Raw genomic sequence first — 216,700 nt, 5'->3', positions numbered from 1 at the left:
TCCATGGAAGCCGGCCCGGTCGTTCGCAAAGCGGCGATGAAGGCTGAGAAGTGGATCGGCTCGTACGAGAACAACAACGTCGATGTCGGCCTCGCCTGCGGTCTGCAAGGCAAAGCGCAGATCGGCAAGGGCATGTGGGCCATGCCCGACCTGATGGCTGCGATGCTCGAACAGAAGATCGGCCATCCAATGGCTGGCGCCAACACTGCTTGGGTACCCTCGCCGACTGCTGCCACGTTGCACGCCATGCACTACCACAAGGTCGACGTGTTTGCTCGTCAGACCGAACTGGCCAAGCGCGAGAAGGCCTCGGTGGATGACATCCTCACCATCCCGTTGGCGCCGAACACCAATTGGAGCGAGGAAGAAAAGCGCAACGAACTGGACAACAACGCCCAGGGCATCCTCGGCTACGTGGTGCGCTGGATCGACCAAGGCGTCGGCTGTTCGAAAGTACCGGACATCAGCGATGTCGCATTGATGGAAGACCGCGCCACCCTGCGCATCTCCAGCCAGCACATGGCCAACTGGCTGCGTCATGGCGTGGTGACTCAAGAAGAGGTTGTCGAAAGCCTCAAGCGCATGGCGCCGGTGGTGGATCGTCAGAACGCTGGCGACCCGCTGTATCGCCCGCTCGCACCGGACTTCGACAACAACGTGGCCTTCCAGGCCGCGCTTGAACTGGTCCTCGAAGGCACCCAGCAGCCCAACGGCTACACCGAGCCGGTGCTGCACCGCCGCCGCCGCGAGTTCAAGGCCAAGAACGGTCTGTAACCCGCAAAGCCAAAGCGATGAAAAACCGCCCACACAGGGCGGTTTTTTTATGCCCTCAATTCCGCTCAGAAGTGCTGAAGCCCGCCGAATAACCAAGCGTCCTGAATAGCAGCTTGCCTTGATCACCATGCCGGAACGCGTAACCCTGTAACACCCTATCGGCGAGACTGCCTCGTATCACCCCGGCAGCTGCCACTCGCGACTAGACTTACGTCCAATGTGCCCCATGGGACCCAAAGCCCACCATTGGGCGAAAACTGGAAGCGAACCATGAGCAAAGCCGATGCCTTCGCCGAGGCTGGCAAGACCGCCGTGTTGCAGAACATCCACGGGACCATGGAGTTTCTGCGCAAATATCCGCCTTTCAACCAGATGGAGCCGGGACATCTGGCCTATCTGGTAGAGAACTGCCAGCTGCGTTTCTACAGCGAAGGCGATTGCATCATTTCGCCCGATGACGGCGTCGTCGATCACTTCTACATCGTCAAGCAGGGCCGCGTTCACGGCCAGCGGCCGCACACCAGCAAACGCGGGACCGAGACGACGTTCGAGGTAATCGTCGGCGAATGCTTCCCGATGGCCGCACTGATGGGCGAGCGCGCCACACGCACGGGACATTTCGCAGCGGAAGACACCTTCTGCTTTCTGCTGAACAAGCCGGCGTTCGTCAAATTGGTGTCCAAATCCGCCGCGTTCCGCGACTTCGCCATGCGCGGCGTGAGCAGCCTGCTCGATCTGGTCAACCAGCAGGCGCAGATGCGCGCCGTGGAAAGCCTCGGCGCGCAGTATTCCCTGGAAACCCGGATTGGCGAGTTGGCGCTGCATCATCCGGTCTCCTGCCTGCCATCGACGCCGCTCGTCGAAGCGGTCAGGATGATGAACGAGACCAATGTCGGCAGCATCGTGATCACCGATGCTGCCCTGCGTCCGCAGGGTATCTTCACCTTGCGCGACCTGCGTCAGGTGATCGGCGCCGGCACCATCGAGCTGTCTGCGCCGATCGACCGATTCATGACTCATAACCCCTTCCACCTGCCGCCGGACGCCACTGCGTTCGATGCGGCGATCGCCATGACCGAGCGGCATATCGCACATGTCTGTGTGGTCGAGGACGGCCTGCTAAGCGGCGTGATCTCCGAGCGCGATTTGTTTTCCCTGCAGCGCGTCGATCTGGTTCATCTGGCGCAGGCCATCTCTCATGCCGACAGCATCGAGACGCTGGTGATCATCCGCAACCGCATCTTGCCGCTGGTAGATAACATGCTGGCGCACGGCGCATCCTCGACACAGATCACCCACATCATCACGCTACTCAACGATCACTCGGTCTGCCGTGTGATCGAGCTGGCCATCGAAGCGCTCGGCGATCCCGGCATTCCCTTCACCTGGCTATGCTTCGGCAGCGAGGGGAGGCGCGAACAGACGCTGCACACCGATCAAGACAACGGCATCCTGTTCGAGGCCGCCAATGCCGCCGAGGCCGCACATATCCGCGGACGGCTGCTGCCGCTCGCCGAGCGCATCAACCATGATCTCGACATCTGCGGCTTTACCCTGTGCAAGGGCAACATCATGGCCAGCAATCCGCAGCTGTGCCTGTCGCGGCAAGAATGGCGGCGCCGCTTCAGTTCGTTCATTCGCGAGTCGACGCCGGAAAACCTGCTCAGCAGCACCATCTATTTCGATCTGCGGGCCGTCTGGGGACCCTGCGAAGGCTACGAGCAGCTACGCAACGAACTGCTCGAGGAAATCGGCGAAAATCGTCTATTCCAACGCATGCTGGCCGAAAACGCCTTGCGTCAGCGGCCGCCCGTGGGCCGCTTCCGCGACTTCGTGGTGACCCGCAAAGGCGACGGCAAGGCGACCCTGGATCTCAAAGTGCAGGGGCTGACGCCCTTCGTCGACGGGGCGCGACTGCTCGCTTTAGGCCATGGCATCGCCACTTGCAACACGCTCGACCGGTTGCGGCAGCTGGTTGAGAGAAAGGTAATCGATGAGAAGGATGGCGCGGCCTACGAGGAGGCCTACCATTTCATTCAGCAGACGCGCATGCAGCAGCATCAAGAACAGGCCCGCGGAGGCCAGCCCTATTCCAATCGCCTCGATCCGGACACCCTCAACCATCTGGATCGACGCATCCTGCGTGAGTCTTTCCGTCAGGCCCAGCGCCTGCAGAGCAGTCTGGCCCTGCACTATCAGTTATGAATATGCCTTGGTTCAAGACACGCGGCCCTGCTCTCGACCTGGATCAGCTGCAACGCCGCGATCGATTGCCAATACCCACGACGCCGGGAACCTGCCCACTGCAGGAGCAGCGCCTGGTGGTGCTCGATCTGGAAACCAGCGGCCTGGATATGCGTCGGGATATCGTTCTCTCCATCGGCGCGGTGGTGATCGAGAATGGCGGCATCAACTTGGGCGATCAGTTCGAGTCGACGCTGCTGCGGCCTGCGCAAAAAGTCAGCGAGAGCGTACTGATCCACGGTATCGCCCCGAGCGCACTGGAGGCCGGCGAGGAGCCAGCCGAAGCCTTGTTGGACCTTCTGGAGTTCATCGGCGACAGCCCGATCCTGGCTTTTCACGCTGGTTTCGATCAGCACATGCTGACTCGCGCCCTGAAACAGGCCCTCGGCTACAAGCTCCGTCACTCTTTTATAGACGTGGCCGAACTGGCGCCGATGCTCTGCCCTGACAACCGACCGCGGCACAATGGTCTGGATGAGTGGTGTGCACGCTTCGGCTTACAAGTCCTGCAGCGCCATCACGCCAGCGCCGATGCGCTGGTGACCGCCGAAATCGCCCTGATTCTTTTCAGCCAAGCGCGTCGGCAGGGCCTCGATAGCCTCGTGGCGTTGAACCAGCGCCTGACCAATTGGCGTCGGCGACAACAGGCGCGCATCTGACGTGAAGCGCCTCCTGTCATCGAAACTTTTCTTAGCCCCGATTAATCATGCTCAACCGATGATCTGACGTTGCACCGATGGCGGCAACTTGAGATCATGCTGCGAATAGTTCTCGTTACCGGCCAGTTCCCGGCCTTGGAGCGTTAGCCTTGTCGGCTAGTGAGTCGTCCAACCAACTTTTCCTAGGCACGCTGTATCGCGATCATCGCGATTGGCTGCTCAACTGGCTGAGGCGCTATCAGGCATGCCCCCATCGGGCCGAGGACCTGAGCCAGGATACCTTCCTACGCCTGCTCAAACGCAACGACCTGCGCGGCGTGCGCGAGCCCCGCGCACTGCTGGCGACCATTGCGCGCGGATTGCTGATTGACCACTTCCGCCGCAACGCACTGGAGCGTGCCTACCTTGACGAGCTGGCCTTGCAGCCAGAGGAAACACAGCCCAGTGCGGAGGAGCAATTGCAGATCCTCGAAGCCCTGCGCGAGGTGAATGCGCTGCTTGGTCAGCTCTCGGCGAACGCCCGGGCGGCTTTTTTCTACAACCGTCTGGATGGCATGACTCACGCCGAGATTGCCCAGCGTCTTGGCGTCTCGGTCCCGCGCGTGCGGCAGTATCTGGCCCAAGCGCTTCGTCAGTGTTACATCGCTGCCTATGGCGAGCCGACATGAGCGACGCGCAAACACCCGTATCGGCCCGAATCCTCGACGAAGCCATCGCCTGGCAATTGCGTCTGGGTGATAGCGCTGACAGCGAATCACACCTCACCGACTTGCAACGCTGGCTGGCTATGAGTCCTGAGCATGCCAAGGCATGGGCGCAGCTCGGCGGTATCGATCGGCAGCTGGGAACGATCAACTCGCCAAGCGCTCGGCGTGCTCTGCAGCTCAACGTATCAGCCAAACGACAAAGTGCTGGCCGCGCGCTCTTGGGGCTGGCCTTGCTCTGCACCATTGGTATTGGCCTTGCGCTTCAGGCACGACCACTGCCGATCTGGCTGGCAGACGAAAGCACGGGCGCGGGTGAGCAACGCAGCTTTACCCTGGATGACAACAGCCGTATCCAATTGAACAGCCGCAGCGCACTGGACGTCCGTTTCGATGAGAAACAGCGCAGGCTGTTCCTGCATCAGGGAGAAGTACTGGTGGAAACGGCCCCGGAAAGCGACCCGCGGCCATTTATCGTGGAAACCAGCCAGGGTGACCTGCGAGCGCTGGGCACCCGCTTTATCGTTCGTCGCGAGGGCGACGCCACCCGGCTTATCGTGCTGCGCTCGGCGGTTGCCGCACTTCCGAACGATCTTCAGGAGGGCCGTACCGTACGTGCCGGCGAGCAGGTGCTGATGCGCCGCGATCAACTTGGAGCCAGCTCGTCTGCACCCATCGCGGCGGATGCGTGGAGCCGCGGCATGCTGATAGTCGATGACATGCCGCTGGGTGAGCTGCTGGCGAAGCTGGGCGAGTACCGGCGTGGCTATCTGGGCCTCGATCCGCGCCTCGAGTCCCTACGCATCAGCGGCAGCTTTCCGTTGCAAGACACAGACCGCGCGCTCGCCGCCCTGCCGCCCAGCCTCCCGGTACGGATCGAGCGCCATACCGACTGGTGGGTCGAGGTCGTGCCGGATGACTCAGCGACGCCCACTGGCGATTGACCGCCTCGCTACGAAGCCGCGAGCCATCAAGCGAGCCGGCTTTCGAAACGAATCTGCCTAGATAGATATTTTTCAGCGCTGCCCTATCACTTTTTGATTGTCCTTCGGCCTGATGAGTAACTGAGACATATTCCTATTCGGGAGTCATTCACAATGCCGTCGCTCGTTCCACTGTTTCGCCCAAGCCTGCTCGCCGTTGCCATCGGCATCGCGCCGTTACCTCTGTTCGCACAGTCCGTCGCCAACAACGCCACAGCTGCGGACGAAATCCGCGAATACGCCCTGCCTGCCGCCCCCCTTGCTACCACACTCAATCGCATTGCAGCGGAGGCAGGACTGGTATTGAGTATCGACCCGGCGCTGACCCGTGAGCGCATGGCTGAACCGGTGCAAGGTCGTTTTAACGGTCAGGGAGCCTTGCACGAAGCGCTACGCGGTACGGGTCTTGAGTTGCGTCAGAACAGCTCCGGCAGCTACAGCCTGCACCCTGCAGCAACCGATGCGATGGCGCTTCCAGACGTAACCGTGACGGCTACCGAGCCTCTTGTCGAAGGTGGTGAAGAAAGTGGCTATCGAACTACCACAGCCAGAAATGTCGGTGCGCTGGGTGGCATGGCGCTTCAGGATGCCCCCTACTCGATCAGCGTCGTTTCATCAGACATGCTGCGCAACACTCAGACCACATCCACCGATGACATCTTCAAACGCAACCCTTTCACTCAGCTCTACTCGCCGAAAAATGCGGGCTACGCCAGTGCGGTCGCTATTCGAGGTTTCAGCGATGCCGGTAACCTAAGCATCGCCAATGACGGTCTGCGCTTCAGTACCGGTTACGACAGCGGCAATTTCGTCGAGGAGATGGAGCAGATCGAGGTGCTCACCGGACTCAGCGGCTTTCTGTACGGACCGGCAAGCCCCGGTGGTTTGGTCAACTATGTTCTCAAGCGTCCTACCTACGAGCGCTACAACAGCGTGACGCTCGGAAATGCCGGTGGTGAGAACTATTACTTACACGGCGATTTTGGCGGCAAGATCGATGACCAAGGTGTCTTCGCCTATCGATTGAACATGCTGACCCAGGATGGCGAGACCGCCATCGACATGCAGAAGCGGCGCCGTCAGATGATCAGCCTGGCGCTGGACTGGAACGTCAGCAACGACCTGCTGATCCAGTTCGATGCCTCGCATAAAGAAAACGAGACTCACGGCCTCACCAGCTATTGGTTCGTAGCGGATGGCAGCCGCCGACCGAGCGCCAGCGATCTCGACAATGACAAGCTATACAGCCAACGTTGGGCCATTTCGGACAGTGAACATGACCGCGTTGGAAGCCGTTTCAACTGGCGCCTGAGCGATGTGTTTACGCTTCGTGGAGCGCTGGCCTATGCGGAATACACCGACGAGTACGTCTATACCGGTCCGACAATCGACGCCACCACTCCCGCCGGAACCTATGCGCAACCGCTTTACGCGTTCGCCCCCGTCGATAACGAAGAGACCTCCGCCAACCTCTTTCTTGACTCGGTATTTCAAACCGGCCCCCTGGGGCACAAACTTACAGTCGGCTATCAGGGCAACAGTTTGCGCACCAAGCAGCACACCGACCATATTCCCTTTGATTTTCAATGGGACTCTGTTGTCGACAACGTCCTGATCGGCGAAGCACCGCAAGTCAGCAAGCCTGGCTATAGCATCGGCAACAGCAGCAAGCATCTCTCCGCAACCAGCGATCTGAGCAGCGTCCTCATCGGTGATGTGATTACCTTTAATCCACAATGGTCGACGATCCTCGGCGTGGTTCATTCGAAAATCGAAACCTTCTCTAACGACTTCGTCTACGGTGCGGGCATAACCGAGTACGAGAAGAGCGAGACCTCGCCGAACGTCTCGCTGATCTATAAGCCCGCGCCCTGGCTGACGACGTACGCGAGCTATATCGAAGGGCTGGAAGCTGGAGGCTCGACCTCGGTATTCCCCGGTGGGCCGACCGTCGCGCTGCCGCCAGAAGTCAGTGAGCAGTACGAAATAGGTGCCAAGGCCCTTTGGGGCGATGCGCTGTTTACTGTTGCGTTGTTCAACATCGACAAGCCGAACTACATCAGCAATTTCGTCTACACACCAAACGGGCGCCAGGAAAATACGGGTATCGAATTCGGTGTCACCGGCAAGGTTACGCCTGCGCTGACACTGGTGGGAGGTTTGACCCTGCTCGACGCAAGCGTGAAGAAATCCAACGTCGCCGCCAACGACGGCAACAAGCCCACCAACGTCGCCTCGAAGCTGGCGAAGCTCTATGCGGAGTACGACGTGGCCAGCGCCCCAGGCTTCGCCATTACCGGCGGCGCCTATTACACCGGCAAGCAGTACAGCGATGCGGAAAACCAGTACAGCCTGTCTTCGTTTACGACCTTCGATGTTGGCGCCCGTTACCGCATGCCGGTGGGCGATAACGATCTCACGCTGCGTGCCAATGTGAGCAATCTCGCGGATAAGGAATACTGGCTGAACAGTTACTACCTCGGTGATCCGCGGACGTTGACGTTCTCCGGCCAGCTAGAGTTCTGATCAGCGGTGCCTCCCGGGCCGGCCTAATGGCCGGCTTTGTCATTACAGGATTTACCTGATGCAAAGCAAAACCATCCGCCGCTGGTCCTTCGTCCATACCTGGACCAGCCTGATCTGCACGTTGTTCCTGCTGATGCTGGCCATCACCGGGCTGCCGCTGATCTTTCATCACGAGCTGGAGCATCTGCTCGGCGAGGCGCCAGAGTTGCATGAGATGCCCGCCGAAACGCCGCATCTCGACCTGCAGCAACTGGTCAGCGCGGCCGAGCGGCATCGCGCTGGAGAGGTCGTGCAGTATTTCGGCTGGGAAGCGGACGAACCCAACGGCGTGGTGGCGATTACCGCGGCTACAGCAGGGACGGAGCCAAACTCTTCTTATACCTTCATGCTTGACGCCCGCACCGGCGAAGCCGTGGAAATGCCGGCGGCCAACGGCGGGCTGATGATGTTCTTCTTGCGCATGCACGTCGATATGTTCGCCGGGCTTCCCGGCAAGCTGTTGCTGGCGTTCATGGGCATTCTTTTCATCGTCGCGATCGTTTCCGGCGTGGTGCTTTACGCGCCGTTCATGCGGCGTCTCGATTTTGCCAAGGTGCGTCACGAACGCTCCCGTCGTACGCGCTGGCTCGACCTGCACAACCTGATCGGCGTCGTCACGCTCAGCTGGGCGCTGGTGGTTGGAGTTACCGGCGTCGTCAGTGCCTGTGCCGATCTACTGATCGAGGCCTGGCGCGCCGAATCGCTGACGGCGATGCTCGAACCCTACCGGGATGCGCCGCCGCTGACGACACGCGCACCCGCCAGCCAGCTGTTGGAAATCGCCACCCAGGCGGCGCCGGGTATGCGACCGGACTTCATCGCTTTTCCCGGCACGCGTTTTTCCAGCGAACACCACTACGCCGTGTTCATGAATGGCAGCAGCCATTTGACTTCTCACCTCTTCACCCCGGTGCTGATCGACGCGCAAACACTCGACGTGACCGCAGTCGGCGAGCGCCCGTGGTACATGGACGCGCTCGGTCTGTCACAGCCTTTGCATTTCGGCGATTACGGTGGTCGCCCAATGCAGCTGCTCTGGGCGGTACTCGACGTGCTGACCATCATCGTGCTCGGCAGCGGGCTGTATCTGTGGTGGGTTCGCCGTCGCGGCGCAACATCGGCGCGCGAGGTGATGGCATGAGCTGGCGCCAATCGACCTTCCTGCTGCCTGGTCTGATCGGCCTGCTCGGTGTGGCCGGATTGTTCGCCGCGCTACTCGGCGACGGCTGGTGGGATGTGCTCGCCTGGCTCGGATTGGGCGCTCAGGTGGTACTAAGCCTGTGGCCTTTGCTGCCTGGCCGAAGAAGTCGGGTAGGCAGCGGAAGGATCAGCCAGCACCAGCAATTGTGACGTGACCCGCCATGGTGGCGCATCGCTGGATTGGAGCGCGTTACAAACGGTCGGATAAGCAAACGGCCCGGTAAAGCGGTGCGTCCGTCTCCAGTTCGGTCATGGTTTCAAACTTCGCCTGACCTGCCTCGTTCAACCTGAACATCACCTTTTCGTCGCAGAGCAACTGATAAGGCGCGCTTATCACCGTGGACATCAGGTGGCGCTTTTCAAAGCGATACAGGGCGAAACGGGCGATTCGCCCCTTGGAAGTTTCCTCCATTTGCGCATTGGCACTATCAAGTACCGTATAAACAAGCGGCATGGGAAACATCATGGTCCAGGGTCGCCATAACATATGGCCTTCTTCACTCGAAACGATCACCGATCCTTCCGGCAGACGCGCCTCTTTGGTTTCAAACCATGTGTACTCGTAATGGATCGTATAGGCGAGCATGCCCAAGCCGGCGAATGCCGGAACGATCCATTTCGGCAGCCGCTTGCGAGTGAGATTACGCAGCAGCAGTGCGATCCCCGCACCCGCCAGGGCAGCAACAATTGCAGCGATTAAATGCCAGATCATATACAGCTCCCTCAAAAAAAATCGGGCTTCCAAATGGAAGCCCGACTCCTACCTCAACCTCGTGTCAGACCAAGTCTGACGTCTGGTTGCATTGTCATTAGTGATCAAGCGCAGCGCCAGCACCCTTAGGGGTACGAACACTTTCAACCAGATCCTGAATTGCCTGCGGAGGCGCTTCAGTGGACAGCGACACAGCATAAGCCACTGCGAAGTTGATCATCGCGCCCACTGCACCGAAGGCCAGCGGAGAGATGCCGAACAACCAGTTTTCAGGCGTATTGGCGAAGGACGCCGTGCCGGGGATGAAGAACCAGCCAAGGTACATGAAGATGTAGACCAGGGTGGTAACCAGACCCACAACCATACCTGCGACCGCGCCCTTGCTGTTTACACGCTTGGAGAAGATACCCATCATCAGCGCCGGGAACAGCGAAGCTGCGGCAATACCGAACGCCAAAGCTACCACCTGCGCGGCGAAGCCCGGAGGATTCAGCCCCAGCCAGGTTGCCAGGAGGATCGCACCTGTCATGGAGAGACGCGCAGCGAGCATCTCGTTCTTCTCACTGATCTTCGGATTGATGATGTTCTTGATCAGGTCATGGCTGATAGCCGCGGAGATGGCCAACAGCAGGCCTGCAGCAGTCGAGAGCGCTGCGGCAATACCACCTGCAGCGATCAAACCGATGACCCAGCCAGGCAGGTTGGCGATTTCAGGGTTTGCCAGCACGATGATGTCGTTGTTGACGACCAGCTCGTTACCATTCCAGCCACGCTCTGTAGCAGCAGGAGCGAAGTCGGCGTTGGCGTCGTTATACAGCTGGATACGGCCATCACTGTTCTTGTCTTCCCACTTGATGAGACCGGTCTCTTCCCAGGTTTTCATCCAATCTGGACGCTCATCAAACCGAATCGCTTCGGCCTGCGGACCCTCTGGATAAATAGTGTCGAGCAGGTTCAGGCGCGCCATGGAGCCAACGGCCGGAGCAGTCAGGTAAAGCAGCGCGATGAATACCAGGGTCCAGCCTGCGGACCAGCGGGCATCTGCCACCTTCGGCACAGTGAAGAAACGGATGATGACGTGAGGCAGACCTGCAGTACCGATCATCAGCGACAGGGTAAACAGGGCCATGTTGAGTTTATTGTCGACTTCAGCGGTAAAGTCTTGGAAACCCAAATCACGCACGACGCTATCTAGCTTGTCCAGCAAAGGAAGGCCGGACTCTACGTGAGTACCGAACATGCCCAAACTGGGAATCGGATTGCCAGTCAGCTGCATGGCGATGAACACAGCCGGAATGGTATAGGCAATGATCAATACCACGTACTGGGCCACCTGGGTGTAGGTAATGCCCTTCATGCCACCAAACACCGCGTAGACAAACACGACACCGGCAGCAAGCCATATACCCGTGTTGTTGTCCACCTCGAGGAAGCGGGAGAACGCCACACCGGCACCAGACATCTGACCGATCACGTAGGTCACGCAGATAACGATCAGACAGATAACCGCAACCAGGCGCGCGCCTCGGCTATAAAAGCGATCACCGATAAAGTCCGGTACGGTGAATTTGCCAAACTTGCGCAGGTAGGGCGCCAGCAACATCGCCAGCAGCACGTAGCCGCCCGTCCAGCCCATCAGATAGGCCGAAGTGGCATAACCACCGGAAGCAATGATACCGGCCATGGAAATGAAAGATGCCGCAGACATCCAGTCTGCCGCAGTCGCCATACCGTTGGTCACGGGATGAACGCCACCACCGGCGACGTAGAACTCCTTGGTCGAGCCAGCTCGGGCCCAGTACGCAATACCGAAGTACAGTGCGAAGGATGCACCCACGAACAACATGTTTATCCAGAATTGACTCATGCTGGTTACTCCTCCACACCAAATTCTTTGTCCAGCTTGTTCATCTTCCACGCGTAGAAGAAGATGATCGCAAGGAACGTAAGAATGGATCCCTGAGTACCAAACCAGAAGCCCAAGTCCGCCCCCCCCACCGGTATGCCGGAAAGCATGGGACGCAAGAATATGGCGAAGCCATATGAGACGAGGGCCCAGACCACCAGGCTCCATGTTATGAGGCGAACATTCGCCTTCCAGTACGCAGCAGCATTTTCTTTATCGGCGTCGGCCATGACGTTCTCCGTCTTATTTTTATTACGAGTAAGGGGAACCACATCATGAATGTAACAAGGATACGTGCTGGAAAGTAAGCCCCGACTTTAGTCTGACGGGACTAAAGTGCCCGCTTAGCCGCCATCTTCTCTAGGCATCAAAGATTTCGTGAACCACTGCACAGGGGCATGACAGGACGACCTTCACCAGTGCCCCTGCAAAGCAGAGGGAATCACGCCAGATTCACCCGGACCGCAGATCGCTCGGCTCGACTAGCTAGCAAACCGGGGCCAACATCATTTATTGCCGTTACCCTTCAATTACATTTCAAAAAAATCGCTTATATCAACTTCTTCAACAATAAATGACTAACCATTAATCTGATGATTAAACCGGCACGGCATATCTTATTTATATGGGCAGCGCTGTATTGGCCGCACATATCTGTGAACCTAAGTTTCACTACTTCCATCGTTATTTTCACGAAGGGCCCGCCGCTAAATAGGAAGCAAACGGACCCTCAAGCAGCGGTAGACAGCGCGCATGCCTGAGTAACGTAAGGGCAGGGCCGCTTTAAAGTTGCGGCCCAATCACCGCTTCCGGGCAAGGCTCAGAGCGAGTCGCGGGCGACCGCTACAAACCTACCGATCGTCAGCCGTCCTGTTATCCAGCCTGAGAGGCTGCCTCAGCAGGTCGGGCGACCTGCCGTGTACTTCTGCGCCGGATCGATGGCCGCGTCGAGATCGCTGATGGCCGTGGCGCCGATCAGCAGCGGATAACTGAAGTGACTGCGATCGGTAAGGTTCACCTCGGCTTCGCGCAACTGATCACCGATACACAACTGCATTTCCACCACAGGGCGCTCGGCGACACCGGGGCCGCGCCCGGCATCGTCATCGGAGCCCGCCGCTTCCTCTGCGCGTGACTTGATTTCGGCAATGCGCGCCAAGGGACGCTCATAAAATGTATCGCCAGCGCCTTCGACAGCCAGGCGGAATCGTACCCAGTCCTCGCCGTCACGTTCGAAGTGCTCGATGTCACGAGCCGACAGCGAGGCAGTCATGGCACCGGTGTCCATCTTGGCCTTTAGGGTCTTGCCGATATCTTCGATCTTGATCTGTTCATAGCGGCCGAAGAGCGTCGGCTCTGCGGCAATGACGGGCAGTGATAACGCGCTCAGCAACAACAACAGACGGGACAAAACAAACTCCTGGAGTATCCATTGACTCCTTTGGGACCTGCCGGGACTGTATCCGTTCCGCTCAGTGCGGTGGGTCCGGCGGCTGCCACGCGACGACCGCATGGGCCTGTTAGACTGCGCACCACTTCCCCTTGCAGATGACTACCGTGCCCAGTTCAGCCTTCGCCACCCTGCCTCTCAGCCCCGCGACGCTGGCCAATCTCGACGCGCTCGGCTACACCGAAATGACGCCGATTCAGGCCCAGAGCCTGCCCGTGATGCTCAAGGGCATGGACCTCATCGCGCAGGCAAAGACCGGCAGCGGCAAAACCGCCGCGTTCGGCATCGCGCTGCTCGAGCCGCTCAATCCACGCTATTTCGGCTGCCAAGCGCTGGTGCTTTGCCCGACCCGCGAACTGGCTGATCAGGTCGCCAAGGAACTGCGCCGCCTGGCGCGTTCGGCTGACAACATCAAGATTCTCACGCTGTGCGGCGGGGTTTCCATCGGCCCGCAGATCGGCTCGCTGGAGCACGGCGCGCATGTCATCGTCGGCACGCCCGGACGCATTCAGGAGCACCTGAAAAAAGGCACATTGAAACTCGACGGGCTCAACACGCTGGTACTCGACGAAGCGGACCGCATGCTCGACATGGGCTTCTACGATGCCATCGCCGAAATCATCGGCCAGACCCCGAGCAAGCGTCAGACACTATTGTTTTCAGCCACCTATCCCGCTGGTATCAAGCAGCTCTCGGCCACGTTCATGCGCGACCCTCAGCAGGTCAAGGCCGAGGCGCTGCATGACGATTCGCAGATCGAGCAGCGCTTCTACGAAATCGACCCGGAAGACCGGATGGACGCCGTGGTGCGCATTCTCGCCAGTTTCCGCCCGGAAACCTGCGTCGCTTTCTGCTTCACCAAGCAGCAGTGCCAAGAGCTGGTCGACCAGCTCACCGCCAAGGGCATTTCCGCCATGACGCTCAATGGCGATCTGGAGCAACGTGACCGCGATCAGGTGCTAGCGATGTTCGCCAACCGCAGCCTGTCGGTGCTGGTCGCGACCGACGTCGCCGCACGTGGCCTGGATATCGACGCGCTGGACATGGTGATTAACGTCGAACTGGCGCGCGACTCGGAAATCCACATTCACCGCGTCGGACGTACCGGGCGCGCCGGCAAGAAAGGCATCGCCATCAGCCTGGTCGCCCCTTCCGAAGCCCATCGCGCGCGGGCAATCGAAGAGCGCCAGAAGGCGCCGCTCAACTGGCAGCCGCTGAACGATCTGAAAGCGCAGCCCGGCGAACCGCTGCAACCGCCAATGATCACCTTGTGCATCGGTGCTGGCCGCAAGGACAAGCTACGTCCTGGCGATATCCTCGGCGCGCTGACCGGCGATGCGGGAATTCCCGGCACTCAGGTTGGCAAGATCGCGATCTTCGATTTCCAGGCCTTTGTGGCCGTTGAGCGCAGCGTCGCCAAGCCGGCGCTGAATCGCCTCAACGCCGGGAAGATCAAGGGGCGATCGTTGAAAGTAAGGCAGCTATAAGCTGGAGGCTGGAGGCTGGAGGCTGGACAGACCGTAGGGTGGATCACGCTTCACCGATCCACCGAACCAAAGCAAGGTGGATGTAAAAAGCGACATCCACCCTACGTCAGGCCGGACGCTCTCAGGTCCCGCCTCCACCGCTCCCGTTACAACGACCCGCGCGCCCAGGGGCCCCAGATGGCAAATGTGATGCCCGGCGTCTGGGCATTCACGAAGAGGAAATGCCCGGTCGGATCGAAGCAGGCGCCGCAGAACTCCCTATTACGGTAATCGCCGCCGGAAACCCGCTTGCCGGCAGCGGCAGCCTGCACGTCATCGAAGACTATGTTGTTCTTGGCAAATATGTAGGCTTCGCCCGCCGTGGTCAGGCCCAGCAGGCGCTCGCCGAAGCCGTAGGCATCCTGCGCGCCGCCGCCGTCTTCGCAGAGCAACAAGCCGCCTCGCGGGCTGACGGTGATGTTGTCCGGGTTGTTGGCGATTTCCGCGTCGGTGGAAGCGAAGATGCAGGTCAGGCGATCGTTTGCCAGGTCGTGCATCCAGACCGCGCCGCGGCCGTAACCGGCACGGCCCTGACTATCGGTACCCGCGCTGGTGTCGACGATGAACAGCTTGCCTTCGCTGTGCCAGATGCCTTCGCCACGGCTCATGCTCAGCCCGCCGGCTTGGCGCGCCTGGGCATAGGGGCCGCTGCCTTCGGGCTGCGGTTCCAGGTTCGGGTTTGGTACTTCGACCCATTCGAGCTGATAGCTGTCGCCCTGCTTCGGTGCGTGCAGATCGACCAAGGCGCGGTTGCGGACTCGCGCGGCCTGCAGAATTCCACCTGCCGCAAGGGAGCCGGGCTGCTGGCTGGCGTCGGTGGGAATGTATCGGTAGTAGCCGGCCTGGTTGCGGGCGTCTTCGGTCAGGTAGACGTAGCTGTTGCGCGGATCCACCGCCACCGCCTCATGGGCGAAGCGGCCCATCTGGATAATCGGCTGGCCGGTGGTCAGCGCAGGATTGGCGGTCACTTCGAAGACGTAGCCGTGCGGGCGACCACCGGCACTGCTGTTGTCCGCCGTGGTTTCCTCGCAGGACAACCAGGTGCCCCAGGGCGTCACGCCGCCGGCACAGTTGGTTCGGGTGCCACCCAGGCTTGGCACGGTGCGCACCTCATGTTCGATACCGCGCGAGAAGTACAGATTGGTGGTGCCGCCTGCCAGACGCTGACCATTGGCGAGCGTGACGCCATCGTAAATACCGTTGGCCTCGATCATCGCGCCGGTACCGATTTCATGGTTGCGCACCAGCACGATCTCCGGGCCATGCTGCCCGCGGCGCACCTCGATCACGCCCATGCCGTCATGGGAGCCGGGCACCGGCTGACCGTTTTCCATCATGTCTCCGGTCCAGGAAAAGCTTTTGTATTGGAAGCCATCGGGCAATTGCAGCAGTTCCAGGCCAGTACTCAAGTCCTTGGTCGGGCGCAGCGGGCCGTAGCTGCTGCGGGCCAGGCCGGCACCGCGACCTTGTGCATTGCGCGCGGCGAAGGCCTGCAGTGTGCCGAGTAACGGCGTAGTGGCGGCGACGGCGGCGATGGCGCCGCCCTTGAGCAGGTTGCGGCGACTGGCATCATGTTCACGGTTCATGCGGTGTCCTCTTTCTCGGAGTGGGGAGGGGCGACATGAATCAAGCCAGCCGAATACGGCGAAACGATGACCAAGCGATTGCGTTCTGGTGATGCGGGACGGATGGTCGGTATAAGCTTTGCAACGCTGACCCGTGACGCCTGCACACCATTGGCGTCCAATTACCTCTTACAGCCAGGTCGAAATGCCGTATGCGTTCACCATCGCTCAGCCAATCCCTGCGCCGCCTTTGGGCACTGGAGAAGTTCGGCTACAGCCTGCGCGTGCTGATCGCGCTGGCCGGCAGCATGGGCCTGAGCTGGTCCCTCGGGCAGCCTTCGATGGCGATTCCGTTGTTTCTCGGTGTGATTGCCAGCGCCCTGGCGGAGACCGACGACAGCTGGCTCGGCCGGCTTTCGGCGTTGCTGGTTACCCTTCTGTGTTTCAGCGTTGCGGCCGCCTCGGTGCAATTGCTGTTTCCCAATCCGCTGCTGTTCGCCTTCGGCATGGCCGGCGCCGCGTTTGGCCTGGTGATGCTCGGTGCGCTGGGCGAACGCTACGCGACCATCGCCCAGGCCACGCTGATCCTTTCCATCTACAGCATGATCGCTGCCGACCAACGCGGCGGCGCGGCGCTCTATCCCTGGCGCGATCCTCTGCTGCTGCTCGCCGGCGCGACCTGGTACGGGCTGCTGTCGGTGTTGTGGAATGCGTTGTTCGCGCACCAGCCGGTGCAACAGAGCCTGGCCCGCCTGTATCGCGAACTGGGACAGTACTTCAAGCTCAAGGCGGCTTTGTTCGAGCCGGTGCGCCAACTCGATGTGGAGGAGCGCCGTCTGCAACTGGCGCAACAGAATGGCCGGGTGGTCAGCGCATTGAACGCCACTAAAGAAACCCTCCTGCACCGCCTCGGCAATGGTCGTCCCGGCGTGAAAATCAGCCACTACCTCAAGCTCTATTTCCTCGCTCAGGATTTGCATGAGCGCGTCAGCTCCTCGCATTACCCTTATCAGGCGCTGGCCGAAGCGTTCTTCCACAGCGACGTGCTGTTCCGCTGCGGACGGCTGTTGAGATTGCAGGGTGTGGCCTGTGCCGAGCTGGCCAATGCCATTCAATTGCGCCAGCCCTTCCGCTACAGCGAAGCCAACGCCCAGGCGCTGGCGGATCTGGAAGCCTCACTCGACCACTTGCGCCTGCAGAGCAACCCCGCCTGGCGCGGTCTGCTGCGCTCGTTGCGCGCCCTGTCGGGCAACCTGACGACCATGCAACGCCAGCTCGCCAGCGCCAGCAACCCCGATGCGTTGGAAGGCGAGCAGGACAGCAGTTTGCTGGATCGCCAGCCACAATCGCTGCGCGACGCCGTGAGCCGTATCCGCCTGCAGCTGACACCGACTTCCCTGCTGTTCCGCCATGCCCTGCGCATGAGTCTGGCGCTGATCTGCGGCTATGCCGTGCTGCATGCGATTCACCCGGAACAGGGTTATTGGGTGCTGCTGACGACCGTCTTCGTCTGCCAGCCGAATTACGGCGCGACGCGGATCAAGCTGGTGCAGCGGGTGACCGGCACCGCGCTCGGATTGGTGGTGGGCTGGGCGCTGTTCGACCTGTTCCCGAGCCAGCAGATGCAGGCCTTGTTCGCCGTGATCGCCGGCGTCGTGTTCTTCGCTACTCGTAGCAGTCGTTACACCTTGGCGACCGCGGCGATCACGCTGCTGGTGCTGTTCTGCTTCAACCAGGTCGGTGACGGATATGGGCTGATCTGGCCGCGCTTGGTCGATACCCTGCTGGGTAGCCTGATCGCTGCTGCCGCGGTATTTCTTATCCTTCCAGACTGGCAGGGTCGCCGACTCAATCAGGTGGTCGCCAATACGCTCAGCCGCAGCGCCGACTATTTGCGCCAGATCATGCATCAGTACGAGAGCGGCAAGCGCGACGACCTCGCCTACCGACTGGCTCGACGCAACGCCCATAATGCCGATGCGGCGCTCTCGACCACCTTGTCGAATATGCTTCTGGAGCCCGGACATTTCCGCAAGGACGCCGAGACCGGCTTTCGCTTCCTGATCCTTTCTCACACGTTGCTCAATTACCTCTCGGGCCTGGGCGCGCATCGCGAAAGCCTGCCGAACGACGCCCGTGACGAGATGCTCGAAAGCGCGGCGCAGAAACTGGCCATCAGCCTCGACGAACTGGCGACGGCGCTGCAGAACAATCAATCCGTGGCGGTGTACAGCGAAGAGGAAGAAGCCCTTGCGCAGCAGCTCGAGCAAGCATCCGAAGATTCGGATGACAGCCACCGCCTGCTGCAGACGCAGCTGGGCTTGATCTGCCGCCAGCTGGCACCGTTGCGCAGCATGGTCAGCCACCTGATTCGCCAGGTCGCGCCTCAGGGCTGAGGCAAAGACTCGGGCGCTGGTAGCCCATGGCGGCGAAAGATTTCGGCATAGGAGCCGTCCTTGACCATCGCCGCGATCTCGCGGTCGAACGCAGCGATGATCGCAGCCTGCTGCGGATGGTCATCGCGGACCACCAGCGAAAGGTCTAGCAGGCTGAACTCGCCTGGCACGAACCGATAGGCATCGTGCACGTCCTTGAGCTCTCTGGCGAAGTGAAACTGCGCCGTGCGCTCATCTTCCAGCGTCAGGTCGACACGCCCCGCGGTAAGCATCCTCGCAGCCTGAACGAAGTTGGCAGCGTAACCCTTGTGGAGCCGAGCATCGTTCTCCAGCGCATCGCTGAAGGCGTAACCGCGCAGAAGGGCAATTCGATACGGCACCAGGCTTTCCAGACCGCGATAAACAATGCAGCTGTCGCGCCGCTGAACCCAGCGCACGCGGTTGCTCAGGAATGCCCGCGTGTAGCGGGCGTAGGCTGCGTGATGTGTGCTGGGCCAGACGTTGAGCATGTCGTAGCTGCCACGTTTGAGGCCCAGCACAGCTCGCGCCCAAGGCACCTCGATGTAGTCCACCTGGTAACCCGCCCGGCCAAGCGCCGTGCGGATGAGCTCTACCGACACCCCCCCACCGGGCAAGCGCTGATCCGTATAGGGTGGCCAGACATTGCCAGCCAGGCGCAACACCTCGGCGCTGGTCGTGGTGCTGATCGTCAGTGCCATCAGCAGCAAAAGCCGTATCCATTTCACTAATTCTGTCTCGTTCCAATCCATAGCCAGGCATCCATCCACCTTCAGCAAAGCACAAAACGGGCCGAGTCAAAGCGCCGGTCCCATCGTCTGCCGTCGGGCAACCCTGCGCGCGCTTGGCTGGCGGAGTAACATGCCGCGTTTTCAGATCGAGGTGAGCTGTGGTGCGGACGGATGTAGTGGTGATAGGCGCAGGTGCAGCGGGCTTGATGTGCGCCTTCACGGCCGCCGCGCGAGGTCGCCGGGTGCTGCTGCTCGACCATGCCAACAAGGCCGGCAAAAAGATCCTCATGTCCGGCGGCGGACGCTGCAATTTCACCAACATGTACACCGAACCCGAAAACTTCCTTTCCGCCAATCCGCATTTTTGCAAGTCGGCACTGGCTCGCTATACCCAGTGGGATTTCATCGAAATGGTCGGCCGCCACGGCGTGCCGTACCACGAGAAGAAACTCGGCCAGCTGTTCTGCGACAACAAGGCCAGCGACATCCTCGGCATGCTGTCGGACGAATGCCAACAGGCCGGTGTCGACCTTCGTCTGAACACGGTGGTGCAGTCGGTCGAGCGATCCGAAGACGGTTATGTGCTGCTTGGCAGCGCTGGCGAAATCATCTGTCAGTCGCTGGTGATCGCCACGGGCGGTCTGTCGATCCCAACGCTCGGTGCCAGCGGTTTCGGCTACCAGCTTGCGCGCCAATTCGGCCACACGGTGCTGCCGACGCGTGCCGGCCTGGTGCCCTTCACCATCACCGAGCCGCAGCTCAAGGGGATGTGCGAAGAGCTGTCCGGCACGTCGGTGGAGGACTGTCTGGTGAGCTGCAACGGCCAGCGCTTTCGCGAAAACATCCTCTTCACCCATCGCGGTCTTTCTGGCCCGGCGGTCTTGCAGGTTTCCTCGTACTGGCAGCCGGGCGATGCCATCGAGATTAACTTGCTACCGCACCTGGACCTTGTCGAGTGGCTGAATGAGCAACGGCATGAACGGCCCAATACCGAGTTGAAAACGCTCCTCGGTGAGCTGTTCACACGCAAGATGGCGGGGCTGCTGGCCGAACACTGGTTCGTGTCCAGACCGCTGAAGCAATACAGTCCGGCGGAACTCGAAGAAATTGCGGAACGGCTGAGTAATTGGCGGCTGATTCCTGCGGGAACCGAAGGCTATCGCACCGCGGAAGTGACGCTGGGTGGCGTGGATACGTGCGAGGTGTCGTCGAAGACCATGGAATCGCAGAAATCACCGGGACTGTACTTTATCGGCGAAGTGCTCGATGTCACAGGTCACCTGGGCGGCTTCAATTTCCAGTGGGCCTGGGCGTCCGGTTACGCCGCGGCGCAATACGTCTGATAGGGCCGCCCGCCGGTATGGCGCCTTATTCGTTGGACAGGTTCGACGGCGGCGAAACCTCACGCGGCCCGGCCGGATCGGTAGCGGTGTTTTGATATTCCTGCTGGTTTTCACTGACGTTATCCAGCGCCGACGGCTCGTCGTCAGGCGAGCATGCGACAAGCAACAGCGAGACCGGCGCAGCGACCACGAGCGTGATGAATTTCGACTTCATGCTGTTCTCCTGCAGCGGGCGCTTCGTAAACCAGAACGAGCGCCCATGATTGTCAGGTATCGTTTACTGCGCCGCGCCAGTGCCGCTACCCGTGGTGTTCGGCGCGGTGCCGGCACCCGATTCGGTGCCCATGCCGCTGCCGTTGTCAGCCGGCGCTGTGTTCATATCGCCCGTAGCGCCTGTGCCCATGCCGGTTCCGCTGCCAGACTCGACACCAGCGCCAGTACCGGTACCCGTGGTGCCTGGGCCTGCTCCCGTACCGGCGCCTGTGCCTGTGCCTGTGCCTGTGCCTGTGCCAGTGCCAGACGGAGGCATACCGGTCGACGGTGCTGCAGGCTGCTCGGTGGTGGGCTGCGGTGGTGTCACCTCTCGTTCTGGGTCTTCATCCGCGCCGCAACCAACCAGCAGCAGGCCTAGAATCGGGGCAGATAGATAAGCAAGACGCATGGGTAAACCTCCAGTAATGAAGCCGACGGGAGCGTCGGCAAAATTCGGATCCTAAAATCCTCTGAAAATTGACCCTGTACGGAACAGAGAGTGCCACGCGCAGCTGACACTACCCGGCCCAGCCGCCAAGCGGTGCCTGGCGGTTCTGGAAATGAACGATCAGGCTGCCCGACTAGCGTTGAATTCTTTCTTCAGGCGATCCCTCAGTTCGGCCATCTGTTCGCCCATTTCTTCCAGCCGAGCCTTGTCGAACAGCTCGCGTGCCTTGGGGAACATTTCCGATTCCTCTTCCTCGATGTGATGTTCGAGCAGCTCCTTGCAAACCTTGGCGCGACCGGAGAATTCCAGACTCGCAGGGTCTGTGGCTTTGAGATCAGGCAGTACCAGGGAGTCCACCGCGCGGTGCTCCTCCTTGGCCTCGTAGTACATCTTCACGTCTTCCTTGTCGCCCGCTTCCTTGTAGGCGGGATAAAGAATCTGCTCTTCGAGCTGGGTATGAATGGTGACTTCCATTTCCAGCTTCTGCAGCAGCTCGGTGCGGGCCTTGACGGCGCGCTCAGTGCTTTCGGTCAAGCGCGTCAGTATGTCCTTCACTTTCTCGTGATCGTCGATCAACAGGTCAATGGCGTTCATGCAGGATTCCTCATGGCTTTCATCAGGTTTTGCGAAGCAGCCAGGCTCTTTGGCCCGGTCGGATCGTCTGCGCTGAATCGCGCAGCTCTCGAAGTCGGCAGGCTGCAACGGCACGCCTGCCGTTCGACCTTAGGCGTACTGGTACGTCGGCAGTCCGGTGCGGCTCTGGCTCTGCAACCGCGCGATGGCAGGCGACATGCCAGCCTCTAGCGCCAGGTCACGGCGGACCGAGCTGATGACCCATTCCAGCTGAACGTTGGTCTGGGTTTGTCCTTTGGACAGGGCACGCCTGATGATGTCCCGATCATCATTGCGCAGCGTCAGCAGAAGCCCGCCATCCGGGCGAGGATTGGTGACTACTTCAAACTCAGGAAACGCGGCAGCGAGAATTTTTTCAGCAACGATCATTATTGTGTACTCCGGTTATGTTCCAGCATCCAGAGGTAGAGCACTCTTCATGCCAACCGGAGTAGAAAAATAAAGCAACTCAATTCAGTGACTTGCGTCACATAATAGCGTTTTGCGTGCATGCAAAACGCATGACGACACCGCTTTCGGCATGCATTCTGCGTTGCCCTGACGAAACAACCACTGCCTGCTGTTGTCCGCAGCTCACGTCTTCCGCCAGACACTGGCGAGCCAGGGCTGTTGCTCGCGCGGCAAACCTGTCGGCCGGTAATAATGCTCGAGTTCAGCGAATCCGACCGACTGCAGCAACCCGCACCAAGTCGGCCAGTCGTACCAGCTGCCATAGCGTGCGCCGCTCCACCCTTCCTGGTTGTTGCCACGCGGATTGGAGCTGAACAGCACACCACCGGGGCGAAGCGCGGCATGCAGCTTCAGTAGCACAGCGGCAATTTCACGACTGGGAAGATGGAACAGCACCGCATTGGCGAAGATGCCGTCGAACGCTTCGCCTGGCAGATCCAACTGCAGAAAGTCCTGATGCAGCACCTCGCAGCCGGTCTCGGCGCTCGCCATGCGCACGAACGGCTCGGCACCGTCCAGCCCGACGGCAATATGGCCGCGTGCGGTAAATGCTTTGAGATCACGTCCTGGACCGCAGCCCAGATCGAGAATCCGGAATGGAGGCTCGCCGCGAATGTGTCGCAGCAGGGCATCGATATTCTGGCTGACATCATGATCGCGAGTGCCGTCGCGGAACGCCTCGGCATTGTTGCGGTAGTCGTCCAAGGTCAGGTCGGCGATGGCACGGGCATTTTCGTCAGGCATGGTGGGCTCCCAGAATTAACAGCCCCGAGCCTAGCAGGCCATTGAAAGCGTAGGCGAGCCAGGCTGGACGCGATTGCCAATTCAAGCGCGAGCCGCTAACGACACAAATATCAACAAGCAATTGACGGATGGCCGCGCATCCCTGAACTTGCATAGAGCCACCGCGTTCCAAAGTGCTGTCCCAGAGCCAAGTGGTGCCGGGCCGACGCAATACGTTCATATAAAACATCGAGAATCGCTCTGATGAGCCAAACACCTGCCAACGTCGTTCTGCTTGTTGAGGACGAACCCCACATTCTTTGCCTCTTGTCTGATTATCTGGCCGGCGAAGGCTACGAGGTCTTAGAAGCGTCGGATTCCGTCCAGGCCTTCGAAATATTGGCGACCAAGCCGCAGCTTGACTTGCTGGTGACCGACTTCAGGCTGCCCGATGGTGTTTCCGGGGTAATGATCGCCGAGCCAGCATTGAAGTTGCGGCCAGAGCTGAAAGTCATTTTCATCAGTGGGTATCCGATCGAGATTTACGAGTCCGGAAGCGCCATTGCTCGCTCCGCCCCGATCCTCGCCAAACCCTTTTCGCTGGATACCCTGCGCAGCCAGATCCAGCGTTTGCTGGCCTGAGCGGCGCTACTGCTCACAGCAAACCCGAATTTTTCTAACTTCAATAACGCAACGAGCCCGCACAGGGCGGGCTCGTTTTTGCGGTGAGGATTCAGTTGACCTTGGGGTCCAACTCGCCGCGCGCATAGCGCTCAAACATACCTTCCAAGGAAATCGGCTTGATCTTGGAGGCATTGCCGGCGGTGCCGAAGGCTTCATAACGCGCGATGCAGATGTCGCGCATGGCCGTTACGGTCTTCGCCAGATACTTGCGCGGGTCGAACTCGCTGGGGTTCTTAGCCATGAATTCGCGAATCGCACCGGTGGACGCCAGACGCAGGTCGGTGTCGATGTTGACCTTGCGCACGCCGTACTTGATGCCTTCGACGATCTCCTCGACCGGCACGCCGTAGGTTTCCTTGATGTCGCCGCCGTACTCGTTGATGATTTTCAGCCACTCCTGCGGGACCGAGGAAGAACCGTGCATGACCAGATGGGTATCCGGAATGCGCTGGTGGATTTCCTTGATGCGCTGGATCGACAGGGTATCGCCGGTCGGCGGCTTGGTGAACTTGTAGGCGCCGTGGCTGGTGCCGATGGCGATCGCCAGGGCGTCGACCTTGGTCTTGGCGACGAAGTCGGCAGCTTCTTCCGGATCGGTCAGCAGCTGACTGTGATCCAGCGTGCCTTCCGCGCCAACGCCGTCTTCTTCACCGGCCATGCCGGTTTCCAGGCTACCCAGGCACCCCAACTCACCTTCCACCGATACGCCACAGGCGTGGGCGAAGGCAACGGTCTGCTGGGTGACGCGGACGTTGTATTCGTAATCGGACGGCGTCTTGCCGTCTTCGCGCAGCGAGCCATCCATCATTACCGAGCTGAAGCCCAGCTGAATCGAGCGCTGGCAGATGTCCGGGCTAGTACCGTGATCCTGATGCATGACTACGGGAATATGCGGAAACTCTTCCACCGCAGCGAGGATCAAGTGGCGCAGGAACGGCGCGCCGGCGTATTTGCGCGCGCCGGCCGAAGCCTGGACGATCACCGGGGAGTCGGTCTTGTCGGCCGCTTCCATGATGGCTCGCATCTGCTCGAGGTTGTTCACGTTGAAGGCCGGCACGCCATAGCCGAATTCGGCGGCGTGGTCGAGCATCTGGCGCATGCTGATGAGTGCCATGTTTTCCTTTCTCCCGGTTAGGGTCGATTAATCATGTAAAGCCTGCCGCAGGGCAGGCGGTGTTCAAGCACCGCGCGGTATGGCGCGGCATTGTAGTAGTGCAGAGACTAAAAGCCACTATGCATGGCGAAAAGGCAGACAAACCCGTCGTGCTGGCGGTGATGTCTCAAATCGAGATCAGCGATGCGCTGCAGCCGTGGGCCAGCAGCTTGTCATCGGCAAGCCTATACACCAGCGCCTCAGGGCCTTTGTTATGAAACGCCAGAACACCATCGCTATAGAAAGCGCCTTGGGTGGCAGGTTCCCTGCGCAGGCGATGAACCTCTTCGCTATTGCCGATCTTCAGCTCGACTGCCTGATGATTCGCATCCGCATAGCGCCAGGCGATGTTCTGCTGGCTCTGGCATTTCCAGCGTACAAAGGGTGCATCGGGACCGGATTGCCAGTGGCCGCAGCCGCTTAGCAGCGCTATGGCGATCAGGATCAATAGGCCTTTCATTCCTTCTCCTTGGCTTTGACGGGTTCGTATCAGGAGCAATCCTGAGCGTCAGCCGCGGTGCCCGCAGTGGGGTCGCCGGTGCTTTGCATCTCAACCCGCTGATCATTCTGCGTTGTGGGACTTGCGGCTGGCGGCGGATCAATCACTTCGCAGAGCGAATCCGGCGAGCCGCCAGCGCAACCGGCCAGCCCCAGGCAGCAAACAGCAATAACGGCGTAGCGCATGGTGAGTCTCCATTCCTCATTCAGACAGAACAGAGACAGCAGTAAATCCCAGGGGTTGCCTTTTACCGTTGCGCTTGTAAACGCGCGGGTTCAGCCCGCGCGCTGCTCAAGCACCTCGACGGCAGGCAGCACCTTGCCTTCGACGAATTCGAGGAAGGCACCGCCGCCAGTGGAAATGTAGGAGATCTGCTCGCCGACACCGTACTTGTCGATGGCCGCCAGGGTATCGCCGCCGCCCGCGATGGAGAATGCCGGGCTATCTGCGATCGCCTTTGCCAGCACCTTGGTGCCGTTTCCGAACTGATCGAATTCGAACACGCCGACCGGACCGTTCCAGAGGATGGTCTTCGACGACTTCAGCAGTTCGGCGAAATTGGCGGCCGTCTGCGGGCCGATGTCGAGAATCATGTCATCGTCGGACACATCGGCAACGGCTTTTACCGTGGCCTCGGCGTCCTCGGCAAAGGCCTTGGCCACCACCACGTCAACCGGCAGAGGCACGCTGACCTTGGCCGCGATGGCCTTGGCGGTATCGACCAGATCAGCTTCATACAGCGACTTGCCGACCGGGAAACCGGCAGCGGCGAGGAAGGTGTTGGCGATGCCGCCACCGACGATCAACTGATCGCAAACCTGGCTCAGGCTGTTCAGTACGTCCAGCTTGGTCGACACCTTGGAGCCGGCGACAATGGCCGCCATCGGCTTGGCCGGGCTCTTCAGAGCTTTGCCCAGTGCATCGAGTTCGGCAGCCAACAAAGGGCCGGCACAGGCGACTTTGGCGAATTTGGCGACGCCGTGGGTCGAGCCTTGAGCGCGGTGCGCGGTGCCGAAGGCGTCCATAACGAAGACGTCGCACAGCGCGGCATATTTCTGCGCCAGTTCGTCGGAGTTCTTCTTTTCGCCCTTGTTGAAGCGCACGTTCTCCAGCAGCACCAGCTCACCAGCCTGCACCGGCACGCCTTCGAGGTAATCCTTGACCAGCGGCACGTCGCGATCGAGCGCCTTGCTCAGGTAATCGGCGACCGGCTTGAGGCTGTCTTCCTCGCTGTAGACGCCCTCTTCCGGACGGCCCAAGTGCGAGCAGACCAATACCGCGGCGCCCTTCTCCAGCGCCAGTTTGATGGTCGGCAAGGAGGCCAGGATGCGTGCATCGCTTTTCACCGCGCCATCCTTTACCGGCACGTTGAGATCCTCACGGATCAGCACGCGCTTACCCTGGAGGTCGAGGTCGGTCATCTTCAAAACGGTCATGTGATCTTCCTTAAGTTCAAGAACGGCGATTCGTTGGTGCGTCCGGCTAAGCGCGGTGGGCAACTCGCAGATAGTGTTCGGCCACGTCGAGCATGCGGTTGGCGAAGCCCCATTCGTTATCGAACCAAGCCAGCAGATTCACCAGCCGCGGCCCGGAAACTCGCGTAAGGCTGCCATCGACGATCGCCGAATGCGGATCGTGGTTGAAATCGCAGCTGGCATGGGGCAGCTCGGTATACGCGAGCAAACCCTTCAGAGGCCCGCCTTCGGCGGCTTCACGCAGTATCCGGTTGATTGTCTGCGCATCGGTATCGCGGGATGTCTGCAGCGTGATATCCAGGCAAGACACGTTCACCGTAGGCACCCGCACCGCTTTGGCCTGAATCCGTCCCGAGAGTTCCGGCAGCAGCCGCTCGATGCCGCGCGCCAGGCCGGTCGACACCGGAATTACCGACTGGAACGCCGAGCGCGTGCGGCGCAGATCGTCGTGGTGGTAGGCGTCGATCACCGGCTGATCGTTCATCGCCGAGTGAATGGTGGTGATGGATACGTAGTCGAGGCCAACCGCGTCATTGAGCAGCTTGAGCAATGGCACACCGCAGTTGGTGGTGCAGGAAGCGTTGGAAACCAGCTGCTCGGCACCGCTTAGCTGGTCGTGGTTGATACCCATCACCACGGTCGCATCGACGTCCGCAGCGCCGGACATCGGCTGCGAGAACAGTACCCGCGGCGCGCCGGCGTCGATGAAGCGCTGACCACCGGCACGGGTGTTGTAGACGCCGGAACACTCCAGCACCAGGTCCACCCCCAGCGCGCGCCAGTCGATGCCCTCCGGTGTCGATTCGCGCAGCACCTTCACGCAATGACCGTTGAGGTGCAGACAATCGCCCTCGACCCTGACCTCGCCAGGGAAACGGCCATGAGTAGAGTCGAAGCGGGTGAGGTATTCGAGGCTGGCCATGTCGGCCAAATCGTTGAGGGCAACGATTTCGAAGTTAAAGGCCGCGTTACGCTCGTAAAAGGCGCGCAATACGCAGCGGCCGATACGGCCGTATCCATTAAGGGCGATGCGATAGGGTCGATTGGACATAAAGCTTCCGCTGTCTCGTAGGAGCGAGTGGGACACATAGTTCTTGCTCACGAAGCATTTATGGCGCGTTCGCGAGCAAGCTCGCTCCTACCAATTGGAGGACCAACCTATTAGCAGCTGGAATCAGTCTTCCAACAGCTCCTCAGCCACCGCAAGGATGTTGTCGACGGTGAAGCCGAAATGCTCGAACAGCTGGCCCGCCGGGGCCGACTCGCCGTAGGTGGTCATGCCGATGATCCGGCCGTCGAGACCGACGTACTTGTACCAATAATCAGCATGCGCCGCTTCGACGGCAATCCGCGCGCCGACTTCAACCGGCAGCACGGCCTGTTTGTACGCGGCATCCTGGGCGTCGAACACACTGGTGCAAGGCATGGAAACCACACGCACGTTGCGGCCCTGCGCGGTCAACTTGTCATAGGCCTGCACGGCCAGACCGACTTCCGAACCGGTAGCGATGAGGATCAGTTCCGGCTCACCCACGCAGTTCTTGAGGACATAGCCGCCTTTGGAGATCGAGGCTTCGGTCTCGTTGTCGCGGATGTGATACGGCAGGTTCTGCCGCGAGAAGATCAGTGCGCTCGGACCATCCTTGCGCTCGACCGCGTGCTTCCAGGCCACCGCAGATTCAACCGTATCGGCCGGCCGCCAGGTGTCCAGGTTCGGCGTACTGCGCAGGGCCGTCAGCTGCTCGACTGGCTGATGCGTCGGGCCGTCTTCGCCGAGGCCGATGGAATCGTGGGTGAAGACATAAAGCACGCGCTGTTTCATCAATGCGGACATGCGCACGGCGTTGCGTGCATATTCCATGAACATCAGGAAAGTCGCGCCGTAGGGGATCAGGCCGCCGTGCAGGGCGACACCGTTCATGATGGCGCTCATGCCGAATTCCCGCACGCCGTAGTACATGTAATTACCGGAAGCATCCTCGGCAACCACTGGCTTGCAGCCCTTCCATAGCGTCAGGTTGGACCCGGCCAGATCAGCGGAGCCGCCGAGCAGTTCCGGCAACAGCGGACCGAAGGCATTCAGGCAATTCTGGCTGGCTTTGCGGCTGGCGATGGTTTCGCCTTTGGTCGCCACTTCGCGGATGAACTCGGAGGCTTTTTCGGCGAAATCTTCTGGCAGTTCACCCGCCATGCGGCGCTTGAACTCGGAAGCCAGCGTCGGGAATTCAGCCTGGTAGGCAGCGAAGCGCTTGTTCCACTCGTTTTCGGCGTCGGCGCCTTTCTGCTTCGCATCCCACTCGGCGTAGATATCGGCCGGAACTTCAAACGGACCATGAGCCCAGCCCAGCGCTTCACGAGTCAGCGCGATTTCAGCGTCACCGAGGGCGGCACCGTGAGATTCCTCCTTGCCCTGCTTGTTCGGCGAGCCGAAGCCGATGATGGTTTTGCAGCAGATCAACGTCGGACGATCGCTCTTGCGCGCGGTGTCGATGGCAATCTGGATCTCGTCGGCGTCGTGGCCGTCGACATTGCGGATCACCTGCCAGCCGTAGGCCTCGAAGCGGCGCGGGGTGTCGTCGGTGAACCAGCCGTGCACTTCGCCATCGATGGAGATGCCGTTGTCGTCGTAGAACGCGGTCAGCTTGTTCAGGCCCAGAGTGCCGGCCAGCGAGCAGACTTCATGGGAAATACCTTCCATCATGCAGCCGTCGCCAAGGAACACGTAGGTGTTGTGGTCGACGACATCATGGCCGGGGCGGTTGAACTGCGCGGCCATGATTTTCTCGGCCACGGCGAAGCCGACGGCGTTGGCCAGGCCCTGACCCAACGGGCCGGTGGTGGTCTCGACGCCTGGGGTATAGCCGAGCTCGGGGTGCCCCGGGGTCTTGCTGTGCAGCTGGCGGAAGTTCTTCAGATCATCAATGGACAAGTCGTAACCGGTCAGATGCAGCAGGGAGTAAATCAACATCGAGCCGTGGCCGTTGGACAGCACGAAGCGGTCACGGTCGGCCCACAGCGGGTTGGTCGGACTGTGCTTGAGGTGGTCGCGCCAGAGTACTTCGGCGATGTCCGCCATGCCCATCGGGGCACCCGGGTGGCCGCTGTTGGCTTTCTGCACGGCATCCATGCTGAGGGCGCGGATGGCATTGGCTCGCTCACGACGGCTGGGCATCGCTGATCTCCTGCGGGGCTGTTCTGAAACGAAGAGGGAAGAAAAAGGCCGCCATTTTCCCCTACCGCGGGTGGCGGGGCAATGATTGAATAACGTGGCGATCTGCCGCTCCGACCCGCTTAGTCGAGCAGGCTTACGCCACGGTTGCCGATATCCGGTAGACGCTGCAGCAGGTAATCCTTCATCCGAGTGAGCGTACTCGGGGTTTCGCCGGACGCCGGCCAGACCAGGTAGTAGCTGTCGCCGGAGCGCACCGCCTGTTCGAATGGCAGCACCAGCGTGCCCTTGTGCAGCTCGGTGCCGACCAATGCCAGATCACCGATGGAAACGCCATGGCCTTGGGCCGCAGCGGAAATGCCGAGCTCCAGTGTGTCGAACAGCTTGCCCTGCTGCCAGGCAATCACATCGATGAGCCCGACCCGCTGCAGCCAGCGCCGCCAATCGCGGCAATCGCGGGATGGGTGGATCAGCTCGGCGCTGGCCAGATGCTCCGGGGTCCAACGCCCGTCGCCGAAAATATCTGGTGAACACACGGGCACCAGCCACTCGTCGAACAGCTTCACGCGGTTCCAATCGGCTGGAAATCCGCCGTGCCCGAGCAGAATCGCGCAATCGAACGGCTCGTTGTGAAAGTCCACCGCATCCAGATCCATCCAGGCGCTGGTGAGCTGCACCCGGTTTTGCGGGTGGGCCAGCTGGAAATTTTCCAGCGCGCCCAGCAACCAGCGCATGGTCAACGTCGAAGGTGCTTTCAGCCTAAGTGCATTCTGCTGGCGATTGACCGAGATACAGGCGTTTTCGATGGTTCGAAAGCCCACCTTGAGCTCCTGCGCCAGCATACGTCCTGTGTCGGTCAGGGCCAGCTTTGAGCCGCGCCGCTCGAAGAGCTGGCAGCCAAGGTTTTCTTCCAGAGTTTTCACGTGCCGGCTGATTGCGCTCTGGGTAATACAGAGGCTCTCGGCAGCCTGAGTGAACGAGCCGAAGCGTGCGGCGACCTCGAAGGCACGCAGCGCGTACAGCGGAGGCATCCGCAGCGTCATGCCACCTCGCTCCAGCATGAGTAAAACTCATCGCAGACGGCCATTTTTTCCATTTTGCAACCCTCCGAACCCCACCAATACTGCGCCAGCAACCGAGCCAGCAGTGCGATGGCATCGACAAGAAAGAGGCGTGTGCCTCGTAGAAATGCTCAGGGAAGGATGACATGTCCAATCGCGACTTTGACCAGCTTTTGTCCGCCAGCGTCAGCAATGGAGGACTGAGTCAGGAACAGATGGCGCAGATCCTGAACTTCAAGTTGTTCGGTAACAAGCAGGGTTTTCTGTTGCTGGAAGACACCACGATAGGTGAAATACCGCCAACCCCCGCCTCTCGCGCCGATTTGCACAAGCCTGACGACAGCAGCGAACGGCTGCTGCTGCAAGCGACCGCTCTGCTTGGTGAGCCGATCGGCTATGTGCAGGAATCCGGCGGCTGCATCGTCAACAACTGCTTCCCGCAACAGGCGCAATCTCGCGCTGCCACATCCGATAGCTTCGATACCGAGCTGGACCTGCACACCGAGAACGCCTTTCATTCGATCCAGCCAGACTATTTACTGCTGCTATGCCTGCGCCAGGATCCTGCGGCGGAGGCGATCACCTATATCGCCTCGGTCGATCGCACTCTCGACTGCCTGGATCATGAGCAGCAAGCATTCTTCCTCAACGAACCGTACAACTTTCTCTCCGATTACGGCGCGACCGAAAAGAACCAGCGCATCGATATCAACAAGCACCAGACTGTGCTGTACGGGGACCCCGACGCACCCTTCTTTCGTTTCGATCCGCAGTTCATGATCGCCTACAGCGACCGCGCGCAAAGCGCACTGGACAAGCTGCGAGCCATCGCCTGGGAAGCGGTTGAACCGGTCAGGCTCACCCGTGGCGACCTGCTGATCATCGACAACCGCCGTACTGCGCACGCGCGCAGTCCTTTCACCGCCCGCTTCGATGGCAGCGACCGCTGGATGCAGCGCACCTTCGCCAGCTGCAACCTGCGTTTTTACACCGAAAAACTGGGCAAGCAGTCGCGCATTTTCGAACTGGTAACCGAACTATGAATGCCACCTACCTCGCCTTTGCCGCCGCGGTCGCCTTACTGATCGCCTCCCCCGGTCCGGTCGTCGCACTGGTCATTGCCGATGCTCGGCGCAGCTGGCCTGCCTGGACCATTCTCGGCGGCGTAATCTCCGCACAGCTCCTGCTGGTCGCCGCGCTGGTACTGATCTACCTGGCACTCGACCTGGAGCCGGTCATTCTCGAATGGGGCCAAGTGCTCGGTGGGCTCTACCTGATCTGGCTCGGTGCCGACGGCCTGTGTGGCGGAGGAGAAGGAAATACGAACCTGCCTCGGTCAGAAGCCCACTATTTCTGGCGCGCCATGGCGGTGGGCCTGTCCAACCCCAAGGACATCCTGTTCTTCCTCGCGTTTCTACCGGGCTTTATCCTTCCGGCGCAGCCCTTCGCTCCACAGGCTTTGGCATTGATTGCCATCTGGGCGCTGGTCGATGTATCGATCCTGATCGCCTACAGCCTGTTATCGCGGCACCTGTCCAGCCACGAGAGGCTGCAGCGAGTACTCGATCTGTTGCCAAGCTTTTTCCTGCTGGGCCTCGGACTGGTCTCCTGTGGAATGGGGGTTACCAGCCTGGTGAATTGACTTCCCCCGGCCCGAGCCAATATCAAAACTTTTTGATACAGCCATTGCTGGACGAAAAACCACCGACTAGACTGCGCGGCCTATGAGCTTGCGCATCCCCCAGATTTCATTCGACGACAGCGACCAGCTCGCCGCCCTGTGCAAGGCCGGCGGCGACGCGCTGCGCCTGAACGTATTGCGGGCGTTGGCCAGCGATTCGTTCGGCGTGCTCGAACTGGCGCAAATCTTCGCCACCGGCCAATCCGGCATCAGTCACCACCTCAAGGTGCTGACCCAGGCTGGGCTGCTGGCGACTCGGCGCGAGGGCAATGCAATCTTTTATCGCCGCGCTCTACCGCAAGGCGACAGCCTCGGCGGTACGCTGCACGCCGCGCTACTCGAAGAACTCGACCAACTTGCGCTGCCGGTCGATGTTCAGGCGCGGATCGCCGCGGTGCATGCCCAACGCAGTGCCGCCAGCGAGGGTTTCTTCGCGCGCATGGCCGACAGCTTCCAGGCACGTCAGGACCTGATCGCCGGTCTGCCGCACTACCGCGATAGCGTAGCGGCGTTACTCGATGCGCTGAGCTTCGCGCCCGGCGCGACGGCGCTCGAAGTCGGCCCGGGCGATGGCAGCTTTCTGCCCGAACTGGCGCGCCGCTTCGCGCGGGTGGTCGCCATCGACAACAGCCCGGCGATGCTCGAACTGGCACGCACGCGCTGCGAACAGGACACACTGGATAACGTCGAGCTGCAACTTGCCGATGCGCTGCAGGACGAATGTCCTGCAGCCGATTGCGTCGTGCTGAACATGGTTCTGCATCATCTGGCGGCGCCGGGTGAAGCGATGAAGCAACTGGCGCGGCTGGTGAACGCAGGCGGCAGCCTGCTGGTCACCGAGCTGTGCAGCCACAACCAGGGGTGGGCCAGGGAGGCCTGCGGCGACCTATGGTTGGGCTTCGAACAGGACGATCTGGCCCGTTGGGCCGATGCCGCGGGGCTCACGCCCGGCGAGAGCCTCTACATTGGCTTGAAGAACGGTTTTCAGATCCAGGCCCGGTACTTTTCCCGGCCACCCGCTGACAGCCGACTCACCCACCGGTAATAGGAAACCGTTAGATGAGCGAATATTCGATTTTCACCTCCGAGTCCGTGTCCGAAGGGCACCCGGACAAAATCGCCGACCAGATCTCCGATGCGGTGCTGGACGCCATCATCGCCGAGGACAAGCACGCCCGTGTGGCCTGTGAAACCCTGGTCAAGACCGGCGTCGCCATCGTCGCCGGCGAAGTGTCCACCACCGCCTGGGTCGATCTCGAGCAACTGGTGCGCGACGTCATCATCGACATCGGCTACAACAGCTCGGAAGTCGGCTTCGATGGCGCTACCTGCGGCATCATCAACATCATCGGCAAGCAGTCGGTGGACATCGCCCAGGGCGTGGATCGCTCCAAGCCAGAAGATCAGGGCGCTGGCGATCAGGGCCTGATGTTCGGCTATGCCAGCAATGAAACCGACGTATTGATGCCCGCCCCGATCCGCTTCTCCCACGCGCTAGTCGAGCGCCAGGCCGAAGCGCGCAAGAACGGCCTGTTGCCGTGGCTGCGCCCGGATGCCAAGAGCCAGGTCACCTGCCGTTATGAAGGCGGCAAGGTCGTCGGCATCGACGCCATCGTGCTTTCCACCCAGCACAATCCGGAGGTCAAGCATTCCGACCTCAAGGAAGCGGTGATGGAGCTGATCGTCAAGCACGTGATCCCGGCCGAACTGCTGCACAAGGACACCCAATTCCACATCAACCCGACCGGCCAGTTCATCATCGGCGGACCGGTGGGCGACTGTGGCCTGACCGGCCGCAAGATCATCGTCGACACTTACGGCGGCATGGCTCGTCACGGCGGCGGCGCGTTCTCCGGCAAAGACCCGTCCAAAGTCGACCGTTCAGCCGCCTACGCCGGCCGTTATGTGGCGAAAAACATCGTCGCCGCCGGCCTGGCCGAGCGTTGCGAAATCCAGGTGTCCTACGCCATCGGCGTGGCGCAGCCGACTTCGATCTCGATCAACACCTTCGGCACCGGCAAGCTCAGCGACGAGAAGATCGTCGCGCTCGTTCGCGAGCATTTCGATCTGCGCCCGTACGCGATCACCACCATGCTCGACCTGCTGCATCCGATGTACAAGGCCACCGCGGCCTACGGCCACTTCGGTCGCGAGCCCTATGAAATGACGGTCGGTGGCGACACCTTCACCGCCTTCACCTGGGAAAAGACCGACAAGGCCGACGCCCTGCGAGCGGCTGCCGGGCTGTAAAGCAGCGACAAGCTTCAGACTGCAAGAAAGCCCCGCCAGTCATGTGCTGCGCGGGTTTTTTTGTGCTGTGCAAATTCTAGCGCAACTGCTCAAAGCCTGCGAACCAGCCCATAAAAAACGGCGCACCGTTTACGCTTGCCATGCTCTTGCGGCAAGGTTCCGGCTGCATACCGATAAGGAGATTGGTCATGTCCGGCAAACCGGCCGCCCGCCTGGGCGATCCCACCGCCTGCCCGAAGACCGGGCACGGTAACAACCCCATCGTCAGCGGCTCATCCGACGTACTGTTTGACAGCCTACCCGCCGCCCGCCTGGGTGACGCCACCAGCTGTGGTAGCGCGCTGTCGGGCAATCTCATTCCCAATGTGTTGATCAATGGCAAACCAGCCGCCACGCTGGGCAGCGTTGGCGTCCATGGCGACGTGATCGTTGGCGGTTCCGGCTCGGTCATCATCGGCAATACGCATACGCCAGCGCCGTTCAGCCCGCCTAAACCAATGGTCAACGATCAAGTTGCGGCCGCCACGGCTGTGGCCGTCTCTGCGTTGGCGCCGCAGACAACGCGCCTTGACTCCCGCAGTGGGCAAGAAGCGTCCAGGGCTCTCGCCCCACATGGTCTCGAAGAGGAAGAAGAGGAGGAAGAACTGACCGAACGCCAGGCCGTCACCCTGCGCATCGGCGTGTTTTTCGACGGCACCGGCAACAACGCCAGCAACAGCGCCATCGGCGCTCAATGCCGCGCCTCGGATATCGGATTGGGCGAACTGGAAGCGCAGGCAATCGTCCAGCGCTGCGAAGCCCACCATCTCGATCCGGACAGCAGCTATGCCAATGACGTAAGTAATATCTGGCGGTTGTATGAGCTGTACCGTGATGAGCCGACACCAAAGGATGGCGAAACGCCTAGTATTCTTCGGGTTTATGTCACGGGAATCGGCACAACGACCGGCAAGAGGGACACGTTATTTCCTGGGCAGGCGCTCGGGCGGGGTGACACAGGCGTGTTAGCCAAGGTCGAAGAATGTTTCTCGCTCATCGCCCAGGCGCTGGATACTTTTCAGCAAGCGAATCCGGGTGCAGTGATCGGAGCCTTGGAGCTGGATATATTCGGTTTCAGCCGAGGCGCCGCAGCGGCTAGGCATTTCGCCAATCAGGTATTGCAGCGCGCCCAGGGCCCACTGGGTGCGCTGCAACGTCAGGGGAAGCTCACCCCTGGGCCAGGATTCGATTGGCGCCGCGGCGTAACCATCAATTTCATCGGTCTATTCGATACCGTTGCGGCGATCGGCGGCTGGGACGACTGGGCCGATCCCAGCGACGCCACAAATGGTGGCATCGATCTTTATTTAGCGCCCGATGCGGCCCGGCGGGTTGTGCACTTGGTGGCTCGTGACGAATATCGCCGCAACTTTGCCCTCAACCGAGTCTCTCCTCCTCACCGCGAAATCGTGCTGCCTGGTGCCCATTCGGACCTAGGTGGTGGTTATCCCCCCGAGTCAGTGGAACGACTTTATGTCGTTCGCCCGCGCCGTGACTGGGTCAGCCGCGACACCAACCCGTTGCGTACCTCCGCCTATCAGCAGGCGCAGGATGACACCGAACTTGCTCGCCAAGCCGACTTGCTTGACCCACAGGACAGAACCGCCCGCCTGGAAACCGATGTCTGGGAGCATTTCCCGCCCTTCAGCGGTGGGCGTACCGATCAGATGAAATACGTAATGGCCGCACCCTATCTGGAGCGCACGGTGTATGGGCACCTTTCTCGGGTGTATTTGCGTGTAATGCACGCGCTGGCAATTGGCGAGAAAGTACCTTTTAGGAATGTACCTGTAACAGAGGATCTGAACGTGCCAGAGGAGCTTCTACCGATCTGCGACAAGTCGTTAGCGCGGGTCATGAACGGTAGCGGCTCGCTGAATGAGGATGAGGAACGTCTACTTCGTCAGCGCTATATCCACCTCTCGTCCAATTGGAACGCCGCAATGGGACAGGGCGGCGGTAGGTGGGACACAGTCTTCGTTAATGCCCCCGCCGTAAATGGTCGGGTACGCCACGACGATACCCTAGGAGCGAAGCGATGAAATCGGTACTGCTTGGTCTGCTGTTTTTAATGCTCTTCGGTTGCGCCAGTCCCGAACAGTACGCCGGCAGCCTGCCCTACCCCTATTGGCGCCTGGGCTTTCTCGCTCCGGACTATATGGAGGTCTGGGTGGAAACTGCCGATGTGGAAGATGTCCACGGCAACCGCTTTTATCGGATGGGTGGTGGGACTGCATCAATCGCCAAACCAGCAGATGGCAGCGGAAACGCCGCAGGCTGGCGCAGCAATCTTGGCTGGGGCGCGGGCCGCCACGTTAACGGCTCCGACTTGCCCAAGCGCATTTACGTGCGCTGGCAATCGCTCGCCGAACCGCAAACCTACCGGATTACCATCGAAATTCCTGAACGTGCGCGGCAACTGATGAGCGAGCGTCTCGACCCGCCCTGTCGTACCAGCGAATATCGCCATGCCCTGGCGCTAGGCCTAGCGCCAGGCGGCGTGGTCAAGGGTTGGGTGATGAGTACTTGCGGCGGTCCCATTGAGGTTCTACGAGCCCAAGCGGAAATCGAGCCTAAGGGCCCTTCCCAGGGGAAAACTGGCGGTCAGTACGCACTTCCGTTAGAACCTGAATCCAAAGCCTACATCGAAAAACACGGCATCCCCTATGGATCCTGGTAGCACGCGCTCAGCAAAATGAGCAAAGCCCCGCTAGCTATGCCGTACGGGGCTTCTTTTCTGACTATTGAAATCAGGCGCCGCCGACGCCCCAGATGCCGCCCAAGCTCTGCAGCAGAGAACCGCCCACGCCCTGGTTCCCTAGGTACTGCAGCAACAGCGGCGCGAACTGGCCGATCATGCCGGCATCCATGCCCAGCGCAGAGAACGCCTGATTGACGTCGCCCAGATTCTGCACGCCGTCCACCGCAGCGGCGGCCTGCGCATTGACGGTCGTATCCGACTTTCCTAGCAGGCCAGTAAGCGCGCCCAGTTGTCCGAGCTGATCCAGCCCACTGTCGCCAGTGAGCTTGTCGATGCCGGGTACGGATTTGGCGAGCTGAGCGTAATCGTTGCTGCTCAGCTGCTGCTTCGCCAACTGCAATAGCGCACCGCTGCCGCCTACGGCCTGCGTAGGTGTGACGTTCAATTCGTCAAGCTGACCGATCAGGCTGAGCGCCTGCGCCTGAGAGTTACTCTGCGTAGCGCCATTGCCGCTGATGCCTGACACTGCCCGGGCGGCCTCGCCGAGGTTGAAGGCCGCGGCGGAGCCAGCCGCCAGGCTGAGAGCAGCCAGAACGGCGAGAGAAGGAACGAGTTTCATGCTTGCCTCGAAATAAAAAATGCTCCTCCATGCTACATGGAGCGCGGGAGAAAGGGCCGGACCGGGTCAGTTCTTCAACCGGTAACCCGTCCGGAAGATCCACCAAACCGCCGCCAAACAGGCCATCAGGAAGACCAGGATCATCGCCAGACTGATGCCAACGCCGATGTCGGAGACGCCATAAAAGCTCCAGCGGAAACCGCTGATCAGGTACACCACCGGATTGAATAAAGTGACCTTTTGCCACAGCGGCGGCAGCATTTCGATGGAGTAAAAGCTGCCACCGAGAAAGGCCAACGGCATGACGATGAGCGACGGGACGATTTGCAGCTTCTCCCAACCATCGGCCCAGATGCCGATGATGAAGCCGAACAGGCAGAAGGTCACCGCCGTCAGCACGAGGAACAGCGTCATCATCAACGGATGCTGAATCTCATAGTCGACGAACAGCCGCGCCGTTAGCAGAATCACCACGCCGAGCACCAGTGACTTGGTCGCTGCCGCGCCGACATAGCCAATGACGATCTCCAGATAGGAAACCGGCGCCGACAGCACCTCGTAGATGGTGCCGGAGTAACGCGGCATATAGATGCCGAACGAGGCATTGGAAATACTCTCGGTGAGCAGCGCCATCATGACCAGACCGGGAATGATGAAGGCGCCGTAAGGGATGCCATGCATGGCCTCCATGCGCGAACCAATAGCCGAGCCGAACACCACGAAGTACAGCGAAGTAGAAATAACCGGGGTGGCGATGCTCTGCAACAGCGTGCGCCATGTGCGCGCCAGTTCGAACAGGTAGATGGCCCGGATTGCGTAGAAATTCATATGCGGCTGCCCTTTACCAGACTGACGAAAATTTCCTCCAGCGAACTCTGACTCGATTGCAGATCTTTGAAATCGATGCCGTGCTCAGCCAGTCGCTTGAGCAGATCGGCGATGCCGGTGTCCTCGTGCTGAGCATCGAAAGTAAAGATCAGCTGATTGCCATCGTCGCCCAGCTCCAGCGGATAACCGGCCAGTTCCGCAGGAATTTCCGTCAACGGCCGTTGTAGATGCAAGGTCAGCTGCTTCTTGCCCAGCTTGTGCATCAGCGCTTTCTTGTCCTCGACCAGGATGATTTCACCCTTGCTGATCACCCCGATGCGGTCGGCCATCTCCTCGGCCTCTTCGATGTAATGCGTGGTGAGAATGATCGTCACGCCACGCTCGCGCAGGCCGCGCACCATTTCCCACATATCGCGGCGCAGCTCGACATCGACGCCGGCGGTGGGCTCGTCGAGAAACAGAATGTTCGGCTCGTGAGACAGCGCCTTGGCGATCATCACCCGCCGCTTCATGCCCCCGGATAGCTCGATGATGCGTGCGCCCTTTTTGTCCCATAGCGACAGATCGCGCAGCAGTTTCTCCAGATAGGCATCATCGGGCGCTTTGCCGAACAATCCACGCGAAAAGCGCACCGTGGCCCAGACACTTTCGAAGCCCTCGTTGAACAGCTCCTGCGGCACCAGGCCGATCTTCGAGCGGGCCTCGCGGTAGTCGCCGATGATGTCAAAACCATCGACCAGAACCCGCCCGCTGCCGGGATTGACGATGCCGCAAATGATGCTGATCAGCGTGGTCTTGCCGGCGCCGTTGGGTCCGAGCAGGGCGAAGATTTCGCCCTTGCGGATCTGCAGGTCGATCTGTTTGAGCGCCGGATGCCCGGACGCATAAGTCTTGCTCAGCTGCTCGATGGAGATCACAGATTGCACGGGGGACGTCTCTCCGGAATAGGGATGCGCGATTGTAGTTGCTCGGTCGAGATGAGGCTCGTCATGTTGCGCCACTGGCCCTGGTTGGTAAGCCTTTTTTGCAAGCTGGCTGGGTCTGCGCTGGCTGCCCGGCGACGTCCCGCTGCCCGTTGCGCCATGGTTCATTCCATGCGCTGCCGGCTGAAAAAAGCTAATCGGAAGCGGCCCAACATGCGCTAGTGCACGGCCGCGCCTTGCGCAGCGGGGCACAATGCAACGACCGAAACGAGCAAGGATGCTCTCATGCAACGTCTGATCGCGTTATTTTTCTGTGTAATTTCCTCCGCCAGCCTGGCCGACTGCCCTGACTGGCCCGATAATCGAGCCGCTGAGGAAATCGCCGGACTCGAGCGGCAGCTGGCCGATTGGGACGACGCCTACCACCGCCGTGGCGTCTCGCTGGTCGACGACGAGATCTATGACCAGTCGCGACAACGGCTCCGGCAATGGCAAGCGTGCCTCCCGAAACTCGCCTCGAACGCTGCGGATCCGCTGGCAGGAACCGCCGGACCGGTTGCGCACCCGGTCGCACAGACCGGACTCACGAAGCTTGCCGATGCGGCGGCGGTGCGCGACTGGATCGAGCCCCGCAAGGACTTGTGGATTCAGCCGAAAGTCGATGGCGTAGCGGTGACCTTGCATTACCGGAACGGGAATTTGATCCAGGCCATCAGCCGCGGCGATGGTAGCCACGGTCAGGATTGGACCGACAAGGCCAGGCAATTGCCGGCGATTCCGCAGCAGCTGGCCAGCAGCAACGAACTAATTCTGCAGGGCGAGCTTTATTGGCGTCAGGACGCACATGTCCAGGCGGAAGCGGGTGGTGCCGGCGCGCGCGGAAAGGTCGCCGGGGCGATGGCTCGCCAAGCGCTGGACGACACAACGGCGATGCAAATCGGCCTGTTCGTCTGGGATTGGCCTAATGGTCCGGCAGGAATGCAGGCGCGTCTGGATGGTCTGGCCGCACTAGGCTTCGACGCAAGTGCTGAGCTGACCCAGCCTATTGCCACCGCTCAACAAGCCGAACAGTGGCGCGACCACTGGTATCGCCATCCGCTGCCCTTCGCCAGTGATGGCGTGGTGCTGCGCCAGGGCCGGCGACCGGATGGCGCGCGCTGGCAAGCCCAGCCACCGCATTGGGCAGCGGCTTGGAAATATCCACTGCGCACTGCGTTGGCGCAGGTTCGCCAGGTGCACTTCAACATCGGCCGAAGCGGCCGGATTACCCCAATCCTCCAGCTCGATCCGGTTCAACTAGACGACCGCCGCATCACCCGCGTCAGCCTCGGGTCACTCAAAACATGGAAGGCACAGGATATCCGGCCAGGCGATCAGGTCGCGATCACTCTCGCCGGACTGACGATTCCGCGACTGAGCGCTGTCATCTGGCGAACACGGCAACGCCAGGAGATCGAGGTACCCAACCGCGCCGACTACGATTCCCAGAGCTGCTGGCATGCGAGCCACGGCTGCAACCAACAGTTTGTTGCGCGGCTCACCTGGTTGAGCGGCAAACACGGGCTGGACCTGCCGAATCTCGGCCCAGGCACCTGGAGAATGCTGGTCGAAGCGAATGCATTGACGGGATTGCTCGACTGGCTGCACTTCGACGAAGCCCGCCTGCAGCAGATCCAGGGCATCGGCCAGACCAGCGCCGAAGCCCTGGTAAACAGCTATCAGTTGGCTCATGAACGGCCGTTTGGCGTCTGGCTGCGTGCCATCGGTCTACCGCCGAGCGGCGATGCGGATATAGAAGCGAACTGGGAAACTCTGGCCGCTAGAAGCGTAGCGCAATGGCAAGCCGAACCGGGCATTGGCATCACCCGCGCGCGACAGTTGCACGCGTTCTTCGCGGAACCTGAGGTGCTGAAGCTGCGCCATCAGCTGCGTACCGCACGGATCGCCGGGTTCTGAGGGCACTTAGCCGATTCAGCCCAGTCATAAGCCTAAGAATAAAAAGGAGAGCGCATGTCCGCCCGGCGAACCATTCTCATCTTGCTGCTGCTTAGTTTTAGCGGCGCCCAGGCATCCATTGCAGCCCCGGACCCCGTCGAGGCATGCCACGATGCGCGTAAAACGATCGGAGAGCAGATTCAGGGCGCCCGCCTGAAGGGTGACGACAGCCAGCGCGTAGCGCTCGAAGAGCGCCTGCAGGGCCTTAACGAACGCTGCCGTGGCATGGTCCCGTTACAACCCAATCATGCGGAGGTAGAGAAGGCGACTCGCCTGACCAGCGAGCGCGAAGCGCAATTACGCGAAGCCTTGGGGACGGGCGATGCGCAGATGATCGAGCTGCATAAGCGGCGCCTGGATCACGCCCGGAAACAACTGGAAGCGGCCAAGCGCTGAACCGTCGCCAATCCGCAATCAAACGTCAGTAAGCGCGAAATTTCTGATGGCAGGCTTCACAGGCATCTTCCACACGCTGGAAGGCCGGCGCGATACTTTCAGCAGTCACCGGGACCTTAGCCGTTGCGGCTACCAGCGCAGCGGTGTGCGCTTCGAGCTCGCGCGCCATCTGGTTGAAGCGTTCCTGCTGCTGCCAGACATCGTCGCGGGCATCGCTCTGCTCTTCCTTGACCTCTGGGTAGAATTGCCAAGGCTGCCGCGACAGCTCGTCCAGTTTCGCCGCGCCGCTGACAAAGCCCTGCGGATCAAAAGCCAAACGGCCACGCAGCATGCCGCCGAGGTCTTCCTTGGTATCGAGCATTTGTTGATAAATGGCCTTGCGCTTGCCGAGCGGCGAATTGGGATCGATGCGATCACAGCCGGCCAGCGCGAAAACGGCGATCAGCGACAAACTCAACGACAACAGCTTCATGATTCAGCCACTCGCAAGTACAACGGCCGGCGATTATCGCCGCTACCGGCCGTTTCACCAAACGCCAAGCGGCTACTGCGACCATTCACCACCCGCGCTCTCGCAATCGATCTTGGCCTGGGCGCGATCGGTCGACTTGTAGTTGTAGGTCACGATTCGGGCTTTCTCAGGCACGGTTGTCGGCGCTGGGGTGTCGGTCGCCTGGGTGCCAGCGGCGCGCTCGTTGGCGAGGGTTTCCGGTGTCAATGCGGCGGTACAGACACCAAAATGGCCAGTCGGGCAGCTCTCCACAATCTCCCGGCGCGAATTCTTGACCGCTTCGTTGTTCTGGCAGACCCAGTCGATATCGTTATCGTCCATGCCCTCGTAGCGAAAACATTTTTCGGTGACCACCGGCGGCGGCACTGCGCCGGACGTCTCAGCGGTGACATGACAGGAATTGGCGGCAGCTGGCAGGCTCAACGCGACGGCAATGGCAAGCAGAACAGCACGGAACAAGAGGTTCATATTGGCAGCTCCTGAGGGTCATTTCGCCCGGCGAGGTTCACCGAACCTCTTCGTGTGACCGCCCTGGCGCAAGTTGAGTTCGGCGCTGGCAAAGGCACCAATGGCGCCGCTGTCGAGTCCATTCTGCATTCGATCTGAAACCGCTGAATCGGGGTCCGCATGCTTGAGCTCTCGGCAATCTTTATCAGCCTCACCGCGCTACTCGCCTATCTTAACTATCGCTTCATCGGCCTGCCGCCGACTATTGGCGTCATGGCCACGGCATTGGTTTTCTCGCTTGTGCTGCACGGGCTGGCGATGCTGGGATTACCTTCGCTCGAAGAACGGATCGAAGCGCTGGTCGGACAGATCGACTTCAACCACTTACTGATGGACGGCATGTTGTCGTTTCTGCTGTTTGCCGGCGCGCTGCACATCAACCTCGCGGATTTGCGCGCTCGCCGCTGGGCCATTGGCCTATTGGCCACACTCGGCGTGCTGTTCTCGACGGCGGTAATCGGTCTGGGCAGTTGGTGGATTCTCGAGCGGTTCGGACTGCAACCGCCACTGATCTATTGCCTGCTGTTCGGTGCGCTGATTTCCCCCACCGACCCGATCGCGGTACTGGGCATCATGCGTTCGGCCGGCGCACCGAAAGCACTGGAGACCACTATTGTCGGCGAGTCGTTGTTCAACGACGGCGTCGCCGTGGTGGTATTCACCGTGCTGCTCGGTGTGCTCGCACGCGGCGAAGCACCGGGCGTGAACGAGGCAATCTGGCTGTTCGTCGAAGAGGCCGGCGGCGGCATGCTGCTCGGCGCATTGCTCGGTGCATTAACCTTCGCCCTGCTGAAAAGCATCGACCAATACCAGATCGAAGTGCTGCTGACCCTAGCTCTGGTGCTCGGCGGCTATGCGCTGGCAACTCACCTTCACGTTTCCGGGCCGATCGCCATGGTGGTGGCGGGGTTGATCATCGGCAACCAGGGGCGACGGCATGCAATGTCGGAACGCACCCGGGGAAACCTAGACAACTTCTGGGAGCTGCTCGACGAAATCCTCAACGCGGTGCTGTTCGTGCTGATCGGCATGGAGATTGTGCTGCTGCCATTCAGAGCGCAGTACCTGCTGATCGCCCTATGCGTCACGCTGCTGATCCTCTGCACACGCCTGGTGGCAGTCGGCCCTGCCGCGCTCTTGCTGCGCGCACTAGGCCGTGCGCTGCCCAACGGCACGGTACGCATCCTCACCTGGGGCGGGCTGCGTGGCGGCATCTCGGTGGCTCTGGTGCTTGCGCTGCCGGCCAGTGAGGAGCGCAACCTACTGCTCAACATCACCTATTTGGTGGTGCTTTTCTCGATTCTGGTCCAGGGATTGAGCATTAGTCGGCTGGTCCGCCATATCTGCACCCGCGACACCAACGGTCGCTGACGGGGGGCGCTGCGCCGGGCTTGGGATTGGCCGCGGTCACAGCTATAATCGCCGGGTTTCACACCGCCGACACCGCTCGGCCGTGCCCGCCACCTGTCCGAGGGGCGCTGCAGCAGGTACCCATTCAAGGGATCTGTCAGGCTCGGATGGGGCGTTAACCATACGCATCAACGGCGCCCATTCGCACAAAACGAATGGAGAACTCTTCAATGAGCGCTGTCATGACGCCTGCCGGTTTCAACGACTACAAGGTCGCCGACATTTCCCTGGCCGCCTGGGGCCGCCGCGAGATCATCATCGCCGAATCGGAAATGCCGGCCCTGATGGGCCTGCGCCACAAGTACGCCGGCGAGCAGCCGCTCAAAGGCGCGAAGATCCTCGGCTGCATCCACATGACCATCCAGACCGCCGTGCTGATCGAGACGCTGACCGCCCTTGGCGCCGAAGTCCGCTGGTCCAGCTGCAATATCTTTTCGACTCAGGATCAGGCCGCCGCAGCCATCGCTGCCGCCGGTATCCCGGTATTTGCTTGGAAAGGCGAGACTGAAGAAGAGTATGAGTGGTGCATCGAGCAGACCATCCTCAAGGGCGGCCAGCCCTGGGATGCCAACATGATCCTCGACGATGGCGGCGATCTGACCCAGATACTCCATGACAAGTATCCGCAGGTGCTGGAGCGCGTCCACGGCGTCACCGAGGAAACCACCACAGGCGTGCATCGCCTGCAGGACATGCTGAAGAAAGGCACCCTGAAAATCCCGGCGATCAACGTCAATGACTCGGTCACCAAGAGCAAGAACGACAACAAGTACGGCTGCCGCCACAGCCTCAACGACGCTATCAAACGCGCCACCGACCATCTGCTGTCCGGCAAGCAGGCGCTGGTCATCGGCTACGGCGATGTGGGCAAGGGTTCGGCGCAATCGCTGCGTCAGGAAGGCATGATCGTCAAAGTCTCGGAAGTCGACCCGATCTGCGCCATGCAGGCGTGCATGGACGGCTTCGAGCTAGTCTCCCCATACAAGGACGGTTTGAATGATGGCACCGATGCGTGCATTGACACCGCGCTGCTGGGCAAGATCGATCTGATCGTCACCACCACCGGCAACGCCAACGTCTGTGACGCCGCCATGCTCAAGGCGCTAAAGAAGCGCGCCGTGGTCTGCAACATCGGTCACTTCGACAACGAGATCGACACCGCCTTCATGCGTAAGAACTGGGCGTGGGAAGAGGTCAAGCCGCAGGTGCATAAGATCCACCGCACCGGCGCGGGCAGCTTCGATGCGCAGAACGATGACTACCTGATCCTGCTGGCCGAAGGCCGTCTGGTTAACCTGGGCAATGCCACTGGCCACCCGAGCCGGATCATGGACGGCTCCTTCGCCAACCAGGTGCTGGCACAGATCCACCTGTACAACGAGAAGTTCGCCGATCTGCCGGTCGTAGAGAAGACCAAGAACGTCACCGTCATGGTGCTGCCGAAGAAACTCGACGAGGAAGTCGCGGCCGAGATGGTCAAGGGCTTCGGTGGTGTGATTACCCGCCTGACGCCGACCCAGGCCGAGTATATCGGCGTCGAGGTTGAAGGGCCGTTCAAGCCGGACTCTTACCGCTACTAAAACCGCTGGAGGCTAAAGGCTGGAAAGCTGGACGAAAGAGCGCCACCGAGCTGCCTTTTCGTTCAGCCTCCAGCCTCCAGCCTTCATCGATAAAAGGACGTCTCGAGCAGCCTCTGCCCGACAACCCCCTGGATTTGTCATGAGCAACCCTCTACCCCGCCCCGCCATCAGCTTCGAGTTCTTTCCTACCAAGACCGATGCCGGGCACGAAAAACTGCTGGCCACCGCTCGTAGGCTGGCTGAGTACAAACCCGACTTTTTCTCCTGCACCTACGGTGCCGGGGGATCGACCCGCGACCGCACCCTCAACACCGTGCTGCAACTCGACGGCGAAGTGAAGGTGCCCACCGCACCGCATCTTTCGTGTGTCGGCGACAGCAAGCAGGAGCTGCGCGAGCTGATCGGTTTATACAAGGAAGCCGGCATCAAGCGCATCGTCGCCTTGCGCGGCGATTTACCCTCGGGAATGGGCATGGCCAGCGGCGAGCTGCGCTACGCCAACGAACTGGTCGAGTTCATTCGCGCCGAAACGGGTGATCATTTCCATATCGAGATCGCCGCCTATCCGGAGATGCATCCGCAGGCGCGCAATTTCGAGGACGATTTGGCCAACTTCGTGCGCAAGGCGAAAGCCGGTGCCGACAGCGCCATCACCCAGTACTTCTTCAACGCCGACTGCTACTTCTATTTTGTCGAGCGCGTGCGCAAGCTGGGAATCGAAACGCCGATCGTCCCGGGCATCATGCCCATTACCAACTACAGCAAACTGGCGCGCTTTTCCGATGCCTGCGGTGCGGAAATCCCGCGCTGGGTGCGTAAGCAGCTGGAAGCCTATGGCGATGATCTGGACAGCATCCAGGCCTTCGGCGAGCAGGTGATCACCGAGATGTGCGAGAAGCTACTAGCAGGCGGCGCACCGGGTTTACACTTCTATACCTTGAACCAGGCCGAGCCCAGCCTGGCCATTTGGGACAACTTAAAACTGGTGCGTTGATTCGAAGATTCAGCTCCCTGCGAAACAGGGAGCTGGTCAATGAACCTGCGAACTGCCACACTGTCCTACCAATGCGGCGTTAACAGGCTCTGTTATACTCCGTGCTTCCGCCAGGCTTACGCCCGGATGTCAGCATCTTCCAATGCGGCAGGACCGGACGGGATCGCACGCCAGTCGCGATTCGAGCCAGGCATGACCATCCCAGGGCATCGCCCTATACAGACAGGATTACTCATGTCCTTTGCTTCCCTCGGTCTCTCCGAGGCTTTGGCCGGTGCCGTCGAGGCCGCCGGTTATACCCAGCCTACACCAGTGCAACAGCGGGCCATTCCCGCCGTGTTGCAAGGACGCGACCTGATGGTCGCCGCACAGACAGGTACCGGCAAGACCGGTGGGTTCGCCCTTCCTGTACTCGAATTGCTGTTTCCCGGCGGCCACCCCGACCGTGAACACCGCCATGGCCCGCGCCAGCCACGCGTGCTAGTGCTAACGCCGACCCGTGAGCTCGCTGCACAGGTTCACGACAGCTTCAAGGTTTACGCCCGCGACCTCCCGCTTAAAAGCGCGGTGATCTTTGGCGGCGTCGGCATGAACCCCCAGGTCCAGGCATTGGCCAAAGGTGTCGACGTACTGGTGGCCTGTCCGGGACGCCTGCTCGATCTGGCGAATCAGAAAGCCATCGATCTTTCCCATGTGGAAATCCTGGTTCTTGACGAAGCCGACCGCATGCTCGACATGGGCTTCATCCATGACGTCAAGAAGGTCTTGGCCAAGCTACCGACCAAACGCCAGAATCTGCTGTTCTCGGCCACCTTCTCCAAAGACATCACCGATCTCGCCGGTAAGCTGTTGCACGAGCCCGAGAAGATCCAGGTGACTCCGCCGAACACCACGGTCGAGCGCATCGAGCAGCGCGTATTCCGCCTTGCCGCCTCGCATAAACGTGCATTACTCGCCCATCTGATCACTCAGGGGGCTTGGGAGCAGGTGCTGGTCTTCACCCGCACCAAGCACGGTGCCAACCGTCTCGCTGAGTACCTCGACAAGCACGGCCTGCCAGCCGTCGCGATTCACGGCAACAAAAGCCAGAACGCTCGGACCAAGGCTCTGGCGGACTTCAAGGCGAACGCCGTCCGTATTCTGGTCGCCACTGACATTGCTGCCCGCGGTTTGGATATCGATCAACTGCCGCATGTGGTCAACTTCGAGCTACCGAACGTCGAGGAAGATTATGTGCACCGCATCGGCCGTACCGGCCGAGCCGGTCGCAGCGGTGAAGCCATCTCGCTGGTCGCGCCCGACGAGGAAAAACTGCTCAAGGGCATTGAGCGGATGACCAAGCAGAAGATTCCAGACGGCGATTTGATGGGCTTCGACGCCAGCACCATCGAGGCGGAAAAGCCTGAGGTGCGCGAGCCCCGCCAGCCGCGTCCGGCCCGCAACAGCGAGCGCAAGCCCCGCGCCGAGCGCACTGCGAAAACAGCCGAATCGAGCAGTGAACCAAAAGAGCGTGATCGCAACCGCCGCGGCCGCAACAAACCGCGCAACACGAGTACCGACCAGGGCTCGACGGCACAAGGCGCTGCCGCTACGCCGGTCAGCCGTCCGCCGCGTCTTCCCGGTGATCGCGATCCTGAAGTGTTTCTTGATGACGAGATAGATAACTTCGGCAATAGCGTCGATTACGTCAGCCCCTATCAAAACAAACAGGGCCGCGGCCGCCGCCCAGGTGCTCCGGCTCAACCCGGTGGCGGTCAGCCTCGTGCTGCGGCTGGCCAACGCGGCGGCGCAGCCTCGACAGGCGGCGCAGCAACTCAAGGCAAAGGCAAACGTCAGGGGCAAGGCCAGCCAGCTCGCGGTGGCCAGCCACGGCGCAAGAACGAAGGCCGCCGGGTCGACAATGATGGCGGGGCTCGCCAAGACATCGCAGCCAAGCCGAAGGAAAAGCAGCCGCTGATCATCCACAAGGAATCGAAGATCGATCGTTTGCCCAGCGCTGAGCAATTGGATCAGCTACCGACAAAGCCTCGCGGCGAGAAACCAGCATTGCTGACCCGCAATCGCTGATTCGAGACGTAAACAAGAACGCCGCCTTCAAAGGCGGCGTTTTTGTTTGTGTTTCGAGAAAGGCGAGCTGTTACAGCCAGCGAACCCTAGCCTTCGCTAGGCATTGGCTCGGCTTCTGCATCCCAGCCGCCACCCAAGGCCTTGAACAGATTGACCTCGCTGACCATCTGCGCCAGCCGGTCGCTGATGAACTGCTGCTGCACGTCGAACAGCTGACGCTGGGCATCGAGCAGAACCAGATAGCTGTCGACTCCGGTCCGGTAACGCCGCTCAGCGAGACGGTAGTAGTCTTCGCTGGTCTCCAGCAGGTCACGCTGCGCTTGCACTTGGCGGGTATAGGTCGCCTGGGCAGCCAGACCATCGGCCACTTCGCGGAATGCGGTCTGGATGGTTGACTCGTACTGCGCGACCTGGATGTTGCGACTGATTTCGGCATAGTCGAGATTGGCCCGCAGCTGGCCGGCATTGAATATCGGCACACTGATGCTCGGCGAGAAGTTCCAGTAGCTGGAACCGCCATCGAACAGGCCGGACAATTCGCTGCTCGCCGTACCCACCGCGCCGGTCAGACTGATACGCGGGAAGAATGCCGCTCTGGCCGCGCCAATATTCGCGTTGGCAGCGCGCAACTGGTATTCGGCCTGAATGATATCGGGGCGCTTGTAGAGCAAGTCGGAAGGCAGGCCGACCGGCAATATCGCCAGCAGGTCACGCTCCAATCGACCGTCAGCCGGCAGGACGACCGGAATGTTCTGCCCAAGCAGCAGCGTCACTGCGTTGCGATCCTGCGCCACCTGACGGGTATAGCGCTCGATGCCTACCCGGGCGGTATCGGCCGCGCTGCGCGCCTGGCTCAGCTCCAAGGCCGAGGCGACACCTACATCAAAGCTGCGCTGGGTGAGTTCGAGGCTTTCTTCGAACGCCTTCAGCGTGTCGCGACTGACCTGTAGCAGCGCCTGGTCGGCCTGCAAGGTCAGCCAGGCATTGGCGACGCTGGCGATCAAGCTGATGCGCGTGCTGCGCTGTGCCGCCTCGGTGGCAAAATATTCCTGCAGCGCCTGCTCGCGAAGGCTACCCAGCCGGCCGAACAGGTCCAGTTCCCACGCCACCCCGAGCGTCGCACTGTACTGGCTGCCGATACGGTCCTGCCCCGTCTGGCTGAGATCGCCAGGCGTACGGGTGCGGCTACCGGAGCCGTCGGCGCTCACCGCAGGTAGCAGATCGGCGCGCTGAATCCGATACAGCGCCCGATAGGCGTCGACATTGAGTGCCGCGGCGCGCAGGTCGCGGTTGTTTTCCAGCGCCACATCGATCAGCTGGCGCAGCACGGGATCGCGGAAGAACTCCTCCCAGCCCAGATCCATCTGCTGCCCTTGGCCCCCATTGACGACGCCAACGTAGGCTTCGCCCTCGGGCCAGCTCGTCGCGGTCGGCGCATCTGGGCGCTGGTATTCGGGAATCAGGGAGCAGCCGCTCAGCGCGGCCATCAGCGCCAGACTTAATACGGACTTGTTCATTGTGCATCTCCCTTTGGCTCTTCGACGGTCGGCTTACTGCGATCGCCCAACGAAGACACCAGAACATAGAACAACGGCACCCAGAAAATCACCAGCACCGTTGCCGTCAGCATGCCGCCGATGACGCCGGTACCGATGGCATGCGAGCTACCTGCACCAGCACCACTGGCGAGGGCCAGCGGCACCACGCCGAGGGTAAAGGCCAGCGATGTCATGACGATCGGGCGCAATCGCATACGGCACGCCTGTACCGCCGCATCGAAGCGACTCACGCCCTGTTCGTGCAGATCCTTGGCGAACTCGACGATAAGAATGGCATTCTTCGCGGTCAGACCGATGGTGGTCAACAGACCGACCTGGAAGAACACATCATTGGACAACCCGCGCCCCATGGTCGCCAGCAACGCACCAATGACACCCAACGGCACCACCAGCATTACCGCAAACGGAATGGACCAGCTTTCGTATAGTGCGGCCAGGCAAAGGAATACGACCAGAAGCGATAGCGCATAGAGCGCTGGCGCCTGATCACCTGATAGACGCTCCTCGTAGGACAGGCCCGTCCAGGAGATGCCAACCCCTTCCGGTAACTGCTCGGCAATCTCTTCAACTGCCGCCATGGCATCGCCGGAACTGTAACCTGGTGCGGCCTGACCCATGATTTCCATCGCAGACACGCCATCGTAGCGAGACAGTTTGGGCGATCCATAGACCCATTCGCCACTGGCAAAAGAACTGAATGGGACCATTTCGCCTTCGTCGTTGCGTACGAACCATTTGTCCAGGTCTTCGGGGTTCATCCGTGCGCTGGCCTCGCCTTGCACATACACCTTCTTCACCCGCCCGCGGTCGATAAAGTCATTGATATAACTTGAACCCCAGCCAATCGATAGCGTGTCGTTGATCGCACCGAGCGATACACCCAGCACCCGTGCCTTCTCATCGTCGATCAGCAACTGGTACTGAGGCTCATCGTTCAAACCGTTGGGCCGTACAGCTGTCAGCGCCGGATTCTGAGCAGCCAGCCCCAAGAACTGATTGCGCGCCTCCATGAGCACGTCATGACCAACGCCAGCACGGTCTTGCAGATAGAAGTTGAAGCCGGTCGCGTTACCCAACTCCATGACCGCCGGCGGTGCAAAGGCGAACACCATGGCGTCACGAAGGGTATTGAAATGCGCCTGCGCCCGCTGGGCGACTGCGGACACGCTCAGCTCAGGGTCAGAGCGTTCATCCCACGGGCGCAGACCGATGAATGCCATGCCCGAATTCTGCCCACGGCCAGCGAAATTGAACCCTGTAACGGTAAACACGGAGCGCACCGCTTCTGATTCTTCGCGCAACAGATATTCGCGCATTGCGTCGACGGTCTGCTGGGTCCGCTCGGCTGTTGAGCCGGCTGGGGTCTGCACCTGAGCAAAGAGTACGCCCTGGTCTTCTTCCGGCAGGAACGAGCTGGGTATTCGGGTAAAAAGAACAGCCATTACTGCGACAATAACGACATAGAGCAACAAATAAGGGATTTTGCGACGCAGTATCGCTATCACGCCTCGCTCATAACCATTAACGCCGCGATCAAAGGTGCGATTGAACCAGCCAAAGAAGCCCCGCTTCTCTTCGTGATGACCCTTGGGAATGGGCTTCAGCAAGGTGACACAAAGCGCAGGCGTGAAAACCAGCGCCACCAGCACCGATAGCGCCATTGCCGAGGCGATAGTGATTGAAAACTGTCGGTAGATAACGCCAGTGGATCCGCCGAAGAACGCCATCGGCAAAAATACAGCTGACAGCACCAGGCCAATCCCCACTAGTGCGCCCTGGATTTGCGTCATGGATTTGCGCGTGGCCTCGAGTGGCGAAAGACCCTCTTCGGCCATTACCCGCTCGACGTTTTCGACCACCACGATGGCGTCATCCACCAGCAATCCGATAGCCAGAACCATCGCAAACATTGTCAGTGTGTTTATGCTGAAGCCAAACGCCGCGAGAATGCCAAACGTACCCAGCAACACCACAGGCACCGCCAACGTCGGAATTAGCGTGGCGCGAAAGTTCTGGAGAAACAGGTACATCACCAGGAAGACCAGAACGATGGCCTCGATCAATGTATGCACTACGCCGGTAATCGAAGCTGACACCACGGGTGAAGTATCGTAGGGATAGACCACCTCCATCCCCTCGGGAAAGAAGGGCTCCAATTCGGAAATCGTCGCGCGAATTGCCTTCGCCGTATCCAGCGCGTTGGCACCGGTGGCAAGCTTGAGCGCGATGCCTGATGCCGGCTTGCCGTTATACAGCACACTAATGGCGGCGTTCTGCTCGCCCAGCTCAACGCGGGCGACGTCGCCCAGGCGGACCTGCGAGCCGTCGCCATTGACCTTGAGCAGGATTTCACGGAACTGCTCAGGGGTTTGCAGGCGGGTCTTGCCTATTATGGTAGCGCTCAGCTGTTGCCCAGGCACCGCCGGCAAGCCACCGAATTGCCCGGCCGAAACCTGGACGTTCTGCTCGCGAATCGCATTACCCACGTCAACCGGGGTAAGACTGAAGTTGTTCAACTTGGCGGGGTCAAGCCAGATGCGCATGGCGTATTGCGACCCGAACACCTGGAAATCGCCAACGCCAGGCGTTCTCGAGATCGGGTCTTGGATGTTGGACACGATGTAGTCCGACAGGTCGGCCCGATTCATGCTGCCATCGGTCGAAACCAGACCGACTACCATCAGAAAGTTCCTGACTGCCTTCGTTACCCGAATGCCCTGCTGCTGGACTTCCTGCGGCAATAGCGGCGTGGCCAGCTGCAGCTTGTTCTGCACCTGCACCTGTGCGATATCCGGGTTGGTGCCTTGCTCGAAGGTTACGGTGATGCTCATGCTGCCATCGGAGTTGCTTTCCGAAGACATGTAGCGCAGACCGTCGATGCCGTTGAGCTGTTGCTCGATGACCTGGACCACGGTGTCTTGCACGGTCTGTGCGGAAGCACCCGGATAAGCGACCTGAATGCCCACTGCGGGCGGTGCGATACTCGGGTATTGATTGACTGGCAGCCCGAGAATGGACAGCCCGCCGGCAAGCATGATCACCAGGGCGATCACCCAGGCGAAAATTGGCCGGTCGATAAAGAATCTGGACATTAAATGATTATCCTTGGCTCAGCCTTACTGGGCTCGTGGCTGGGCAGCGGCAACGTTGGAAGCAGGCACGGGCTCGACTTCAGCGCCTGGGCGGATGAACTGCAGGCCTTCGGTGATCAGGCGGTCACCCGAATTGAGTCCCTCGCTGACCAGCCAGCGGTTGCCAACGGCACGCGATGCAGTGATCTGACGAGCCTCGACTTTGTTGTCGGCGTTGACCACCAATGCGGTTGCCTGACCGCTCGGCGTCCGCGTGACGCCCTGCTGGGGTGCGAGAATGGCTTCGCTCTTAACCCCGGCGACCAGCTGCGCATGGACGAACATGCCTGGCATCAAGATCTTGTCCGGATTCGGGAAGACCGCACGCAGCACAACCGAGCCCGTCCCGGCGTCCACCGACACCTCGGAAAACTCGAGCTTGCCCTCATGTGCGTAGGTACTTCCGTCCTCGAGCATCAAGGTCGCTTTCGCAGCGTTTTCACCGGCTTTTTCCAGCCGCCCTTCGGCCAGATCGCGGCGCAGATTGAGTAAATCCCGTGCCGGCTGAGTGACATCGACGTAAATGGGGTCGAGCTGCTGAATGATTGCCAGCTCCTGGGCCTGGCCTGTGGTGACCAGCGCGCCCTCGGTAACGGCCGAGCGGCCGATACGTCCGGAAATGGGCGCGAGCACCTTGGTATAACGCACATTGATCTTCGCGCGTTCCAGATCCGCCTCGGCCTGCAAGTTGGCAGCGCGAGCTTCCTCATAAGCCTGCTTGCTTACCGCCTGCTCTTCAACCAGCAATGCGTAGCGATCAGCGAGGGACTTGGTCGATGCCAGGCTGGCCTGAGCACTTTTATAGGTGGCCTGATAGATCGCATCGTCAATTTGATAGAGCTGCTGGCCAGCCTTGACCTCGCTGCCCTCGGTAAACAGACGCTTCTGAATGATGCCATCGACCTGCGGACGTACCTCGGCGATACGATACGGCTGTGCCCGCCCCGGAAGTTCTGTGGTGAGCGCAAACGGCTTGGCTTCGAGTGTTACGAAGCCGACTTTGGGGATTTGCTGGGCGGCGGGCGCAGCGGCCTCTTCCTGACAACCGACGAGCAGAGAAGCAGCAGCGAAGATGGTGATCAGTGCAGCACTGGCTGACTTGATTGACATGGAGAGAAACCTCGTTGAACAGACAGACCCGGCGCAGAACAGCTCCGGCAGACTCGAATGGCAGAATGCGATTAATATACTTACATTCATGACTGTCTGTAAACAGGCGATCCTGATGTAATGCCATGAATCAGGCGATTCCAGAGCATTCCGCCAGCATCATGGGCGTGGCCGCCATGATCTTTGCAGCCAGATATAAAGCAGAACGCCGGCTCGAGCCGGCGTTCTACGGTGAGTGCTCGTTGCGCTTACTGACGAACACCTTCTACCGAGATGATCAGGTCCACCGTCTGCGAAGCCGGGCCGAGATCCATCTTGATATTGAAATCTTTCAGTTTTAGCGTTGTGGTGCCCTCGAAACCGGCACGGTAGCCGCCCCACGGATCCTTGCCTTCACCGATGAATTTAGCCGTGATCACGACTGGCTTGGTCACGCCGTTGAGCGTCAGGTTGCCAGTAATATCAGCCGTACCCTCACCGGTGGATTTTACCGAGGTGGATTCGAAGGTAGCGGTGGGATGCTCGGATACGTTGAGGAAATCATCGCTGCGCAAATGCTTGTCACGCTCGGCATGGTTCGAATCGATGCTGGCGGTCTGTAGTGTGACCTTGACCTTGCTCGCTTCAGGCTGCTCGGCATCGAAACTGAAGCCACCGTCAAATTCCTTGAAGGTGCCCCACAGCCAGCTGTAGCCAAGATGGCTGATCTTGAAGTTGACGAAGGCGTGTTGCCCCTTCGTATCGATCGCATAATCGGCGGCAACTGCCTGCCCTGCGAGAATCATCGAACCAAGAGCGAGTGCCGCGAAGGTTTTCTTCAACATTGGAGTTCTCCTTTGAGTGCTTTCAGGCATCGGCGCGGCCGAGCATCCGTTTAAGGGTCGGGTCACGATCGATGAAGTGGTGTTTGAGGGCCGCCAGGGCATGCAGGCCGGAGAAAATCACCAGCCCCCAGGCGAGGTATTCGTGGATCTGCCCGGCGATGTCTTCCTGGTTCGGGATCGATGTGATTAATGCCGGCACCTCGAACCAGCCAAACACGCTGATTGCGCGCCCATCAGCGGTGGAAATCAGGTAGCCGGAAATCATCAGGACGAAAAGGCCGAGATAAAGAATTCCATGCCCGGTCTTGGTTGCAAGACGCGCCATACGGCCATGGCTTGCCAGCGGAGCAGGACCGCTGCTGAAATAGCGCCAGATGACCCGTACCACCATCAGCCCGAGAAGCAGCAGCCCGACGCTCTTGTGAATATCCGGCGCGGTGCGATACCAACTGCTGTAATAGGTCAAGCCCACCATCCAGTAACCCAGCGCGAACAGACCGACCACGGCAATCGCCACCAGCCAATGCATGACAATGCTGACCAGGCCGTAGCTGCTGGATGAGTTTCGCCATTGCATCGGTAACGCTCCGGATTTGAGATGCGTCAAGCCTAACGACTAACCGATCGAAATGAATCGCATTTTTTCGTTTCAAAATATCGAGCGGACAGATAGATCGACCGAACGACCCGGCCGATAGATGACTTTCTGCTAGGCTGCGCGGATTTCACCCGCGTAAAGGAGCGACGATGAGCCTGAACCACAGCTGGATGCAGCGCGACCTGTCCGTACTCTGGCATCCTTGCACTCAGATGAAAGATCACGAGCTGCTTCCGCTGATCCCGATCCGACGCGGCGAGGGAGTCTGGCTCGAGGATTTCGACGGCAAACGTTACCTCGACGCGGTCAGCTCCTGGTGGGTGAACGTGTTCGGCCATGCGAATCCACGCATCAATCAGCGCATTAAGGATCAGCTCGATCAACTCGAACACGTGATGCTCGCAGGCTTCAGCCACCAACCGGTGATCGAGCTCTCGGAACGGCTGGTGAAAATTACGCCACCAGGACTGGACCGGGTGTTCTATACCGACAATGGCTCGACCGGCATCGAGGTCGCGCTGAAGATGAGCTACCACTACTGGCGCAACAGTGGTCAACCGAACAAGCAACGCTTCGTCACACTCACCAACAGTTATCACGGCGAAACCGTCGCGGCCATGTCGGTTGGCGACGTAGCTTTGTTTACCGACACCTATAAGCCGTTGCTGCTGGACACCTTCAAAGTCCCTAGCCCGGATTGCTTCATGCGCCCCGAGGGTATGAGCTGCGAAGAACACTCGCGAAACATGTTCGCCCACATGGAGCAGACCCTGGCCGAGCATCATGCGGACATCGCTGCGGTGATTGTCGAGCCGCTGATACAGGGCGCTGGAGGCATGCGCATGTATCATCCGGTTTACCTCAAGCTGCTGCGTGATGCCTGCGATCGCTATCAGGTGCACCTGATCCTCGACGAGATCGCCGTTGGCTTTGGCCGTACCGGAACGATGTTTGCCTGCGAGCAGGCGAACATCACGCCCGACTTCCTCTGCCTGTCGAAGGCGCTGACCGGAGGTTATCTACCGATGGCTGCGGTCCTGACGACCGACAAAATGTATCAGGCGTTCTACGACGACTATTCGACCTTACGCGCGTTCCTGCACTCGCATACCTATACTGGTAATCCGCTGGCCTGTGCCGCCGCTCTGGCGACGCTCGATATATTCGAGCAGGACCACGTGATCGAAGCCAACAAAGCGCTCGCCGCTCGTATGAACAAGGCCACCGCTCATTTGAGCGACCATCCACAGGTCGGCGAAGTACGGCAGACCGGCATGGCGGTCGCTATCGAAATGGTTCAGGACAAGGCCAGCAAGACCTCGTATCCCTGGCAGGAACGGCGCGGCCTCAAGGTTTACCAGCATGCGCTGCAACGCGGCGCCCTGCTACGCCCCCTGGGCAGCGTTGTGTATTTTCTGCCGCCCTATACCATCACCGAAGAGCAGATCGACTTTCTTGCAGAAGTCGCTACAGAAGGCATCGACATTGCGACGCGAGCAACTGTAAGCGTGGCAGTGGCACCTGGCGCACGTGCCGATTTTCGCGATCCAGGCTGACAACAGCGACACGCTGCAAGCGACAAGCAAGCCAGGAACTGCAAGTCGGACAGTCGATGCTTTAAACTTGCCGCTTCCAATTTGCCGCTTGCAGCTGTTCTTATGCGCCTCTCCCGATTCTTTATCGATGCCCCGCTTTCTCTCGGCACTCATGCGCTTCCCGAAGCCTCTGCACATTATATAAGCCGGGTGCTGCGGCTATCGGCAGGTGCCGCCGTGCAGCTATTCGATGGCAGCGGCAACGAATACCGCGGAGAGTTGGCCGAAGTCGGCAAAAAGCAGGTCAATGTCGAACTTCGCGAGCAGCTCCGCGGATTGCCGGAGCCAGTGCTACGAGTACACCTTGGTCAAGGCTTGTCTCGTGGAGAGCGGATGGATTGGGCGATACAGAAAGCCACGGAACTGGGCGCCACGGAGATCACCCCGATTGTCAGTGAACGCTGCGAAGTACGTCTGAAGGATGAAAGGGCCGACAAGCGCCTGGCCCATTGGCGCCAGATCGCCATAAGCGCCTGTGAGCAATGCGGTCGCTCCGTTATTCCGATTATCCATCCACCGACGCCGCTGCATGAATGGCTGGCCATCGAAGCGGAGCTGAAGCTGGTGCTGCACCCGGTGGCCGAACCTCTATCTGCTCACCAACCGCCCGCCACACTGGCATTTCTGATCGGCTCCGAAGGCGGGTTGACTGACGCGGAGATCGAGCAAGCGCGGCTCTCTGGATTCCGGCCCGCCCGCCTCGGCCCGCGCGTCTTGCGTACGGAAACCGCACCGGTGGTAGCGTTGAGCGTGGCTCAGCAACTCTGGGGGGATTTCTAGCCGCAAGCCGCAAGCCGCAAGCCGCAAGCCGCAAGCGAATCAGGATAGTGGGTCAGACCAGTCCGGCATCTGCCAATTTCTGCTCCAGCGCGATGAGGTCCGGGATTCGCGCCTGAACGTCGCCGAGATTGACCGCTTCCAGTTCCAGCGGCGCCAGCGCTACATCTGACCGAGCCAGGCTTGAATCGATCTTGATCGAGCGGGGAATTCCCTGAACCAGCAACGCGATGAACTTCACGTGATCGCGTCCACCCATGGCGTTCAGCACCGCCACCCGTGCCTGCGAACCCGTTTCAGGCTGACCATCGGATGCCGCCTCGAATGACAGCAGCGGCAACGTGAGGTCTCGCCACGGCACCTGACCGAGAAACCAGGCCGGCGCTCCCTGGGTCGGCTGCGGCACACGGTAGGGGATCAGCTCCGCAACGGCGACGTTGGGCAGCAATAACGTGCGATCGGCCAGTGGAACCAGCAGGCCGGTAATGCTCGTCGGGGCTTCCTGAGTAATAACGGATTGACTCATGGGGTATCCAATTGCAGAGCCGCAACAGGCTGGCAGGCCTGTTGCGCTAGGTGATTGACCAAGGCTTGGGCCAGTTCGCGCGGATCCCCGCTGAGGGAGCTATAACCGCCTTCGCGAAGGCTATCCGGCATACTCGAGCAGACACAGGATTCGGCACGTTGGGTCCAGACCTTGCCGCCCTGGCGCAACACATAAGCGGCAGCGGCATTTCCGTCGCTGCCCATGCCGCTGAAGGCGATGACGCCACAACGGCTGCCGAACTGCTGAGCCAGATTGAGCATCATCTGATCGATAGAGGGGCTGTAGGGCTCGGGCCAGCTACGTCCACTTAGCAGCATGGCGCCATCCTTGCCAAAACCCATCTCCTGACCGATAGGCGCGACCACGACTTCCCCACAGCGAATCGCGTCGTGGTCGCGGCTCTGATTGACGCTCCATTGGCTGTGACGCCCCACCACTTGCGACAACGCCGACTCGAAACTTGCCTCGATATGCTGCGCATAGACGAAGCCAAGCGGTAACCCGCCTGGCAACGCATCGAGAAATGCTTTCACTGCCTCGGGACCACCCAGCGACGCGGCCAGCAACCAGACCTCACGAGCCGGCTCGCCAACCACCGAACCGGTATTTGCCAGAGCGCTAGGCAGCTCTATGCACGCGGGGCGTTGCTCTTCGCCTCGCAGAACCTCGAGGCGTGGGCCAACGACCCTGGATGGATCACCTACAAGCCGCTTCAGTTTGCCGAACAAACGCCGCTCCCAGCGCGGATAATGTTCAGAGTGACGTTCCGGGGCATGCCCTTCGCCGAACAGCACCGGGCAGCGGTCGCGTTCGAGCAGCGAGTTGACCAGTGGCGAATCCTCCGTCTGCGCCAGATCGACGAGCCACAGATCGGCTTCGACCGCTTCGAGGTCCGCTTCCTGCAACCGCGCGGGATCGCTGTTGAGCACCACCTGATAACCATTGGCGCTCAATGCCTGCTGCAGCACATGGCGTTGCAGCGATGTATCGGCGATAACGCCGATGCGTGCCGCAGCGATCTCACTCATGGGTCTTGACCAATTGCTGGATCGTCTCGAGCAGCAGGGATTCCTGATACGGCTTGCCGAGATATTCGTTCACACCGATGGCCATTGCTCTATCCCTGTGCTTTTCGCCGGTTCGCGAGGTGATCATAATGATCGGCAGATCTTTCAGATGCTCATCGTGGCGCACCAGTGTTGCCACCTCAAAACCGTCCATACGTGGCATCTCGATGTCCAGCAGCATGACGTCCGGCTTGCGCTCCTGCAGTTGGGTGATCGCGTCGACACCATCCTTAGCGGTCAGCACGTTCATACCGTTCCGCTCTAGAAGACGGCTGGTTACCTTGCGCACGGTGACGGAATCGTCCACCACCATGACCAGCGTAGGCCGATCGACTTCCACCTCGCCCGGCTCGTCTTCGCCAAGCAGGTGCAGCGGTTGCTGCTGCGTGAGCAGATGTGCGTGCAGCACACGAATTGTCGCGAGCAGATCCAGAATCACCACCACGCGGCCATCACCCAGGATGGTCGCACCGGAGATGCCCGGCACTGTGGCGAACTGCGGGCCCAAGCCCTTTACCACGATTTCGCGCGAGCCAGCGAGGCTATCGACCTGCACCGCCACGCTGTGCTCGTTCGAGCGCACCAGAATCACTGGTAGGGGCAGACTCTGACCGACTAGTTTTGGCCGTTGACCGTTGTTCAGCAGCTCGCCGAGATAGCGCAACTCGTAAGTCTGCCCAGCGTATTCAAAGCGGGATGCGCCCGGCTGGTAGTAAGCTTCCAGTTCATAAGGCGATACACGCACGATACCTTCGATGGTATTCAGCGGAATCGCGTAAAGATCTTCACCGGAATACACCATCAGCGCGCGGTTGACCGATACGGTGAATGGCAGACGAATCAGGAAGCGTGTGCCATTGCCGAGCTTCGATTCGATGCTCATCGAGCCACCGAGCTGCTTGACCTCAGAGTGCACCACATCCATACCGACGCCGCGGCCGGAGATCTGGGTGACTTGTTCGGCGGTGGAAAAGCCCGCCTCGAGAATGAATTGCAAAATTTCATGGTCCGACAGGTCGCTACCGGAAACCATCAGGCCGCGTTCGATTGCCTTACGACGCACCGCCTCGAGATTGATGCCCGCTCCGTCGTCGCTTAATGCAAGGACGATATCCCCACCCTCGCGCGTCAGATCCAGGCGGATGTTGCCCTGCTCAGGCTTGCCCGCGGCAACACGTTTGGCAACGGCTTCGATACCATGATCCACGGCATTGCGAAGCATGTGCTCCAATGGCGCGACGATGCGCTCGAGTACGCTGCGGTCCATTTCGCCCGTTGCGTTGCCGACATGAAATTCGACCTGCTTGCCCAGCTCGCCGGCAACTTGACGGACGATGCGGCGCAACCGCGGCACCAGCCGATCGAAGGGCACCATGCGTGTACGCATGAGGCCTTCCTGAAGTTCCGTATTGACCCGAGCCTGCTGCAACAGCAAGGTTTCAGCATCACGGTTACGCGCGGCCAGGGTTTCCTTCAGGTCGAGCAAGTCGGAAGCCGACTCGAACAGGGCGCGGGAAAGCTGCTGGAGCTGCGAGTGGCGATCCATTTCCAGCGGATCGAAGTCATCGTATCCGGCGCGCTCGGCTTCGGCCTGATAACGGCTAAGAATCTGCGCCTGGGTTTCGGTATCCAACCGTCGCAACTGATCGCGGACCCGCTCGATAGTGGCCTCCATCTCGCCCAGCGTGAAGCCAACATCGCTGACCTGCTGCTCGACTCGACCGCGGAAAATCGAAGTTTCACCCGCCAGGTTAACCAACCCCTCCAGCAGATCGGCCGGCACCTTGACCAGCTCCTGCGGCGCACGACGTGAAGCGGCGTCCAGCGCGGCCTGCTCGGCGCGGCGGATGAAAGGCAATATCTTAGCCGGCGTGTTGGCCGTCGGCGCCTGGGCGCTGGCGGCAACGATCGGTGTTTCGAGCATGATTACGGGCGAGTCGGATTGTGCCTCAGGAAGACTCGTCGGCAGTTGCTCGGCTGGGCTCGCATCAGATTCGCTCGCCAGCCGCAAGCGCATCGATTCGACTTCCTTGAGCATGCCGTCATAACCGCTTTGTATATCCAGAAACAAACTGTCGGTCCAAGGCGCGCCCTGCTGTTGGGCATCGCTGAGACGTTGCTCAAGGTCATGAGCCATATCGCCCAGGCAGCCTTGAGCCGCCAGACGCGCACCGCCCTTGAGCGTGTGCAAAATGCGCATCATGTCGACCAGTGGAGCGGCGCTGTCGCGCGAGGCCTCCCACCGACCCAGCGCGGATTCCATTTCCTCCAGAAGGTCATCCGCCTCTTCTACGAAGATGTCTAGAATCTCGACTTCGGCGGCGTCCTGAGCGGCATCTTGCGCCGCCTTCAGCGCAACGCTACCGGGCATGCTCAACTGCTCTTCGGGGTTCGCCCGAAAGCGCCGAATGGTTTCGATCAGGTCCAGACCGCTCGGCAACCCGCGATAGGAGCGCACCGCATCGAGCATCGCCGCCAACCGGTCATGGCAGGTCTGCAACAACGTGAAAAGCGTCGGGCTCGCCCGATAATTACCGGCACACAATCCTTCGTACAGGTACTCCAATTCATGCGCAAGATCGCCGATCTCGCGGATGTCCGCCATCCGCGCACCGCCTTTAAGGGTATGAAGATCGCGCTGCAGTGCTTCGACCTCGAAAGTATTGTCGACGTCATCCATCCAGCGTTGCAGCGACATACCGGCACGCTCGATGATGTCGAAGCCTTCCTCGAGAAATATTTCTACCAGCTCGGGATCACGGTCCTCCCAGCTGCCGGCACCCACCTCGGCGGACTCCGCTACCGCTGGCGGCACTTGGACATCGCAATGCTCAGACTCATCTGCCTCAGGCGAGCACTCTTCAACCTGCTCCGCGTCCTCGTCTGAAATTCCTAAATCGAGGGTCAAGGCATCGCCTGATCGCTGTTCGGCTTCAACCTGAACGTCATCGGCAGCCGCATCGACTAGGCCAGCCGTGTCGGTCAGAAGCCCGTCATGATCTGACGTTTCCGAGGTATCCGGTTCATCGGCGAGCGGCTCGGCGCCCTGCGCTACGATGGTTTCATTGAGCGTGGAAACATCGCTTTCGAATGTCGGCGTGACGCCTTGACGATAGGCTCGGATGCGCTCGATGAGCTCGGCCGCGCCGTCCATTGGCTTGTGTGCTTGAAGTTGCTCAAGCTGCACCGCAAGCTGATCGTGGCTGCGAAGCAATAGCGTGGCGAGATCACTGGCATGAACGTAACGACCGTCCGAAAGACCCTCATAGAGCGTTTCGAGCTCATGCGCCAAATCCCCGATCGGGCGAATTTCGGCCATCCGAGCACCACCCTTGAGGGTATGCAGATCACGTAACAGTGCTGAGAGGGCCAGCTGGTTGGCAGGATCGCCCAGCCAACGTTCTAGCGCGCCACCGGCGCTTTCAAGTAGATCAACGGCCTCGTCGAGGAAAATCTCGACCATTTCCTCGTCCTGCTCGTCGGGTTCCGACTGGGGAGTGGCAGGCCAGGCTTCGGCTTCGGCTTCGGCTTCGGCTTCGGCTTCGGCTTCGAGGGTATTTTGGGTGAACTCATCAACCGCAGCAGCGTTAGAATCTTCCAGGTGTACGTCGGTGTCCGGTATTTCATATGCCAGCGGGTTGATCGACTCGGCAAGCAAATCTTCGAGACGAGCGACCAGCTCAGGCTGGCCACTGACCTGCAGACCAGCGGCGACCTGGTCCATCATGCCGACTAGCGCCTCATGTCCTTGCTCGACGTCATCGAAGAAACGTGCGCTGACTGCGAGACGACCATCCTGTACAACGGCATACAACTCGAGCAACGCCTGGCAGAGCGCGTCGATTTGCGGCAGATCGGCCATTTGCGCACCGAGCCCAAGAGTCGTCAGCTCCTCCAGCAATGCCGTCAATTCCTGGCGTTCGGCCGGGTGCTCGCGCCAGCTGCGCAGAAGATCTTCGGCGTCCAGCAGGATATTCATACCCTCCGACAGAAACAGCGCGATCATGCCGGGGTCGCGTGGCTCGCCGTGCTCGTTTTCGCCGCGCTCGCCAGCATTCGCCAGACGAGCCTGATACAGTGCATGCACTTGCGCGATGAAGTCGTCGGCACCCTCGATGGGCGCCAGCGGTTCACGCTCAAGGTTCTCCAGCCCTCGCCGCAGCAGTTGTTCTGCAGCATGCAGAAGTTCCGCTTCGGCTAGATCCATAGGGATCAGATTGGCCTTGAACTCCTTGACCATCTTTTCGAGTGGTGTGGCAATTTCCGCGACCGGTAGAATTCCGGCCATATGCGCGCTGCCCTTGAGCGTGTGCAGGGCACGCTGCAATGCATCGGTCACTGGCTGTGGAAGACGCTGCGCGCAGTCAGCCAGGAAATCGACCAGCGTGCTGAGATGCGATTCCGCCTCGTTGCGGAAAATTTCCAACAACTGCGGATCCAGCACATCGTCGCCAGTAGCCTGCTCCTGCACCGGCAGTGAAGCGACCTCAATGCCGCCCTGCGGATCAGGATCGACCGGCTGGCCTTTAGCGAGGGCATGGGCGTCAGCAGCCAACCGGTCCACGTCGTCGCGCTGACGTTGTGCCTTGGCAGCAAACTCTTCAACCAACGCTGGCATGAGCGCGACGACGTCGGCGATCAGCTTCTTTACCGGCTCGTTCGCATCAATGCTGCGGTCGAGGACGCGGTTGAGCAGGTTTTCAACAGACCAGGCCAGCTCGCCGATGATCAGCGCACGCACCATGCGACCGCTACCCTTGAGGGTGTGGAAGGCTCGCCGGACTTCGCCTAGCGCGTCCTTGTCCGAAGTGTCGGCGCACCAGCGGGGCAGATATTCGCCGATGGTTTCGAGCACCTCGGCGGCTTCTTCGATGAAAACTTCGAGCAGGTCATCATCGACCGGCTCCTCTCCCTCAGGTGGAGGTAACAAACTCGGTGGAACGTTTCGTGCGGGCGGATTGATCGCGACGACTGGCGCAGCCATGACGTCGTCCAAGCTCATCGCGGGCTCGGCGGCGGCTGGCTGCTCTGCCAGTTCCGGCAACACGACCTCAGGCATATCCAGCTCGGCCATTTCGGCCTCGCTCCATTCCACCGAGTAGCCGAGCGACTCGTTGGCACCTTGGTCATCAGATACCGCCGATAGGTCGTCTGTTTCGGTGACGATTGCCTGCGAAAACGATGCCCCGGATAGCTCGAAGTCGCGCTTATCGTTATCGAGGTCCTCCTCGACGTTCCAATCCACAGCCGATCCCGAGCCGGCCGGCGGCAGCTCGGCAGCGAGCGGATCGCGCGACTGGAATTCAAGATCGACGTCCAGGTCCAACCGCTCGGCGTCCAGAGAATCCAACACTGGCTCCGGCAATAGAACCTCTATTTCGTCCAGCGGATCGGACAATTCGACGTCCGCAGCGAGACCGATCTCGTCGCGATCGGCAGTGGACGGTTGCTCCCGTAGCGGGTAGCCCAGCGCTTGCAGGCTCTCTTCGGCCACATCGAGAATCAAATCGCCCTGCGAGCCGCAGTCTTCGCTTAGGCGCTCAAGATAGTATTCAACGCTGGTTATCGCATCGGCGAGAGTATCCAGGCTTTGCCAATCAGGGATCGCCTGGCATGCGAGTAGTTGTTCTTGAATATAGCGGTTGCAGGCGTCCAGCAGCGCCGCGGCCCGCGCGAGCGGAATCATCGCAAGCCCGCCACGCGATTGGGTCAGCAGCTCGGGCACGCGCGCCAGATGCTGGTGATTCCATTGCGAGGCAATGAACTCGATAATGGCGTCCTTGGCCTGTTCAAGACCGGTTCTCGCTTCGCGAATAACCAGCTGGTGGATCTGCGCAACATCAGTGGTCGGAAGATGACTCTCTTCGCCCTGCTCGTCAGACGTGCCGCCAACCATGCCGGCCAGTGTCGCCTCGACATACAACAGCGCACCTGCCACATCCATTAGAGCAGCATCGTCGGGCTGCTGTTGCCCTTGCGCCAGGGCTTCGACCACACCAATCTGATCGAGAACAATTCTGCGTGGCTGCCCGAAACCTAAAACGGCAAGCGTATCGGCGATCTGCTTGAGCGGCGCCTGCAGCGCACCCAGGTCGCCCAACCCCTTCCGATCGCTGCGTACGAACAGATCCAGGCTGTCCTTCACCCGAACCAACTCTTCGCACAATGCAGCTACAACCGAGCGCATGGCTCCGCGATCCGGACCCGCCAGTTGGGCTCGTTCTTCGTCGACCACGGTGCTATCAGGTAACGCCTCGTCCAAGCTGTATTTGGCCTTCAAGGCCTGGATGCGTGCAGAGTGTGCGGGCGCCTTGGCAATGTAAAAGAGAAGATTCTTGATCAGCTCGTCAGGCGCAGCCTGGTTGATCCCATCTGCGCCCTGCGCGACGAGCCGTTTGAGCTCCTTATCCACCTGACGCAACAAGGTACGGACCGAGGTGCTGTTAACGACGCCACCGCTGGCCAATCCCTCGATCACCCCCGACGCGACCTGCCACAACGCTCCCAGTGGCGCGTCCTTGCAAAGCATTTCCAGGCGAGCGAACACTCGAGCCATGTAACTCAGGTTGGTTGGCATGTCCTGACTGCGGATAACCCCGACCAACGCGACTTGCAACATCTGTCGCAACTTGCGCAACAGGCTCGGCAGATCAGCAGTTTGCCGCTGCGCCAGAAACTCAGTCGAAAGTGCCGGAAGACGAGCGGACATGTTGGGCGAGAACAGACTGGTTTCCGAGAGCAGCTTCTCGCCACGCGCGGCGCGCAGGTCGTTAAGTAACGGCAGTACGACCATGGGCAGATCGCGGCGAGCGCTCTGGATGCGATCCAGATACACCGGCATTTGCAGAATTGCCTGCATGAGCACTTCGAGCGCTTCTGTCTGGCTGGCGACGCTCTCGTCCAGCAGGGCACGGGCAAGTTGCTCCATTTCTTCGGCAAGCAGTGCAGCACCGTAGAATTCAACCATCTGCAAGGTGCCATGTACCTGATGCACATAGGTCAGGCAGAAGCGCATCCGCGTCGAGTCTTGCGGGTTTTCGACGAACGCTTCCAAGGCCTGCCGCGCCTGTTTAAGCGTTTCGGCAATTTCGCCTTTCACCCACTCCAGGGCGACATAATCGTGCCGATCACCCATAGCGACTCCGCTCATAAACTTTTCCGGGTAAAGGCCAAAACCTGACTATCAGCTACCGGCACCAAGTCCGGGTGCTGCCAGCCGACCACCTCGCCTGCACCGATAACCAGCAATCCCCCTGGAGCCAGGCGCTCGACTAGGCGACTAAGGATTTCGCGGCGACGCCAGCGACGGAAGTAGATCAACAGGTTCTGACAAAAAATGACGTCCATATCGGACATTGGCGCACCGGCCAGCTCCAGCACATTAAGTCTGGCAAAGCACACACGCGCTGCCAGGCTGGGTATAACTTGAAATCGATCATCCGACAGTGCCTGAAAATACTGCCCACGCAGTTCAGGCTCCACCTGTTCCAGCCGGCGTCGGCTATAGATGCCATCCCGCGACCTGCCCAGGGCGCTGAGGCTGATATCGGTACCGGTCACGCCGTAACGCGCGTCGCCACCGCTACATGTCAATGCCTCGGCAGCGCAAATCGCCAACGAATAGGTTTCCTCACCGCTTGAACACCCTACACTCCATAGCGACCATGGACGCGCATCATCACGCGACTGCCGACGCTGCTGCATATAGGCTGAAAGAAATGCAAACGAAGGGGGATGCCGAAAGAATCTCGTTTCCTGCACCGTCAGCCGATCCATCAAGGTCGACCATTCCACCGCACCTCGAGGGCCGGCTGTGACCTGACGATAGTAGCTGGCGTAATCAGCCACACCGACCTCACGCATGCGGGTGCTCAGGTTCGCCTGCAGAAATGACCGACGTTGCTCGGACACGACCATGCCGGAGCGCTCTTCGAGTAATGTCTGCCAGTCATGGAACTCCGCTGACGACATCTCGGCCAAGGGTCTCAGTGACCAGTCAACGCTTGGCTGCATGTCCTGCCCCTTACTCATGAACTTCCACAGCAGCCGTTACCGGCTGCCGTGCTCTCAATCAGGCCTGATCCTGAGTTTCCGGCAAGGTGAAACCGGATACCGAATGGCGCATCTCGTTAGCCATCTTCGCGAGGTTACCGATGCTCTTCGCGGTAGCAGTGGTACCCGAGGATGTCTGCGAGGTGATTTCCTGAATGACGTTCATGGTGTTGGAGATATGACCGGCCGACGAAGCCTGCTGGCGTGCAGCGTTGGAAATGTTCTGGATCAGTGCCGCAAGGCTCTTGGATACCTTCTCGATCTCCTCGAGGGCGACACCCGCGTCCTGGGCCAGGCGAGCGCCTCGCACCACTTCGGAGGTGGTTTGCTCCATCGAAATAACGGCTTCGTTTGTATCGGTCTGAATGGTCTTGACCAGCGCTTCGATCTGCTTGGTAGCAGCCGACGAACGTTCCGCAAGGCGCTGTACTTCGTCCGCAACCACCGCAAAGCCTCGGCCCGCGTCGCCAGCCATGGAGGCCTGGATCGCTGCGTTCAGTGCAAGGATGTTGGTCTGGTCGGCAATGTCGTTGATAAGACTTACGATGTCACCGATCTCCTGGGACGACTCACCGAGACGCTTGATCCGCTTGGAAGTGTCCTGGATCTGCTCACGGATGTTATCCATGCCAGTGATGGTGTTGTGCACCACCTCGTTACCTTTGTTGGCAATGGCTACGGAGCGCTCGGCTACTGCGGACGATTCAGCAGCGTTCGCCGATACCTGGTCAATCGATACGGCCATTTCGTTGATCGCCGCCGACGCGCCGGCAATTTCCTGAGCCTGGTGCTCGGAAGCCTCGGCCAGATGCATTGCGGTTGCCTGGGTCTCCTGGGCCGCACCAGACACCTGCACCGCCGTCTGGTTAATCGTTTCGACCAAATCGCGCAACTGGTCAATGGAGTAGTTGATCGAGTCGGCGATGGCGCCGGTGAAATCCTCCGTAACCGTGGCAGCCACCGTCAGGTCACCATCGGCAAGGTCGCCAATCTCGTCCAGCAGACGCAGAATTGCCGTCTGGTTACGCTCGTTCTTTTCGGCGGTTTCACTCAGGCGGCGACGCGTTTCCTGAACCATGACCAGACCGATGAGCATGATCGAGGCCAGGGCCAGGGCACCGAGCACGTACCCTGCCAGGGTATTGACGTAACGGGCATCGGCACGACCCTGCAGCCCCTGGGTCAGGATCGAAGTCTTGTCGAGTAGCGTCTGCGACACTTCGAAGATGCTGTTGGAGGACTCTCGCACCTGGAACAGCTCCGGTGACGTTTCGAGAATTTCATCCACAGAACCGGAAACGAACTGAAACAGCTCCGAAATCGCTGCCAGACGATCCAGCGCCTCTACATCGTTGACACGCGTAATGCCCATGGCTTCATTGCCCTCGAGCATGGCGCTGAGTACACGGCCAAACAGGCTCGCATCGCGACCGAACATGTCAGCGGCCTGAACCGAGTCCTGGTCACCGGAAAGCACCTTGTTCACCGAGCCGAGAATACGTTCTGCGAGCAAGGACTGGCGTTGAGCGACGGAAACCTGAGCGGCCGGCGCGCCACTTTCGAGAAGAATATCGACGACTTCTTCGTACTCGACCTGCAACTGCGGAATGGTTTCGGCGAGCGTAGCAGCTACCTGATGCAGGGAAAGTACGGTCTGTTCACTGGAGAGGATCGCGTCAGTGTTCTGCCGCAGCGTGTCCCAGTCCTGTTGCACCGCGGCGACCTCGGCTTGCAGCGACTGTGGGACGGCCGGCAAACCGATGCGCTCGTCACCCTCAGACAGGTAGCCCCAGCGCTGGCTGAAGTCGTTTCGAGCATCCTTCAACGAGCCGAACGCTTCCGGAGTACCGGCTGCTGCTTCCACCGCGTTTTTCGCGATGCGCTGAGAGAGAACTCGCAGCTCACCAGCGTGTCCTATGTACTCGTTGTCATAGTCGGCCTGAGTATTGACGTACGCGAAGTTCGCGAACAACAACACCATCGACACGATAAGAAGGATAAACAGCCCGGCGATCAACGTATTGCTACGTACCCCTGCCAGCAATGCATTTGCGTTCATTTTTTTCATTTTTTCCGGCCCCCGCCTGGACCACCGTACGTTTCCTTCCAAGAACCAAAAGGTCGGCATCAGCCGACCCCACCTATTTCAATACGCCACGTCCAGGAATGCCTGATGCGCAGCAAGCGCGTGCGGGCTGAATACCAGCCAGGGCTGCTCGCGCTGAAAGACGCCATGAATGAAAGGCTGGATCGATGCCTCGACCGGCGGCAGCTGCTCGGAAAAAGCATCAACCGGAAAATGCTGCATGCCGAACACTTCATCCACGGTAAGCCCTGCAAACACTTCCTGATGATCGACTACCAGCACTCGCCGCTGCTTGCGCAGTGGCGACAGCTCAAGACCGAAGTAGCCGCAAAGATCCATGACCGGTAGCAACCTACCGCGAACGTTGGCCACGCCCTTGACCCAAGCTTTTACACCCGGCAAAAGTGTATAGCGTGGCTCATGCAGTATCTCGCCAACCTCCCCCATCGGCGCGACAAACAAGCGACCCCCCATCCGAAAACCGATGCCAGCCCAGGTCTGGATGGCTTCCTGCTGAGATGGCAGACCAGCAGCCAGCGCGCGGCACCGAGCATCGATTTCCAGGAGTCGCTGATATGGCGTTGGCAAATCCGACATGCTGGCAACATCCCTTTGTCCGATTACGAATCCGCCGGAATCAACCGGCAAGTACGGCGTTCAGGGTTTTAAGCAGTGTCGCTTCATCCACTGGTTTGGTCAGGTAATCCTTAGCACCCTGACGCTTGCCCCAGACCTTATCGGTTTCCTGATCCTTGGTGGTCACAATGATCACAGGAATGTGACTGGTTTCAGCATCTTTGGTCAGCTGGCGGGTGGCCTGGAAACCATTCAGGCCCGGCATGACGATATCCATCAGGACGGCGTCAGGCTTTTCCTGACGGGCAAGCGCTACGCCATCCGCGCCATTTTCGGCCTTGAAAACGACATGACCATGCTTTTCCAGCATGGCTGTCAGCTTGTACATCTCGGTCGGCGAGTCATCAACAATCAGAACGCGAGCCATGATTTCTCCGTGGGAAAGGCTTCAGCGGCACACAGGGCCGAACTTCAGGATACTTGCTCTACCGGTGCAAAATCAGGCACATGCGCCTTGATTGCACCGAGCAACTCTTCTTTACTGAAAGGCTTGGTGAGGTACTGGTCCGACCCCACGATCCGCCCCTTGGCCTTGTCGAACAGGCCATCCTTGGACGACAGCATGATTACGGGGGTGGACTTGAAAGAACTGTTGTTCTTGATCAACGCACAGGTCTGATAACCGTCAAGTCGGGGCATCATGATATCGACGAAAATTATGCGCGGGTGAGTATCCGCGATCTTGGCGAGCGCATCGAAGCCATCCACCGCCGTGACCACATCACAACCTACTTTTTTCAGTAGCGTTTCGGCGGTGCGACGAATCGTTTTCGAATCGTCGATCACCATGACCTTCAAGCCCTCGGAGTGCTGTTCCATTTCGCCCTACCATCGCCTCGGTGAGTCGTAGTTTATCGTTATGTCAGTGCGCCGAAGGCCCTGCCATCGATGGGCTGCACCCAATCGCCGGACCTTTTTAGCACACTCCTCATGCGCAAGCTATCTACTGCCAGGGCAGCGGGATTTTCCTTGACCCAACGCACAACCGCCGCCAATCTGCGTCGACATTTCAGGCCCCGGCAGCTTCGTTCTGCCCCCTCGTTGGAGATCATCACATGACTGTTCGCGTCGGGATAATCATGGACCCAATCGCGCAGATCGCTTTTAAGAAGGACAGCTCTCTGGCCATGCTGCTGGCAGCCCAGGCTCGCAACTGGACGATCTATTACATGGAGCAGTGTGATCTCTATCAGCTCGGCGGCGAAGCGCGAGCCCGTATGCGCTCGATCAAGGTCTTCAACGACCCCCAGCATTGGTACGAGACGGGAGAAGAGATCGACAGCGCGCTAGCCGAACTCGACGTCATCCTGATGCGCAAGGACCCACCCTTCAATAGCGAGTACGTGTACGCCACCTATCTGCTGGAGCTTGCCGAGCAAGCCGGCACGCTGGTGGTAAATCGGCCGCAAAGCCTACGCGACTGCAACGAGAAGTTCTTCGCTACTCAATTCCCACAGTGCACACCACCGACGCTTGTCGCCCGACGGTCCGATATTTTGCGGGAGTTCGCTCGCGAGCAGCGTGACATCATTCTCAAACCGCTGGATGAAATGGGCGGAGCCTCGATTTTTCGTCATAGCGAAGGCGATCCGAATCTTTCGGTGATTCTTGAAGTGCTAACCGAGCATGGCAGCCGGCAGATCATGGCGCAGCGCTATATCCCCGCCATCAAGGATGGTGACAAGCGAATCCTGATGATCGATGGCGAACCAGTACCCTACTGCCTGGCACGCATTCCGGCAGCGGGCGAAACCCGTGGAAACCTCGCCGCGGGCGGACGCGGCGTCGCACAGCCGCTTTCCGATCGCGACAGAGAAATCGCTGCCATCGTCGGCCCGGAACTGCGCAAACGCGGGCTCCTGTTCGTAGGATTGGACGTGATCGGCGATTTTCTTACTGAAATCAACATCACCAGCCCGACCTGCATTCGCGAAATCGACAATGCGTTCGACACGCGCATCGGCGAACGACTGATGGATGCTATCCACGCAAAATTGACGAGCCGACGCAACGCCTAGCATCGAATTGCAGTCAGCGGTACCAGCCGACTGCAATCACCAATGCCTATGCTCCTTCTTATATCGTTTCTCGCTGCCTAGACTGCAGGCACCTCGACGGCATCAACTGACCAAAGCTGCCGCCTGGTTCATAGACTTTTACAGTCGCGCTGGGCAGACTGCGCGCACTTCGAGCCGACTGAAATGCGATGAACGCCGCTACACGCCAACCTATCCCTGCCAACTCCGGCGTCCGCCCGGCGGATCGCCTCGGCTTTACGATATTCCTTGCGGCCGCGCTGCATGCCGCTCTGATCCTGGGCCTCGGCTTCACCCTGGCCGAGCCGAACCAGATCAGCAAGACGCTTGAAATCACCCTGTCTACATTCAAGAGCGAAGACAAGCCCAAGGACGCCGATTTCCTGGCCCAGGACAACCAGCAGGGCAGCGGTACGCTGGAACATAAGGCATCGCCGAAAACGACCGAGCAGGCACCCTTTCAAGATACCCAGGTGCGCAAGGTGACTCCGGCGTCCTCACCGCCACCGAGCAGCCGCAGCGAAGCGCCCAAGACCGCTGTCGCAACCCGCGCGCCGCAGCCGGACAAGACACCGGAAAAATCCCAGAAAAACAAGCCGCAACCACAGGCGCAGCCGGCACCTGTCTATGACAGCTCGCAGCTGAGCGCAGAGATTGCCAGTCTCGAGGCGGAGCTCGCGCAGGAACGGCAGGAGTATGCCAAGCGTCCACGCGTCAGTCGCCAGAACAGTGCCGCCACCATGCGCGACATCAGCGCTTGGTACCGTGACGAATGGCGCAAGAAGGTCGAGCGCATCGGCAATCTCAATTACCCAGACGAAGCCCGTCGCCAACAGATCTACGGCAGCCTGCGAATGCTGGTAGTCATAGACCGCAACGGTACGGTACAGGAGCTTCGGGTACTCGAATCATCCGGCCAATCGTTGCTCGACGAGGCCGCCATGCGCATCGTCAGACTCGCAGCCCCTTTTGCCCCCTTCTCTGGCGAGCTTGCGCAAAAGTTCGATCAGGTAGAGATCATCAGAACCTGGCGCTTCGAGCGCGGCGACCGACTGTCGAGCCGCTGAGTCAGCCGCGCAGCATCCCGTCAGCGCTCGCCCGGCTTCACGCCCCCGCTTGCAACGCTTAAGCTAGCGCCCATGAAAGTCAATTCGCCGAGCTACCTCAAGCATCACTTCCAGATTGCCATGCCGCATATGGCAGATCCCAACTTTGCCCAGGCGCTGATTTACCTGGTCGAGCACAACAGGGATGGCGCAATGGGCCTTATAGTCAATCGCCCAAGTGGGCTGAACCTGACCGACGTACTCGAACAACTACGGCCAGACGAGCCCGTTATTCCCGCCAGCCAGCATTTGCCAATCTTCTCCGGCGGCCCGGTACAGATCGATAGAGGGTTTGTGCTGCACCCGGTCGAAGCTCAGTTTCAGGCGACGCTCAGCCTTGGCCCGCTAAGTATGACCACCTCCCAGGACGTGCTTTTCGCGATCGCCGACGGCTACGGCCCCAAGCGTCACCTTATTGCCCTAGGCTACGCTGGCTGGGAGCCCGGCCAGCTCGAGACAGAGCTGGTCGACAATGCCTGGCTGAGCTGTCCAGCGCAGGCACACATATTGTTCGATGTTCCGCACGATCAGCGCATCGATGCCGCAGCCACATCGCTGGGGGTCGACCTCAGATTGCTCAGTAGTCAGGTCGGTCACGCATGAGCGCGTTGCGCCTGTTACTGGGCTTCGACTACGGCACCAAGCAGATCGGCGTCGCCGTCGGCCAGATGATTACCGGTCAAGCCCGCGAGCTTTGTGTACTGAAAGCGCAGAATGGTGTGCCCGACTGGTCGCAGATCGAGGCATTGCTGCGTGAATGGCAGCCGGACGCGCTGGTGGTGGGTTTGCCGTTGAACATGGATGGCAGCCCCAGCGAGATGAGTGCCCGGGCGGAAAAGTTCGCCCGCCGCCTCAATGGCCGATTCAACCTCCCGGTCCATACCCATGACGAGCGACTGACCACCTATGAAGCCAAAGGCGAGCGTCTTCGCGGCGGCCAGCAAGGCGGCTACCGCGAGCGGCCGGTGGACGCGCTTGCCGCGGCCCTTTTACTCGAAGGTTGGCTGACAGCACAGTAGCTGCCTGACGAAGCTCTCAAGGAGAACTGATGACCCTGCCCAAACCCGAACAGCTGCTTCCAGAAATGGCCGCCGCACTGGACCAGCACCTGAGCAGCCACGGTATCGCCGAACCCCGATTCATTGGCATCCGGACCGGTGGCGTGTGGGTCGCCCAGGCGCTGCTGAAATTGCGCGACAAGGACGAAGCGCTAGGCGTGCTGGATGTCTCCTTCTACCGCGACGACTTCACCCAGAACGGCCTGCATCCACAGGTTCGTCCTTCCGCGCTGCCATTCGAAATCGAAGGCCAGCACCTGGTGCTGATCGACGACGTTCTGATGAGCGGCCGCACTATCCGTGCCGCTCTCAACGAGCTATTCGACTATGGCCGTCCCGCCAGTGTCAGTTTGGTCTGCCTGCTCGACCTCAAGGCCCGGGAGCTGCCGATCAGGCCGGACGTGGTCGGTGCAACGCTTTCGCTTGCACCCGAGCAGCGTGTGAAACTGCTCGGCCCGGCACCGCTCGCGCTCGAGTACCAGACCCTTGCTTCCGCCAATTGAGATCTTTGCGATGACGCCCACCGACGCCAAGCGCCCGCTACAGCTGAACGACAACGGTCAGCTGCGCCATTTCTTATCCCTGGATGGCCTGCCCCGCGAACTGCTTACCGAAATTCTCGATACCGCTGATTCCTTTCTCGAGGTCGGCGCCAGGGCGGTCAAGAAGGTCCCGCTGTTGCGTGGCAAGACCGTCTGCAATGTGTTCTTCGAGAACTCCACGCGCACCCGCACCACCTTCGAACTGGCGGCCAAGCGTCTATCAGCGGACGTGATCACTCTAAACGTCTCGACTTCGTCCACCAGCAAGGGCGAAACGCTTACCGACACGCTGCGCAACCTCGAAGCCATGGCCGCAGACATGTTCGTCGTGCGTCACGGCGATTCGGGCGCGGCGCATTTCATCGCCGAACACGTCTGCCCCGATGTCGCGGTGATCAACGGCGGAGACGGACGCCATGCGCACCCAACCCAGGGCATGCTCGACATGCTCACCATCCGCCGTCATAAAGGCGACTTCGACAAGCTGTCGGTGGCCATCGTCGGCGACATCCTGCATTCGCGCGTCGCCCGTTCCAACATGCTCGCCCTGAAGACGTTGGGCTGCCCGGATATTCGCGTGATAGGCCCCAAGACCCTGCTACCGATCGGCCTGGAGCAGTACGGTGTCAGCGTCTACAACGACATGAACGAAGGCCTGCGCGGTGTTGACGTGGTGATCATGCTGCGCCTGCAACGTGAACGCATGCAGGGCGGATTGCTGCCCAGCGAGGGCGAGTTCTACCGTCTCTATGGATTGACCACTCAGCGCATGGCGCTGGCCAAGCCGGACGCCATCGTCATGCATCCGGGCCCAATCAACCGCGGCGTCGAAATTGAATCTGCCGTGGCGGACGGTACCCAGTCAGTCATTCTCAATCAGGTGACTTACGGTATCGCGGTTCGCATGGCAGTGCTCTCCATGGCCATGAGTGGCCAAACCGCGCAACGACAAATAGAACACGAAAACGCTGCCGAGGAGCAGAACTGATGCCAACCCAAATCCTCGGAGCTCGCCTGATCGATCCCTCCAGCGGCCGCGATGAAATCACCGATATCTATTGTCAGGACGGCAAGATATCCGCCATTGGTCAGGCGCCTGCCGGCTTCAGCGCGGCGCAGACCATAGATGCTCAAGGTTTGGTAGTCGCTCCGGGCCTGGTCGACCTTTCGGTCGCGCTGCGCGAGCCGGGCTACAGTCGCAAAGGCAGTATTGCCAGCGAGACATTGGCTGCTACCGCTGGCGGCATCACCAGCCTGTGCTGCCCACCGCAAACCAAACCGGTGCTGGATACCGCCGCGGTCGCCGAGCTGATTCTCGACCGAGCACGCGAATCCGGCCACGCCAAGGTCTTCCCGGTCGGCGCGCTGACGCGCAATCTGGCCGGCGAACAACTGTCGGAACTGGTCGCGCTACGCGACGCGGGTTGCGTAGCCTTCGGCAATGGCCTGGCCAATTTCACCAGCAATCGCAACCTGGGCCGCGCGTTGGAATACGCAGCGACTTTCAATCTCACGGTCGTGATTCATTCCCAGGACCGCGATCTGGCCGAAGGTGGCCTCGCTCATGAAGGCCCCTCGGCAGCGTTTCTCGGCCTCGCCGGCATTCCCGAAACGGCCGAAACCGTTGCCCTCGCACGCAATCTGTTGCTGGTGGAGCAAGCCGGCGTGCGTGCGCATTTCAGCCAGCTCACCACGGCCCGCGGCGCACAGATGATCGCCGATGCCCAGGCACGCGGCCTGCCGGTCACGGCTGATGTCGCGATGTATCAACTCATTCTTACCGACGAAGCGCTGCACGGATTTTCCAGCCTCTACCACGTACAGCCTCCGTTGCGCAGCGCCGCGGACCGTGACGGCCTACGCGAAGCGGTCAGGACCGGCGTCATTTCGGCGATTTCCAGCCACCATCAACCTCACGAGGCGGACGCCAAGCTGGCGCCGTTCGGCGAAACCGAGCCTGGCATCAGTAGTGCAGAAATCTTGCTGCCGCTGGCTCTGACGCTAGTGGAGGATGGTCTTCTGGATTTACCAACCCTGCTTGCCCGCCTGAGCAGTGGACCGGCTGCTGCGCTGCAGTTACCGGTTGGGCGCCTTGCGGTCGGCGAAGCCGCGGATCTGGTCCTGTTCGACCCACGCAGCTCGACTCTGGCTGGCGAAGTCTGGCATTCGAAAGGTCGCAATTGCCCCTTCATCGGCCATTGCCTGCCGGGAGCGGTGCGCTACACCCTTGTCGACGGCAGAGTCGCTTTCCAGAGCTGAGCATCGATGAGCAGGCGGTCCAGACCAGGCAAGCGCCTGGACCGCCGTCTGACTTGCTCCGATATCAGCGTTTCTCCATATTGCGCATCGAAACCTGACTGTTCAACGTCCAGAAGTCATAGAGCACACCGACAAAAAACAACCCGCCAGTGCACAGGTAAATCAAGCCCGTGATCCATTTCCCCTGATACATCCGGTGTACGCCGAAAATGCCGAGAAAGGTCAGCAGAATCCAGGCAACAGTGTAGTCGACCGGTCCCGGCTGGAAGCGCAGGTCGGCCTCCCGATCCATGGACGGGATCAGAAACAGGTCGATGATCCAGCCGATAAAGAACAAGCCGAGCGTGAAGAACCAAATGGTGCCAGTGATCGGCTTGCCGTAATAGAAGCGGTGCGAACCGAGGAACCCGAAAATCCACAGGAGATATCCGATCAACTTGCTATGGGTGTTCTGCCGCATCTGAGCCTCTCTGTCTGTTTTGGCGTTGCGTCACTCAGCTTATCTGAATCCTGCAGCTCAGACCTTCTGCCGAGCGGGCGTTGCTCAATGAGACAATAATGATACTGTATGTATGAACAGTATCTACGGCAACCGTCATGCAACTCATCGATAAACTTAGCGTACTCGCCGATGCTGCCAAGTACGACGTGTCCTGCGCCAGCAGCGGCGCGCCGAAGCGCAGCTCGAAAGGCCGAAGCGGGCTTGGCGCCACGGATGGCATGGGCATCTGCCACAGCTTTACGCCCGACGGTCGCTGCGTGGCGCTGCTGAAGATTTTGCTGACAAATTTCTGCCTGTACGACTGCCAGTATTGCGTGAACCGACGCTCCAGCGACGTGCCTCGTGCCCGCTTCACACCCGAAGAGGTGGTCACGCTGACGCTGGACTTCTATCGACGTAACTGCATCAGCGGCCTGTTTCTCAGCTCCGGCATCATTCGCTCGGCTGATTACACCATGGAGCAACTGATCCGCGTGGCCAAGCTGCTACGCGAGGAGCATGAATTTCGCGGCTACATTCACCTGAAAACCATTCCGGATGCCGACCCGCTGCTGATCGCCGAAGCTGGCCGCTACGCTGATCGTCTCAGCGTCAATATCGAACTGCCTACCGAAAGTAGCCTGATCCGCCTGGCGCCGGAAAAGCAGGTCATCTCCATCAAGGAGGCCATGCACACCATTCACGAGGGGGAGACAGAGGCGCAAGCGGAAAAGAGCAAAAACGCGCCACGCTTCGCGCCGGCTGGCCAAAGTACTCAGATGATCGTCGGGGCCGATGCTACGGACGACAGCACCATTCTCCACACCGCTCAGTCGCTGTACGGCGACTACCGTCTGCGCCGCGTCTATTACTCGGCATTCAGCCCCATACCACACAGCCCCAAGACCGTGCCCTTCGAGGCGCCGCCATTGCTACGTGAGCACCGCCTCTACCAGGCCGACTTTCTTATGCGTGGCTACGGCTTCAAGGCCGGCGAACTGCTTACAGGACCGGGAAATCTGGCGCTCGATATAGACCCGAAACTCGCCTGGGCACTGTCCAACCGCGAGCATTTTCCGGTCGACCTGAACCGCGCCGAGCCAGAGATGATCGACCGTATTCCAGGCATCGGAGTGCTCAGCGCTAAACGTCTGGTCGCTCTACGTAGGCAGAAGCGCATCCGCTTCGAAGATTTGACGCGCTTGCGATGCTCCCTGGAAAAAGCCAAACCCTTCGTCATCACTCAGGATTACCGACCGAGCTTGGCCAACCATGACTCCCCTTCCTTGCGCCAGCAACTACGCGAAGGTCCGGCACAGATGGCGCTCTGGTGATGCGACAGGTGCGCTTCGATGGCAGCTTCGACGGCTGGCGCAACGTTGCGAGAGACCTGCTCCGCTGCGGTGTTGCCCCTCACGAAGCGAACTGGCTAAGCGGCAACGACATAGGCAGCTTGTTCGATGAACTCGAACCCCTAGCGCCAACCGGGCCCGCTGGTCCCGCGCTAATTCCCCGGCAACTGCTAGCCGAGCTTGAAACGGCAGCGAAATTCCGCACAGTGGATCGCTGGAGCCTGCTATATCGCATTCTTTGGCGGGTGGCTAAAGGCGACCAGGCGGCAAGGTTAGTGGGCGACATCGACGGCAGCGAACTGCACGCACGAATAAAGGCGGTACGCCGTGAAGCCCATCACCTACATGCCTTTCTGCGCTTCAGCCCACTGAATACAAAGAATGCTCCGGACTATATCGCCTGGTTCGAGCCCGCCCACGACATTCTGCTCTCGGCGTCGATGCACTTCGCCGAGCGCATGGGCATGCACTCGTGGCTGATCGCGACGCCGAATGATGCGGTCTTGTGGGATGGTCAGGTCATGCACTACACCAACGCTTGTCCGGCCCACTGGCGGCAACTGGCGCAAGGCGCGCAAGATCCCGGGGTCGAACTGTGGAAGGCTTATTACGAGAGCACCTTCAATCCGGCTCGACTCAATCGCGACGTAATGCGGAGCAATCTGCCGGTGCGGTTCTGGAAAAACATGCCGGAAGGGCCGTTGATTCCTCAACTGATGAGCCGCGCACGGGCCGGCGCGCAACGTGACGGCCAGGCCGAAAGCGTGGCCATCAGGACCGGCAAGCGCATCGGCCGGCCTCGCTAGGGTCTGTTGATGTTTCGTCCGCGACCGCGCCGGAGCCTTGCGGAACGCCGCCCGGCCTGGTGATATTTGACGCAGCAACGCGGCTCGCGACGAAACGTCAACAGCCCCTAGCACAACGACTAGCGGAAGCTGCGTCCCGGATCGTCGTTGCTGACTTCCAGAGTCAGCCCTTGAGAGACGCTGCTCAGGTGCTCACCGTCAGTTTCCGAGCCCAGCTTGATCATCAGGCGCAGGTCGTTGGACGAGTCGGCGTGGAGCAAGGCGTCTTCGTAGGTGATTTCGCCCTGCACATAAAGGTTGTACAGCGCCTGATCGAAGGTCTGCATACCGAGATCGGTCGAGCGCTTCATCAGCGATTTGAGCTCGTGCACCTCGCCCTTGCGAATCAGATCGGCCGCCAGCGGCGTATTGATCAGTACTTCGATCACCGCACGGCGACCCTTGCCATCCGGCGTCGGTATCAGCTGCTGGGCAACGATGGCCTTGAGGTTCAACGACAGGTCCATCCAGACCTGCTGGTGACGATCAGCGGGGAAGAAGTTGATGATCCGATCCAGGGCCTGGTTGGCGTTGTTAGCGTGCAGCGTGGCCAGGCACAGGTGGCCGGTTTCAGCGAACGCGACCGCGTAATCCATGGTTTCGCGGGTCCGCACCTCGCCAATGAGAATCACGTCCGGCGCCTGCCGCAGGGTGTTCTTCAGCGCCACGTCGAAAGAATCGGTGTCGATGCCGACTTCACGCTGGGTGACGATGCAGCTCTGGTGTTGGTGGATGAACTCGATGGGGTCTTCGATCGAAATGATGTGGCCGCTGGAGTTCTTGTTGCGATAACCGATCATCGCCGCGAGCGAGGTGGACTTGCCTGTGCCGGTGGCGCCGACGAACAGCACCAGGCCACGCTTGGTCATCGCCAGCTTTTTCAAAACATCTGGCAGCTTGAGGTCTTCAAGCGTCGGAATATTGGTCTCGATACGGCGCAACACCATGCCGGCAAGGTTGCGTTGATAGAAGGCGCTGACACGAAAACGGCCAATGCCTCGCGCGCTGATGGCGAAGTTGCATTCGTGGTTTTCGGCGAACTCGCGGCGCTGTTGCTCGTTCATTACCGCATGCACGGTTTCGCGAGTCATCTCTGGTGACATCGGCGTCTTGTTCACCGGCATGATCTTGCCGTTGACCTTCATCGAAGGCGGTACACCAGCGGTAATAAACAGATCGGAGCCGCCCTTTTCCACCATCAGGCGCAACAGTTTCTCGAATTCCATCGTCGTTCTCGTAGTCTGGCGAAGCCGCATTGAAGCGAAACGGAGGGCTTGGCGATCATGCAGCCAGGCCTCCTGGTGAAGTTAGAAGTTTTCCGGCTGCTTGGCTTTTTCCTTGGCACTATCCCGGGAGACAAGACCTTTGGCGAGCAAACCCTTGAGGCACGAATCGAGCGTCTGCATGCCCAGCGAACCACCGGTCTGGATTGCCGAATACATCTGCGCCACCTTGTCCTCGCGGATCAGGTTACGGATCGCCGGGGTGCCAACCATGATTTCGTGCGCCGCAACCCGCCCGCCGCCAACCTTCTTCAGCAGGGTCTGGGAAATCACCGCCTGCAGCGATTCGGAAAGCATCGAGCGAACCATGGATTTTTCTTCGGCCGGGAACACATCGACCACACGGTCGATGGTCTTGGCAGCCGAGGTGGTGTGCAGGGTGCCGAAAACCAGATGGCCGGTTTCCGCGGCGGTCAGCGCTAGGCGGATCGTTTCCAGGTCGCGCATCTCGCCCACCAAAATGATGTCCGGGTCTTCACGCAGCGCCGAGCGCAGCGCTTCGGAAAAGCCCAGGGTGTCGCGATGCACCTCACGCTGGTTAACCAGACACTTCTTCGACTCATGAACGAACTCGATCGGGTCTTCGATGGTGAGAATGTGGTGGTATTTGGTGTTGTTCAGGTAATCGAGCATCGCCGCCAGGGTGGTGGATTTGCCCGAACCGGTGGGACCGGTCACCAGCACAAGGCCGCGCGGCACATCGGTGATCTTGCGGAAGACCTCACCCATGCCGAGGTCTTCCATGGTCAGCACCTTGGACGGAATGGTCCGGAACACAGCACCGGCACCGCGGTTCTGGTTGAATGCGTTGACCCGGAAACGCGCCACGCCAGGCACTTCAAAAGAAAAGTCGGTCTCGAGAAATTCCTCGAAATCCTTGCGCTGCTTGTCGTTCATGATGTCGTAGATCAGCGCATGCACCTGCTTGTGGTCCATCGCCGGGAGGTTGATCCTGCGGACGTCGCCGTCGACGCGGATCATCGGCGGCAAGCCGGAAGAAAGGTGCAGGTCAGACGCACCCTGCTTGGCACTGAAGGCCAGCAGCTCTGTGATATCCATGGGACTCCCCAATTACAAGCAAGCAGGTAGAATGCCGCGCAGACCCTAAGGTGGCAGGCGCAAGTAATGTCCACGATAGCGAACAATATTGCAAAGGTCGCAGCGCGCATCCGTGAGGCGGCGCAAGCTGTGGCACGCGATCCCGACGAGGTGCGACTGCTGGCGGTGAGCAAGACGCAATTGGCCGACGCCATTCGCCAGGCCTACGGCGCCGGTGTACGCGATTTCGGCGAGAACTACCTGCAGGAAGCGCTGGAAAAACAGGCCGATCTCTCCGACCTCCCTCTCGTCTGGCATTTCATTGGCCCTATTCAGTCGAACAAGACCAAGTCGATCGCCGAACGCTTCGACTGGGTTCATTCGGTCGATCGCCTGAAGATTGCCCAGCGCCTGTCCGATCAGCGGCCCGCCGAGTTGCCAGCGCTCAACATCTGCCTACAGGTCAACGTCAGTGGCGAGGCCAGTAAATCGGGCTGCGAACCGCGGGACGTGCCGGCGTTAGCCCGTGCGATTGCCATGCTGCCTCGTCTGCACCTGCGCGGGTTGATGACGATTCCCGAGCCGACCGAAGACCCCGTCGAGCAACGCGCCGCGTTCGCCCGCCTGCATCAGCTGCAAAGCGAGCTCGACCTCGAACTCGACACGCTATCCATGGGCATGAGTCAGGACCTGGAAGCCGCCATCGCCGAAGGCGCCAACTGGGTTCGTATCGGCACCGCCCTGTTTGGCGCCCGCGCTTATCCGTCGCAGACAGCTACGGTTGCTCCTCCGCATGATTAAAGGAACTCACACATGAGCACTCCCCGTATCGCCTTCATTGGTGGCGGCAACATGGCTGCCAGCCTGATCGGAGGGCTGCGTGCCCAGGGCGTCCCAGTCACGTCCATTTGCGCCAGCGATCCCGGCGCAGACAAACGCGCCGAACTCGAAGCCGCCCATGGCATCGAGACCTTTGGCGACAATGGCCAGGCGGTAACCAAGGCCGACGTGGTGGTGCTGGCGGTCAAACCGCAGGTGATGCAGACCGTCTGCCGGGATTTGGCCGGTCATCTGCAATCAAATCAGCTGATCGTTTCGATCGCTGCCGGCATCAATTGCGCAAGTCTTCAGCACTGGCTGGGCGAGCAAACGCCACGGGCAATCGTGCGCTGCATGCCGAATACACCTTCATTGCTGCGCCAGGGGGTAAGCGGGCTTTACGCCAACACCCAGGTTAGTAAAGAACAAAAGCAGCAAGCCGAGCAGCTATTGTCGGCCGTCGGCGTGGCGCTGTGGCTCGATGAGGAAAGCCTGATCGACGCCGTTACCGCCGTATCCGGCAGTGGCCCGGCATATTTCTTCCTGATGATCGAAGCCATGACGGCGGCTGGCGAGCAGCTCGGTTTACCGCGCGACACTGCTGAGCGGCTGACGCTGCAGACCGCATTGGGAGCAGCGCGGATGGCCTGTGAGAATGATGTGAAAGCAGCGGAACTGCGGCGCCGGGTCACCTCACCGAACGGAACCACCGAAGCGGCGATCAAAGCCTTTCAAACAGGCGGCTTCGAGTCCTTGGTACAACAGGCGATAAACGCAGCCGCGCAACGCTCGGCCGAACTCGCCGAACAATTGGGCAATTAGGGTCTGTTGACATTTCGTTCGCGGCCGCGCCGGAGCCTGTTTTTGCGCGGAGCAACGCATGAGGAGAGAAGTTTGGTCATTCCAAATGAACGACGAATAACGCCGCACCGCGCAAAAACAGGCCTGGCCCTTCGGGTTGCGCGGCAAATGACGCCATGCGGCGTTGCGGGACTTGGCAAGGGAACAACCATTACCTGCGTCCCGCGCCTTGCCTAGCATCATTTGCCGCAGCAACGCGGCTCGCGACGAAACATCAACAGACCCTAAGGAACCTTCATGTCGCAACTCTCGCAAGCCCTGATCCTGATCATCCAGACGCTCGGCAGCCTCTACCTGCTGATCGTGCTGCTGCGCTTCATTCTGCAACTGGTCCGGGCCGATTTCTACAATCCGCTGAGTCAGTTCATCGTTCGTGCCACACACCCTCTGCTGCGGCCGTTGCGCCGGGTGATTCCCAGTATTGGCGGTCTCGATCTGTCGTCGCTGGTACTGGCAATCATCGTACAGGTACTGCTGATGGCAGCGATCCTGATGATCGCTTACGGCACTATCGGCAATCCGCTGCAACTGCTGGTCTGGGCCATCATTGGTATCACCGGCCTGTTCCTGAACATCTTCTTCTACGCGCTGATCATCAGTGTGATTCTGTCCTGGGTCGCGCCCGGCAGCCACAACCCTGGCGCCCAATTGGTCAGCCAGATATGTGAGCCGGCGCTCGCGCCCTTTCGCCGCCTGCTGCCGAATCTCGGCGGCCTGGATATTTCGCCGATCTTCGCGTTCCTCGCGATAAAGCTGTTGGATATGCTGGTCATCAACAACTTGGCCATGATGAGCCACATGCCCAACATCCTGCGCTCGCTGATCTGAAAGCCGCGACCGCCCATTCGCTTCATGCAGCCTTTGGGCGGTAGTTCACAGCATCTTGATTGACCCGCGCAGGGCGACTGGGATAATCGCCCGATTAGGCCTTCAGGAAACCTCACGATCATGGAACGACTCGACCGGCAGGTGGATGCCTATGTCGCCTGGAAGCGCGACCTGATTCGCGAAATCACCCGCTACCGCAGCTGGCTCGCGCATAACCGCCTCAACTCGGATGCGGTCGATGCGCGATTGGAACGCGCGCTGAAACTGCTGCGCACCGATCACATCACCCTGGCCTTCGTCGGCGAGTTCTCGCGCGGCAAGACGGAGCTGATCAACAGCCTGTTCTTCTCCGGATACGGCCAGCGCATCCTGCCCTCGCGCGCCGGGCGCACCACCATGTGCCCGACCGAACTGTTCTTCGATCCTCGTGCGGAACGTTCTTTCATTCGCCTGCTGCCGATCGAATCGCGCCTGGAAGACGCCAGCATCGCTCAGCTCAAGCGTACCCCGCATTTCTGGCGGAGCATCCCGCTGGACCCCAAGAATCCGGACAACATGGCCGAAGCCTTCACGCAGGTTGCCGCCACCAAGTCGATGCCGACGGAGCAAGCCATTCAGCTCGGCTTTCAGCCCGCATCGCTGGAGAGCTCGGATATTGTCGGCGAAGTGTTGGTACCGGCCTGGCGACATGCCATGGTCAACTTCGATCATCCACTGCTGCGTCAGGGCCTGCGCATTCTGGATACGCCCGGCCTCAACGCGCTGGGTAGCGAGCCGGAACTCACCCTTTCGATGCTGCCGAATGCCCAGGCGGTGATTTTTCTGCTGTCGGCCGATGCCGGCGTTAGCGCCAGCGACATGGATATCTGGCAACAGCACATCCGCCAGCTCGACGATGGCAACCGGAACCGCCTGTTCGCCGTACTGAACAAGATCGACGTGCTCTGGGACGATGTCTCAGGCGATGCATTCGTCCAGACCGCGATTCAACAGATGCGAGCCAGCACCGCACAGCAGTTGGGTATCCCCGTCGAAGACGTGCTGCCCCTGTCGGCCAAACAGGCGCTGCTGGCCAAGATCCGTGGCGACCAAGCGTTGCTGGAGCGCAGCCAACTGGCGGCACTGGAACATCTACTTTGCGAACGCATCCTGGCGCAGAAAGAGCGCCTGCTAGAACAGCAAGTTGTGCGTCAAGTCCTCGCGCTGTTGCAAAACAGCCAGCACATCCTGACCCAGCGCCTGCACAAAGTACGCGAGCAAAGCGAGCTGCTCGACAGCCATCGCCAGGACAGCGGCCAGATGCTGGTGGAACTTACCGCCCGCACTCGGCACGATCACAATCAGCACCACAAGCGGTTGCTGCAGCTGAAAACCAACCAACGCCTGCTGCAGCGCCAGGGTGAACTATTACGTGGCACGGTGCGCGCCGAGCGCCTGGAAGAGCATCTGACGCGCTTGCGCCGCAGCCTGACTGGCAGCCTGACGACACTGGGTATCAACCTCAGCATTCTGCACTTCTTCCGCTCGGTCGAGCAGGATCTGGGCGCGCTCGAGAATGAAGCGGCACTGGCGAACAAGATCGTGTCGGCGATTTACCGTCGCCACAACGAAGAGAACCCCTTGCATGGCGTCGACGCGCCGTTGTTCCGGCTTACGCCTTATCAGAAGGAGCTGAAGGGCCTGCAGAACAAGGCTGATCAGTTCCGCCTGCAGCTCAAGACTTTGCTCACCGAGCAGCGCACCCTGACCCGACGCTTTTTCGCCACCCTGGTGCAAGAGGTGATCGGAATGCACCAGCGTCTGCGCCAGGAAGCCGAACAGTGGGCCGGCGAAGCCCTGATGCCACTGATGCAGCATTCGCTGGAGCACAAGCAACAGCTCGAAGCACACATGCTGCGCCTCAAGAGCCTGGCGCAGGACAGTCAGCAAAGCAGCCAGCGCGGTCGCCTGCTGGCGCGCTACAGTCTCGAGCTGGAAGAGCAGCTGGCCCAAGCCGCTGAAATGCTGCGTCTGCTGCGTCGCCCGGCGCCGATCCGGCGCCAAGGCAAGGTCGTCAGCCTTACCGGTGCCAGCGTGGGCTGACTGACGTTGCGATTGAGGATGAATTGGCGCGCGCTAACCTTTAGACTTTGCCGCCTTCTTCCAGTACGAGCCAGGGTCGATGCCCACTGCTATTCCAGCCGATTCCGTTGGTCTGGTGAGTCCGAAGGTCGCGCATTTCGCCGAGCCGCTGGCACTCGCCTGCGGCCGCACGCTCAACGACTACCAGTTGATCTACGAAACCTACGGTGAACTGAACGCCACACGCAGCAATGCCGTGCTGGTCTGCCATGCACTGTCCGGCCACCATCATGCGGCTGGATTCCATGACATGGACGAGCGCAAACCCGGCTGGTGGGACAGTTGCATCGGGCCGGGCAAGGCGATCGACACCAACCGCTTCTTCGTGGTTAGCCTGAACAACCTCGGCGGCTGCAACGGCTCTACAGGTCCCAGCAGTATCAATCCATTGACAGGCAAGCCTTACGGCGCGGACTTCCCTGTGGTCACGGTGGAAGACTGGGTCAACAGCCAGGCGAGACTGGCCGATGTGCTGGGCATCGAACAATGGGCGGCTGTCGTCGGCGGTAGCCTGGGCGGCATGCAGGCGATGCAGTGGACCATGAGCTACCCGGAGCGGATCCGCCACTGCGTCGCCATTGCCTCAGCACCCAAACTGTCCGCGCAGAACATCGCCTTCAACGAAGTGGCGCGCCAGGCAATTCTGTCCGACCCGGAGTTTCATGGCGGTCATTTCCAGGAGCAGAACGTGATCCCCAAGCGCGGGCTGATGCTGGCGCGGATGGTCGGGCACATCACGTATCTTTCCGATGATGCCATGGGCACCAAGTTCGGCCGCGGCCTGAAAAGCGAGAAGCTCAACTACGACTTCAATAGTGTTGAGTTTCAGGTTGAGAGCTATCTACGCTACCAGGGCGAGGAGTTTTCAAGTCGCTTCGATGCCAACACTTATCTGCTGATGACCAAGGCTCTGGATTATTTCGACCCGGCCGCGGCCCATGACGACGATCTGGCCCGCGCCCTGTCGACCGCCAAAGCAGATTTTTGCGTGATTTCCTTCACGACCGACTGGCGATTCTCGCCGGAGCGCTCGCACGAGATCGTCGACGCGCTGATGGCGGCACGCAAGAACGTCTGCTACCTGGAAGTCGATGCGCCCCAGGGCCACGATGCGTTCCTGATTCCTATCCCTCGCTATCTACAGGCCTTTCGCGGTTACATGAACCGTATCGTCATATAAGGAACCCCATGCGCGCCGATCTGGAAATCATCCAAGACTGGATACCGGCAGGTAGCCGTGTGCTCGACCTTGGCTGCGGCAACGGCGACCTGCTCGCCTGGCTGCGGGACAACAAGCAGGTCAGCGGCTATGGCTTGGAGATCGATCCTGACAACATTGCCGCCTGTATCGACAAAGGCGTCAATGTCATCGAACAGGACCTCGACAAGGGCCTGGGCAACTTCGCCAGCGACAGCTTCGACATGGTGGTCATGACCCAGGCCCTGCAGGCCGTTCACTACCCGGATGAACTGCTCAAGGAAATGCTCCGAGTCGGTCGTGAGTGCATCATTACCTTCCCTAACTTCGGTCACTGGCGTTGCCGCTGGTACCTGGCCAGCAAAGGCCGCATGCCGGTGTCGGAGTTTCTCCCCTACACGTGGTACAACACGCCGAACATCCACTTTTGCACCTTCGAAGATTTCGAACGGCTGTGCCGGGAGCGCGGCGCCCGGGTGCTCGAGCGCCTCGCCGTCGACCGGCATCACAAGCATGGTCTGGCAAGCCGCATCTGGCCCAACCTGATTGGGGAAATTGGCATCTACCGCGTCACCGGCCCTGCCCGCTGATCCGCTTCACCGCTGGAGAAATCATGATGAAACCTAGCCTGATATGCCTGCTCGCCCTGCTGTTCGCCCTGCCCGCACTGGCCGAGCGCAAACACAGCGTCGGTGAATACGAGGTGCATTACATCGCCTTCAATTCCGGCTTCTTACAGCCCGACATCGCCGCTGCCGCCGGGCTGGTACGCAGCAAGACCCAGGGTGTGGTCAACGTCTCGGTGCTCAAGACTGGCAAGCCGGTAGCCGCGCAGGTCAGCGGTTCCGTGAAGAACCTTCTGGGCCAGGATTATCCGCTGACCTTCAAGCAGCTCAAAGAAGGCGACGAGGCCATCTACTACCTTGCCCAGTTCCCGTTCGAATCACGCGAAACGCTGCGCTTCAACCTGAACGTGGAGCCGACGGGCACCGCCCCAATCAACTTCGATTTCACCCAAGAATTCTTCCCGGACGAATGATGCCTTTCAAAGAACTGGTGCTGGCCAGCCATAACGCCGGCAAGCTCAAGGAACTGCAGGCCATGCTGGGCGACGCGATGCGCGTACGCTCGGTTGGCGAATTCAGCGACGTGGAGCCGGAGGAAACCGGCCTGTCCTTCGTCGAGAATGCCATTCTCAAAGCGCGAAACGCGGCGCGAATATCCGGATTGCCAGCGCTCGCCGATGACTCGGGACTGGTCGTGGATCATCTCGGCGGCGCGCCGGGCATTTACTCGGCGCGCTATGCGAACGGACAGGGTGATGCGGCGAACAACGCCAAGCTGCTGGATGCGTTGAAAGACGTGCCGGATGCAGAGCGTGGCGCTCAGTTCGTCTGCGTACTCGCACTGCTTCGACATGCCAACGATCCGCTGCCGATCATTTGCGAAGGTCTGTGGCACGGCCGCATCCTGCATGCGGCCCAGGGCGAACATGGCTTTGGCTACGACCCACTGTTCTGGGTTCCGGAGCGCGAGTGCTCCAGCGCCGAGATGACGCCGCTGGACAAAAATCAGCTCAGCCACCGCGCGCGGGCCATGGCGTTGCTGAAAGCGCGGTTGGGGATCAGTTGAAAGCCGTTAAAGGCTCAAGGTTGGACGCTGGACGAGAAAACGCCGTCCTCGTCCAGCATCCAGCGTCCAGCGATGGCCAGGCGCAGGCTATCGAGCTGCCGCCGTTGGCCGTGTATGTCCATATCCCCTGGTGCGTTCGCAAGTGTCCGTACTGCGATTTCAACTCTCACGCCGCTGGCGCGGAGTTACCCGAAGACGCCTATATCTCGGCGTTGCTCGCAGATCTGGATTGCGACATGGATCAAGTGCAGGGCCGCAGCTTGACCTCGATCTTCTTTGGCGGCGGCACTCCGAGCCTGTTTTCGGCCCAGGCGTTGGGTCGGATTATCGATGGGCTGGAGCATCGGGTAGGCTTTGCTGATGACATCGAAATCACCCTGGAAGCTAATCCGGGCACCTTCGAACAGGCAAAATTCCGCGACTACCGCAGCCTCGGAATCAATCGTCTGTCGATTGGTATCCAGAGCTTTCAAGCCGCCAAGCTAAAAGCGCTGGGCCGCATCCACGACGGTGACGAAGCCATTCGTGCCGCGGACATGGCGCGCAATGCCGGCTTCGATAATTTCAATCTCGACCTGATGCACGGACTGCCTGAGCAGAGCCTGGACGATGCGCTCAGCGATCTGCGCACGGCCATCGCACAGCAACCGACGCACCTCTCCTGGTACCAGCTCACCATTGAGCCGAACACCGAGTTCTGGAGCAGGCCACCCAAGCTGCCTGAAGACGAAACGCTGTGGGACATCCAAGAAGCCGGCCAGACGCTGCTCGCCGAGCACGGCTATGACCAGTATGAAACCTCCGCTTATGCACAGGCTGGACGACAAGCGCGCCACAACCTGAACTATTGGACGTTCGGCGACTTTCTTGGCATCGGCGCTGGTGCGCATGGCAAGTTCACCCGGCCCGACGGGCAGATCCGGCGCAATTGGAAGACCCGTCTACCGAAAGACTATCTCGACCCGGCGAAGCGCTATCGTGCCGGTGACAAAAGGCTTCAGCAGGACGAATTGCCGTTTGAATTCCTGATGAATGTGCTGCGCCTCACCGACGGCGTTCCCGCACTGCTGTTCACTCAGCGCACCGGGCTGCCGCTGGAGATTCTGGCTGAAGCTCGGCGCGAAGCCGAAGCACGCGGCCTGTTGGCAAGCGACCCGGAACGACTGGTCGCCACGACCAAAGGCCAATTGTTTCTGAATGACCTGCTGCAACTTTTCCTGCCCTAAGGACCCCGCATGGATCTCGTACTCGACCTCATCGCCACCCTGTCGCGCTGGAGCCGTCACCACCTGTTCGACATTTCCCTGGCGATCATGGCCACGCTCTTCGTGCTGTTCGGCCCGGCGCTGAACGCCTGGGTACAGAAGAACATCGGCGGACTGAACTTCGTCCTGCGCACACTGGCCTTCGTGGTGTTCTGTGCATTGGTCTACGGCCTCGGGATCATCTATCTCAGCCCTTGGCTAGCCAAAGGCCTGGCTCAGTTCAACAACTACACCCTGGCACCAGTGCTGCTGTTAGTGCTGTTCATCATCGGCGTGGTCGCCGACCGCAACTGACCGCACCCCTGATATAAAGAAACCGCCTGAACAGACCGTGTGAAAACGTAGCGAGAGAAGGTTAGGCAAGGCGCAACGACCAGCGGGAGTAACAGCCGAAGGCTGGCCCGAAGGGTGAGCGCAGCGAGTCAAAACAGGCGAGGAAGCGGACTGGGCTCGCACCCGAGTTTACGAGTTTGTAAATGAGCATTCCGACTGCGCTCGCATCCGAGCCTGTTTTTAACGCGGCATAACCGAGCGCAGTAGCTTTCACACAGTCTGTAAACAGACGGTTTCTTTGACATGCACCAAGCGCTTAGTTGGCGCCCCGACGCAGCGCTGCCGGAGAGAAGTCTCGTGGCCCCATTTTGGCGTTGAAGTCGTACATCGGCTCGTTGTTGTCCAGGCCATCGACGAAATAATTGCCATCCTTCAGATGGTACAGCGTCTCCAGCGTGCTGCCGAACATCGGCACCTCGTAATAGCTGATCGGATGGCTTTCCTGCAGGCCGATCAGCTCGTTGTTTTCGTCGAACAGATCGACTGCCAAAATCTGCCAGCTGTCTTCGTCAATGTAGAACCGCCGCATGTCGTAAGGATGGCTGAAACCCTTGCGTAGCGTCGCCTCGACGATCCAGACACGGTGCTGTTCATAGCGCAGCAGTTCGGGGTTCAGCGTGCGCGGGCCGACGATCGAGTCGTAAGGGATGCGCTGTTGATGAGCCGCGTAGCTGTTGTAGGGCACCAGCATTTCGCGCTTGCCGACCAGCTTCCACTCATAGCGGTCCGGGGCGCCATTGAAGGAGTCGACCACATCAGCCGTGGCCAGTCCGCTGGTGTCCGGCTGCAGCGAGTCGTAGGCCAGCGAAGGCAAACGCCGTACGCGGCGGTCGCTCGGGCTGTAACGCCAGGCCTTACGGATCGCCAATACCTGATCCATTGGGTCCTGCACCACCAGCGAGGTGCCAGAAAGCTTCGCCGGTGCCGTAACCCGGTACTTGTAATAAAGCAGGGTGTTGTCCAGTTGCGCTTTGTCCATCCCCTCGCGGTTGTAGACGTAATAGATATGCCGGTCCCGCTTGATCAAATTGGCCCTGCCGTTGATCACCACGGCCTGGTTGTTGATCATGTGGGTCTGCTCACCCTTGTAATGAAGGATGTGGTTCCAGATCACTTCCATGCCGTCTTGAGGTAGCGGGAACGGGATGCCGGCGACAGCACCCTTGATCCCGTTGCCGTTGGCAATCAGTTCGGCAGATACGGCGTTATCGCGCGTCTCGTCATAGATGCGCTGCGGGGCCGCAGCGCTGCGGCGTGACGGGAATACGCGCAGATGGAAGTCCGGATATCGCTCAATCAGCGCCCGCAGCCCTTCAGGCAGCAGCGCGGCGTATTGCGCAACATTACTGCTGTCGACCCGGTAAAGCACCGGATCGGCCGCGTATGGGTCCGGATGGTGCATTCCGACCGAATAGCCGGCGGGCGGCTGTACCCCACCGGTCCAGGCCGGGATGCTACCGCTGGCGTTGGCCGACCGCTCGGCCCCTAGCGGGGTCAAGTCCTGCCCCAGGCGCGAGGCTTGGGTTTCATCCACCTTGGCCTGGGACTGACTGGCGCAGGCCGCCAGCAATAGAATTCCAAACTTTCTGAACATCTTTTACTCCTTTGCAGCGCGCAACGGGCGCGCCGCACGTAACGGCCGCTGCTGGCAGGCAGGGCACTCTTGAGGCGTTGGGAGAGATTGTGCCGTCCTGGCATTGTTTATTTTCAGGTCTTCCTTGGGCCGCGTGAAACGGCGCTAGCGGGCGCAGCTGTGGCACCCACGTTTACTCGTCAATCGATGCGCTCGAACTTGAGATCCCAGACTCCGTGGCCCAGGCGCTCACCGCGGCGCTCGAACTTAGTCGTCGGGCGCTCCTGCGGACGTTCAACGTATTGCCCGTTTGCAGCCTGGTTACGATAACCAGGCGCGACGCTCATGACGTCGAGCATGTACTCGGCATAGGGCTCCCAGTCGGTCGCCATATGCAACACACCACCAGTCTTGAGTTTCTGCCGCACCAGCTCGGCGAATGCCGGCTGGACGATGCGCCGCTTGTGGTGACGACTTTTGTGCCAGGGATCGGGAAAAAACAGCAAGACCCGGTCCAGGCTGGCGTCGGGGACGCATTCACGCAGCACTTCAAGCGCATCGCAACTGTAGACCCGTACGTTAGTTAGATTTTGTGACAGAAGTCCGTTTAGCAGCGCGCCCACACCCGGCGTATGCACTTCCACGCCGATGAAATCCTGCTCGGGTGCTGCCGCCGCCATTTCCAATGTGGAGTGACCCATGCCGAAGCCGATCTCGAATGTCCGCGGCGCCTGTCGGCCGAACACCTGATCGAAGTCGCGCAGACCGTCATCGAGTTCAAGGCCGAACCGCGGCCAGCCTTGATCCAGGCCGCGCTGCTGGCCTTCGGTCATACGTCCGGCCCGCATTACGAAGCTTTTGATGGTGCGCATGCGCCGTTGGCCATCGGCCGGGATGGGAGTATCACTCATGAACGAACCTGCAGATAACAATGACCGACCGCGCAATCGGGTGAGAACGCGGCGGGATGGGAAGTGGGAATTAGCGGATCAGGCCTTCCAGAGGCGAAGAGGCGCTGGCATAGAGTTTCTTCGGCATACGACCCGCCAGATAGGCCAGACGGCCGGCCTCAATGGCGTATTTCATGGCTTCGGCCATCAGCACCGGGTTCTGCGCATGGGCGATGGCACTGTTCATCAGTACCGCCTCACACCCCAGCTCCATGGCGATGGTCGCGTCGGACGCCGTACCCACGCCTGCGTCGACGAGCACCGGCACTTTGGCTTCCTCAAGGATGATGCGCAGGTTGTAAGGGTTGCAGATGCCCAGGCCGGTGCCGATCAAGCCAGCCAGTGGCATTACCGCGATACAGCCCATTTCCGCCAACTGGCGGGCGATGATCGGATCGTCGCTGGTGTAAACCATCACGTCGAAGCCGTCTTTGACCAGCACTTCAGCGGCCTTGAGCGTTTCGATGACATTGGGGAACAGCGTCTTCTGGTCGGCTAGCACTTCCAGCTTGACCAGCTTGTGCCCGTCGAGCAGTTCACGGGCCAGGCGGCAGGTACGGACTGCTTCTTCAGCGTCGTAGCAACCGGCGGTATTCGGCAGGATGGTGTAGCGATCCGGTGAAATTACGTCGAGCAGGTTGGGCTCACCCGGATTCTGGCCGATGTTAGTACGACGCACCGCGACGGTAACGATCTCGGCCCCCGAGGCCTCGATGGCGGCGCGGGTTTCGTCGAGATCTTTGTATTTGCCGGTGCCCACCAGCAGGCGCGACTGATAAGTGCGGCCAGCGAGCGTGAAGGGTTTATCGTGCGGAACTGGGCTCATGGGACCATCCTGTTCAGACGTTATAAAGCGAGAAGTACGCCGCCGCAGGGAGCGGCATCCGGAAAATATGCGATGCGGCGTAGACCGCTAACCGCCACCAATGGCATGCACGACTTCTATCTGGTCGCCATCGACCAGGACTGTCGCCGCATGCTGACTACGCGGAACGATGTCGCGATTGAGCTCGACCGCCAGCCGGCGCCCAGTCAGTTCCAGGCGCTGCAGCAAATCGGCCACCGACTGACCGTCAGGGAGCTCGTAGCGCTCGCCGTTCAACTGAATGTGCATAGTGATCGCCACCATTGCGAAGGGGCCAGCATTCTAGCCCGATCGACCCGGACCACCAAGGCGGCGGGCGTCCCATTCATCTATGCAGCGCCGGCATGGCTATGATCCGCCACGAAGATTCCACGCCGCCAACATCAGGCAAATCCAGCCCGCCAGAAAGGCCGTGCCGCCGATGGGCGTGATGATGCCGAGTTTGCCGACACCCGTCAGGGTGAGCAGGTAAAGACTGCCAGAGAACAGCAGGACGCCCAGCACGAACAAGCCGCCTGCCGCGACCAGCAGGCGGCTCGGCGCGTGCAGTGCGAGCAGGGCCACACCAAACAGCGCCAGCGCATGGATCAGTTGATACTGCACCCCTGTTTGAAACACCGCGAGATAGTCGACGCCGAGTCGGCTTTTCAGGCCGTGGGCGGCGAAAGCGCCCAGGGCAACACCGGTCAGCCCGAAAAATGAAGCAAGCAGAAGAAAGGAACGAATCATTCGGTAGCGTCCGGTCAGGGAGTTTGAGCGCCGTTATAATGCCTGTTCTCCCTGGCTGCGACCACGACCCATGTTCCGAGCCCTGCTGCGTCGCCTCTCCAAACTGCTGCTATGGCTGGCCGCGCTTTCCGTGCTGCTGGTACTGGCTCTGCGCTGGGTTCCACCGCCCTTCACCGCGCTCATGGTCGAGCGCAAATTGGAATCCTGGAGCAGCGGCGAGAGCATTGACCTTCAGCGTACCTGGCGACCTTGGAAGACGTTACCAGACGACCTGAAGATGGCGGTCATTGCCGCAGAAGATCAGAAGTTTGCCGACCATTGGGGCTTCGACATTGCGGCCATTCGCGCCGCGTTCGCCCACAACGAACGCGGTGGCTCGTTGCGGGGCGCCAGCACTCTGAGCCAACAGGTAGCAAAGAACCTATTTCTCTGGTCCGGTCGCAGTTGGGTGAGGAAGGGGCTTGAGGTCTGGTTCACCGGCTGGATCGAGCTACTGTGGCCGAAACAGCGCATTCTTGAGGTCTACCTGAACAGTGTCGAATGGGGCAACGGAATTTTCGGCGCACAAGCGGCGGCGCAGCATCATTTCGCTGTCGGAGCACCCTATCTTTCAGCCGCCCAGGCCAGCCAGTTGGCAGCCGTGCTGCCCAATCCGCGCGAGTGGAATGCCGGGCGCCCCGGCCCACATGTCCGCCAGCGCGCCGCCTGGATTCGCCAGCAGGTACGGCAGCTCGGCGGCAGCCATTATCTGAACAGAATGCGCGAGTCAGAAGCCAGACGAAACTGAACGACACAAAATATAACCAGTGCGGCCTGACGGAGCGTTATGGCAGTAAGCCATCTCAACGAGTAAGCTGAAACTCACATGTTGCGAGATGCGCGGCACTTCCCGCACGCAGAAAGGCCGCCGGGACAGACGGACCAATGCCGTATCTTCTCGCCCATTCGCCACTGAACGCATGGCAGCGAAAGCATGAGCGAAACCGCGACCGAACACAGCGCATCTCTGAACAAGGTGCGGCAATTTTTCAACTGGCGTAACAGCATCGCCTGGCTCGTCCTGGCTTTCACATTGCTGGTGCAGTTGATCATCCTGAAGCACCTGGAGCTGAAGGAAGATCGCGCCGCAGGCCAGCAATTCGAGTTCTTGGTGGAAAAAACCACCGAGGCCATTGGCAAGCGGATGATCAATCATGAGCAGGTTCTGCTCGGCGCAACCGGATTGTTCGATGCCAGCGGCGAGGTCTCGCGCGAACAGTGGCGCGCCTATAACGACCATCTGCAACTGGCCGAGCGCTATCCTGGAATCCAGGGGGTCGGATTCGCCAAGGCCGTACGCCCCGAGGACCTTGAGGCCCATATTCAGAGCGTCCGCGAGGAAGGATTCGCAGATTACGACGTTCACCCATCCGGTAATGATCGCTCGCTCTACACGCCCATCATCTACCTCGAGCCGTTTCGTGAGCGCAACCTGGCCGCTTTCGGCTATGACATGTTCGCCGAGCCGGTGCGCCGGCAAGCCATGCTGCAAGCGGCCGAGTCCGGGCGGACCCACATTACCGGCAAGGTCACGCTCCAGCAGGAAACCCATGGAAAGGTGCAGGCCGGCGTACTGATGTATGTGCCGCTGTACCAGCCTGGCGCACCGACTCGCTCACCAAAGCAGCGCCTGCAGGCACTCCGAGGGTTCGTCTATAGCCCCTATCGGGTGGACGATCTGATGCACGGGATTCTCGGCGTCGCCGACCCGAACCTCAGCTTGCACATTTATGCCGGCGATCAGGAACAACCGGAGCATCTCATCTTCGCCAGTCGGGAGTTGCCACGTGCCGAATCTGCCCGGCACAGCGAAACCGTACGGCTCGATCTCTACGGGCAGACGTGGACCCTGCGGCTCGAGAGCCTGCCAGAGTTCGATAGGTTCTTCCATGTCAACAACGAGCTGGTCATCGGCCTCGGCATTGGCCTAAGCCTGCTGCTGTTCTTCCTGACCTCATCGCTCTCGCTCAGACACGGCCGCGCAGAGGCGCTGGCGCAGCAGATGACCGAGCATATCCGGGAAAACAAACGCGCCCTTCAGCTCAGCGAGGAGCGTTTGAGCCTTGCGCTGAAGGGCAGTAATGACGGCCTTTGGGATCTGAACCTCGAAGCCGGAACCTTCTACGCGTCGCCGCGTGCCTGGCACATGCTCGGCTACCGCCCCGGCGAGCTGCATTCGGATCTAAAGCTGTGGGAACAGGTCCTGGTGCCTGAAGACCTGCCGCAAGCCAAAAGCCAGTTGGCGCAAACCATGCTCTCGGCTGCCGATCATTTCACCACCGAATTACGCTTCCAGCATAAAAGCGGAAAAGTGATTCCGGCCCTGATCCGCGGCTACATTCAGCGCGATCGAAATGGCCAGCCACTGCGCATCAGCGGCACCAGCATGGACCTGACCGAGCACAAGCGCATCGAGCAAATGAAAGACGAGTTCGTCTCAACCGTCAGCCACGAACTGCGCACCCCGCTGACCTCGATAAGTGGTGCACTGGGCCTGGTTACCGGTGGCGCGCTGGGCGATGTGCCGCCACCAATGCAGCAGATGCTGGAGATCGCTCATCGCAACAGCCTGCGTCTGGGCTATTTGATCAATGACCTGCTGGACATGGAGAAAATCGCAGCGGGCAAGATGTCCTTCGATATGCGCGAACACTCGCTCAGCCGTTTGCTGGACGAGGCGCTGGCAAGCAACCAAGCCTTCGCCACCCACCTCGGCGTGAGCTGCGTACTGCGCAACCCCGCCCATGTCAGCGTTTGGGTCGACGGTCTGCGCCTGCAGCAGGTGCTAAGCAATTTCCTCTCGAACGCCATCAAGTACACCCCGGAAGGCGGTGAAGTGACGCTGCACTGCAGCCTGCTCGATGCTGGCCATGTGCGCATCAATGTCACCGACCAAGGTCCGGGCATTCCTCAGGGCTTCCAGGCACGGGTGTTTGAAAAGTTTGCTCAGGCAGATGCCTCGGACAGCCGCCAGAAAGGCGGTACCGGCCTCGGATTGGCAATCACCAAGGAATTCATCGAGCGGATGGGCGGACGGATCGGCTTCGATACCGCGGAGGGTGAAGGCACGACGTTCTGGTGCGAATTGCCGATCATCGAATCATCCAGCTCTGCGGCCGATCAGGGCCAGCTGCGGCTATTGGTTGTCGAAGACGAGCCAGATACCGGCCGGCTGCTGCACCTGATGCTGCGCGATGCCGGCTACTCGGTCGACCGCGTGCAGAGCCTGCATGCCGCGCGGAGCAAGCTCGCCAGCGTCCGCTATGAGGCGATGACGCTCGACCTGCACCTGCCCGACGGCACCGGACAAGAGCTGATCGACGAGATTCGCCGCCATCCCGACACGCAGGCTTTACCCATTATCGTGATATCCGCCGCTAGCCAGTTCGAGCAGAACGACAGCGACACCAGCATCACTTGGTTGCACAAACCCATCAGCGCGGCGCAGTTGCTGATCGCACTCACCGATACCCTGGAAAATTCCCGGCACGTTCCTTGATCGCCACAACGCAGCAGACTGAGTCCGACGAAAACGTGATCTGCCAGGTATAAAAAAGGCGCTACAGGCAAAACCTGTAACGCCTTCGAGACTTTGGAAAATCAGGCCTGAATCGAGCCTTTGAGCTTGTTCATGGCGTTCTTTTCCAACTGGCGAATGCGCTCAGCAGAGACTCCATATTTGGCGGCGAGGTCATGCAGAGTGGCCTTGTTGTCACTCAGCCAACGCTGCTGAAGGATGTCCCGGCTACGCTCGTCCAGTGTTTCCAGCGCCTCGTGCAGGCTGGAATTGGAGTTGTCGCTCCAGTCAGCGTCCTCGAGTTGCCGCGCCGGATCGTAACGATGATCCTCAAGGTAATGCGCAGGCGACTGGTAGGCACTGTCGTCATCGGCGTCGGCCGACGGATCGAAAGCCATGTCGTGCCCCGTCAAACGGCTTTCCATCTCACGCACTTCGCGGGCTTCAACGCCGAGGCTGTCGGCAACCCGCTCGACTTCCTCGTTGTTCAGCCAAGCCAGGCGCTTCTTCTGGCTACGCAGATTGAAGAACAGCTTGCGCTGCGCCTTGGTCGTGGCAACTTTGACGATGCGCCAGTTACGCAGAATGAATTCGTGAATCTCGGCTTTGATCCAGTGCACCGCGAAGGACACCAGGCGCACACCCATCTCCGGGTTGAAGCGCTTGACTGCCTTCATCAGGCCGACGTTACCTTCCTGGATCAGGTCGGACTGGGCCAGACCATAACCGGAATAACTGCGGGCGATGTGTACGACGAAACGCAGGTGGGCAAGCACCATCTGGCGAGCGGCCTCGAGATCCTGTTTGTAGAACAGGCGCTCAGCCAGGTCGCGTTCCTGCTCGACCGTCAGCAGCGGAATGCTGTTGACCGTCTGCACGTAGGCCTCGAGATTGCCTCCCGGAACCAGGGCTTGAACAGGTTGCAGAGAAGTTGTCATGCAGGTCCTCCGATAATGAAGCTGCAGCAGTTTAGCATTGCCGGGTGAGACTGCAAGTCTGGAGAAAAATTCCCTTACACCTATTTAAGCCCTTGAATATCAAGGACTTATCAGCGAGGCGCGAGCTCACTCAAGTGCCGTGCAACGGCCAACCAGGCACCGATGTAACCCAGTAGCAAGGCGCCGAGAACCAACGACAGACCGTCCTCGACAGGCACCCCGGCCAGACCGAAGTCGCTGCCGTACAGGCCTGCCAGGCCAGTTACCGCCTCGTTCAGCCAGCCCAGACCGTAAGCCAGCAGCAACCAGGCGATCAATCCTGCGCCCAGCCCATACAACGCGCCCATGTAGAGAAAGGGGCGCCGCACGTAGCCATCGGTTCCACCGACCAGCTTGACCACTTCGATCTCGGTACGGCGATTCTCGATGTGCAGACGGATGGTATTGCCGATCACCAGCAGCAACGTTGCGATAAGCAGAAGGCTGAGGCCGAAGACGAAGCGATCACCGAGCTTCAGAATCGCCGTCAGCCGCTCGACCCATAGCAGGTCCAGCTGCGCCTGTTCTACGCCGGGCAGGTCGGCCAGGCGTTGGCGCAGGGCTTCGAGGTTGTCTCGGTCGACCTCGCTGGGCGTCACCAGGATCACACCGGGCAAGGGGTTTTCCGGCAGCTCACGCAGCGCCTCACCAAGTCCCGATAGCTGCTGAAACTCTTCCAGCGCCTGCTCGCGACTGATCCAGTCGGCTTCCGACACATCCGGCATCGCCAGGATCTGCTCGCGAAGCGCCTGGCCCTTCTGCGCATCCACCTCCAACTGCATGAACAGCGAAATCTGCGCCGCACGCTGCCAGGATCCGCCGAGCCGCTCGACATTATCCAACAACAGCGCCAGGCCCATCGGCAGGCTCAACGCGACGGCCATGACCAGACAGGTGAAGAAGCTGCCGATCGGCTGTTTGATCAGCCGGCCGACGCTATCGACCATGCTTGCGCGATGGCTTTCCAGCCAGGCGTGAAACAACGTCTTGAAATCCGGCTCGTCGTTCCTCGGCTGCTCGGGCTTGTTCCGCGCACCGCCCGCGCGTTCGGCCGGGTTCGGATTGTTTTTTTCGGGTGCGCTCATCGGGCAGCCTCCCCGTCGCCAATCAGGCGGCCACGCTGCAGGGTGAGCATGCGATGACGCATGCGAGCGATCAGCGCCAGGTCGTGACTGGCGATCAATACGGTGGTACCGAGGCGATTGATGTCTTCGAAAACACCCATGATTTCAGCGGCCAGACGCGGATCGAGATTACCGGTCGGCTCGTCGGCGAGCAGCAGGGCTGGCCGATGCACCACAGCGCGGGCGATGCCGACGCGCTGCTGTTGGCCAGTGGAGAGGTCGGCGGGGAACTGCAGCGCCTTGTCCTTGAGGCTCACCCGCTCCAGCGCGGTCATCACCCGCTGGCCGATCTCACGCTTGTTCAGCCCGAGAATTTGCAGCGGCAGCGCGGCGTTGTCGAAGACGGTGCGATCGAACAACAGTTGGTGGTTCTGGAACACCACACCGATCTGCCGGCGTAAGAATGGAATCTGCGCGTTGCTGATCCGTGACAGGTCCTGCCCGGCCAGCAGCAGCTTTCCGCTGGTGGGGCGTTCCATCGCCAGCAGTAGGCGCAGCAGAGTGCTTTTGCCTGCGCCGGAGTGACCGGTGACGAAGAGAAACTCACCGCGCTGCACATGGAACGATAACTCGTGCAATCCGGTATGACCGTTGGGATAGCGCTTGCCGACCTGATCGAATCGAATCATGACGAGACGTTACCTCCGCTCGTCCCTTTTTCGGCAAATAGCGCATTGACGAAAGAGTCCGCTTCGAAAGCGCGCAAATCATCGATGCCTTCGCCGACACCGATATAGCGGATCGGTGTGCCGAACTGCTTGGCCAGGGCAAAGATCACCCCACCCTTGGCAGTGCCATCGAGCTTGGTCAGCGCCAGGCCGGTAAGTTCGACGGCCTGGTTGAATTGGCGGGTCTGGTTGATGGCGTTCTGGCCGGTGCCGGCGTCGAGCACCAGCAGGACCTCATGCGGGGCCGTCTCGTCGAGCTTGCCAATGACCCGACGGACCTTCTTCAGCTCCTCCATCAGATTGTCCTTGGTATGCAGCCGGCCCGCCGTGTCGGCGATCAGCACATCGATGCCACGCGCCTTCGCGGCCTGCACGGCATCGAAGATCACCGAAGCGGAATCGGCGCCCGTGTGCTGGGCAATCACGGCGATGTTGTTGCGCTCGCCCCACACCTGCAGTTGCTCAACTGCCGCCGCGCGGAAGGTATCGCCGGCAGCGAGCATGACTTTCTTGCCTTCAAGCTGAAGCTTCTTGGCCAACTTGCCGATGGTGGTGGTCTTGCCGACACCGTTGACGCCGACCACCAGAATCACGAAAGGCTGCTTGCCAGCTTCGATCACCAGCGGTTGCTCGACCGGCTTGAGCAGGCTGGCCAGCTCTTCCTGCAGCGCCTTGTACAGCGCGCCGCTGTCGGCCAGTTCCTTGCGCGACACCCGGCGGGCGAGGTTCTGCATGATTGCGGTGGTCGCCTCGACGCCGACGTCGGCGGTCAGCAGGCGGGTTTCCAGCTCATCCAGCAAATCATCATCGATGGCCTTTTTGCCGAGAAACAGGCTGGCCATGCCCTCGCCGATGCTAGCGCTGGTCTTCGACAAACCCTGCTTGAGCCGCGCAAAAAAACCAATCTTGGTAGCCGGCTCGGCGGTGGTAACAGGTGCCGGCTCGACGGCGATCTCAGCGAGCGCGGGAGCCTCGGGAACTTCCTTGGGCTGAACGGCTTCTGGTAGGGGCTCAGGTTCGGGCTCAGCCTGCAGTATTGCTTCCGGCTTGAGCTCCGGCGCGGTTTCCGGCGCGGGCTGAATATCAGTCGAGAGCGGCTCTTCGGCCGGAGTCGCATCGACCTCATCGGCGAACGGCTGGCTGTCTTCCAGCGGCTCGGCGGCAGGCGGCTCGGCTGTCGGGGTCTGCGGCTTTTTGCGCAACCAGCCGAACAAGCCTTTCTTTTCGCCAGCCTCGGCCGGCGTCTTCTTATCGTCGTTGGAACCAAACATGGAGAAGATTTTCTCAAGAGGGCGAAACGCCAGCGGCCACGCCACCAGCCAGACGGGGGCTATCCTAGCACTGCACAACCGCCTGCGCTAAGCGTGGGCACCCGCCCGCCACGCGGCACGGTGTATATCCAACGTTCCGCCGCTTTGCCCTGACCTCGACGCCCCAGTACCATGTCCTGTGTGCTCCCGCCTGCCGACGTCACTCGGCGGGATTTATCCCTGAACGAGCCCCTGAATATGCCCTCGATGCTACGCCGCGCCGCAGCCCTGTTACTCGGCGCTCTGTACCTGCCATTGGTCGTCGCAGCCGACACCCAACCCACCCACGAATTCTTTCTGGATAACGGCCTCAAGGTGATCGTGCGTGAGGACCATCGCGCTCCGGTGGTGGTATCCCAGCTCTGGTACAAGGTCGGGTCCAGCTACGAATCGCCCGGAAAGACCGGCCTTTCCCATGCGCTCGAGCACATGATGTTCAAGGGCAGCCGTAAGCTCGAAGCGGGTGAGGCGTCGCGCATCCTGCGGGAGCTGGGCGCCGAGGAAAATGCCTTCACCAGCGATGACTACACGGCCTATTACCAGGTACTCGCACGCGACCGCCTGGCCGTTGCCTTCGAACTGGAAGCTGATCGGCTGGCCAGCCTCAAGCTGCCAGCCGACGAGTTCGCCCGCGAGATCGAAGTGATTAAGGAAGAGCGCCGGCTGCGCACCGACGACAAGCCCAGCGCCCTCGCCTACGAGCGCTTCAAGGCCATGGCCTACCCCGCCAGCGGTTACCACACGCCCACGATTGGCTGGATGGCGGACCTCAAACGCATGACCGTGGAAGAACTGCGCATCTGGTACAAGCGCTGGTACGCACCCAACAACGCCACGCTGGTAGTGGTCGGTGATGTCACGCCGGATGAAGTACGCACCCTGGCTGAGCGCTATTTCGGGCCTATCGACAAACAGCCCGTGCCCATCGCCAAGCGCCCGCTGGAGCTGGACGAGCCCGGCGAGCGCCGCCTGCAATTACATGTGCAGACGCAGGTGCCCAGCCTGATCATGGCCTTCAATACCCCCGGCCTGGCCACGAGCGAGAACCCGACGCAAATCCACGCTCTGCGCCTGATTAGCGCGTTGCTCGATGGCGGCTACAGCGCCCGCCTGCCGCAGCAACTCGAGCGCGGCCAGGAGCTGGTGACCAGCGCCTCGGCCTGGTACAACGCCTACGCCCGCGGCGACAGCCTGTTCGTTCTCAGCGCAGCGCCCAACATACAGAAGGGCCGCACGCTTGAAGAAGTAGAGGAAGGCCTCTGGCAGCAACTCGAACTGCTCAAGCAGACCGCGCCTTCGGCAGAAGAACTCGAACGGGTCCGCGCGCAGGTTATCGCCGGCCTGGTCTACGAGCGTGACTCGATCACGCAACAGGCCACAACCATCGGCCAGTTGGAAACCGTTGGGCTGTCCTGGCGACTGATGGACGATGAACTCAGCGCCCTGGAGGCAGTGACGCCAGAAGATATCCAGCAAGCCGCCCGCACTTATTTCACCCGCTCGCGCCTGAGCGTTGCCCATGTTCTGCCCGAGGAGACCAGCGATGAGTGATCGCAACCTGTTGCGTCGCGGCCTGCTTGGCCTGGCGCTGGCATCCTGCCTGGGTCTGGCCGCCTGCGATGGCAAAACCGGCGAAACCGCCGCATCGATCCCCGTACCGACCGAAGAAACAGTCGCCACGCCGGCAGAATCCGGACAAGCCATCGCCAAGGCAGCCGAAGAGGATAAGTCTCGGCTGGAATCGCTGGACGCGCTTGGCGACCAACCTCTGCCGCGACGTGAGCTGGATATTCAGAGCTGGCAAACCGAAGGCGGCGCCAAGGTGCTGTTCGTCGAGGCCCATCAGCTTCCGATGTTCGACCTGCGCCTGACCTTTGCCGCCGGCAGCAGCCAGGACGGCGGTGTGCCGGGACTGGCCATGCTCACCAACGCCATGCTCAACGAAGGGATCGAAGGCAAGGACGTCACCGCCATCGCCGAAGGTTTCGAAGGACTCGGCGCCGACTTCGGCAACGGTTCTTACCGCGACATGGCGATCGCCAGCCTGCGCAGTCTCAGCACGGCGGACAAACGAGAGCCGGCGTTGCAACTGTTCAGCCAGGTGCTGGGCCAACCGACATTCCCGGCGGAATCGCTGCAGCGGATCAAAAACCAGATACTTGCCGGCTTCGAATTCCAGAAGCAAAACCCCGGCAAACTGGCAAGCCTCGAGCTGTTCGAGCAGCTCTACCAGAACCATCCCTATGCGCACCCCAGCGAAGGCACACCGGAATCGATCCCCGGCATCACAGCCGAGCAGCTCCGCGGATTTCATGCCAAGGCCTACACCGCTGGCAATGCCGTGATTGCCTTGGTCGGCGACCTCAGCCGTGAGCAGGCCGAAGCCATCGCCGCCCAGGTCTCCAGTGCGCTGCCGCAAGGGCCGGCACTGCCGCCACCACCCGTGCCGAGCGAGCCCACTGCCGGCAAGCACCACATCGACTTTCCTTCCAACCAGACTCACCTGCTACTGGCGCAAATGGGCATCCCGCGCGGACATCCAGACTACGCCGCGCTCTACCTGGGCAACCAGATCCTGGGCGGTGGCGGCTTCGGCACCCGTCTGATGGAAGAGGTTCGGGAGAAACGCGGGCTGACCTATGGTGTGTATTCCGGCTTCAGCCCGATGCAGACCAATGGCCCGTTCATGATCAATCTGCAGACCCGTGCCGACCTCTCCGAAGCCACCCTCGGGCTGGTGCAGCGCCTGGTCGCCGAGTTCCTTGAAGAAGGCCCGACGAAGGCCGAGCTGGAACGCAGCAAGCGCGAAACTGCCGGTAGCTTTCCGCTATCCACCGCCAGCAATGCCGATATTGTCGGCCAGCTGGGCAGCATCGGCTTCTATGATCTGCCGCTGACCTATCTCGAAGACTTCATGCAACAGGTCCAGGCGTTGTCGGTCGAAGATGTCAGGACCGCAATGAGCAAACACCTCAGCGCGGACGGCTTCGTGATTGTCACCGCCGGCCCGCAAGTCGAGCAAAAACCGCTGCCGGCGCCGAGCGAAAAGCCCATTGAGCAACCCAGCAGCGTTCCGGAGCATTGATGGCCAACCCACCCATTCGTCCTTCCGCCCGCGGTGGCCAGGGCCAGCTGCGCATCATCGGTGGCGAATGGCGCAGCCGGCGCTTCAGCTTTCCCGACGCCGAAGGCTTGCGGCCGACACCTGACCGGGTGCGCGAAACACTGTTCAACTGGCTCGCGCCGCATATGTCCGGTGCCCGTGTGCTCGATCCTTTCACCGGTAGCGGTGCGCTGTATCTGGAGGCGCTCTCCCGCGGCGCCAGCATGGCACTGGCACTGGATGTGAACGCCAATGCCATCGCCAGCCTGCGCAAGCATCTGGACACGCTCAAATGTGGGCAGGGCCAATTGCTGCAAAGCGATGCCCTGCGCTACCTGGAAACCCAGACGCCAACGCCTTTCGATCTGGTCTTTCTCGATCCACCGTTCAACAAGAACCTGCTGCAACCCGCCTGCCAATTGCTGGAAACCAACGGCTGGCTGGCCAAACATGCCTGGGTCTACACCGAAAGCGAAGCTGTGCCTTCGAACCTCGGCCTGCCCGGCAATTGGCGGCTGCATCGCGAGAAGCAGGCCGGCAAGGTGCACTACGCACTGTGGGAGCGCAGCAGCGAGCAGTAGCTATTTCGCCGGCGCAATGACCGCCAGGCTGATGCGCACAGCAGCCCAGCGTGAATCAATCGGAACCGCGGTACCGACCCGTACCGCAACCAGCAACGGGGCCATTCAGTGTCCGTGACCTTCCCTGACACCGCCGCCGAATCCGAAACGGGCCCGGCCTTCACGCCGGCCTGGTGGTTGCCTGGCGGGCATTTACAGACCCTCTGGAATCCTTTCTGCCGGCGTTCGCCTTCGCTAGCACGACGCCGCGAACGTCTGTGGCTTGCCGATGGCGATTTCATCGATCTAGATTGGCATGGGCCGCATGACCCTGCGGCCTCGTTGGTGCTGGTCCTGCATGGGCTGACGGGTTCTTCGAGCTCGCATTACGTGCTCGGTCTGCAACGACGACTGGCCGCCAGAGGCTGGGCCAGCGTGGCGATCAACTGGCGCGGCTGCTCCGGCGAACCGAACCTGCTCCCGCGCGCCTATCATTCCGGTGCCAGTGATGACCTTGCCGAAGTGATTGCACATCTGCGTGCCAGCCGTCCGCTGGCGCCGCTGCACGCGGTGGGCTACTCGCTGGGTGGCAATGTGCTGCTCAAGTATCTCGGCGAGACGGGCAGTAGCGCACCCTTGCAAAAGGCCGTGGCGGTCTCCGTGCCGTTCCGGCTGGATCAATGCGCCGACCGCATCGGCCTGGGTTTTTCGCGGGTTTACCAGGCGCATTTCATGCGTGAAATGGTGGCCTACGTGAAGGACAAGCAGCACCGGTTCGCGCAACAGGGCGCGGGTGAACACCTCTCGGCGCTGCAGCGTCTCGGCTCGCTGGAAGGCATGCGGACATTCTGGGATTTCGATGGGCGCATCACCGCTCCGCTGCACGGCTACGCCGATGCCAGTGATTACTACCGCCGTGCATCGAGCCGCTATTTCCTGCCCGATATCCAAATCCCGACGCTACTGATCCAGGCTGAAGACGACCCCTTCGTGTTCCGCCACAGCGTGCCCGAACCGGCTGAACTTTCATCGACCACAACGCTGGAGCTGCACCGCAGCGGCGGGCATGTCGGCTTCGTCGAAGGCTCGCCGGGTCGGCCTCTTTATTACCTGGAGCGGCGGATACCGGAGTGGCTGGCCACAACTTGCGGCTGAGCAGGCAAAGCCATCTCAGCGGCCAAGCATGAAGGTTTCGTACTCGAGATCATCCAGCGAACTGGATAGACGAACCAGCCCAAGCAGCACGCAAACCAGTACTGAGAGAGTGAAGCCGTAGCCGAAGAAACTCGGTCCCAGCTGTTGGCTGGCCATGGTCAGCGCGGCGTTGAGCAGAACGAAGATCAGGCACAACTCCAAGACGATGCTGCGCTTGTCGAGGTAGAAGAACACGTTCAACAACGCCATGAACACGACCTGGATACTGACGCCGATCAGATCAACGTAAAACAGCGGCAGGTAATACGCGGACATCCCCAACCACGCCAGCAGCTGCGGGGCGATCAGGAACAGCAGCACGACAGTCAGTCCCTGAACCTTGCAGATCTCCAGCAGCCCTTGACGCACGGAAAGGATCATCTGGTGTTTGAGCTGACCGATATGCTGCAAGGTCTCGCCACCGCGAATGGCCGAATAGACGCGGTCATACCACTCGGCAAAGTCCGTCTCGATGCGCACCAGAAATACCGCCATGCCAGGAATAATCGCCAGATAGGCCAGGAAGATCGGCAGGTCATAAAGCATCGAAGCCCGCAGTGGCCCGATGACTTCAGTGGAAGTGCTGGGGTTGAACCAGAACAAAATCTTGTCGACCCAGATACCCAGGTTGTAGCAAAGACCGGTCAGCAACAGGCTGATGAATACCTGCTTGCGTTTTAGAAAATCGAAAGCCACCAATTGCTTGGCCGGGTATTCCCGCAATATGTCGAACAGGAACATGAAGAACAGGCTGGCATGCCCTATCAGCAAGCCCATCAGCAATCCTTCGAGCTTGAGGAACCGCAGCAGGAACGAACACAGCACCATCAGCGAATAACCTGCCACCATCACCAGCAAGATGCGGTTGTAGGCCTTCATTCCAGACAAGAAAACGATCGTCAGCCACAGGTTGCAGAGCACCACGAAGTTGGCCAGCATCAGTAGTCGATAGAGGAACGGCTGGTCGAACAGCACGCTCAGCAAGGCGAAGCCGAGTACCCCCGACGACACGGTAACGACCAGCAGAATGCCCACCAGGTTCGGCAGGATGCGCTCCTCCTGTTTCTCGAACAGCCGGTCGGAGATGAAACGGGTGAAGAACAGCTGAGCGCCACCGGTAATGATCAGCGAGGCCGCCATCAGATAAGTCACGCTGACTAGAAACTGGCGAATCAGCAACTCCGGGATCACGACACCCAAGCTCATAACCCCGATCACCATGACGCTGATGATGGACAGCACCCACGGGCCGGAACTGATCAGTCCGGCGTAGAGATAGGCTCGAAGCGTTGCGGTGTAGGAGTCGCGCGAAAGAATTTTGCGCAGCTCGAATCCGATTCCAGCCATGTCAGACGGCTCCCGTGGCGCTGCGATAGAGGGTGCGATAGCGCTCGAGCATCAGAGCGTCGGTGTAATAGCGATTGACGCGTTCCAGCCCCACCGCCTGCGCCGCCCGCCAGCGCTCGGAATCGCTCAGCAGATCGACGACGGCGCGCGCGGTCGCCTGCGGATCGGCAATGGGCACCACCTCACCGGCGCGCCCTAGTGCGGGCTGTTCATCCGCCGCGCCCTCAATCAGCTCACGGCATGACCCTACGTCGCTGCTGACCACCGGCGTGCCTGCTGCCCAGGCCTCGAGAATGACCAGCGGTTGCGCCTCGCTGATAGATGTCAGCACCATCAGCCCCAGGTTTGGCAGCAGCTCGTGTATCTGACGAAAGCCGAGAAACTTAACGCGGCCTTCCAGCCCCAAACTGATCACCAGGCTGCGGCATTCGGCAGCGTATTCCCGATCTTCTTCATCAGGTCCGACTATCCAACCCTCTGCTTCGGGAATGGCGCTGACCACGCTACGCATGGCGCGAATGAAGGTTTTCACGTCCTTGATCGGCACCACTCGGCCGACCAGCCCGACCACCGGAGGGATACCTGGCGGCCGCCGTTCCAGCGCATCGGCCCAGCCGGCCATGGCGATACCGTTGGGAATGACGCGGGTGCGCGCTGGCTCCGCACCATCGGCGATTTGCCGTTGGCGGTTGCCGTCGTACAGGGCAATGATCGGATCGGCCGAGCGGTAAGTCAGCAAGCCGATCCGCTCGAAAAATCGGATCCAGAGCCGGCGAACATAACTGAACTCGGCATCCAGACCCATGCGCAAAGCTTCGTCCGGGCTGTCGGTTATCCAGCTGGCCTGGGCCAGGTCGATCTTGCGCTCCTTGGTATAGATCCCGTGCTCACTAAGCAGGTAGGCGCATTGCCAGCGTCGCTGAAGGACACTTCCTACCAAACCCGCATAGCCAGTGGAAATGGCATGCAGGGCGCGCGCCCGCGGCAGCCGTGTGATCGCCTGCGCCAGCATTACCAACGGCGCTTGCATGGTGCGCAGTGTCCAGAAGTAGTTGATGAACGATGGGTCGCTGCAATGCCGCGTATAGCCTTCGGTGATTGCATCCCAGCTCGCCCGGCTGTGCAGCACGTCGTCCAAGGTTAGCCGGCACGAAGCCAGCATCTCGAGTATCGCCTCGCCCTGCTCCACATCCGGCGGGTCCGGGTGATGGAAAAATTGATGCATCTGACGCATCGGCTCGCGTGAACCCTCGCGCCTGGCGGCAGCGACCGCATCGCCCGGTCGCCAAGCGCTTTCCAGGAAGTGCTCTTCGATATGCACGACGTTCGGCGGGATTTTGTACTGGCGCTCGGGATAGGCCTCTCGCTGCCCGCCAATGAAAAACACCGAGAAGGTGAACTCCGGAAGGCCAAGGATCAACTGATTTACCCAGCTGGATACACCGCCACGCACATAGGGCCAGGTGCCCTCGAGCAGCAGGCAGATATCGGCGACCGGGGCTTCGGGTAGATTCTTGGTCACAACCAGTATTTTCCTAGGGCGGCAAATGGTGGGCGGTGCAACACATCCTCGGGCAGCTTTGCCAACTGCTCCGAGACATCCGTGTAACGCCTTTCGATGAATGCGATCTCTGCGCGAAACGGCGCCAGTTGCTGCGCGCCGACGCCTGCCGCCTCGGCGCTCGCCAGATGCGCTTTGGCGGCATCCAGGCGCCTGTGCTCCAGTGCGATGCGTCCTGCAAGAACGTGCGCGTAGGGATTGTCAGCATCAGCGAGGGTTTGCTCGACATGCTCTCGGGCCTGGCCAAGCACATGGTCGAGCACGCTTCCCTGGGCCAGCCCCAGGTAGGCCAGCTCCCAGTACCAGCGTGCCAGTGCATCGTGCAACGCAGCCTCGTGCCGGTTATCGGCAGTGCTCAATTGTTGGAGAGCCATCTCGATACGATGGTTGATCTCGCTTTCCTGCTTGTCGAGCATGGAATAAGCCAGCAGCCGTACGTCATCGGCTGGATCACGCAGCGCCAATTTGAGGATCGGGATCGCCTCGCGGCCCGGCATGCGCCGCGTGGCGAAGAGCGCCGCCAAGCGTTTCTCCGTATCCGGTGCATGGCGCAATACATCCTTCAGGCCGCCATCACTGAACATCAGCTCGCGGCCGCGTTCCTGCGGGCGAAACGGCAACTCGGGCACCGCCATTGAGTCCCAACTCTGCTCCTGTCGACGACGCGGCAAATACAAAGCCGGGAACAGCGCAGCCGCGACGCCCACGGCTCCCAGCAGCGGCACGAAAAAGGCCAGACTGAAGATGAACAACGGACTCCAGGGCAACGGAAACTTGTAACGCCGCGGCAATACCAGCCAGATGCCGCCGCTGAGCATGGCACTGCTGAGTGCGTGCGCAACTACGTATAGGAGCGTCGCCTGAACAAGCCCGAGGGACTGGCGGAAGGCCGCCCAGCTGCCTACCTCGAATAGCAGCGCGCCGCTAAATAGCCACTTGCTGATCATTCAGGTCGCACTCAAGGAAAAGAAAATTACGCAGCGCATCGCGACCATTGGCTGCACCGATGTCATGGTCGAGCACGCGCACGTCCAGGCTCTCGAGCGATTCGCTGGTGCCAAAGCGTTCACCGAGCAGACTATTCAGACGGAACAGGTAGCCCTGAGCACCTTCGGCAGAAGTCAGCGGCAACAGCACCAACACACAGGTATTGCCGCGCTGATTGCTCAACCTGAGCTGCAGATCCAGGCCGCGCCGGCTGTCCTCGATCAGACGCAGCACCTCGGCGCCGCGCGGCGAGGCGCTTATCTCGAACGAGAACAGACAGGCATCCAGCCCATGCCGCTGCGCATCGGCCAGCGAGCGCTTGAGATTCTGGCTGAACAGCTGGCTATCCATATCCTGCAATTGGCGCGTTTGTGGGTCGCTGAGCATCAAGTCGGCGATATGCCCGGCAAGAATCGCCAGTAGTCCGAAGATCCGTTCATTGAACGAGAAGAACGGCATCTGCTCCACCGCCAGCAGCGCCACGATAAATCCCTCGGTATCGACCAGCGGTACACAAAGCTGGTATTGCGAGTGCTGGCGGTGTTCGCCACGCTCGAGCAGCTGCTCGCGAATGCTCACCAGTTCACCGCGCTGCAGGCACATGCGCACCAGCAGATCATCGGTGTTCATAGGCGCCGCCTCACCGATCAAACTCAAGGGCTCCGGCACGACGCTGCCGCCGCGCACGCGATATAGACCGGCGGCCCGAAACGAGCCGTACTGCGCGAGCAGATTCATTACCGGTTCGGCCAATGCGGCAAGCGTATCGTCACCGCGCGGCAGGTTGCGCAGCTGGTTGCGCAACCCGTACAGGGAACTGCGCAGGCTCTGGTCGTTGCCGGCAACGCGCTGTTCGAGACGGTCGTGCGAAATGCGCAGGATGTAGTGCGCGCGGGTGAACTCATCGAGTCGCAGCTGCCGATAATCGTTGGCCAGGTCGAGCCGCTCCAACCGGCGCTCCCAGATATCACGAAACTCACCCACCAACATGCCACTCACCAACACCCCGACGATGAAGGAGGCAGGCATTTCTGGATAGTGACCACCGAAACGGTGATAAGCGATCAAGGCGAGGATCAGCAACACGGCACTGACCAGGCCGCGCATGAAGCCATAACGCATGCCCAGCAGCAGTGGTGCCATCACCGTCCAGGGAAAAGAGCTATGGACCATCAGCGGATCGTCAGGCGAAATCCAGTAGCCGAGCGCAATCGCCAGCCCGCTGAGCAACCAGGTTTCCAGCCAGGAGACCGCACCGCTGGCGCGCGGCGCCAGGCTGAAGTCTTTGTGTGCCGAGCCGATCGCCATTATTCGAGACGCAACGCGCCGGCCAGCTCGCGCAGTACTTTCTGCGCCGTGCCGGCGAGGCTTTCGCGGGACCAGCCGGCACGCGCACCGCTGTTGCTCCACACCACTCGGCCGCTAGCCGCTTCGATCACTTGCAGGCTCATGCCCACGGCGGGCTCACCATCGAGCCCACTCTTGTATTGCCATTCCTCGACGCTGCCGCTGATGACGTAATCGAGCCGGTCGGCTTGCGCCCAAGCCATCGCATGGTTGAACCGCTCGCGGTCATCGATCAGTGGCGCCACACCCTGTGCCACGAAAGGATAGTGGCGCGGCTGCAGACCGCGCTCGGCAAGTACGCTGAGCAGGATCTGCTCGGCCCGCTCACCGGCCTGGGGCGCCTGGGAGTAGTTGACGATCGGCACCAGCCCCCAGGCCGCGTCGCGCGGCAGCGCCGAAGCGTTCTGGTCGGTGAAGCTGGAACAACCGCTGAGAAAAAACGCCACAGCCAGCAAGGCCAGGCAGCGAATGGATGACATGGTTGATTCTCCTTGTAGAGCGCGCATCAGCGTCCGAAACGGGCGCTGTAAGTCATGCCCAGTGTTCCACCCGGTTCGCCGTCACCGTTGCGCGGTGCGGACTGGAAGCCAAAGGTGAAGGCCAGTTCATCGTCGCCGAGCACTCGCATGCCGACGCCGGTGGTGATCGCGTAATTGGGCTGCTGCTCGGTCCACTGCCAGCCCACCAGCACATCGAGCAGCCAGCTGTATTGAGCTGTACCTCGGTTCACAGCACCCGGAAAGCCGCGCCGCCAGGTACTGCCGACGTACAGCTGACCGAAGCGGTCCTGAAGCAGGTCGGCTGCCAGTGCTGGCTCCGTCCCTTCCGTCTGTATCGAGCTCAATTCGCCCGCCTGGCTGTATCTCGAATAGCTGAGTCCGCTACGCAGGGTCCAGCTCGGCCCCTCGAAAAAAACCGCATGGTTGAGTTCGAGATTGAATTGATGACCGTTACCCACGGCTTCGCCTTCCAAGGTGCTGAAGCGCTGATGAGCTAAAGACCAACTGAGCTGATCGCGCGCGCTGAACCCATGGCGACCATTGACGCTCAGCGCGTCGCGCCTGCCAAAGGCCCGCAGCAGTCCGCTTTCCTCGGCCTGGCGGTGCCAGTCGAGCTTGAACTCCAGCGCATCGGAATCGCCCAGCTGCAAGCTGCGCGAAACGCTAGCCCCGCGACGCTCGCCCTCATCGTGCTGGCTGCGGTCCAGCGCAACTCCCAATGCACCGTTAGCCAGCGTACGGGTCAGCTCCAGCTCGGTGGTCTGCTCGACCCCAGGTCGTGTACCGAGCAGCCCGGTACCGGAATAATCGAGCCGCGCCTGGGACAGCTGCGCGTGCCAATCTGCATCCAATTGCCTGGCAATGCGTGCGGTCTCGCCCTGCAGCCGAATGGTGCCGAAATCCTGCTGGCGCATGCCGAACTGGAAGCCCTGCGGCCTGCTCTCTTGCAATGCCAGGCTTTGTCTCAACAGTTGCTGACGTATCGCAGCGGGTTGCTCAGCGGACAATGCTGCGAGGCTCTCTGCCAGCGGCTGGCCAGTGCCGCCCAGCCGCATCAAGGCCTCGACGCGTTGCGCCGGGTCCAGCCCACCCTGCGTCAGCAAGCGCTCGAGAAGGTCGCGGTTGTTTGCCTGCAGCGCTTGCTGCAGCTCGGCGTACTGATTGATCTGCAAACCGTTGCGGCGCCCCCAGGAGATCCATTCGCCCTTCACTGCCGTCTGGCCCAGTGCATCGAGCTGGGCGCTGAACTGCTCGAACCACAGTTGCAGCATCGGCCGGGAACCATCGCGCCAGCGCAGCGCCTGTTCCGTAGCTAAACGGGTCGACCAGCTGTTGTTCAGCAAACGCAGATACGTCTGATACCGGGCCGGGCTCGCCGCGGCCGCGTGCACCTGGTTCGTGCGTAGCAGATGGCGACGCAGGCGTAACGCCCGATCGGCATAGCCGGTGCTTTCCAGGACGTCGGCATAAGCCGCCTGCACGAGCCAGTCGTTGGGGTTGGCACGCAGATACAGATCGAACCAGCGCAAAGCCTCGTCGTTGCGATTGAGCAACAGACTGGCGCTGGCAAACGGCAGCCATAGACGACTGCTGCCGGTTGCCAGGGGACGCCATTGAGTCAGCAACGGCACCAATGCATCGCTCTGATTGTGATCGATGTAGTGCCACAGTAGCTGCTCGCGGAACCGGTTCGAGCGTGGAAACCGGCTCAACGCCTGCCGGTATAGCCGGCCGGCCTCGGCAGAATTGCCCGCGCGTTCGGCCAACAACGCACGTGCGCTCCACAGGGCCGCAACCGATCGACTGTCTGGCAGCCGCTGCCCTTCGGCAACCAGCGCCTCTAGCCGAACCATGTCATCAAGGTCCTCGGCGAGCTGTAGCGCCCGACTGAGGTTCGCCGGTGTGCGGTTGCGCTGCCAGCTGGCGATCATCACATCCAGCGCGGTGGCCGGTGAGCTGCGGCTGTACAGCGTAATCAGGCGTTCATTACCGGTATCGTCCAGGTCAGCGCCCAGGGCTTCGAGCCTGCGATAGCTGTCCAGCGCATCGGTATTGCGCTCCAGCTCCCAGGCAAGCTCGGCGCGAAGATGCCAATAGGCTTCGTCAGTGACCGCGTCCGCATCCAGGCCATTTAGCACATGCCAGGCGCCTTTCGGGTCGAACAACTCCCAGTTGACCCTCGCCCAGCTCACCCGCTGGACAACGTTCAGTCCGAAGCGACGTTCAATCTCGGCCCAGAGCTCGGCTTGCGCGGCTAGTTGCTGAGTCTGCTCAAGAATCAGTTGCAGACGCAGCCAGGCCAGTTGATGGCTCGGGTACAGCTGCAAGTAACCGCGCAGCCAGCGTTCAGCCTCGCTTGGCGTACCGCGAGCCTGGTGGCTGTAGACCAATGCATCCAGCTCCGTGTCCGATAACCGGCGCTGCTCGGACAGCGCTGCCAGCAGCCCGATTGTATGATCGAAGTCGAACAGCTGCGCGGCCAGGCGCCAAGTATGTTCACGTAATGCGGGACGGCCGTCGATCTCGACCAACCGCAGCCAAAAGTCCAGCGCCTGAGCGGAGTGACCGGTCCATTCACCGAGTTGAGCCAGTTGTTTGAGCCGCGCGGCATTCAACGGGCCTAGCGTTGCCAGACGCTGACCGATCAACCAGCCCTCGTCGATCTGCCCGGCGGCCAAGTGCAGGTCAAACTCCACGTTCAAGGCCGCCACGTCATCCGGTGCCAGCGTGCGCCAACGTGCCACGGTTTCGTTCGCTAGATCGAAGCGCTGGCTACCGACCGCCGCCTGCGCCGCCGCGCCAAACAGCGCGCCATCGGCTTCGGTCATTAACGTCAGGTGGCGGTGGATCAGTTCGGCGGCTTGCTCGCTGCTGTCGGCCGACCGCAGGGCCGAGAATGCTTGCTGCAGGTATTGGCGTTGCTCGGCAACGGCTTGCGCGGTTGAAATCAGTTCGGTGAATATCTGCGCGGCCAATAATGGTTCACCCGCTGCCAGATGCGCACGGGCGGCCTCGTCAAGCCAGTAGACGCGCTTGGGTGCATCGCGCGCCGCCAGATCGCGGTAAATCGGCGCAGCCAGTCCGGGCGCTGACAACGCGAGCGCGTAGCCGGCCTGACGAACCAACTGTTCGATGGAAAGAGTGCCGCGCTCCACGCTATGCACTTGATCGAGCAAACTTTCGCGCGTCTGATCCGATATGCCGTCGGGATTGGCCGTAGCCTCGAGAATCGCCAGCTCCATAAGATAGAAGCGCACGCTATCCGCCTCGCTTGCTGCCAGCTGGAACACATGCGAGCGCGCGCGTACATAGTCGCCCAGTTCGATCAACTGCTCGACCAGTTTCAGGCGCAGGTCGGTATCGTCCGGATGAGCCTCGAGCAATAGCTCGGCATAGCTGATGGAGACAGCATCGGGACGCTTTTCGCCGGGCATGAATACATCCTCGCCAGCGTAGGTCCAGACCAGCGCCCCGCCCACCAGTACCACTACCAGCAGTATGGTCCAGGGGCTCAGCAGGCGCGTGGAATCAGAAGCAGCGGAGTTGCGCATCGGCCACCCGCTTCATGGGTAGATCGAACTGCCACAGGCCTTCATCACCGGTCGCCTGATAGCGTTTGCCCGCGACATCGAGCGAACAAGCCGCCGCCGCTCGCACCGAAAAGCGCAGCGGTATTTCACCGGCGAAGGACAGCCTGATACTGCCATCGGCAAGGTACTCCCAGGCGAGCAACGGCAGGTTGGCGTCCTCTAGCGCGGGGCGCGGATCGCGCTCGCGGCGCAGGGCCAGCACGGCATCGGCGGCGCTCAAATGTACATAGCGCCCTTGCGGCAGGTCGCGCACGCCGGCGACGCCGCGCGAATGCGCAAGGTCAGGCCAGCCCAGCGCCGGATCCAGGCGCAGGGTGCGCAAGCCATCCAGGCCGCGAACCTGCCAGCGACCATCGGGCAAACGCGCCAGACTGGCCTGATGCAAGCCGTGCATGCGGGTGATGTACTGGCTCATCCATAGCGAGATCGGTTGTTCAGCCTGCATCGAGCGGTAAATGTCCTGCATTACCTTGATCGAGGCCTGCTTGGTTCCCGAGTAAAAGTGGTAATAAAGGTGCAAGCCGCGCAGACGCCGAGGACTGTCGGTCAGCGCGAAGGTCTCGAGCACACCTCGGAACCCGTAATAAGGCCCCTTCCAGAGATTGGTATAGAGGTTTTCGTTGATGATTGGCGCGTAATACTGAACGCCCCCCTCGGTGGGCCTGATCAGCGGTGATAGGCCTGTCAAGGACGGGTATGCGCGGGTTAGCGCAGTGGTGCCTCCGTTGACGTTGGCCAGACCTGCCTCGTAAGCCAGCTTGATGGTCGCGGCATCCGGTAATGCATCACCCGACCAGAAAATCATCTTCACCGGTTTGTCGGCAGTGGTCAGACGCTGGTTGATGTAGGCCGTCGAACCAAACACCTCGCGTTTGAAATCAAGCTTGTCGTAGCCAGGGATCGCCATCATCAACCCGTATTCGGCGGTGAACCCTTCACGATGTTGCGCCCGCTCTGGCTGCCAGAAGTACGGATGGCTGAATGAGTGGGTTGCGACTTCGACCTTGGGATCGGCAAAAATCTGCCGGGCGATCGGTTCCAATTCCCGTGCGAGATGCGGGTAACGGCCCTTGGGCCCGACCTCACCTTCGATTACCGAGACGGATGTCAAAAACGGATGCGGCTTGATGAAGGCATCGAACACCTCGCGCCCGGCGTAAGGCGAGCCGGCAACCTCGGCGCGCGATAGGAAACCATCCCCATCGATGTGCACCGTGGCGATTCTGCGGCCGTTCTCGGTGGTTGCATCCGGTCGTGGCAATGGTGGCAATCGTAAGGCGCGCTGCACGAAGGCGAAGGGATCGAGCATCCAGCGCTGGCTACCCGGACCTTCCTCGATGACATAAGGCGCCAGGGCGACACCGCCCCAAGGCCCGGTTGCCACCGGCACGTACTTACGCTTTTCGCTATCGACCAGCACCAGCCCCGGCGTCGCGCCACCGTCGCGGACCGTCAAAGCTACGAGATCACGAACCCGGATCGTCAGCGGCGCCTCGAATTTCCCCAGTAGCGTCTCGTCCTGGCTGGCGACGACGACCTCTCCCTCCGCTGGCGCACTGACACGGCGCAGGCCCATGCGATTGAGCAAATCGTCGTTTTCCACTGGAAGGCCACCCATGATCGCCAGCGGAACCCCTTCGTCCATGCGCGCCGATAGCCACCGGTTGAACACCGCGGGTTCGTCAGTGGGACCATTGGTCATCCAGGTAACGACGCCAGCATAGAGCCCTCTCATTGGGCTCTCGGGCAATTGATCAGCAGCTAAGTAGTCGACGCGATAACCGATGTATTCCAGTAAGCCACCGAGAAAGAGATGGCCGCGGTTGGTTTCCAGCGGGCCCTCGCGGGGGTCGTAAACCAGCGCGATACGGCGCGGCTGTACCTCTACGCCGCTCACACCGAGGTAGTCCAGTTCGGGCATCGTCACGAAGGGTACGAAGCCCTCGTGCTGCAACTGCAGAGCCAACGCTCGCGCCTCGTCACGGCGCGAGGCTGGTAAGTAATCGATGGCAATCAGGGGTACGCCCTGGGCGCGCAGCGGTTCGAGATGCGTTTCCAACCAGTCACGGTCGTCTTGGGGGACCGTTCGGTAGCGCCCGGTATTGGCATCCCAACCGGAATGAATCGATTCCACAGCTACTGCCGAGGCGACTCCAGGCATCTCGGGCAGCACTTCGAAACCGCGATTGAAGATGAGCTCGAGGGTCGGCTGGCGGTGCTTGAGTTCGATCAGAAAGTCTCTTAACGCGATCCGCTGCGCCTCTTGCTCGCCTGCCGGGAGCAGCTGAAAGCTATCAAGGGTATCGAGAAATAGTCCTGTGTAGCCTTGCTTTGCCAGCTCGCCAGCACGATTCAGCAAATAGTCACGCCAGGCCTGCGAGCTAATCAGCATGACGTGGCTGTTCCAGGCCTGATTACGCACGCTGCTGGCGCCTTCCGCCAGAGCGCTACTCGATCCAGCGAAGCTTCCATCGAATTCGCCCACCGACAGGTAGGCGAACGGCTCACTGCCTTGATCGCGTAAGAATCCAATGTCGGCAGTGCTCGCGTGAGCGGATTCGAGCACAACCCAATCGAACTGGGAGAGCTCGGCGAGAGGCGGATTGTCGGAGTACCAGAACACCACGCTGCGTGGTGCTTGCGAATTGCTGATCGCTGGCCCGTCGGCCGCAAACAGAACGGCACAGAACAAGGCTAAAGCGGTGCCGACCAACCTCGCGAGAATGCACGACACCAAAGGCAAACGCCGCACATTGACCGTTGCGCCGATTCGACAGGCGAAGGCATGAAAGAACCGCATGGTTCACTCGGAGTCATTTTGTGAGCCGGCATTAATCCATAGGCAAAACGCCAATGCAAGCAAAATGCCACTATTGGCGACAAAAGACTGACTGTTCGCAGGAAAAACGCCAATAAGTCGTTGAAACCTAAGAGCAAGAGCCCGAATGCGCAACCGCTGTCTTGAATCAGAAATGCAATGCCACGGCCAACCGTTGCTGTAGAGCCTCGAATGCTCCACGCGCTTGCGGTACGACAAAGCCATCTTCAAGCATCAACAACTGATAAATGCCCCGCCGCAGCATCGTTTCGCTAAGCGCGGTCGCGCTGCTCACCGTACAAAGAAACCGCACCCAGGATGTCATGATGATCCAGGCATTAATTGCCAGCGCCTCCACCTGCGGCGGCGCCATGTCGAGAACGCCTGCTTCGACGAAGCCCTGATAGATGCGCTGTGCGCTCACCAGATGGCGCTTGGCGAACAGGCGGTAGCGCTCGGCCAGTCGTTCATCGCAGCTCAGCAGATGCTCGAGGTCCCGGTGCAGAAAGCGGTAGTCCCACATGGCCGAGAGCAGCGCTTCGAGGTAAGCGGTCTTGTCTTCGATGGTCAGCGCGCGACCTTCGGGTAGCTGCAGGAAACCATCGACGTCCGTCTCGTAGCGGTCGAACAGCTCGGCGATGATCATCTGCTTGTTGCGGAAGTGGTAATAGAGGTTGCCGGGAGAAATAGCCAGGTGCGCGGCGATGTGGTTGGTGGTCACGCTCCGTTCGCCCTGCACATTGAACAATTCCATGCTGGTCTGAAGGATGCGTTCGCGGGTTTTCGATTTCGGGGACATTGCGGGAGAGGATCATCCGTCGCGCTAAAACTGGTGTGCAAAGGTACCCCGGCAATCACGACAAGGCACCCTCGATTGACAGACTAGAGTATTTACTCTAATAAAACTCATCACTGACCGCTTTCCGGAGCATCGCCCATGCTTGCCGACATCGCCTATCTTGACCAGGCGCACCTGGAGACCGAGCGTCTGCAGCCGCTGTTCGAGCGGCAGCGCAGCGCCTTTCAGGCCAACCCCAGCCCCCGCGCCGAGGATCGCCTGCAATGGTTGGAGGCACTGCACGATGTTCTCGCCAGCAGCCAACAAGCGCTGATCGATGCCATCAGCCAGGACTTCGGCAACCGCTCAGCGGACGAAACGCGGCTGGCGGAGATCATGCCCAGTCTGCACGGCATTCGTTACGCCAAGCGCCGTCTGCGAACGTGGATGAAGCCGTCGCGACGCCGTGTGGGCATGGCCTTTCAGCCGGCCAGCGCGCAGGTGGTTTATCAACCGCTCGGCGTGGTGGGCATCATCGTGCCCTGGAATTATCCGCTGTACTTGGCCATCGGCCCGCTGATCGGGGCACTGGCCGCAGGCAACCGGGTAATGCTGAAGCTGAGCGAATCCACCCCGGCCACCGGGCTGCTGCTCAAATCGCTGCTGGCGCAGATATTTCCGGAGGATCAGGTGGCGGTAGTGCTCGGCGAGGCGGAAGTGGGCATGGCCTTCTCGCGATTGCCCTTCGATCATCTGCTGTTCACCGGCAGCACCAGCGTCGGTCGGCACGTAATGCGCGCCGCAGCGGAGAACCTGACGCCGGTCACGCTTGAGCTGGGCGGCAAGTCGCCCGCCATCGTTTCGGCCAACGTACCGCTGGCCGACGCCGCCGAGCGCATCGCCTTCGGCAAGACGCTAAACGCCGGGCAGACCTGCGTTGCGCCCGATTACGTGCTGGTGCCACGGCAACGCATCGACGGTTTCGTCGAGGCCTATCGGCAGGCCGTTCGGCAGTTCTATCCGCAACTGGCCGATAACCCGGATTACACCTCGATCATCAACCAACGCCAGCATCTGCGGCTGCAGAATTACCTCGACGATGCCCAGGCTAAAGGCGCACGGGTTTTGCCACTGTTCGATCACGGCCAGGAGAGGCGCATGCCGCACTGCCTGCTGCTCGACGTGACCGATGAGATGCTGGTGATGCAGGACGAGATTTTCGGTCCGCTACTGCCAATCGTGCCCTACGACGATATCGAGCAGGCGCTCAGCTACGTCAATGCCCGCCCTCGCCCGCTGGCGCTTTATTACTTCGGTTACGACAAGGCCGAACAGCGACGGGTGCTGCGGCACACCCATTCCGGCGGCGTTTGCCTCAACGACACCTTGCTGCATGTCGCGCAGGACGATCTTCCATTCGGCGGCGTCGGCCCCTCGGGCATGGGCCACTACCACGGCCATGAGGGGTTTCTGACCTTCAGCAAGGCCAAGGGCGTGTTCATCAAGCAGCGCTTCAACGCTGCCCGGCTGATCTACCCACCGTACGGAAAGACCCTGCAGAAGCTGATCTACAAACTGTTTGTGCGCTGAACCTCTGCACGCCCCGGTGAGACAACAACGATGACCATCACCGCCTTACCGCTCTCCCGACGCGGCCTGCTCAAAGTCGGCCTGTTCGGCAGCACGATCCTGGCCAGCGCCGGTCTTCTCGGCAGCCTGTCTGGCTGTAGCAGTGAGGGCGCTGCCAACGGCTTTGCCCTGCTACGCGATAGCGATCTGCCAATGCTGCGCCGCCTGGTACCGGTGCTGCTTGAAGGCGCTGTATCCACGCCAGACATGCCAGCTGCCGTACAGGGAACACTGGCCAGCCTTGACCAGGGGCTCGCCCACTTGTCGCCTGCATTATCACAACAGGTAATGCAGCTGTTCGATCTGCTCAGCCTGCCAGTCACCCGAGGCCCCATGACCGGTATCTGGGGCAGCTGGGAGCAGGCGCAGGACGACCAGGTGAGCGCGTTCTTGCAACGTTGGGAAAGCAGCTCCCTGACGCTGTTGCGCCAAGGTCACGCCTCGCTGCTGCAAATGATTCTGATGGCGTGGTATGGCCGCCCGGAATCCTGGAGCCACTGCGGTTATCCCGGCCCGCCCGTCGTCTGACAGGCTGTTGAAAAACGTAAGCGAGGCAGGCAAGACAAAGCAAAAAACAGCCGAAAAAGCGGAGTTTACTGCTAGCGATTCGCTGCACCTATCACCCACCCGACACCGAGGACCCGAGATGCCCGTTGCCGACCCCTTTGCCGATGGCATCGCCCGCGGCTGGAAAACCCATGACGGCTCGCGGCTCGAGCAGGACATCACCCTCGAAGCCGATATCGTCATCGTTGGCAGCGGGGCCGGTGGCGGCACCAGTGCGGAAATTTTCAGCGCGGCGGGATTCAAGGTACTGCTCATCGAGGAAGGCCCTTTGCGCAGCAGCCGCGACTTCGACATGCAGGAGCCGGCCGCCTACGCCTCGCTTTATCAGGAGGCCATCGGCCGCACCAGCAAGGACGGCGCCATTACCATTCTGCAAGGCCGCGCGGTCGGCGGCTCGACCCTGGTGAACTGGACCTCGAGCTTTCGCACCCCGGCGCCGACGCTGGAACACTGGGCGCGGGAACACGGCGTCAAGGGGCTTTCCGTGGCAGAGATGACGCCCTGGTTCGAACGCATGGAGCAACGCCTGGGGATTGAACCCTGGCAGCTACCGCCGAACGCCAACAACCAAGTCATACGCGACGGCTGCCAGGCCCTTGGCTACAGCTGGTCGGTAATCCCGCGCAATGTGCGTGGCTGCTGGAACCTCGGGTACTGCGGCATGGGTTGCCCGACCAACGCCAAACAATCGATGCTGGTGACCAGTATCCCGGCCACCCTTGAAAAAGGCGGCGAGCTGCTCTATCTGGCCCGTGCCGAGCGTCTCATAGTAGATAAGGCGCGAGTCGTGGCGCTCGATTGCCTGGCCATGGATTCGCGTTGCGTCACGCCCACCGGGCGAAGGATTCGCGTGCGTGCGCGCCATTACATCCTGGCCGGTGGCGGCATCAATACGCCGGCGATTCTGCTGCGCTCGGAGACGCCGGATCCTTACCAGCGCCTCGGCAAACGCACCTTTCTGCATTTGGTGAATTTCTCCGCGGCGCAATTCGATCACGTGATCAATCCCTTCTACGGCGCGCCACAATCGATCTATTCAGATCATTTCCAATGGGATGATGGCGTCACCGGACGCATGTCATACAAGCTGGAAGTGCCGCCGATGCATCCGGCCCTGGCGTCAACACTGCTGGGCCGCTTCGGCGTCGACAACGCCCTGCGCATGGAGCAGCTGCCGCACACCAACGCGATGATCGCGCTGATGCGCGACGGTTTTCATCCGGAAAGCGCCGAAGGCCAGGTGCAACTGCGCGGCGACGGATCGCCCACGCTCGACTACCGCATGACCGGCTACACCTGGGATGGCATCCGCCGCGCCTATCACAGCATGGCGGAAATTCAGTTCGCCGCTGGCGCTCGGGCGGTACTGCCGTTGCACAACGATGCGGCGTACGCAAAAACCTTGAAGCAAGCGCGACAGATGATCGACGGGCTGAGCCTCGAGCTGTTCCGCCTGCGGCTCGGCAGCGCTCACGTCATGGGCGGTTGTGCGATGGGCGAAGACCCGCGGTACGCCGTCACCGACAGCCTCGGTCGTCACCATCAACTGGAGAACCTGTCGATTCACGACGGCTCGCTGTTCCCCACCAGCATCGGCGCCAATCCGCAATTATCGATCTACGGCCTGACCGCCAAACTCTCCGGTCAATTGGCCGAGCGATTGAAAAAGGCTTGAACGGCGGCGTTGCGCCGACACCCGGCCGTCATCCGCTTTGATGCTTTACGCTGCCAATACCGAGCCGCTACCATCCACCCCCCACGCATGCGTCAGGACGCCGCGATGAATCGAGTGCTGTATCCGGGAACCTTCGATCCGATCACCATGGGCCATACCGACCTGGTCGAGCGCGCCTCGCGTTTGTTCGATGAGGTGATCATCGCGGTCGCTGCCAGCCCTAACAAGAACCCCCTGTTTCCGCTTGAACAGCGTGTGGCGCTGGCTCAGGAAGTGACGGCGCATTTGCCGAACGTCAAGGTGCTGGGCTTCTCCAAGCTACTGGCCCATTTCGTCATCGAGCAGAAGGCCAACGTCCTGCTGCGCGGCCTGCGCGCGGTGTCCGACTTCGAATACGAATTCCAGCTGGCCAACATGAACCGGCAACTAGCTCCCGATGTGGAAAGTCTGTTTCTCACCCCGTCGGAGAAGTTCTCCTACATTTCCTCGACCCTGGTGCGCGAGATTGCCCGTCTCGGCGGCGATGTCAGCAAGTTCGTTCACCCCTCGGTAATGAAGGCATTGACCGAACGCTACGCCGCACGTTGAAGCCGTACCGGCAATAGCGGGCACTTTGATTGCCGACAGATGGGTGATCGCGACGACGTGCACAGGACGAGCCGATGCGGCAAAATAGCAGGTCGTTTTTACTTGCGCTGCGGCCCACGCCGCAGCTGGAGTTAGCTGGATGTCCCTGATAATCACCGATGACTGCATCAACTGCGATGTGTGCGAGCCCGAGTGCCCGAACAGCGCAATTTCCCAAGGTGAGGAAATCTACGTCATCGATCCCAACCTCTGCACCGAATGCGTCGGTCATTACGACGAACCACAGTGCCAGCAAGTCTGCCCGGTGGACTGCATTCCGCTCGATGAAAGCAATGTCGAGAGCAAAGATGAATTGATGCAGAAGTACCTGATCATTACAGGCAAGGCCTGACCGCAATCTTTGACCTCACTCGAGCGGTGGGGTCTGCAAGCATCCCCTCTTGCTCGATCCGTAATTCACCTTCGATCTCTGCTGACGCTTTCCACGCCCCGGATGCGTCGACCCTGCAATCTTCCGGAAACGAATCGACTCGCCAGAAACAACACGGCTCCGTACGCAGTGAAGCGGCGGAGCCGTTGAGGAAGCAGGTCAGCGAGTGTTGCGACCTGACGATGGCCGAGGATCAGTCCTGGCGGTTATAGCCTACGCGGGTGCAACCCAGGCAACGGGCGAACGCCGCGGCGCCGGGCTCGACGACCAGTGCGTGGCCGGTTTCCTTGATGCCCCCGCCCAGAGCGCTGAACGGCAGGCTGACAACGAACAGGCCGGCGCCGATCACAGTCGCAGCAATTAGCAGCGGACGAGCAATCAGCAGATCACCGACAATGGAAAAAGCCTTTGGCGCTTCGACGGTATACATCGGATCGCCGCTGGCGTTTTGCTGCACCGATTGCGCCTGGGCCGGCATCGCCAGCAGGCCAGTGGTCAGGGCCAAGACAACAGCAGTGGAGCGAAACAGTTTCATGGTGTGGTCCTTCAGCTGGGCGAAACGAGGCAGATAATTGTAGTGACGGTCACTATAGCAGTGGCCATCGGTTGTTGATCGTGAACACCGTCAATGCCTGCGCAGTCGCATGGCAGATCGTCGGCGTCATCGCTGACAGCGTCCGCAATAGACACTGGCGCGTTGACCCAAGCGAATTTCGCGCAGGGTCGAGCCACAACTCTTGCAGAAATCCCCGCCGCGACCATAGACGAACAGCTCCTGCTGGAAATATCCCGGCTTGCCGTCGCCACCGACGAAATCGCGCAGCGTGGTACCGCCACGCTCGATGGCATAGGCCAGGATGCGTTTGATTTCCACGGCGAGCTTCAGATAACGCGCCCGCGACACATTCCCCGCGGCCCGGCGCGGATCGATCCCGGCGGCGAACAGCGCCTCGCTCGCATAGATATTGCCGACCCCGACCACCACCGCGTTATCCATGATGAACGGCTTGATCGCCATGCTGCGACCGCGCGACAGCTGGAATAAACGTTCACCGTCGAAAGCATCGCTGAGCGGTTCGGGCCCGAGATTGGCGAGCAGCACATGGTTCAGCGGCTCACTACTCCAAAGCAGCGCACCGAAGCGCCGTGGATCGGTGTAGCGCAGCGCCATACCGGACTCGAGGAGGATATCGACATGCTCATGCTTGCCCACCGAAAGGTCCGCCGGCACCAGACGCAGGCTGCCGGACATGCCCAGATGAGCGATCAGCGTGCCGACCTCGGCCCTAATCAGCAGATACTTGGCGCGCCGCTCGACGGCCTCGATGCGCTGGCCGGACAGACGCACATCGAGATCGTCCGGAATCGGCCAGCGCAACCGCCGCTCACGCACGATGACACGGCTAACGCGTTGGCCGACGAGATGCGGCTCGATGCCGCGACGAGTGGTTTCGACTTCGGGTAATTCAGGCATGGCGAACCAAAGGGCACGGCAGAAAGGAGAAAAATCGTAGCATGAGCTGGAAGCTGGGCAGAGTGAGAGACGATCGCGCCTCGTCAAGTTGAGCGCCGCTTCGACTTGCAGCTCGCCCCTATCCCACCCCTAACTCACGAATGCTGCCCTTGAGGCATTCGAAGTCATACTCCGACAAACCGACGTATTCGAGGACCAGCTGCGCCACGGCGTCCCACTCGTGGTCCTCCGACTGTTCGCCCAGCACTCGATGACAGGCACAAATGTGCTCGGCCATTTTCAGGATCGCCAGCAGCGTCTTGATCTGCGGATCGCTCCACTCGTCGCTGAACAGCGCCAGCGCGTTGTGGTGGTTGGCGATGGCTTCGCACAAGTGCTGCGGCAGCTTCCACGAGCGCGCCACGAAATAGCCGACCACCGCATGGTTGGTGTTAAGCACGCGATTCTCGATGTCGGTGATGCGCGTGTCGGCGCCAACGCTGGCATAGGCTTCTTCCAGCACCGCCATGTAACCGGGGAAGCGGGTGAGCATCAGCGGGATGCCACAGTTGTGAAACAGCCCGAGGGTGTAGGCCTCGTCGGGCGACGGATGGCCGATGCGCTTGGCCAACGTGAGGCAGGTGCTGGCCACGTCTTGCGCTGAATCCCAGAAGCGGTTGAGCGTGACGATGGCCGCGTCGGTGAGCTCGCCACGAATCGACTGCGCGTTGATCAGGTTGATCACCGAGTTGCAGCCCAGCAAGTTGACCGCCTGCTGAATAGAAGCGATGCGATTGGCAAGGCCGAAGAATGGCGAGTTGACCGTCTTCAACAAGGCGCCGGAGAGGCCTGGATCCTGGCTGATCAGCCGGGCGATGGCGCGCAGGTCGGGGTCCGGCATGACCTGTTCCATTTGCAGGTCGACCATGATCTGCGGTTGCGGCGGCACGCTTATACCCTGCAGCACGCTGCGGATCTGCTCGTCGGTGAGTTCGATGGACATGAAGGCGGCCCGACCTCGTGAGTAGCACAAGGCCACTATAGAAAGAGTGCGAACTTTGGCCGAGTTCATGGTCGGATTTCAAGTAGACCCATTTGCAAACCGACAAAGAGGAAACGAAATGGCCGATTCCCTGAAAGGCAAACGCGTGGCAATTCTGGTAACCGACGGCTTCGAGCAGGTCGAGCTGACCGGCCCGAAAGAAGCCCTGGAGAAAGCCGGTGCGACCGCAGAGATCATCTCGTCGTCCAATGGCGAGGTGACCGGCTGGAACCACACCACGCCCGCCACCAAGTTTCATGTCGACAAGACCTTCGACAGCATCCGCATGGAAGACTATGACGCCGTGCTGCTACCCGGCGGCGTGGTCAATTCCGACAACATCCGCACCGATGAAATGGCTCAGGAACTGGTTCGCGACGCGGCGCGGGCGAACAAGACCATCGCCGTCATTTGCCATGGCGCCTGGCTGCTGGCCTCCGCCGATCTGGTCAAGGGCAAGCGTATGACCAGTTGGCCGTCACTCACCATCGACCTGAATAATGCCGGTGCCGACTGGGTCGACGAGCAGGTGGTGGTCGACGGCCATCTGATCAGCAGCCGCAAACCGGACGATATCCCTGCTTTCAGCGAGGCCTTGGTCAAGGCTCTCGCGGCCTGACAGCGGAAGCTAGAGGCGAGCGTAGGGCATCCAACGTTTGCACAACCGGCGCCGTTATCGATGGATTGCGGCCACCTCCTCCAAGCTGGCCGCAGAAGCTACACACTAGCGTGACTAGCCTTGAGGTCGGCGGGTTTGCATGTCCTGGCTGGATGCTTTACGAAGCGTGCGCGACATGGACACGTCCAGCTTTCAAGCCTCCAGCGCTTTTATCGGCATTTGCTCCTATAATCCCGCCCTTTTCCCGGAGCCCTCCCGATGAGCCTGCCCAGCCTGCGCCTCAAAGCCAACGCCGACCGTCGCCTGCGCGCCGGCCATCTGTGGGTCTATAGCAATGAGGTCGACACCGCCGCCACTCCACTGAGCGGTTTCGCCGCCGGTGATCAGGCGATCCTCGAAGCGACCGGCGGCAAGCCGCTGGGCATCGTCGGGATTTCGCCAAACAACCTGATTTGCGCTCGTTTGCTGTCACGCGATCTCAAGCACACGCTGGACAAGTCCCTGCTGGTGCATCGCATCCAGGTCGCTCTGTCGCTGCGCGAGCGGCTGTTCGATCAGCCCTGCTATCGCCTGATCTATGGCGACTCCGATCTGCTACCGGGCCTGGTGGTGGACCGCTTCCACGATCATCTGGTGGTGCAGCTGGCCTCGGCCACCATGGAGCGCAACAAGGACGCCGTGCTCGAAGCCCTTGTACAGGTGCTCAAGCCGCGCGGCGTGCTGTGGAAGAACGACTCCAGCGCGCGCGACGCCGAAGGCCTGGAGCGTTACGTCGATACCGCGTTTGGCGTGGTGCCAGAGTGGGTCGCGCTGGAAGAGAACGGCGTCAAGTTCGAAGCGCCCGTACTGCAAGGCCAGAAAACCGGCTGGTTCTACGATCATCGGATGAATCGCGCGCGCCTGGCACCCTACGTCAAGGGCAAGCGCGTGCTTGACCTGTTCAGCTACATCGGTGGTTGGGGCGTGCAGGCCGCGGCATTCGGCGCCAGCGAAGTGTTCTGCGTCGACGCCTCGGCGTTTGCCCTCGATGGCGTCGAACGCAACGCTGCGCTCAACGGTGTCGCCGAGAAAATGACCTGTATTGAAGGTGACGCCTTCGAAGCAATGAAGGAGCTGAAAAACGCCGAAGAGCGCTTCGACGTGGTCATCACCGACCCGCCGGCCTTCATCAAGCGCAAGAAGGACATCAAGAACGGCGAAGCCGCCTACCGTCGTCTGAACGAAACCGCCATGCGTCTGCTCAACAAGGACGGCATCCTGGTCAGCGCCAGCTGCTCGATGCACCTGGAGGAAGACAACTTGCAGAACATCCTGCTCGGCAGCGCACGGCATCTGGATCGCAATATCCAGCTGCTCGAACGCGGCGGTCAGGGGCCGGATCATCCGGTGCATCCGGCAATCCCCGAGACGCGCTACATCAAGAGCATCACCTGCCGCATCCTGCCCAATAGCTGATTGGCGGGGTGGACCGCACCTCTCCGCTGTGCCGTGTCCGGGCGTAGGGTGGAAGACCGCGAAGCGTCTTCCACCAGGGCCGTCCACAAGCCCGACCATCAGCCTTTCCCCGGCGCCGCGACCGCGCGTAGAATCAGGCCTATTCCTCGCCATCACCCCTCGGCGAGCTAGTGAGCCCAGGCCGCACGAGCAATACCCTGCCTCGATCCGGTCCCTCCGCACGCACGGTCACCTGCCGTTGCATGCGGCATAGATGACGCTCACCATAAGCACCATTCGACCAGCTGATTCAGCCGCAGGAACCGTCATGCCCGATTACCGCTCGAAAACCTCCACACACGGCCGCAACATGGCCGGTGCCCGTGCACTGTGGCGTGCCACCGGCATGAAGGACGAAGACTTCAAGAAGCCGATCATTGCCATTTCCAACTCTTTCACCCAGTTCGTGCCCGGTCACGTGCACCTGAAGGATCTAGGCCAGCTGGTCGCCCGTGAGATCGAGAAGCACGGCGGCGTGGCCAAGGAATTCAACACCATCGCCGTCGACGACGGCATCGCCATGGGTCACGATGGCATGCTCTATTCGCTGCCATCGCGCGAGATCATCGCCGACTCGGTCGAATACATGGTCAACGCGCACTGTGCCGACGCCATCGTCTGCATCTCCAACTGCGACAAAATCACCCCCGGCATGTTGATGGCTGCGCTGCGCCTGAATATCCCGGTGGTGTTCGTCTCCGGTGGTCCGATGGAAGCCGGCAAGACCAAGCTGGCCAGCCACGGCCTGGACTTGGTCGATGCCATGGTGATCGCCGCCGATGAAAGCGCCTCCGACGAGAAGGTCGCTGAATACGAACGCAGCGCCTGCCCGACGTGCGGCAGCTGCTCCGGCATGTTCACCGCCAACTCGATGAACTGCCTGGCCGAAGCGCTGGGTCTGGCGCTGCCCGGCAACGGCTCGACCCTGGCCACCCACAGCGATCGCGAGCAACTGTTCCTGCGTGCCGGCCGCACCGTCGTCGAGCTGTGCCAGCGTTATTACGGCGAGGGCGACGAGTCGGTCCTGCCACGCAACATCGCCAACCGCCGCGCGTTCGAGAACGCCATGACCCTCGACATCGCCATGGGTGGTTCGACCAACACCATCCTGCATCTGCTGGCCGCGGCCCAGGAAGCCGAGGTCGACTTCGACCTGCGTGCCATCGACGCGCTGTCGCGCAAGGTGCCGCAGCTGTGCAAGGTGGCGCCGAACATCCAGAAGTACCACATGGAAGACGTGCACCGCGCCGGCGGCATTTTCTCCATTCTCGGCGAACTGGCGCGCGGCGGCCTGCTGCATACCGACGTGCCGACCGTGCACAGCAAGACGCTCGCCGAAGGCATCGCTCAGTGGGATATCACCCAGACCAATGACGAAGCCGTGCACACCTTCTTCAGGGCAGGCCCAGCCGGCATCCCGACGCAGACGGCGTTCAGCCAATCGACCCGTTGGGACACCCTGGACGTGGACCGCGCCGAAGGCTGCATCCGCTCGGTCGAACACGCCTATTCGCAGGAAGGCGGCCTCGCCGTGCTCTACGGCAACATCGCCCTCGACGGCTGCGTGGTGAAAACTGCAGGCGTGGACGAATCCATCCACGTCTTCGAAGGCACCGCAAAGATCTTCGAAAGCCAGGACAGCGCTGTGAAGGGCATCCTCAATGACGAAGTGAAAGCCGGCGACATCGTCATCATCCGCTACGAAGGCCCAAAAGGCGGCCCGGGCATGCAGGAAATGCTCTACCCGACCTCGTATCTGAAGTCCAAGGGCCTGGGTAAAGACTGCGCCCTGCTCACCGATGGTCGCTTCTCCGGCGGCACCTCTGGCTTGTCCATAGGCCATGCCTCGCCGGAAGCGGCCGCGGGCGGAGCCATTGGCCTGGTGCAGGATGGCGACAAGGTATTGATCGACATCCCCAACCGCAGCATCAATCTGCAGGTCAGCGATGAGGAGCTGTCTCACCGCCGCATCGAGCAGGACAAGAAAGGTTGGAAGCCCGCCGCACCGCGCGCGCGCAAGGTGACCACGGCACTCAAGGCCTACGCCCTGCTCGCCACCAGCGCCGACAAGGGCGCGGTGCGCAACAAGGCGATGCTGGAAGACTGACCGGCACTGCCTGTCATCCTTTCATCCATGCGGCCTTCTCTGGAAGGCCGTTCGCTTGAGGCTCCGATACCGCATCGTAAGACCAGCTTTGCTGGCGATTTCTGCCTTGGAATATCGCCAGCAGCTGGTTACAAAAGCACCACATGACGCGCCGGATCGCCGTCTCACCGGGGCGCGCTTGTCTACGCCTCGTCCAGTCCAGCTCAAGGCTGGTTATCCCCCTTCCATTGATTCCCGCCCGCCGGCTCTCGCGGCCACCGATACCGCGAATCTGTTGCAACCAGTCGTCGGTTTGTTATTCGCGCTTCTTCGCAGAAAACCTCGCTTGCGGGCTTTTATCCGCCTGTGGACGGAAATCACGTCAATTGGAAGCAAACTCGCGATAGTTGAAATGTATACAAATTGGTAGTCAATATGACAAACAATTGTCTACATTAGGCGAACAAGAACAACAGCGAGAAAGGGATCATCATGACAGCCTCATCCGCAAAAACATCTCCCGAGAAGCGTCCGGAAGATGAGAATCTCGGCATCGGTGCCAACCTGGCCTACGGCCTGCAGCATGTCCTGACCATGTATGGAGGCATCGTCGCGGTGCCGCTGATCATTGGCCAGGCGGCCGGTCTGTCGCCTGCCGACATCGGTCTGCTGATTGCCGCCTCGCTGTTCGCCGGCGGGCTCGCAACCTTGCTGCAAACCCTCGGCCTGCCATTCTTCGGTTGCCAGCTGCCGCTCGTGCAGGGCGTATCCTTTGCTGGCGTGGCGACCATGATCGCGATCATCGGCAGCGATGGCGCTGGAGGCATTCCCGCCGTGCTCGGAGCGGTGATCGCCGCCTCACTGATCGGTTTGTTGATCACGCCCATATTCTCGCGAATCACCAAATTCTTCCCGCCGCTGGTCACTGGCATCGTCATTACCATCATCGGTCTGACCCTGATGCCGGTTGCGGCGCGCTGGGCAATGGGCGGAAACAGTCAGTCACCGGAATTTGGCAGCATGGCCAACATCGGCCTGGCCGCCTTCACGCTGGCTGCCGTGCTACTGCTCAGCAAGCTCGGTAGCGCCAGCATCTCGCGGCTGTCGATCCTCCTGGCCATGGTGATCGGTACCGTAGCGGCGACTTTCTTTGGCATGGCCGATTTTTCCGGTGTACTCGACGGCCCGCTGGTAGCGTTGCCTACGCCGCTGCACTTCGGCATGCCGGAGTTTCATGTGGCAGCGATCCTGTCGATGCTGATCGTGATCATCGTCACCCTCGTGGAAACCTCGGCAGACATCCTCGCGGTCGGTGAAATCATCGGTACCAAAGTCGACTCCAAGCGTCTGGGTAACGGCCTGCGCGCCGACATGATTTCCAGCAGCCTGGCGCCTATCTTCGGCTCCTTCACCCAGAGCGCTTTCGCGCAGAACGTCGGCCTGGTCGCTGTGACCGGCGTGAAGAGCCGCTACGTAGTGGCCACTGCCGGCCTCATCCTGGTCACGCTCGGCCTGCTTCCGGTCATGGGCCGGCTGATCGCCGCTGTGCCCACCGCGGTACTGGGCGGTGCCGGCATCGTATTGTTCGGCACCGTAGCGGCGGCCGGCATCCGGACCCTGGCGCAGGTGGAATACCGCAACAACATGAATCTGATCATCGTCGCAGCCTCGCTCGGCTTCGGCATGATCCCCATCGCCGCGCCGAGCTTCTATCATCAGTTTCCGGCCTGGTTCGAGACCATCTTCCACTCCGGCATCAGCTCGGCGGCGATCATGGCGATCCTGCTGAACCTGGTGTTCAACCACCTGAAGGCCGGCAATTCGGACCAGCAGTCGGTATTCGTCGCCGCCAGCGAGCGCACCTTGCGCTATCGGGATATCGCCGCGCTGCATGACGGCGATTACTTCCGTGACGGCAAGCTCTACGACGGTCAGGGCAACGAAGTACCCGTGCTCAGCGCAGACGACCATGGTGCGTCTGCGACACCACCACGCGCCAAGGTAGCTGCAGCCACCAGTCCGACCAGCAGTTGAGAAAGGAACGCTCCGGATCGCCTGAAACTCGAGAAGTCCGGTCGCACTGAAAGAATGCCCGCTTCACCTGAAGCGGGCATTCTTTTAACGGATCGTCCGTGGGAGCCCGCAGACCGGTATGAATCATCCCAGCTACGGCGCGTGGTCGCGTTCCTGCCAGCAGTCAATTTCTTAGCGCCTCCCGCAACTCATCCTGCGCCTCGACCAGCTTGCGTTTGCGCTTTTCGATCTTCTCCGCAGATCCATCGTGCTGCGCCTCCTGTAGATCAGCCTCACGCTCAGCAACCTCGTTGTGCGCCTCGTCGATTTCATGCTGCCGCTCGGCCTGCAGCCCCGCTTCGGTACAACTCGTCTGCATCTTCCGCAGCGCGGTTTCCAGTCCGCGAATACGTCCATCGTTGCCCTGCTCACGGGTGTGATCCAGCTGACGGCGAATTTCCGCTTCCTTTCCGGCACAGCTTTCCTGTGCCTGGGCCAGGCCCGCGGCGAGCATCAGCCCGGCGATGGCGACTGCATATTTCATTCGTAGCACTCCTCTTAGTCCACAGACCCTAGCATTCAGCTTTCCACCGTCAACCTCTCACGACGCCGCACATGGCACTGTCCGCACATCGTTCCGGCCAGTAAAATCGCGCTCTTTTTCTGGAAAGATGGCCATGAGCGCTCCTGACAATCGCACCGCTACCGGAACACCCGACGATCTGGTCTACGGGCTCAACGACCGCCCGCGCCCTTGGATCGCCTTCCTCGCCGCGCTGCAGCACCTGCTCGCGATCATCGTGCCGATCGTCACGCCCGGCCTGCTGATTTGCCAGGCCATCGGCGTCTCGCCGCGTGACACCAACATCATCGTGTCCATGTCGCTGGTGATATCCGGAATCGCGACGTTTCTTCAGTGCAAACGCTTTGGCCCGCTCGGCGCCGGTCTGTTGATCGTGCAGGGCACCAGCTTCAATTTCGTCGGCCCGCTGATTGCTGGCGGCGTGTTGATGGTCAAGCAGGGCACGCCGGTCGAGGCCGTGATGGCCGCCATCTTCGGCGTGGTGATTGCCGGCTCCTTTATCGAAATGGGCGTATCGCGCGTGCTGCCGTTCATCAAACGCCTGATCACGCCGCTGGTCACCGGCATCGTAGTGCTGATGATCGGCCTGACGCTGATCAAGGTCGGCCTGATCAGCATGGGCGGCGGCTACGCAGCCATGGGCGACGGCACCTTTGCCAACCGCGAGAATCTGCTGCTTTCTGGCGTGGTGCTGGCGGCTATCGTCGTGCTCAACCGCTTGCCGGTGGTGTGGATGCGCAGCTGCGCCATCATCATCGCCCTGGCCATTGGTTACGCATTGGCCGCGTATCTCGGCCGCCTGGACTTCACCGGCATGCACGAAGCCGAGCTGTTCGAGGTACCGATGCCGCTGCACTTCGGCCTGGGGTTCTCCTGGAGCCTGTTCATCCCGATGGTGGTGATTTACCTGGTCACCTCCCTGGAAGCCATCGGCGACATCACCGCCACCAGCAAGCTTTCCCGCCAGCCGGTAGAAGGCCCGTTGTGGATGCAGCGCATCAAGGGCGGCGTGCTGGTCAACGGCGCCAATTCGCTGTTGGCAGGCGTTTTCAACACCTTCCCCAGCTCGGTGTTCGCGCAGAACAACGGCATCATCCAGCTGACCGGCATCGCCAGCCGCTACGTCGGCATGTGGATCGCCGTGATGCTGGTGGTGCTCGGCCTGTTTCCAGCGGTTGCTGGCGTGCTGCAAGCCGTGCCCGAGCCGGTGCTGGGTGGTGCGGCGCTGGTGATGTTTGGCGCAGTGGCGGCCGCCGGTATCAACATCCTTGCCGGCATTCAGCTGGATCGTCGCGCGCTGCTGATCATCTCCGTATCGCTGGCGCTCGGCCTGGGCTTTTCTCAGGTGCCGGAATTCCTCGCACATTTGCCACCGGCGCTGCGCAACGTACTCGAATCGGGCGTGGCGACCGGCGGCATTTGTGCCCTGCTAATGAACTGGTTCCTGCCCGAGTCGCCAGCCGCAACGCGCGAGCAGGCCTGATCACCCGAGGCGCTGACACACCTCATCGGCAATCGCCAAGGCTGCGGTCAGCCCTGGCGACTCGATGCCGAACAGATTCACCAACCCGGCGATGCCATGCTGCGCCGGGCCGTCGATGCGGAAATCCGCCGCCGGCTCGCCGGGGCCGCTGATTTTCGGGCGGATACCAGTGTAAGCCGGTTGCAGCGCGCCATCCGGCAGCGCAGGCCAATAGCGACGGATCGCGGCGTAAAAGTTGTCGGCGCGATGTGCATCCAGCTGGTAATCGAGTGACTCGACCCACTGCACGTCCGGGCCGAAACGGGCCTGGCCGCCCAGATCCAGCGTCAGGTGCACACCCAGCCCGCCGGGCTCGGGTAGCGGATAAATCAGATGCTTGAACGGTGTCGCCGTCGACAGGCTGAAATAACTGCCCTTGGCGAAATAGCGCGGCGGCATCGCCTCGACAGGCAGGCCGCGGGTACGGGCAGCAATCACCGGCGCCGCATGTCCGGCGCAGTTGATCACTGTCGTAGCGAGCAGCGTCATCGGTTCGTTACCACCGACATCGACACGCAATCCGGCATCCATGACCTCGATCGCCTTCACCGGTGCACGCAACGCCAACAACGCACCCGCTCCTTCGGCGTCGCCCTGCAGCGCCAGCATCAGCGCGTGGCTGTCGACGATTCCGGTGCTCGGTGACAGCAGCCCGGCGACGGCGCTGAGCTGCGGTTCCAGGGCTTTCACCTCGCCAGCATCGAGCCGCTGCAGATCGTCGACGCCGTTGGCTGCGCCGTGCTCCTGTAGCGCCTGGAGTCCGGCCAGTTGCGACTCATCGGTCGCCACGATCAACTTGCCGCAGCGCCGATAAGGTACGCCGTGGCTGTCGCAAAACGCGTAGAGCGCATCCCGCCCCGACACGCACAATCGCGCCTTCAGGGAACCTTGCGGATAGTAGATGCCGGCATGAATGACTTCGCTGTTGCGCGAACTGGTGCCCGTACCGATGGCTGTCTCAGCTTCCAACACCAACACTTCGCGCCCTGCCAGCGCCATAGCCCGCGCTACGGCCAACCCTACGACGCCGGCTCCGATGACGATGCAATCGACCCGTTCCATACACACCCCACTCCAAAACGGCCGCTAGACTGCCGCAATATCGAACCGCGGCCAAGTCTCGCTTGCCCAATGCTCAACACTCACAACAACTGGAGCCAGCATGCGCATCGGCGTCATCTCCGACACTCACGGACTGTTGCGGCCAGAGGCACTCGCCGTATTACAAGGCTGCGAGCGGATCATTCATGCCGGCGATATCGGCAAGCCCGAAGTGCTCGACGCGTTGCGAGCAATCGCGCCGCTGGAAGTGATCCGCGGTAATGTCGACACCGACGACTGGGCTGCGACGATTCCCGAGTGGCTGGACCTTCGGCTCGGCGGGCTGCGCATTCATGTACTGCATGATCTCAAGACGCTGGACCTCGACCCCGCCGCGGCGGGCATCGATGTGGTCATCGCCGGTCACTCGCATCAACCCGTGATCGAACAGCGCGAAGGCGTGCTTTACCTCAATCCCGGCAGTGCCGGACGCCGCCGCTTCAAATTGCCGATCAGCCTGGCTCTGCTGGATATCGAGGATGGCCAGCCGCGCGCTCAGCTGGTCACGCTTGGCTGACATTTAGCATTTGCGGAGATCGATCCGGGAATACAAGCAAGGATGCTCACCCCGCCGATTCAAGAGACAGCGAGACTCAGCGCCGCTGCCAAGTCTCGAAACTATGCGCGGGCGCCTCACCTACAGCCGCATGAGCTTGGCAATCGGTGCGTTGCCACTCGGCTTCTTCGAACGCCGGGAAAAAGGCATCACCTTCGGGATTCGCATCAATACGGGTCAGATAAAGACGCTGCGCCCGACCCATACCCTGTGCGTACAGCTGCGCCCCACCGATCAGCATCAGTTCGTCGACGCCCTGCTCGCGCGTCCACTGCTCCGCGCGGCGTAATGCATCGTCCAGGCTGGTGAAGGTTTCGGCACCGTCGAGCTGCAAATCCGGCTGACGGCTGACCACCAGATTCAGCCGACCCGGGAGCGGGCGACCAAGCGAATCCCAGGTTTTGCGGCCCATGATGATCGGCTTGCCGAGCGTCATGGCCTTGAAGTGTTTGAGATCGGCCGGCAAATGCCATGGCATTTTGTTATCGAGCCCGATGACGCGGTTTTGCGCGAGGGCGGCGATCATCGCGAGAGGAAGAGGAGTCTGATTCATGGCGGCGAGAATATCAGAGCGGTTAGCGACTGGTCAGCGACCGCTGGATAAACGTCGCGATCATCCAATCGTCATCCTCACTCCATCAAAGCGTCAACCGGCCGTCATTCAAGCGCGTCAATCTGATCGCTCCATCCCGAGGAGATGCCCCATGGCCCGCCATACCTGCGCGACCCTGCGCCACTGGATTACCGCCTGCAGTCTGCTGCTGCCGATCACCGCGTTCGCCGCCCCGGCTGACATGCCGAGCGACGCGAAGCTGCATGACGGTCGCGCCGAACCCAAACCGCTGATCATTGCCCACCGCGGCGCGAGCGGTTACGTCCCCGAACACACCCTCGGCGCTTATGCGTTGGCCATTCTGCAGGGCGCCGACTACATCGAGCCGGACCTGGTGATGACCCGCGACGGCGAACTGGTTGCGCGCCATGACAACGAACTAGGGCTGACCACCGATGTGTCTCAGCATCCTGAATTCGCTGATCGCAAGCGCACCCAGATGGTCGATGGCGTCTCGCTCACTGGCTGGTTCAGCGAAGATTTCACCCTGGCGGAGTTGAAGACGTTACGGGCGATCGAACGCATCCCGGAGATCCGCCCGGGCAATGCTCGGCTGGACGGCAGCCTGGAAATCCCAACGCTGCAGGAAGTCATCGATCTGGTGAAAACCATGCAGCTGAGCGAACGGCGGCGCATCGGTCTATATCCCGAAACCAAGCATTCCACGCATTTCCAGCAGCTCGGTCTGGCCATGGAAAAACCGCTGGTGCGCATCCTTCACCGCAACGGTTATGCGGGGCGCAACGCGCCGGTTTACATCCAATCGTTCGAGGTGGAAAACCTGAAAACGCTGAGCCGCCTGACCCAACTGCGCCTGGTGCAGCTGTTCGGCGGCGGCCAGCCCTACGACCAGCAGGCGCGCGGCAGCGATCTGACCTACGCGCAAATGGCCACCGCCGAAGGACTCAAAGCGATCTCGCGTTATGCGGCGGGCGTCGGCCCGGATAAAAGCTACGTCATTCCTCGCGACGCCAATGGCAACCTCGGCGAGCCCACCGACTTCGTGCCGAACGCCCATGCGGCGGGGCTCAAGGTTCATCCCTATACCTTCCGCGCCGAGAACGCCTTTTTGCCGACCAACCTGCGTAAAGGCGAGTCGCCGGCTGAACGTGGCGACGTCGAGGCCGATATTCGTGCGTACCTGGATGCCGGCATCGACGGGCTATTCATCGACCAGCCTGACATCGCGGTGAAACTGCGCGCGCAATAAGCTGCATCGAACAAGCCCGGCCAGGATAGCTGGGCCTTCCGCGGTTGATCGCAGGATCTGCAGCCAAGCCAGCTCAAGCAATCACGGCGGCCTCGTGCAACTCGGCCAGCCGCGTAGGGTGGGCTTCAGCCCACCGTTTGCAACCCTTGTCGGTGGGCTAAAGCCCACCCTACGGTGTGCCAACCGGGGCAGACGCGGAGCGGCCGTTCGGCCGCAACTTACCATCCGTTCAGCGAATCACAGCGGCCTGGCGCAGCGATGCCAGTTCGGCCTCGCTTTTGCCGAGCACTCGCTGCAACACCTCATCGGTATGTTGCCCATGCAGCGGCGGCGCCTTCATCGGCACGGTGGGCGTTCGCGATAACCGTAGCGGGCTTCGCACCATGCGCACCTCGCCGGCAACTGGATGCTCGGCGCTGATTACCAACTCGCGGTAGCGTGCCGTCTCGGTGTCGAACGCCTGAGCAACGCTCTTCACTTCCCCGACGGGAATCCCCTGGTTGCGCAGCGCGGCGATCAGCGCCTCGTTCTGCCACTCGGCAAAAGCCGTTTGAAGCAACGGCAGCAACTCTTCGCGGTGCTCGGTACGGCCCTTATTCTGAGAAAAGCGCGGATCGCCATGCAGCTCCGGCCGCTTCAACACCTCCAGGCAGAGCCTCCGGTATTGCTCGTCGTTGCCGACCGCCAGAGCGATGCTGCCGTCAGCGGTATCGAACAGCTGATAGGGGACGATGCTGGCGTGGGCGTTGCCGTAGCGCTGCGGCACCTTGCCGGTGTTTAGATAACCCGACGCGATGTTGGCAAGAAAATGCAGGGCGCTGTCGGACAGCGCGATGTCCACAGACTGGCCCAGACCGGACTTTTCCCGCTCGTACAAGGCGGCGAGTATTCCCTGCACCGCGTTCATCCCCGTGACCAGATCGATGAAGGCCACACCCAGACGCATGGGCTCGCCGTCTTTCTCACCGGTAATCGACATAAAGCCGCTTTCGGCCTGGATGATGAAGTCGTAGCCCGGCCGATTCTCCATCGGATTGCCGCGGCCGTAGCCAGTGATTGAGCAGTGAATCAGTCGTGGATTGACGGCCGCCAGCGTTTCGTAGTCCAGCCCGAGGCGCTTGAGGCTTGCCGGCAGAAAATTCTCCACCACCACGTCAGCCTCGGCAGCGAGGTCAAGGATGAGTTGGCGCCCTTGCGGCTTGCGCAGGTCCACCGCCAGGCTCTGCTTGTTGCGGTTGGCGCTGAGGTAATAGGTGGAAATCCCGACCTTAGCCGGCGGCATCCAACTTCGAGTGTCGTCGCCTTCCAGACTTTCGATCTTCCAGACCTCGGCACCGAGGTCAGCCAAGGCCATGGTCGACCAGGGTCCCGCCAGAATTCGGGTCAGATCCAGCACCTTGATACCGTTCAGAACGCTCATCACGGTCTCCATACTTGTAATAGTGGTTCGGCGAAGAAACCGAACTTGAACCAAACGGGTCGAAACCACAACTGTATGGAATCGCGCAACCGTTCGATTATCGAACGATTTCGTCCCTCTTTCAGACTTGCCAGAGAAAACATCGTTGTAAGGTGACCACGGTTCTTCTACAGCGGAATTGACCGAAGCGCCTTGATGGGCTTTCGTTCCTTGATCGACCCTAAAACAACTACAAAGGGAAGCTCCTATGACACCTCTCATCAAGCAGGCCATGCGCCTGTTGCTGCTGACTGCTGCTCTACCACTTGCCTCCTTTTCCACAAATGCCGCCGACTGGCCGACCGACACCGTTCGCCTGGTAGTGCCCTATGCGCCCGGCGGGACTACCGATGTGCTCTCACGCAAGGTCGCCGACCTGCTGCAAAAGGAAATCGGCACCGTGGTGGTGGAGAACCGTCCCGGTGCGGGTTCGACCATGGCCACGGGCCAATTGGCCCGTGGCGGTCGGGGCGCCGATCACAACATCCTCATGGCCTCGCCGGGCCACACCATCGGCCCCGTGATTTATAAAAAGCTGCCCTACGATCCAGTGAAGGATTTCAAGTTCATCCGCAACGTGATTGAGATTCCCAACGTCATGGTGGTTCCGGCCGACAGCCCCTATCACTCGGTTGCTGAATTCATCGAGGCGGCCAAGACCAAGGAAATGACCTTCAGCTCCGCCGGGGTCGGCAGCTCGATTCATATGTCCGGCGAACTGTTCAAGACCATGACCGACACCAAGATGACCCACGTACCCTTCCGTGGCAGTGGCGAGGCCTTGCCCGCGCTGTTAAGTGGCGATGTAGACGTATCGTTCGAAAACATGCCGACCGTGCTCTCGCATATCAAGTCCGGCAAGCTCAGGGCCCTGGCGGTCACCTCGGCCGAACCTTCGCCGTTTCTGACGGGGGTCGAGCCGCTGTCCAAGCTGGGTGCCGATCTCGGGCTCGCCGACTTTGTCACAACCGCCTGGTTCGGCCTGATTGCCGATGACAGCATGCCGGACGAGGCCGTGCAGACCTTGCAAACCGCACTGCACAAAGTCATGGACGATCAAAGCTTCAAGGACTTCGTGGCGCAGATCGGCGGTGAAGTGGCGAGCCAGGAAGGCGACGCGTTCCGCGACTATGTCGTGAAGGACATAGAGCGCTGGCAGACCGTCGCCGGCCAGGCCGAGCTCGAATAAGGGATATCTCGATGAGCGCTGCCACCAGTTATCCGCGCTGGGCCAACCTCAATACCCTGCTCGGGGCAATCTGGCTGTTGGCCGCGCTGGTGTTCATTTTTTATCTGGTGCCGAACTACATCGAAGAACCAGCGATGGTCGACAATCCGATGCAATCGCCACGCTGGCTCCCCCGAGTGGTCGGCTGGCTGGTTGGGGTGTTGTCGCTGGCGTTGATTATCGAAGGCTGTCTGCGCCCGCCAGTACGTGACGAGGCGCCGGACTCGGGCGGTCCGATCTGGCGCTGGTTGGTCATGCTCGCCGGGCTGGGCGCTTATTGGCTGCTATTCGAGCCGCTGGGCGCGATCGCCGCCGGCATTCTAGGCACCCTGCTGCTGTTCGCCGCGCATCCGGTGCGCAAACCCTGGCTCTACCTGCTGGCCATCGCCTTGCCGTGGCTGGTGAGTCTGTTGTTCATCCACGTCCTGAATGTTCCGCTGCCCTCGGGCACGCTCTGGGACTGACCGCCCCCTTATCCGCGAGTGACCTCATTGGAAGGTTTTTCTGAAGTCCTGAGTCTGTTTCTAAGCGTCGATAACTTCGTAGCGATCGGCATCGGCGTGCTGATCGGCGTGATAGTCGGTGCCATTCCCGGCCTGACCGCCACCATGGCCGTGGCCTTGGCGTTGCCGTTCACCTTCAGCCTTGAGCCCGTGACGGCCATTCTGCTGCTGGTGGGCATCTACAAGGGCGGCATGTATGGCGGCTCGATCACCGCGATTCTGATTCATACGCCCGGCTCGCCGGCAGCGGCGTGCACCTTGCTCGACGGCTACCCACTGACCCAGCAGGGCAAGGCGAAGAAGGCGCTGCAGATGGCGCTTTACGCATCGTGCATCGCCGATGTGCTGTCCAACCTGGCGCTGATTCTGTTCGCCTCCTACCTGGCAAAAATCGCGCTCAATTTCGGGCCGCCGGAGTTCTTCTGGCTGATCTGCTTCTCCCTGACCGTCATCGTTTCGATTGCCGGAGAATCGGCGGTCAAGGGCCTGATCGCCGCGAGTCTCGGAGTGATCGTCGCCTCCATCGGCATGGATGTGGTCTATGGCAGCCAGCGTCTTACCTTCGACAACTACAACCTGATGGATCGAGTGTCGTTCGTGCCGCTATTGATCGGCTTGTTCGCCGTACCGGAAGTCATCGACTTCTATCTGAAGAAGGCGGAGCCGCATATCCGCGCGGCCACCAGCGGCACCGGGCTGACACTGAAGGAGCTCAAGGCCAGCCTGAAAACCATCGTTCGCGGCTCGATAATCGGCGTGATCATCGGGGCGATCCCGGGTACCGGCGCTACCGCAGCGACCTTCATCTCGTATGGCGAAGCCAAGCGACGTTCGCCAAACGGCGCCAACTTCGGCAAGGGCGAACTGGAAGGCGTGGCCGCCGCCGAGTCGGGCAACAATGGCGTGGCCGGCGCGACACTGATTCCGCTGTTGTCGCTTGGCATTCCCGGCGACGTGATCACCGCGATCATTCTTGGTGCCTTCATGATTCACGGCCTGACGCCCGGCCCGGTGCTGTTCCAGGAGAACCTCACGCTGATCTATGCGCTGTTCTGCGGAATCATGCTGAGCTCGGCCGTCCTGCTGTGTGTCGGCCATGGGGTGATCAAATACTTCTCACTGGTCGCTGACATCCCGAAGGCGATCCTGCTACCGATCGTGCTGATGTTCTGCGTCTACGGCGCCTTCGCCGTGAACAACAGCACCTTCGACATTGGCCTGATGCTGCTTTTCGGCGTGGTCGGCTATGTGTTCAACCGCACGGGTTTCGCCACCGCGCCCTTCCTGCTCGGTTTCATCCTCGGCCCGATGTTCGAGGACAACCTGCGGCGCACGCTGCTGATCGGCCGCGGCGACCCGATGATCTTCTTTCGCGGGCCGATCACCTGGATCTTCATCGCCCTCACCGCGCTCTCGCTGTTCTTCGCTATCCGTCGTTACTGGCAGGAGCGCATCAGGGTTCGGTGATCAGAGGTGCAAAGATCTGGACAGAGCACCATTAACGGCCAGGACAAAGGGCAAGCGCTGCTTGGCGAACCGGCCTGCAGCTCTGCAGCGAACCGCGGAGCGATCAACTGATCAGCGGCGGAACGGCCATTCACGCTTCTGGCCGGCAACGGTTATCCTCAGGCCCGAGCCCCTCTACGAGAAACCGCGTGTCCGCACCTCCCCTGCCCCCATTGAATACGCTCGACCGCCTCTGGCTGACCGAAGCCGTGCGCTTGCGTGAAGAGCACGCCGGGCCGCTGGATGACGACGAGGCCAATCGACAGGCCCGCGCGCAAGGTGGCGAATTGCCTGAGCTGATCAAGTACCGCGCGCTGTGGCTGGCACGGCGTGACGGCTTGATCGAGGCACTGCAGCATTGGCGCCAGGGCGCACGGCTGGCGGGTTTTGCACTGATGCTGTTCGCACTGCTTACCGGCGCCGGGCTGGCGTTCACCGCGCTGGGCGACGGTGTGCGGTCGGTCAACGTGTTCTGGGCGCTGGGCAGCCTGCTTGGGCTGAATCTGCTGACGTTGCTCGGCTGGCTACTGAGCTTCCTCTTTGCCAGTGACAGCGGCGGCGCGTTGGGCCGGCTGTGGCTCTGGCTCAGCGAAAAGCTCGCCCGCGACGCCCGCGCGGTGCAATTGGCGCCGGCGCTGTTGGCGGTGCTGGAACAGCGGCGCCTCGGTCGCTGGCTGCTGGGGCTGGGCGTGCACGGGCTGTGGTTGCTGGCCATGGCCAGCGCGCTGCTGACCTTGCTGGCGCTGCTCGCCACGCGGCGCTACGGCTTCGTCTGGGAAACCACCATCCTCGGCGAAGGCGCCTTCGTCGGGCTGACCCAGGCGCTCGGCGCGCTGCCATCGCTGCTGGGTTTCAGCGTGCCGGATATCGAGCAGATCCGCGCCAGCGGGACCTTGAACAACGACTTCGAAAGCGCGCGACAGAGCTGGGCCGGCTGGCTGGTCGGCGTGGTGCTGATTTACGGCCTGCTGCCGCGCCTGCTGCTGGCGCTGTTCTGCCTGTGGCGCTGGCGGCGCGGTCGCGCCTTGCTCCGTCTGGATCTGCAACTGCCCACCTACCGCCTGCTGCGCGAGCGCCTGCAACCACCCAGCGAACGTCTCGGCATCAGCGACGCGGCACCGCAACAGTTGCCAATGCTCAGCGCAGGCGCTCAGCTCGATGGCAGTGAAGGCGCCGTGTTGGTGGCCATCGAACTGGACCAGAGCCATGCATGGCCACCGAAACTGCCGAAGTCGGTTGCCGATGCCGGCGTGCTGGACGATCGCGAGCAGCGTCGACGGCTGCTGGAACAACTCACGCGCTTCCCGCCCCAGCGCCTGGCGATCGCCTGCGACCCGCGCCGCTCACCGGATCGCGGCACCCTGGCCTTGATCGGCGAGCTGAGCCGCTGCGCTGCCGCGACCCGTATCTGGCTGCTCCAGGCACCCGCAGGCGAGGCGCTGGACAGTCAGCGTTTGCAGGACTGGCGACAGGCGCTGGACAGCCTCGGGCTGCCGTATTCCACCAGCGCACCGCTGACCTGGCTGGAGAGCGGCCATGATTGAGCAAGCGGGCGGCAAGCTCCTCGCTTCAGGCAGTAAGGGAAGAATTCGTAGGGCGGATGACGCTCTTTTCCACCGGAATGGCGACATACAGGAAGGTGGATGGCCTCATCCACCCTGCACGACTGGAGCGGCCATGATTGAGCGCATCCGCTCATCCATCGTAGGGCAAGCGAGACCCACTGATTGGGAGCTTTCGTTAGGCACCGTTGGCGAGAAGCACACGCCTTACTCCCGCCCAAGCCGCAGGGTGGCGGCGAGCCAAACGAGAGCCATCAGAACCGCAGGGGAACGCCCATGAGCACGCCCCTGAAGCTCGCCCTGGTCGGTCACACCAACGTCGGCAAGACCTCGCTGCTGCGAACGCTCACCCGCGATGTCGGCTTCGGCGAGGTGTCGCATCGACCGAGCACCACCCGCCATGTCGAAGGCGCCCGGCTGTCGGTCGATGGCGAGCCACTGCTGGAGCTGTACGACACGCCCGGTCTGGAAGACGCCATCGCCCTGCTCGACCATCTGGAACGAATCGAACGCCCCGGCGAGCGTCTCGATGGCCCGGCGCGTACCGCACGTTTTCTCGACGGCAGCGAGGCACGCCAACGCTTCGAGCAGGAGGCAAAGGTGCTGCGCCAGCTATTGGCCAGCGATGCCGGGCTCTACGTGATCGACGCTCGCGAGCCGGTGCTGGCCAAGTACAAAGATGAACTGGCGGTGCTCGCCGGCTGCGGCAAGCCGCTGCTGCCGGTGCTCAATTTCGTCGCCCAGCCCGGTCACCGTGAAGAACAGTGGCGCGAAGCGCTGGCGCGGCTGGGCCTGCATGCACTGGTGCGTTTCGACAGCGTGGCGCCGCCGATCGATGGCGAGCGCCGTCTGTACGAAAGCCTGGCGCTGCTGCTGGAGCAGTCACGCCCGAAATTGCAACGTCTGATCGACGATCATGAGGCTCAGGCCGCTGCGCGTCTCAGCGAAGGCAACCGTTTGATTGCCGAGCTGCTGGTCGATGTCGCCGCCTGCCGTCGCAGCGTCGCTGCCCAGCCGGAGCTGGAACGCGGAGCGATCCGCGAACTGCACGACGCCGTTCGCGCCCGCGAGCAGCGTTGTGTCGAAGCCTTGTTGCGTCTCTACGGCTTCCGCCCACAGGACGCCGCAGCCGCCGACCTGCCCTTGCTCGATGGCCGCTGGGGTGACGACTTGTTCAATCCCGAGACGCTCAAGGAACTGGGCGTGAAGATCGGCGGCGGCATGGCGGCGGGCGCGGCGGCCGGGGCTGGTGTCGACCTGATGGTCGGCGGCATCACCCTCGGCGCCGCCGCGCTGCTCGGTGCCATTGCCGGCGGCGGTGCACAAACGGCGCGGCATTACGGCAATCGACTGTTGGGCAAGCTCAGAGGCCAGCGCGAACTGAGCGTAGATGATGCCGTGCTGCGCCTGCTCGCCCTGCGCCAGCGACAGTTGCTGGCTGCCCTTGCTGCTCGTGGGCATGCCGCGGTGGAAGCCATTCGCCTTGATGCACCGGACGACAAAGCCTGGCGCGAAGGCAAGCTACCCGAGGCCCTGCATCGCTGCCGTGCGCATCCGGAGTGGTCATCGCTGACTCCTGGCACCCGGCTGCAGGACAGCGAACGCCTGGCGGTGCTTGATGCACTGCAGGCTGAATTGCGCGGAGATTGAGCCTCGCGTACCCCATTGGTGGGCTGAAGCGGAACGCCGCCCGGCCCACCCTACGGTGCCGAGGCAGGGCTTCGGTAGCCATGTAGGATGGGCTGGGTGTGTTCCGCTTTAGCCCACCAATCACGTCACAGAGCCTCGCGCCTGGTGCCCATAAACGCCCCGCAAGGGCGGCAACTGCGTAGGGTGGGCTTCAGCCCACCGCTCGTCACCTCATCGGTGCGAGTACATCTGTCATCGCGCTGGCCTTGAGGTTTTTTACCGGCCCACCACCGTCACGCACGCACCGGCCGGCCACTCTCGGCCGCAACTGCCGGGCGGCCAAAACGCATGGTACCCAGCGTCGCCAGCATGATTAACAAACCGCCGGCCCATTCCGTCGGCGTTAACCGCTCACCGAGCCAGAGCCCGGCGATGATCGCGCCGAATAGCGGCTCGGAGCCCATCAGCAGCGAAACCCGCGTCGCGCTGATACGGCCCAGCGCCAGGTTCTGCACGTAGAGCGCGAACAGCGTGGCGAAAAACACCAGGTACAGCGTTGCGACCCAAAACGCCGCGCTTTGCGGTAATGCCGGCAAACCGCCTGGTAGCGTGAAACCTAAAATCAGACAGCCCGCTGCGACCACCCCACTCTGCACCGCGGTCAACGCCAACGGCGGCACCTGCAGATCAGCGGTCAGCCGCCGGGTCAGGCACACCAACAGGGCACGCAGCAGCGCCGCCGCCAGCATCAATCCATCGCCCAGGTTGAGCGATATCGCCATGCCGCCGGTCAGCAGCCAGACGCCAGCCAGCGACAGCGCGCTGGCCGCGAACAAGAGATTGCCCGGACGCTGACGCAGCATTGCCCACTCCACGAAAGGCGTGAACACCACGCACAGGCTGATCAGAAAGGCGGCATTGCTGGCACTGGTGAGCGCCACGCCCCAGGTTTCGCAAAGGAAAATGCCCAGCATCACCAAGCCAAGCGGCAATCCGGGCCGAACCGCGCGCTGCCCGTCACCACGCAGCTGCGGCAGTAGCAGGAGAAAAGTCAGGCCAAAGCGAATCGCCAGAAACCCCAGCACCGGATAGAACCACAACGCCTGCTTGGCCACCGCGTAGCTGCTGCCCCAGATGATCGCCACCATCAGCAGCATGGCATCGGCCAGCCAGAGATTGCGTCGTGCTACACCGCGCCAAGTCTGCATCATGCTCACCGTTTCAATTGAACGGGCCGATTGTCCATTGATACGCTGAGGTCGATAATCCAGCGTTCCGACAAAGGACTTGTTCGCCATGAGAACGAATGACAAGGCAGCGCTGCTACCCGGCATGGCCGTGTTCGTGCGTGTGGTCGAGGCGGGTAGCTTCTCCGCCGCGGCCCGGCAGCTGGGTACCACCGCGTCGGCCGTGAGCCGACAGGTGGCGCGGCTTGAGCAGGAATTGTCGCTGCGGCTGCTGGAGCGCACTACGCGCCAACTGCGGCTGAACTAGGCCGGCAGCGAGTTCTACCTGCATTGCCGAACGATGCTCGACGCCGCCGACCAAGCCCTGGCCATCGGCGAACGGTTGATGAGCAGCCCACGCGGTCTGGTGCGCTTGAGCGTGCCCAAGGCCTACGGCAAGTTCGTCATCAGCCCATTGATGCCAGGCTTTTTACAGCGTTTCGCCGATGTCGACGTGCAGCTGCATATCAGCGACCAGAGCCCGGATTTGATAGAGGACGGCTTCGATCTTTTGATCCAGGTCACCGATCAGCCACCGGAAGGGCTTGCAGGCAAACCGCTGGGGCCGGTGCGCCAGCTGCTTTGTGCGAGCCCGGAATATCTGGAACTGCACGGCACGCCGCAGCACCCTCAGGAATTACTCAGGCACAGCTGTCTGTATCTCGGCGAACGTGCCGGGGATAACCGCTGGCATTTCAGCAACGACGAGCAGCAGGAGGTGGTGACGGTGCGCGGTCGCTACATCAGCAATCACAGCGAAGCGCGACTGGAAGCGGCGTTGGCGAATATAGGCATTACCGTCCTGCCGCATTTCACTGCGGCGCAGGCACTGGCCAATGGTCGGCTGTGCGAAGTACTGCCGCAGTGGCGCTATACCGGCTCGTATCAGGGCGCCGCCTGGCTGCTGTGGCGGCAGAACCAGCACCTGCCGCCGAAACAGCGGGTGCTGATCGATTATCTGAGCGAGGCGCTGCTGCCACGCTGAGTAGCGTAGATCGCACGGGCACCTTCGGGCGGCTTGTGGTGGGCTGAAGCCCACCCTACGGAGCGCTTCAGCCCACCGACTAGACCGGGGCTTTGGTAGGGTGGGCTTCAGCCCACCAACCTACCAGCCCACCGAGCAGCCTCAGGCGACTTTGGTGGGCTAAAGCCCACCCTACAATCCTGAACGGCCTACTCTACGGTGCGGGAGCGGAGCGCCGCCTACCAGAGCAGAGCTCGGCGATTCAGTCGCGCTTGTTGGCGACTTCCTCGGCCATGCGTGTCAGGCCCAGGTGACGTACGTCGGTGCCGCGTACCAGGTAGATCACCATTTCCGCGATGTTGCGTGCATGGTCGCCGATTCGCTCCAGCGAGCGCAGCACCCAGATCACGCTGAGTACGCGGGAGATCGAGCGTGGATCTTCCATCATGTAGGTGACCAGCTCGCGCAGCGCGGTCTTGTACTCGCGGTCGACGGTCTTGTCGTACTGCGCCACCGACAGCGCCAGCTCGGCGTCGAAGCGGGCGAACGCATCGAGCGACTCTCGCACCATCTTGCGTACCTGATCGCCAATATGACGCACCTCGACGTAGCCGCGCGGTGACTCGCCGTCTTCGCACAGCTCGATGGCGCGGCGGGCGATCTTGGTCGCTTCATCGCCGATGCGTTCCAGGTCAATGACGGACTTGGAGATGCTGATGATCAACCGCAGGTCGGACGCGGCAGGCTGACGTCGTGCGAGGATGCGAATGCATTCCTCGTCGATGTCACGCTCCATGTGGTTGATCTGGTCATCCACATCACGCACCTGCTGCGCCAGCCCAGAATCGGCCTCGATCAGCGCAGTGACCGCATCATTGACCTGCTTCTCGACCAGACCGCCCATGGCCAGAAGATGACTGCGCACCTCCTCAAGCTCGGCGTTGAACTGCTGGGAGATGTGTTGGGTGTGACTGTCTTTCATTTTTTCGCTCCGCGAGCCACAGGCTGCAGGCTACAGGCCGCAGGCTGTAAAGGGTTGTGTGTCGCCGACTGAGCCACGCTTCTGGCCTGAAGCCTGTCGCCTGAAGCCGCCGCGCGGTTAACCGTAGCGCCCCGTTATGTAGTCTTCGGTCTGCTTCTTGTCAGGATTGGTGAACAGGGTATCGGTATCGCCGTACTCGATCAGCTTGCCCATGTACATGAAGGCCGTGTAGTCGGAGACGCGCGCGGCCTGTTGCATGTTGTGGGTGACGATGACGATGGTGTACTTGGCCTTGAGCTCGTAGATCAGCTCCTCGACTTTCAGCGAGGAGATTGGATCGAGCGCTGAGCTCGGCTCGTCGAGCAGCAGCACTTCGGGCTGCACGGCGATGGTACGGGCGATCACCAGACGCTGTTGCTGACCACCGGAAAGACCCAGTGCCGACTCGTGCAGGCGATCCTTCACTTCTTCCCACAGCGCCGCGCCCTTGAGCGCCCATTCGACCGTCTCGTCGAGCACGCGCTTCTGCTTGATGCCCTGAATGCGCAGGCCGTAGACCACGTTCTCGTAGATGCTCTTGGGGAACGGGTTAGGCTTCTGAAACACCATGCCGACGCGACGGCGCAGGTCAGCGACGTCTTCGCCCTTGCGGTAGATGTTGTGGCCGTCGAGGTTGATGGCGCCTTCGATGCGGCAGCCGTCCACCAAGTCGTTCATTCGGTTGAAACAGCGCAGCAGCGTGGACTTGCCGCAACCGGACGGACCGATAAAGGCGGTCACGCGCTGGCGCGGGATGTTCATGCTGACGTTGTACAGCGCCTGCTTTTCGCCGTAGTAGAGGCTCAGGTCGGGCACTTCGATGGCCACGGGCTCGTTGGCCAGATCCAATGCGCGCTTGTCACGACCCAGCGCCGAGATGTCGATGGTATGCGTCTTTGCTTGTGACATGGTGTCTCCTTCGGAGGCTGTAGGCTTCAAGCTGCAGGCTACGGGCCGGCTCTTGCCTGACGCCTGCAGCCTGCGGCCCATAGCCGCCTTAATGATCAAGCGCTTTGTATTTTTCGCGCAGATGGTTACGAATGACGACCGCACTGAGGTTGAGCGTCGCGATCACCAGCACCAGCAGAAACGCCGTGGCATAAACCAATGGTCGTGCCGCCTCGACGTTGGGGCTCTGGAAGCCGACGTCGTAGATGTGAAAACCCAGATGCATGATTTTCTGATCGAGGTGCAGATAGGGATAATTGCCGTTGAGCGGCAGGCTCGGCGCCAGCTTGACCACACCGACCAGCATCAGCGGCGCGACTTCACCGGCGGCGCGCGCCACGGCGAGAATCAGGCCGGTCATCATCGCCGGGCTGGCCATCGGCAGCACCACTTTCCACAACGTCTCCGACTTGGTGGCGCCGAGGGCCAGCGAGCCTTCGCGCAGGATTCGCGGAATCCGTGCCAGCCCTTCCTCGGTGGCGACGATCACCACCGGCAGTGTCAGGATCGCCAGGGTCAACGATGCCCACATCAGGCCCGGCGTGCCGAACACCGGTGCCGGCGCCGCTTCGGGATAGAAGATGCGGTCGAGCGAGCCGCCCAGCACGTAGACGAAGAAGCCCAGGCCGAACACGCCGTAGACGATCGAAGGCACGCCGGCGAGGTTGTTCACCGCGATGCGGATGATCCGGGTGAGCACGCCCTGCTTAGCATATTCGCGCAGATACACCGCGGCGATCACGCCGAACGGGGTGACGATCACGGCCATGATCAGGGTCATCAGCACGGTGCCGAAAATGGCCGGGAAGATACCGCCTTCGGTATTCGCCTCGCGCGGCTCGTCACTGACGAACTCCCAAACTTTGGCAAGGTAGAAGCCCAACTTGTCGAACGTCGACATGGCATTCGGGCGATAGGCACGTACCACCTTGCCGAGGCTGATCTCCTTCTCCTGGCCATCCATGGTGCGCATCGTGAGGCTGTCGCGGTTGAAGCCGTTATAGAGCGCGATCAGCTCACCTTCCAGCGTCTTGTATTCGGCATCCCATTGCGCGCGCTCGGTGTCGAGCTGTGCCTGGGCCGCGGCGTCGAGCTGATCGTCGAGTTCCAGCTTGCGGGTCTTCAGGCGCAGGCGCTCGAGGCCATGGTTGATGCGGCCGATATCGACCTGCTCCAGGCGGGCGATCTGCGCGTGCAGCTCATCGATGCGCTCGATACGCTGCTGCAGTTCCGCCCAAGCGGCATCACCTTCGGCGACTAGCTGACCGCTTTCCTTGACGTTCAGCAGCTCGCCATAGAAGTTGCCCCACTCGCGACGCTCCAACGCGACCAGCTCGGCGGGCTTGCGTTGATTGCTCAGCCATTCGCCGATAACCCAGGAGAAGTCCGCGCCATAGACCTCGCGGTTGCCTACCTTGAGCAACTCGCGAGTCATGAACTCACCGCCCTCGACATCCACCGGCAAGCCACTGGCAGCCAGACGTGCGCGCGGTACTTCTTCGGCCTGTACCACTTCGCCGGCCATCACCCGGGGCTGGGCGCCGGGCACCTGATAATCGGCGACCACGATGTCGGCCGGCCAGAAGTGCTCAAGTCCGCGCACGGCTATCACCGCCAGCAGGCCGAGTGTCATGATCACGGCGATGGAGACGGCGCCGGCGTTCATCCAGACCCAGGGGCTGCCGCTCTTGATCCAGGTTTTCAGCGAATCCTTTTTCACGGATCGATACCTTTGTCGAAATCTTGTCGCAGCCGCAATCGGCTGCGTGCTTGCGCGCCCGCAGGCGCGGTTACAGGCTGGCGTACTTGCGACGCAGGCGCTGGCGGATCAGCTCGGCCAGTGTGTTCATCACGAAGGTGAACATCAGCAGCACCATCGCAGCGAGGAACAGCACGCGGTAGTGAGTGCTGCCCACTTCCGACTCGGGCATTTCCACCGCGACGTTGGCCGCCAGGGTGCGCATGCCTTCGAAGATGTTGGCTTCCATGATCGGCGTGTTGCCGGTGGCCATCAGCACGATCATGGTTTCGCCCACGGCGCGGCCCATGCCGATCATCAGCGCCGAGAAGATGCCCGGGCTGGCGGTCAACAGCACCACGCGGGTAAGCGTCTGCCAGGGCGTCGCACCGAGCGCCAGGGAACCTAAGGTGAGGCTTTTGGGCACACTGAAAACGGCGTCTTCGGCGATCGAATAGATTGTCGGGATCACCGCGAAGCCCATCGCCAGACCGATCACCAAGGCGTTGCGCTGATCGAAGGGGATACCCATGTCGTTGGACAACCACAGGCGCATGTCACCGCCAAAGAACCAGTTTTCCAGATGACCGCTGACCGCCAAGGAGCCCCAGCCCACCGCCAGGATCACCGGAATCAGCAGGACCGCTTCCCAACCATCCGGCACACTCAGGCGGATGTTTTCCGGCAGACGGCTCCAGAACCAGCCGGCGAGCAGGATGCCGATCGGTGTGAGCAGCAGCAGACTGAAGATGCCGGGCAGATGGTTTTCCAGATACGGCGCGAGAAACAGCCCGGCGAAGAAACCGAGGATCACCGTCGGCAGGGCTTCCATCAGCTCGATCACCGGCTTGACCTTACGGCGCAGCGCCGGGGCCATGAAGTAGGCGGTGTAAAAGGCTGCACAGATTGCCAGCGGCGCCGCCAGCAGCATCGCGTAGAACGCCGCCTTGAGCGTGCCGAAGGCCAGCGGTGACAGGCTCAGCTTGGGCTCGAAGTCGCCGGTCGCGGAGGTCGACTGCCAGACGTAATCCGGCTCCGGATAGCTCTCGTACCAGACCTTGCCCCAGAGCGCGCTCCAGGAAATCTCCGGGTGCGGATTGTTGATCACGAAGCGCTGCAGCTGGTCGCCCGACTCCACCAGCAGTCGGGTAGCTCGGGGCGACATTGCCGCGACCGCCGCGCCGTCGGCGACCTGCTCGGTTAACAGGGTGCGATGTGCCGTGCTGTGGAAGATGCCGAGGGTGCCGGCGTTGTCGAGGGCGAGAAAGCCCTTGCGGCGCTCTTCCGAAATGATCTGGGTGATCGGCTGGCCGTCCAGTTGGAAGTTGCGCACGTTCTTCAGCTCGGACTGACCGCCGTCGCCACGCACCATGAACCATTGGCCGATGCCACCGGCCGAATCGCCGACCATCAACGAAATGCCACCGAGCAGCGATGCGACGGTGGTGATTTCACCCTTGCCGGCCAGTAGCTTGTAACGCCCGTTCAGTTGCTTACGGCGCAAGTCGAAGACATCGACGCTGGCGTGGCCGCTCACCGCAAACAGCCACATGTGCCGCGGGTCGATGCGCAGCGCCTTGATCGGCTCGGAAAGTTGCGGCAGCTCCAGACGCTCCTCTTCCAGACTGGTCTCGCCGGTCAGCAGGTTTTCCGTGGCGGAGATGCGCAGGGCTTGCAGCGCGCCGTCGGTGGCGCCAGCGACCATCAGCGTCTTGCCATTCAGGCTGACAGCGGCGTGGGTAATGGGGCGGCCTTGCGGGTCGAGCTGCAACGGCGCTTCGCCAAACGGATAGTCCAGCTGCGGAGTGATGGTTTTCTTGCCGTCCGGGTAGCTGATCTTGTAGTTGTGCTCGGCGACCAATACCTGGCCATTGTCCAGACCGAGCACGAAGCGGCGGTTACCCGGTGTGTCCTGACCGATCGAGACGATACGGCTGCCAGCAGGCAGCGGCAGCTCGATGTTGCGCAGAGATTCGCCGGTCTGGACGCTGAAGAAGCGCACCTGACCATCGCTGCCGAGGCGCATGGCGACCTGATTCTGCTCTTCCATCGCCAGCAGCAGCGGCTCGCCGGCATCGGCCAGCCAGGCAGGTTGCTGCGCGTCGCGTGCCTCCAGCTCGGCCCCCTGAAACATGGGCAGGACGACCTGGGCGAGGTAGAAGAAAATGAGGGTGATCGCACCGAGCACGGCGAGGCCACCGATGGAGACATACCAACGCGCCAGGTTGTCTTTCAGCGCGCGGATGCGGCGCTTGCGTTGCAGCGCCGGAGTATTGAAGTCCAGCCGTTGCACATCGGAATTCGCGCTCATGGTCTCTATATCGTTCATGCGAAGGTCCTGGCCGCTCAGGCCGCTAAAACTGCTGCGCTCGGTTGAGCACGCGTCGTTTCCACTGGCTGCTGATGGGCCGGTCGGGCGCCTAATCTAACCAAGCTGTGTGACAGAAAAATTACAGCAGGGTGACGCGACGACGCCCACCAGCGCGAAAAGCGTGGCGGGCGTTGTACTCAGGCTCGCGGCGGATGCGGCAAGCCTGGCATCAGGTCTTAGTTTTCCAGACCCAGTTCCTTCAGCGTCTTGTCGACGACTTTCTTCGGCAGCGGGATGTAGCCGTCCTTGACCACGACTTCCTGACCCTGCTTGGAAAGCACTAGCTTGAGGAATTCGGCGTCGATCGGGCTCAGCGGCTTGTTCGGCGCCTTGTTGACGTAGACGTAGAAGAAGCGAGCCAGCGGGAACTTGCCGGCCAGGGCGTTCTCTTCGTTCGCCTCGAACGCCTCGCCACCCTTGGACAGGGGAACGGCGCGGACACTGGAGGTTTTGTAGCCGATGCCCGAGTAACCGATGGCGTTCAGGGTGCTGGAGATCGACTGCACCACCGAGGCCGAACCTGGCTGCTCATTGACGTTGGGTTTGTAATCTCCCTTGCACAAGGCTTCTTCCTTGAAGTAGCCGTAGGTGCCGGATACCGAGTTACGCCCAAACAGCTGAATCGGCTTGCTCGCCCACTCACCGGTCAGGCCCAGCTGGCCCCAATTGGTGATGTCCTGCTCGCCACCGCACAGGCGGGTACTGGAGAAGATCGCGTCGACCTGTTCGATATCCAGACTCTTGATCGGGTTGTCCTTGTGCACGAACACGGCCAGTGCGTCGATGGCGACCGGTACAGCGGTCGGCTTGTAGCCATACTTTTCTTCGAAGGCCTGAATCTCGTTGTCCTTCATCGGGCGGCTCATCGGCCCGAGATTGGCAGTGCCTTCGGTCAGCGCCGGCGGAGCGGTAGAGGAACCGGCGGCCTGAATCTGGATGTTGACGTTCGGGTAGCTGCGCTTGAAGTCTTCCGCCCACAGCGTCATCAGGTTGGCCAGAGAGTCGGAGCCGACGCTGGACAGGTTACCGGATACACCGGACGTCTTCTCATAGGTCGGCAGCGCCGGGTCAACAGCGGCAACTGCGTTGGCAGCGCCTACGCCAGCGGCAACAAAGGTCAGGGCCGCCATCAAACGATTCAGTGTCATACCTTGCTCCTAGCAGGGGTGTGCTCGAGTGTGTTGGAACGGGGGCCATTGTCTGCAGGCCGTGTGAACACTCTATGAACGGAATATGACAATCTGGTGACGATCAGTAACTTGCTCCATGTCGGTCGCTGCCGCTGCATACAGCCGCTATACTCGGCCCGGCCCGCACTACCGTGGGCTTCCGCGCCAGAACAACAAACGCGCCGCGAGTCCGATCCGATGAATGAATACGAACAGGAAGACCCAATCCCGCAGGGCGACCTCGCCCTTCAGCTGACTGCCCTGCCACGGGAAACCAACGGCTTCGGAGATATTTTCGGTGGTTGGCTGGTTTCGCAGATGGATCTGGCGGGAACCGCAATGGCCAGCCGCGTGGCCGCCGGCCGCGTCGCAACGGTCTCCATCGATCGCATGGCCTTCATGGTGCCGGTGGCAGTAGGTGCGCAGCTGTCTTTCTATACCCAGACGCTGGACGTGGGGCGCAGCTCGATTCGCATGCTGGTGGAAGTCTGGAGCGACGACCCGCTCTCCAGCGAATGGCGCAAGGTCACCGAAGCGGTGTTCGTCTTCGTCGCCATCGACGGCAGCGGCCGCACCCGCCCGGTTTCACCGCGCCGCTAAGCACATATCAAGCAGCCTTCGGCTGTGCAGCGTACATGGCGTAGCGATTCTTGCCGGCCTGCTTGGCTTGGTACAGCGCGGCGTCCGCAGCCTGATAAAGCTGCTCGGGGGTATACCCTGGCTGCAACATGGCAATTCCGATGCTTGAAGTGACCTTCCCGCTATGTGCCGAAGCCGGATGTGGCAGCGCCCGCTCAGCGAGCATCGCCAACAGCTGACTGGCGATCGATTGCGCCGACTCGGCGTCGCAGTGATAGAGCAACAACGCGAACTCCTCACCGCCGACCCGCGCCGCCAAGTCCAATGGCCGCCGCGCGAAGCGCCCGAGCAGTTCGGAGAACTCTCTGATCAGCGCATCGCCAGCCGGATGGCCGAGGTTGTCGTTGTAACTCTTGAAGTTGTCCAGATCGAGCAGCAGCAATGCCAGCGGTTGGCGCTCGCGCCGCGCCTGCAACAGCGTCTGCTGCAGCGCCATATCGAAGCGGCGGCGGTTAGCCAGCCCGGTCATCGCGTCGTGCTGCGCGACCCAGCCCAGCAGCTTGCGCATGAGGAATTGCTCACGCTGCGAATATTCGTGGACATAACGACCAATCGCCCCGAGCACCAGCAAGATCAAGTAATAGCTGACCGAAATCCAATGCACGTGCATCTCGCTGGCCGGAAGAATCATTGCGGCGATCAGCACATCGAACAAGACGATCGTCGCCGCGCAGCTCAACGCGCGCCAGAAGGTAATGCCAAGAAAGAAAAACGAACAAACGATCAGCAGGCCGGCGCCATAGCGAATGGTCAATTCAGGCTGCATCGTCTCGTATTGGATATCGATCCGCGCCGCGACCAACCCAATTAGCACGATAAATAGCGGGAATAGCCGATTGGCAATGACACGCGCGCGCCTGTAGAGAAGAGCCACAACCAGAATCGCCATCCCAGGCATCATCTGTAGCAGACGCAGCAAGGTCAGCTCGCGCAGCCAGCCCGGGTCCGAATGCGCGAATAGCTGCTGTTCAACATAGAGATAACCGCCTACCACCAATATCAGAAGGCAGGCGCCAAGCTGCTGGGCCAAGCGGGCTTGCCGGTTCAGATAATGGCGAAACTCACGCTCCAGTTCAGGCGCAAATGACAGGCGGCGAAAACCTTGGCGCAGCTGCGTCCCGTAGGGCGTATCCCGAAAATCTTCGGCGGATTGGTTTTCGAGAAATTGCATCGACGGAGCTCTTGTACAGGCGCGCCGCATGATATCACTTAGATATCATTGCGCTCGCTTTCCCGATGAACGCGCCCAGTGCCGCCGAGTAAGCGCTGCCCACATCTGGGTTGCGGCCGCAGGCGCGACGCTCCACTATCCACCCACCTGCACCGTTGGATGTATACGCGTGACTGTCCTTCTGCTCGCTCTCTGGCCCCTGTTCGCCCTGATTGTTGCCGGCTATTTTTTGCGGCTGCGTGAATTTCCCAGCGAAGCCTTCTGGCCTGGCGCAGAGCGAATCAATTACTTCGTCCTGTTCCCCGCCTTGCTGTTCAGCAGCCTGGCCACCGCACCACTGGATAACCCTGCACTGCCGCGACTGGCCGGGGCGGTGATGCTGGGTCTGGGGCTGGCATGGCTCGCACTGTTGATAATGAAGCGTGTGCGCGGCTGGCCTGCCGCTCGCTTCGGGGCGTTTGCCCAGGGCGCGCTGCGCTTCAATACCTACCTCGGCCTCGCGGCGGTGGGCAGTCTGTTCGGCAAGGAAGGTCTGGCCCTGGCGGCGTTGATGCTGGCGCTGATGGTGCCGACAGTGAATGTCATGTCGGTCTGGGCGCTGACCGCTGAGCGTGGCATCAGCGTGCGCTCGCTCCTGCTGCCGATCGTGAAGAACCCGCTGATTCTTGCCTGCTTGACCGGCGCCCTGGTCAATTTTTCCGGCCTCGGCCTTCCTGGGGGCACCGACCGCCTGCTGAGCCTGCTGGCCGCCGCCAGCCTGCCGCTGGGCCTGCTCTGCGTAGGGGCGGCCTTGAAGCCGAAGGAGTTAGGCGGAGAGATCCCAGCGCTGGGCTGGAACAGCGCACTGCGCCTGCTCGCCGTTCCGTTACTTGCATACGCCGTGGCTCGCCTGCTCAACCTGCCGGCGATGGAGACGACCATCATCGTGCTGTTCTTCGCCCTGCCCACCGCACCGACTGCCTATGTCCTGACCCGCCAATTGGGCGGCGATAGTCATCTGATGGCGGGCATCATCACCCTACAAACCTTGTTAGCCGCCGCCAGCCTGCCGCTGGTACTGACACTGCTGGGCAGCTGATCCGTTGACGATCGGCCTAGCGCACCACTTGGCTACGTAATGTGCGCAGCAGCAAAAGCGCCATACCCAAACCAAAAGTAGCCAGTACCAGCAACGGGCCAAGATGGCCAACCAACTCCTGTAACCAGACCAGAAGGCGTACCAAGACACCAAAGCGCCTGCCGTCGGCATCGGGATCGGTCACGTAGGCGCCCTGCTCCCATATTTCGTAAGCCGCTTTGAGCGGTAACAGCGTCAGCGGAATCAACACCAGGCAGATCCAGTAACCCGTCCGACGGCGCGGGCCGAGCAGGCCCCAGGGTTGATAAGCGGCACGAATAAGCTGAAAGAAACAAATAGCGTAATAACCCACCAGCAGCAGGAAAAATCCGTTGGCAAGCGAAGGCGCTATCCAGACGGCACGTAGCGTGGCGCCCATCAGTAGCAGGCTGAGCAAGGCCCAGGTGGCAAAGAAAAGCTTTTTCATCGGTTGTTCCGATTGTCGGGTTTTGCAAAGACGCATCGGAACAGATTTCAGCCGCGCAGACGCACAACCGCTTCACGGAAACGGGCGCTATACAGGTTGTGTGAAAACGTCGCGAGCGATGGTTAGGCGGGGGCGCCCAAGCAAGAACTAGGCGTCTCCATAAAAACAGGCGAGGAAGCGGACTGGCCTCGCATCCGAGCCTTTTAACGCGGCATAACCGAGCGCAGTGGTTTTCGCACGGTCTGTATGCGCGGCGCGGGCTTCGATCACGCTAACGCCCGCTGTCAGAACAGGCTCATCTGGTCGCCTGGTGGCTCGTTGGGGTGTTGCTGCGCGATCACCCGCTCGACAACCGGCTGCGGCGCTCCGCCCAGAGCGAGGCGATCTGCCAGTCCAGCTGCACGCTCGGCGCGGGTACTCACCGCCTCGGCCAGACGCGCTGGCAATGCCCAGATTTCCACCTTCTGCTTGGCGCGGGTAATCCCGGTGTAGAACAGCGAGCGGGTCAGCAACGGGCTGGGTTGCTCCGGCAGGGCCAGCAGCACTTCGGTGAATTCCGAGCCTTGGCTCTTGTGCACGGTCATGGCGAAAGCACTGTCATGGCTTGGCAGCCGCGCCGGGGCGAAGCCGCGATAGCCCTCATCGCCTTCGAAGTAAACGCGCAGGCCGTGTTCGGTTTTCAGGCACAGGCCGATGTCGCCGTTGAACAGGCCCAACGCATAGTCGTTCTGCCGAACCATCACCGCGCGGCCGGGGTACCAGCGCTCACGTGCCGGCACGCCGAGGCGCCGCTTGAAGCGCGCTTCGAGCGCCTCGTTGATACCGGTGACGCCGAAGGCCCCCTCGCGCTGTGCGGTCAGTGCGCGAAAGCCGTTGAAGGCTGCGAACGACATTGCCGGATCAGCTTGCCGTGCGGCCTGCAGATAGGGTGCGTAGCCCTGCTCCAGCCGCTCGATCAGCGAGATGGGGTTGGGAGCCGCGTTCCAGGCCAGGTCCGCGCGATTTTCCTGCAGCAGCGCGACGGTGCCCTGGGCGTCGCCGCCGTTGATCCGCCGCGCCAGTTCGCCGATGCCACTGTCGCCGGCGAAACGATGGCTATGAGTCAGCAGCAGCACCGCGTCTCCCAGGCGTGAACGTGGCATCTCGACCGGCACACTTTGTCCGGTGATGCGCTGCAAGTCTGTCGCCGCCTGAGCATCGAAACCGCGCCCGTCGCAGAGTTCGGCGAACACCGCGCCGGCTTCCACAGCGGCCAGCTGGTCCTTGTCGCCGAGCAGGATCAACCGCGCCTTCGGCGGCAAGGCGGCGACCAATTTGGCCATAAGCGCCAGATCGACCATCGAAGCCTCGTCCACCACCAGCACGTCCAGCGGCAGCGGGTTGGCCGCATCGTGACGCACCTTCGGGCTGTCGCCGCGGCTGCCTAGCAGCCGATGCAGGGTGCGCGCATCGTCCGGCAGCGCCTCCTTAATCGCATCGCTGACTGGCAGATCGGCCTTGGCGTTGCGGATCGCTTCGGCCATACGCGCCGCGGCCTTGCCGGTGGGCGCCGCGAGGCCAATGGCGAGGCGCTCGCCCTCGGGCTGCTCCAGCAGCGCGGCCAGCAACCGCACCACAGTGGTGGTCTTGCCGGTACCGGGGCCGCCGGAAATCACTGCCAGCCGACGGCGCACCGCCTGCGCTGCGGCCAGGCGTTGCCAGTCGGGGCTTTGCTGATTGAAGGCGAATAGCCGCGCCAGGCTCTCGCTCAGTTGCTGTTCGTCCACCTCCGGTGCATCCGCCGCGCGGGCGAGCAATTGCTCGGCCAGTTGCTGTTCGTAGGCCTGATAGCGGGCCAGATAAAGGCGTTCGCCGTCGAGGACCAGCGGCGCGTAATCACCAGGCGAGCCGATCAGCGTGGAGGCCTCGAGCTGGGCACGCCAGGCGGCGAGCGGAGGCAGGCTGACATCGAGTTCCGGCCAGGGCCGCTTGCCCGCGAAACGCGCGAGCGGCAGACAGACATCACCCGCCGCCAGCGCTTCGCAGCACAACGCGGCGGCGAGCAGCACCGGCTCCGGAGCAGAAGGATCGAGGCGTTGCAGGCTGGCGATGAAGGCGCGCTCCAGTGGGCCGAGCGGCAGGTCTGAGTGAACCGTCATCACATGTACCTCCGCCCAGGCGGGGCCGAACGGCGTTGCAGGGCGGTAGCCTGCTTCGGCCCAAAGAGGTGGGCTGAAGCCCACCCTACAAGGCGATTGGGCATCGGCGCGGCAGCAGCCATCATTTGTCCTCCGTCGACAGGCGGTTCATGCACTGTGCAGTGCATTCCCAGCCTTGAGAATGCGGCAACCGCGTCGCATCCCGTAGGGTGGGCCGGGCGGCGCTCCGCTTCAGCCCACCAAAGCGAGCTCCATGGCAGAACGGCTGGGCTAAAGCGGACCACCGCCCGGTCCACTCTAGGGAAGCGGACTGCGTCGTCATTTGCCTTCCTCGAACAACCGGTCCAGTGCATCGAGCAAGGCATCATCCGGCCGTGCGAAATAAACGCCGGCCTCGGGCATGCCGCGCAGAAACAGGTAAAAGGCGCCGCCCAACTGCTCGTCGCGAAAATCGGCCAGGCGCTGGCGCAGGAAGCGGCGCAGCGCCACCAGATAGATCAGGTATTGCAGGTAGTAATGCTCGCCAGCCAGGGCCTGCAGCAGTCGCTCGCCGCCGTAATAGCTGGCGTCCGGGCCGAGCCAGTTGGATTTGTAGTCGGCGATGTACCAGCGACCGTCGTGTTCGAAGGTCAGGTCGATGAAGCCCTTGAGAAAGCCCTTGAGGCTGTCGAATTCCAGGCGCGCCGCCGCCTCGCGCAGTGGCGTGGCGAGGCCGTTGGCCGGATCGGTCAGCAAGGTGCGCAAGCGCGTCACGTCGAGATCCAGCACCGGAAAGGTGAAGCCCAACTCGGGCAACCGCCGCGCGGATTGCAGACTGGCAAGGGTCAGGCCGGTGCCGTTCAGATCAGTGTTCAAGACTTGCTGCAGATGCACAGAGGCAACCTCCGTCCACTCCAGCGGCAGACCATAGGCCTGCAGCGCCGGCTCGATCAGCTCCGGCAGCGCGCCCTTGCCGCGCGCCCAGTCTTCGAGAATCGCATGCAGGCAGGTACCGGCACGGGCACCGCGAGGGAATGCGAAGAAACCGCTGCCCGGCTCTCCGGCATCGGGGATCGCCAGGGCGTCGCGGTCCGGCGCTTCCATGTGCATGCCGGCGGCCAAGCCGGAAAAACTGCCGATCCGCCAGGCGCTGTGCAGGCTGCGATTGAGCTGGGACAACTGCTGCGGCGGCGCCGCACGGCCCGGACCCTGGGCGTTGGCTTCGCGCTGTTCGAGCGCAAGACAGGCCATGCTGCCTTCGCTCTGCTGAACCAGCCGCTCGATGGCCAGGCGCAGGCTGCCGCCGTTGAGATCGGCCAGATGATTGCCCAGCTCGGTCAACGGCTGAGCGCCCTGGAGTTCACGGCCGTGCAGCAGCCAGGCCAACGCACTGGTGTGCAGGCCTTCATCCGCCAGGCTGCCATCCTTTTTCGGCTTGCACAGGTTCACCGGCCCCCAATGCAACCAGAGGCGATCGCGGGCGCGGGTCAGGGCGACGTAGGCGAGACGCAGCTGCTCGGCGAAGACTTCCTGGCGGGCCCGTTCAAGATTTTCCCCTAGTTCGCCACTGCCTAGGTCCAGCAGCGGCTGGCCGTGCTCGTCATGGCAGCGGGCGCTGTCGCGGTTCTGGCCCAGCAGCTTGCCGTCCCAGAGAAAGGGACAGAACACCAGCGGGTATTCCAGGCCCTTGCTGGTATGGATGGTGACGATCTGCACCCGCTCCGCATCGCTTTCCAGACGCAGCAGCGCTTCTTCTCCGGCGCCTTCGCTGCTGCGCTGGGCGTTGAACCAGGCGAGCAACGGTTCGAGACCGGGGCGCAATAGGCTCTCGGCCTGCAGCAGTTCGCCCAGGTGCAGCAGGTTGGTCAGCCGACGTTCGCCATCGACCCGCGCCAGCAGCCGCTCGGCCACCGCCTGTTCGTCGAGCCAGGCACGGAACACGCGCATGAAACCCTGTTGCTGCCAGAGCTGGTGATAGCGCTCGGCAGCTTCGCGCTCGGCGTCCCACTGTTGCTGGTCGTCCTGACAGCGCGCCAGATCGGCGGCGCTGCGGCCCAGCAAACGCGTGGCCAAGGCGTAGCGCAGCAGCCCTTCACGACCCGGCTCGGCATAGGCGGCCAGCACCGCGGCGAGCTCGGTGGCCTCCTCGCTGCGCCAGACACTGTCGCGCCCGCGGCGCACGCTGGGTACGCCGCGTGCGGAAAGCTCGTCGGCGATCATTCCCGCCTGCCGATGGTTGGCCACCAGCACAGCGATATCGCCGCCTTTCAGCGGGCTGAACACACCCTTTTCGTCAAAGCCCGCACGGCCCTCTGCAGCCGCCGCCAGCTGCAAGGCGATGCGCCGTGCGGTGTCACCCGCTGCCAGTTGCGCGGCCTCGCCCTTGCCCAGCGGATCGTCACCGAGCCAGACCAATGACAACGGCGCCGCTTCGCCCTCTTCGACCAGACGCAGGCTGGCGCGCGGTTTCTCGGCGGCGCCCACCGGTGGGTATTGCAGGTCGCTCTGGGCGAACGGTTGCGGATGGCTGAACAACCGGTTCAGCGCATCGATCAATGCCGGCGTCGAACGGTAGTTGATCGGCAGGTTGTAGGGCCGATCGGCCTGGTTTCGCGCGGTGATGTAGGTCGCCAGGTCCGCGCCACGAAACGCATAGATCGCCTGCTTGGGGTCGCCGACGAAGCACAGCGAAGCGTCGCTGCCCCTGGCGTAGATGCGGTTGAAGATGGCGTACTGGATCGGGTCGGTGTCCTGGAATTCGTCGATCAGCGCCAGCGGATAAGTGGTGCGCAGCGAGGCGGCTAGGTCTTCGCCGACCGGCCCTTGCAGCGCCTGGTCCAAGCGATTGAGCAGGTCGTCGAAGGCCAGCAGCCGCTGCGCCGCCTTGCGCTCGGGCAGCTCCCGGTTGAGTCGCTCCAGCAAGGCAACCTGCAAGGCGATCAGCCGCTGCTTGCCGGCCGGCAGCGCCTCGGCTACGCGGTCGGACAGCTCGTCGAGCGCATGGGCCAGCTCGCAGACAGGCGCGTCGAAGCCTTTCTTGCAGGCCTTGCTCAAGGCGCGCACGCCGAACTTCGCGGCACCGTCGGGCAAATCGAACATTACTGCCGGGTCGGCGAAATAGGCGTCGAGTTCGCTGCGCCAGAGCTCGAACTTCATGCTCTTGTGCGTACTCTGGCTGAGCCCGCCATGGGCAAACAGCTCGGCCACCCAAACTTTGCCGGTCTCCTGCCAGAGCGTGGCGGCGCGCTGCCAGGCCGCCTCGGCCGGACGCAGATCGGCTGCAACCACCCCGCCCTGCGGTTCGACCCGCATATAAGGCTTGCCCAGGTGACTGCGCAAACGCTGGCGCAACCACAACGGTGTGATCCGGCTCTTGGCCAGGAAACGCGCCCATGCGGGATCGGCGTCGGCCAGTTCGCTGCGCCAGGCATCGGCGAGCAGCGCATCGATGATTTCGCGGTCATCGGCAGTCAGCTCGCTGTCGAAATCGCCGCCTGCCTCGAAGGCCGCATCCTGCAGGGCGCGCTGGCAGAAGCCGTGGATGGTGAATATCGCCGCCTCGTCGAAGCCATGCACCGCCAGCAGTAGGCGACGGCGCGAGGCTTCGTCCGGGTAACGGGCGTGCAGTTGGTTGAGGAAGTCATCGCCGCTTGGCGTGCCTTCATAGACCGCCAGCAGATCGGCCAATCGCGCGCGGATACGCTCGCGCAGCTCGGCAGTCGCGGCGGTGGTGTAAGTGACCACCAGGATCTGCCCCACCGACAGCTGGCGCTCCAGCAGCAGGCGGGCGTAAAGCGCGGTCAGCGTCCAGGTCTTGCCGGTGCCGGCGCTGGCCTCGATCAGCGAGCGGCCATCGAAGGGCGAGCCGAGCAGGTCGAGTTTCATTCTTCTTGCTCCTCATCGGCCAAAGCATCCAAGGCCGGACCGATCAACTGTTCGGCCAGCGTTTCGAAACGTTCATCGAGCGGGTCGCGGTCGCGGTAAGCCAGCGCATTCCAGGGATCTTCCGACTCGGCGGCGATGGGGCTGAATTCCGCGCCGAGCCAGGCTTCGCGGGCGCGCTTGCGGGCGCAGTCGAGCGGTTCGCTGCCACGGGCCGGCTTGCGATAGCCCTTGGCGAAAGCATGGCTGCTGCGCGGTAACAGCGGCAGCGGTTCACGGATCGCGCAGCGATAGGCGGCGAGCCAGGGTTCGAGCAACTGCGCTGCGTTCGTCAGCGGGCCCAGTTGCCAGTCGCCGGCCGGCGAGAGCATCAGGCTGTTGCGTTCGATGCTCGTCGTGGCCGACAGATTGAGCAGTAGATGGCGCAGCCAGAACGGCGGCAAATCCCATTCGCCGAGACGCCCGAGCTTCCAGCTGAACAGCCCGCTCGGGGTCACGCCATCGAGCCAGCCGTGCACCCTGACACCCGCTAGGGTGATGTCGACCGCCAGCGGTTCGGGCACCGCGTCGGGGCGCAATTCGAACAATCGCGGTGCGAAGGCGCGCACCGGCCCGCGCAGCTTGCCCCACAGCGCCTGCCCCAATTCGCCGGTGGGCAGCCAGCCCGCCGCGCAGGCCATGCGGCGCTCCTCCTCGTCGTTCCAGCCGTGTTCCAGCGCCTGCAGCGACAAGCGTCGCAAGCCGTTCCAGGCGGGCATTTCCAGGTCGAAGGGTTCGTCGCTGGCGAGCGATTCCTGGGTATCGGCCAGGCGCAACCCGAGACGCTGTTCGAGCAGGAAGCGCGCCGGATGACGGAAGCACTGCAACAGCTGCGACGGCTCGATGGTCAGCCAGGCTTCGTCAGGTTCGGCGAGCAGGCTGGCGAATGGCTGCGGCTGGGTCTGCGGTGATTCGGCCAGGCGCTGAGCCGCGCGGAACCAGGGCAACGAGAAACCAGCGCAGGCCGCATCGCCGAAGTTGCGCGGCGAGAACGGCTGTAGCGGATGCGCGATGAGGATCTTCTCGCTGGCCTTGGGCGCTTTCGACTGGGAGGCATCGGCGCTGGCAGATTCGCGAGCACGCTCGCTGCTACAGACGGCGGTCATGTCCACCGCTTCGAGCACTTCGCTGAGCAGCACCGAGGGTGGCAGCACGGCGTTGTCGCGCGGATCGCGACCGACATATGACAGGTACAGCGCCTCGCGCGCAGAGAGCAGGGTTTCCAGCAAAAGGTAACGATCATCCAGTCGCCGCGCACGATCGCCGCGACGCGGATGACGGCCGATCAAATCAAAGCCGGACGGCGGTGTACGTCGCGGAAAAGCGCCGTCATCCAGGCCGAGCAGGCAGACCACGCGAAACGGCAGGCTGCGCATCGGCACCATGGTGCAGAAGGTCACCGCGCCGGTGAGAAAACCCGAGGCGCCACCGCCGTGCTGTAGCACGGCGCTGAGCTGCTGGTGCACCAGTTCCAGTTCGATGGGGCGTGTCAGGTCGGCGGCCTGCGCCTGGTCGCGCAGCGAGGCACAAGCCTGGGACAGCAATAGCAAGGTGTCGCCGGCCTCGCGTTCGTCGAACAGGCTGTCGATGAGCGATTGCAGATCATCCGCCCACTCGGCCAGCGGGCGTGGTCGGGCCAACTGATCGGCCAGCTTGCCGAGGCGCTCGATGAATTCCACCAGCCGTCCCAACAATTGCCCGCGCGCGCCTTCCAGCGCGTCCAGGGGCCAATGCTCGCCGAGTAGCGGCGCGCTATTGCCAGCCAGTTGCGGCGGTGCGGCAAAGCCCAGCAGCAGGCGATCCAGCCCCTGACGCCAAGTGAAGGCCGATTCGTCCGGCAAGCCCAGGCGCGCGCGCTGGCCGCCGTCGCGGCCCCAGCGCACGCCCGCCTCGCGCAGCCAGTCACGCAGCAGCGGCAGGTCTTCGCTTTCGATACCGGCGCGACGGGCGATAGCCGGCTGCTCCAGCCAGGCGAGGATTTCCTCGGCGGCGAAACGGCTCTGCGCGAGCATCAGCAATTCGAGGAAGGCTTCGATCAGCGGCAACTCGGCGCGCAGGCTGCGGTCGGCGAGGCTGTAGGGAATCCGCGGAATGCCTTCGCGCGGTGCGAAGACCGCTTCGATAAAAGGGGCGTAACGTTCGATATCGGGGGTTAGCACCACCACCTGATCCGGACTCAGCGCTGGATCGACGGCGAAGCGGGCCAGCAGTTGATCGTGAAGAATTTCCACTTCGCGCAGCGGCGAATGGGCGATATGCACTTCCAGTGATCGGTCATCTTCCGCCAACGTCATGCGCTCGTCGGGCAGACGGGTGCGCAGGCGCAGGATGTCGTTCTGCAGTGCATGCAGCAGGCTGTCATCGCGCAGATCTTCGTCTTCGGAATACAGGCCGATCTCCTGGCTGCCTTCGCTCGTCGCAAGGCTGAACAGCGAGTCGAAGAAGTCGCGACCCTGCTTGCCCAAACTCGCCAGCAGCGGATGGCCGACGTCCAGATACCAGTCCTCCGCCCCGCTCTCGGGTTGCCTAGCCAACTCCCGAATGTCACGAATCTCGCCCCAGGCTTCGCGGCTCGGGTTGAGTGCGCAGATGACCACGTCGATATGCCGTGCCAGGCCATCGAGCACGCGCAGGTGGTGCGGGGGCAGGCTGCTGATGCCGAACACCAGCAAGCGCTCGGGCAGGCCAGGCAAGGGTTCGTCACGATAGAGTCGCTGCAGCAGGTCGTCGAGCAGGCGTGCGCGGTGCGGATGGCCGTCCTTGGTCAGCTCGCGCCAGAGCAGCGCCTGCCAGGCTTCGTCGGGACCGAGCGCCAGCGTCTCGCCGCGCTCCCAGGCCGCCAGCCAATCATCGCGATAGAGCAGGTATTGGTCGAAGGTATCGGCGATTTTCGCTGCCAAGGAGAGGCGACGGCGCTCGTCACCGCCATCCAGATATTGCGCTAGACGGGGCGCCAGCTCGAGATTGGCCGGCTCGCACAACCAGCCATAGAGGCGCCAGGTCAGGGTCGAAGGAGAAAACGCCGATTGCTCCGGCAGGCTGCCCAGCACCGCGCGGCTCAGGTCCCAGACGAACTTGGCCGGCAGCTGCATCTCCAGCTGCATGGCGATGCCCTGTTTGCGCGCCAGCTCCAAGGTCAACCAGCGGCCCATGCCCTGGCTCGGCACCACCACCAGCGCTGGCGCGAAGGGGTCGCTGAGCGGCTGGGCGAGCAAACGCGTGGCCAGTTCGCCGAGGGTTTCCAGATCGGGTGCGTGGTAAAGGCTGAGCATGGGCGGGCCGCGTCGAAATGAGATGAGTAGGTTACAGGCCACCCGCGACAGGAGCGAGCAACCGGACCAGTCTGCGACACTGGCGCGACAAACTGTGTCGCAGACGACTGCTTCACTAGGATAGGCCTATATGTCGTCCGGACTCAGCGCGCCGTGCCGCGAGCGTTGCTACAGCAGCGGCGCAGCCACTGTGACAAACTCGTGAACGGCCGCCTCTCAGCCGTGGTCCACCTTCATATACCCTCACAGCTCTCTGCTTACCCTCCGCGCGTTTAGCTGTGCCCGTTTTGATAGATGAACACCCGGAACCTAAACCTGATGCTGACGTTGTTGCACCTGCTTTCTTCCATCGCTCTGCTGGTCTGGGGCACGCATATCGTGCGCACCGGCATCATGCGGGTCTATGGCTCGCATTTGCGCCGGCTGCTGGGCCACAGCATGGCCAATGCACCGCTGGCGTTCAGCGCCGGCATCGGCGTCACGGCGCTGGTGCAGAGCAGCAATGCCACCGCGCTGCTGGCTATTTCGTTCGTCGCCCAGGGTTTGATGGTGCTGCCTACCGCGTTGGCGATCATGCTCGGCGCGGATGTCGGCACGGCGTTGATGGCTCGGGTATTGACGTTCGATCTGTCCTGGTTGTCGCCGTTGTTCACACTGGTCGGGGTTTGCCTGTTTCTGTCACGCAAACAGACCCGCGCCGGCCAGCTTGGCCGCGTATTGATCGGGCTGGGCCTGATCATCCTCGCCTTGCAGCTGATCGTGCTGACTGCCGAGCCAATCACCGAAGCGCGCGGCATGCGCGTGCTGTTCTCGTCGCTGACCGGCGACACGCTGCTGGCCGTGGTCGTGGGTGCGGTGTTCGCGCTGCTCTCCTATTCCAGCCTTGCAGCCGTGCTGCTCACAGCAACCCTGGCCAGCGCCGGCCTGATCAGCCTGCCGGTGGCCCTCGGCGTGGTCATCGGCGCGAATGTCGGCAGCGGCGTGCTGGCCTGGCTCAACGCCAGCCCGCAACCGATACCGGCTCGTCGGGTGGCGCTGGGCAATCTGCTTTACAAGCTCGCCGGGCTGCTGGTATTGCCCTTCCTGCCGGTGCTGGTGGATTGGATCGGTACGCTCGGGTACAGCGCAGAGACCGATGTGATCGCCTTTCATCTGGCCTACAACTCGCTGCGCTGCCTGCTGTTGCTGCCGACCGTGGGCCTGATGGCGCGTCTCTGCGAATGGCTGCTGCCGGAGCGTGCGCTGGATAATGGCATCGCCCAGCCACGCCACCTCGACCCCACGGCTTTGGATACACCGAGCCTGGCGCTGGCCAATGCAGTGCGCGAAACCCTGCGCATCGGCGATCTAGTGGAAACCATGCTGGCGCGCCTGCTGGAGGTGCTACGCGAGGATCGGCCGGAACCTGGCGAGGAAATCCGTCGCCTGGACGACGACGTCGACGCACTCTACAGCGGGGTGAAGCTCTATCTGGCACGCATGCCGCGAGAAGATCTGGCCGAGCAGGAAAGCCGGCGCTGGGCGGAAATCATCGAGCTGGCGATCAATCTGGAGCAGGCTGGGGATATCATCGAGCACATGCTCGGCAAGGTGCAGAACATCAAGACCTCCAAGCGCCGCTCCTTCTCCGATAGCGGGCTGGATGAGCTCGGCCAGTTGCACGCGCTGCTCAGCGCCAACCTCTCGCTGGGCCTGTCAGTGTTCCTGTCCGGCGACTCGCACAGTGCGCGGCAGCTCTTGCAGCAAAAACGCCAATTCCGCAAGCGCGAGCGCGAGTTGGCCCACGCCCATGTGCATCGGCTGCACCAACAGGTGGTCGAAAGTATCGAGACCAGCGCCGCCCATCTGGAGCTGATCGCCGATATGAAGCGCCTGAATTCGCTGTTCTGCAGCGCCGCCTATGCAGCGCTGGAAGGTCCGGGCAGCGGCAAGGGTCGTCCGCTGACCGAGACGGAGTGCGAGGTGCATGCCGTGGAGCGTCAGCTCCCCGGCAAACCGGCCTGAACAGGCTGCGATCCGAGCTTTGCTTTCAGGCCTTGGGCGCGTTGCGGTGCGTGCAGGCGAGAACATTCATGGACCGGCAGACAGAAAAAACCCCGGCGATGCAGGACATGCCGGGGTAAGTCATTCAGCGATCTATCAGCGCAGCCTGCGTCGTCGCTGCAGCCAGACAATGAGCCCGAACAGTGCAAGACCGGGCAACCACATCCACTCCTTGGCGATACGATCGGTGGGTGCGCGCACCGCGAGGATTTCCTGATCGAACTGCAGACCCAGCTCGGCGGCGGGGCTGCCGAAGGTCACGCTGTCAACCAACACCTTGCCGCCTTCTTCGTAGGTCATCAGACCGAACTTTTCCAGTTTCTCTTCACCCGTTTCGCCATCAGGAATAGCGACCAGCAGACTGAACTCGCGCATGTCACCGACAGCATCTTCGCCGCGTATGCGCAGGCGCAGCTGGCTGTCCTCGTCGACCATTTCCATCGCCTGGACCAGCTGTGACGGAGGAATGTCGCGATAGGGATCGTGCACCATGTCCATCCAGAAGCCTGGGCGGAACAACGTGAAGGCGACCAGCAGCAACAGGACGTTCTCGTACCAGCGGCTACGCACCAGGAAGTAGCCTTGGGTGCCCGCCGCGAAAATCAGCATCGCCACCGTCGCGATGATGAAGACCACTACGCCGTGCCAGAAATCCACGTCGATCAGCAACAGGTCGGTGTTGAAAATGAACAGGAAGGGCAACGCCGCGGTACGCAGGCTGTAGTAGAAGGCCACGATGCCGGTCTTGATCGGATCGCCTTTGGATACCGCGGCGGCAGCGAACGAAGCCAAACCAACGGGCGGCGTGACGTCGGCCATGATGCCGAAGTAGAAGACGAACATATGCACCGCGATCAACGGCACGATCAAGCCGCTCTGCTGCCCCAGCGCCACTACCACTGGCGCCAGCAGGCTCGACACCACTATGTAGTTGGCAGTGGTCGGCAGCCCCATGCCGAGGATCAGGCTGAGGAAGGCGGTGAGCAGCAACATCAACATCAGATTGCCCATCGACAGCAGCTCGACCAGATCGGCCAGCACCAGACCGACACCGGTTTGCGAAACCGCGCCGACGATGATCCCCGCCGCAGCGGTCGCGATGCCGATACCGATCATGTTGCGCGCGCCAGCGATCAGGCCTTCACGCAGGTCGACCAGGCCATCCATGAACGTGCCATGCTGGTGGGTGCCGTCGCGGCGCATCCAGCTGAGCAGCGGTCGCTGGGTCAATAGAATGATGACCAGTATCACCGAGCCCCAGAAGGCCGACAGCCCGGGCGACAGCCGTTCGACCATCAGGCACCACACCAGCACGACCACCGGCAGCAGGAAATGCAGGCCTGCCAGCAGCACCGGACGTGTCTGCGGCAGCTTCTCGATTGGCGCGTCGGGATCTTCCGGCGGCAGCGGCGGGTTGCTCGCAGCGACTTTCAACAGTGCCAGGTAAACCGCCACCAGCAGCGCCCCGATTACCCAGATCGCCGCGTCGCCGAGGGCCGGTTTCATCCAGCCAAGACCGTAATAGACGGCCAGCGAAATGCCGGAAATCAGGGCAGCGCCAAAGGCGAACCCGATCAGCCGCTGCACCCACGGCTTGGCCACGTTGGCCCGCGGCAGGGCAGTGAGACCCAGCTTGAGCGACTCGAGATGTACGATGTAGACCAGAGCAATGTAGGAGATCAGTGCTGGCAGGAAGGCGTGCTTGATCACCTCGACATAGGGAATGCCCACATACTCGACCATCAGGAAGGCCGCGGCACCCATGACCGGCGGCATGATCTGGCCGTTCACCGAGGACGCCACTTCCACCGCTCCGGCCTTTTCAGCGGAGAACCCGGTGCGTTTCATCATGGGAATGGTGAAGGTGCCGGTGGTAACCACGTTGGCGATCGAGGAGCCGGAAATCAGACCGGTCATGCCTGACGCCACGACCGCCGCCTTCGCCGGGCCGCCACGGAAATGGCCGAGCAGGCTGAAGGCCAACTGAATGAAATAGTGCCCCGCGCCGGCACGCTCGAGCAGCGCACCGAACAGGACGAACAAGAAAACGAAACTGGTGGAAACGCCAAGGGCGATACCGAAGACGCCTTCGGTGGTGATCCACTGGTGATTGGCCAGGGCCGTGAAGCTGACCCCTCGATGCGCCAGTAGACCGGGCATGTACGGCCCCGCCAGGCTGTAGCCGAGGAACACCAATGCAATGATCGCCAGGGCCGGACCCAGCGCGCGGCGGGTGGCCTCCAGCAGCAACGGAATACCGATACAGGCCGTGACCAGATCCATCGTGGTCAGGTTGCCCGGCCGTTGGGCAAGCTGTTCGTAGGCGATGAAGAGGTAACCGGCACTCGCAGCGGCAATCAGCCCCAGCGCGATATCAATCAGGGGCACGCGATCTCGCGGCGAGCGTTTGAAAGCGGGATATGCCAGAAACGCCAAAAGCAGGGCGAACGCCAAATGAATCGACCGGGCTTCGGTGTTGTTGAAGACGCCGGTGCGCAGCATGAACGGCAACGGCGAGGCGATCCACAGCTGGAACAGCGACCAGAGCAGGGCCAGGCCCGCTATCAGTTTCGCCATGGAGCCTTCGGGCAGTCGTGCGCCGACGTCTTTGGCGACGAGCTCTTCAGTGGACAGTTGATTGTCTTGCATGAAAATGAGGCCTGTTTTTCAAACTAACGGAACCACAAAAACCCGTGGCGTTGGGCTCACGGGTTTTCAGTGAATGTCACGGAGCAAGGCCCGCCGCATCGATGCAGCAAGCCTAGCAGGCCGTTACATCCAGCCACGTTCCTTGTAGTAGCGCTCGGCACCTTCATGCAGAGGCGCGGACAGGCCGACCTTGATCATGTCTTCCGGCTTGAGATCCTTGAATGCCGGGTGCAGACGCTGGAAACGCTCGATGTTTTCGAACACCGATTTGACCAGCTTGTAGACGACGTCTGCATCGACCTTGGAAGTGGTCGAAAGGACCGCCTTGCCACCAATCGACTGGGTCGGCTCGTCGTTGCCCTTGTACATGCCGCCGGTGATTTCGGCCTTGGTGTAGTAGCTCTTCTCAGCCAGCAGCTTGTCGATTTCCGGGCCGGTGATTGGCACCAGGACCGCGTCTACCGTGGTGGTGGCTTCTTGAATCGCGCCATTGGGGTGACCGACGAAGTAGGTCATGGCGTCGATGTTGTTATCACCCAGAGCGCTGGCCAGTTCGGCCGGCTTGAGTTCCGCGGCGAGGCTGAAGACCGACTGATCCCAACCCTTCTCTTTCATGATCTCTTCCAGCGTGTCGCGCTGGCCGGAACCGGGGTTGCCGATGTTGACGCGCTTGCCCTTGAGATCATCCAGGCTCTTGATGTTGGCGTCACGGCGCGCCAGTACGGTGAACACTTCACTCTGCAGGGAAAAGACTGCGCGGATGTCGTCCATCGCGCCTTCCTTCTCGAAAGGCGCGAGGCCTTCCATCGCCTTGTACTGGTGGTCCGACTGCATGATGCCGAAATTGAACTCGCCGCTGCGCAGACCATTGACGTTGGCCACACCGCCGCCACTGGCTGGGGCGTTGCACTTGAGATTCTCGGCGTTACGGTTGACGAAGCGGCAGATCGACTGACCGGCAACATAATAAACGCCAGTCTGCCCACCGGTACCGATGGTGACGAACTGCTCTTGCGCCTGAGCCATACCGCTCAGCCCAGTCCCCGCCAATGCGGCGGAAAATATCCATGCCAAGGATTTGCCTTTCATGGATTCACTCCTTATTGGTTGTTTTGGATTGCCTCGCGCTGCCTCGTGAGCCTTCGCGAGAAGTTCGGAGTCTAGCAGGCCATCGGATTTCGCGAGCAACGCCCTGAAAAAAGCCATGACCTGAAAATTACGACCAACGATCCGACCGGCGTCAGCGTTTGGTGGTAGCGCCAAGGCTGCATTAAACGTATTGTTTTTGGCGCCACATTCCTGACTCAAGTCATTGAGCACAGCCCGCATCTTCTATGCCCGCGGGCATCAATTAGGGCTAGCCAAATGCGTTGCCATCGGCTGTTGATCTCTCGTCTTTTTATCCTGCTTGCCTGCCTTTGCGGTCAAGCCGCAGCTAGCGTTGCGCCTACCGTAGACAGCAAGCACGGCGCCCACTTGCAGACCAGCATCGTCGAATACGTCTCCGGCCACAGCGAGGCAGACTTCGAAACCGTCCGTGCCGCAGATTGGGCCTGGCAGCCATTGGAAAAACCCAACCTGTATAAGCAAAGAGACGGCGTGTGGCTGCGCTTCACGCTAGACAGCACCGCCGCGCCGACCAGCGCTTGGTATCTCAGCCTGAAATGGCCGGTGCTGGATAACGTCCGCGTGCGTCTGTTCTATCCGGCTCGCGATCAGTGGGGCCCGTCGATGCGGGCGGGCGATACGGTGCCGATGAACGAACGGCCGCTGGCTGAGCACAATTTCGTCTACCCGCTCGAGCTGCGCGGTGAACGCGCGGTGGTGTATATGCATGTGCAATCGAACGAGCTGATCGCCCTGCCACTGGTCATCGCCGACGAGGCGGGATTCGCCGCGAACAAGGTCGCCGACATAGCGATGATCAGCCTGTTTTTCGGCGGCATGCTGGTGATTCTGCTCTACAACAGCAGCCTGTTCTTGTTCACCCGCGACGTCAGCTATCTGCTGTACGTCATCTATCTGCTCAGCGCGCTGTTCTATGTGCTGACGATCACCGGTTTTGGCCAGCTGTTCTTATGGCCGGAGATGCCGGAATTTTCCCGTCGCTTTTACGGCCTTTCAGCGGCGTTGTGCTTCTTTACTCCCCTGGTTTTCGCCAGCCGCTTCCTCGGTATCCGACACTACGGCGGCTGGGTCTGGCAGGTGACGCTGCTGCTGATGGCCTACTGGGGAGCGGTGATTCTGGCGACACTGCTCGCGCCAGCGCTGACGCGCTATATGGCGATCGAGACGGTCGCGCTGATCCATTGTGTATTGACCATGGCGGCGACGATCAACCTGTGGATTCGCGGCAATGCGTCGGCCCGATTGTTCACCATCGCCTGGTCGACGTTGCTGATCTTCACCATCGCCCATCTGCTCGCGCTGGAAGGGCTGTTACCGCTGAATGCGCTGACGTTGAATGGCCAACTGATCGGCATGTTCACCGAATTCGTACTGCTGTCGATGGCGCTGGCCGAGCGCATCAATTTCGAGCGTGATCGCCGTATCGAAGCACAGAACAGCGCGCTGCAGGCCTCCGAGGCGCTCGCCCAGGAGCGCGAGTCGCGCCTGCGCGCGCAGCAGCAGACGCTGGACATCCAGATGCGCGCCAACGAGGCCCTGGAAGCACGAGTCTATGAGCGAACCCGTGCGTTGGAAGATGCCAAGCGCGGCCTGGAACTGGTCAACGAGCAGCTGACCCGCATGAGCGTCACCGATGCGCTGACGCAACTCTACAACCGCGGACACTTCGACCTGATGCTCGATGAGGAAGTCCGCCGTGCGCAGCGCATCGAGATGCCGCTGTCGGTGTTACTGCTGGATATCGACCGCTTCAAGCAGGTCAACGACCACTACGGCCATGCCTTGGGCGACAAGTGCCTGCGTCTGGTCGCCGCCACGCTCAAGCAGCACGGCCAGCGCGCCGGCGATCTGGTAGCGCGCTACGGCGGTGAGGAGTTCGCCATCGCACTGCCGGGCATGGATGGCCTCCAGGCGGGTGAGCAGGCCGAACGGATTCGCGCGGCGGTGGCGCAACTGCACCCGACTTGCGGCGATACCCGCCTCGACCTGACCGTCAGCATCGGCATGGCGACGTTGCAGCCACCCATGACCAGCACCCCGGCGCAACTGCTCGCGGCGGCCGATGCGGCGCTCTATCGGGCCAAGCACAATGGTCGCAATCAAGTGGTGACGGCCGAGCGGCACGAAATCGGCGAGCGGTTAGCCGAGTGAATCAGCTGGGATCGACGGAAACTTCAGCTTGACCAGCAAGCCCCCCAGCGAGCCCTGATCCAGTTCGATGGTGGCACGGTGGGCACGGCTGATTTCGCCGACGATGGCCAGCCCGAGGCCGGCACCCGGACCTTGTTGCTGCATTCGATAGAAGCGCGCAAAGACCTTCTCGCGCTCTGCCAGCGGTATCCCCGGACCATCGTCCTCGACCTCCAGCACGCCCTCTTCCTTCACCCGCAACACGACGTTTCCGCCATTCGGCGTATGCGCCAGGGCGTTGTCCAGCAGGTTGCTCAACAGTTCGCTGAGCAGCGTCGGCTCGCCGTGGATCCACACCGGTTGCTCAGCTTCCAAGGCCAAGGCGACGCCGCGCTTGTGCGCCAGCGCCGCCATCGCCAGTCCCAGCTCGCGGGCCAGCCGGCTCAGATCGAGACGCTGCGCGCCGCCTTCGGCGATGGACTGCGCGCCGCTTTCGATGCGCGCCAGTGAGAGCAATTGATTGGCGAGATGAATCACCCGATCGGTATGTTCCTCGGCTTCTTCCAAGGTCTGCTGCCAGCGCTGCGGCTGCTGTTCGCGCAGGCCCAGTTCGATGCGCGCCTTGAGCGCGGCCAGTGGCGTGCGCAGCTCATGGGCTGCATCGGCAATGAACTGCGCCTGACGCTCGAACTGCCCACGCAGACGATCGGTGAAGTGGTTGAGCGCAGCCACCAGCGGCTTTAGTTCACGTTGTACAGCCACCATTGGCAGGGGCCGCAGATCATCAGGCTGGCGCAGCTCCACCGCCTCGCTGAGCTTGCCCAGCGGTCGCAACGCGGCGCTGACGGCGAGCCACACCAGCAGCAGTGCGGTGACCGCCAACAGACCCACTCGCCAAAGCGTGTCGGTGAGCAAACTGCGCGCCAGGCGCTCGCGGGCACCAAGCGTCTCGGCCACGCGGATTTCGGCGATGCCGTTGAGCTCCGGCTCACTGACCGGTTGCAATAGACTGACCAGACGTACGCCCTCTCCCTTGAATTCTCCGTCATAAAAGCGCGCCAGCGCAGGATAGTCATCGGTACGCCGGATCTCGGGGCCTGGCGCTGGGAGATGTTCGTAGCCGCTTACCAGGCGGCCTTTGGTATCCAGCACCTGGTAGTAGATGCGTCCGGCGCTGTCGTAGGCGAAGGTATCCAGCGCCACGTAGGGCACGTTGGCGCGCAGCTGCCCGTCATTCGCCACCAACCCCTCGGCGATGGCGCGGGCAGAGGCCAGCAAGGTGCGGTCATAAGCAGTATCGGCGGCGGCCCGGCCGTTCCAGTAGGCGCTCCAGCCGCTGAACAACAGCAATAACGTCAGCAGCACCGCCAGCCTGCGCAACAGCCCGGCGCGCAGGCTCCCGACATGTGACGGCACGGCCTCAGGCATCCACTGCCTCCAGCAGATAGCCCAACCCGCGGAAGGTTACGATCCGCACCGCGTTACCCTCCAGCTTCTTGCGCAGACGGTGGATATAGATCTCGATGGCATCGGCGCTGGCGTCTTCGTCGAGGCCGAACACCTGCGCCGCCAGTTGATCCTTGCTCATCACCCGCCCGCGTCGGGCGATCAGCGCCTCGAGCACGGCCTGCTCCCGCGAAGTCAGGCTCAGCGGTTGCCCGTCGAGGCTGAAGCGCCGGGCATCCAAGTCATAGACCAGCGCACCGCAGCTCTGCTGACGCTCGCCACCGGCCACGCTGCGCCGCAGCAGTGCTTTGACCCGCGCTTCCAGCTCGGACAGTTCGAAGGGTTTGGCCAGATAGTCGTCGGCACCGAGGTTGAGCCCGTGCACGCGATCGGTGACTTCGCCACGCGCGGTGAGCATCAGCACCGGCAGGGTCTTGCCGCGTTCGCGTAGGCGCGCCAGGACTTGAAAACCATCGAGCCGGGGCAGACCGACATCGAGAATCGCCAGCGCGTAGTCCTCGGTGGCAAGGGCCAGATCGGCCGCCACGCCATCATTGAGCAGGTCCAGGGTCCAGCCTGCCGCGCGCAACGCCTGAGCCACGCTTTCAGCGAGCTGGGGATGGTCTTCGACCAGAAGAATCCGCATTGCCTGTCCTCTGCCATACACGGAACGGGGCGCCAGTGTAGCGACAAGGCACGCCGCACGCTGCTTTCACCCTGAAAGCCTGGCGAAAGTTTCGGCGCCTAGCATCGCTTTCCAGGTGGCTCGAACCACCTGAAACGGCCCAACGCCGTCACAACAAAAACAATAGTGGAGATTCAGGATGCTGACTGCCGTCAGAACTAACCCCGCACTTGCTCGTCTTGCGCTCGCCGTCGCGGCTGCCTCTCTGGCGCCCATGGCTCAGGCCGACTTCATCGAAGACAGCAGCGCGACCCTGCAAACCCAGAACATCTACCTCAACCGCGATTTCCGCGAGGGCACCGGCCAGTCCAAGCGCGAAGAATGGGCGCAGGGCTTTCTGCTGAATATTGAATCCGGTTTCACCGAGGGCACCGTCGGCTTCGGCCTCGATGCCATGGGTATGCTCGGTATCAAGCTCGATTCCGGCGGCGGCCGCACCGGCACCGATCTACTGCCAGTGCATGACGATGGCAGCACCCCGGACGAATTCAGCCGCCTCGGGCTGACCGGCAAGATGAAAATCTCCGAGACCGAACTTCGCTACGGCAGCCACATTCCCGAAACGCCAGTGGTGAAAGCCAGCGACAGCCGCACCCTGCCCCAGGTATTCGAAGGCACCATGCTGGTGTCCCAGGAAGTGACCGGGCTGACCTTGAGCGGTGGCCGTCTGGACAAGGTCATCGACCGTGCCTCGACCAACTCCCAGGAGTTGCAGATCAACAACAAGAACGGTCGTTTCGACAGCGCCGCCGAAGCCGATCACCTGACCTTCGCTGGCGCCGAGTACGAGTTCAGCGACAGATTCACCGGCACCTACTACGCGGCGGAACTCGACGACATCTACCGCCAGCATTTCTTCAATCTGCAGGCGGTGCAGCCACTCGGCGAGGATTCGGCGCTGACGGCCGACTTGCGTGTGATGATCAGCGACGACACCGGTGCGGCCAATGCGGGCGAGATCGACAACCAGGCCTGGAACGGCATGGTCGGCTACAGCCTCAGGGGCCACAAGGTCAGCCTCGCCTATCAGCAGATGAACGGCGACACCGGTTACGCCTATATCGACGGCGGCGATCCCTACCTGGTCAACTTCGTGCAGATCAACGACTTTGCCAATGCCGACGAGCGCTCCTGGCAGGCCCGCTATGACTATAACTTCGCTTCGATTGGCGTCCCTGGGCTGACCTTCCTGACCCGCTATATTTCCGGCGACAACGCCGAATACACCGGCGGCAGCAACGGCAGCGAGTGGGAGCGCGATATTGAGCTCAAGTATGTGGTCCAGACCGGGCCACTGAAGAACGTCGCCGTACGCATGCGCAACGCCATGTTCCGTTCCGATTTCGCCCGTGACGCCGACGAAAACCGCCTGATCGTCAGCTACAGCCTGCCGATCTGGTAGAGCCGCCCAAAAAAAGCCACCCACAATAAGAATCCGAAGGAGACACACATGAAAACTGCAATCCGCCGTTTTGCCCTGCTCTCGTCCTGCTTGGTGCTGTCCAGCCAACTGATGGCCGAGCCCAAGCGCCCCGAATGTATCGCCCCGGCCAAGCCTGGTGGCGGTTTCGACCTGACCTGCAAGCTGGCCCAGAGCGGCCTGAAAAATGAAGGGCTGCTTGAAGCCCCCATGCGCGTCACCTATATGCCCGGCGGTGTCGGCGCGGTTGCCTACAACGCGGTGATAGCCCAGCGTGCCGACGATCCGGCCACCATCACGGCGTTTTCCAGCGGCTCGCTGCTGAACCTGGCGCAAGGCAAGTTCGGCCGCTATGACGAAACCAATGTGCGCTGGCTGGCCGGCATCGGCACCGACTACGGCGCCATCTCGGTGCGTGCAGATGCGCCTTATCAGAACCTCGACGATCTCATCGCCGCGGTGAAGAAGGATCCCGCCAGCGTGGTCTTCGGCGCAGGCGCCACCATCGGCGGCCAGGACTGGATGCAGACCGCACTGATCGCCCGCGCCGCCGGGGTGGATCCGAAGAAGCTGCGCTATGTGGCCTTCGAGGGCGGCGGTGAAACCCTCACCGCGATGCTCGGTGGCCACGTGCAGGTCACCAGCAGCGGCCTGGGCGAGGTCGCGCCGCAGCTCGAAGCCGGCAAAATTCGCATCCTCGCGGTGCTTTCGGACGAGCGCCTGCCGGGCAAGATGAGCGAGATCCCAACCGCAAAAGAACAGGGCTTCGACATCAGCTGGCCGGTGATCCGCGGTTTCTACATGGGCCCGGAAGTCAGCGACGAGGACTTCAACTGGTGGAAGACCCAGTTCGACACGCTGCTAGCCGATGAAGATTTCGCCAAGCTGCGTGAACAGCGCGACCTGTTCCCGCTGACGATGACCGGCGACGAGCTCAAAGCGTTCGTCGACAAGCAGGTCAAGGAGTACAAGGCGCTCGCCGGCGAGTTCGGCCTGGTCAAGTAACACCCTGCTGGCGGCAGCTTCCAGACAGGAGCTGCTGCCCGCTCCCTTCGAGGTAATTCACCATGTACGTTCGTGTCTTTGCCGCGGCGTGGCTACTCGCCTGCGCCGGTCTTGCGCTGCTCGCCTGGGGTTTCGAGGCGCCCTTCGCCTACGACCCGGTCGGCCCGCGAGCTTATCCGCTGCTGCTGCTGTTTCTGATGGCCTGCGGCGCGCTCTGGCTGCTGTGCAAACCACACGGCGATCCGACGCCACCGTTCGACTGGGCGATGGCCAGGCGAGCCCTACTCTGCGTGCTGGTGCTGCTGGCGTATGCGCTGCTGTTCGAAAAGCTCGGCTTCGTCATCACCACAGCACTGGCCTGCTTCGCCCTTGGCCTGCTGTTCAATGGCCGGCTCTGGCCTTGCGTCATCAGTGGCGCGTTGCTGGGCCTGTTGCTCTACGGCCTGTTCGATCTATTGCTGGACGTACCGCTGCCGCTTGGCGTGCTGCGCTTGCTGGAGAGCTGAAATGGAAACTCTGAATTTCTTGTTCCACGGCTTCGACGTCGCCACTCGACCGACCAATCTGCTGGTAGCGCTGTTCGGCGCCTTTGTTGGCACCATCGTCGGCCTCTTGCCAGGGCTCGGTCCGATCAATGGCGTTGCCCTACTGCTGCCACTGGCCTTTGCCTTGGGCCTGCCGCCGGAAACCGCGCTGATCCTGCTCGCTGCGGTGTACCTGGGCTGCGAATATGGCGGGCGTATTTCGGCGATCCTGCTCAACGTGCCGGGCGATGCCGCCGCGGTCATGACCACTCTCGACGGCTACCCGCTGGCGCGTCAGGGCAAGGCCGGTATCGCGCTGTCTCTTTCTGCGGTCAGCTCGTTCATCGGCAGCATCATCGCTACCTGCGGCGTGGTGTTGTTCGCCCCGCTGCTGGCCAAATGGGCGGTAGCATTCGGCCCGGCGGAATATTTCGTGCTGATGATTTTCGCCATTGCCTGTCTTGGCGGCATGGTCGGTGACAAACCGGTGAAAACGCTGATGGCGGCGCTGATCGGCCTTGGCTTGGCCACTGTTGGCGTGGACTCGACGACCGGCGTGTACCGCTTCACCTTCGGCAGCGTCAGCCTTTCCGATGGCATTCAGTTCGTCATCGTGGTGATCGGTTTCTTCAGCGTCAGCGAAGTGTTGCTGATGCTGGAAAAGACCCACAACGGGCAGAAAGCAGTGAAGGCCAGCGGCCGGCTGCTGTTCAACTTCAAGGAGTTCTGCCTGACCTTCTGGACCATGGTACGCAGCGCTCTGGGGGGCTTCGTCATCGGCACCCTGCCCGGTGCCGGCGCCACCATCGCCAGCGCCATGACCTACATGAGCGAGAAGCGCATGGCCGGTGCCAGTGGCAAGTTTGGCGAAGGCGACCTGCGTGGTCTGGCCGCTCCGGAAGCGGCCAATAATGCCTCCGCCTGCGGCTCGCTGATTCCAATGCTGACCCTCGGCGTGCCCGGCTCAGGCACCACTGCGGTAATGATCGGCGCGCTGACCCTGTACAACATCACCCCTGGCCCGCTGCTGTTCGAGCAGCAGCCGGACGTGGTCTGGGGTCTGATTGCCTCGCTGTTCATCGGCAACGTGATTCTGCTGGTGATGAACATTCCGCTGGTCGGGCTGTTCGCCAAGATGCTCAGCGTGCCCAACTGGGTACTGGTACCAGCCATCACGGCAATCAGCCTGGTCGGTGTGTATTCGGTGCACAGCACCACCTTCGACCTGGTCTTGATGGTCGGCCTCGGGGTGTTCGGTTACCTGTTGCGCAAATTGGATTTCCCTCTGTCGTCGTTGATTTTGGGCTTCGTGCTCGGCGAGATGATGGAAGACAACCTGCGCCGCGCGCTGTCGATTTCGGCGGGTGATCTCGGCATCCTCTGGGGTAGCCCGATCACGATCATTCTGTGGCTGATGGCCGTGCTGATGCTGGCGATGCCGGGACTGCGCTGGTGGCGCCAACGCCGCCGCACCAAGCTGAACGAGGCGCACGCCTGATATGCCGCGCCAGCTTCCGGGATGGTGGGCAACGCCTCTGGTGGGCGCCCTCGGCGGTTGGCTGGCAAGCCTGGCGAACTGGCCGCTGCCGTGGATGGTCGGGTCGCTGCTGGCGGTCATCGTCGTCCGCTGCAGCGGCTGGCTGCTGAAGGAAGTCCCGCACGGCCGGCAGACCGGGCAATGGCTGATCGCCAGCGCCATCGGCCTGCACTTCACCAGCGAGGTCATGCAGCAAGTGCTGGAGCATTTCGGCGTGATCCTCGCCGGTGCACTGGGCACGCTGCTGCTGAGCCTGATCGGCCTCTTCATTCTTTTGCGTAGCGGCACCGACCGCGCCACGGCGTTCTTCGCCAGCATGCCCGGCGGTGCCAGCGAAATGGTCAACCTGGCCGGACGGCATTCGGCGCAACCGGCGATGGTAGCGGCAGCACATAGCCTGCGCTTGCTGCTGGTGGTGCTGATCGTACCGGCACTGTTCACCTGGAGCCTGCCGCCGATCGAGGCGCCACCGCCTATGCCGGTCAGTTGGCCATGGCTGGCCATACTGCTGCCGGCTGGCGCCCTGCTAGCGCTGTTATGGAAGAAGCTCGACCAGCCCAATCCCTGGATGCTCGGCCCACTGACCGTGTGCGCGGTGGCAAGCGCGACCTTCGATCTGCATCTGGGACTACCGAACGGCGTCGGCCAATTCGGCCAATGGCTGATCGGCTGTTCGCTGGGTTGTCACTTCGATCGGCCATTCTTTCGCAGCGCGCCGGCGTTCCTGCTGCGCATTCTGCTGTTCACGCTGCTGGCGATGCTCGCCGCGGCAGGCTTGGCCGAGGCGCTGGGTTGGGCGGCAACGCTCGATCAGACCTCGCTGATGCTGGGGATGATGCCCGGCGGCATCACCGAGCTGTGCCTGACCGCGGAAGCGCTGCAGCTATCCGTGGCGCTGGTGACGGCACTGCAGGTGTTGCGATTGTTTCTGGTGATGTTCCTGGCCGAGCCGTTGTTTCGGTTGTGGCAACGGGCCAAGGGCTGACCCACCGTTTGGTGGGCTCTTCTGTAGCCCAACTCGGATGGAAGACTGATACACCGCTCGGTGGGTTACACGATGCGCCAAATTCGTGTGGCCATGCTTCTAGGCGCATGCGTCGCTACCCATCCTACATGGCTGGCATTTTTTGCTTTTCTGGCGCACCGAACCATTAGACGACTCCGATCGCCCCTTCAGGAGGCTGAGCGTAATCGTCGTGTAGAGGGTTGAGCGGCATGGATGCCGCGAGAGCTGCGAAGGGCCAGGGATGGCCCTCCGCAGCGGGCCCTCGGAACGGCGATGGAGCGAGGGAAGCCGAGCGAAGCGAGGCCCGTATGCAGGGGCAAGCATTTTTGCTTACTTTTTCTGCGACTGGAAAAAGTGAGTCGCCGTGCAAGGCGAAACCTGTCGGTCGTGCCGAGGAAAGCGCGGCGCCCTAATGCCAATCTTGACGCCAGCAGCATCCCCGTGACCGAGAGTAATTTTATTCAACTGGAAGCAAACCGATACGGCGCTTGGTGGGTCACGCGACACATCAGCTCGGCGCCTTTCGTCACTCAAGAACAATCAATTACCCAAAAAACCAATAGCAAACCAGAATCGCCGCGGTAATCCCGGCGAAATCCGCCGCCAGCGCACACCCGACCGCGTGCCGCGCCCGCTGGATGCCAACCGCACCGAAATACACCGCCAGCACATAAAAGGTGGTCTCGGTGCTGCCCTGCACCGTTGCCGCCACCAAGGCCGCGAAGCTGTCGACGCCCTGGCTCCGCATGGTTTCGATCAACATCGCCCGCGCCGCGCTGCCGGAGAAAGGCTTGACCAGCGCCGTGGGCAATGCGTCGACGAAGCGGGTATCCCAGCCCAGCGCTTCAACCAGCCAGCGAATCCCGTCCAGGCCAAAGTCCAGCGCGCCGGATGCTCGCAATACGCCAATCGCGCAAAGCATGGCGATCAGATAGGGCAGCAGGCTTTTGGCCACATCGAACCCTTCCTGCGCGCCTTCGACGAAGCTTTCGTAAACCGGCACCTTGCGCAGCGCGCCGACGATCAGAAAGGCGATGATCAGGCCGAACAGGGTCAAATTGCCGAGCAATGACGACAACGACGCCAGCGCCGTGGCCGAGAGCCCGGCAAGCAGTGCCATAAAGCCGCCCAGCAGCAGTGCACCGGGAATGAAATAAGCCAGCACCACCGGATCCCAGATGCGCAGCCGTTGTACCAGCGCCACCGCCAGCAAACCCGCCAGTGATGATGCGGTCGTCGCGAGCAAAATAGGCAGGAACACCAGCGTCGGGTTCTCGGCGCCCTGCTGTACGCGATACATGAAAATCGAGACAGGTAATAACGTCAGCGAGGAGGTGTTAAGCACCAGGAAAAGGATCTGCGCATTGCTCGCCACCGTCTTGCTGGGATTAAGCTCTTGCAGCGCGCGCATAGCCCGCAGGCCGATCGGCGTGGCGGCATTGTCCAACCCCAGACCGTTGGCGGCGAAGTTCAGCGTGATCAGTCCCAGCGCCGGATGCCCGGCCGGCACTTCCGGCATCAAACGACGGAACAGCGGCCCCAGCAGACGCGCCAGCTGCTCGATCAGGCCTGCTTTCTCGGCAATGCGCAAAAAGCCGAGCCAGAGCGTCAGCGTTCCGAACAGCACGATCATGATTTCCACCGCCAGCTTGGCCATGGCGAACAGGCTTTCGACCAGCGCGGCGAAGACCGCCGGATCGCCACCTACCAGCCAACGTGCAAGCGCAGCGACCGCGGCGATCAGAAAAAAGCCCAGCCAGAGGCCGTTTAGCATGTCGTCGTTCTCCCGGAAGTGATTGGACGCGATGATAACGGCGCAGGTGGGCGACGGCCATGCACGCACGAGTCGAGACGGTTCGCAGATTGCGCATCGCCTGGCCCGGCCTGATCAGCCTTAGCCTGAGCGCGGGGAAGTACGATCACGAATGGAGTCGGAACTGAGCTGCGCGAGCGGCAGCAGGGGCAGGAGAAAAACTATCGAGTCATTTAATCGCAAGCCGAAGGCGGTCAGAACCACCTCCGGTTGCCTTTCGCTGAACCTGGTCCGTGAACAGGAGGTACTCCATTTACCTCTAGGTCGCTCCGTTGAACAGAGCATCCCGACCCCATGGTTCGCCCGCTACGCGGACTGAAGAGTGCTCGGCAAACGAATCACTCAGTCTGTTGCGAGCCTCCGCATCACTGGCGCGAAGGTTCGGAATATCGGCATCCCGCCTGCGTTGCCTCCGTAAGGTTTTGCAGCCGCCCTTGCGGGCGGCATCATTGCATCAAACGCGCGGGCCGCGACCTCGGCCGAAGATTAGCGATGCTACGAACAGCACCAGGAAAACCACGAACAGGATCTTGGCGATGCCCGTTGCGGTGCCTGCGATACCACCGAAGCCCAATACAGCAGCGATGATGGCAATGATCAGGAAAGTAATAGCCCAACTCAGCATGGTGTGACTCCTCTTCGTTCAGGAACATCTTCAGCGGGACCGCCATCTGTAATCAGCTATCGGGCGAACGCTTAGAAAACCCAGCGCTGCTCCGACCGTACCTGCATGTAATCAATCGTTTTCGGTGCCGGCCCGGTTTGCACGATCCCTACTGGTTGAGCGTCATACATGTGAATTCGTTCCGCTGATTCATGCTGCGCCTGGCTGAACGGTTGCGACATCGGCCGCTCGGCGCCAACGATAAGCATTACAACCGCAGCGGTAAGAAAACCTTTGCTGACCAGTGAGAAACGCGCTTGACGATTCATCCTCAACTCCTTCTAAGCATGCGGGGCAGTCTGTCTTGCCAGTTACATTGCAGGCGTCATGCCAGCCTAATAAATTAGAATTTTTCCTTTTATTTCAGATACTTACCAAGATAAACAACTGAGGCGTCAATTTAAATTGCACGATACGTACAATCGGCGCCGGGCGATTTGCACGACGAACTAATCCCTCCCTATCCGTCAGCGGTCGTCACGGTGGTTGAGTTTGTGGATACGCTCATGACAGGCACGAATTTTCGGCAGCTCGATAGCCAGCAAAGCCCGTACATCGGGCTCGGCTGATTGCAACGCATCTTCGAATGCCGCAAGGATGCGTTCCTCGGTCTGATCGAGTTGGTCGATATACACCGCATCGGCATGGCCGAGCCGCGCCTTGGTGTCGGCATACATTTCGCGTAATTTGCCGGCCGTGGTGCCGCCTTGGGCAGGTTGTTCCTGATTAGCCGCGACTTTCACTGACAGTGCCTGGATGATGTGGGTCTTGGCCTGTGCCATATCCCGAAACAGATGCTGCAGCTCGACGTCCTTCACCACTTCCAGCGCATGCTGGTAAAAATGCTGGCCGTCACGGGTAATCTCGATCAGCTCGTTGAGTTGAGTCATGTTCTGGTTCATGGGTCCTCCGGTTGCAGATACGAATGCGTTGCCTAACCGCGGCCGCAAGCCCCGTGCCAGCGGCAGAAAAAGCGTTGTGCTTTTATAATCAGGCACTTGCCGCGCCGCTTCGCTTGAGGATTGATTGCAGGGTGCAGGAAAGGCTCGCAATCACCGTGCAACTTGCAAGACTTTCCGTAGACTAAAGCAGGCGCGAACGCGCGCTCGGCATTCCTAGAACACAGCACCGAGTATTTCTACCGATTCGCAGACAAAGACAGTCTTTGCCTGATTGGAGCATTCATGGAACAAACGACCGACGCCGGTGGCCGCATCCTCCTGGTAGATGACGAGGCCGCGATACTGCGTACCTTTCGCTACTGTCTTGAAGATCGCGGCTACACAGTGGTAACGGCTGCCAGCGCCTCGCAGGCCGAAGCCATCCTGCAACGTCAGGTGTTCGACCTGTGCTTTCTGGATCTGCGCCTCGGCGAAGACAACGGCCTCGATGTCCTGCAGCAGATGCGCGTACTTGCGCCCTGGATGCGCGTAGTGATCGTTACCGCGCACTCGGCCGTGGACACTGCGGTCGACGCAATGCAGGCAGGCGCCGCGGACTATCTGGTCAAACCGTGCAGCCCCGAACAGCTGCGCTTATCGGCTGCCAAGCAACTGGAAGTTCGCCAGATGGCGGCACGCCTGGAAGCGCTGGAAGGCGAGGTGCAGAAACGCAGCGACGCACTGGGTTCGTATAGTCCGGCAATGATGGGCGTGCTGGAAACTGCCCGGCAGGTTGCCGACACCGACGCCAACATCCTCATCCTCGGCGAATCCGGTACCGGCAAGGGCGAGCTGGCACGGGCGATTCACAATTGGAGCCGGCGTGCGAAGAAAGCGTTCATCACCATCAACTGCCCGTCGCTGTCCGCGGACCTGATGGAGAGCGAGCTATTCGGTCACAATCGCGGCGCCTTCACCGGAGCCACCGAGAGCACACTGGGACGAGTCAACCAAGCCGACGGCGGCACTCTGTTTCTCGATGAGATCGGCGATTTTCCCTTGGCTTTGCAGCCTAAGTTGCTCCGATTCATTCAGGACAAAGAATACGAACGAGTCGGTGATCCGGTCACACGACGTGCCGATGTACGCATCCTTGCGGCGACCAATCTGAATCTCGAAGAAATGGTGCGCGAAGGCCGCTTTCGGGAAGATCTGCTCTACCGCCTGAATGTCATCACCCTCAATCTGCCGCCAATGCGTGAGCGTCCGGAAGATGTCGTGACCCTGGCCGAGCGCTTCCTGGCCTTCTTCGTCAAGAGTTACGGCCGCCCGGCCCGCGGATTCAGCGACAGCGCCATCGGGGCATTGAAAGCCTATCGCTGGCCCGGAAACGTGCGCGAACTGCGCAACGTGGTCGAGCGAGCGAGCATCATCTGCCCGCAGGAAATGATCGAAGTCAGCCATCTCGGATTGGCCGACCAGACAGTCAGCAACGCCCCGCGTATCGGCGAGCCGCTTAGCCTGGAGGCTCTGGAGAAAGCGCATATATCCGGCGTGCTGAGCACCAGCGACACCCTCGAACAAGCCGCCCGGATTCTTGGTATCGACGCCTCGACGCTGTACCGAAAGCGCAAGCAATACGGCCTATGAAACTCCAAATGAAGCTGAGAACCCGTCTATTTCTGGGCTTCTCCGCATTGATGACCGTAGCGCTGCTGGGGTTGGTGTTGGCGCTGGTCAGCGTGGTGCAGATGGCTCAGAGCCAGGAGAAGCTGATCCGCGACAACTTCGGCGTCATCGAGGTTAACCAGCAACTACGCCAGGCACTGAGTAATCATCTGCTTCTGCTGATGCGCGAGGATCGCGACAGCGCGGCGTTCAGCGAATCCCGTGGCGCGTTCCAGACCGCGCTGTCGCAAGGATTGTCCGAGGCGTCCGAGGAACATGACCGGCAGGCGTACCAGGCGATCGGCGACGCTTACGCCAGCTTCATCAACGAGCTGGAAGCCCCATCCAGCTTGAACTGGACACTGCTCGAAGACAACGCCTTGAGCCAGTCCTTCAACCGCGTGCGCGAGTTGATGGTCGATATGCAACAGAGCGCTTATGACCAGATCCGCGACACCGAGATTCGCAGCCGTGAGCGGGCCCAGCTGCTTGCCGGGCTGCTCGGCCTGACCGGCATTGCAGTACTGTTGATCGGCTTCGTCACGGCACACAGTTTCGCCCGCCGCTTCGGTGATCCTATCGAGCAACTGTCCAGCGTCGCCGACCAGATCGGCCGCGGTGATTTCAATATCAGCCTACCCGCCTCGCCCATCGCCGAGCTGTCCTCGCTGATTCGCCGCTTCGGTCTGATGTCGCAGGCGCTGCATCAGTTCAAGCAGACCAATGTCGAGGCGCTGGTCAATGGCCAGCAGCGCCTGCAAGCCCTGCTCGACAGTATCGACGACGGCCTGCTGATCATCGACCGCCAAGGTCGGCTGGAGCACGCCAACCCCGTGGCACAGCGGCAGCTGGCGTGGGAAAGCGAACATCTCGGCTCGACGCTCGGCCAGGCGCTTGGCTACCCCGAACTGGACGAGGCGGCCCAGCAAGTTCTCGACGACAGGCCATTGTCCGGGCCGCCGGAGGATTTGGTGATCGAGGCGGACGGTGAGCGGCGTTTATTGTCGTGGCGCATGAGCCCGGTTAACCACCATGACGGGCGCATCAGCGGTGCTGTGATGGTGCTTCACGATGTCACCGACCAGCGCACCTTCGAGCGCGTGCGTAACGAATTCGTCCTACGCGCATCGCATGAACTACGCACGCCGGTGACCGGCATGCAGATGGCGTTCAGCCTGTTGCGCGAACGCACCCATTACCCCGAAAACAGCCGTGAGGCCGACCTGTTCAGCACCGTGCATGAAGAAATGCGGCGCCTGGTCACGCTGATCAACGACCTGCTGAATTTCTCGCGCTATCAGAGCGGTCAGCAAAAGCTGGAACTGGTGCCCTGTGACTCTACAGAGCTGCTTAAGGACGCCCGTAATCGCTTTCAGGCTGTTGCCGCGCAAAACGAAATCGAGATCAAGCTGGAGCTGCAGTCTCCACTGCCCAACCTGCTACTGGATCGGCAGCAGATGGAAAGGGTGCTCGACAACCTACTCAGCAACGCACTGCGACATACACCGGACGGCGGCGAGATCCGCCTGCTGGCCAGACATCACGGCGAACGGGTGATTCTCAGTGTCGAGGACAATGGTGAGGGCATTCCTTACAGCCAGCAGGCGCGAATCTTCGAGCCGTTCGTGCAGATCGGCCGCCGCCGCGGCGGTGCAGGACTGGGCTTAGCCTTATGCAAGGAGATTGCCCAGCTACATGGTGGTCGTATCGGCGTGCATTCGCGAATCGGCCACGGCACCATCTTCTATATTGCGCTGCCGATTTGAGCCAGGCAGGCCTTGAAGAACAACAAGGAGCCGTCCATGTCCAGTCTCAACCCCAGCCCGCAGCAACTGGAGCGGTTCGCCGCGCAGATGCCAGCCGGCGAGCCGATCCTCATGCTCAACCTGCTGCGTTTCAACAGAGAAGCAGCCTACCCGCTCGGTAGCGGCCAAGCGCCATGCAGCGGCGAGGAAGCCTACGCTCGTTACAGCCGCACCGCGCTATACAAAGTGCGGGCCGCCGGGGGCGACGTTCAACTGATGGCCGAAGCTCAGGTTGCATTGATCGCACCGGAGCAGGAGCGCTGGGATGAAATGCTGTTGGTGCGCTATCCCTCGCCGGAAGCCTTCCTGGCGATGCTGGCGGACCCGGAATACCGCGCGGCGACCATCCACCGTACCGCCGCGTTGGCCGACTCGCGGCTGATCGGCTGTAGCCCTCGCGCCTGACAGCTCGCGTTAACGTTCCGCTCCCAGCACGGCGAGGAGCGCTGCGGTTTCGGCATCGGGTTCGCCATCGAAGCGTGTCGGGCGGTATTTCATCTGGAATGCCGCGATGACATTGCGGGTTTCCAGATCAAGGTGGCCGTGCTCCGGCACCTTGTAGCCCTGCCTGACGAGCTGCGCCTGGAACCAAGCGACGTCCGGCAGCTCCCGCGCGAACAGGCTGCGCTGATGGGCGACCGCGCCGGCATCCGGCCAGGACATCAGGCCTGCATCAGCCAAACGCTTCCAGGGAAACAGCGGGCCGGGATCGACCTTGCGCTGCGGAGCAATATCGCTGTGGCCAACGATGGCGCCGGGCTTCAACCCGTGACGCTGCATGATGTCCTTGAGCAACACGATCAGCGCATCGATCTGCTCCTCGGAATAGGGATACCAGAGCCGCCCCCTCTCGTCTTCGATATAGCCGCGATTGACCAGCTCGATGCCGATAGAGCTGGAGTTGAGCCAGGTGCGGCCGTCCCATTGGCTCTCGCCGGCATGCCAGGCGCGGCGATCCTCGTCCACCAGCCGGTAGATGGTCGCTGGCGATTCATCGATTAGGTAATGACTGCTGACGCCGTCGCCCTTGAGGATTTCCAGCGAGCGCTGCAGGTCACTGGAGGTGTAATGCAGAACGATGAACTGCGCCCGGCTGTCCTGACCCAACGATGTATGGCTGGTATCGATCCGCGGACCGCTGGCGCAACCAGCCAGCGACAGGGCAATCGTGAACAGAATCGAAGCTTTCATCGGCACCTCTGGTCGACAGCGAAATGACGCAGACTGGCGGCATCTTGGGACCGGTCACTGCGCGCGGCACGTAGCGGCCAGCAGAACAGCGCCGACATGGCGGAGCTGGAAGAAGAGAGAATTATACCCAGGCGGCCTGGAGGGTCCCAGACCGATTGGTCAGCCCGCTTCGATACAGTTGCGTCCGGCACCCTTGGCCCGGTAAAGCGCTCGGTCGGCGCGCTCGAACACCCGCTCGGCATCATCGCTCTCGGCGAAGCCTGCGAGGCCGCCCGACAGGGTCACCTGAATACGCGCGCCCTTGAAGTGGAACGGACAATTTTCAATGCCCGAGCGCAGGCTTTCGATGAGCTGCTGCCCGGCATCGAGCGGCGTCTGGGGGAGCAGCAGCGCGAACTCCTCGCCACCGAAACGGGCAATGAAATCGGTCTTGCGCAGTCTTTTGCGCAGCTCGTTGGCGATGATTTTCAACACACGGTCACCGGCAAGATGGCCGAAGCTGTCGTTGATTCGCTTGAAGTGGTCGACATCGAGCACCGCCAGAAGCAGCTGTCCACCGTAGCGTTGCTGGCGCGCCACTTCCATGCCCAGCCGTTCGTCCCAGGCCGCACGATTAGGGAGCTCGGTGAGCGGGTCCCGTAATGCCTTTTGTCGCTGCGCTTCGAGGTGCTCGCGCATCTCGGTGGCGGCCTGTTCAAGGCTCGCAACCCGCTCGACCAGAGTGCCCAGCCGCTCGCTAACCAGTTTCTCATGCTCGCCGCGCTGCTGTTCATAGGCGCCGACGGTTTGCAGCAGACCATCGAGTCGCGCCTGGACCGCCTGCTTCAAGCTCGGCAGATCCTCGGCCTCCCGCATACTGACCTGCAGCCCATCGACCTGCTGGCGCAGCTCGTCATCCAACGCCTGTGCGGTTTCCTGGCTTTGCGTATGGCCTTCATGAGCCGCGCAAAGGCTGTCGTGCATGGTCGCCAGACGTTCGTTGAGTAGCTTCAGGTAGCTTTCGAATTCACTCTGTCCCTGATTGGCTACCGCAATCAGTAGCTGCGCCAGATCATCCAGGACGGGCACCAGCTCATACCAGTTCAGACCATGTTGTATGCGCTCGCGCAGCGACACCGCCTGCGGCTGTTGGTGCTCCAGCAGTTGTAGATCGTCAAGCAAGTGGAACAGAGTTGACTCCACTCGCTCGGCAATGGCGCTGTAAGCCACTTCCGGCGATGCGGGCAGCAAATAGCGATTCGCTTCGTCGACACCAGCCGCAACTACCGCAGCGTATGTCTCTTCGCTCTGTACGCTAACGGCCTCGCCGTCCAACCTGTCATCCGTAACCGCTTCGGGTTGCCGGAGCGACACAGCACCGGCTGTTTCCATGATTTCTGGCAAAGCTGTCGGAACGGTGTCGAACACTGTCTGCGAAGCCACCGCGCCGGTGTCGGGGATGCTATCTGCGCTGCGTTCACGCTGGCCGAACAACCGGCCCAGCAACCCCACCGAGTTCGGAGCACCCGCCATCTGCAGGGTTAATGCCCGATCCTGAAGCTCGCCCAGCTCACCAAGCAGAGCGGGCAGTTCACGCGGCTGCGCGGCCCGCTCGTTGAGCTGTCGGGCAAAGGATTTCAGAGGCTTGCGGACCTCACTGGGCAGCGGTAACGCCAGCAACTGCGTCGCCAGCCGGTGCAGCGCCTGGGTAAGGCGTTCGAGGCGATCCTTTTTGCTTCTTTCGGTATCTAGCACCGCACGTTCGAGGCGCGGTACCAGCGCCCCTAGGCGGTCGTCCAGATCGTCATCGCGCAAGACTTCCCGCAATTCGCGCATGCACTGCTCAACGGCCGGATCGGCGCCGTCCATGGCGAAGCTGCTACGCACGAGGCTGCGTCGCAATAGATCCAAGCGCGTATTCCAGCGGACCTCGAGCAGTTCCTGCTGCTCCAGCGAACTGAGGTATTTGTCCTTCCAGCGTTGCGCTTCGTCGTTCATGCCGGACCGTCCGCTGGTACTGGCAGCGCATCGCCATGCAGCGAGTCGGGCAACCGAATCTCCACGGCCACCGGCAAGTGATCCGAGGTGGCCTGTGCCAACACATCGACGCGCTCGAGCGTCAGGCTGGAACTCAGCAGTATGTGATCCAGACAGCGCTGCGGACGCCAGCTGGGGAACGTCGCCTCGATCTGCGGAGCCTGGAGACCGAGATCACGCAGCGGCGAATGCTCCAGCAAATCGCTGGCGTGGGTATTCATGTCGCCCATCAGGATCTGGTGACGATAGCCGCCGATCAACTCACGGATGTAGGCCAATTGGCGTGTTCTTGCGCCACCGCCGAGCGCCAGATGCATGACCACGACCACCAACGCATCCTCGCCTTCACCGAACCGCAGCAGGATGGCGCCGCGACCGGATGGGCCGGGCAGCGGATGGTCTTCCAGGCCCTGCGGCTCGAGACGGCTGAGCACACCATTGCTGTGCTGGGCGAAGCGGCCAAGATTGCGGTTCAGCTGCTGGTACCAGTACGGAAACGCCCCGAGCTGAGCGAGATGTTCCACCTGGTTGATATAGCCGGAACGCATGCTGCCGCCGTCGGCCTCCTGCAGCGCCACCAGGTCATAATTACCGAGCAACTCACCAATGCGCTGCAGGTTCCCAGCTCGGCCCGGATGGGGCAGCAGATGCTGCCAGCTGCGAGTGAGGTAGTGATGGTAGCGCTCGGTGCTGATACCCACTTGGATATTGAAACTGAGCAGGCGCAACCGGCCGTCGCAGGGAAGTCCGCTGGCATCCAGACAGAGCGGATTGACACGGGCCTGGCCGGGTCCGGCCAGGCGTGGTGAGCTCCAGCGGCGTAGCATTGGCGCTTACTGCGCTGCGCGTTCTTTTTCGATGAGGAAGTCAGCGACTTCCAGCGCGCGCTGCGGGCCACCTGCGGAACCGATGTCGAAACGGTACTTGCCGTTGACGATCATCACCGGTACGCCGGTGATCTGATAAGCCATCGCCAGCTTCTTGGCCTGCTCGGCACGGCTCTTCACACCGAACGAGTTATAGGCTTTCAAGAATGCGTCCTGGTCGACGCCCTGTCCCGCGAGGAACTCGGCCATCTTTTCCGGCGTGTCCAGCTTGTTGCCGTCGCGGTGATAGGCATTGAACACCGCGTCGTGAACCTGCTGCTCGACGTTCATGGATTCCAGCGCGAGGAACATCTGGCCGTGGACGTTCCAGACACCCCCGAACATGGCCGGGATACGTTTGAAATTGACGTCGTCAGGCAGTTGCTTGATCCAAGGATTGATGATCGGCTCGAACTGGTAGCAATGCGGGCAGCCATACCAGAACAGCTCGACCACCTCGATCTTGCCAGGCTCGGCTACCGGTACGGGATTACTCAGCTCGACATACTCTTTGCCCGCCTGGAATTCCGCCGCATGAGCCGACAAGCCGAACAGGCTGGCGGTAACGAGTACGGCACTGAGAACGAGTTTACGCATGGTGACTCCCTTGGCTTTGAACGGCTGACCGATAGCGCCACAGGCTGCAGCAAAACACCCCTGCTCGCCAGCGCTTTTCGCCGCTTTTCAATATCTTGACAATTATTCTAGCGGTGCAAAAAACGAAAAAGGGCGTCCAGGTTATGACCTGAACGCCCTTTTTCGACTGAGAGCCGTTGCTGTCAGTGCAGACCCTGAATGTAGCTCGACAAGGCTTCGATATCTTTGTTACTCAGCTTGGACGCGACGGTACGCATAATCATCGCATCGCCATCGTTGGTGCGGGTGCCTTCGCGGAAATTGGTCAGCTGCTTGGCCGTGTAAGCAGCGTGTTGACCACCCAGCTGCGGGAAGCCGGCCAGGTCATTGCCGACGCCATTCGGCGCATGGCAGCCGGTACATGCCGGCATCCCCAGATCGAGCTTGCCACCGCGGAACAGTTTTTCGCCCTGAGCGACCAATGCCGGATCGGCCATGCCGACAGTCATCTTCTGACTGGCGAAGTAGGCGGCGATATCGGCGAGGTCCTGATCGCTGAAGGGATCGAGGATACCGGTCATTTCAAGCACCTTGCGGCCGACACCAGGTTCCGCGGTAGGGCTGCTACCCGCCTTGATGTCTTGCAGCTGCTTGAACAGATAGCGCTCGCCCTGACCTGCCAGTTTGGGGAAGTTCGGTGCGGCACTGTTGCCATCGGCACCGTGGCATGCGCCACAGACTGCAACCTTCTCCTGACCGGCTTCGGCATTTCCAGCGGCGTGGGCCATACCGGTGATGCCAAGGGTCAACAGCAGACTCACGAGTACTTTGTTCATCAGCTCATCCAACTACGGCTAAGGGTTTAAAGAAGAAATCTTATTCGGCAAGTCGACCGCTTGGGTCGTGACAATGCTCATTAATAGTGGCATGCGGCACCCATACCGAACAGGGCGCGCAATCTGCTGATCGACTTCAGATTGACGTCGACGAGACTGCTGCGCGAAGCTCGTTTTAGAGCAAAGCGCACACAAAATCTGCGGCATTATATACTTGTGATCTTGAAACGGAAATGAACCATTGCCGCACCCCCGCGCACTCACCGGAACGTCCATGCTCCCCAAAAACCCGATTCTCGGCCTCTGCCAGCAAGCCACTTTCATGACCAGCGCCGCCAAGGTCGACCAATGTCCGGCAGACGAGGGCCTGGAAGTCGCCTTTGCCGGGCGCTCCAATGCGGGCAAGTCCAGCGCGCTGAATACCCTGACCCACGCGAGCCTCGCCCGCACCTCCAAGACGCCGGGGCGTACCCAGTTGCTCAACTTCTTCCGCCTCGATGACCATCACCGTCTGGTAGATCTTCCCGGCTACGGCTATGCCAAAGTGCCGATCCCTCTGAAGCAGCACTGGCAACGCCATTTGGAAGCTTATCTAAGCAGCCGTGAAAGCCTTGCCGGCGTGTTTCTGATGATGGATATCCGTCATCCGCTGACCGAGTTCGATCGAATGATGCTCGATTGGTCCAACGCCAGCGAAATGCCGCTGCATATTCTACTGACCAAGTCCGACAAGCTCGCCTTCGGCGCTGCGAAGAACGCCTTGCTGGCAATCCAGCGGGACATCCGCAAGGGTTGGGGGGATGGCGTCAGCGTGCAGCTGTTTTCGGCACCGAAACGTCAGGGCGTAGAAGAAGCACAGCTGGTACTGGCGCAAATGCTGGCGATGGTTGGCGAAGACACTGACGAAACCGACGACGAACAGTCGTAAGACCGACCCCGCCGGCAAATACCAAACCGCCCGCTCTGCCTTTCTGAGCAAAGCGGGCGGTTAGCACCGTAGGGTGGGCTTCAGCCCACCGCGGCAAAGCACCGGCCTTGTCATTGGTGGGCTGAAGCGGAACGCCGCCCGGCCCACCCTACATTCGACCCGCACAGGAAGCTGAAGCCGCATTCGCTTTAATCTCTCCAGCGTTTTTATCGTCTTCCGCTTTAACTCCGATACTCCTCGACCGGTACGCAGGCGCAGAACAGGTTGCGATCGCCGAACACGTTGTCGACCCGGTTCACCGCCGGCCAGTACTTGTGCGCCTGAGTGTGAGCGCTCGGCGTGACGGCTTCGGCGATGCTGTAGGGGCGATCCCAGAGGTTGGTCACATCGGCCAGCGTATGCGGCGCCCGCACCAGCGGGTTGTCTTCCGCCGGCCAACCACCATCCTGCACCTTGGCAATCTCCGCCCGAATGCTCAGCATCGCCTCGACGAAGCGGTCCAGCTCAGCTTTCGATTCGCTTTCGGTGGGTTCGATCATCAACGTGCCGGGCACCGGAAAGGACATGGTCGGAGCGTGGAAACCATAGTCGATGAGGCGCTTGGCCACATCCTCCTCAGTGATGCCGGTCTGCGCTTTGAGCGGCCGCAAATCGATGATGCATTCATGCGCCACGCGCCCGTTTCGGCCGCTGTAGAGCACCGGGAAGGCATCACCCAGACGCATTGCCAGATAGTTCGCGCTGAGGATCGCGACCTCGGTAGCGTCGCGCAGCTGCGGCCCCATCATGGCGATGTACATCCAGCTGATCGGCAGGATGCTCGCGCTGCCCCAAGGCGCCGCGCTGACCGCGCCGTTCTGCGGATTCGGCCCCTGCAGCTCGATCACCGGATGGTTGGAAACGAAAGGTGCCAGGTGCGCCTTGATGCCGATCGGACCCATGCCCGGGCCGCCGCCACCATGAGGAATACAGAACGTCTTGTGCAGATTCATGTGCGAAACGTCGGCACCGATATCAGCGGGCCGCGCCAAGCCGACCTGGGCATTGAGGTTGGCCCCATCCATGTAGACCTGACCACCCTGGGCGTGTATCGCTTCGCATATTTCGCGAACGCCTTCTTCGTAGACGCCATGGGTCGATGGATAAGTGATCATCAGACAGGAAAGCTTGTCACCGGCTTCGGCGGCCTTGCGCTTGAGATCTTCCAGATCGACGTTACCTGCCTTGTCGCAGTCGACGATAACCACGCGCATGCTGACCATCTGCGCCGAAGCCGGGTTGGTGCCGTGCGCCGAAGAAGGGATCAGGCAGATATCCCGCTGTCCTTCGCCGCGGCTCTCATGGTATTTGCGGATGGCTACCAGGCCGGCGTATTCGCCCTGAGCGCCGGAGTTCGGCTGCATCGAGATCGCATCGAAGCCGGTGATGGTACAAAGCCAGGCTTCCAACTCCTCGATCATCAGCTTGTAGCCTTGGGCCTGCTCGCGCGGGGCGAATGGGTGCAGATTGGCGAATTCCGGCCAGGTGATGGGGATCATCTCGCTGGTGGCGTTGAGCTTCATGGTGCAAGAACCGAGCGGGATCATTGCCTGGTTCAGCGCCAGATCCTTGTTCTCCAGCTGCTTGAGATAGCGCAGCATCTCGGTTTCGCTGTGATGAGTATTGAACACCGGATGCGTCAGGTATTCGCTGCTGCGCTGCAATCCGGCCGGGATGCCACTGGCTATCTCGCCGGCATCCAGCTTGGCTACGTCCAGCTTGTGATCGGCGCCGAGGAAAACGGCAAGCAGTTGCTCGACCGTTGCCTCACTGCAAGTCTCGTCGAGACTGACACCGAGCTTGCCGCGACCGAGGATGCGCAGGTTGATTCGCGCCGCCTGGGCACTTTCGAGGATCGCCGTCTGCGCACCGCCCACCTCGAGAGTCAGGGTGTCGAAGAAATGCATGTTGAGTCGCTGGATACCGTTTTGCTCCAGCGCGCCAGCCAGAATAGAGGTCAGCCGATGGGTGCGCTGAGCGATGCGCTTGAGCCCCTCGGGGCCGTGGTATACGGCATAGCAGCTCGCGATATTGGCCAGCAGCACCTGCGCGGTGCAGATGTTGGAGTTGGCCTTCTCACGGCGAATGTGCTGCTCGCGGGTCTGCAGTGCCATGCGCAACGCGGTATTGCCGCGGGCATCCTTGGATACGCCGATGATGCGGCCCGGCATGGCGCGCTTGAATTCGTCACGCGTAGCGAAGTAGGCCGCATGCGGGCCACCGTAACCCATCGGCACGCCGAAGCGCTGGGTCGAACCCAGTACTACGTCAGCACCCAGTTCACCCGGCGGAGTCAAGAGCAACAGGCTGAGCAGATCGGCCGCGACACAGGCTAACGCCTGCTTGGCGTGCAGTTGCTCAATGGCCGGACGCAGATCGCGGATTTCGCCGTGGGTATCCGGGTATTGCAGCAGCGCACCGAAGACATCCTGCCCGTCGATATCCTCGATCACGCCGACCACCAGCTCGAAGCCAAAGGCTTCGGCACGGGTCTGCATCACGGAGAGCGTCTGTGGATGACAGTTTTCGTCGACGAAAAAACGGTTGCTCTTGTTCTTCGCCATACGCCGGGCCAGGGTCATGGCCTCGGCGGCGGCGGTCGCCTCGTCGAGTAACGATGCGTTGGCCAGATCGAGGCCAGTCAGGTCGATGGTCAGTTGCTGGAAGTTCAGCAGCGCCTCCAAACGACCCTGGGCGATTTCAGGCTGATACGGGGTGTAGGCGGTATACCAGCCCGGATTTTCCAGCACGTTGCGCAAGATCACTGGCGGGGTGATGGTGCCGTGATAGCCCATGCCGATCAGGCTGGTCCAAAGCTGGTTCTGTTCGGCGTAGCTGCGTAGTCGCGCCAGCGCGCCCTGCTCATCCAGCGCGGCCGGCAGTGACAGCTCGCCTTGCAGACGGATCGCCGGCGGCACGGTCTGCTCAACCAGTTGCTCACGGCTGGACAGGCCGAGCGCGTCTAGCATGGCCTGCTGTTCAGCCGCATCGGGGCCGAGATGACGACGCAGGAATGCATCGGGTTGCTGGAGCTGGGAAAGGCGCGGCACTTGAGACATGACTGCTACTCTCGAAAAAAGGAAAGCCCGACGTCGCGGGTAAATGCTGCTCGCTTAAGCGGCGAAGACTGAGGCGCGCCTCTGCCTTTCAGGCGGATCCGCGGTGTGCATTCGCCACGGGGGCGTGCCTCCTACAGATCGGGATTACCCGCTGCTTTGTGAAGGCCCGGCTTGGGGCAAATGCGCTTAAGTGAAACAGCATCGCGGCACGCGGTGCTCTTTGTTAGGAAACGCTTAGGCTTCGGCGTTGCTGGAGGCCTTGTAGCCGTCCGCATCGAGCAGCTTGTCCAGTTCCGAGGCGTCGCTCGGCTGAAGGCGAAAGAACCAACTGCCATAGGGCTCGCCGTTGACCATTTCAGGCGAGTCTGAGAGTTGCTCATTGACGGCCACCACTTCCCCGGAAATCGGTGCGTAGATGTCCGAAGCGGCTTTCACCGACTCCACTACACCCGCCTGCTGGCCGGCGGTGAGCTGCTGGCCGATCTCAGGCAACTCTACATAAACCACGTCGCCCAACGCTTCCTGGGCGTGATCGGAAATGCCGACGCTGACGCTACCGTCCGCTTCGAGGCGGGCCCACTCGTGGCTGGCGGCGTAACGCAGATCGCTGGGAATGTCGCTCATTCGTAAGTCCTCAAAAAAGCTGTCGGTTTGCGGCTCTAAGCAGGCTCAGCGGCCCGGTGCTGAAGCAGTCGGCCGAATTTACACCAGTACTTTGCCGTGACGCACGAAAGTCGGCTGCACCACACGTACGGGATACCATTTACCGCGAATCTCCACTTCCGCACGGTCGCCCGCTCCAGCAGGAACACGCGCGAGCGCAATGGATTTTCCAAGGGTAGGCGAAAAACTGCCGCTGGTGATCTCACCCTCACCAGCACCGTTAACGCGAACCACCTGATGTGCGCGAAGTACACCGCGCTCTTCCAGCACCAAGCCGACCAGTTTCGGCAGATCACTTTTGGCCTTCTCCGCTTCCAGCGCGGCGCGACCGATGAAGTCACGGTCAGCCGGCTCCCAGGCAACGGTCCAACCCATGTTCGCCTGCAACGGCGAAACCTCTTCGGTCATGTCCTGGCCATACAAGTTCAGCCCGGCTTCCAAGCGCAGGGTATCGCGCGCGCCCAGCCCGATCGGCGAAATGCCGGCACCGACCAATTCGCTGAGAAAGTCCTGTGCCTGATCAGCCGGGAGGATGATTTCCAGCCCATCCTCGCCGGTATAGCCGGTACGGCCGATGAACCAGTCACCGGCGGCCCTGCCCTGGAACGGCTTGAGTTCTTGAATCAGCTCAGCCCTGGACTGAGCAACCAGCTCCGCCGTTCTGGCTCGTGCTTGCGGTCCCTGGATGGCGAGCATTGCCAGCTCAGGCCGTTCCTTGACCTCGACGGAAAAACCTTCGGCCTGCGTCTGCATCCAGGCCAGATCCTTGTCGCGGGTGCTGGCATTGACTACCAGGCGATAACCCCAGTCGGTCAGATAGACGATGAGATCATCGATCACCCCACCGCGCTCGTTGAGCATGGCGGTGTAAAGCGCTTTACCCACCTGCCCAAGGCGGCTCACGTCATTGGCGAGCAGGCGCTGGAGATAGGCCTGGGCGTCAGTGCCAGCGATGTCGACGACGGTCATGTGGGAGACGTCGAAAACCCCACAATCACGTCGCACCTGATGATGTTCTTCTACCTGAGAGCCGTAATGCAGCGGCATGTCCCAGCCGCCGAAATCAACCATCTTGGCGCCGAGTGCGAGGTGCTGATCATAGAGGGGAGTACGCTGACCCATGGGTTTCTCCTTCCGGGCAGGTCGCCGAAGCGGCGTGGGTGAAGCTTATTAGAGCCGGGCAAATAGGCCCGACGATTTTTGAATGGCGCGCATTGTAGCCCCAAGGTTGTGACAGGTCACGGTGAGGCGATGGAGTGGGCGGTCAACCGATCCGCCGGGCTGAGCGTCGGATCAGCAGGATCACCGGCAACAGCCCGACCAGCACCAGCGTCAACGCTGGCAGCGCTGCACGCGCCCATTCGCCCTCGCTGGTCATCTCGAAGATTCGTACCGACAGCGTGTCCCAGCCGAACGGCCGCATCAGCAGCGTTGCTGGCATTTCCTTCAGCACATCGACGAATACCAGCAAGGCGGCACTCAGCGTGCCGGGCAACAGCAGCGGCAGATAGACCCGGAAGAACAGCGCAGGCCCGCCAACGCCGAGACTGCGTGACGCCTGCGGCAACGACGGACGAATTCGCGCCAGAGCGCTTTCCAGCGGCCCGAACGCCACCGCCATGAAGCGAATCAGATAGGCCAGCAGCAACGCACCGAGACTACCCAGGAGGATCGGCTTGCCGGCACCGCCGATCCAACCTGAGAACGGAATGACCAACTCCCGATCGAGATAGCTGAACGCAAGCATGATCGACACTGCCAGCACCGACCCCGGCAACGCATAACCAAGATTCGCCAGCCCCACTGCCGTCTTCACCGAGCGTACCGGCGCCTGTCGCCGAGCAAAGGCCAGCAGCAGTGCGACCGCGACCGTGATCAATGCAGCGATCCCGCCCAGGTAGAGCGTGTGCAAAATAAGTCCGGCATAGCGCTCATCAAGATCGAAGCGTCCGCGTTGCCAAAGCCAGACCAGCAGCTGCAACATCGGAATAACGAAGGCGCAGAGTAATACCAGACCACACCAGCTGCTGGCAGCAACGGCTTTGAAACCGCGCAGTCGATAGAGCGCAGCCGATCGCGCCCGGTCATTGGCGGGCCTGGCTGCACCGCGCGCGCGCCGCTCGCCATAAAGCACCAGCATCACCGCCAGCAACAACAGGCTGGCCAGCTGAGTCGCGCTGGTCAGGCTGAAGAAGCCGTACCAGGTCTTGTAGATTGCGGTGGTAAAGGTATCGAAATTGAATACCGCGACGGCACCGAAGTCGGCCAGCGTCTCCATCAACGCCAGCGCCAGGCCGGCACCGATGGCCGGTCTCGCCATCGGCAGCGCCACGCTCCAGAACGCCTTCCACGGCGACTGGCCGAGAACTCGCGCCGCTTCCATCAACCCCTTGCCCTGAGCAATGAATGCCGAGCGTGCGAGCAGATAGACGTAGGGGTAGAACACCAACACCAGAACGACGATCACGCCGCCCGTAGAGCGGACCCGCGGAAAACGAATCCCGCTGCCGAACCACTCCCGCGCCAACGTCTGCACCGGGCCGGCAAAATCCAGCAGACCGATGAAGACGAACGCCAGCACATACGCCGGAATTGCGAAGGGCAGCATCAACGCCCAATCCAACCAGCGCCGCCCTGGAAATTCACACAGGGCGGTCAGCCAGGCCAAGCTGACTCCCAGTACGATCACGCCGACGCCGACACCCAGCACCAGCGTCAGCGTATTGCTCAGCAAACGCGGCATCTGGGTTTCCCAGAGGTGCGACCAGATACTGGTATCGATGTCGTTCCAGCTGAACAACAGGACGCTCAGCGGCAGCAGTACCAGCGCGGCGACTGCGAAAGTGATGGGATACCAGCGGCGCTCGACGGGGTGGGACACGCAGACCTCGGAAGCAGAAAAACAACGCCCCCGGCAAGCGGGGGCGTCGAGTATATCGGTACTGGAAGCTGGAAGCTGGAAGCTGGAAGCTGGAAGCTGGAAGCTGGAAGCTGGAAGCAAGCTTGCAGCGATTCGCTGTTGCCTGCCAGGCTCATGGCTTCAAGCTTGTGGCTGCCTTACCTCCAGCCCGCGCGATCCATCAGCATGATCGCCTCGGCCTGCCGTTCACCGGCAACCTCTACCGGAATGGTGTCAGCCTTGAAGTCGCCCCATGCAGCCACTTCGGCAGACGGATTCACATCCGGATTTGCCGGAAACTCCATATTGGAGTCGGCGAAGATGCTCTGCGCCTCCGCAGTCGTCATCCACTCGACCAGTTTCTGCGCGGCTTCGGGGTGCGGCGCATGCTTGGTCAGACCGATACCGGAGAGATTGACGTGAACGCCACGGTCTTCCTGGTTCGGCCAGAATAGCTTGGCTTTCAGATCCGGATCCTGTGCATGCAGGCGTCCGAAATAGTAGCTATTGACGATGCCTACATCGCACTGCCCCGCGTCGACCGCCTGAATCACGGCGTTGTCGTCGGCAAAGACGTCGGTAGCCAGGTTGTTCACCCACCCCTTGATGATCTCCTCGGTTTTCTCGGCGCCGTGGGTTTCGATCAGGGTGGCGGTCAGCGACTGATTGTAGACCTTCTTGCTGGTACGCAGGCACAGGCGGCCTTCCCAGTTCTTGTCGGCCAATGCTTCGTAAGTACTCAGCTCGCCTTGCTCGACGCGCTCGGGGGAGTAGACGATGGTCCGCGCGCGCAACGACAAGCCGGTCCAGGCGTCGGTGGAAGAGCGGTACTGAGCGGGAATGTTGTCTTTCACTACCTGGGAATTCATCGGCTGCAGAATGCCCATTTCCTCGGCCTGCCAGAGGTTGCCGCCATCCACCGTCAGTAGCAGATCCGCTGGGGTGTTTTCGCCTTCAGCCTTGATACGGGCCATCAGCGGCGCTTCCTTGTCGGTAATGAACTTCACGTTCACGCCCGTCTTGGCCGTGTAGGCATCGAAAACGGGCTTGATCAGCTCGTCGATCCGGGAGGAATAGACCACCACTTCATCGGCAGCTTGTACAGCGCTCGACAGCGCGGTGAGCGCCAGAGCGGCGAGTAAACCTTTGCTTGCCTGCATGGATCAGCCTCTTATAAATTCGTGAAAGAGGCCAAATAGTAGTGAATGTCATTTAGTTTCTCAACGCGGCATTATCGTCGACTACGATGACTACCTGCTGATCCGCTGTCAGAGCCGCGCCAGATCCGGTAGATCACCGCTCAATCCCAACGCCTGCCGCACGAACATCGCCTTCGCTTCGGGTAGCGCCTGCACACCCTTCAGGCCGGCGTTGCGCAACCAGCGCAGCGGCAGCGGATCGGCTTGGAACAAGCGCTCGAAACCTTCCATTGCGGCCATCATGGCCAGGTTATGCGGCATCCTCCGACGCTCGAAGCGCCCGAGCACACGTGGATCGCCGAGTTGCGCACCGCGAGCGGACGCCGCGAGCAGGACTTCGGCGAGTACCGCAGCGTCCAACAACCCGAGATTTACGCCCTGCCCTGCCAATGGATGAATGGTGTGTGCGGCATCGCCGATCAATGCCAGGCCCGACTTCACATAGCGCTTGGCATGCCGCTGACGCAACGGGATGGATAGGCGCGGATCGGCTTCCAGCACCTCGCCCAGACGGTATTCGAAGGCCCGCCCAAGCGCTTGGCGAAACGCGACATCATTCAATGCCATCAGGCGCTGCGCCTCGTCCTCGGTGACCGACCAGACGATCGAACACCAATGGTCATCGCCTTCGCGCTGCAACGGTAGGAACGCCAGCGGGCCGTCATCGGTAAAGCGTTGCCAGGCCGTCTGCTGATTTGGCTCGGCGCAACGCACACTGGTCACGATGGCGTGATGCAGGTAATCCCATTCGCGGGTTTCGCAGCCAGCCAGATGGCGCACCATGGAATTGGCGCCGTCGGCCGCAATCAGCAAACGAGTACTCAGCTCCTGTCCATCGGCCAACGTCAGGGTCCAGCCGCTTTCATCCTCGCGCAGGTGTTCGAGGCGGGTACCGGCAATCAATTCGACCACGTCACGAGCTTTCAAAGCGTCCAGCAGGGCGTCCTGGACCACACGATTCTCGACGATGTGGCCAAGCACCTCCGCATGCACCGACGCCGCAGAGAAATGAACATGCCCGGTACCGGAGCCGTCCCATACGTGCATATCGGTGTAAGGACTAGCCCGACGATCGACGATGCCCGACCAAGCACCGACGCGCTCGAGAATCCGCTGGCTCGCGGCGGACAGCGCACTGACGCGCGGTTCGAACGGATCGGCGAGCGCAAAGGCCTGGCTTTCCAACGGGCCGGCGTCGATCAGCTTGATAGTCAGCCCGGAATTCTCCAGCGCCAGTGCCAGCGTGCTACCGACCATTCCGGCGCCAACAATGATGAGGTCCGCTTGCATCACTTCTCTCCTGCTTGCCGGGCCTGCGGCTTGCGGCGGATGTAGAGGGTCTTGCTTATCCGCGCGACCAAACGTGCTGAACATTACGCATGCTGCATGCCAGGATTCGCAAGCTCAGCGCTCGCGCGTACCCAACCCCATCGCCTGCCGTGCAAACCATTTCTTCGCGGGCGGCAATAGATCCAGCGCAAGCAGACCGAGATTACGCCCGGCAATGGCCAGACGCCCCGAATCACCGAACAGCTGGGTCAGCTGATCGGAAAAGCCCACTGTGAGCCGTTGATCCGAACGCTGGCGCCTGTGGTAACTCTGCAACACGCTCAGATCGCCCAGCCGGGTCGAATTGCTCAACAGCATCGCGGCAAGCGCCTCAGTGTCTCGCAGCGACAGGTTGTAACCTTGCCCGGCGATAGGGTGCAAACTGTGGGCGGCATTGCCGAGCACGACCAGACCGGAGCGAACCTGCTCGTCGGCCTCGATCAGCATCAGCGGATAAAGATGCCGCGCCCCAACCTGCTGGAACCCACCGAGACGATAGCCGAAAGCCTGCTGCAGCTCGTCAAGAAATTCAGATTCGGGGAGCGCGACTAGGCGCGCCGCGTCCTGCGCCGGGCGCGTCCAGACCAATGCGCAGCGATTGTCCTGCAGCGGCAGCAGCGCCATCGGCCCATCGTCGGTGAAGCGCTCGAAGGCCTGGCCGCCATGGGGTTTACCCGGCGTCACGTTGGCGATCAGCGCCGACTGATCATAGGGGGTGCGCTTGATCTCTATGCCAAGTTGCTCGCGCAACGCGGATCGACCGCCATCGGCTAGCACCGCAAGCTCGCAGTCGAGCTGATGGCCATCGGTCAGGGTCAGCTGATAACCGCCTGCCAACGGCCGCATACGTTCGACCTCGGCGGGGCAATGCCGAACCACGACCTCATCATCCAGTGCCTGCCACAGGCAATGGCCGATCCAGGCGTTCTCCACCACATACCCCAATGCCGGCACCTGCTCGGTTTTGGCGTCGAGCCGGGTCGCGCCCACGCGGCCGCGGTCGGAAACATGAATATGGGTGATGGGCTCGGCGCGCTGAGCAATTTGCTCCCAGACGCCCAATCGCTGATAAATCAGCCGGGTGCCGTAGGATAGTGCTGTAGAGCGCGCATCGTAGCTTGGCTGGTATGCATTGCCCGGTTCGAACGGCTCGATCAGTTCGATAGTCCAGCCGTGCTCCTTGGCACCCTTCTGCAGAGCCAGCGCCAGACTGGCGCCGACCAACCCGCCACCGATGATCGACAGCGTGCTCATGGCTCAGGCCACCTCGTGGGCGGCTGCCATCAATGCCTCGATATCACTGACCGCTTTGGGCACGCCGCATGTAAGGATTTCACAGCCGCTCCTGGTCACCACTACATCATCCTCGATGCGCACACCGATGCCGCGCCATTTCTTCGCCACGTCCTGGTTGTCGACAGCGATATAGATGCCCGGCTCGACGGTCATCGCCATACCGGGCTCGAGCACCCGCCATTCGCCACCGACCTTGTAATCGCCGACGTCATGTACATCCATGCCCAGCCAGTGACCGGCACGATGCATATAGAACGGTTTGTACGCGTCTGCAGCAATGAGCTCGGCAACATCGCCCTTGAGCAGGCCCAACTCGACGAGCCCGGTCGTGATGACCTGCACCGTCGCTTCGTGCGCTTCGTTCCAGTGTTTGCCCGGCGCGATATGCTTGAAGGCTTCTTCGTTGGCCTTGAGCACCAATTCGTAGATGGCTTTCTGCTCGGGCGAGAAGCGGCCGTTGACCGGGAATGTCCGAGTGATATCGCTGGCATAGCAATCGATCTCGCAACCAGCGTCGATCAGGACCAGATCGCCATCCTTGAGCGGCGCGTCGTTCTCGCGGTAATGCAGAATGCAGGCATTCCGGCCAGCCGCGACGATCGAGCCGTACGCCGGCATCTTCGCGCCGCCCTTGCGGAATTCGTAATCCAGCTCCGCCTCCAAATGATATTCGTACAGCCCGGTACGGCTGGCCTGCATGGCGCGAATATGAGCGCGGGCGGAGATTTCCGCCGCATGCTTCATCACCTTCACTTCGTTGGCCGATTTGTACAAGCGCAGGTCGTGCAACAGGTGATCGAGGGCAACGAACTCGTTCGGTGGCTGGGCGCCCTGACGGGCCTTGGAACGGATGGTGTTGATCCACTCCATCAACCGGTGATCGAACTCCTGGTTACTGCCGATGGCGTAGTAAACGCGTGAGCGCCCCTCGATCAGACCGGGAAGAATGTCGTCGATATCCCCGATGGGGAAGGCATCGTCAGCGCCGTATTCCGTGATGGCGCCGTCCTGGCCCGCTCGCAGCCCATCCCACAGCTCGCGGGCCGGATCGCGTTCACGGCAGAACAGCACATATTCGCCGTGCTCGCGGCCGGGAATCAGCGCAATCACCGCTTCGGGCTCGGGGAAACCGGAGAGGTACTGGAAATCACTGTCCTGGCGGTAGATGTGCTCGACATCGCGGTTGCGGATGTACATCGGCGCCGCCGGCAGAATCGCGATGCTGTTGGGCTCCATCTCCGCCATCAGCGCCTTGCGTCGACGGGCGTATTCAGATTTCGGAATGCGGCTCATGGGCAGACGGGTCCTCAATGCAGGGAGGGCTTGGGTGTCGGCGGTACCGGCTTGGTGCACTCGGTGAACAGCAGCAATGGTGCGACACGCAGGTATTCCATGACCTCCATGTAATCGCTTTCGCCGTCCTCGGACTCGTCCAGAGCGTCCTGTATCTGCGCGATCGCGGCCAGGTCCTGCAACACTTCCATCGCCTCGCTGCTCAGCGCGCGATCACCGGCGACCAGACCGAAGCCGGTGAGGAAACTCTGGCACCACTGGCCCAGAGCGAGCGCGCGCTCGGTCAGCGGTGCATCGTCGGAGGGCAACAGCAATACAATGGCGATATCGTCGCCGGCGAGTTCGCCTTTGACCATCTCCTGCAGGCCGACAAGCGCCTGCCGAACCGATTCCTCTGGGGCGGCGCCGAGCAGCTCGGCGGCATCGACCAACCAGGGTTCGGCATCGAAACCGGCGCCCGCGCAACTGCGTCCAAGCAAAAGGCCGTGAAGCTCGGCGGGTGTGACGGGTTGGGCACTGCTGGCCAGCAATGTGGCGAAAGCAGCATACGGCGAGTTCTGAATGGGCATTGGCAGCTAGGCGCACGGAGGCGCTAATGTCTAGAATGAAGGCCTTGTATCCTAGCATCGGCGCACGAGCCAAACCATCGAAGCCGGATCACCTAACGCTCGCGCCACTTACCGGGAATCCCATGGAAGACGCCGACCTGCAATTGCTGACCGCCAAGCTGGAAGAGCTGATTCAGCGCATCGAGCAACTCAAGGCGCAGAATCGCTTGCTGCTTCACAGCGAGCAGGCATGGCGTGAGGAGCGCGCTCATCTGATTGAAAAGAACGAAATGGCACGGGTGAAGGTCGAATCAATGATTTCGCGCCTGAAAGCCCTGGAGCAGGACTCATGACCCAGCCGAACACCGTTACCGTGCACATCATGGACAAGGAATATTGCATTTCCTGCCCACCCGAAGAACGCAGCAACCTTGAGGGCGCCGCGCATTACCTGGATCGCAAGATGCGCGAGATTCGTAGTAGCGGAAAAGTCATCGGCGCCGACCGCGTCGCGGTAATGGCCGCGCTCAATATCACGCACGAACTGCTGCACAAGCATGATCGCCTGGACGCCGAGGCCAACAGTGCCCGTGCGCACGTGCGCAGCTTGCTGGAGCGGGTCGACAGCGCCCTGGCCACTGATCCAAACTCTTCTGGCAACTGATGAACGGCAGGCAGATTGCGTTATAATCCCGCCCACTCCCTGGCATGTTCGCCAGTCGGCGATGACCCTCTCCCGATAAGCAATACCATGGAGGCTACACGTAGTGCCGGTGTGCATGTCCGCCTGACGGAAAGCCTTAAGGTACTCTGTAGTCGCCACCTTGAACTCTCGGGTTCAAGGGCCTACGCGGGCAGCGGCATGCTGGGGAGCCTGATTCAATGATCGTAGCCGAGGGCCTTTCTCGCCCGGTGCTGCGGCGTCAGTTGCGGCAAGCTCGCCGCCACCTCTCTCCTACCCAGCAACACCAAGCGGCGAAAGCACTTTATCGACAGCTGGCTCAGCATCCGCTGTTTCGCCGCGCCAGGCACATTGCCCTATACCTACCCAATGATGGCGAAATAGACCCGCGTCCTTTGCTGCTGGAAGCGCAACGACGCGGCAAGGCAACCTATTTGCCGGTACTCAACGCTTGGCCACGTACGCGGATGGTGTTCCAGCGAATCATGCCGAACGAGCAATTGAAGCTGAACCGCTTCGGTATCGCCGAGCCGGTCTTTCGCTCCGCGCGGCAGCGACCGATCTGGACGCTCGACTTGGTGCTAATGCCACTGGTGGGATTTGACGAATACGGCGGTCGCCTGGGTATGGGCGGGGGTTTTTACGATCGCAGCCTGGCGTACCGCAGCAGGCGCAAAAAAGGTCACAAACCGACCCTTTTGGGGCTCGCCCATGAATGTCAGAAGGTTGATCGTCTGCCGCTGGCAACCTGGGACGTGAGCCTGCAAGCTACGGTGACGGATCGGGACTGGTATGGGAAGTGAGGCGGGAGAATGAGAGGCGGTGTGGCGGCCGCATCCATGCGGCTTTAGCTGGTCAGCGCTGAAGCTGTTGCGAGTGACTGATCGGAACCATCGACGAGACATCACTCGAACGCTCCCATAACCCCTGGGTATAGCCCGTGGTTACTACGCCGAGACCAAAAATCAGCACCAGGACCCAAAGAATATCAGGCTTGCGTTTCATAATTTCGCCTCCCCCTGCAAGGCGAACAGTTTAATGTCGAGTCCGTATCGTTTTCGTTTTCCAGACTCGACAATGCCAACCTCAAGCGCGGCATTCTCCGCCATGCCTCGGTACAGCGCAAACGAGCGTCATGACCGGTTGTCGGGGAATTTGCATTCGAGAACCCTTTCAAGCAATAACAATGAGCAAAGAGCATGCCGTACTGGCTGATGAAATCCGAACCCGACGAATTTTCCATCCAGAACCTGCAGCAACTCGGCACGGGACGCTGGGACGGCGTGCGCAATTACCAGGCCCGCAACTTTTTGCGCTCAATGGCAGAAGGGGACCCGTTCTTCTTCTATCACTCCAGCTGTGCGACGCCAGGCATCGCCGGAATCGGCAGGATCACGCGAGCCGCCTATCCGGACCCCACCGCACTCGAACCCAACAGTCCTTATTTCGACGCCAAGGCCAGCGAAACGAAAAACCCCTGGAGTGCGGTCGACGTAGGCTTCGTCGAGCGCTTCTCCTCCACGCTGGCGCTACCGCAGCTCAAGCTGGAGCCGGCCCTGGCGCAACTGCCGCTGGCGCAGAAAGGCAGCCGACTCTCTGTAATGCCGGTTAGCGAAAGCGAGTGGCACGCCATTCTGGCCATGCGATGACTTAGCCGGACTTAGCCGGACTTGCCGCTGCGCCGCCGTGCTATTGGATAATCAGATTATTGAATAGCAGGTCGTCCACCAGGGGCTCGCCTTCTTCTTGGATGAGCACTGTCTGCACCTGCTTGAGCGCTTCCTGCCGAAGCGCTTCCTTGGCCTCGACAGTACCCAGGCTGGCGTCCGTCTGCTGTGAAAACAGCGACACCAGTTGATTGCGAATCAAGGGTTCGTGATGTTTGACCTTCGCCTCCGCCTCGCTGCCGCTAACGCGTAGCGCGATATCCGCCTTGTAGTACTTCAGCCGGCCATCCGAACCGTAATTACCAACAAGCGCGGGTACCAGCGCGAAATAGATGGTCTTCGCCGCCGCCGCGTCGGCTTCGGATGTTTCGGCCAAGGCCGGCAGCGTCATGCCAATAGCCAGACAAAAGAAAAGAATGCGTGTCACGGGGCAACTCCAGGATAAACAGCGATCAGCATAACCAGTGCCAGGCACGGACCCAAGCCCGGCCTTATGTATTGCCATCAGGACAGACCATGCTCGTTGCGCCGGGTGGGTAGCCTTCTAGACTGACGGATAAAGCGGCCACGGCCTCATTCCCTTGATAACGACAAAAGGAAACCTGATGAAAGCTGTCCTGTGCAAAGAATTCGGCCCGGCCGAAAAACTCGTCATCGAAGAAGTCGATAGCCCGCAAATCAAGAAGGGCGACGTACTGCTCGATGTGCATGCTGCCGGCGTCAACTTTCCAGACACGCTAATGATCGAAGGCAAGTATCAATTCAAGCCGCCTTTCCCATTCTCGCCGGGCGGCGAGGCTGCTGGCGTGGTTGCCGCGGTCGGCGAGAAAATTACCCACCTCAAGGTTGGCGACCGGGTGATGGGCCTGACTGGCTGGGGCAGCTTCGCCGAACAGGTCATCGTGCCGGGGCATAACGTAATGCCGATTCCTCAGGAGATGGATTTCGAAACCGCCGCCGCATTCAGCATGACTTACGGCACTTCGATGCATGCATTGAAGCAGCGCGCCAACCTGCAACCCGGCGAAACCCTATTGGTACTTGGCGCGTCCGGCGGCGTTGGGCTGGCGGCAGTGGAAATCGGCAAGGCTATGGGTGCCAAGGTAATTGCCGCAGCCTCCACTGCGGAGAAGCTAGCCGTCGCGAAAAACGCAGGCGCTGACGAGCTGATCAATTACACCGAAACGAGCGTCAAGGAACGCCTAAAGGAACTCACGGACGGCCAGGGCGTTGACGTGATCTACGATCCGGTGGGCGGCCAGCTGTTCGAAGAGGCGTTCCGCAGCATTGCCTGGAACGGGCGCATGCTGGTGGTCGGTTTCGCTGCTGGCGACATCCCTTCGCTGCCAGCGAATTTGCCACTGCTCAAGGGTGCTTCGCTGGTGGGTGTGTTCTGGGGCGCCTTTGCGCAACGTCAGCCGCACGATAACGCCGCCAACTTCAAGCAGCTATTCGCCTGGCATGCCGAAGGCAAACTCAAACCGCTGGTATCACAGACTTTCGCCCTCGAACAGGCCGCTGAAGCGATCAATACGCTGGGTCAGCGCAAGGCCGTAGGTAAGCTGGTCGTCAAGGTGCGCTAACGAGCTGGAAGCTGGAAGCTGGAAGCTGGAAGCTGGAAGCTGGAAGCTGGAAGCTGG

184 protein-coding genes, 1 other RNA gene, 1 pseudogene and 1 riboswitch are annotated in these 216,700 nt (G+C 61.2%); of the genes and pseudogenes, 88 read left to right on the top strand and 98 right to left on the bottom strand.

What is annotated here, in order from left to right:
• From AC2LD7_RS05440 to AC2LD7_RS05405, 8 genes are all read left to right on the top strand, one after another.
• Positions 1–774, top strand: a 774-nt coding sequence (locus AC2LD7_RS05440; RefSeq protein ID WP_484596831.1) for an aldolase/citrate lyase/malate synthase family protein, incomplete at its 5' end; no start/stop codon positions are given.
• A gap of 270 nt (positions 775–1,044) precedes the next feature.
• A complete protein-coding gene (locus AC2LD7_RS05435) occupies positions 1,045–2,979 on the top strand; it encodes a putative nucleotidyltransferase substrate binding domain-containing protein (protein ID WP_484596830.1) in 1,935 nt (644 codons plus the stop codon).
• The gene (locus tag AC2LD7_RS05430) at positions 2,976–3,677 is read left to right on the top strand and encodes a 3'-5' exonuclease (RefSeq protein ID WP_484596829.1); all 702 of its coding nucleotides are present in this window, start codon (positions 2,976–2,978) and stop codon (positions 3,675–3,677) included. Before AC2LD7_RS05435 ends, AC2LD7_RS05430 begins: the two co-directional genes overlap by 4 nt.
• A gap of 149 nt (positions 3,678–3,826) precedes the next feature.
• Positions 3,827–4,345, top strand: a complete 519-nt coding sequence (locus AC2LD7_RS05425; RefSeq protein WP_484596828.1) for an RNA polymerase sigma factor — start codon at positions 3,827–3,829, stop codon at positions 4,343–4,345.
• A complete protein-coding gene (locus tag AC2LD7_RS05420; RefSeq protein WP_484596827.1) occupies positions 4,342–5,325 on the top strand; it encodes a FecR family protein in 984 nt (327 codons plus the stop codon). Before AC2LD7_RS05425 ends, AC2LD7_RS05420 begins: the two co-directional genes overlap by 4 nt.
• Before the next feature lie 153 nt (positions 5,326–5,478).
• A complete protein-coding gene (locus tag AC2LD7_RS05415) occupies positions 5,479–7,890 on the top strand; it encodes a TonB-dependent siderophore receptor (protein ID WP_484596826.1) in 2,412 nt (803 codons plus the stop codon).
• Positions 7,891–7,948: 58 nt separating this feature from the next.
• Positions 7,949–9,070: a PepSY-associated TM helix domain-containing protein gene (locus AC2LD7_RS05410; RefSeq protein WP_484596825.1), complete on the top strand. Its 1,122-nt coding sequence runs from the start codon at positions 7,949–7,951 to the stop codon at positions 9,068–9,070.
• Positions 9,067–9,279: a hypothetical protein gene (locus AC2LD7_RS05405; protein WP_484596824.1), complete on the top strand. Its 213-nt coding sequence runs from the start codon at positions 9,067–9,069 to the stop codon at positions 9,277–9,279. Before AC2LD7_RS05410 ends, AC2LD7_RS05405 begins: the two co-directional genes overlap by 4 nt.
• Positions 9,280–9,319: 40 nt before the next feature.
• Here the strand turns inward: AC2LD7_RS05405 and AC2LD7_RS05400 are convergent, their stop codons facing one another.
• The 4 genes from AC2LD7_RS05400 to rloA2 all read right to left on the bottom strand — a co-directional run bounded on the left by AC2LD7_RS05400 (position 9,320) and on the right by rloA2 (position 13,158).
• On the bottom strand, positions 9,320–9,841 hold the full coding sequence (locus AC2LD7_RS05400) for a hypothetical protein (protein WP_484596823.1): 522 nt from the start codon (positions 9,839–9,841) through the stop codon (positions 9,320–9,322).
• Between the two features lie 97 nt (positions 9,842–9,938).
• Positions 9,939–11,708: a sodium:solute symporter family protein gene (locus AC2LD7_RS05395; protein WP_484596822.1), complete on the bottom strand. Its 1,770-nt coding sequence runs from the start codon at positions 11,706–11,708 to the stop codon at positions 9,939–9,941.
• 5 nt (positions 11,709–11,713) lie between these two features.
• Entirely contained in the window at positions 11,714–11,977 is a 264-nt protein-coding gene (locus tag AC2LD7_RS05390; protein ID WP_484596821.1) for a DUF4212 domain-containing protein, read from the bottom strand.
• A 665-nt stretch (positions 11,978–12,642) separates the two neighbouring features.
• Positions 12,643–13,158, bottom strand: a complete 516-nt coding sequence (gene rloA2 / locus AC2LD7_RS05385) for a retropepsin-like aspartic peptidase RloA2 (protein ID WP_484596820.1) — start codon at positions 13,156–13,158, stop codon at positions 12,643–12,645.
• 146 nt (positions 13,159–13,304) lie between these two features.
• On the opposite strand from rloA2, the gene dbpA reads away from it, so the two are divergent.
• A complete protein-coding gene (gene dbpA, locus AC2LD7_RS05380) occupies positions 13,305–14,684 on the top strand; it encodes an ATP-dependent RNA helicase DbpA (RefSeq protein WP_484596819.1) in 1,380 nt (459 codons plus the stop codon).
• Between the two features lie 146 nt (positions 14,685–14,830).
• Here the strand turns inward: dbpA and AC2LD7_RS05375 are convergent, their stop codons facing one another.
• Positions 14,831–16,309, bottom strand: a complete 1,479-nt coding sequence (locus AC2LD7_RS05375) for a PhoX family protein (protein WP_484596818.1) — start codon at positions 16,307–16,309, stop codon at positions 14,831–14,833.
• Positions 16,310–16,500: 191 nt separating this feature from the next.
• On the opposite strand from AC2LD7_RS05375, the gene yccS reads away from it, so the two are divergent.
• Positions 16,501–18,684, top strand: a complete 2,184-nt coding sequence (gene yccS, locus AC2LD7_RS05370) for a YccS family putative transporter (protein ID WP_484596817.1) — start codon at positions 16,501–16,503, stop codon at positions 18,682–18,684.
• Here the strand turns inward: yccS and AC2LD7_RS05365 are convergent.
• Positions 18,675–19,454: a substrate-binding periplasmic protein gene (locus tag AC2LD7_RS05365; protein ID WP_484596816.1), complete on the bottom strand. Its 780-nt coding sequence runs from the start codon at positions 19,452–19,454 to the stop codon at positions 18,675–18,677. The two genes, yccS and AC2LD7_RS05365, sit on opposite strands and share 10 nt — an antisense overlap.
• Positions 19,455–19,591: 137 nt before the next feature.
• On the opposite strand from AC2LD7_RS05365, the gene AC2LD7_RS05360 reads away from it, so the two are divergent.
• On the top strand, positions 19,592–20,776 hold the full coding sequence (locus AC2LD7_RS05360) for a BaiN/RdsA family NAD(P)/FAD-dependent oxidoreductase (RefSeq protein WP_484596815.1): 1,185 nt from the start codon (positions 19,592–19,594) through the stop codon (positions 20,774–20,776).
• A gap of 25 nt (positions 20,777–20,801) precedes the next feature.
• Here AC2LD7_RS05360 and AC2LD7_RS05355 read toward each other — a convergent pair whose 3' ends face one another.
• The 5 genes from AC2LD7_RS05355 to AC2LD7_RS05335 all read right to left on the bottom strand — a co-directional run bounded on the left by AC2LD7_RS05355 (position 20,802) and on the right by AC2LD7_RS05335 (position 23,303).
• Positions 20,802–20,990, bottom strand: coding sequence for a hypothetical protein (locus AC2LD7_RS05355; RefSeq protein WP_484596814.1), 189 nt, complete (start codon positions 20,988–20,990; stop codon positions 20,802–20,804).
• 63 nt (positions 20,991–21,053) lie between these two features.
• Positions 21,054–21,437, bottom strand: a complete 384-nt coding sequence (locus tag AC2LD7_RS05350; protein ID WP_484596813.1) for a hypothetical protein — start codon at positions 21,435–21,437, stop codon at positions 21,054–21,056.
• A 159-nt stretch (positions 21,438–21,596) separates the two neighbouring features.
• A complete protein-coding gene (locus tag AC2LD7_RS05345) occupies positions 21,597–22,070 on the bottom strand; it encodes a PA2171 family ribosome-binding persister protein (RefSeq protein WP_484596812.1) in 474 nt (157 codons plus the stop codon).
• 129 nt (positions 22,071–22,199) lie between these two features.
• Entirely contained in the window at positions 22,200–22,478 is a 279-nt protein-coding gene (locus tag AC2LD7_RS05340) for a DUF3509 domain-containing protein (RefSeq protein WP_484596811.1), read from the bottom strand.
• Between the two features lie 204 nt (positions 22,479–22,682).
• Positions 22,683–23,303 (bottom strand): class I SAM-dependent methyltransferase, encoded by a 621-nt coding sequence (locus AC2LD7_RS05335; protein ID WP_484596810.1) that lies wholly within the window; start codon positions 23,301–23,303, stop codon positions 22,683–22,685.
• Positions 23,304–23,546: 243 nt separating this feature from the next.
• Here AC2LD7_RS05335 and AC2LD7_RS05330 point away from each other — a divergent pair, with 243 nt between their 5' ends.
• The gene (locus tag AC2LD7_RS05330) at positions 23,547–23,924 is read left to right on the top strand and encodes a response regulator (RefSeq protein ID WP_484596809.1); all 378 of its coding nucleotides are present in this window, start codon (positions 23,547–23,549) and stop codon (positions 23,922–23,924) included.
• Between the two features lie 91 nt (positions 23,925–24,015).
• On the opposite strand, the gene fba is transcribed toward AC2LD7_RS05330, so the two are convergent.
• From fba to AC2LD7_RS05295, 7 genes are all read right to left on the bottom strand, one after another.
• Entirely contained in the window at positions 24,016–25,080 is a 1,065-nt protein-coding gene (fba, locus tag AC2LD7_RS05325; RefSeq protein ID WP_484596808.1) for a class II fructose-bisphosphate aldolase, read from the bottom strand.
• A 166-nt stretch (positions 25,081–25,246) separates the two neighbouring features.
• On the bottom strand, positions 25,247–25,579 hold the full coding sequence (locus AC2LD7_RS05320) for an MliC family protein (RefSeq protein ID WP_484596807.1): 333 nt from the start codon (positions 25,577–25,579) through the stop codon (positions 25,247–25,249).
• A gap of 29 nt (positions 25,580–25,608) precedes the next feature.
• Positions 25,609–25,803 (bottom strand): hypothetical protein, encoded by a 195-nt coding sequence (locus tag AC2LD7_RS05315; RefSeq protein WP_484596806.1) that lies wholly within the window; start codon positions 25,801–25,803, stop codon positions 25,609–25,611.
• 90 nt (positions 25,804–25,893) lie between these two features.
• Positions 25,894–27,054: a phosphoglycerate kinase gene (locus AC2LD7_RS05310; RefSeq protein ID WP_484596805.1), complete on the bottom strand. Its 1,161-nt coding sequence runs from the start codon at positions 27,052–27,054 to the stop codon at positions 25,894–25,896.
• A 46-nt stretch (positions 27,055–27,100) separates the two neighbouring features.
• Positions 27,101–28,144 carry an erythrose-4-phosphate dehydrogenase gene (epd, locus tag AC2LD7_RS05305; RefSeq protein WP_484596804.1) on the bottom strand — a complete coding sequence of 348 codons (1,044 nt, stop codon included), beginning with the start codon at positions 28,142–28,144 and terminating at the stop codon, positions 27,101–27,103.
• 123 nt (positions 28,145–28,267) lie between these two features.
• A complete protein-coding gene (tkt, locus tag AC2LD7_RS05300) occupies positions 28,268–30,265 on the bottom strand; it encodes a transketolase (RefSeq protein WP_484596803.1) in 1,998 nt (665 codons plus the stop codon).
• A 119-nt stretch (positions 30,266–30,384) separates the two neighbouring features.
• Positions 30,385–31,305 (bottom strand): LysR substrate-binding domain-containing protein, encoded by a 921-nt coding sequence (locus AC2LD7_RS05295; protein WP_408101901.1) that lies wholly within the window; start codon positions 31,303–31,305, stop codon positions 30,385–30,387.
• A 164-nt stretch (positions 31,306–31,469) separates the two neighbouring features.
• On the opposite strand from AC2LD7_RS05295, the gene AC2LD7_RS05290 reads away from it, so the two are divergent.
• The 6 genes from AC2LD7_RS05290 to AC2LD7_RS05265 all read left to right on the top strand — a co-directional run bounded on the left by AC2LD7_RS05290 (position 31,470) and on the right by AC2LD7_RS05265 (position 37,973).
• The gene (locus tag AC2LD7_RS05290; protein ID WP_484596802.1) at positions 31,470–32,366 is read left to right on the top strand and encodes a TauD/TfdA family dioxygenase; all 897 of its coding nucleotides are present in this window, start codon (positions 31,470–31,472) and stop codon (positions 32,364–32,366) included.
• Positions 32,363–32,965 carry a LysE family translocator gene (locus tag AC2LD7_RS05285; protein WP_255977787.1) on the top strand — a complete coding sequence of 201 codons (603 nt, stop codon included), beginning with the start codon at positions 32,363–32,365 and terminating at the stop codon, positions 32,963–32,965. The genes AC2LD7_RS05290 and AC2LD7_RS05285 overlap by 4 nt, the downstream gene beginning before the upstream one ends.
• An 82-nt stretch (positions 32,966–33,047) precedes the next feature.
• Positions 33,048–34,049, top strand: coding sequence for an ArsR/SmtB family transcription factor (locus AC2LD7_RS05280; protein WP_484596801.1), 1,002 nt, complete (start codon positions 33,048–33,050; stop codon positions 34,047–34,049).
• A 14-nt stretch (positions 34,050–34,063) separates the two neighbouring features.
• Positions 34,064–35,254: a methionine adenosyltransferase gene (metK, locus tag AC2LD7_RS05275; protein ID WP_484596800.1), complete on the top strand. Its 1,191-nt coding sequence runs from the start codon at positions 34,064–34,066 to the stop codon at positions 35,252–35,254.
• A 188-nt stretch (positions 35,255–35,442) separates the two neighbouring features.
• Positions 35,443–37,335: a PAAR domain-containing protein gene (locus tag AC2LD7_RS05270; protein WP_484596799.1), complete on the top strand. Its 1,893-nt coding sequence runs from the start codon at positions 35,443–35,445 to the stop codon at positions 37,333–37,335.
• Complete coding sequence (locus tag AC2LD7_RS05265; RefSeq protein WP_484596798.1) at positions 37,332–37,973, top strand: DUF2931 family protein; 642 nt, start codon at positions 37,332–37,334, stop codon at positions 37,971–37,973. The genes AC2LD7_RS05270 and AC2LD7_RS05265 overlap by 4 nt, the downstream gene beginning before the upstream one ends.
• Before the next feature lie 70 nt (positions 37,974–38,043).
• Here AC2LD7_RS05265 and AC2LD7_RS05260 read toward each other — a convergent pair whose 3' ends face one another.
• The 3 genes from AC2LD7_RS05260 to AC2LD7_RS05250 form a co-directional block, all read right to left on the bottom strand.
• Positions 38,044–38,613, bottom strand: coding sequence for a DUF2780 domain-containing protein (locus tag AC2LD7_RS05260; RefSeq protein WP_484596797.1), 570 nt, complete (start codon positions 38,611–38,613; stop codon positions 38,044–38,046).
• Between the two features lie 66 nt (positions 38,614–38,679).
• Complete coding sequence (locus AC2LD7_RS05255; RefSeq protein WP_484596796.1) at positions 38,680–39,441, bottom strand: ABC transporter permease; 762 nt, start codon at positions 39,439–39,441, stop codon at positions 38,680–38,682.
• A complete protein-coding gene (locus AC2LD7_RS05250) occupies positions 39,438–40,367 on the bottom strand; it encodes an ABC transporter ATP-binding protein (protein WP_484596795.1) in 930 nt (309 codons plus the stop codon). The genes AC2LD7_RS05255 and AC2LD7_RS05250 overlap by 4 nt, the downstream gene beginning before the upstream one ends.
• A 282-nt stretch (positions 40,368–40,649) precedes the next feature.
• Here AC2LD7_RS05250 and ligB point away from each other — a divergent pair, with 282 nt between their 5' ends.
• Together ligB and AC2LD7_RS05240 are read left to right on the top strand one after the other, a co-directional pair.
• Positions 40,650–42,320, top strand: coding sequence for an NAD-dependent DNA ligase LigB (gene ligB, locus AC2LD7_RS05245; protein WP_484596794.1), 1,671 nt, complete (start codon positions 40,650–40,652; stop codon positions 42,318–42,320).
• A 54-nt stretch (positions 42,321–42,374) separates the two neighbouring features.
• Positions 42,375–42,755, top strand: coding sequence for a DUF1090 family protein (locus AC2LD7_RS05240; protein ID WP_484596793.1), 381 nt, complete (start codon positions 42,375–42,377; stop codon positions 42,753–42,755).
• A 25-nt stretch (positions 42,756–42,780) separates the two neighbouring features.
• On the opposite strand, the gene AC2LD7_RS05235 is transcribed toward AC2LD7_RS05240, so the two are convergent.
• Positions 42,781–43,227: a c-type cytochrome gene (locus AC2LD7_RS05235; protein ID WP_484596792.1), complete on the bottom strand. Its 447-nt coding sequence runs from the start codon at positions 43,225–43,227 to the stop codon at positions 42,781–42,783.
• Between the two features lie 72 nt (positions 43,228–43,299).
• Positions 43,300–43,734, bottom strand: coding sequence for a hypothetical protein (locus tag AC2LD7_RS05230; RefSeq protein WP_484596791.1), 435 nt, complete (start codon positions 43,732–43,734; stop codon positions 43,300–43,302).
• A 159-nt stretch (positions 43,735–43,893) separates the two neighbouring features.
• On the opposite strand from AC2LD7_RS05230, the gene AC2LD7_RS05225 reads away from it, so the two are divergent.
• The 4 genes from AC2LD7_RS05225 (at position 43,894) to rhlE2 (ending at position 49,824) form a co-directional block, all read left to right on the top strand.
• Positions 43,894–45,144 (top strand): cation:proton antiporter, encoded by a 1,251-nt coding sequence (locus AC2LD7_RS05225; RefSeq protein WP_484596790.1) that lies wholly within the window; start codon positions 43,894–43,896, stop codon positions 45,142–45,144.
• 93 nt (positions 45,145–45,237) lie between these two features.
• A riboswitch (S-adenosyl-L-homocysteine riboswitch) is annotated at positions 45,238–45,330 on the top strand.
• Positions 45,331–45,353: 23 nt separating this feature from the next.
• Positions 45,354–46,763, top strand: a complete 1,410-nt coding sequence (gene ahcY, locus AC2LD7_RS05220; RefSeq protein WP_484596789.1) for an adenosylhomocysteinase — start codon at positions 45,354–45,356, stop codon at positions 46,761–46,763.
• A gap of 139 nt (positions 46,764–46,902) precedes the next feature.
• Complete coding sequence (gene metF / locus AC2LD7_RS05215) at positions 46,903–47,757, top strand: methylenetetrahydrofolate reductase [NAD(P)H] (protein ID WP_484596788.1); 855 nt, start codon at positions 46,903–46,905, stop codon at positions 47,755–47,757.
• 234 nt (positions 47,758–47,991) lie between these two features.
• A complete protein-coding gene (rhlE2, locus tag AC2LD7_RS05210) occupies positions 47,992–49,824 on the top strand; it encodes an RNA helicase RhlE2 (protein WP_484596787.1) in 1,833 nt (610 codons plus the stop codon).
• Positions 49,825–49,910: 86 nt separating this feature from the next.
• On the opposite strand, the gene AC2LD7_RS05205 is transcribed toward rhlE2, so the two are convergent.
• The 5 genes from AC2LD7_RS05205 to AC2LD7_RS05185 all read right to left on the bottom strand — a co-directional run bounded on the left by AC2LD7_RS05205 (position 49,911) and on the right by AC2LD7_RS05185 (position 57,025).
• Positions 49,911–51,341 (bottom strand): efflux transporter outer membrane subunit, encoded by a 1,431-nt coding sequence (locus AC2LD7_RS05205; RefSeq protein ID WP_484596786.1) that lies wholly within the window; start codon positions 51,339–51,341, stop codon positions 49,911–49,913.
• Positions 51,338–54,475: an efflux RND transporter permease subunit gene (locus AC2LD7_RS05200; RefSeq protein ID WP_484596785.1), complete on the bottom strand. Its 3,138-nt coding sequence runs from the start codon at positions 54,473–54,475 to the stop codon at positions 51,338–51,340. Before AC2LD7_RS05200 ends, AC2LD7_RS05205 begins: the two co-directional genes overlap by 4 nt.
• 24 nt (positions 54,476–54,499) lie before the next feature.
• A complete protein-coding gene (locus tag AC2LD7_RS05195; protein ID WP_484596784.1) occupies positions 54,500–55,624 on the bottom strand; it encodes an efflux RND transporter periplasmic adaptor subunit in 1,125 nt (374 codons plus the stop codon).
• A gap of 248 nt (positions 55,625–55,872) precedes the next feature.
• The gene (locus AC2LD7_RS05190) at positions 55,873–56,448 is read right to left on the bottom strand and encodes a YceI family protein (protein ID WP_484596783.1); all 576 of its coding nucleotides are present in this window, start codon (positions 56,446–56,448) and stop codon (positions 55,873–55,875) included.
• 22 nt (positions 56,449–56,470) lie between these two features.
• On the bottom strand, positions 56,471–57,025 hold the full coding sequence (locus tag AC2LD7_RS05185) for a cytochrome b (protein ID WP_484596782.1): 555 nt from the start codon (positions 57,023–57,025) through the stop codon (positions 56,471–56,473).
• A 170-nt stretch (positions 57,026–57,195) separates the two neighbouring features.
• On the opposite strand from AC2LD7_RS05185, the gene AC2LD7_RS05180 reads away from it, so the two are divergent.
• Positions 57,196–58,602, top strand: coding sequence for an adenosylmethionine--8-amino-7-oxononanoate transaminase (locus tag AC2LD7_RS05180; RefSeq protein ID WP_484596781.1), 1,407 nt, complete (start codon positions 57,196–57,198; stop codon positions 58,600–58,602).
• Between the two features lie 102 nt (positions 58,603–58,704).
• On the top strand, positions 58,705–59,421 hold the full coding sequence (locus AC2LD7_RS05175) for a 16S rRNA (uracil(1498)-N(3))-methyltransferase (protein WP_484596780.1): 717 nt from the start codon (positions 58,705–58,707) through the stop codon (positions 59,419–59,421).
• 52 nt (positions 59,422–59,473) lie between these two features.
• Here the strand turns inward: AC2LD7_RS05175 and AC2LD7_RS05170 are convergent, their stop codons facing one another.
• From AC2LD7_RS05170 to pilG, 8 genes are all read right to left on the bottom strand, one after another.
• Positions 59,474–59,944, bottom strand: a complete 471-nt coding sequence (locus tag AC2LD7_RS05170) for a chemotaxis protein CheW (RefSeq protein WP_484596779.1) — start codon at positions 59,942–59,944, stop codon at positions 59,474–59,476.
• The gene (locus AC2LD7_RS05165; RefSeq protein ID WP_484596778.1) at positions 59,941–60,993 is read right to left on the bottom strand and encodes a chemotaxis protein CheB; all 1,053 of its coding nucleotides are present in this window, start codon (positions 60,991–60,993) and stop codon (positions 59,941–59,943) included. The genes AC2LD7_RS05170 and AC2LD7_RS05165 overlap by 4 nt, the downstream gene beginning before the upstream one ends.
• Entirely contained in the window at positions 60,986–68,167 is a 7,182-nt protein-coding gene (locus AC2LD7_RS05160) for a hybrid sensor histidine kinase/response regulator (protein WP_484596837.1), read from the bottom strand. Before AC2LD7_RS05160 ends, AC2LD7_RS05165 begins: the two co-directional genes overlap by 8 nt.
• Before the next feature lie 11 nt (positions 68,168–68,178).
• Entirely contained in the window at positions 68,179–69,045 is an 867-nt protein-coding gene (locus AC2LD7_RS05155; protein WP_484596777.1) for a CheR family methyltransferase, read from the bottom strand.
• A gap of 58 nt (positions 69,046–69,103) precedes the next feature.
• A complete protein-coding gene (locus AC2LD7_RS05150; RefSeq protein WP_484596776.1) occupies positions 69,104–71,152 on the bottom strand; it encodes a methyl-accepting chemotaxis protein in 2,049 nt (682 codons plus the stop codon).
• Positions 71,153–71,230: 78 nt separating this feature from the next.
• Positions 71,231–71,767 carry a chemotaxis protein CheW gene (locus AC2LD7_RS05145; RefSeq protein ID WP_484596775.1) on the bottom strand — a complete coding sequence of 179 codons (537 nt, stop codon included), beginning with the start codon at positions 71,765–71,767 and terminating at the stop codon, positions 71,231–71,233.
• Positions 71,768–71,807: 40 nt separating this feature from the next.
• Positions 71,808–72,173: a twitching motility response regulator PilH gene (gene pilH / locus AC2LD7_RS05140; RefSeq protein ID WP_407293174.1), complete on the bottom strand. Its 366-nt coding sequence runs from the start codon at positions 72,171–72,173 to the stop codon at positions 71,808–71,810.
• Between the two features lie 44 nt (positions 72,174–72,217).
• The gene (gene pilG, locus AC2LD7_RS05135) at positions 72,218–72,625 is read right to left on the bottom strand and encodes a twitching motility response regulator PilG (protein WP_484596774.1); all 408 of its coding nucleotides are present in this window, start codon (positions 72,623–72,625) and stop codon (positions 72,218–72,220) included.
• 236 nt (positions 72,626–72,861) lie between these two features.
• On the opposite strand from pilG, the gene gshB reads away from it, so the two are divergent.
• From gshB to AC2LD7_RS05100, 7 genes are all read left to right on the top strand, one after another.
• Positions 72,862–73,824, top strand: a complete 963-nt coding sequence (gene gshB / locus AC2LD7_RS05130) for a glutathione synthase (RefSeq protein ID WP_484596773.1) — start codon at positions 72,862–72,864, stop codon at positions 73,822–73,824.
• A 188-nt stretch (positions 73,825–74,012) separates the two neighbouring features.
• Positions 74,013–74,909, top strand: a complete 897-nt coding sequence (locus AC2LD7_RS05125; RefSeq protein ID WP_484596772.1) for an energy transducer TonB — start codon at positions 74,013–74,015, stop codon at positions 74,907–74,909.
• 72 nt (positions 74,910–74,981) lie between these two features.
• Positions 74,982–75,551 carry a YqgE/AlgH family protein gene (locus tag AC2LD7_RS05120; protein ID WP_484596771.1) on the top strand — a complete coding sequence of 190 codons (570 nt, stop codon included), beginning with the start codon at positions 74,982–74,984 and terminating at the stop codon, positions 75,549–75,551.
• The gene (gene ruvX / locus AC2LD7_RS05115) at positions 75,548–75,967 is read left to right on the top strand and encodes a Holliday junction resolvase RuvX (RefSeq protein WP_484596770.1); all 420 of its coding nucleotides are present in this window, start codon (positions 75,548–75,550) and stop codon (positions 75,965–75,967) included. Before AC2LD7_RS05120 ends, ruvX begins: the two co-directional genes overlap by 4 nt.
• A 29-nt stretch (positions 75,968–75,996) precedes the next feature.
• Positions 75,997–76,509, top strand: coding sequence for a bifunctional pyr operon transcriptional regulator/uracil phosphoribosyltransferase PyrR (gene pyrR / locus AC2LD7_RS05110; RefSeq protein ID WP_484596769.1), 513 nt, complete (start codon positions 75,997–75,999; stop codon positions 76,507–76,509).
• A gap of 10 nt (positions 76,510–76,519) precedes the next feature.
• On the top strand, positions 76,520–77,536 hold the full coding sequence (locus tag AC2LD7_RS05105) for an aspartate carbamoyltransferase catalytic subunit (RefSeq protein ID WP_484596768.1): 1,017 nt from the start codon (positions 76,520–76,522) through the stop codon (positions 77,534–77,536).
• Complete coding sequence (locus tag AC2LD7_RS05100; RefSeq protein ID WP_484596767.1) at positions 77,536–78,807, top strand: dihydroorotase; 1,272 nt, start codon at positions 77,536–77,538, stop codon at positions 78,805–78,807. The genes AC2LD7_RS05105 and AC2LD7_RS05100 overlap by 1 nt, the downstream gene beginning before the upstream one ends.
• Positions 78,808–78,871: 64 nt before the next feature.
• On the opposite strand, the gene AC2LD7_RS05095 is transcribed toward AC2LD7_RS05100, so the two are convergent.
• A complete protein-coding gene (locus tag AC2LD7_RS05095; protein WP_484596766.1) occupies positions 78,872–79,267 on the bottom strand; it encodes an NINE protein in 396 nt (131 codons plus the stop codon).
• 137 nt (positions 79,268–79,404) lie between these two features.
• On the opposite strand from AC2LD7_RS05095, the gene AC2LD7_RS05090 reads away from it, so the two are divergent.
• Together AC2LD7_RS05090 and AC2LD7_RS05085 are read left to right on the top strand one after the other, a co-directional pair.
• Positions 79,405–80,622 (top strand): putative DNA modification/repair radical SAM protein, encoded by a 1,218-nt coding sequence (locus tag AC2LD7_RS05090; protein ID WP_484596765.1) that lies wholly within the window; start codon positions 79,405–79,407, stop codon positions 80,620–80,622.
• Positions 80,622–81,446, top strand: coding sequence for a TIGR03915 family putative DNA repair protein (locus AC2LD7_RS05085; protein WP_484596764.1), 825 nt, complete (start codon positions 80,622–80,624; stop codon positions 81,444–81,446). The genes AC2LD7_RS05090 and AC2LD7_RS05085 overlap by 1 nt, the downstream gene beginning before the upstream one ends.
• 119 nt (positions 81,447–81,565) lie before the next feature.
• Here AC2LD7_RS05085 and AC2LD7_RS05080 read toward each other — a convergent pair whose 3' ends face one another.
• A complete protein-coding gene (locus AC2LD7_RS05080) occupies positions 81,566–82,711 on the bottom strand; it encodes a PilT/PilU family type 4a pilus ATPase (RefSeq protein ID WP_255977865.1) in 1,146 nt (381 codons plus the stop codon).
• 81 nt (positions 82,712–82,792) lie between these two features.
• Positions 82,793–83,827 (bottom strand): type IV pilus twitching motility protein PilT, encoded by a 1,035-nt coding sequence (locus tag AC2LD7_RS05075; RefSeq protein WP_484596763.1) that lies wholly within the window; start codon positions 83,825–83,827, stop codon positions 82,793–82,795.
• A gap of 66 nt (positions 83,828–83,893) precedes the next feature.
• Here AC2LD7_RS05075 and AC2LD7_RS05070 point away from each other — a divergent pair, with 66 nt between their 5' ends.
• From AC2LD7_RS05070 to AC2LD7_RS05025, 10 genes are all read left to right on the top strand, one after another.
• The gene (locus AC2LD7_RS05070) at positions 83,894–84,607 is read left to right on the top strand and encodes a YggS family pyridoxal phosphate-dependent enzyme (protein WP_484596762.1); all 714 of its coding nucleotides are present in this window, start codon (positions 83,894–83,896) and stop codon (positions 84,605–84,607) included.
• A 12-nt stretch (positions 84,608–84,619) separates the two neighbouring features.
• Positions 84,620–85,447 (top strand): pyrroline-5-carboxylate reductase, encoded by an 828-nt coding sequence (proC, locus tag AC2LD7_RS05065; RefSeq protein WP_484596761.1) that lies wholly within the window; start codon positions 84,620–84,622, stop codon positions 85,445–85,447.
• Positions 85,448–85,723: 276 nt separating this feature from the next.
• Entirely contained in the window at positions 85,724–86,314 is a 591-nt protein-coding gene (locus tag AC2LD7_RS05060; protein WP_484596760.1) for a YggT family protein, read from the top strand.
• Between the two features lie 120 nt (positions 86,315–86,434).
• Positions 86,435–88,396: a dynamin family protein gene (locus AC2LD7_RS05055; protein ID WP_484596759.1), complete on the top strand. Its 1,962-nt coding sequence runs from the start codon at positions 86,435–86,437 to the stop codon at positions 88,394–88,396.
• 79 nt (positions 88,397–88,475) lie between these two features.
• Positions 88,476–89,615: a homoserine O-succinyltransferase MetX gene (metX, locus tag AC2LD7_RS05050; protein WP_484596758.1), complete on the top strand. Its 1,140-nt coding sequence runs from the start codon at positions 88,476–88,478 to the stop codon at positions 89,613–89,615.
• An 8-nt stretch (positions 89,616–89,623) separates the two neighbouring features.
• A complete protein-coding gene (gene metW / locus AC2LD7_RS05045) occupies positions 89,624–90,223 on the top strand; it encodes a methionine biosynthesis protein MetW (RefSeq protein ID WP_484596757.1) in 600 nt (199 codons plus the stop codon).
• 26 nt (positions 90,224–90,249) lie between these two features.
• The gene (locus AC2LD7_RS05040; RefSeq protein ID WP_484596836.1) at positions 90,250–90,672 is read left to right on the top strand and encodes a DUF4426 domain-containing protein; all 423 of its coding nucleotides are present in this window, start codon (positions 90,250–90,252) and stop codon (positions 90,670–90,672) included.
• On the top strand, positions 90,669–91,265 hold the full coding sequence (gene rdgB, locus AC2LD7_RS05035; protein ID WP_484596756.1) for an RdgB/HAM1 family non-canonical purine NTP pyrophosphatase: 597 nt from the start codon (positions 90,669–90,671) through the stop codon (positions 91,263–91,265). The genes AC2LD7_RS05040 and rdgB overlap by 4 nt, the downstream gene beginning before the upstream one ends.
• A gap of 89 nt (positions 91,266–91,354) precedes the next feature.
• Entirely contained in the window at positions 91,355–92,491 is a 1,137-nt protein-coding gene (hemW, locus tag AC2LD7_RS05030) for a radical SAM family heme chaperone HemW (RefSeq protein WP_484596835.1), read from the top strand.
• Between the two features lie 9 nt (positions 92,492–92,500).
• Positions 92,501–92,824, top strand: coding sequence for a DUF3392 domain-containing protein (locus tag AC2LD7_RS05025; RefSeq protein ID WP_046161601.1), 324 nt, complete (start codon positions 92,501–92,503; stop codon positions 92,822–92,824).
• A 295-nt stretch (positions 92,825–93,119) separates the two neighbouring features.
• Here AC2LD7_RS05025 and AC2LD7_RS05020 read toward each other — a convergent pair whose 3' ends face one another.
• The 5 genes from AC2LD7_RS05020 to AC2LD7_RS05000 form a co-directional block, all read right to left on the bottom strand.
• Positions 93,120–94,457 (bottom strand): DUF1329 domain-containing protein, encoded by a 1,338-nt coding sequence (locus tag AC2LD7_RS05020; RefSeq protein WP_484596755.1) that lies wholly within the window; start codon positions 94,455–94,457, stop codon positions 93,120–93,122.
• Between the two features lie 179 nt (positions 94,458–94,636).
• Positions 94,637–95,347, bottom strand: a complete 711-nt coding sequence (gene trmB / locus AC2LD7_RS05015) for a tRNA (guanosine(46)-N7)-methyltransferase TrmB (RefSeq protein ID WP_484596754.1) — start codon at positions 95,345–95,347, stop codon at positions 94,637–94,639.
• A gap of 70 nt (positions 95,348–95,417) precedes the next feature.
• Complete coding sequence (locus AC2LD7_RS05010; protein WP_484596753.1) at positions 95,418–96,212, bottom strand: thiazole synthase; 795 nt, start codon at positions 96,210–96,212, stop codon at positions 95,418–95,420.
• An 87-nt stretch (positions 96,213–96,299) separates the two neighbouring features.
• On the bottom strand, positions 96,300–96,500 hold the full coding sequence (gene thiS, locus AC2LD7_RS05005; RefSeq protein ID WP_484596752.1) for a sulfur carrier protein ThiS: 201 nt from the start codon (positions 96,498–96,500) through the stop codon (positions 96,300–96,302).
• A gap of 99 nt (positions 96,501–96,599) precedes the next feature.
• Positions 96,600–96,980 carry a DUF423 domain-containing protein gene (locus AC2LD7_RS05000; RefSeq protein ID WP_484596751.1) on the bottom strand — a complete coding sequence of 127 codons (381 nt, stop codon included), beginning with the start codon at positions 96,978–96,980 and terminating at the stop codon, positions 96,600–96,602.
• 70 nt (positions 96,981–97,050) lie between these two features.
• Between AC2LD7_RS05000 and mtgA the strand changes: the two genes are divergently transcribed.
• Together mtgA and AC2LD7_RS04990 are read left to right on the top strand one after the other, a co-directional pair.
• The gene (gene mtgA / locus AC2LD7_RS04995) at positions 97,051–97,767 is read left to right on the top strand and encodes a monofunctional biosynthetic peptidoglycan transglycosylase (protein ID WP_484596750.1); all 717 of its coding nucleotides are present in this window, start codon (positions 97,051–97,053) and stop codon (positions 97,765–97,767) included.
• A 186-nt stretch (positions 97,768–97,953) separates the two neighbouring features.
• Complete coding sequence (locus AC2LD7_RS04990) at positions 97,954–100,518, top strand: CHASE domain-containing protein (protein WP_484596749.1); 2,565 nt, start codon at positions 97,954–97,956, stop codon at positions 100,516–100,518.
• A gap of 101 nt (positions 100,519–100,619) precedes the next feature.
• Here AC2LD7_RS04990 and rpoH read toward each other — a convergent pair whose 3' ends face one another.
• From rpoH to ftsY, 4 genes are all read right to left on the bottom strand, one after another.
• Complete coding sequence (gene rpoH / locus AC2LD7_RS04985) at positions 100,620–101,474, bottom strand: RNA polymerase sigma factor RpoH (RefSeq protein ID WP_484596748.1); 855 nt, start codon at positions 101,472–101,474, stop codon at positions 100,620–100,622.
• A 110-nt stretch (positions 101,475–101,584) separates the two neighbouring features.
• On the bottom strand, positions 101,585–102,598 hold the full coding sequence (gene ftsX, locus AC2LD7_RS04980; RefSeq protein WP_484596747.1) for a permease-like cell division protein FtsX: 1,014 nt from the start codon (positions 102,596–102,598) through the stop codon (positions 101,585–101,587).
• Positions 102,595–103,266, bottom strand: a complete 672-nt coding sequence (gene ftsE / locus AC2LD7_RS04975) for a cell division ATP-binding protein FtsE (protein WP_484596746.1) — start codon at positions 103,264–103,266, stop codon at positions 102,595–102,597. The genes ftsX and ftsE overlap by 4 nt, the downstream gene beginning before the upstream one ends.
• Positions 103,263–104,576, bottom strand: a complete 1,314-nt coding sequence (gene ftsY, locus AC2LD7_RS04970) for a signal recognition particle-docking protein FtsY (RefSeq protein WP_484596745.1) — start codon at positions 104,574–104,576, stop codon at positions 103,263–103,265. Before ftsY ends, ftsE begins: the two co-directional genes overlap by 4 nt.
• A gap of 237 nt (positions 104,577–104,813) precedes the next feature.
• Between ftsY and AC2LD7_RS04965 the strand changes: the two genes are divergently transcribed.
• The 4 genes from AC2LD7_RS04965 to AC2LD7_RS04950 all read left to right on the top strand — a co-directional run bounded on the left by AC2LD7_RS04965 (position 104,814) and on the right by AC2LD7_RS04950 (position 109,433).
• Positions 104,814–106,166 (top strand): M16 family metallopeptidase, encoded by a 1,353-nt coding sequence (locus AC2LD7_RS04965; RefSeq protein WP_484596744.1) that lies wholly within the window; start codon positions 104,814–104,816, stop codon positions 106,164–106,166.
• Positions 106,159–107,700, top strand: a complete 1,542-nt coding sequence (locus AC2LD7_RS04960) for a M16 family metallopeptidase (RefSeq protein WP_484596743.1) — start codon at positions 106,159–106,161, stop codon at positions 107,698–107,700. The genes AC2LD7_RS04965 and AC2LD7_RS04960 overlap by 8 nt, the downstream gene beginning before the upstream one ends.
• Positions 107,700–108,299, top strand: a complete 600-nt coding sequence (rsmD, locus tag AC2LD7_RS04955) for a 16S rRNA (guanine(966)-N(2))-methyltransferase RsmD (RefSeq protein WP_484596742.1) — start codon at positions 107,700–107,702, stop codon at positions 108,297–108,299. The genes AC2LD7_RS04960 and rsmD overlap by 1 nt, the downstream gene beginning before the upstream one ends.
• A 108-nt stretch (positions 108,300–108,407) precedes the next feature.
• Positions 108,408–109,433 (top strand): hydrolase, encoded by a 1,026-nt coding sequence (locus AC2LD7_RS04950; RefSeq protein ID WP_484596741.1) that lies wholly within the window; start codon positions 108,408–108,410, stop codon positions 109,431–109,433.
• A gap of 15 nt (positions 109,434–109,448) precedes the next feature.
• Here AC2LD7_RS04950 and pelG read toward each other — a convergent pair whose 3' ends face one another.
• The 8 genes from pelG to AC2LD7_RS04910 all read right to left on the bottom strand — a co-directional run bounded on the left by pelG (position 109,449) and on the right by AC2LD7_RS04910 (position 122,421).
• A complete protein-coding gene (gene pelG / locus AC2LD7_RS04945; protein WP_484596740.1) occupies positions 109,449–110,819 on the bottom strand; it encodes an exopolysaccharide Pel transporter PelG in 1,371 nt (456 codons plus the stop codon).
• Between the two features lies 1 nt (position 110,820).
• Complete coding sequence (gene pelF / locus AC2LD7_RS04940) at positions 110,821–112,341, bottom strand: GT4 family glycosyltransferase PelF (protein WP_484596739.1); 1,521 nt, start codon at positions 112,339–112,341, stop codon at positions 110,821–110,823.
• Entirely contained in the window at positions 112,338–113,327 is a 990-nt protein-coding gene (locus tag AC2LD7_RS04935) for a HEAT repeat domain-containing protein (protein WP_484596738.1), read from the bottom strand. Before AC2LD7_RS04935 ends, pelF begins: the two co-directional genes overlap by 4 nt.
• Positions 113,305–114,675, bottom strand: coding sequence for a PelD GGDEF domain-containing protein (locus AC2LD7_RS04930; protein WP_484596737.1), 1,371 nt, complete (start codon positions 114,673–114,675; stop codon positions 113,305–113,307). The genes AC2LD7_RS04935 and AC2LD7_RS04930 overlap by 23 nt, the downstream gene beginning before the upstream one ends.
• On the bottom strand, positions 114,675–115,193 hold the full coding sequence (locus tag AC2LD7_RS04925; RefSeq protein WP_484596736.1) for a penicillin-binding protein activator LpoB: 519 nt from the start codon (positions 115,191–115,193) through the stop codon (positions 114,675–114,677). The genes AC2LD7_RS04930 and AC2LD7_RS04925 overlap by 1 nt, the downstream gene beginning before the upstream one ends.
• A 26-nt stretch (positions 115,194–115,219) precedes the next feature.
• On the bottom strand, positions 115,220–118,765 hold the full coding sequence (locus AC2LD7_RS04920; protein WP_484596735.1) for a tetratricopeptide repeat protein: 3,546 nt from the start codon (positions 118,763–118,765) through the stop codon (positions 115,220–115,222).
• Positions 118,743–121,604: a bifunctional glycoside hydrolase/polysaccharide deacetylase family protein gene (locus tag AC2LD7_RS04915; protein ID WP_484596734.1), complete on the bottom strand. Its 2,862-nt coding sequence runs from the start codon at positions 121,602–121,604 to the stop codon at positions 118,743–118,745. The genes AC2LD7_RS04920 and AC2LD7_RS04915 overlap by 23 nt, the downstream gene beginning before the upstream one ends.
• Before the next feature lie 166 nt (positions 121,605–121,770).
• Positions 121,771–122,421: a TetR/AcrR family transcriptional regulator gene (locus AC2LD7_RS04910; protein WP_484596733.1), complete on the bottom strand. Its 651-nt coding sequence runs from the start codon at positions 122,419–122,421 to the stop codon at positions 121,771–121,773.
• A 138-nt stretch (positions 122,422–122,559) separates the two neighbouring features.
• Here AC2LD7_RS04910 and AC2LD7_RS04905 point away from each other — a divergent pair, with 138 nt between their 5' ends.
• The 5 genes from AC2LD7_RS04905 (at position 122,560) to AC2LD7_RS04885 (ending at position 127,250) form a co-directional block, all read left to right on the top strand.
• On the top strand, positions 122,560–123,990 hold the full coding sequence (locus AC2LD7_RS04905) for a coniferyl aldehyde dehydrogenase (RefSeq protein ID WP_484596732.1): 1,431 nt from the start codon (positions 122,560–122,562) through the stop codon (positions 123,988–123,990).
• A 30-nt stretch (positions 123,991–124,020) separates the two neighbouring features.
• On the top strand, positions 124,021–124,557 hold the full coding sequence (locus tag AC2LD7_RS04900) for a twin-arginine translocation pathway signal protein (RefSeq protein WP_484596731.1): 537 nt from the start codon (positions 124,021–124,023) through the stop codon (positions 124,555–124,557).
• Between the two features lie 118 nt (positions 124,558–124,675).
• A complete protein-coding gene (locus tag AC2LD7_RS04895; protein ID WP_484596730.1) occupies positions 124,676–126,271 on the top strand; it encodes a GMC family oxidoreductase in 1,596 nt (531 codons plus the stop codon).
• Positions 126,272–126,376: 105 nt separating this feature from the next.
• The gene (gene coaD / locus AC2LD7_RS04890) at positions 126,377–126,859 is read left to right on the top strand and encodes a pantetheine-phosphate adenylyltransferase (RefSeq protein ID WP_484596729.1); all 483 of its coding nucleotides are present in this window, start codon (positions 126,377–126,379) and stop codon (positions 126,857–126,859) included.
• A gap of 139 nt (positions 126,860–126,998) precedes the next feature.
• Entirely contained in the window at positions 126,999–127,250 is a 252-nt protein-coding gene (locus tag AC2LD7_RS04885) for a YfhL family 4Fe-4S dicluster ferredoxin (protein WP_025243441.1), read from the top strand.
• Between the two features lie 232 nt (positions 127,251–127,482).
• On the opposite strand, the gene AC2LD7_RS04880 is transcribed toward AC2LD7_RS04885, so the two are convergent.
• From AC2LD7_RS04880 to AC2LD7_RS04870, 3 genes are all read right to left on the bottom strand, one after another.
• Positions 127,483–127,824, bottom strand: coding sequence for a multidrug transporter (locus AC2LD7_RS04880; protein WP_484596728.1), 342 nt, complete (start codon positions 127,822–127,824; stop codon positions 127,483–127,485).
• A gap of 126 nt (positions 127,825–127,950) precedes the next feature.
• Positions 127,951–128,763 carry a bifunctional DNA-formamidopyrimidine glycosylase/DNA-(apurinic or apyrimidinic site) lyase gene (gene mutM / locus AC2LD7_RS04875; RefSeq protein ID WP_484596727.1) on the bottom strand — a complete coding sequence of 271 codons (813 nt, stop codon included), beginning with the start codon at positions 128,761–128,763 and terminating at the stop codon, positions 127,951–127,953.
• Between the two features lie 118 nt (positions 128,764–128,881).
• Positions 128,882–129,745, bottom strand: a complete 864-nt coding sequence (locus AC2LD7_RS04870) for an HDOD domain-containing protein (RefSeq protein ID WP_484596726.1) — start codon at positions 129,743–129,745, stop codon at positions 128,882–128,884.
• Positions 129,746–129,863: 118 nt separating this feature from the next.
• Here AC2LD7_RS04870 and AC2LD7_RS04865 point away from each other — a divergent pair, with 118 nt between their 5' ends.
• The 4 genes from AC2LD7_RS04865 to AC2LD7_RS04850 all read left to right on the top strand — a co-directional run bounded on the left by AC2LD7_RS04865 (position 129,864) and on the right by AC2LD7_RS04850 (position 136,017).
• On the top strand, positions 129,864–130,403 hold the full coding sequence (locus tag AC2LD7_RS04865; protein ID WP_484596725.1) for a type 1 glutamine amidotransferase domain-containing protein: 540 nt from the start codon (positions 129,864–129,866) through the stop codon (positions 130,401–130,403).
• 258 nt (positions 130,404–130,661) lie between these two features.
• The gene (locus AC2LD7_RS04860; protein WP_484596724.1) at positions 130,662–131,858 is read left to right on the top strand and encodes a class I SAM-dependent rRNA methyltransferase; all 1,197 of its coding nucleotides are present in this window, start codon (positions 130,662–130,664) and stop codon (positions 131,856–131,858) included.
• 307 nt (positions 131,859–132,165) lie between these two features.
• The gene (ilvD, locus tag AC2LD7_RS04855; protein ID WP_484596723.1) at positions 132,166–134,004 is read left to right on the top strand and encodes a dihydroxy-acid dehydratase; all 1,839 of its coding nucleotides are present in this window, start codon (positions 132,166–132,168) and stop codon (positions 134,002–134,004) included.
• 471 nt (positions 134,005–134,475) lie between these two features.
• Positions 134,476–136,017 carry a nucleobase:cation symporter-2 family protein gene (locus AC2LD7_RS04850; RefSeq protein WP_484596722.1) on the top strand — a complete coding sequence of 514 codons (1,542 nt, stop codon included), beginning with the start codon at positions 134,476–134,478 and terminating at the stop codon, positions 136,015–136,017.
• Between the two features lie 163 nt (positions 136,018–136,180).
• Here AC2LD7_RS04850 and AC2LD7_RS04845 read toward each other — a convergent pair whose 3' ends face one another.
• Positions 136,181–136,540 (bottom strand): DUF1090 domain-containing protein, encoded by a 360-nt coding sequence (locus AC2LD7_RS04845; RefSeq protein ID WP_484596721.1) that lies wholly within the window; start codon positions 136,538–136,540, stop codon positions 136,181–136,183.
• Between the two features lie 133 nt (positions 136,541–136,673).
• Between AC2LD7_RS04845 and AC2LD7_RS04840 the strand changes: the two genes are divergently transcribed.
• Positions 136,674–138,062: a uracil-xanthine permease family protein gene (locus AC2LD7_RS04840; RefSeq protein ID WP_484596720.1), complete on the top strand. Its 1,389-nt coding sequence runs from the start codon at positions 136,674–136,676 to the stop codon at positions 138,060–138,062.
• Here the strand turns inward: AC2LD7_RS04840 and AC2LD7_RS04835 are convergent, their stop codons facing one another.
• A complete protein-coding gene (locus AC2LD7_RS04835) occupies positions 138,063–139,163 on the bottom strand; it encodes an NAD(P)/FAD-dependent oxidoreductase (protein WP_484596719.1) in 1,101 nt (366 codons plus the stop codon).
• Positions 139,164–139,263: 100 nt separating this feature from the next.
• Here AC2LD7_RS04835 and AC2LD7_RS04830 point away from each other — a divergent pair, with 100 nt between their 5' ends.
• Complete coding sequence (locus AC2LD7_RS04830; protein WP_484596718.1) at positions 139,264–139,719, top strand: metallophosphoesterase family protein; 456 nt, start codon at positions 139,264–139,266, stop codon at positions 139,717–139,719.
• 76 nt (positions 139,720–139,795) lie between these two features.
• On the opposite strand, the gene AC2LD7_RS04825 is transcribed toward AC2LD7_RS04830, so the two are convergent.
• Positions 139,796–140,311, bottom strand: coding sequence for a dihydrofolate reductase (locus tag AC2LD7_RS04825; RefSeq protein WP_484596717.1), 516 nt, complete (start codon positions 140,309–140,311; stop codon positions 139,796–139,798).
• Between the two features lie 151 nt (positions 140,312–140,462).
• Between AC2LD7_RS04825 and AC2LD7_RS04820 the strand changes: the two genes are divergently transcribed.
• Positions 140,463–141,581: a glycerophosphodiester phosphodiesterase gene (locus AC2LD7_RS04820; protein WP_484596716.1), complete on the top strand. Its 1,119-nt coding sequence runs from the start codon at positions 140,463–140,465 to the stop codon at positions 141,579–141,581.
• Positions 141,582–141,810: 229 nt separating this feature from the next.
• Here AC2LD7_RS04820 and AC2LD7_RS04815 read toward each other — a convergent pair whose 3' ends face one another.
• The gene (locus tag AC2LD7_RS04815) at positions 141,811–143,001 is read right to left on the bottom strand and encodes a CaiB/BaiF CoA transferase family protein (protein WP_484596715.1); all 1,191 of its coding nucleotides are present in this window, start codon (positions 142,999–143,001) and stop codon (positions 141,811–141,813) included.
• 247 nt (positions 143,002–143,248) lie between these two features.
• On the opposite strand from AC2LD7_RS04815, the gene AC2LD7_RS04810 reads away from it, so the two are divergent.
• From AC2LD7_RS04810 to AC2LD7_RS04790, 5 genes are all read left to right on the top strand, one after another.
• Positions 143,249–144,229 carry a Bug family tripartite tricarboxylate transporter substrate binding protein gene (locus tag AC2LD7_RS04810; protein WP_484596714.1) on the top strand — a complete coding sequence of 327 codons (981 nt, stop codon included), beginning with the start codon at positions 143,249–143,251 and terminating at the stop codon, positions 144,227–144,229.
• A gap of 11 nt (positions 144,230–144,240) precedes the next feature.
• Positions 144,241–144,732, top strand: a complete 492-nt coding sequence (locus AC2LD7_RS04805; protein ID WP_484596713.1) for a tripartite tricarboxylate transporter TctB family protein — start codon at positions 144,241–144,243, stop codon at positions 144,730–144,732.
• A 27-nt stretch (positions 144,733–144,759) separates the two neighbouring features.
• Positions 144,760–146,238, top strand: a complete 1,479-nt coding sequence (locus tag AC2LD7_RS04800; protein ID WP_484596712.1) for a tripartite tricarboxylate transporter permease — start codon at positions 144,760–144,762, stop codon at positions 146,236–146,238.
• Positions 146,239–146,426: 188 nt separating this feature from the next.
• Positions 146,427–147,821, top strand: a complete 1,395-nt coding sequence (locus AC2LD7_RS04795; RefSeq protein ID WP_484596711.1) for a DUF2868 domain-containing protein — start codon at positions 146,427–146,429, stop codon at positions 147,819–147,821.
• 294 nt (positions 147,822–148,115) lie between these two features.
• Positions 148,116–149,489, top strand: coding sequence for a GTPase/DUF3482 domain-containing protein (locus AC2LD7_RS04790; RefSeq protein ID WP_484596710.1), 1,374 nt, complete (start codon positions 148,116–148,118; stop codon positions 149,487–149,489).
• 272 nt (positions 149,490–149,761) lie between these two features.
• Here the strand turns inward: AC2LD7_RS04790 and AC2LD7_RS04785 are convergent, their stop codons facing one another.
• Entirely contained in the window at positions 149,762–150,679 is a 918-nt protein-coding gene (locus AC2LD7_RS04785; RefSeq protein WP_484596709.1) for a DMT family transporter, read from the bottom strand.
• 85 nt (positions 150,680–150,764) lie between these two features.
• Here AC2LD7_RS04785 and AC2LD7_RS04780 point away from each other — a divergent pair.
• Positions 150,765–151,679, top strand: a pseudogene (locus tag AC2LD7_RS04780) (LysR family transcriptional regulator).
• Between the two features lie 241 nt (positions 151,680–151,920).
• Here AC2LD7_RS04780 and phoU read toward each other — a convergent pair.
• The 5 genes from phoU to AC2LD7_RS04755 form a co-directional block, all read right to left on the bottom strand.
• Complete coding sequence (phoU, locus tag AC2LD7_RS04775) at positions 151,921–152,640, bottom strand: phosphate signaling complex protein PhoU (RefSeq protein WP_484596708.1); 720 nt, start codon at positions 152,638–152,640, stop codon at positions 151,921–151,923.
• A gap of 117 nt (positions 152,641–152,757) precedes the next feature.
• The gene (gene pstB / locus AC2LD7_RS04770; protein ID WP_484596707.1) at positions 152,758–153,588 is read right to left on the bottom strand and encodes a phosphate ABC transporter ATP-binding protein PstB; all 831 of its coding nucleotides are present in this window, start codon (positions 153,586–153,588) and stop codon (positions 152,758–152,760) included.
• Positions 153,589–153,676: 88 nt separating this feature from the next.
• Positions 153,677–155,347 (bottom strand): phosphate ABC transporter permease PstA, encoded by a 1,671-nt coding sequence (gene pstA / locus AC2LD7_RS04765; RefSeq protein WP_484596706.1) that lies wholly within the window; start codon positions 155,345–155,347, stop codon positions 153,677–153,679.
• A gap of 70 nt (positions 155,348–155,417) precedes the next feature.
• A complete protein-coding gene (locus AC2LD7_RS04760; RefSeq protein WP_484596705.1) occupies positions 155,418–157,694 on the bottom strand; it encodes an ABC transporter permease subunit in 2,277 nt (758 codons plus the stop codon).
• 218 nt (positions 157,695–157,912) lie between these two features.
• Positions 157,913–158,884 carry a PstS family phosphate ABC transporter substrate-binding protein gene (locus tag AC2LD7_RS04755; RefSeq protein WP_484596704.1) on the bottom strand — a complete coding sequence of 324 codons (972 nt, stop codon included), beginning with the start codon at positions 158,882–158,884 and terminating at the stop codon, positions 157,913–157,915.
• Positions 158,885–159,103: 219 nt separating this feature from the next.
• Between AC2LD7_RS04755 and AC2LD7_RS04750 the strand changes: the two genes are divergently transcribed.
• Entirely contained in the window at positions 159,104–159,505 is a 402-nt protein-coding gene (locus AC2LD7_RS04750; protein ID WP_255977988.1) for an acyl-CoA thioesterase, read from the top strand.
• 7 nt (positions 159,506–159,512) lie between these two features.
• On the opposite strand, the gene AC2LD7_RS04745 is transcribed toward AC2LD7_RS04750, so the two are convergent.
• On the bottom strand, positions 159,513–160,715 hold the full coding sequence (locus AC2LD7_RS04745) for a GGDEF domain-containing protein (RefSeq protein WP_484596703.1): 1,203 nt from the start codon (positions 160,713–160,715) through the stop codon (positions 159,513–159,515).
• Between the two features lie 169 nt (positions 160,716–160,884).
• Here AC2LD7_RS04745 and AC2LD7_RS04740 point away from each other — a divergent pair, with 169 nt between their 5' ends.
• Positions 160,885–161,793: an AEC family transporter gene (locus AC2LD7_RS04740; RefSeq protein ID WP_484596702.1), complete on the top strand. Its 909-nt coding sequence runs from the start codon at positions 160,885–160,887 to the stop codon at positions 161,791–161,793.
• 16 nt (positions 161,794–161,809) lie between these two features.
• On the opposite strand, the gene AC2LD7_RS04735 is transcribed toward AC2LD7_RS04740, so the two are convergent.
• The 4 genes from AC2LD7_RS04735 to recC all read right to left on the bottom strand — a co-directional run bounded on the left by AC2LD7_RS04735 (position 161,810) and on the right by recC (position 171,569).
• Positions 161,810–162,259, bottom strand: a complete 450-nt coding sequence (locus AC2LD7_RS04735) for a hypothetical protein (RefSeq protein WP_484596701.1) — start codon at positions 162,257–162,259, stop codon at positions 161,810–161,812.
• A gap of 284 nt (positions 162,260–162,543) precedes the next feature.
• Complete coding sequence (gene recD, locus AC2LD7_RS04730; RefSeq protein ID WP_484596700.1) at positions 162,544–164,397, bottom strand: exodeoxyribonuclease V subunit alpha; 1,854 nt, start codon at positions 164,395–164,397, stop codon at positions 162,544–162,546.
• A 318-nt stretch (positions 164,398–164,715) separates the two neighbouring features.
• Entirely contained in the window at positions 164,716–168,261 is a 3,546-nt protein-coding gene (recB, locus tag AC2LD7_RS04725) for an exodeoxyribonuclease V subunit beta (protein WP_484596699.1), read from the bottom strand.
• Positions 168,258–171,569 carry an exodeoxyribonuclease V subunit gamma gene (gene recC, locus AC2LD7_RS04720; protein WP_484596698.1) on the bottom strand — a complete coding sequence of 1,104 codons (3,312 nt, stop codon included), beginning with the start codon at positions 171,567–171,569 and terminating at the stop codon, positions 168,258–168,260. Before recC ends, recB begins: the two co-directional genes overlap by 4 nt.
• 318 nt (positions 171,570–171,887) lie before the next feature.
• Here recC and AC2LD7_RS04715 point away from each other — a divergent pair, with 318 nt between their 5' ends.
• Positions 171,888–173,573 carry a Na/Pi cotransporter family protein gene (locus AC2LD7_RS04715; RefSeq protein WP_484596697.1) on the top strand — a complete coding sequence of 562 codons (1,686 nt, stop codon included), beginning with the start codon at positions 171,888–171,890 and terminating at the stop codon, positions 173,571–173,573.
• A gap of 135 nt (positions 173,574–173,708) precedes the next feature.
• Here the strand turns inward: AC2LD7_RS04715 and AC2LD7_RS04710 are convergent, their stop codons facing one another.
• Positions 173,709–176,261, bottom strand: a complete 2,553-nt coding sequence (locus AC2LD7_RS04710; RefSeq protein ID WP_484596696.1) for a TRAP transporter permease — start codon at positions 176,259–176,261, stop codon at positions 173,709–173,711.
• Between the two features lie 123 nt (positions 176,262–176,384).
• Entirely contained in the window at positions 176,385–177,350 is a 966-nt protein-coding gene (locus tag AC2LD7_RS04705; protein ID WP_484596695.1) for a TAXI family TRAP transporter solute-binding subunit, read from the bottom strand.
• 294 nt (positions 177,351–177,644) lie between these two features.
• Here AC2LD7_RS04705 and AC2LD7_RS04700 point away from each other — a divergent pair, with 294 nt between their 5' ends.
• The gene (locus AC2LD7_RS04700; protein WP_484596834.1) at positions 177,645–179,540 is read left to right on the top strand and encodes a sensor domain-containing diguanylate cyclase; all 1,896 of its coding nucleotides are present in this window, start codon (positions 177,645–177,647) and stop codon (positions 179,538–179,540) included.
• On the opposite strand, the gene AC2LD7_RS04695 is transcribed toward AC2LD7_RS04700, so the two are convergent.
• Together AC2LD7_RS04695 and AC2LD7_RS04690 are read right to left on the bottom strand one after the other, a co-directional pair.
• Positions 179,529–180,947, bottom strand: a complete 1,419-nt coding sequence (locus tag AC2LD7_RS04695; RefSeq protein ID WP_484596694.1) for a sensor histidine kinase — start codon at positions 180,945–180,947, stop codon at positions 179,529–179,531. The two genes, AC2LD7_RS04700 and AC2LD7_RS04695, sit on opposite strands and share 12 nt — an antisense overlap.
• Positions 180,940–181,611: a response regulator gene (locus tag AC2LD7_RS04690; protein ID WP_484596693.1), complete on the bottom strand. Its 672-nt coding sequence runs from the start codon at positions 181,609–181,611 to the stop codon at positions 180,940–180,942. Before AC2LD7_RS04690 ends, AC2LD7_RS04695 begins: the two co-directional genes overlap by 8 nt.
• Positions 181,612–181,789: 178 nt before the next feature.
• Here AC2LD7_RS04690 and AC2LD7_RS04685 point away from each other — a divergent pair, with 178 nt between their 5' ends.
• From AC2LD7_RS04685 to AC2LD7_RS04665, 5 genes are all read left to right on the top strand, one after another.
• On the top strand, positions 181,790–183,052 hold the full coding sequence (locus tag AC2LD7_RS04685; RefSeq protein WP_484596692.1) for an OprD family porin: 1,263 nt from the start codon (positions 181,790–181,792) through the stop codon (positions 183,050–183,052).
• A 48-nt stretch (positions 183,053–183,100) separates the two neighbouring features.
• Positions 183,101–184,075, top strand: coding sequence for a tripartite tricarboxylate transporter substrate binding protein (locus AC2LD7_RS04680; protein ID WP_484596691.1), 975 nt, complete (start codon positions 183,101–183,103; stop codon positions 184,073–184,075).
• Positions 184,076–184,137: 62 nt separating this feature from the next.
• Positions 184,138–184,581: a tripartite tricarboxylate transporter TctB family protein gene (locus AC2LD7_RS04675; RefSeq protein WP_484596690.1), complete on the top strand. Its 444-nt coding sequence runs from the start codon at positions 184,138–184,140 to the stop codon at positions 184,579–184,581.
• A 1-nt stretch (position 184,582) separates the two neighbouring features.
• A complete protein-coding gene (locus AC2LD7_RS04670; RefSeq protein ID WP_484596689.1) occupies positions 184,583–186,097 on the top strand; it encodes a tripartite tricarboxylate transporter permease in 1,515 nt (504 codons plus the stop codon).
• Between the two features lies 1 nt (position 186,098).
• Entirely contained in the window at positions 186,099–187,121 is a 1,023-nt protein-coding gene (locus tag AC2LD7_RS04665; RefSeq protein WP_484596688.1) for an AbrB family transcriptional regulator, read from the top strand.
• A 565-nt stretch (positions 187,122–187,686) separates the two neighbouring features.
• Here AC2LD7_RS04665 and AC2LD7_RS04660 read toward each other — a convergent pair.
• From AC2LD7_RS04660 to AC2LD7_RS04645, 4 genes are all read right to left on the bottom strand, one after another.
• Positions 187,687–188,916 carry a nucleoside recognition domain-containing protein gene (locus AC2LD7_RS04660; protein WP_484596687.1) on the bottom strand — a complete coding sequence of 410 codons (1,230 nt, stop codon included), beginning with the start codon at positions 188,914–188,916 and terminating at the stop codon, positions 187,687–187,689.
• Between the two features lie 493 nt (positions 188,917–189,409).
• Entirely contained in the window at positions 189,410–189,580 is a 171-nt protein-coding gene (locus AC2LD7_RS04655; RefSeq protein WP_003282841.1) for a DUF1328 domain-containing protein, read from the bottom strand.
• Between the two features lie 71 nt (positions 189,581–189,651).
• Positions 189,652–189,888, bottom strand: a complete 237-nt coding sequence (locus AC2LD7_RS04650) for a hypothetical protein (protein WP_484596686.1) — start codon at positions 189,886–189,888, stop codon at positions 189,652–189,654.
• A gap of 198 nt (positions 189,889–190,086) precedes the next feature.
• A complete protein-coding gene (locus AC2LD7_RS04645) occupies positions 190,087–190,521 on the bottom strand; it encodes a ferritin-like domain-containing protein (RefSeq protein WP_484596685.1) in 435 nt (144 codons plus the stop codon).
• Between the two features lie 282 nt (positions 190,522–190,803).
• On the opposite strand from AC2LD7_RS04645, the gene algB reads away from it, so the two are divergent.
• The 3 genes from algB to AC2LD7_RS04630 are packed head-to-tail and all read left to right on the top strand — an operon-like array spanning position 190,804 to position 194,378.
• On the top strand, positions 190,804–192,150 hold the full coding sequence (gene algB / locus AC2LD7_RS04640) for a sigma-54-dependent response regulator transcription factor AlgB (RefSeq protein WP_484596684.1): 1,347 nt from the start codon (positions 190,804–190,806) through the stop codon (positions 192,148–192,150).
• Entirely contained in the window at positions 192,147–193,934 is a 1,788-nt protein-coding gene (locus AC2LD7_RS04635) for a KinB sensor domain-containing domain (RefSeq protein ID WP_484596683.1), read from the top strand. The genes algB and AC2LD7_RS04635 overlap by 4 nt, the downstream gene beginning before the upstream one ends.
• A 36-nt stretch (positions 193,935–193,970) precedes the next feature.
• Positions 193,971–194,378 carry a DUF1330 domain-containing protein gene (locus AC2LD7_RS04630; RefSeq protein ID WP_484596682.1) on the top strand — a complete coding sequence of 136 codons (408 nt, stop codon included), beginning with the start codon at positions 193,971–193,973 and terminating at the stop codon, positions 194,376–194,378.
• A gap of 9 nt (positions 194,379–194,387) precedes the next feature.
• Here AC2LD7_RS04630 and AC2LD7_RS04625 read toward each other — a convergent pair whose 3' ends face one another.
• From AC2LD7_RS04625 to AC2LD7_RS04605, 5 genes are all read right to left on the bottom strand, one after another.
• Entirely contained in the window at positions 194,388–195,164 is a 777-nt protein-coding gene (locus AC2LD7_RS04625; protein WP_484596681.1) for an N-acetylmuramoyl-L-alanine amidase, read from the bottom strand.
• Positions 195,165–195,323: 159 nt separating this feature from the next.
• Positions 195,324–197,141: a GGDEF domain-containing protein gene (locus AC2LD7_RS04620; RefSeq protein WP_484596680.1), complete on the bottom strand. Its 1,818-nt coding sequence runs from the start codon at positions 197,139–197,141 to the stop codon at positions 195,324–195,326.
• On the bottom strand, positions 197,138–198,007 hold the full coding sequence (locus tag AC2LD7_RS04615) for an endonuclease/exonuclease/phosphatase family protein (protein WP_484596679.1): 870 nt from the start codon (positions 198,005–198,007) through the stop codon (positions 197,138–197,140). Before AC2LD7_RS04615 ends, AC2LD7_RS04620 begins: the two co-directional genes overlap by 4 nt.
• A 6-nt stretch (positions 198,008–198,013) precedes the next feature.
• Positions 198,014–198,643: a thiol:disulfide interchange protein DsbA/DsbL gene (locus AC2LD7_RS04610; RefSeq protein WP_484596678.1), complete on the bottom strand. Its 630-nt coding sequence runs from the start codon at positions 198,641–198,643 to the stop codon at positions 198,014–198,016.
• Positions 198,644–198,825: 182 nt separating this feature from the next.
• Positions 198,826–199,458: a c-type cytochrome gene (locus tag AC2LD7_RS04605; RefSeq protein WP_484596677.1), complete on the bottom strand. Its 633-nt coding sequence runs from the start codon at positions 199,456–199,458 to the stop codon at positions 198,826–198,828.
• A 274-nt stretch (positions 199,459–199,732) separates the two neighbouring features.
• Here AC2LD7_RS04605 and yihA point away from each other — a divergent pair, with 274 nt between their 5' ends.
• Positions 199,733–200,386 carry a ribosome biogenesis GTP-binding protein YihA/YsxC gene (gene yihA / locus AC2LD7_RS04600; protein ID WP_484596676.1) on the top strand — a complete coding sequence of 218 codons (654 nt, stop codon included), beginning with the start codon at positions 199,733–199,735 and terminating at the stop codon, positions 200,384–200,386.
• Positions 200,387–200,607: 221 nt separating this feature from the next.
• Here yihA and gcvP read toward each other — a convergent pair whose 3' ends face one another.
• The 9 genes from gcvP to AC2LD7_RS04555 form a co-directional block, all read right to left on the bottom strand.
• Complete coding sequence (gene gcvP / locus AC2LD7_RS04595; RefSeq protein ID WP_484596675.1) at positions 200,608–203,484, bottom strand: aminomethyl-transferring glycine dehydrogenase; 2,877 nt, start codon at positions 203,482–203,484, stop codon at positions 200,608–200,610.
• Between the two features lie 234 nt (positions 203,485–203,718).
• Complete coding sequence (gcvH, locus tag AC2LD7_RS04590) at positions 203,719–204,108, bottom strand: glycine cleavage system protein GcvH (RefSeq protein ID WP_484596674.1); 390 nt, start codon at positions 204,106–204,108, stop codon at positions 203,719–203,721.
• Between the two features lie 78 nt (positions 204,109–204,186).
• Entirely contained in the window at positions 204,187–205,269 is a 1,083-nt protein-coding gene (gene gcvT, locus AC2LD7_RS04585) for a glycine cleavage system aminomethyltransferase GcvT (protein WP_484596673.1), read from the bottom strand.
• 142 nt (positions 205,270–205,411) lie between these two features.
• Positions 205,412–207,028: an ABC transporter permease gene (locus tag AC2LD7_RS04580; protein WP_484596672.1), complete on the bottom strand. Its 1,617-nt coding sequence runs from the start codon at positions 207,026–207,028 to the stop codon at positions 205,412–205,414.
• Positions 207,029–207,204: 176 nt separating this feature from the next.
• Positions 207,205–208,206, bottom strand: coding sequence for an extracellular solute-binding protein (locus AC2LD7_RS04575; protein WP_484596671.1), 1,002 nt, complete (start codon positions 208,204–208,206; stop codon positions 207,205–207,207).
• 108 nt (positions 208,207–208,314) lie between these two features.
• The gene (locus AC2LD7_RS04570) at positions 208,315–209,535 is read right to left on the bottom strand and encodes a 2-octaprenyl-3-methyl-6-methoxy-1,4-benzoquinol hydroxylase (RefSeq protein ID WP_484596670.1); all 1,221 of its coding nucleotides are present in this window, start codon (positions 209,533–209,535) and stop codon (positions 208,315–208,317) included.
• A 114-nt stretch (positions 209,536–209,649) separates the two neighbouring features.
• Entirely contained in the window at positions 209,650–210,828 is a 1,179-nt protein-coding gene (gene ubiH, locus AC2LD7_RS04565; RefSeq protein WP_484596669.1) for a 2-octaprenyl-6-methoxyphenyl hydroxylase, read from the bottom strand.
• Between the two features lie 3 nt (positions 210,829–210,831).
• Positions 210,832–212,163, bottom strand: coding sequence for a Xaa-Pro aminopeptidase (gene pepP, locus AC2LD7_RS04560; RefSeq protein ID WP_484596668.1), 1,332 nt, complete (start codon positions 212,161–212,163; stop codon positions 210,832–210,834).
• A 14-nt stretch (positions 212,164–212,177) separates the two neighbouring features.
• Positions 212,178–212,732: a YecA/YgfB family protein gene (locus tag AC2LD7_RS04555; protein ID WP_484596667.1), complete on the bottom strand. Its 555-nt coding sequence runs from the start codon at positions 212,730–212,732 to the stop codon at positions 212,178–212,180.
• A 122-nt stretch (positions 212,733–212,854) separates the two neighbouring features.
• Here AC2LD7_RS04555 and AC2LD7_RS04550 point away from each other — a divergent pair, with 122 nt between their 5' ends.
• From AC2LD7_RS04550 to AC2LD7_RS04535, 4 genes are all read left to right on the top strand, one after another.
• A complete protein-coding gene (locus AC2LD7_RS04550) occupies positions 212,855–213,064 on the top strand; it encodes a TIGR02449 family protein (RefSeq protein ID WP_484596833.1) in 210 nt (69 codons plus the stop codon).
• Positions 213,061–213,375: a cell division protein ZapA gene (locus tag AC2LD7_RS04545; RefSeq protein WP_484596666.1), complete on the top strand. Its 315-nt coding sequence runs from the start codon at positions 213,061–213,063 to the stop codon at positions 213,373–213,375. The genes AC2LD7_RS04550 and AC2LD7_RS04545 overlap by 4 nt, the downstream gene beginning before the upstream one ends.
• Before the next feature lie 33 nt (positions 213,376–213,408).
• A non-coding RNA gene (gene ssrS / locus AC2LD7_RS04540) (6S RNA) lies at positions 213,409–213,587 on the top strand.
• 6 nt (positions 213,588–213,593) lie between these two features.
• Positions 213,594–214,196 carry a 5-formyltetrahydrofolate cyclo-ligase gene (locus tag AC2LD7_RS04535; protein WP_484596665.1) on the top strand — a complete coding sequence of 201 codons (603 nt, stop codon included), beginning with the start codon at positions 213,594–213,596 and terminating at the stop codon, positions 214,194–214,196.
• 52 nt (positions 214,197–214,248) lie between these two features.
• Here AC2LD7_RS04535 and AC2LD7_RS04530 read toward each other — a convergent pair whose 3' ends face one another.
• Positions 214,249–214,398 (bottom strand): hypothetical protein, encoded by a 150-nt coding sequence (locus AC2LD7_RS04530; RefSeq protein WP_484596664.1) that lies wholly within the window; start codon positions 214,396–214,398, stop codon positions 214,249–214,251.
• A 194-nt stretch (positions 214,399–214,592) separates the two neighbouring features.
• On the opposite strand from AC2LD7_RS04530, the gene AC2LD7_RS04525 reads away from it, so the two are divergent.
• On the top strand, positions 214,593–215,042 hold the full coding sequence (locus AC2LD7_RS04525) for an EVE domain-containing protein (RefSeq protein ID WP_484596663.1): 450 nt from the start codon (positions 214,593–214,595) through the stop codon (positions 215,040–215,042).
• Between the two features lie 40 nt (positions 215,043–215,082).
• Here AC2LD7_RS04525 and AC2LD7_RS04520 read toward each other — a convergent pair whose 3' ends face one another.
• Positions 215,083–215,451, bottom strand: coding sequence for a flagellar basal body-associated protein FliL (locus AC2LD7_RS04520; RefSeq protein ID WP_484596832.1), 369 nt, complete (start codon positions 215,449–215,451; stop codon positions 215,083–215,085).
• A 214-nt stretch (positions 215,452–215,665) separates the two neighbouring features.
• Here AC2LD7_RS04520 and AC2LD7_RS04515 point away from each other — a divergent pair, with 214 nt between their 5' ends.
• Positions 215,666–216,643 (top strand): NADPH:quinone oxidoreductase family protein, encoded by a 978-nt coding sequence (locus AC2LD7_RS04515; protein WP_484596662.1) that lies wholly within the window; start codon positions 215,666–215,668, stop codon positions 216,641–216,643.
• The last annotated feature ends 57 nt before the right edge of the window (positions 216,644–216,700 follow it).

Source organism: Stutzerimonas sp., assembly GCF_982611455.1.
Note: the sequence above shows the minus strand (reverse complement) of the source record. Positions and strands in the feature narration are given on the sequence as shown.

Excerpts from the sequence above, each read along its gene's own strand:
- AC2LD7_RS05290 (WP_484596802.1), top strand. The coding sequence starts at position 31,470 with ATGTCCAATCGCGACTTTGACCAGCTTTTGTCCGCCAGCGTCAGCAAT.
- AC2LD7_RS04550 (WP_484596833.1), top strand. The coding sequence starts at position 212,855 with ATGGAAGACGCCGACCTGCAATTGCTGACCGCCAAGCTGGAAGAGCTG.
- AC2LD7_RS04865 (WP_484596725.1), top strand. The coding sequence starts at position 129,864 with ATGGCCGATTCCCTGAAAGGCAAACGCGTGGCAATTCTGGTAACCGAC.
- AC2LD7_RS04610 (WP_484596678.1), bottom strand. The coding sequence starts at position 198,643 with ATGCGTAAACTCGTTCTCAGTGCCGTACTCGTTACCGCCAGCCTGTTC.
- AC2LD7_RS05060 (WP_484596760.1), top strand. The coding sequence starts at position 85,724 with ATGTCGCAACTCTCGCAAGCCCTGATCCTGATCATCCAGACGCTCGGC.
- AC2LD7_RS04545 (WP_484596666.1), top strand. The coding sequence starts at position 213,061 with ATGACCCAGCCGAACACCGTTACCGTGCACATCATGGACAAGGAATAT.
- AC2LD7_RS05415 (WP_484596826.1), top strand. The coding sequence starts at position 5,479 with ATGCCGTCGCTCGTTCCACTGTTTCGCCCAAGCCTGCTCGCCGTTGCC.
- gcvH (WP_484596674.1), bottom strand. The coding sequence starts at position 204,108 with ATGAGCGACATTCCCAGCGATCTGCGTTACGCCGCCAGCCACGAGTGG.
- AC2LD7_RS05190 (WP_484596783.1), bottom strand. The coding sequence starts at position 56,448 with ATGTTGAAGAAAACCTTCGCGGCACTCGCTCTTGGTTCGATGATTCTC.
- AC2LD7_RS04630 (WP_484596682.1), top strand. The coding sequence starts at position 193,971 with ATGTCCAGTCTCAACCCCAGCCCGCAGCAACTGGAGCGGTTCGCCGCG.
- AC2LD7_RS05260 (WP_484596797.1), bottom strand. The coding sequence starts at position 38,613 with ATGAAACTCGTTCCTTCTCTCGCCGTTCTGGCTGCTCTCAGCCTGGCG.
- ruvX (WP_484596770.1), top strand. The coding sequence starts at position 75,548 with ATGAGCGCGTTGCGCCTGTTACTGGGCTTCGACTACGGCACCAAGCAG.
- rpoH (WP_484596748.1), bottom strand. The coding sequence starts at position 101,474 with ATGACAACTTCTCTGCAACCTGTTCAAGCCCTGGTTCCGGGAGGCAAT.
- AC2LD7_RS05010 (WP_484596753.1), bottom strand. The coding sequence starts at position 96,212 with ATGAGCCCAGTTCCGCACGATAAACCCTTCACGCTCGCTGGCCGCACT.
- AC2LD7_RS05255 (WP_484596796.1), bottom strand. The coding sequence starts at position 39,441 with ATGAATTTCTACGCAATCCGGGCCATCTACCTGTTCGAACTGGCGCGC.
- AC2LD7_RS05090 (WP_484596765.1), top strand. The coding sequence starts at position 79,405 with ATGCAACTCATCGATAAACTTAGCGTACTCGCCGATGCTGCCAAGTAC.
- AC2LD7_RS05205 (WP_484596786.1), bottom strand. The coding sequence starts at position 51,341 with ATGAACAAGTCCGTATTAAGTCTGGCGCTGATGGCCGCGCTGAGCGGC.
- AC2LD7_RS05285 (WP_255977787.1), top strand. The coding sequence starts at position 32,363 with ATGAATGCCACCTACCTCGCCTTTGCCGCCGCGGTCGCCTTACTGATC.
- AC2LD7_RS04660 (WP_484596687.1), bottom strand. The coding sequence starts at position 188,916 with ATGCTAAACGGCCTCTGGCTGGGCTTTTTTCTGATCGCCGCGGTCGCT.
- AC2LD7_RS05330 (WP_484596809.1), top strand. The coding sequence starts at position 23,547 with ATGAGCCAAACACCTGCCAACGTCGTTCTGCTTGTTGAGGACGAACCC.
- AC2LD7_RS05000 (WP_484596751.1), bottom strand. The coding sequence starts at position 96,980 with ATGATTCGTTCCTTTCTTCTGCTTGCTTCATTTTTCGGGCTGACCGGT.
- AC2LD7_RS04525 (WP_484596663.1), top strand. The coding sequence starts at position 214,593 with ATGCCGTACTGGCTGATGAAATCCGAACCCGACGAATTTTCCATCCAG.
- pepP (WP_484596668.1), bottom strand. The coding sequence starts at position 212,163 with ATGAGCCGCATTCCGAAATCTGAATACGCCCGTCGACGCAAGGCGCTG.
- epd (WP_484596804.1), bottom strand. The coding sequence starts at position 28,144 with ATGTCCAATCGACCCTATCGCATCGCCCTTAATGGATACGGCCGTATC.
- AC2LD7_RS04885 (WP_025243441.1), top strand. The coding sequence starts at position 126,999 with ATGTCCCTGATAATCACCGATGACTGCATCAACTGCGATGTGTGCGAG.
- AC2LD7_RS05340 (WP_484596811.1), bottom strand. The coding sequence starts at position 22,478 with ATGATCGTTGCTGAAAAAATTCTCGCTGCCGCGTTTCCTGAGTTTGAA.
- recD (WP_484596700.1), bottom strand. The coding sequence starts at position 164,397 with ATGACGGTTCACTCAGACCTGCCGCTCGGCCCACTGGAGCGCGCCTTC.
- AC2LD7_RS05170 (WP_484596779.1), bottom strand. The coding sequence starts at position 59,944 with ATGAGTCAATCCGTTATTACTCAGGAAGCCCCGACGAGCATTACCGGC.
- AC2LD7_RS04750 (WP_255977988.1), top strand. The coding sequence starts at position 159,104 with ATGAATGAATACGAACAGGAAGACCCAATCCCGCAGGGCGACCTCGCC.
- AC2LD7_RS04850 (WP_484596722.1), top strand. The coding sequence starts at position 134,476 with ATGACAGCCTCATCCGCAAAAACATCTCCCGAGAAGCGTCCGGAAGAT.
- AC2LD7_RS04835 (WP_484596719.1), bottom strand. The coding sequence starts at position 139,163 with ATGGAACGGGTCGATTGCATCGTCATCGGAGCCGGCGTCGTAGGGTTG.
- AC2LD7_RS04870 (WP_484596726.1), bottom strand. The coding sequence starts at position 129,745 with ATGTCCATCGAACTCACCGACGAGCAGATCCGCAGCGTGCTGCAGGGT.
- AC2LD7_RS04840 (WP_484596720.1), top strand. The coding sequence starts at position 136,674 with ATGAGCGCTCCTGACAATCGCACCGCTACCGGAACACCCGACGATCTG.
- rdgB (WP_484596756.1), top strand. The coding sequence starts at position 90,669 with ATGATGCCTTTCAAAGAACTGGTGCTGGCCAGCCATAACGCCGGCAAG.
- AC2LD7_RS05155 (WP_484596777.1), bottom strand. The coding sequence starts at position 69,045 with ATGCAGCCAAGCGTTGACTGGTCACTGAGACCCTTGGCCGAGATGTCG.
- rhlE2 (WP_484596787.1), top strand. The coding sequence starts at position 47,992 with ATGTCCTTTGCTTCCCTCGGTCTCTCCGAGGCTTTGGCCGGTGCCGTC.
- pilG (WP_484596774.1), bottom strand. The coding sequence starts at position 72,625 with ATGGAACAGCACTCCGAGGGCTTGAAGGTCATGGTGATCGACGATTCG.
- AC2LD7_RS04810 (WP_484596714.1), top strand. The coding sequence starts at position 143,249 with ATGACACCTCTCATCAAGCAGGCCATGCGCCTGTTGCTGCTGACTGCT.
- AC2LD7_RS04710 (WP_484596696.1), bottom strand. The coding sequence starts at position 176,261 with ATGCAAGACAATCAACTGTCCACTGAAGAGCTCGTCGCCAAAGACGTC.
- AC2LD7_RS04990 (WP_484596749.1), top strand. The coding sequence starts at position 97,954 with ATGAGCGAAACCGCGACCGAACACAGCGCATCTCTGAACAAGGTGCGG.
- AC2LD7_RS05435 (WP_484596830.1), top strand. The coding sequence starts at position 1,045 with ATGAGCAAAGCCGATGCCTTCGCCGAGGCTGGCAAGACCGCCGTGTTG.
- AC2LD7_RS05020 (WP_484596755.1), bottom strand. The coding sequence starts at position 94,457 with ATGTTCAGAAAGTTTGGAATTCTATTGCTGGCGGCCTGCGCCAGTCAG.
- AC2LD7_RS04705 (WP_484596695.1), bottom strand. The coding sequence starts at position 177,350 with ATGAAAGGCAAATCCTTGGCATGGATATTTTCCGCCGCATTGGCGGGG.
- gcvT (WP_484596673.1), bottom strand. The coding sequence starts at position 205,269 with ATGGGTCAGCGTACTCCCCTCTATGATCAGCACCTCGCACTCGGCGCC.
- AC2LD7_RS04655 (WP_003282841.1), bottom strand. The coding sequence starts at position 189,580 with ATGCTGAGTTGGGCTATTACTTTCCTGATCATTGCCATCATCGCTGCT.
- AC2LD7_RS05040 (WP_484596836.1), top strand. The coding sequence starts at position 90,250 with ATGAAACCTAGCCTGATATGCCTGCTCGCCCTGCTGTTCGCCCTGCCC.
- thiS (WP_484596752.1), bottom strand. The coding sequence starts at position 96,500 with ATGCACATTCAGTTGAACGGCGAGCGCTACGAGCTCCCTGACGGTCAG.
- AC2LD7_RS04570 (WP_484596670.1), bottom strand. The coding sequence starts at position 209,535 with ATGCAAGCGGACCTCATCATTGTTGGCGCCGGAATGGTCGGTAGCACG.
- AC2LD7_RS05125 (WP_484596772.1), top strand. The coding sequence starts at position 74,013 with ATGAACGCCGCTACACGCCAACCTATCCCTGCCAACTCCGGCGTCCGC.
- AC2LD7_RS05160 (WP_484596837.1), bottom strand. The coding sequence starts at position 68,167 with ATGGGTGATCGGCACGATTATGTCGCCCTGGAGTGGGTGAAAGGCGAA.
- AC2LD7_RS04925 (WP_484596736.1), bottom strand. The coding sequence starts at position 115,193 with ATGTCATCCATTCGCTGCCTGGCCTTGCTGGCTGTGGCGTTTTTTCTC.
- AC2LD7_RS05365 (WP_484596816.1), bottom strand. The coding sequence starts at position 19,454 with ATGGATTGGAACGAGACAGAATTAGTGAAATGGATACGGCTTTTGCTG.
- AC2LD7_RS04860 (WP_484596724.1), top strand. The coding sequence starts at position 130,662 with ATGAGCCTGCCCAGCCTGCGCCTCAAAGCCAACGCCGACCGTCGCCTG.
- tkt (WP_484596803.1), bottom strand. The coding sequence starts at position 30,265 with ATGCCCAGCCGTCGTGAGCGAGCCAATGCCATCCGCGCCCTCAGCATG.
- AC2LD7_RS05315 (WP_484596806.1), bottom strand. The coding sequence starts at position 25,803 with ATGCGCTACGCCGTTATTGCTGTTTGCTGCCTGGGGCTGGCCGGTTGC.
- AC2LD7_RS04755 (WP_484596704.1), bottom strand. The coding sequence starts at position 158,884 with ATGACACTGAATCGTTTGATGGCGGCCCTGACCTTTGTTGCCGCTGGC.
- AC2LD7_RS04520 (WP_484596832.1), bottom strand. The coding sequence starts at position 215,451 with ATGACGCTGCCGGCCTTGGCCGAAACATCCGAAGCCGACGCGGCGGCG.
- AC2LD7_RS04790 (WP_484596710.1), top strand. The coding sequence starts at position 148,116 with ATGAGCACGCCCCTGAAGCTCGCCCTGGTCGGTCACACCAACGTCGGC.
- AC2LD7_RS04665 (WP_484596688.1), top strand. The coding sequence starts at position 186,099 with ATGCCGCGCCAGCTTCCGGGATGGTGGGCAACGCCTCTGGTGGGCGCC.
- AC2LD7_RS04845 (WP_484596721.1), bottom strand. The coding sequence starts at position 136,540 with ATGAAATATGCAGTCGCCATCGCCGGGCTGATGCTCGCCGCGGGCCTG.
- AC2LD7_RS05405 (WP_484596824.1), top strand. The coding sequence starts at position 9,067 with ATGAGCTGGCGCCAATCGACCTTCCTGCTGCCTGGTCTGATCGGCCTG.
- ftsE (WP_484596746.1), bottom strand. The coding sequence starts at position 103,266 with ATGATTCGATTCGATCAGGTCGGCAAGCGCTATCCCAACGGTCATACC.
- AC2LD7_RS04920 (WP_484596735.1), bottom strand. The coding sequence starts at position 118,765 with ATGCGCAACTCCGCTGCTTCTGATTCCACGCGCCTGCTGAGCCCCTGG.
- AC2LD7_RS05180 (WP_484596781.1), top strand. The coding sequence starts at position 57,196 with ATGAGCCTGAACCACAGCTGGATGCAGCGCGACCTGTCCGTACTCTGG.
- AC2LD7_RS05150 (WP_484596776.1), bottom strand. The coding sequence starts at position 71,152 with ATGAAAAAAATGAACGCAAATGCATTGCTGGCAGGGGTACGTAGCAAT.
- AC2LD7_RS05270 (WP_484596799.1), top strand. The coding sequence starts at position 35,443 with ATGTCCGGCAAACCGGCCGCCCGCCTGGGCGATCCCACCGCCTGCCCG.
- AC2LD7_RS04675 (WP_484596690.1), top strand. The coding sequence starts at position 184,138 with ATGTACGTTCGTGTCTTTGCCGCGGCGTGGCTACTCGCCTGCGCCGGT.
- AC2LD7_RS04745 (WP_484596703.1), bottom strand. The coding sequence starts at position 160,715 with ATGCAATTTCTCGAAAACCAATCCGCCGAAGATTTTCGGGATACGCCC.
- AC2LD7_RS05085 (WP_484596764.1), top strand. The coding sequence starts at position 80,622 with ATGCGACAGGTGCGCTTCGATGGCAGCTTCGACGGCTGGCGCAACGTT.
- AC2LD7_RS04645 (WP_484596685.1), bottom strand. The coding sequence starts at position 190,521 with ATGAACCAGAACATGACTCAACTCAACGAGCTGATCGAGATTACCCGT.
- AC2LD7_RS04650 (WP_484596686.1), bottom strand. The coding sequence starts at position 189,888 with ATGAATCGTCAAGCGCGTTTCTCACTGGTCAGCAAAGGTTTTCTTACC.
- ubiH (WP_484596669.1), bottom strand. The coding sequence starts at position 210,828 with ATGAGCACGCTGTCGATCATCGGTGGCGGGTTGGTCGGCGCCAGTCTG.
- AC2LD7_RS04625 (WP_484596681.1), bottom strand. The coding sequence starts at position 195,164 with ATGAAAGCTTCGATTCTGTTCACGATTGCCCTGTCGCTGGCTGGTTGC.
- AC2LD7_RS04805 (WP_484596713.1), top strand. The coding sequence starts at position 144,241 with ATGAGCGCTGCCACCAGTTATCCGCGCTGGGCCAACCTCAATACCCTG.
- metF (WP_484596788.1), top strand. The coding sequence starts at position 46,903 with ATGAGCAACCCTCTACCCCGCCCCGCCATCAGCTTCGAGTTCTTTCCT.
- AC2LD7_RS05225 (WP_484596790.1), top strand. The coding sequence starts at position 43,894 with ATGCTTGAGCTCTCGGCAATCTTTATCAGCCTCACCGCGCTACTCGCC.
- phoU (WP_484596708.1), bottom strand. The coding sequence starts at position 152,640 with ATGAAAGACAGTCACACCCAACACATCTCCCAGCAGTTCAACGCCGAG.
- ligB (WP_484596794.1), top strand. The coding sequence starts at position 40,650 with ATGCAACGTCTGATCGCGTTATTTTTCTGTGTAATTTCCTCCGCCAGC.
- AC2LD7_RS05230 (WP_484596791.1), bottom strand. The coding sequence starts at position 43,734 with ATGAACCTCTTGTTCCGTGCTGTTCTGCTTGCCATTGCCGTCGCGTTG.
- trmB (WP_484596754.1), bottom strand. The coding sequence starts at position 95,347 with ATGAGTGATACTCCCATCCCGGCCGATGGCCAACGGCGCATGCGCACC.
- gshB (WP_484596773.1), top strand. The coding sequence starts at position 72,862 with ATGACTGTTCGCGTCGGGATAATCATGGACCCAATCGCGCAGATCGCT.
- AC2LD7_RS05075 (WP_484596763.1), bottom strand. The coding sequence starts at position 83,827 with ATGGATATCACAGAGCTGCTGGCCTTCAGTGCCAAGCAGGGTGCGTCT.
- gcvP (WP_484596675.1), bottom strand. The coding sequence starts at position 203,484 with ATGTCTCAAGTGCCGCGCCTTTCCCAGCTCCAGCAACCCGATGCATTC.
- AC2LD7_RS04830 (WP_484596718.1), top strand. The coding sequence starts at position 139,264 with ATGCGCATCGGCGTCATCTCCGACACTCACGGACTGTTGCGGCCAGAG.
- AC2LD7_RS05265 (WP_484596798.1), top strand. The coding sequence starts at position 37,332 with ATGAAATCGGTACTGCTTGGTCTGCTGTTTTTAATGCTCTTCGGTTGC.
- AC2LD7_RS04555 (WP_484596667.1), bottom strand. The coding sequence starts at position 212,732 with ATGCCCATTCAGAACTCGCCGTATGCTGCTTTCGCCACATTGCTGGCC.
- AC2LD7_RS05185 (WP_484596782.1), bottom strand. The coding sequence starts at position 57,025 with ATGCAATGGCGAAACTCATCCAGCAGCTACGGCCTGGTCAGCATTGTC.
- metK (WP_484596800.1), top strand. The coding sequence starts at position 34,064 with ATGAGCGAATATTCGATTTTCACCTCCGAGTCCGTGTCCGAAGGGCAC.
- AC2LD7_RS05410 (WP_484596825.1), top strand. The coding sequence starts at position 7,949 with ATGCAAAGCAAAACCATCCGCCGCTGGTCCTTCGTCCATACCTGGACC.
- AC2LD7_RS05310 (WP_484596805.1), bottom strand. The coding sequence starts at position 27,054 with ATGACCGTTTTGAAGATGACCGACCTCGACCTCCAGGGTAAGCGCGTG.
- metW (WP_484596757.1), top strand. The coding sequence starts at position 89,624 with ATGCGCGCCGATCTGGAAATCATCCAAGACTGGATACCGGCAGGTAGC.
- AC2LD7_RS04965 (WP_484596744.1), top strand. The coding sequence starts at position 104,814 with ATGCCCTCGATGCTACGCCGCGCCGCAGCCCTGTTACTCGGCGCTCTG.
- algB (WP_484596684.1), top strand. The coding sequence starts at position 190,804 with ATGGAACAAACGACCGACGCCGGTGGCCGCATCCTCCTGGTAGATGAC.
- AC2LD7_RS04685 (WP_484596692.1), top strand. The coding sequence starts at position 181,790 with ATGCTGACTGCCGTCAGAACTAACCCCGCACTTGCTCGTCTTGCGCTC.
- AC2LD7_RS05240 (WP_484596793.1), top strand. The coding sequence starts at position 42,375 with ATGTCCGCCCGGCGAACCATTCTCATCTTGCTGCTGCTTAGTTTTAGC.
- AC2LD7_RS04825 (WP_484596717.1), bottom strand. The coding sequence starts at position 140,311 with ATGAATCAGACTCCTCTTCCTCTCGCGATGATCGCCGCCCTCGCGCAA.
- rsmD (WP_484596742.1), top strand. The coding sequence starts at position 107,700 with ATGGCCAACCCACCCATTCGTCCTTCCGCCCGCGGTGGCCAGGGCCAG.
- AC2LD7_RS04880 (WP_484596728.1), bottom strand. The coding sequence starts at position 127,824 with ATGAAACTGTTTCGCTCCACTGCTGTTGTCTTGGCCCTGACCACTGGC.
- AC2LD7_RS05280 (WP_484596801.1), top strand. The coding sequence starts at position 33,048 with ATGAGCTTGCGCATCCCCCAGATTTCATTCGACGACAGCGACCAGCTC.
- AC2LD7_RS05080 (WP_255977865.1), bottom strand. The coding sequence starts at position 82,711 with ATGGAATTCGAGAAACTGTTGCGCCTGATGGTGGAAAAGGGCGGCTCC.
- AC2LD7_RS05100 (WP_484596767.1), top strand. The coding sequence starts at position 77,536 with ATGCCAACCCAAATCCTCGGAGCTCGCCTGATCGATCCCTCCAGCGGC.
- AC2LD7_RS04670 (WP_484596689.1), top strand. The coding sequence starts at position 184,583 with ATGGAAACTCTGAATTTCTTGTTCCACGGCTTCGACGTCGCCACTCGA.
- AC2LD7_RS04900 (WP_484596731.1), top strand. The coding sequence starts at position 124,021 with ATGACCATCACCGCCTTACCGCTCTCCCGACGCGGCCTGCTCAAAGTC.
- pstB (WP_484596707.1), bottom strand. The coding sequence starts at position 153,588 with ATGTCACAAGCAAAGACGCATACCATCGACATCTCGGCGCTGGGTCGT.
- AC2LD7_RS04620 (WP_484596680.1), bottom strand. The coding sequence starts at position 197,141 with ATGAACGACGAAGCGCAACGCTGGAAGGACAAATACCTCAGTTCGCTG.
- mtgA (WP_484596750.1), top strand. The coding sequence starts at position 97,051 with ATGTTCCGAGCCCTGCTGCGTCGCCTCTCCAAACTGCTGCTATGGCTG.
- fba (WP_484596808.1), bottom strand. The coding sequence starts at position 25,080 with ATGGCACTCATCAGCATGCGCCAGATGCTCGACCACGCCGCCGAATTC.
- AC2LD7_RS05235 (WP_484596792.1), bottom strand. The coding sequence starts at position 43,227 with ATGAAGCTGTTGTCGTTGAGTTTGTCGCTGATCGCCGTTTTCGCGCTG.
- mutM (WP_484596727.1), bottom strand. The coding sequence starts at position 128,763 with ATGCCTGAATTACCCGAAGTCGAAACCACTCGTCGCGGCATCGAGCCG.
- AC2LD7_RS04915 (WP_484596734.1), bottom strand. The coding sequence starts at position 121,604 with ATGCGGTTCTTTCATGCCTTCGCCTGTCGAATCGGCGCAACGGTCAAT.
- recB (WP_484596699.1), bottom strand. The coding sequence starts at position 168,261 with ATGAAACTCGACCTGCTCGGCTCGCCCTTCGATGGCCGCTCGCTGATC.
- yihA (WP_484596676.1), top strand. The coding sequence starts at position 199,733 with ATGCTCCCCAAAAACCCGATTCTCGGCCTCTGCCAGCAAGCCACTTTC.
- AC2LD7_RS05350 (WP_484596813.1), bottom strand. The coding sequence starts at position 21,437 with ATGCGTCTTGCTTATCTATCTGCCCCGATTCTAGGCCTGCTGCTGGTT.
- AC2LD7_RS04910 (WP_484596733.1), bottom strand. The coding sequence starts at position 122,421 with ATGTCCCCGAAATCGAAAACCCGCGAACGCATCCTTCAGACCAGCATG.
- AC2LD7_RS04820 (WP_484596716.1), top strand. The coding sequence starts at position 140,463 with ATGGCCCGCCATACCTGCGCGACCCTGCGCCACTGGATTACCGCCTGC.
- AC2LD7_RS04575 (WP_484596671.1), bottom strand. The coding sequence starts at position 208,206 with ATGCAGGCAAGCAAAGGTTTACTCGCCGCTCTGGCGCTCACCGCGCTG.
- AC2LD7_RS04815 (WP_484596715.1), bottom strand. The coding sequence starts at position 143,001 with ATGAGCGTTCTGAACGGTATCAAGGTGCTGGATCTGACCCGAATTCTG.
- AC2LD7_RS04535 (WP_484596665.1), top strand. The coding sequence starts at position 213,594 with ATGATCGTAGCCGAGGGCCTTTCTCGCCCGGTGCTGCGGCGTCAGTTG.
- AC2LD7_RS04930 (WP_484596737.1), bottom strand. The coding sequence starts at position 114,675 with ATGGCGATCGGCTCGGCACACAAAGACTTCAGCCTGGCGCCGCGCGCC.
- AC2LD7_RS04615 (WP_484596679.1), bottom strand. The coding sequence starts at position 198,007 with ATGCTACGCCGCTGGAGCTCACCACGCCTGGCCGGACCCGGCCAGGCC.
- AC2LD7_RS05390 (WP_484596821.1), bottom strand. The coding sequence starts at position 11,977 with ATGGCCGACGCCGATAAAGAAAATGCTGCTGCGTACTGGAAGGCGAAT.
- metX (WP_484596758.1), top strand. The coding sequence starts at position 88,476 with ATGCCCACTGCTATTCCAGCCGATTCCGTTGGTCTGGTGAGTCCGAAG.
- AC2LD7_RS04635 (WP_484596683.1), top strand. The coding sequence starts at position 192,147 with ATGAAACTCCAAATGAAGCTGAGAACCCGTCTATTTCTGGGCTTCTCC.
- AC2LD7_RS05420 (WP_484596827.1), top strand. The coding sequence starts at position 4,342 with ATGAGCGACGCGCAAACACCCGTATCGGCCCGAATCCTCGACGAAGCC.
- AC2LD7_RS04690 (WP_484596693.1), bottom strand. The coding sequence starts at position 181,611 with ATGCGGATTCTTCTGGTCGAAGACCATCCCCAGCTCGCTGAAAGCGTG.
- AC2LD7_RS04960 (WP_484596743.1), top strand. The coding sequence starts at position 106,159 with ATGAGTGATCGCAACCTGTTGCGTCGCGGCCTGCTTGGCCTGGCGCTG.
- AC2LD7_RS04905 (WP_484596732.1), top strand. The coding sequence starts at position 122,560 with ATGCTTGCCGACATCGCCTATCTTGACCAGGCGCACCTGGAGACCGAG.
- AC2LD7_RS04715 (WP_484596697.1), top strand. The coding sequence starts at position 171,888 with ATGCTGACGTTGTTGCACCTGCTTTCTTCCATCGCTCTGCTGGTCTGG.
- proC (WP_484596761.1), top strand. The coding sequence starts at position 84,620 with ATGAGCACTCCCCGTATCGCCTTCATTGGTGGCGGCAACATGGCTGCC.
- AC2LD7_RS05175 (WP_484596780.1), top strand. The coding sequence starts at position 58,705 with ATGCGCCTCTCCCGATTCTTTATCGATGCCCCGCTTTCTCTCGGCACT.
- ahcY (WP_484596789.1), top strand. The coding sequence starts at position 45,354 with ATGAGCGCTGTCATGACGCCTGCCGGTTTCAACGACTACAAGGTCGCC.
- ftsX (WP_484596747.1), bottom strand. The coding sequence starts at position 102,598 with ATGAGCGCACCCGAAAAAAACAATCCGAACCCGGCCGAACGCGCGGGC.
- AC2LD7_RS05025 (WP_046161601.1), top strand. The coding sequence starts at position 92,501 with ATGGATCTCGTACTCGACCTCATCGCCACCCTGTCGCGCTGGAGCCGT.
- ftsY (WP_484596745.1), bottom strand. The coding sequence starts at position 104,576 with ATGTTTGGTTCCAACGACGATAAGAAGACGCCGGCCGAGGCTGGCGAA.
- pelG (WP_484596740.1), bottom strand. The coding sequence starts at position 110,819 with ATGGCTGGAATCGGATTCGAGCTGCGCAAAATTCTTTCGCGCGACTCC.
- AC2LD7_RS04695 (WP_484596694.1), bottom strand. The coding sequence starts at position 180,947 with ATGCCTGAGGCCGTGCCGTCACATGTCGGGAGCCTGCGCGCCGGGCTG.
- AC2LD7_RS05055 (WP_484596759.1), top strand. The coding sequence starts at position 86,435 with ATGGAACGACTCGACCGGCAGGTGGATGCCTATGTCGCCTGGAAGCGC.
- AC2LD7_RS04735 (WP_484596701.1), bottom strand. The coding sequence starts at position 162,259 with ATGAAAAAGCTTTTCTTTGCCACCTGGGCCTTGCTCAGCCTGCTACTG.
- AC2LD7_RS04895 (WP_484596730.1), top strand. The coding sequence starts at position 124,676 with ATGCCCGTTGCCGACCCCTTTGCCGATGGCATCGCCCGCGGCTGGAAA.
- AC2LD7_RS05200 (WP_484596785.1), bottom strand. The coding sequence starts at position 54,475 with ATGTCCAGATTCTTTATCGACCGGCCAATTTTCGCCTGGGTGATCGCC.
- pilH (WP_407293174.1), bottom strand. The coding sequence starts at position 72,173 with ATGGCTCGCGTTCTGATTGTTGATGACTCGCCGACCGAGATGTACAAG.
- AC2LD7_RS05105 (WP_484596768.1), top strand. The coding sequence starts at position 76,520 with ATGACGCCCACCGACGCCAAGCGCCCGCTACAGCTGAACGACAACGGT.
- AC2LD7_RS05400 (WP_484596823.1), bottom strand. The coding sequence starts at position 9,841 with ATGATCTGGCATTTAATCGCTGCAATTGTTGCTGCCCTGGCGGGTGCG.
- AC2LD7_RS05345 (WP_484596812.1), bottom strand. The coding sequence starts at position 22,070 with ATGAACGCCATTGACCTGTTGATCGACGATCACGAGAAAGTGAAGGAC.
- AC2LD7_RS04530 (WP_484596664.1), bottom strand. The coding sequence starts at position 214,398 with ATGAAACGCAAGCCTGATATTCTTTGGGTCCTGGTGCTGATTTTTGGT.
- AC2LD7_RS05355 (WP_484596814.1), bottom strand. The coding sequence starts at position 20,990 with ATGAAGTCGAAATTCATCACGCTCGTGGTCGCTGCGCCGGTCTCGCTG.
- AC2LD7_RS05070 (WP_484596762.1), top strand. The coding sequence starts at position 83,894 with ATGTCCACGATAGCGAACAATATTGCAAAGGTCGCAGCGCGCATCCGT.
- AC2LD7_RS05295 (WP_408101901.1), bottom strand. The coding sequence starts at position 31,305 with ATGACGCTGCGGATGCCTCCGCTGTACGCGCTGCGTGCCTTCGAGGTC.
- AC2LD7_RS05320 (WP_484596807.1), bottom strand. The coding sequence starts at position 25,579 with ATGAAAGGCCTATTGATCCTGATCGCCATAGCGCTGCTAAGCGGCTGC.
- coaD (WP_484596729.1), top strand. The coding sequence starts at position 126,377 with ATGAATCGAGTGCTGTATCCGGGAACCTTCGATCCGATCACCATGGGC.
- AC2LD7_RS05395 (WP_484596822.1), bottom strand. The coding sequence starts at position 11,708 with ATGAGTCAATTCTGGATAAACATGTTGTTCGTGGGTGCATCCTTCGCA.
- recC (WP_484596698.1), bottom strand. The coding sequence starts at position 171,569 with ATGCTCAGCCTTTACCACGCACCCGATCTGGAAACCCTCGGCGAACTG.
- AC2LD7_RS04935 (WP_484596738.1), bottom strand. The coding sequence starts at position 113,327 with ATGATCAGCAAGTGGCTATTTAGCGGCGCGCTGCTATTCGAGGTAGGC.
- AC2LD7_RS04605 (WP_484596677.1), bottom strand. The coding sequence starts at position 199,458 with ATGAACAAAGTACTCGTGAGTCTGCTGTTGACCCTTGGCATCACCGGT.
- AC2LD7_RS05335 (WP_484596810.1), bottom strand. The coding sequence starts at position 23,303 with ATGCCTGACGAAAATGCCCGTGCCATCGCCGACCTGACCTTGGACGAC.
- AC2LD7_RS04515 (WP_484596662.1), top strand. The coding sequence starts at position 215,666 with ATGAAAGCTGTCCTGTGCAAAGAATTCGGCCCGGCCGAAAAACTCGTC.
- pyrR (WP_484596769.1), top strand. The coding sequence starts at position 75,997 with ATGACCCTGCCCAAACCCGAACAGCTGCTTCCAGAAATGGCCGCCGCA.
- yccS (WP_484596817.1), top strand. The coding sequence starts at position 16,501 with ATGCGTTCACCATCGCTCAGCCAATCCCTGCGCCGCCTTTGGGCACTG.
- AC2LD7_RS04760 (WP_484596705.1), bottom strand. The coding sequence starts at position 157,694 with ATGAACGATATAGAGACCATGAGCGCGAATTCCGATGTGCAACGGCTG.
- AC2LD7_RS05145 (WP_484596775.1), bottom strand. The coding sequence starts at position 71,767 with ATGTCGGATTTGCCAACGCCATATCAGCGACTCCTGGAAATCGATGCT.
- AC2LD7_RS05375 (WP_484596818.1), bottom strand. The coding sequence starts at position 16,309 with ATGAACCGTGAACATGATGCCAGTCGCCGCAACCTGCTCAAGGGCGGC.
- AC2LD7_RS05195 (WP_484596784.1), bottom strand. The coding sequence starts at position 55,624 with ATGTCAATCAAGTCAGCCAGTGCTGCACTGATCACCATCTTCGCTGCT.
- AC2LD7_RS04785 (WP_484596709.1), bottom strand. The coding sequence starts at position 150,679 with ATGATGCAGACTTGGCGCGGTGTAGCACGACGCAATCTCTGGCTGGCC.
- AC2LD7_RS05095 (WP_484596766.1), bottom strand. The coding sequence starts at position 79,267 with ATGCGGCAGAACACCCATAGCAAGTTGATCGGATATCTCCTGTGGATT.
- AC2LD7_RS05430 (WP_484596829.1), top strand. The coding sequence starts at position 2,976 with ATGAATATGCCTTGGTTCAAGACACGCGGCCCTGCTCTCGACCTGGAT.
- AC2LD7_RS05165 (WP_484596778.1), bottom strand. The coding sequence starts at position 60,993 with ATGAGTGAGATCGCTGCGGCACGCATCGGCGTTATCGCCGATACATCG.
- ilvD (WP_484596723.1), top strand. The coding sequence starts at position 132,166 with ATGCCCGATTACCGCTCGAAAACCTCCACACACGGCCGCAACATGGCC.
- AC2LD7_RS05120 (WP_484596771.1), top strand. The coding sequence starts at position 74,982 with ATGAAAGTCAATTCGCCGAGCTACCTCAAGCATCACTTCCAGATTGCC.
- AC2LD7_RS04680 (WP_484596691.1), top strand. The coding sequence starts at position 183,101 with ATGAAAACTGCAATCCGCCGTTTTGCCCTGCTCTCGTCCTGCTTGGTG.